Genomic DNA, 224,826 nt, shown 5'->3' on the forward strand with positions numbered 1-224,826 from the left:
CGGCGTTCGGCTGCCACTTCCGAACCGTCTGGGGAGACTTCTGGGGGTGCTTCGTCCATAGGGCGATGCGGTTCCAGGTGGTGAGTGGGAAGAGGGATCCGGCCATTCCTAGGTCCTGTCGTTGGGGGTAACGACAGGACCTGTTCGGGGAGGACGGCATCCATGCAGTGCATCTGTTCCAACTGGGAGGGGTTGGCAACGTGTCGATTCATGAGCGCGACATCGCACGACACAATGATCGCGCCAGGCATCGTTCAGAGCGTCGGGGCGCCATGGTGGAGCGGCTGGAGGTGCCGGTCAACTCCACCGAGATCTTCGCACCGAGCTTAGGGGGGACACCGGAGCGAATCTCTCTGCGTAATGGCTGGTCACGTGCTTATCTGACCAGGTTGATCATCGTGGATGTCGCTGTCGGAGTCCTGTGCAGTGTGGCGGCGGCCATGATTCGCTTTGGGGATTCGGATCTGCAGGAGCCCTACCTGTGGATCGTCCCGGTCGTCGGCTTGTGTTGGGTGGCAGCGTTGGCCATGGCCAATGCGTATGAACGCCGATATCTGGGCATCTCCACCGAGGAGTATCGCTCCGTTGGACGAGCCGTAGTGGGGATGCTGGCGCTGCTGGCGGTGGCGTCGTTCTTGACTAACTGGCAGTTGGCGCGGGCGTACGTTCTGGTATTGATGCCGTTGCTTCTGGTGAGTGGCCTCGCTACCCGCAGGCAAATGCGCCTGTGGTTGGGGCGACGCCGGGAAAAGGGCGAACTCATGCAGCGCACCGTGGTGGTGGGGCGTGCTGATGCGGCGGCGTCGTTGTTGCGCAGCATGCAGAACGAACCGACCCAAGGGCTGTTGCCGGTGGCGGTATGCGCCTCAGGGATGGATGCCAGTTGGGATGCCACGAGTTCGATTGAAGGCGTCCCGGTGATGGGGACTCCGCGCGATGCGATCTCTGCAGCAGACTTGTACGACGCCGAGGTCGTCGCGGTGGCTTCACACCCTGACTTGGCGGGGAAAGCATTGCGGCGTTTGGCGTGGGCATTGGAAGAGCGCGGCGTCGAGTTGATCGTTTCTCCTGGGCTCCTTGACGTGGCTGGTCCTCGGATGTCGATCCGCCCGTCAAACAATTTGTCGCTGCTGCATGTGGAGCGGCCAGCCCATGCGACCCGGTCGATGTTCCTCAAGAGTGTGATGGACCGGACGTTGGCTTTCCTGCTGGTCTTGTTTCTCTCGCCGCTGCTGTTGACAGTCGCATTGCTGATCAAGATCACCGATCCAGGCCCGGTCTTTTTCATGCAAAAACGGGTCGGAGTCCGTGGCGAAATTTTCTTCATCTACAAGTTCCGCACGATGTGTGTGGACGCTGAGAAGCGCTTGGAGGCGTTGCGCGCGCAGAGCGATGGCAATGGTGTCCTCTTCAAGATGAAGGACGACCCACGAGTCACCCGGGTCGGCAAGGTGTTGCGGCGGTTCTCGATTGACGAGCTACCTCAGCTGTTGAATGTGCTCTTCGGCGATATGTCTTTGGTGGGTCCCCGTCCGCCGCTTCCGGCAGAGGTGGAGCAGTACGAGCCGGATGCGTTACGACGCCTGCATGTGCGACCGGGTATGACCGGGCTGTGGCAGGTTTCTGGCCGCAGCGATCTGAGCTGGGAGGAGTCTCTCCGATTGGATCTGCGGTACGTCGATAACTGGTCGCCGATTGGTGATCTGCATATTCTGATTCGCACGTTCCGTGCCGTGACGCACAGCTCTGGGGCCTACTGACCTGGTCGGGGGTGAACCGTGGTCGGCCCTGGACGCGTCGAGACGACGTACCGGCCGGTCACAGACCTGTCGGGGGATCCAGATACTCTGAACGACGTCCGAGAAGCTGCTGGCGTCACCTGTGGGGTGACGCATTGGAGCGTAAGCCGTGGTGGGCTCACCGGTGACGGTGAGCCGTCGCGGTCAGCCGTCATTTCACGAGCACGCTGTGCTGTGATCCCTGACAGGAGAGCCGATGACCCTGGAGTGTCTGGCGACCGCCTTGCTTGCCGACCAGGGGGTCCAGCGTGCGGTTGATCTGGCCGAGTCGGGGCAGTCGCTAGTCGACGTGGCAGTCGCTCCAGGGGCGCGTCCACCGTTAGCGGCGGTCCTTGCTGGAAGGCAGCCGGTAGGGGCGCCTTTAGTGCTCGTCACCGCGACAGGTCGCGAAGCCGATGACACCGTGACGGCGCTGCGGTCTTTCCTGCCGGCCGATGACGTCGTCCTCATGCCTAGTTGGGAGACGCTGCCGCACGAGAGGCTAAGCCCGCGCAGCGATACCGTCGGGCGGCGTCTGGCGGTGCTGCGTCGCATGGTGCATCCCGATCCGGAGGACTCGACGTACGGGCCGGTGCGGGTCGTGGTGGTGCCCGTCCGGGCGCTGCTTCAACCAGTGGTGACCGGGTTGGCGGAGCTGACGCCGGTGTCGGTGCGGGTCGGGCAGCACCATGACCTATCCGCCGTGGTCGAAGCTCTGGTGGCTGCGGCGTACGTGCGGACCGACTTGGTTGAGCGGCGCGGTGAGTTCGCGGTGCGGGGAGGGATCCTGGATGTGTTCCCGCCGACAGAAGATCACCCGGTGCGGGTCGAGTTTTTTGGCGACGAGGTTGAGCAGATCAGATTTTTCACGGTCGCCGATCAACGCTCTGTTGGTCTGGCCACGCATGGGCTGTGGGCGCCACCGTGCCGGGAGATTCTGCTCACTGACGCGGTCCGCGAGCGGGCCGCCGCCCTGATGAGTCAGCTTCCCGGAGTGGCTGACATGCTCGGCAAGATTGCCGCAGGGATTGCTGTGGAGGGAATGGAGTCGCTGGGGCCAGTCCTGGTGGAGGGAATGGAATCTCTCTTAGATGTCCTGCCGAAGGACTCCCGGGTCGTGGTGATCGAGCCTGAACGAGTGCGCGCCAGAGCACGAGACCTGGTGGCCACCAGTCAGGAGTTTCTACAGGCCAGCTGGGCCGGGGCCGCCGCTGGCGGAGCGGTACCCGTGGATCTGGAGTCGATGCTCGGCACCGGATCGTTCTGGACATTGGCGCAGACCCGCGAGCGGGCCATAGAGCTGGGGCTGCCCTGGTGGACCTTGACCGCGTTTGCCGCTGACGACGAACTGGTGGGCGACCTTGGCGGTGACGACGCCGTCGCTGTCACGGTGCCCAGTCGGGACCTCGATGGGTATCACGGCGATGGAGAGGCCATCCGGGCAGATCTGCGACGTTGGGCAGTGGAGGAACATCAGCGAGTTGTCGTTGTCACCGAAGGCGCCGGGCTAGGGCAGCGTCTCGCTGAGGTGCTTGCCGATCAGGGGGTGCCTGCCACCGTTGGTGAGATCGACCCGACGTCTGGACCGGTAGCAGGCGGGGTGCACCTGACCACCGGCTGCCTCCAGCGTGGTTTTGTCGCGCGGGGAGCCGACCTGGTCGTGGTCACTGAGGCTGATCTCCTCGGGCAGACTGGCACGGCCACAGCTGGTGGGTCGACCAGGGACATGCGGCGTATGCCGTCTCGACGCCGTCAGCAAGTCGACCCGTTGCAGCTGCGGCCTGGCGACTTCGTGGTGCACGAGCAGCACGGAGTGGGCCGGTTTGTGGAAATGACCCAACGCACTGTGCAGGGGGCAACCCGGGAATATCTGGTCCTCGAATATGCCTCCTCCAAGCGTGGGCAGCCGGGCGATCGACTGTTTGTCCCCACTGACCAGCTTGATCAGGTCACTCGGTATGTCGGGGGAGAAGCTCCCACGCTGAACAAACTCGGCGGGTCGGACTGGTCTAAGACCAAGTCGCGAGCGAAGCGGCATGTCAAGGAGATTGCTGGCGAGCTGATCCGACTCTATTCGGCGCGGATGGCCACCCGCGGACACGCCTTCGCTGCGGACACGCCCTGGCAACGTGAGCTGGAGGACGCCTTCGCGTATATCGAGACCCCGGACCAGCTGAGTTCGATCGACGAGGTCAAAGCTGACATGGAGAAGGAGGTCCCCATGGATCGCCTGATCTGCGGGGACGTCGGCTATGGCAAGACCGAGATCGCGGTGCGCGCCGCCTTCAAAGCGATCCAAGACGGCAAGCAGGTCGCGGTGTTGGTGCCCACCACCTTGCTTGTTCAGCAGCACCTGGTGACTTTCTCTGAGCGGTACGCCCAATTCCCGGTGCGGGTCAAAGCGCTGTCCCGGTTCCAGACCCCAGCTGAGTCGAGCGCGGTGATCGACGGTTTGGCGGACGGATCGGTGGATGTGGTGATCGGCACACATCGGCTGCTCAGCAGCAGCATTCGCTTCAAAGATCTCGGCTTGGTGGTCATCGACGAAGAGCAACGATTTGGTGTGGAACACAAAGAGCAGCTCAAAGCGCTGCGGACCAATGTGGATGTCTTGGCCATGTCAGCCACGCCGATCCCACGCACGCTGGAGATGGCGGTGACCGGCATCCGAGAGATGTCGACCTTGGCCACTCCGCCGGAAGAGCGGCATCCGGTGCTCACTTTCGTCGGGGCGTACGACGAGAAGCAGGTGACTGCCGCGATTCGCCGGGAGCTGTTGCGCGAGGGGCAGGTGTTCTTCGTGCACAACCGTGTTCAGTCCATCGACAAGACAGCGGCCCGGCTGCGAGAACTGGTGCCGGAAGCGCGTATCGGGACAGCGCACGGTCAAATGGGTGAGTCGCGCTTGGAGCAGGTCGTGGTGGATTTCTGGGAAAAGCGGTACGACGTCCTGGTGTGCACGACCATTGTCGAGACTGGTCTGGACGTGAGTAACGCCAACACTCTGATCGTGGATCGCGCCGATGTCCTGGGGTTGTCCCAATTGCATCAGCTGCGAGGCCGGGTGGGGCGAGGTCGGGAGCGGGCCTACGCCTACTTCCTGTATCCCGCAGGTCACACCTTGACGGAGACCGCCCATGACCGGCTGGCCACGATCGCGTCACATACCGATCTGGGGGCCGGGATGGCGGTGGCGATGAAAGACCTGGAAATTCGTGGTGCAGGCAACCTCCTCGGCGGAGAACAATCGGGGCATATCGCTGGGGTCGGTTTTGATCTCTATGTCAGGCTCGTGGGGGAAGCTGTCGCGGACTTCCGAGACCCAGACCGGGTCGAGCAGCCCGTGGAGATCAAGATCGAGCTGCCCGTGGATGCGCACCTACCCCACGAATACGTCCCAGGGGAGCGGTTGCGTCTAGAGGCATACAAGAAACTCGCTCAGGTCACTGACGAAGCAGAACTCGACGAGATCGTCGCAGAACTCGTCGACCGGTATGGCCCGCTCCCGACGGCAGCGGAGAACCTTGTCGACGTGGCGCGGCTCCGAACCGTGGCCCGCGCGGCCGGGGTCGGCGACGTAGGGGTGCAGGGCCAATTCATCCGCTTTGGTCCGGTGGACCTCCCGGAGAGCAAGATCATGAGGTTGCAGCGACTGTATAAGGGCACGGTCGTCAAAGCAGCGACCCGTACCATCCTGGTCCCCACCCCTAAGACAGCGCCGGTGGGTGGGCGACCGCTGCGGGACAAAGCCGTGCTTGACTGGGCCGCCCAACTCATCCGCACGGTGTTACTCACCGACCTGACCGTCACTGGGACGGCACCGACTCCGTCACGTGGAAAGCGTTGATCATCGAGCGATTTCCCCGCTGATCCTCTTCCGTCCACCCGAGTGGGCTGGCAGGGTGGGAGCACTGATCTCAGGTCGGACTCCCTATGTCCACACCTGAGACGTGATGCTGCCCGTGTGCCCCAGCCAGGAGGATGTCCGTGCGACGACGAGCCATGACCTGGAGCGGACTCTGCTTGGCGACCACCCTGGTGATGTCGTCGACTCCGCTTGTTTACGCCGCCGAGGCCAACCGACCCCAACCACCCAAGGTCCCCACCGCTGTCGGGACTGGAGGCGCTGTCACCACGGTGGATAACTATGCGACCGAGGTCGGGCTGTCCGTGCTCCGTGACGGCGGCAACGCTGTGGATGCTGCCGTCGCCACCGCCGCTGCACTGGGAGTGACCGAGCCCTACAGCGCTGGCATTGGTGGCGGCGGATACTTCATGTATTACGAGGCCAAAACCAAGACGGTGCACACCCTTGACGGGCGGGAAACTGCCCCCCGCGCGATCCGACCGGATGCGTTCATCGACCCCAAGACCGGCAAGCCTTACCAGTTCACGCCGCATCTGGTCACCAGTGGTGTCAGTGTCGGAGTCCCCGGCACTCCCGCTACCTGGGAAGACGCCGTACGACGTTGGGGCACTAAGAAACTGGGCCAGGTCCTTGAACCTGCTGCAAAACTCGCCCACGACGGTTTTGTCGTCGACGAAACCTTCCGCAGCCAGACCCTGGACAACAAGGACCGCTTCGCGGCATTTCCAGACACTGCAGCGCTATTCCTACCCAAAGGTGATGCCCCAGCGGTCGGCACGGTCTTCACCAATCCCGACCTCGCGGCGACGTACCGACTGATGGGCGCCAAGGGCGTCGCTGAGGGTTTCTACGCCGGACCGGTTGCCGATGGCATCGTCAAGACCGTCAACGCACCCAAGAAAACTCCTGGGACGACGCTGCCAGTGCCCCCCGGATCGATGACCGCGCAGGATCTCAAGGGATACCGCACCGTCGCTGGCCGCGCCCTGCAATCGGGATACCGCGGCTACACCGTCCACGGCATGAACGGATCCTCTGCTGGCGGGACCACCGTCGGTGAAGCTCTGCGCATCCTGGAAAAAGTTGATCTCACGTCTCTGCCCGCAGACAAAGCCCAGCACCAGTACCTGGCCGCTTCAGCGCTCGCCTTCGCCGATCGAGCTAAATACACCGGTGACCCTGCATTCGTGAAAGTCCCCACCGACCGCCTCCTGTCCACCGACTTTGCGACTCAACGCGCCTGTTTGATCGCCGCGGACAAGGCACTGGTCACCCCAGTCAAACCGGGAGATGTCACCGCCACCAAGGACTGCCACACCACTGCCCCAGCAGAAAAACCCGACACCGAGAACATCTCCACGACGAACCTCACCGTCGCCGACAAGTGGGGCAACATCGTCGAATACACGCTGAGTATCGAACAGACAGGTGGCTCCGGCATGGTGGTCCCCGGCCGGGGTTTCCTGCTGAACAATGAATTGACGGACTTCACCACTGTGTACGACGCTAAAGACCCCAACCGCATCGAACCAGGCAAACGGCCTCGATCATCGATGTCCCCGACCATCATCACCCGCGACGGCACACCTTTCCTTGCCCTCGGATCGCCAGGGGGATCGACCATCATCACCACGGTGTTGCAGACCATCGTCAACCGTCTCGACCTGGGCATGACCACCCCTCAAGCCCTCGCCGCCCCCCGCGCCTCACTGCGCAACACCGCCGAAGTCACCGCCGAACCGGAATACATTACCAGCAAAGGCCCGGGAATCACCGCGATGGGTTACAAGGTCAAGAAGGCCGGCGACGCTTTTACCAGCGCCTCTCAGATCGGAGCAGCGACCGCCATCGAGTTCGATCAGGCCGGCGGGATGACTGCTGCTGCCGAACCCGTACGGCGCGGTGGCGGCAGCGCTGGAGTGCTCACCCCGCGGAGTTGACCCCGTCGACAGCGGTTTCCGCCCGCACCGATCTCCGACTCCGGCGGAGCAGGTTGTCCTCGGCGCGGTAGGCTCGCCCTGAGGCTCTGTGTCGTCCACCCTCTGGCTGGATGACAGGCCTCGTGTCAGGCATGTGCCGAGTCGGCTCGTCGTACATGGTCATCCGGGAAAGGACGCTCCGTGAAGTCACGTCTCATCAGCTTCGGCGCGATGGCCGCGTTGTCCGCGGTTTTCGCGGTCGCGACAACAGGATGCACCGCGCCCACTCCCGGCACGGCAGCGTCCGTGGACGGCCTGGTGATCCACGAATCTGACCTCGCCAGCGTGATCCAGGACCTGTCCCATTCACCTCAGGCGGGCAATGTCAACCTGCAGTCTCTCCTGGGGCGACTCATCTTGGCCAAGGTTGTCGAAGGGCATGCCAAGGAGTTGGATTCACCGGAGATCAGCGTGGACACTGCGCGATCGCAGCTGAAGATGAAGGATGCCTCCGGCAACGAGATCGCTCTTTCAGATGCCACGGTCAACGTAGGGCGTGCCCTGGCCCGGTTGAAGGCCGTCGCCGATAGTCCCAAAGCGCCTCAGCTGAAAAACCTGGTGAGCAAGGCCACCATCGTGGTCAACCCGAAGTACGGCAAGTACGACATGACCACGTTCAATCTGGTGCCGGGCGCTCCGGACTGGATCGTCGAGCCCAGTGCGCCCCCGTTTGACCCGACGCGCCCGGAGGGGCCAAACCAGCCTGGTCAGCCAGTCCAGCCGGTTCAACCTCGGCCGACTAACCCGGCGACCTTGCCCGGTGCGAAAGCACCCGGCGCGGATCACACCCCGCCCGCTGACAAGACGCCAGGTGCTGACAAGACGCCAGCCACCCCGCCAGCTGACGGTGCGACTTCGACTGCTCCGGCTGACGAGCCCAGCGGATCGGCGCCGGACGAGTCTTCAGCCCCGTGACCGGGGCACCGGATCACCCCGATCTGACCTCCCTGGCGGATCTGATCGGGGTGATGGACCGGTTGCGTTCGCCAGGCGGATGCCCGTGGGACGCCGAACAGACCCACCACACGTTGGCGCCATACGCGGTGGAAGAGTCGTACGAACTAGTCGACGCCATCGCAGGTGGCGATCGTGGTGAGTTGCGCGAAGAACTCGGTGACCTGTTGTTGCAGGTGGTCTTCCACGCCCGCGTCGCCCAGGATGATCCCCAGGATCCGTTTGACTTAGACGACGTGGCTCGAGGCATCGCCGCGAAGCTACGTCGGCGACATCCCCATGTCTTCGCCGACGGCGACGCTCGGACAGCTGAGGCGGTGGCCGCCCGCTGGGACGAAATCAAAGCCGTCGAAAAGCCCGAACGGCATGGCCTGTTCGATGGAATACCTCAGGGGATGCCGGGGCTGGAGCGAGCGGCGAAGATGACATCTCGATTGGCCCGGGCCGGTCAATCTGACGTGGCGGTCCAGATCGCTACGGGGGACACCATCGGGGCGCGGCTATTCGCACTGGTGGTGGAGTCTCACGAACGCGGTCTCGACCCGTCAGTGGAGTTGGCGACGGTGCTGCGCGATCTGGCGCGGGAGGTCGAGTCCACCGACTAAGCGTCGAGTCGACTGGGGAGGGCAAAGTCATGGGGTCGGTCGTCGGATGGGCCCGTCGTGGAGCTGCGCTGCTCACCGGGTCGCAGTGTGCTGTCAGACAGGTAGCGGCCGCGGCTGTGGTGGTGGCGACGCTCGCTACCGCGACTGCCTGCTCCGGTGAATCGCCACCCCCACCAGGATCATCCGCACCGGCCACGACGTCACTGGCTAGTGCGGCTGGTCATGACTCGTCCTGGGTAGCTACCGAAAATGCCCGTGCTGGGACTTCCGATTGGCAGTTGGGACAGGTCGCCGGAGATACCGAACTGGCTGGATATTGCGGCCAGGTGAGTGTCCTGCCCGGAGAAGACGCGAGCTTATTTGTCACCTCGACGGTGGGGGATTTCACCGTCACGGCGTACCGAATGGGCTGGTACGGCGGGAAGGGCGCCCGTGAGGTGTGGCGTACACCGAAGCCGGTGCGCGGAGTGGCTCAGGCTCCTGCGTCTGTGGCTGCGGATGGGACCGTGACAACCTCCTGGAACGTTTCGGCCACCCTCCCCACCACCGGGTGGCCTGAGGGCAGTTATCTGTTGGCGCTTCGTGGCGTCAACGGGGGGCCGGGGCGGTATGTCCCGTTGGTGGTGCGCTCTCGGTCGGTCAAAGACCGACTGGTGCTGAACTCCGCAGTGCTGACGTATCAGGCCTACAACGCGTGGGGCGGGCACAGCCTCTACAAGGGTCCCGATGGAGGGTTTGGGTCGCGGAGTCGCCGAGTCAGTTTTGACCGCCCGTATGACCGCAATGGGGCTATGGAGGTGTTCAAGTTTGAGATTCCGGTGGTGCAGCGGGCTGAACGACTAGGGGTGGATCTGGCGTATGTCACCGGGTGGGATGTCGACCAGCGGGCGGGACTGCTGGACGGTGCCCGTGGCCTGGTCACGATGGGGCACGACGAGTATTGGACGGTGCCTGAGCGGGACGCGGTTGAGCGTGCTCGTGACCAGGGGATGAATGTGGCTTTCTTGGGGGCGAATGTTGCGTACTGGCGGGTGCGTCTGGAGCAAGGGCGCACCGGTCAGGGCCGCACCATGGTGGGTTACAAAAGCCTCGATGATCCGGTGAAGGGAGCCACCACGACGGTGTTGTGGCGTTCCGATCCGGGGTCGCGTCCGGAGAATTCACTGACTGGGATGCTGTACGAGTGCTATCCGGCGCGTGGGGCGATGGTGGTGCATGACTCGGCATTTTTTCTGTTCGCTGGGACCGGTGCCAGCGCTGGTACGTCGTACCCGGGGTTGGTCGGCACTGAGGTGGATCGGGCTTATCCGATTGCCGGGACCCCCAAGAACCTTCAGGTCGTTGCGCATTCACCAGTGACCTGCTCGGACCGGGGCGGCACGGTCAGTGACGTGACGTACTACACCACTGATTCGGGGGCAGGGGTTTTTGCCGTGGGGACGATGATGTGGGTGACGGCGGTGGGTGGCCGGACCGCGGGTACCGACATGGATGGCTCGTCGGTGGGTTTTGCGATGACCGTCACCGACAACCTGTTCCGGGCGATGGTGGCGGGGCCCATGGGGAAGTCCCATCCGGCGAGGGCAAATCTGGAGGCCCTGCACGCTTCTTCGTCGACAGAACGTGGCACCGGGGGGCCGGTCGGCGGTCAGGCGACGATCAAGGACACCGACTGAAGATGTCCCCGTCTTGGGCGATGTGCACAACACGGGGCGCGCCGGAGGGGCTGATGGTTCCATGACGGTCAGAGGGGACTGTCGTGACTGGTGGGGCGGGTTGCCTGAGGAGCCGCCGGAGGTGGCCACGGCGACGTCCACTCGCGGTGGCAGGTAGGCTCGGCCTTGTACAAATCGGCTCCGTCGCAAGGAGATTTTCCGTGGCAAGCATCGAGGCAATTGGCGCCCGCGAGATTCTGGACTCGCGTGGCAACCCGACCGTCGAGGTCGAGGTCGTTCTCGAGGACGGGACGATGGCACGTGCAGCCGTCCCCAGTGGTGCCTCTACCGGTGCCTTCGAGGCCGTCGAGCTGCGTGACGGCGACAAGGGACGTTACCTGGGTAAGGGTGTGGAGAAGGCTGTCGACCACGTGGTTGAGGACCTCCAGCCTCGCCTGTTGGGTTATGACGCAGCTGACCAGCGTCTCATTGACAACGAGATGTTGGCCGTTGATGGCACTGACAACAAGGGCTCCATGGGCGCTAACGCCATTCTTGGCGTGTCGCTGGCTGTGGCCCGCGCCGCGGCAGATTCGGCCGGTCTGCCGCTCTACCGTTACGTCGGCGGCCCCAACGCGCATGTGCTGCCGGTGCCGATGATGAACATCCTGAACGGCGGCAGCCACGCCGACTCCAACGTGGACATCCAGGAGTTCATGATCGCTCCGATCGGCGCAGCGTCCTTCAAGGAAGCGCTGCGGATGGGCGCTGAGGTCTACCACCACCTGAAGAAGGTGCTGCACGACAAGGGCCTGGCCACTGGCCTGGGCGATGAGGGTGGTTTCGCGCCGAACCTGGACAGCAACCGCGCCGCGCTCGACCTGATCGGTGAGGCCGTGAAGGCTGCCGGATACGACTTCGGCAAGGACATCGCCGTTGCTCTTGACGTGGCCGCGTCGGAGTTCTACGAGGACGGCACCTACGCCTTCGAAGGTGGCAAGAAGTCTGCCGCCGAGATGATCGAGTACTACGCGGAGCTGGTCGAGGCCTACCCGCTGGTCTCCATCGAAGACCCGCTGAACGAGGACGACTGGGATGGCTGGAAGGCCATCACCGAGCGTCTGGGCGACAAGGTCCAGCTGGTCGGAGACGACCTGTTCGTGACCAACCCCAAGCGGCTGCGTCGGGGCATCGAGTCCGCCACCGCCAACGCCCTGCTGGTCAAGGTCAACCAGATCGGTTCGCTGACTGAGACCCTGGACGCCGTCACGATGGCCCAGGTCAACGGCTACAAGTGCATGATGAGCCACCGGTCTGGCGAGACTGAGGACACCACCATCGCTGACTTGGCTGTCGCCACGAACTGCGGTCAGATCAAGACCGGCGCCCCGGCCCGCTCTGAGCGGGTTGCCAAGTACAACCAGCTGCTGCGCATCGAGGAAGACCTCGACGACGCTGCGGTGTACGCCGGCGCTGCGGCCTTCCCGCGCTTCAAGGGCGCGCAGGGCTGACGCATGGCGTCTGCGGGTCGACGCCCCGGGGGTACGACTGGTCGCGGCCGTCGTACCCCCGGGGCGCGTCCGTCCCCCACTCCGGGACCACGCGCTCGGGGTAGCGCTGCGGTCCGTCCTGCGGGAAAGAGCAGAAACGACGCGCCAGCGCCACGCTCGAAGGACCGCAGCCGTCGTACGGCGGATCCGGTATGGCGGATCTCCCGCCCTACCCGGCGGGCAGCGGTGCTCGGCGCAATCTTGGTGATGATGGCCTTGATGTTGGCGCCGACGTTGCGCTCATGGTTGGACCAACGCAGCCAGGTGGAGGCGTTACGGGACAAAGTGCGAGCGCAGCAGCAGACGCTGCGCTCGTTAGAGCAGGAAAAAGCCCGATGGGATGATCCTGCGTTCGTGGAGCAACAAGCCAGATCCCGTCTCAAGGTGGTCAAACCAGGGGAGACCGGTTACACCGTGATCGGGGTGGGCCGGGAGGCTAAAGCCCGTCAGGGTGAGGTGAAGGGATCGGTTGTGGCGCCTGCGGTGACCGAACGAATGACGTGGTATGAGCGGATGTGGAGATCGGTGGAATTGACCGACGGGGTTGGCCGGACAACCCGACTTGGCGGGTCAGAGCAGCAGCCGTCACCGACGGCGGGACCGACCACCAGCGGGGGGAACCGGTGAGCGAGGGATATCCCCCGATGGATGCGCAGGACGAGGCAGCGGCGAGCGCGCAGTTGGGTCGGGCGGTGCGTGGTGTCGCAGGGGTGGCGCATCGGTGTACCTGTGGTCAACCCGATGTGTTGGCCACCTGCCCTCGGCTTCCTGATGGCACGCCTTTCCCGACCACCTTCTATGCCACCTGTCCGCGTCTCACCGGGGCGATCTCTACGTTGGAGACGACGGGGTTGATGCGGGAGATGACAGAACGGTTGAGTCGCGACCCACAGCTCGCTGCGCAGTATGTCGCAGCTCATGAGGATTATCTGGCGCGTCGCCGTGAGTTGGGGGATGTCCCGGAGATTGAGGGGATCTCTGCCGGGGGGATGCCGCATCGGGTGAAATGTTTACATGTCCTGGTGGGCCATGCGTTGGCTGCTGGTCCGGGGGTTAATCCGTTTGGTGATGAGGCCTTGGCGTTGCTCCCGCAGTGGGGAGCCGGTGGGCCGTGTGCGAGTCAGAGGGAGTCCGAACCGGTCCGAGCTGCTGGCGACCTGGGGTGAGTCGGGTCGCCGCGATCGACGGTGGTACTCATTCGATGCGGCTGTTGATCGCTGACGTTGAGGAGCAGTCTGGGCAGGGCGGATCGGCGACGGTCGTCGCGTACCCGCTGGTTCGGCGTACCCGGACGGTCCGGTTGGGGGCCGGGGTTGATGCGACGGGTCGGATCGGTGCGCGTGCTGTCGATGCAGCGCAGTCGGTGATGCGGGAGTTCGCTGAGTTATGTAGGCATTTCGAGGTGGACGAGGTGCGCTTCGTGGCGACGTCTGCGGCTCGGGATGCGCAGAATTCCGATGTGCTGCTCGCCGCGGTGACGTCAACGTTCGCCGGGTTTGCGGTGACCGCTCAGGTCATCTCCGGGGCAGAAGAGGCTCGCTTGTCGTATTTGGGCGCGACGCGGTCGATCTGGGGGCAAGGCGGCTCGGCGGGGTGCCTGGTCGTTGATGTGGGTGGGGGGTCGACGGAGTGTGTCGTGGGGACTGCGCACCGTCATGCGGCGATGTCAGTCAATGTGGGCTGCCTGCGCTGGTGCGAGCGATGGGGAGATGCCGATCCGCCGTCCCCGGAGCAGCTGAGAGCTGCCGCGCGCATCGTCGACGCGGAGTTGGACCAGTTGGATGAGGGCCTCGGCTGGGAGGGAGTGCGCACCCTGGTGGGGGTGGCCGGTTCGGTAGCGGCGGTGACTGCTTTTGCCATGGGGTTGACGGCCCAGGAGGTGGCGAGAGTGCATCTCGCGGAGCTGCCGGTGGCGACGGTGATGGCGGCATGTGCCGAGATCACGGCTAGTTCTCGCGCTGACTTAGCTGCCCGGTGTGGCGGGGACCCTGGTGACCTCGATGTGGTCGTGGCTGGTGCCCTGATTTGGGGGCGGATAGTGCAGCGGGTGAGTGAGCGGACGGGGGTGGGGTTCGCGGTGACCAGTTTGCACGATGTGGTGGATGGGATAGCTGTCGATCGCGTGGGGTCATGGCCGTGGCGGGCGGGGGGTGATGGGCAGTCATCGTGACCCGGTGCCAACAGCAGGGCGCGAAGCAGGCTAGGCTAGTCAGGCCCTCGTGGCCCAACTGGCAGAGGCAGGCCACTTAAAATGGCTTCAGTGCGGGTTCGAATCCCGTCGAGGGCACTGTGAACTCACCGGTGGGGTGCAGCGTGCACCCCAGTTTCGACCCCATCTGTGCGGGTTGAGCGGGAACACCCTGAGTGGTTGTCACGTTAACCCCCTTATAGGAGCGCGAATCGCGCGCGACGTATCTGGAGGAATGTCCCCCATGAGCAACCCTGTCTTCAACCGGATCGACAAGCAGGTCCAGGAAGGTCGGTACGCCGGATTCGGTCCGGGCCAGACCACCTCCCCCCAGGGGTATGGCCACGTACCCCAGGGTTACGGTCAGCAGCAGTACGGCCAGTACGGCCAGTACGGCGTTCCCAGTGCGGAACACCTTGACCAGATGTATCAGGCTCCTTCGGCTGGTCCGGTGCAAACCGGGCGGGTCACTCTGGACGACGTGATCATGAAGACCTTGGGTCTTTTTGGTCTGTTGGTCGTCATGGCGGCGGTGGCGTGGACGACGGTGTCGATCAACGTCGCCGCAGGCATGTTGATGTGGACCGTCGGCATGCTCGGTGGACTGGTCGTTGGCTTGGTCATCGCGTTTAAGAAGAAGATCAGTGTTCCCCTGATCGTGGCCTACGCCGCCCTGGAAGGGATGTTCGTCGGGGCGATCAGCCGGATGCTCGAAGGCCGCTACCCCGGCGTCGTATCCACCGCGGTGCTGGCAACCTTGTGCGTGTTTGCCGCGATGTTCGTGGGCTGGAAGTCCGGGTACATCAAGGTGACGGCGAAGTCCCGCCGGATCGTCGGTATGGCCGTCGTCGGTTACATGATCTTCAGCTTGGTTAGCTTGGTGTTCAGCATGGTCGGTGGCGCTGGCCTGTTCCCGTTCGGTTCGCCGTTGGGCATCGGCCTGTCGCTGTTTGTGGTCGGTCTGGCTGCCTACACCTTGGCGATGGACTTCGACACCATTGACAACACGGTGCGTTCTGGAGCCCCGCAGGAATACTCTTGGTTGCTGGCCCACGGCTTGATTGTCTCCGTGGTCTGGCTGTACCTGGAGATCCTGCGCCTGGTCTCCCAGCTGCGCGATTGATCGACGACCCGGTTCCCCGCGACGCGCGGACCGAACTTGAGCGCCTGGGCCGGCGGTGGCAGACCATGCCGCTGGACCAGGCGCTCGCCTGTGCCGGTGTGCTGCGGGGGTTGGCTCAGCAGTACGCCGAGGAGTGCGCCCGGCGGCAAGGTCTGTCCGGGCCGGTCCCGCTGCTTGGTGATCTCGGTCCGGCGGCGGCAATGGACCAGTTGACAGTCTTGACATACGACGTGGCCCGGCTGCGTCCCGCACCGGAGCGGGCCGGGTTGGCTGCGGATCTGGCGCAGGTACGTCGAGGTTTACCGCAGTGAAGGTCCCGACTCGGCCTCAGAGTGATGAACGGCGGATCACGCTAGATCTCGCCTTGATGACGGCGACACCCCGGCATCCGCTGCCGGATCGGCTCTGATCAACGGAGAGACAGGCGAGTCCAGCTCGTGACATCACAGTTGTGACGCTCCTGTTCTACCACCACGGGTGAGCGGGTAGACCAGAGGTGTCCATCACCTCGGGGGCAGTTATCGAGAGAGATCGGTCCCCATGTCACGTCATCGCTGCGCCTACGCGCGTCGCCTGTCTATGATCGCCGTTTGCCCAGTCGCGGGGGTCGGTGCACCAGCCTGTTCTTCCAGCCCGGACACTGAATCTCCGGCTGGAAGTCCAGCTCCCTCAAGCGCCGGTACGACGCCGTCGCAGTCGATGTTCACGACGCCCGCACAGCCTGACCGGGGCGCGGACTCACAGCGTGGGAATCATCGGTCAGTTGCCACCAACACCACGACTCGTCACCTATGCCGGGTGGACAGGACAGGCTGATTTCGGTGGCCGGGGGTTGTTGACCCTTGATACTCAGGGAAGTTTGCAGTTCTGGTGGGCTCACCTGCGCGTCGGACGGGATCACATCGCCGGGTCATTCACTGAGAAGCACGTGCTGGGGGAGGGGCTCGGCGACGTACGGGCGCTCGCTGGGGTGCTTCGACGTAACCGGCTGAGCCATCCAGGGCTGGTGTTGGTGCGTGGCGATGGCCGGCTGGAGTATCACCCGGTGAGCATGTCCCGGGACTGGAAGGAATACACCTTGGGGGCGCCTCGGGTGATCGCCACCGGGCTATCTCACGCTTCAGCTTTAGCGATCTTCAGTGATTCGACGGAGCAGCACTACTGGACCACCGTCGTCGTGGCCGACCAGGGCCAACTGGTGCAGTACCGGTTCACCGAGGACGCCGAGGGGCCGGTGGTCCGCCGGGTGCTGGTTGCTGACGGCCCACGCTCACCGAAAACACTGCGGCAGGCTTGTAGTTTCCTTCCCGGGGGTGATCGGCATGGTGCGCTGATTGCGTACGACGAGCAGGGCCATGGCCAGATGTTCGCCGGGCCGTGGGACGAGCAAACGGGCGAAGGTGAACTGACATATATCGGTACTACCGAGAATGACATCTCGGGGGAGGTTCGCTTCTGAGGTGAGGGCATGGTGTCGGGTTCAGGCATCCGTGTCCGGTTTCTACCGATCGGTCAGAAGGGGAGGAGCCGGGTGCGGATGTCTGCTGAGTCTCATCGGTGAAGAGAGTCCACCAGAGGGCACCATTCATGTCGTACTCTGACACGCGGCGCCACCACCAGCGCACTTTCACCCTCACCGCTCCCACGGAGGACGGCATGCACGACACCACAACGACCGGCGGATCAGCGTCGGGTCGTGACGAGTCTGGCGGTTTGCAGCAGGGTCTGACCACTCGACAGATCTCCATGATCGGCTTGTCCGGTGCGTTGGGCACCGGACTGTTCCTCGGCTCCGGTTCGATGATCAAAATGGCCGGTCCGGCCATCGTCGTGAGCTACACCTTGACGGGGCTCTTGGCGCTCATCGTGGTCTGGTCCTTGGCCGAGATGACCACCCAGCATCCAGTGGCCGGTGGTTTCGGCGCGTCAGCGCACGCGTATCTCGGCCCCATGGGAGGGTTCCTGGCCCGGTGGAATGTCGCGGTCACCATGTGCATCGCGGTGGGTGCCGAGGTCACGGCGGCAGCGAAGTATCTTCAACGGTGGTTCCCTGACCTCAACAGCGCGTTAGGGACGGTGCTGTGCAGTCTGATCCTGATCCTGATCAACCTGGCGACAGTGCGGCTGTACGGAGCGAGTGAGTATTGGTTCTCCATCCTCAAAGTCGCTACGGTCATCGTGTTCATCGCGTTAGGTGTGGTGATGATCTTCGTCGGGTTGCCCGGGCGCGCCGCGACCGGACTGAGCAACCTGACGGCCCATGGCGGTTTTGCACCTCACGGAGCGGGTGCCATCTTGGCGGCAGCAGTGATGGCCATCTTCAGTTTCGGTGGTGCCGAGAATGTCTCGGTGACCGCTGCGGAGTCCGCTGACCCTGTCAAAGACATCCCCAAGGCCGCCAAAGCGATGATTTTTCGACTGATCATTTTTTACGTCGGCGCTATTGCCGTGGTGGTGGCTTTGGAGCCGTGGACAGTGTCTGCGGAAGGCGAAGGCTTGATGGCAAGTCCTTTCGTGAAGGTGCTCGCTGCGGCCAATATCCCTGGCGCGGCGGACTTCATGAACCTGGTGTTAATCGTCGCGGCGTTGTCCGCCGGCAACGGCTGCCTGTATGCCTCCTCGCGGATGTTGCACAGTTTGGGCACTGACCGGATGGCTCCGGCATCGTTCGCGGTGACCACCGCTGAGGGGTCCCCGCGGAAGGCAGTGACGGCCGCCTCAGCAGGAATGGTCGTCGCGTCGGTGTTGGCGCTGTGGCGTCCGGACGACGCCTTCATGCTGCTCTTTGGGGTGCTGGTGTTTGGTCTGTGGTTGACCTGGTTGCTGATCGTGGTCACCTACCTGGCCTTCAAACCGACTCGACGACGCCTGGGACTGCCGGATTCGCCAGTGCAACTGACCGGTGGTGTACCGATGGCGTTCGTCGGGTTCCTGGTGTTGGCGGGAGTCGGGGTGTCTTTGGCCTTCATCCCTGGTCTAACCATTGCCTGGCAAATTGGCGGGCCGTACCTGTTGGTGATGTTGTTGGGCTACTTGGTGGCTGATCGGAGCCGTCGGGGAGCTCCTGAAGACAGCGTGTTGACCCGGGAGCTTGCGGCTCGTGACCAGAGCGAGAGTGCCTCAGCGCAGGCCGTGGCGGCGACTGTCGTGGACTGATCTGCACCGATCTGCACTGACCTGAGGGCGGGCCCGGACGCGAAAGCGTCACGTCATGGGTTCGCCCTCAGTCGGTGTCGGGGCTCAGGAGGGACATCCCGCGTGGAAATGCTCAACTGACGGGCTGGGCCGCCGATGGAGGTGTCGTACAGGAGGGGACTCCCCTGTGCGTTTCTTCGCTATTGGACAGCCAGCCCTCCGGGGCAGCTCTCACGGATGAGATGACGACATGTCGTACGGGAGCACGTCTATTGACCCCTCCGGGGGCTACCGGGTGACGCCGGTGACGCCAGCTGCCGCTGCGTTGCGCATCGGCACTGGACATGGTCGTGGCCAGGAAGCCTTCGCCGGTGGATATGAAGCCAAAAACGCGGCACCCGCGCCAATAGATCTGCCTGCGCTGTCCCCGACAGCGTTACGCGCCCAGGCGGTCGCTGGGCTCCTTGAGGCTCGACGCAGCGATCTGGTGGGAGCAGCCCAGGCATTGCACGAACCCGCATCGGCAGCGCAACACAGCCTGGCGACGATCTGGCCCTCAGATGATCCGGTGAGTCGTCGTCCGGACGCCCGTGTCGCGGCTGATCCAGGGCTCATCCAGGCGGATCGGGATGAGGAAGCTGAGCGGGCAGCCGGACGTCATCGTCGCCGCGAGGCACACGCCGAGCAGCAGCGAGCAGCAGCTGCGGCGGTAGCTGCTGCTCTCGACGGATCCCAGCCGACCGAGCCTGTCAGCACAGCAGGTGATTCGGCGCACAGTGATCAGGACCTGGCTCGGATCCGAGTGCGTCAGGCAGCAACAGCGGTCGATCGGCTGCAGAGCACTGTCGAGGATCTCACCGAAAAAATCCACCAGGCAGCGGTCTCCTCGGTGGCGGAAGTGAACGACCTGACGGCGCGATTGGCGGAGTTGAATGCTCACGCTGCGGCGGAAGGCGGCACGAACGTCAGTACCATCCGCAAGATCGATCATGTGGTGGCGGCTTTGGCCCGCACTATTGGTGCGACCGCGCAACCGGGTGCCGGTGGCACCGTCGATCTGTTGGTTGACGGCCGGGTCTTGGTCAGTGGGGATCGAGCAGCACCAGTGGAACTGGTCGACACATCCGAGGGCAGTCGGGTGGCATTGGTTGATGGCCGGGCCCTGTCGTTGTCTTCCGGGGTGCTGGTCAGCAGGTTGGGAATGCTGAACCAGGTGCTGCCGAACGTGGCCGCAGCTGCGGCAGCCGTCGCCGACCGGGTCGACGCGCAGCTGGCTGACCCGGCGGGCCCGCCCGCTCCGGGGGGTCCCATGGCGGCTGGACTCTTGGGCGGATTACTGCGCGATCTGGCCCGATCAGCGGAGAGTAGCCAGGCTTATGCCCAGGTCGCCGCAGGCGTGGGGGATCTGGTCACCCGGCTGGCACATGGAGACGTCCCGCCCACGGCCCGGGGCGCTGATCGATTGATCGGTGCGATCAGTGATCCGGCGCCGGTGCCAGACCCAGGGGGGTCGGTCCAGGCGACGTTGCCGCCGCTGCTCGCAGCATTGCAGGAGCTGGGGGCGGCCGCAGGTGAGCTGTCCGCCCCCGGGGCCGCAGCCGCGCGAACCCGCCTGATCAGTGGCGCTCCGGGAATCGCCACGCCGTTAGCTCACGCTGATGCCCCGGCAGGTGAAGCCACCGTACGGGTGCTGTCCACCGCGACTGCTGGTGCAGTCGTGACGGCTCAGTCCTTCCAACCGGATTCGCCGCTGGGAGATGGACGAGAGCATACGATCGGGATCGTCGAGCAACTGGGAACACCGATGGAACACACCACGGTGGTCGAGGTGGGCCGCTATCCGACGCCTTCAGATCTGGTGTCCGTCATCAATCAATCCAATGCTGGAGTGCGGGCATCGTTGGCTGAACTGGGCGGTGGCACGGTCCAAGTGCACCTTGAAGCCCTCACGACGGGACGTTCGTCAAACATCACCATCCTGAACGGGCTGCAACCGCCGTCAACGTCGACCTTGCTGGGGCGGATCATGACGTTGACGGCTGGGCGGGACACGATGGTCGAGGTGCGTCAGGCGGATCGAGCAGCGCAGGTGCGCCAATCTACTGACACGGTGATCCGTGATGTGGTGCCTGGGGTGGATCTGCAGGTGCACCGGGCGGATCCCACTCGGGCGTTCACCGTGGGGGTGCAGCGGCTGTCTCAGGATGCTGTGGACCGCACAGATCGACTTGTCCGAGCGGCAGGGGCGGTGGTCTCGACTGCTCAACAGGCAGGAGCCACGCAGACAGCAGCGTCTGTCCTGGGCGCCATGGGTCTAGCTGCGTCAGGTGCTGGCGCTCCGGGCGCGCTCCCGGCCCCGGGACGGGCACCAGCCCCGGGGGTCTCCGTGGACCGTCGCGGCGTGCCGACGTTCGATCGGCGAGTCCTTGCTGACGCCTTCGCGGAGCATGCCGGGACCGCCCAGGGGCAGGTCGCTGGTTTGGCGCGTGGGCTGGCCGGAGTGGCGGCTCAGAGCGACGGAGCGACGTGGGAGGTGTATCTGGCCGCCGGCGCCGCACGCGCCCCAGAATCACCGGGAACGTACGCCGCCGCCGACACCCGTCGTACCCGCCATGACGACGGGGCTGCTGAGGCATTGACGTCTCGAGAACGGGCATTGATGTCGGTGCTGACCAAATTGCATGGCCAGGGCGACTGGCTTGCGGCGCGCCTGGAATGACCGGGCTGGGAGGTTAGGGGCGGGGGCCGACCGGGCAGGTCAGGCCGTTCGCGCCGTGGGTGCAGTATCCACCCGGGTTTTTGTGCAGATACTGCTGGTGGTAGGCCTCGGCGTAGTAGAACGGGCCGGCCACGTCTGGGTTGTCCCGTCGATCACCACCGGCAGCCAGGACCTCGGTGGTGATGGGTGAGGTCTTTCCCGCGTGGCGAAGCACTTCAGAGAAGGCGAGATACGTGCGTGTCGCCGCGTCGTGTTGTTCCGGGGTGGTCCAGTACAGGGCCGACCGGTATTGGGTGCCCACGTCTGGTCCTTGCCGCATCCCTTGGGTGGGGTCGTGATGCTCCCAGAACGTCTTGAGCAGCGTTTCAGCTGTGGTGGCGGCTGGATCGTAGGCGACCAGAACGGTCTCCGTGTGGCCGGTCCGACCGGTGCACACCTCTTCATAGGTCGGGTGCGGGGTGTATCCGCCCATATAGCCGACTGCTGTGGTGTGGACTCCCGGGAGGCGCCACATGATGCGCTCGGCGCCCCAGAAGCACCCCAACGCCAGGTAGAGGACAGATGCCTCCCCACCCTCCAGGCTCCACGGGGCGGTCAGCGAAGACCCCAGCACCTCATGGCGTGCAGGCAGAGAGCTGACCGGAATGTCCCTGCCAGGAAGAGCTTTCCCAGGGTCGATCATTGTCGTTCGCATACCCCACATACGGCTCAGTCTTGCATGGGCACCGATGGCCACCGGTGCCTGCCCGTGCCGTCATGGTGTGAGGGACAGGGGCCGGTGGACGCGTTCTCGGCCTGCCGTCCACCGGCGTCGTCTCAGCTCAACCCTGGTACGGCTTGGCCTCCAAAACCTTCACCGTGATGTCCTTGCCATTGGGGGCGGTGTACGTGGCGCTGTCCCCGGCTTTCTTGCCGAGAATCGCCTCGCCGAGCGGGGACTTCTCGGAGTAGACGTCAATGTCTTCTCCGGAGATCTCCCGGCTGCCCAGGAGGAAACGCATTTCGTCCCCAAACATGTCGATGGTGACGACCATGCCTGGTTCGACGATGCCGTCATCGGGAGGCGTTTCGCCGACCACAGCGTTTTCCAGCAGTTGGGTGAGCTGGCGGATGCGGGCCTCCATCTTGCCCTGCTCCTCCTTGGCCGCGTGGTAGCCACCGTTCTCTCGCAGGTCACCTTCTTCACGGGCGGCCTCGATGCGCTTGGAGATCTCGCTGCGACCCTCGGTGCTCAGGTGATCCAGCTCGGCCTTCAGACGGTCGTAGGCATCCTGGGTCAGGTAGCTGGCCGCCGGCGTCGTGGTGTCGGTCACGATCTGCCTCCTCAGAGTGTCGGGACGGGGTCGTCGACCGGTGGCGGTCGACGGGGCCACCGCCGTGGACGACGGGATCAGTCAGGGTCGATGCCCGCACGGACCCCGTCGTGACTGGGCCGGGACCCGAAGGTCCTCGACGTGATGACACCCGGCGATACCGGCCGGGTGTGTAAGTACTCAACTATACGCACGTTCGACGTTCTGGACAGGGGGTCTGGACAGATGCCTGACCTACCTCGCTGGCACCGCCCGGCAACTGTCGACGCCACCGCGTACCGCCCTGCTGGTGGTGCGAACCGTGGTCGCGTAAGCCTTCTGCTGCTGCGGGTCAGGGCCGAGTGTGACCTCGGTCGATCCCACCGCCGCATGGTCTGGCCCCTGAGCCAGGATGAGGCAACGCACCGTCTGATCAGTGGGTTTAGCGACCTGATAGTGGACGACCATGGTGTTGTCGTCGGTGATCTCCCAGGTCAGATCCATCCAGTTGGGCTTGCCGACGGTCGCCGCTAATCCCCACCAGACAGCTCCCACGGTGAGCACGATCAACCCGATCGTGGCCACCACCCAGATCGGGGCTCGCCCCGGAGCCGGACGTGGAATCTGCACGAGAGCAGCCTAGCCCGACTGCTGAGTGATGATGCGGGGTGTGGCCTGTGGGCTTCCAGGGGTGTCGGAGCCCGGGGACATGTCCTCCGGGTGCGTCCGGGGCCTATGCTCAAAGCTAGTGTGGCGCAGGGGTTGCCGTCGGGGCCCTGGAAGCGGACCCTACGTCGGGGTCGCTGGAAGCACAGGCGAGAATCGATCAGATCCACCGTGGGACCGACCGCCCCGCATCGGCGTGGCAGTGTGACGACGCGAGAGGAAGTGACGTGGCCGGGCAGAACCGATGGCGTTTGATGGCGGTACACGCCCATCCCGATGACGAGTCCAGCAAAGGGGCAGCGACCTCGGCGCGATATGTCGACGAGGGCGCCCAGGTCATGGTGGTCTCTTGCACCGGCGGGGAACGAGGAGACGTGCTCAACCCCCGCCTGCAGCATGACGCTGACCTGCTCCGTGACCTTTCGGAGTTCCGGCGCCAAGAAATGGCGCGCGCCCAACAGGTCCTCGGCGTGGAACACACCTGGCTGGGATTCGTGGACTCCGGTCTGCCAGAGGGGGACCCCCTCCCACCTCTGCCGGAGGGCTGCTTCGCGACCCAACCATTGGCAGTCACTACTGAAGCATTAGTCCGGGTGATCCGGCAGTTCCGCCCGCATGTGATGACGACGTACGACGAGCGCGGTGGCTACCCGCACCCAGACCACGTGATGACCCATGTGGTGAGCGTCGCCGCTTTCCGGGCCGCTGGTGACCCACAAGCTTTCCCCCAGGCTGGCCCGCCCTGGCAACCGTTGAAGCTCTACTACAACCAGACGATTTCTTTTGACCGACTCGACGCATTGCATGCAGCGCTGTTGGCTGAAGGTTTGGACAGTCCTTTCGCCGACTGGATCGGGAGACGCTCGTCAATGCCAGTCCGTGACGTGACCACCAGGGTGTCGTGCGCGGATCATTTTGGACGCCGAGACGACGCTTTGCGGGCTCACGCTACCCAGATCGATCCAGACGGGTGGTGGTTTGCCGTGCCCCCAGAGCTGGAACGACGTGTCTGGCCGTATGAGGATTTTGAAGCTGCGATCAGTTACGTCGGGGTCGCCCCACAGGAGGATGATCTGTTTGCCGGGTTGGACAACCCTGACGCTGCAGACCGTCTGGCATACCAGAGCGCCGAGACGGGTGCGTCACCGCAGTACGACGTCGTCAAGGAGGCTTCATGAACGGCGCGAACCAGTCCGTCTCCGGCGGTATCGGAGGTTTCCTCGCGTTTTTCCTGTTGGCCTGCGCGTTGTGGCTGTTGATGCGCAACATGAACAAACGGCTGCAAAACATCAGTTACGACGAAGAGTTGCGCTCGCAACGACCTGATGGTCAGGGCCGTCCGGCGTCTGCCGCTGGTGGAGCCCCTCTCGGCGCGGCTGGCCCGATCGATCCGGGGGTGCGTCGGTCGGCGACCGGACCGGCCGACGGTGACGGTGGGGACGGGGCTTTCCCGTCTTCCGCTGGGTGACGGGAAGGGAACTCTGTGGGGCTGCGCGCACTCCTGTACCGCAAAGTGTTGTACGGGGTCTACGAGCGTCGGTTAGCTGCTGGCCTGAGGCCAGACCGGGTGCCTCGCCATGTTGGCGTGATGTTGGACGGAAATCGACGGTGGGCGCGGCAGAAGGGCACAGACACCGCGCATGGGCATCAGGCGGGTGCGGACAACATCGTCCCGTTCCTGACCTGGAGTGAAGAGGTGGGCGTCGAGATCGTCACGTTGTGGCTGTTATCGACAGACAATTTGCGTCGTCCAGAACACGAGCTGAGTCCGCTCCTGCGGATCATCGAAAACGTCGTTGAGGAGTTGTGTTTGGCCGGTCGGTGGCGGGTCAACATCGTGGGATCTCAGCGGCTCCTCCCAGAGGGGACGGCGCGACGACTCACTCAGTGTGCCGCGACGACGGCCGATGTCTCTGGCTTGGTGGTCAACGTCGCGGTCGGTTACGGCGGCCGGGACGAAATCGCTGACGCGGTGCGCTCTTTGCTGCAGGAAGCCCGGTCCAGGGGAGCGACCCTGGAAGAGCTGGCTGACTCCTTGGACGTGTCCGATATCGCCGGGCACTTGTACACTAAAGGTCAACCTGACCCGGACCTGGTCATTCGTACCTCCGGGGAGCAGCGGATCGGTGGCTTCCTCCTGTGGCAGAGCACGCACAGCGAGCTCTACTTCTGTGAGGCGTATTGGCCTGATTTCAGGCGGGTGGACTATCTTCGGGCGCTGCGGTCCTTTGCGGATCGAGAACGGCGTTTCGGGACGTGAACCGTCGTACAGGGGAGATTGGGGATGGAGGACCACTGAGGTGAGAGACGTGGGTAGTGCACCCGCGCGGCGTCGTCCTGCCCCGCTGCCACAACTTGACCTGCCTGGTTCGTTACGTCGAATCGGGGCCCATTTCCTCGAAGCGTTGCGGATGCCACTGGTACGTCGCGGCATCATCGCGACCGCCTGCATCTCGGCTGGCTCGATGACGTCGGCCTTCCTGCCCACCCCGGCTCCGATCGTGGAGACGTTGGGGTTGGAATGGTTCCAGACCAGCACCGGGAAGTTCGCGGCGACGGTGATTCTGTCCTTCGGGGTCATCTTGCTGTTGGACACCTGGTTGCGTTTGCGTCCGATCGCAGGGGGTCGGACAGCACCGGCGGTGACCTGGGCATTGTGGGCGATTCCGCTGTTGGCTTGTCCGCCGCTGTTCAGCAGGGATGCCTACAGTTACGCCGCGCAGGGGCTGGTCGTGGCTAGAGGTATGGACCCGTATCAGACGGGTCCGGTGTCGGTTCCGGGGCCATTCGCAGACCAAGTCGACATCATGTGGTTCTGGACTCCGGCGCCGTATGGACCGTTGGCCTTGCAGATGCAACGCCTGGTGGTGTCGGTGGTCGGTGGCGACGCCTATACCGCTGCGGTGTGTATGCGGGTGCCGGCGCTGCTGTCGATGGCAGTCATTGCTTATGCCTTGCCACGGTTAGCTGATCGGGTCGGGGTCAATCGGCAGCAGGCGATTTGGCTGGGAGTCCTCAACCCTTTGGCGATGCTGCATTTTGTGGGTGGGATGCACAACGACGCGATGATGGTCGCGTTGACGGTGTTTGCCATGCTGTTAGCCAGCCGAGGGCACTTTGTGTTGAGCTGTATCGCGCTGGCTGGTGCGACCGGATTCAAACAGACTGCGGCGATGGCGATTATCGGGGTGGTGGGCCTGGGGATGCGCTATCGGTGGGGCACGGTCAAACGGCGCCCCTATCTCATTGGGTTGTTTACCGGGACCAGCATTTTTTTGGTCGCTTTTGAAGCGATGACCCTGGCGACCGGTTTGGGATGGGGATGGGTGCAAAACCTAGCTGTCCCTGCATCGATTCGGTCCTTGTTGTCGCCGCCCACGTTGATCGGCACGCTTGCTGAGTGGTTCCTTTACCTGATCGGGTTGCCGCGGAGCGCGCAACTCGTGCCGGTGCCATTGATGCAGAGCATCGGTTTGGTCAGCTTCGCGGTGTTGGCGGCCTGGTTGACCTTTAGTCTTGCCCCGCGGCGTCCGGTGATGGCGGCGGCGTTGGCGTTGATCTGGTTCTGTCTGTGCGGACCAGTGATCCATCCGTGGTACATGCTCTGGGGCGGGGTGTTGTTGGCGGCGACCAAGATGGACCGCCGTACCTTCCGAGCAGCGATCTATGTGTCGTTGTTCTTATGCACGTATTCCATGATCGATGCCGCGTTCAGCAATGACAGATCGGCGTTGATTGTCTCGACGTTGGCTCTGGTCAGCTGGGGCATGCAGGGTCTGGTACGTCGTACTCCTGCGGCTTCGAACGCCCCCGGTGGGTTGTTGGGTGCCAAGCCGTGGGCCACCGGCCCCCTGGAGCCCGCGATCACGGCGATGAAGCCGGAGATTCCGGAGTCGACGGCCAGTGTGTCGGTGGGGGTGGACTCGTGGGGTCACCCTGAGGAGCCACCCGTCCAGGAGCGCCAGCGCTCTGCTGAGACCTGATGAACGGCTGATGACAGCCGAGTGAACGATGGGCGGTGAGCCTGCGCGGAAGCATCGAGCCCGGTGCGTCAGCCCCTACGCGGGCCACCCAAGGTCGTACGGTGACGAATGTCCTTGGCAGCACGCGCCAGTCCCTTCCAGCGAGAGCGTACGGAGCGTACCGGCGCCCGGAAGAGGGGTGCGTTCATGGTGGCGACCGTCCCGGATCGACAGGGTTCGTACGACGACACGGTGCGGTCTGCGCCGGAGGAGCGGCTGACGTACGTCCTGGATACCTCGGTGTTGTTGTCCGACCCGCGGGCGATGCTCCGGTTCGCTGAGCACGACGTGGTGTTGCCGATCGTGGTGATCACCGAGCTGGAGGGGAAACGCCACCATCCGGAGCTGGGATATTTCGCCCGGGGAGCGTTGCGGTTGCTGGATGATCTGCGAGTCACGCACGGTCATCTGGACACTCCGGTGCCGGTGGGTCATGCCGGGGGGTTGCTGCATGTCGAACTGAACCACCAGGAGCAGGACCGGATGCCGGTGGGTTTTCGATTGGGCGACAATGACACCCGAATCCTGTCAGTGGCATTGAATCTCGCGGCGACGGGGAAACAAGTTGTCGTGGTGAGTAAGGACCTGCCGATGCGGATCAAAGCATCGGCGATGGGTCTAGACGCCCAGGAATACCGGGCTGAGCTGGCCGTGGATTCGGGGTGGACGGGGATGTCTGAGATTGAGGTAGCTGCTGAGCAGGTGGATCGGTTGTACGCCGACGGAAGACTTGACTTGGCGGAGTGTCGCGAGCTGCCGGTTCATACCGGCTTGGTGATGACCTCTGCGCGGGGGAGCGCATTGGGCCGGGTGGCTCCAGACGCGACGGTCAGACTGGTCCGTGGGGATCGAGATGCCTTTGGTTTGCATGGGCGCAGCGCTGAACAGCGGATCGCCTTGGACCTCCTCCTTGACCCTGATGTCGGGATCATCAGTCTGGGCGGCCGAGCTGGCACTGGAAAAAGTGCTTTGGCCCTCTGTGCGGGTTTAGAGGCGGTGATGGAGCGACGGCAACATCGCAAGATGCTGATCTTCCGCCCTTTGTATGCGGTGGGTGGCCAAGAGCTGGGGTATCTTCCGGGCACCGAGGCAGAAAAGATGAATCCCTGGGCACAGGCGGTCTTTGACACGTTGTCTGCGGTGGTCAGCAGCGAGGTCGTCGAGGAAGTCCTGGATCGAGGCATGTTGGAAGTGCTCCCGCTGACCCATGTCCGGGGGCGATCGTTGCACGACGCTTTTGTCATCGTCGACGAGGCTCAGTCGCTGGAGCGCAATGTCCTGCTGACTGTGCTGAGTCGGATCGGACAGAACTCACGCGTAGTGCTGACCCATGATGTGGCACAACGAGACAATCTGCGTGTCGGACGTCACGACGGGATCGCAGCGGTGATTGAGGCGCTGAAGGGGAATCCGCTATTCGCCCACGTCACGCTGGTGCGCAGCGAGCGCAGCCCGATCGCAGCTTTGGTGACCGAGTTGCTCGAAGGGGCTGAAGTGTGAGGCCGATTCGCCCAGGGTCTCGCATGTCGGACGTCTGACCGGGTCACGATTTGATGAACGCCCGACCAGGTGCCAGGGTGTCAAAAGTATCGATCCGATAACGGTCCGTTTCAGATGTGGTGACAACAGCCTCGGCCAGTGGCGCCACACCGGGTTCGGCGCCACTGGCCGTCGTTGGGTCGCCCATCGCCCTACGGAGGTACCACGTGTCGCGATACAACGGCTCTCACCGCAACAGTCCAGGTGCCACCAAGCAAATGAGCGCTCCGTTCTCCTTCCTCTACCGGCACACCAAGTCGGTAGCCGGGGCAAGCTTGCTGGCGCTCGGGGTTGGTGGGGCTGTTGCGCAGAACATCCCTGCAGCCATGGCCGCAGCACGGTCCCAGCCAGTGCCGCTGTCCGGCGCAGAGCTGGTGGCTTCCCTCACTCGGATCAAGGGCGAACAGCAGCCCACCAGTAGCGGGTTCGGTGAAGGTCTGGATCGGATGATCTCTCAGGTGTCCGGGCATGTTCCGGCCGCACGAGAAGGCAGCTCCCAGGTCGCCGCTGGCTCTCGGGTCCCCGAGAAAAGCAAGCCGGGCGCTGACAAGAGCAAGCCTGCTCCGGACAAGAACAAGCCAGGCGCTGACAAAAACAAACCCGCTGCGGATCAAAACAAGCCGGGTGCCGACAAACGTAAGCCTGCTCCGGACAAGAACAAGCCAGGCGCTGACAAAAAGAAAGACCCGGCAGCCACCCAATCAGATTCTCGGGCGATCGCCCAACGCCTGGTGGCTGAGCGTGGCTGGGGTCAGGACCAGATGGTGTGTCTGGACCGGCTCTGGGGCAAGGACAGCGGCTGGCGGTTCGACGCGCGCCACCCTGCCACCGGCGCCTATGGGATCCCACAGGCCAAACCGGCAGAAAAAATGGCGACCGCGGGTGGTGACTGGCGGACCAACCCCACCACTCAAATCAACTGGGGGCTGGGCTATATCGCCGCGGTCTACGGCACTCCCTGCGGTGCTCTAGCGCACTCTCAAGCCACCAACTGGTATTAAAAGCTGCCGGATCACGATGGGTGCCGATCCGGCGACGGTTCCCGCAGGGTGGTGGCCTGCGGGAACCGTGCCGGTCGCTCAGAGTTTGCGGAGCCGCACGTGTTGCACGCTGTGGTCGGCTCCCTTGGTGAGGACTAGTGTCGCCCGAGCTCGGGTCAGCTGGACATTCTGACGCAGATTAGGCTCATTGATCGTGTTCCAAATCAAGGAGGCCAAGGCAATCGCCTCGCTGTCCGAAAGATCGGCATACCGATGAAAGTAGCTCCCAGGATCAGCAAAAGCTGTACGGCGTAACGCTAGAAAACGATCGATATACCATCGTTTGATGTGCTCTACCCGGGCATCGACATACACCGAGAAATCGAAGAAGTCGGAGACCGCCAACCCATACCGCCCATCCGGGCGAAGCCGCGGACTCTGCAGCACGTTCAGTCCCTCCACGATCAACACATCTGGACGACGTACTTCAATGTGTTGGTCAGGGACGATGTCATAGACAAGATGACTGTAGACCGGGGCAACCACCGTGTCCGCGCCAGCTTTGACCTCAGCGACAAAACGCAACAATGCGCGCTGGTCGTAGCTCTCGGGGAAGCCTTTACGGTCCAGAATCCCTCGGCGTTCCAACTCAGCATTGGAGTAGAGGAATCCGTCAGTAGTCACAAGCTCTACCTGCGGAGTGTTGGGCCAGCGGGCCAGCATCTCGCGCAGCAGTCGCGCTGTCGTCGACTTGCCCACTGCCACCGATCCGGCCACCCCGATGATAAACGGGGTCCGTTCTGGTCGTTCCCCGAGGAAGTTCCCAGTGACCCGGTGCAGAGACTCAGTTCCTTCGACGTAAAAACTCAATAACCGGGACAACGGCAGATAGACATCCTCGACCTCTCGAAGATCGATCTGATCCCCTAAACCGGCCAGTCGAGCGACATCGGCATCGGTCAGCCGCAGTGGGTGGGCCTCACGCAACCGCGCCCAGTCTGAACGGTCCAGTTCCACGTAGGGGGAGGGGATCGAGTCATGCGAATGAGACACGGCGGCATTCTTCCCTATGGTTCGTCGACCCAGACCGAATCTGCGTGGTGAGCCCAGCGGAAAAACGCTCCGATAGACTCCGACGCATGTGTGGAATCGTGGGCTACGTCGGTCCTGATGCAAAATCGAGGACTCTCGAGGTGATCATGGAGGGCCTGGCCAGGCTCGAATACCGTGGATACGACTCGGCCGGTGTGGCCCTCGTCGTCACAGACGGTATCGCCTCGGCCAAGAAGGCCGGCAAACTCGCCAACTTGCGGGCCGAGATCGAAGCCCACCCGCTGCCCGGTTCGACAACCGGAATTGGCCACACCCGATGGGCTACCCATGGTGGCCCCACCGATGACAATGCCCACCCTCACCTGGGCGGAGACGATGACCGGCTCGCCCTGATCCACAACGGCATCATTGAGAACTTCCACGTCCTGCGCACCGAACTCCTCGACCAAGGCGTGGTCTTCCGTTCCGAAACTGACACCGAGGTCGCCGCGCAGCTCCTCGCCCGAGCCTATGCCGACACCAACGACCTCACCTCGGCGATGCAGCAGGTGGTCAACCGGCTTGAGGGCGCGTTCACTCTGCTAGCGATCCACGCCGACACCCCCGGACAGGTGGTCGCGGCCCGCCGTAACTCCCCGCTTGTCATCGGACTCGGTGACGGCGAAAACTTCCTCGGCTCTGATGTCGCCGCCTTCATCGGGCACACCAAGTCCGCGATGGAAGTGGACCAAGACCAGATCGTCACCATCACCAAGGACACAGTCTCAGTCATCGGATTCGATGGCAGCCCGGCCGAAGGCAAGCGGTTTGAGGTGACCTGGGACGCTGCCCAAGCTGAAAAGGGTGGCCACAGCTCCTTCATGGCCAAAGAGATCCTGGAGCAGCCACACGCCATCGCCGACACCCTGCTGGGTCGCACCGACGAAGCTGGTCGTCTGGTCCTCGACGAGATGCGGATCGACCCGGTGCGTCTCGCCGAGGTCAACAAGATCATCATCATCGCCTGTGGGACGGCGTTCTACTCCGGGCTGACCGCGAAATACGCCATCGAGCACTGGACCCGCATCCCCTGCGCCGTGGAGCTGGCCCACGAATTCCGCTATTGCGACCCAGTCATCGACGCCCAGACGCTGGTGGTGTCGATCAGTCAGTCCGGCGAGACAATGGACACGCTGATGGCGGTCAAACACGCCCGTGCCCTGGGCGCATTGACCCTGTCCATCTGCAACACCCACGGCGCGACGATCCCCCGGGAATCAGATGCCGCGCTCTACACCCACGCAGGGCCGGAAATCGCGGTCGCCTCGACCAAAGCGTTCACCGCGCAAATTGCCGCTTGCTACCTGCTTGGGCTGTACCTGGCTCAGCTGCGCGGTGAGGACAGCACGGTCCGCACCGTGATGCAGGAACTCGCGCAGATCCCCGGCAAGGTGGAGCACCTGCTAGGACGGATGGACCGGGTCCGGGAAATCGCCCACTTCATGGCCGACACCCGGTCGGTGCTCTTCCTCGGCCGACATGTCGGCTATCCCATCGCGTTGGAAGGCGCACTCAAACTCAAAGAGATTGCCTACATTCACGCCGAAGGCTTCGCTGCTGGCGAGCTGAAGCACGGCCCGATCGCGCTGATCGAGCCAGGCCAGCCAGTTTTCATCGTGGTGCCCTCTCCGCACACTCCGTACCACCTGCATGACAAGGTCGTTTCCAACATCCAGGAGATCCGGGCCCGTGGCGCCCGCACCCTGGTGATCGCTGAGGAAGGCGACGAAACGGTGGTGCCCTTCGCCGATGAGGTCATTCGAGTGCCACAGTCCTCGCCGCTGCTCGCGCCGCTGCTGACGATCATCCCGTTGCAGGTCTTCGCGTGCCAGTTGGCCACCGCTAAGGGACTGGACGTGGATCAACCGCGCAACCTGGCCAAGAGCGTCACCGTTGAGTGATCTCGCCTGGACGATACGCCGCCAGGGTCCGGCAGGGACCCGGCGGTGATCGTCGGCATCGGCATCGATGTCTGCCAGATCGACCGGCTGGCCGCTGCTTTGGCGCGGACCCCCGCACTGGGCCAGCGACTCTTCACCCCAGCCGAGGCGCAGCTGCCAACGCCCTCGTTAGCAGCGCGTTTCGCCGCGAAAGAAGCTCTGGCCAAAGCCCTCGGATCCCCTGGGGGGCTGCGCTGGACAGACGCCGAAGTCATGAAAGACGAGCGAGGCGCACCGTCCTGGCAGATCACCGGTAGCGTGGCTCGCAGAGCCGCAGAGATGGGCATCACCCATGTCCACCTGTCCCTGTCCCATGACGCCGGCATCGCCACGGCTTTCGTGGTGGCCGAAGCACGGCCCAGGGGTCACGAAACGGCGTAGGTCACCTCCACGACCGGCTCCGGACGTTCGGTCCGAGGTGCCCACCGGACGCCCGTCGTACGACGTGAGGAGAACCGATGGTCCTGCAAGCATGGTCGGTGGCACAGGTGCGCGCCGCTGAAGCCGCTGCGATGGCGCAGCTGCCTGACGGTGAGCTCATGCGTCGTGCCTCCAAAGGCCTGGCCAAGGTGGTGCGGGCCAGACTGGCCGAGCGGCCCGATGGCGCTCGCGTCGTCGGACTGGTGGGCTCGGGAGGCAACGGCGGTGACACGCTGTACGCGCTGGCCCGGATCGCCAAAACCGATGCCGCCGCAGGAGTCGCTGCGATCCTGGTCTCCTCGGCGGGGGCCCACCCTGAGGCGTTAGCGGCGGCAGAGCGCCGCGGCGTACAGATCATCCGGCTCACCGACAACGGACGTGACGCCGCCGCACTGGTCACAGACGCGGACATCCTGCTCGACGGACTCACCGGCCTGGGCGGACGACCTGGGTGGTCGCCAGAGACCGCGGCGGAGATGACTGCCCTGTGGCACGCCGTCCCTGATGACACATACGTCATCGCTGTGGACCTGCCCAGCGGAGCCGACCCTGCCGGGCGCGACACGGACAGCGACGGGATCTGGGCCGACGAGACCGTCACCTTCGGCGCCGCCAAACCAGTCCATGTCCTCGCCACGTCGCCCCGCTGTGGACTCCTCACCATCGTCGACATCGGCCTGGCTCTCGACGGCCCTCCCGCCGCTGAACGGCTCGACCTGGACGACCTCACGCAGCTGTGGCCAGTCCCCGGCCCCACAGACGACAAATACACCCGAGGCGTCCTCGGTATCGTCGCAGGCAGCCGCCGCTACCCGGGCGCCGCCGTCCTCACCGTCACCGCAGCACTCGAAGCTGGCGTCGGCATGGTCCGGTACCTCGGTCCACCCACCCCAACCACCCTGGTCCACCACGCTGCGCCCGAAGCCGTGCCCGCCCACAACGTCTCCACCGCGCACGTCCACGCCTGGGCAATCGGCCCGGGCATGAGCGTCGACGATGAACGCACCAAAGAAGGCGCCGCTCATCTCGCCGCCGCCCGCGCCGCCCTGGACAGCACCCTGCCCTGCGTGGTGGACGCTGGCGGACTGGACCTGCTCGATGGACCCCGACCCGGTGCTGGCGCCCGCACCCTGCTCACTCCACATGCCGGGGAGCTGGCCCGGCTCCTCACCAGGCTCACCGACACCACTGTGAATGTCTCGGACATCCACGCCGACCCCATTGAGCATGCCAGTCACGCCGCTGACCTGCTACACGCCACCGTCCTCCTCAAAGGCGCCACGACGTACGTCGTCCCACCCCCGCACAGCGGGCTACCGATCCGAGCCCAGTCCGACGGCACAGCCTGGCTGGCCACCGCAGGCAGCGGCGACGTCCTGACCGGCCTGGCCGGGACCCTCCTCGCTGCAGGACTCGATCCTCGCGATGCTGGATCGCTGGCTGCCCTAGTCCATGGACAAGCTGGCACGTTCGCCAACCCCGACGGCCCGATCCGAGCGTCAAAGGTGGCGCAGGCCATCGGCCCGTGCGTGTCCGCGGCCCTACGACGCCGCTGACCATCTACTCCGACCGGGGCTACTCTGCCCGGGATCGCCCGGGGGACTCCCGAATCCGAACGCGGAGCCGATGAGCACCACAGAATCATCGTCGGAGAGGAGAACGCCGGTGAGTTCACCCGGACCAGCCCGACCTGTCGGGCTGACGACAGTGCGCCACCTGACGGGGCTGGGCCTAGGACTGGTCGCTGCCGGGATCACCGCTGCCGCTGGCGTGGCTGCCGACCGCCTCAGCAAGGACCGCCGTCTCGCGCTCGCGCTTGACGAAACCACCGGCGGAGGTCGTGGCGCGTCGTACGTCGACATCCCCGATCACGAACATGTCGTCCTCGCCAGCGACGGTGTGCCACTGCACGTAGAAGTTGACGAGCCCCGGGGCCAGACCGCAGACCGGAAGCCCCTCATCACCGTGGTCCTCAGCCACGGATACTGTCTGTCACTGCGCTGCTGGGTTTTCCAACGCCGAGCATTGCGGGCCGCCGGATACCGGGTGGTGTTATGGGACCAGCGCGGACACGGACGCTCAGGCAGCGGAGCGACCGACAGTTACCACATCGATCAGCTCGGCCGAGACCTGCACGCGGTGATCGAGGAGGTCGCTCCGCACGGACCCCTCGTCCTCGTCGGGCACTCCATGGGTGGAATGACCATGATGGCGCTCGCCCTGGAAGCATCCCAGATCGTGCGTGACCGTGTCGTGGGTGCGGCGTTCGTGGCGACCAGCACCGGTGGGCTGGCTTCCGTCTCTTACGGTTTGGGGGCCGCTGCTGGCAAAGCCGTGCATGCTTTCGGTCCAGCCGCGGCGGGCGGACTCGCCCGGATGCAAAGCCTTGTCGACGGGACGGTGCGACTCGGCAAAGATGTGGTCAACTTCCTCGTGGATTGGGGTTCGTTCGACTCCCCAGTGCCCATGAGCATCGCCGAACTCACCACCGACATGATCTTCGCGACCCGCATGGAAGTCATCTCGGCGCTGATGCCCCACTTCGACCGCCACGACAAACGCGAAGCCCTCACCGTCTATCACGGCATTGAGACCCTCGTCATCAACGGGCTCGGCGACCGCCTCACCCCACCAGCACACAGCGAGGAGATCGTTCGTCTCCTCCCCGGCGCCGAACATGTCGTCGTCGAGAACGCTGGCCACGTCATCATGCTCGAACACCCCAGCGTCCTTGACGAGCAACTCCTCGAACTGGCCGGACGTGCCCAGCGGGCCGCCGCCGACGAGCTAGCAACCTGCTCGTGAGCTCGCTAGCACGTCGGTCCGATTCGGTGCGGCCAGCGACGCGTCGTACGGTGGCCTGCGACAGCTCCACCACCCCACGGTGGGGGCAGATGGCGACGACACAGGAGGCCCGATGAGCGTCGAACTGACCCCGGCCCACCAACTAACCACCAGCGACGACACCCGACGGTGGGGGCAGGATCTTGGCCGTCGACTCCGCGCCGGTGACATCGTCGTCCTGACCGGTGAGCTGGGGGCGGGCAAAACGACCCTGACCCAAGGCCTCGCCGAAGGGCTCGGTGTCCGGGGGCCCGTGACCAGCCCCACGTTCGTCATCGCCCGCGTCCACCCCTCACTCACCAACGGACCGGCGCTGGTCCACGTCGACGCCTATCGACTCTCAGGTGGTCTGGAACTGGACGATCTCGACCTCGACGCCTCTGTAGAGGACAGCGTCACCGTGGTCGAATGGGGCCATGGCTTGGCCGAGGCGCTCTCCGACAGCTGGTTAGAGATCGAGCTCGTCCGCGCTGTCGCCGGACCGGCGCACTCCGAAGCCACCGCCCCAGAGCAGATCATTGACCACGACCCCCGCACGGTCCGGGCCATCGGGCACGGCCCACGCTGGCAGCGCTAAACCTCCAGGAGCCATCTACGCAGGCGTCCGACCGGCAGCATGTCAGACACAGCCACCATGTGGACTAGCCTGAATAGGTGCTTCTCCTGGCCATCGACACCTCCACCAGCGCCATCACCGTCGCCGTGCATGACGGGACCCGCATCGTCGCCACCGAATCAGTGGTGGATGCCCGAGCGCACGCCGAACACCTCACCCCCGCCACTGGGCGGGTCCTGGCAGTGGCCGAGGCCACTCCAGCCGATGTGACCGCAGTCGTCGTCGGGACCGGACCCGGACCGTTCACCGGTCTGCGAGTAGGCCTGGCCAGCGGACATGTCTTTGGCTGGGCCCGGCAAGTGCCAGTGCATGGGCTGTGCAGCCTCGATGCGCTGGCTCACCGCCTGCGTCTGGACTGCGGCGAGGACACCCCTGAACGTTTCCTCGTGGCCACCGACGCCCGGCGGAAAGAGGTCTACTCAGCCGTATACACCTGCGAGGGTCAGCGCATCCACCGTCTCGGCGACCCCCGGGTGGGCCGAGCGGCCGATCTCCCCGACGACGAACGCGACCTGCCCTGTGTCGGTCGTGGTCCGCTGCTCTATCCCCACGATCTGCCCCGCCCGCTAGGACCGCTCGACGTAGACGCCGGCGCACTCGCCGATCTCGCCGCGCAGCGACTGGCCGCCGGGGAAACTCTCGACCGTCCTGAGCCGCTCTACCTGCGACGTCCGGACGCCGTACCAAGCCAGCCCAAATCGGTGCTAGCTGCGCGGACGGGGAACGTTCCGTCATGACCATCGGGGCCTGCCGACACGTCTCGGAACCGGCCTTGCGGGCGATGAGTTGGACCGACATCCCCGAGGTAGCCGCTGCCGAGCAACATCTATTCGCCGACCACCCTTGGGATCAGGCCACCTGGTGGGCTGAACTCGCCGGGCGGCCAAGACGAAGCTATGTGGTGTTGCGTGGTGAGGGCGGCACCGGAGCGCTCAAGGGATACGCCGGACTCGACTTGGGCGCTGAGGTCGCCGATGTCATGACGATCGGGGTGACCCCGTCAGCTCAGGGCACCGGATGCGGCCGACGCCTCATGGAGTGGTCGGAACAGACCGCTCGCAGCGCCGGAGCGGATTACTTGATGCTTGAGGTGCGTGCCGACAATGCCGCCGCGATCGGGCTGTACCGTTCCCGCGGTTTCCGCGAGTTGTCCGTACGGCGGCGCTACTACCAGCCGGGCGATGTGGACGCCCTCATCCTGCGAAAGGACCTGCGAGCGTGACCAGCAGCGACGGCCCACTGGTGTTGGGCATCGAAACCAGCTGCGACGAGACCGGAGTGGGGATCGTCCGTGGCGAGACGTTGCTGTTCGACGCCGTCGCCAGCAGCGTCGACCAGCATGCCCGGTACGGCGGTGTGGTGCCTGAGGTGGCCAGCCGGGCGCACCTGGAAGCCATCGTGCCGACCTTGGAACGAGCCTGCCAAGAGGCCGGAGTGCGCCTCGACGACCTGGACGCCATCGCGGTGACCGCCGGGCCAGGTCTCGCCGGGGCCCTGCTGGTGGGGACGGCATCAGCCAAAGCGTTGGCGTTGGCGACCGGTAAACCGCTGTATGGGGTGAACCATTTGGCTGGTCACGTCGCCGTCGACATCGTCCAGCATGGACCATTGCCCGAGCCGACGATGGCGATGCTGGTCTCCGGCGGACATTCTTCTCTGCTCCTGGTCGCTGACATCACCAGCGATATCACCAGCCTCGGCGACACGATCGACGATGCAGCAGGAGAAGCCTTTGACAAGGTCGCCCGAGTTCTAGGATTGCCCTTCCCCGGGGGGCCATGGGTCGACAAGGCGGCGCGCGGCCTGGACGGCGTTCCCGGTGTCGATGCTGAAGCCGGGCCGGGCAACGCCACGTACGTCGATTTCCCGCGGGGTTTGACCAGCGGCCGAGACATGGAACGACACCGCTTCGATTTCAGCTTCTCCGGGTTGAAGACGGCCGTAGCTCGATGGGTAGAGGCGCGGGCCCTCGCCGGGCAACCCGTCCCCGTCGCCGACGTCGCCGCCAGTTTCCAGGAGGCCGTCACCGATGTCCTCACGCGTAAAGCGATCCTGGCCTGTCAGGAACACGGCGTACAGGACCTCCAAATCGGTGGAGGGGTCGCAGCAAACTCCCGGTTGCGGTCGATGGCAGAAGAACGCTGTGCCGCCGCCGGAATCCGGTTGCGGGTGCCTCGACCCGGTCTGTGCACCGACAACGGAGCGATGATCGCCACCTTAGGTGCCCAACTCGTAGCGCGCGGACATGCCCCGTCGAGCCTGGATCTGCCGACGGATTCGTCGATGCCGGTGAGTCGGGTCCAGGTCTAAGTCGGGAGTCCTCCTCGCGGGAGGGCAGGTCCGGTCCTCCTATCTCGGGGTCCGGTGACAGCAGCCATCAAGCGGTGGCCAGGTGGAGGGGAGTCGAGCCGTGAGCGGACGCGTGGTCGTCGCGGGGGCCCTGGCCGTCGAAGAAACGGTCCGAGTAGAACATGCGAGCGCCTCATCGATGCAGCGCCGTGCCCACCGTGAGTCGCTGGACGTTGGTGGGGCCGGCGCCTGGGCAGCGGTCGCCGCTGCCGACGTCGGGGCACGCACCTGCTGCCTGGGTGAGGTCGGTACCGACCCGGTGGGCGCGGCGCTGCGTCGTCAGCTTGCCCGAGCCGATGTGGACGTGTCGTCAGTGATGCTTCGTCCGGAACTGACCTCCCGGATCGTGCGCACCGTGGCGGACCCGCCGGTGACGGCCAGTGACGATGTCCTTGTTCTGCCCGGTGCAGGCGTGGGCTGCCCGCCCGGAGAGGCCGTCTACCGACGTGCTCGAGACACTATGTCCACCTGCGAGCCCGGCGATGTGCTGGTGTGGGACTGGTCCTGGCCTGGGGGATCCAGCCTGTGGGCGTCATTCGCTGCCGACCTGGACCTGCAAGTGGTCGCCCTGCTATCGCCCTACCCGACCTGGACCGAGCTGGATCTGAGCTGGACCGACGTGGTGGTCGTCGACGAGGCCGGGATGGCAGCTCTCGCCGACGCCGGGCACCTTCCTGGCTCGGTATGCACCGTAGTCGGACAGCAAGGCTTGTCCTGGGACGGCATGGTGGTCCCGGCGCCGCGGACCGACCTTTCTTTGGTCTCGCAGCGCTATCACGCGATCCTCGCCGGAGCGATGGCTGCCAGCTTGGCCAGGGGCGACGACCGCCCAGCCGCAGTAGACCAAGCCTGGGCGACCGCGGCTCGCGCTGCAGCGGGAGCCGGGGCCTGGGGCCGCATGGGTCTGGGACCGGAGGATCTGCAATGAACCCGTCTACCGCGTGCGCCCGGGTCATCGTGGACGAACTGATCCGGTTGGGCTGCCAGCATGTAGTGCTCTGCCCCGGTTCGAGGTCGGCGCCGTTGGCTTATGCGCTGGCGGAGGCGGACGCCGCCGGACAATTGACCTTGCACGTGCGCGTCGACGAACGCAGTGCTGCCTATCTGGCGTTGGGATTGGCGAAAGCGACCCGGATTCCGGCGCCGGTGGTGACCACGTCAGGGACGGCAGTGGCCAACCTGCACCCTGCGGTGTTGGAGGCGGACGCGGCGTCCGTCCCGCTGATGGTGCTGTCAGCGGATCGACCCCCAGAGCTGCGGGGGACCGGCGCCAACCAGACCACTGATCAGGTGAAAATGTATGGCACCGCGGTGCGTTGGTCCCATGACTTGGGGGTAGCCGAGTGGCGTGGTGGGCAGCAGGGGGCGTGGCGCACCGCGATTGATCGTGCCTGGGCCGCGTCGACAGGGGCATTGGGGACCCCACCTGGCCCGGTCCAGGTCAACGTTCCCTTCCGAGACCCGTTAGCGCCAGAGGTGGACGGGCACCGGGTGACCGGTGGGACGGTCTGCGTGGACTCGGGAGATACCTGGCCGGAACTCCTTGAAGGTCGCGCCGACTCGGGTCCGTGGACCCAGGTCGCCCCGGCGGCTCGGGGGCCCTGGTGGGAGCAACAACCGAGGGGGGATGTCGATCCGTTGTCAGACGAACCCCGGACCTTGGTGGTGCTGGGAGATGTGGATTCTCCCGGGGCTGCTCAACAGGTCCTTTCCGGAGCGCATCAGCTGCACTGGCCAGTGTTAGCCGAACCCTTCGGACGTCGTATCGGTACGACGGCGTTGCCGCATGGCCCGTCTGTGCTGTCGGTGCCAGGGGTGATGACGTCGTACCGTCCGGATCGGATTCTGGTCGTGGGACGTCCCACGCTGTCCCGACCAGTCGCCGCGCTGCTGCGGACCCCCGGAGTGCGGGTCGAGTCGGTCAGTGCTGGCCCGCGCTGGGCCGATCCCAGCCATGTGACATCACGGGTGTCGTCGTGGGCGGCGTTGCTCTCGCGAGTACAAGCCGGGATACAGCACGAACGGACCCTTCAGGATCAAGAATGGTTCCAGGCGTGGCAGCAGGCCGGGGAACGAGTCGCGCAGGTGGTCGCTCCACTTCTGACCGATCCGCAGTGGTGGCCGTCAGGGCCAGCAATCGCTCACGAGGTGCTGTCGTCGTTGCCCGCTGGATCGACCTTGTTCGTTGGTTCATCGAACTCAGCTCGGGACCTGGATGTCGCTCGCTGTGGGGACAACGTGGACGTCTACGCAGGACGGGGTCTAGCCGGGATCGACGGCAATGTTTCCACCGCGATGGGCATGGCCCTGGCCGGGCAGTCCCCGACGTATGCCCTGGTGGGAGACCTGACTTTTTTCCATGACCTGAATGCCCTCCTCATGGGGCCCCACGAAGTCCACCCGAATCTGACCGTCGTGGTGGTCGATGACAACGGCGGCGGAATTTTCGGGACCCTGGAGTATGGCGAACCGGTCCGAGCGGGAGCCTTCGAACGAGTGTTCGCCACTCCGGTCGTCGGTGACCTCGCGGCAGCGGCAGCGGCATATGGCGCCCAAGTCCGGCTGGCCTCGACCAGGGAAGAACTGCGAGCCGCACTGGCTGAGCCACCTCAGGGGATGACCGTGGTGCGGGTCGCCGTGGACCGGCATGACCCGCTTCGCTCTCCCCGAGCGGTCCGAGAGCGGTTCCGGCTAGCCCTGGAAGAAGGAAACACAGATGTCAGCTCACGCTAACAACGCAGATGCTTCGCCCACGGTCCTGGTGCGTCCGGCCACCGCTACAGAGGTGGCATCGTTGCCGCAGATCGAACAGGAAGCTGACGAGATCTTCCGCCGGATCGGAATGGGGTTAGTCACTGACCTGCCGGCGTCAGCGCCATCCGACTATGCGGATTCGCTCGCAGCAGGGGGTGTCATCATCGCGTTCACCGACCGTACGGTGGGTTTCGTGCGGGTCGATCGCGTCGACGGCGTCCCCCATGTCGAACAGCTCAGCGTCCTGCCAGAATACCGGGGCTATCGGATCGGTGCAGCGCTGCTTGATGCGGCCGCCCAGTGGGCTAAATCTGACGGAGCAGACCGCATGACGTTGTGTACCTTCCGGGATGTCCCCTGGAACGGCCCTTACTACGCCCGACTGGGATGGACGCTCCTCCCTGAGCCCGATTACGGTCCCGGTCTGCTGAGATTGCGTCAGAATGAGATCGAGGCAGGGCTGCACGCCTGGCCCCGCCAGGTCATGACGAGATCGCTCTGACGAGCGGCATCAATGGACCAACGGCCCCGGGCCTAACGCAGAACGCATCGGAACGAGTTTGGCGTTACTCTCGGCCAGTTCAGCGGCCGGATCAGAAGCCGCGACGACCCCACACCCGGCAAACAACCGAATCCGCCCGGAACGTTCTGGGTCGATCTCACCGCAACGCAGCGCGATGCCCCATTCACCGTCGCCATGAGCGTCAATCCACCCGACCGGACCGGCATACCGGCCACGGTCCATCGACTCCACCTCATCGATCAGATCCGCAGCATCCTGCCGAGGGGTGCCGCACACAGCCGCTGACGGGTGCAATGCGGCCGCCAACGCCAGCGAAGTCAATCCGTCGCTCAACCGTCCGGTGACATCACTGGCCAGATGAAGCACATTCGGTAGTCGCAACACAAACGGGGTCGCCGGAGCATCGACATCACGGCAGTGCGGGGCGAGCGCGTCCGCGACCGACCGGACGGCGTACGCATGTTCTTCAAGATCCTTGCTGCTGCGGGTCAACGCTGCCGCCGACGCCAAATCGTGGGCTTCGTCCCCGGTACGGCGGATCGTCCCAGCCAACACTCGGGAAGTGACCCTCCCTCGATCCAGGCGGCACAACATCTCCGGTGTCGCACCTACCAGAGCATCCACGGCAAAAACCCAGGTCTTGGCATAGTCGGCAGCCAAACGACGCAACAACCAGCGAGGATCGACGGGGGCATCGCATTCAGCGATCAGGTCACGCGCCAGCACCACCTTGTCCAGTGCTCCAGCCCGGATATTGTCCACTGCGGTGGCCACCACGGACTGCCATGCCGGGCCGCTCAGAGCGCCGTCAGCGAAAGCGACTTCACCAGGGTCAGTGGGGTCGCTCACCGCAGCGTTCCCCCCAGGGACGGTCTCTTCCCAAGAACGATGGGCGGCATCGATCTGAGCATCCGCGGTCTGGTCCCGGTCGACCACTGTCGTCAGCATGGTGTGCCCGTCGTACCTGCTGAGGATGACATGGGGGACCCGCAGCAGGCCGCCCCGGGCGGAGTGCGGGCTGAACGCGAACGAGCCAAAAGCCATCAACCCGCCCCGGGCATCAAACGGCAGATCACATCGATCTTGACGAGCCGAATCGACCACTTCCCGCCACCAGCTTTGGGCGGCATCAAACCGGTCAGTACCGCTGGTCTGCACCTCAGCAGCACACCCCCACCCGAGATGCCCCCGCCCATCTCGTACCCATGAGTCCAAAGATTGCGCGGGCCACCCTCGGGGGAGTAACCCCAACAGATGTCCGGGAGCATCCCACGGGCGGGTACGAACGTCGAGTCGCGGTGTGCGCGAAACGGACCGCCCGTCGACGCTGGTCGACGGCGTGTCATCGGAGAAGGGGCAGTTGGCGCGCATGTCGCGCCAAGCGTACGACCTTCACCGGGAGGATGCCCGATCGTCGCCGCCCAGGACGTGCCTCAGAGACCATCGACAAGCGAACACCGCTGGAGTTCTGCGAGGATGAGGCCGTGAACCGCGCCAGCCTCGACAAGGACCCAGCGGACGTCGCTTCGATGTTCGATCAGGTCGCTTCGACGTACGACATGATGAACAGCCTGATGACCGCCTCAATCGACCGTCGGTGGCGGGCGGCGATGCGCCGGGCTGTCGGGGCGCAACAAGGGGACATGGTCCTCGACATCGCCGCAGGCACCGGAGTGTCCTCAGCGGCTTTCCAGGACGCGGGAGTGCGGGTCGTCCCCGCGGACTTCTCGCTGGGCATGCTCAAACAGGGTCGACAGGATCGACCTCACCTTCCCTTTGTGGCCGCCGACGCCACGAGGTTGCCCTTCGCCGACGGTGCCTTCGACGCGGTCACCATCTCGTACGGGCTCCGCAATGTCCGCGACTATCCAGCGGCGCTACGAGAGTTCGCTCGGGTCACCAAGCCCGGAGGCCGCCTCGTCGTCAACGAGTTCTCCCGCCCCACCCAGCCCCTATTTGGTCGGATCTACCTCGAATACCTCATGGAGGCGATCCCTACGCTGGGGCGGATGTTTTCCGCTAATCCCGAATCCTATGAGTATCTAGCCGAGTCCATTCGGGCCTGGGTGGATCAGAAGACACTCGCAGAAGCGATCCAGGATGCGGGCTGGGCAGACGTGGAATGGCGCAATCTCACTGGCGGGATCGTGGCGCTACATCGGGCCAGACGTCCCTAGACATCGCAGGTCCCTGTGCGATGGACCTCACGGAGGTCGGGTAAGGTCAAGACGTTTTGGGCTCTCCCACGCCACCGATCACCGCGCACCGGACCTGTGCTGTCGTCCTCGACGTCGTACGGGGACCGGCGCTGCCGGTGTGACCCCGTAGGAACGTCTCAAACACCCGCGTGACCCCCATCCACCTCTCGATCACCGAAAAGGACGCCGTGACGCACCCTGCTCAGTCGCCGGTCAACTCGGTTGCAGGCTCTTCCGAGCGCGCCGATGTCATCGTGGTCGGTGCCGGTCCGGGGGGATCGGCTACCGCGGCTTACCTGGCCATGGCCGGGTTGGACGTGTTGCTGCTAGAAAAGTCCCGGTTTCCCCGGGACAAGATCTGCGGTGACGGCTTAACTCCTCGCGCTGTGCGCGAACTCGCCCAGTTGGGTGTGTCCACCCGCGAGGAAGACGGGTGGATCCGCAACAAGGGGCTGCGGATCGTCGGTGGAGGGCGCCGTTTCCAATTGGACTGGCCTGAGACTGACCACTTCCCGCCGTACGGCATGGTCCGTAAACGCGCCGAACTCGACGAGATCCTCGCCCGGCATGCCGCGACCAAGGGCGCACGGGTGTTGGAGGGGGTCAACGTCACCGGTGCGATCCGGGATGAACGCACTGGTCGGGTCGTCGGCGTCGAGGCGAAGATCATGGGGCCGGACGGCCGGGCGACGGGCCGGACGCGCACTTTCCGGGCGCCGGTCGTGGTCGCTGCGGACGGTGTCTCCTCGCGTCTGTCGACGTCGGTGGGTCGGGAGAAGCGAGACGACCGACCCATGGGCGTGGCGGTACGCACCTACTACTCTTCTCCGGTGCGCAGCCAGGACGACTACATGGAGTCGTGGCTGGAATTGTGGGTTCCCGAGGACCCGCACGCTGATCCAGCGAGCTTGGCGGACCCTTCTACGAAAAAAATCTTGTTGCCCGGATACGGCTGGTTGTTCGCGTGCGGTGACGGTACGACGAACGTGGGCTTGGGGATGCTCGATACCTCACCGGCCTTCGGGAAGGTCGATTACAAGGACGTCATGCGCCGCTGGGTGGCGACCTTGCCGGCGGAATGGACGTTGAACACGGAGACCATGACGGCGCCGATCCGAGGCGCTGCGTTGCCGATGGCCTTTAACCGGCAGCCGTTGTATGCCGACGGATTGTTGCTGGTCGGGGACGCTGGCGGCATGGTCAACCCGTTTAACGGAGAGGGCATCGATTACGCGATGGAGTCGGGTCGCACGGCCGCAGAAATCATCGTGCAGGCCATGGCTCGCGGTGACGATGCGGGCCGAGAGCGGGTGCTTCAGTCGTACAACACGGTGATGAAGGAACACCTAGGTGGGTATTACACCCTAGGGCGGGCATTTGCCACGTTGATCGGTAAACCGGAGGTGATGCGTCTGTGTGTCAAGTACGGTCTGCCCGTGACTCCACTGATGCGGTTGCTGCTGAAGACCATGGCCAATCTGGCGCAACCTCACGGCGGCGGTCTCGACGATCGCGTGATCACCGCGTTGACGCGGATCGCACCTTCGGCATGAGCACTCATGAAATTCATTAGGATAAAGCGGGCGACTCTTCCGGTGCTGCTGAGCCCCAGGGGGATCCCCGACCGAGAGACTGTGACGATGTCGCTGATGACGCCACGTAGCCACACGATTCACCGAAAGGGGAGCGCGTCGAGATGACCAGCCCCTACCTACCGATCCTGTTCTTCCTCGCGTGTGGCATCGGGTTCGCCGCCGCGTCGGTGTTGCTCTTCGACTACGTCGGGCCACGCCGCTACAACAAGGTGAAGCTTGATGCCTATGAGTGTGGCATCCAGCCGTCACCGCAGGCCGATGCCGGTGGTCGTGTTCCGGTGAAGTACTACACGACAGCGATGCTCTTCATCATCTTCGACGTGGAGTCGGTCTTCCTGTTTCCGTTCGCGGTCACCTTTGACCGGTTGGGGTTGTTTGCCCTGGTGGAGATGGTGTTGTTTGTGCTGACGGTGTTCATCGCCTACGCCTATGTCTGGCGCCGTGGCGGATTGGAGTGGGACTGACATGGTCAATCAGGAGAAGTACCCTTCAGGGGTTTACACGACCAAGATCAGCGAGGCCATCGGCTTCCTGTTGAAGACCTCGATCTGGCCAGCAACATTCGGTCTGGCTTGTTGCGCTATCGAGATGATGGCTTCAGGGACGCCCGACTATGACATTGCGCGTTTCGGTTCGGAGCGTTTTGCCGCGACCCCTCGTCAGGCCGACTGCATGATCGTGGCAGGTCGGGTGAGCCAGAAGTTCGCACCGGTCGTGCGTCAGGTCTACGACCAGATGGCTGAGCCGAAGTGGGTGATCTCCATGGGAGTGTGCGCCAGCTCCGGTGGGATGTTCAACAACTACGCCATTGTGCAGGGCGTCGATCACATCGTCCCGGTGGATGTGTATTTGCCAGGGTGTCCGCCTCGACCGGAAATGCTGCTGAACGCGCTCATCACGTTGCACGAGCAGATGATGAACACGCCGTACACCCCGGGCAAGCGCAAGGAATGGACCCGCGCCGCCGAAGAGGCTGCGTTGACGGCCACTCCGTTGATTGAGCAGAAGGGTCTGCTGGCATGAGTGACCACGACAGCGCGGGGCTACCGACACCGGCGAGCGATACCCCGGAGGTGCGGGGCGAACGCCGCGGAATGTTCGGGGCGACTAAAGGCGCCGACACCACGGGGTATGGCGGCCTGGTAGCGCCGATTCTGTTTCCTGCCGAGGCGCAACGCCCGTACGGGAACGGGTTTGATGAGGTCGCAGATGCGCTGACTGAGGCCCTGGACGCGGTGGGCACGCTGTCCTACCAGGACGCCATCGAAAAAGTTGTCGTCGATCGTGGCGAGATGACCATCTTCGTGCGCCGTGAGCACTTGCCCACGGTGGTGCAGGTGCTGCGCGATGACCCGGATCTGCGGTTTGAAATGTGTTCCGGGGTGTCGGGCGTCCACTATCCTGCGGATGCCGGTCGTGAGTTGCACGCGGTCTACCACTTCCTGTCGATCACCCACGGCAGTCGTCGGGTGCGGATTGAGGTCACCTGTCCTGACGCGGATCCACATATCCCCAGCATTGTGGAGACCTACCCGTCGGTGACCTGGCATGAGCGAGAGACCTGGGATTTCTTTGGGATCGTTTTTGACGGTCATCCGGCTCTGACCAGGATCATCATGCCTGATGACTGGCCCGGCCACCCTCAACGCAAGGACTACCCTTTGGGCGGCATCCCTGTGGAGTTCAAGGGCGCCACCACGCCCGCCCCCGATCAGCGGAGGTCGTACAACTGATGTCCACCTCGAGTGAGCAGGTCCGGGCGACCGAGGGCGCCGGGACTGAGGAAACCCCCCGGGACTTCTTCGTCCAGGCTGAGGGCGGTGACTGGGATGCGATCACCCGTGAGGCGATTGAGCATTCCGATGAACGCATTGTCGTCAACATGGGTCCGCAGCACCCGTCCACGCACGGAGTGTTGCGGCTGATCTTGGAGCTGGACGGTGAGACGGTCACCGAGGCTCGGGTGGGTATCGGTTATCTGCACACCGGTATCGAAAAGACCATGGAGCATCGCACATTCACCCAGGGGGTGACTTTGTGCACCCGGATGGATTATCTGACGCCGATGTTCCAGGAGACCGCGTACTGCCTGGCGGTAGAGCGGTTATTGGGCATTGAGGACCAGATCCCGGAGCGGGCGACGCTCATCCGAGTGCTGATGATGGAATGCACTCGTATCTCCAGCCATTTGGTGTGTCTGGGCACCGGTGGAATGGAGTTGGGGGCGACCACCGTCATGACCATCGGTTTCCGTGAGCGGGAGCGACTGTTCCGGCTGATTGAGGCGACTACCGGTCTGCGGATGAACAACGGCTATATCCGCCCCGGTGGAGTGTCCAACGATCTACCGAGTAACTGGAAAGCGATCATCGACCAAGAGTGGCCGCTGCTGCGCCAGGGAGTCACCGAGCTCGAAGCGCTCTGCTTGGAAAACCCGATCTTGCGTGGCCGGATGTGTGACGTGGGTTATCTGGATCTGACCGGGTGCATGGCGTTGGGCGTGACGGGCCCGATCCTGAAAGCCGCTGGGATGCCGTATGACCTGCGAAAAGCAGCGCCGTACTGCGGATATGAGACCTACGACTTTGAAGTTCCCACCTGGGATTCGGCTGACGCCTATGGCCGGTTGCGGGTGCGCTTCCGGGAGATTTGGGAGTCGCTGAAGATCATCGACCAGGTCGTGGAGCGGTTGCAGGCCTGTGAGGGTGAACCGGTGATGGTGGCCGACAAGAAAATTGCCTGGCCTGCGCAACTGGCTGTCGGTCCGGATGGCCAAGGCAACAGCTTGGAGCACATCAAAGAGATCATGGGGACTTCCATGGAGTCCTTGATTCATCACTTCAAACTGGTCACCGAGGGTTTCCGGGTGCCAGCCGGGCAGGCGTACATCGCGGTGGAGTCGCCGAAGGGCGAACTGGGCTGCCACCTGGTCTCTGACGGAGGGACGCGCCCGTACCGGGCCCATTTCCGGGATCCGGCCTTCAACAACCTGCAGGCGGTAGCGGCCATGGTCGAGGGCGGCGCCGTCGCCGACACCGTTGTTGCTGTTGCTTCGATCGACCCTGTCCTGGGAGGTGTGGACCGCTGATGTCACACGGTGACAAGCCGAATTACGGCTCGCAACCGAATGTCGCGACCGAGCCGTACACCGACGAGGTGTTGGCGCAGTTGCGTCAGGACGCAGCTGAGGTGGTCGCGCGTTATCCGCAGAAGCGTTCTGCGTTGCTGCCGCTGCTGCACCTGGTCCAGAGCGTTGATGGGTACGTCAGCACCCGAGGGATCGACTTTTGCGCGGAGACCGTGGGGTTGACGGCAGCAGAAGTCAGCGGAGTCGCGACCTTCTACACGCAGTACAAGCGCCACCCCAACGGTCGGTACACGGTCGGGGTGTGCACCAACACCCTGTGCGCGATCATGGGGGGCGACGCGATCTGGGATGCGGTCAGCGACCACCTGGGGATTGGCCATGACGAGACCACCGAAGACGGACTCATCACCCTGGAACGGGTCGAATGCAACGCGGGATGTGACTACGCCCCGGTGGTGATGACGAACTGGGAGTTCTTCGACAACCAAACTCCGGAATCAGTGATCGCGATGGTCGATGCGATCCGTGCTGGTCAGGACATCGAACCCACCCGAGGCGCGGCGAAGGTCGCCACCTTCAAAGAAATCAGTCGGGTGCTCGCCGGTTTCCAGGATGGGCGGGCTGCTGAGGGCAACACTGCGGGGGAGGCCACCTTGCGTGGGTTGCGATACGCCCAGGGTAAAAACTGGTCCTCACCGGCCCCTAGACAGGACACCGGTGGCGAGGCCACCGCTCGGTCCGTGATGGTGACCAGCACCGACGCTCCTGGCGGGACCGGCCCGGGAACTTCTGCCGGCGCTGACGGAAAGGCCTTGTGATGACGCAGCTGACACCGATTCTGTCGCGGTTCTGGGACCAGCCGCAGTCGTTCACTCTAGCGACCTACGAAAAGTACGACGGCTATCGGGCGTTGCGGCAGGCGATCGCTCATGACCGTGCTGATCTGGTGCAGCAGGCGAAGGATTCTGGGCTTCGTGGACGAGGCGGGGCGGGCTTCCCCACCGGCATGAAGTGGGGTTTCTTGCCACCGGATGACGGTCAACCCCGGTATCTGGTAGTGAACGCCGATGAGTCTGAGCCGGGCACCTGCAAAGACGTGCCATTGATGTTCAACGCCCCGCATCTGCTGATCGAGGGCATGATCATCACCAGTTACGCGATCCGCTGCAATCACGCCTTCATTTATCTGCGGGGCGAGGTCGTCCACGTGTACCGCCGGTTGATGAATGCGGTCGCTGAGGCCTATGCCGCTGGGTATCTCGGTCAGAACATTTTGGGCAGCGGGTTCGATCTGGACATCACGGTTCATGCTGGTGCGGGTGCGTATATCTGTGGTGAAGAAACAGCGCTCCTTGACTCGCTGGAGGGTCGACGTGGACAGCCGCGTTTGAAGCCCCCCTTCCCTGCGGTGGCTGGGTTGTACGCTCGCCCGACCGTGGTCAACAACGTCGAGACCATCGCCCAGGTCGCGCCGATCTTCTTGAACGGTTCGGACTGGTTCGCCGGCATGGGGACCGAGAAGTCCAAGGGCATGGGGTTGTTCAGCCTGTCCGGACATGTCCGTCGTCCTGGACAATATGAGGCGCCGTACGGCGTGACTATGCGCGAACTGTTGGAGATGGCCGGGGGGATCCGGGAGGGGCACCGGTTGAAGTTCTGGACCCCTGGGGGCTCCAGCACCCCGCTGTTTACCGAAGAGCAGCTCGACGTCCCGTTGGACTACGAATCGGTGGCCCAAGCGGGATCCATGCTGGGCACCCGTGCCTTGCAGGTCTTCGACGAAACGGTCTCAGTGGTGCGGGCGGTGTCCCGTTGGATTGAGTTCTATGCGCACGAATCGTGCGGCAAATGCACCCCATGCCGTGAGGGCAACTGGTGGATGCGTCAGGTGCTTCAACGTCTGGTGGACGGCCACGGCGAAGAAGGTGACGTCGAGAAGCTGCTCGACGTGGCAGGCCAGATCCTGGGCCGGTCCTTCTGTGCGCTGGGCGATGCTGCCGCCACCCCTGTCCTGTCCGGGATCAAGCATTTCCGCGAGGAGTTCGAGCAGGGCTATCACACCCCTGCGCACGTCTTGTTCCCGCCGGAGGCGTCCACCCTGTTCGCGAAGGAGAGCGTGTCCCGATGACGGTCCAGAAGAGTCCCGCCGACGGGGGCATCTCTCAGGTGCCACCGCCGGTGGAGATGGTGACCCTCACCATCGATGGCGTGCCGGTCACCGTGCCGAAGGGCTCCTTGGTGATTCGTGCGGCCGAGCAGGTCGGGGTGGAGATTCCCCGGTTCTGTGATCATCCGCTGCTGGACCCGGTCGGCGCCTGCCGACAGTGCCTGGTGGATGTCGCCATGCCTGGCCCGGATGGGACCATGCGGGCCATGCCCAAGCCGCAGGCTGCCTGCACCACGACGGTGTCAGCAGGTATGAGCGTGCAGACTCAGCACACCTCTGAGGTTGCGGACAAGGCCCAAAAAGGCGTCTTAGAGTTTTTGCTGATCAACCACCCGTTGGATTGTCCGGTCTGTGACAAGGGTGGCGAATGCCCGCTGCAGAACCAGTCGTTGTCTCACGGCCAGGTCTCTAGCCGATTCAAGGACGTCAAGCGGACGTTCAGCAAACCAGTCAACGTTTCCTCGCAGGTGTTGTTGGATCGGGAACGCTGTGTGCTGTGTCAGCGATGCACCCGGTTCTCCGACCAGATCGCTGGCGATCCGTTCATCTCCCTGGTCGAACGGGGCGCGATGCAGCAGATCGGCATGTTCCAGGATGAGCCCTTCGAGAGCTATTTCTCCGGGAACACCGTGCAGATTTGTCCGGTGGGCGCGCTCACCGGGGCGGCGTACCGCTTTCGGGCCCGTCCGTTTGATTTGGTCAGCACCCCCAGCGCCTGCGAACACTGCGCTAGTGGTTGTAGCTTGCGAGTCGATCACCGTCGCGGCACGGTACTGCGCCGGATGGCAGTCAACAATCCCGAGGTCAACGAGGAATGGAACTGCGATAAGGGACGGTGGGCCTTCACTTACGCCACGCAACCCGGTCGGCTTTCCACCCCGATGGTCCGGGAAGGCGGCGTCTTGCGCCCGGCCAGTTGGCCAGAGGCTTTGGCAGTGGCAGCGGACGGTCTCGCTGCGGCGCAGGCGTCCAGTGGGGTCGGTGTCTTGACCGGTGGCCGGTTGGCGGTGGAGGACGCCTACACCTACAGCAAATTTGCTCGGATGGTGCTGGGTACCAACGACATCGACTTCCGAGCTCGTCCGCACAGTGCGGAGGAGGCTCAGTTCCTCGCGGCGGTCGTTGCTGGGACGGATCTGGCCAAAGGTACGACGTACACCGCGCTGGAGCAGGCAGATACGGTCCTCCTCGTCGGCCTCGAGCCGGAAGAGGAATCGCCAATGGTGTTCCTGCGGCTGCGCAAGGCGTGGCGTCGGCGGGGCACCACGGTATTCGGCATTGCACCGTTCGCGACCCGAGGCTTGACCAAGATGGGCGGCACGCTCATCACGGCCGCCCCGGGCACGGAAACCGAAGTGCTACATGCGCTGCGGGAACGTCGTCAGGAACTTGGCGAAGCCGCGACAGCGATCACCAACGATGCCGTCATCTTGGTCGGCGAGCGGCTGGCCAACGTGCCTGGGGCACTATCAGCAGTGACCATGCTCGCCCGGACCACCGGTGCCACCTTGGCATGGGTGCCGCGACGTGCTGGCGAACGAGGCGCGCTGGAGGCAGGGTGCTTGCCGGGGCTGCTCCCAGGTGGACGCCCGGTGCACGATGCCCAAGCTCGCGCCGAACTCCACCAGCTGTGGGGCGGAGCCGAACTGCCTGAACGTCCCGGCCGTGATGGCACCACGATGATCGCCGATGCCGCAGCTGGCGCCCTCGGTGGGTTGCTGCTCGGCGGTGTTGAGATCAGTGACCTCTCTGATCAGGCCACTGCATCTCAAGCGTTGGAGAAAGCTTTTGTCGTCTCCTTGGAGATCCGCGAAAGTCTGGCTACCCAGTCAGCCGATGTGATCCTCCCAGTGGCGCCCGTCGCGGAGAAGACGGGCAGCTTTGTCGACTGGGAAGGACGGCGGATTCCGTTCTCCGCTGCGCTGAGTTCGCAGGCCATGGGCGACCACCGTGTCCTCGACCTGCTGGCCCAGGAGATGGGGGTTGACCTCGGCGCCCGGTCGGTGATCCAGATCAGGCACGAAGGCACACAGCTCCCGGCATGGGAAGGACGCCGTAGCGCCATCCCCACCGCCGATTCTCGAGCTGTTCCTTCGCTCTCACCGGGGCAGGCGGTGTTGGCGACCTGGCATCACCTTCTCGATGCAGGTCGGATGCAAGACGGCGAGCCACACTTGGCTGGCACCGCTCCGCTGGCCGTGGCCCGGCTCTCCGCAGCCACCGCCGCGACGCTCGGAGTCGTGGATGGTATGGCTGTCACGGTGTCCACCCCGCACGGTTCGATCACCTTGCCGGCTCAGATCACACCGATGGTGGACCACGTCGTGTGGTTGCCGACCAACTCCGCGGGGTCCCGCGTGCGTGCCACACTCGGCGCGGACGCTGGTGACGTCGTCACCGTCACGAAGGGTGGTGCGGCATGAGCGCGCTAGCGGCGCTGCCGACGATGCTGCCGACGCAGATCGAAGCTCCCGACTTCAGCACCACCCCGTGGTGGTTGTCGCTGATCAAGGCGGTGCTGATCTTCGTCTACCTGATGCTCCAGGTCGTCGTGGTGATCTGGTTTGAACGACGAGTGATTGGCCGGATGCAGCAGCGTCCGGGACCCAACCGGTTTGGGCCGTGGGGCATCTTCCAGGAGATTGCTGACGCCTTCAAGCTGATCTGGAAAGAGACTTTCATCCCGCGTCAGGCGGACAAACTGATGTATCTGGTCGCCCCGATCATCGCCGGGTCGGTCGCGTTCATCAGTTTTGCGATCATTCCGTTGGGCGGGATGGTTGAGGTCTTCGGATACCGTACGCCGCTGCAGCTCACTGACACTCCGGTATCGGTGCTGCTGGTCCTGGCTGCAGCTGGGGTGGGTGCCTACGGCGTGGTCTTGGCGGGATGGTCGTCAGGATCGACGTACCCCCTGCTGGGTGGTCTGCGATCAACAGCTCAGGTCATTTCCTATGAAATTGCGATGGGGCTCTCCCTGGTGGCGGTCTTCTTGTACGCCGGATCAATGACCTCGTGGCAGATTGTGGCCGCACAAGACCGGGTGTGGTATATGTTCCCGCTCTGTGTGAGTTTCATCGTCTACATCATCACGATGGTTGGTGAGACCAACCGGTTGCCCTTCGACCTCGCCGAGGGCGAAGGCGAGTTGGTGGCTGGTTTCCACACCGAGTATTCGGGCATGCGCTTCGGCATGTTCTTCCTCGGTGAATACGTCAACATGTTTACCGTCGCAGCACTGGCCACGACACTGTTCCTCGGCGGCTACCAGGCACCCTTCGGGCTGCATTACATCGCCGACGGCCAGTTCAGCGCTGGTTGGTGGGGGTTGCTGTGGTTCACCGCAAAGTTGTGGGTCTTCATGTGGTTCTTCGTGTGGCTGCGGGGCACCCTCCCGCGGACCAGGTATGACCAGTTCATGAAGTTCGGCTGGAAGTTCCTCATCCCGGTGACATTGTTCTGGGTGATGGCTGCGGCGTTCATCAAGGGAACCCAGCTGGGCTTCCTGGGAACGACCATGGTCGGCTCGTTGAATGTGCGGCTGCTGGCCGTGGTCGTGGTCATCGTCGCGATCGCCGCTGTCGTGGTCAACGCCTGGGACCGAGCGGTCGCCGAACGAGAGGTGGTCACCTTGGCACCCAAGGAAGTTGACCCGTTCGCAGGCGGATACCCGGTTCCGCCGTTGCCGGGACAACGCCTCCGCGAACCCACTCAAGTCGCCGCCGAAGAGACAGCGGCAGCGCGGACAGCGGACGCAGCATCCGCCGTACTGCTGGCGATCCCGGAGGAACATCTTCCCGATCAGGAGGCCACCGGTTCGACCGGCGAGAGCGTCGAGGGCAAGGAGAACGGCAAGTGAGCGAGCAGCGTAAGGATCCACAGGAGGAGAAACCTCGCGGTTTCTTCGCCGACCTGTTCGCCCCGGTGGCAGGATTTGGCGTCTCCTTCAAAACACAGTTCCGCACAGTGGCCACGGTGGAATACCCCGAGGTCAAGATTCCAACGGCGCCGCGATACCACGGTCGTCACCAGCTCAACCGTCATCCTGATGGGCTTGAGAAATGCGTGGGTTGTGAGTTGTGCGCGTGGGCTTGCCCGGCGGACGCCATTTTCGTGGAAGGCGCGGACAACGACGACACCCCCGTTGAGCAGGGCGGGACCGGCCGGTTCTCCCCGGGAGAGCGGTATGGACGGGTCTATCAGATCAACTATCTTCGATGCATCTTCTGCGGTCTATGCATCGAAGCTTGTCCCACGAGAGCGTTGACGATGACCAATTTCTATGAATTGGCCGATCACTCTCGGTCCGCGCTGATCTTCGAGAAGCATCAGTTGCTCGCACCGGTACAGGACGACATGGTCGCTCCGCCTCACCCGATGGTCTCTGGGATGGAAGAACGGGACTATTACCAGGGCAAAGTGTCTGGTGCGACCGAAGACCAGCGCGTTTTCGCTCGTGACCTGACGGTCAAGCAGAGCCGGGCGGACGCGACAACGCAGGGCGCGGAAGGCGGCGAACCACGGTGATCGAGACGACGATGACGATGTCCGGTGGTGAAGCCTTGTTCTTCTGGGTGGCAGCCACGGTCATGGTCCTAGGCGGACTGGGACTGCTGTTCTCCCGCAAGGCCGTCTACGCCGCGATGTCGATGGCCATGGTGATGGTCATGCAGGGCGTGGTGTACCTGGCGTTGGGCGCGGACTTCCTCGGCATTGTGCACGTCTTCGTGTACACCGGCGCGGTCATGATGCTCTTCCTCTTTGTGATCATGCTGATCGGTGTCGAAGCCAACGAGTCCGTGGTGGACACCTTGCGCGGCCACAAGTGGGCATCGCTGGTGTTCGCTGTGGGGCTGTGTGCGTTGGTGCTGTCGATGCTGTCCCAGGCGACAGTGGTTCCCCGGGAGGACGGTGTCAAAGGCATGAACTCTGGCGGCAACGTCCAGGGGATCGCCAACTTGGTCTTCGGGAAGTATGTCTGGGTGTTCGAGATGACCAGTGCGCTGCTGATCACCGCAGCGATGGCGGCGATGGTGCTGGCGCACCGGGAGCGCTTGCTGCCCAAACCCACCCAGCGTGACTGGTCGATTCGGCGAATCCGGGAGAACCGATTCGTCGCGGGTCTGCCGGCACCAGGTGTGTATGCCCGTCATAACGCGGTCGATACGCCGGCGCTGCTGCCTGACGGCACGCCCAGCGAACTGTCTGTGAGCCGAGTCCTGACTGCACGCGACCAGGTCGCCAAGACCAAACCGCTGACGGACGCGGTGGAGAGCATGGACCAGGAGATCCAGGAAGGCACCCACCGATGAGCCTCATGAGCTATGTCTATCTAGCGGTGGTCCTGTTTGCCATCGGGGCGGCCACCGTGCTGACCCGGCGTAACTCGATCACTGTTTTTATGGGGATCGAGTTGATGCTCAACTCGGTGAACCTGATGTTTGTGACGTTTGGTCGGATCTACGGATCCTTGGAAGGCCAGGTCATCGCGCTCATCGTCATGGTGGTGGCGGCTGCCGAAGTGGTGGTCGGACTGGCCATCATCATGGCCATCTTCCGTGCCCGCCGCTCGGCCTCGGTCGACGACGCCAACCTGCTGAAGCTGTAAGGAGCGAGAGGCGTGCAACTTTTCACCACCTTCGCCGCTACGGCGCATGCCGGCGGCGCCGCCCCGATGGCGGCTGCCGCCACTGGGACCGCAGCCTGGGGATGGCTGCTCGTGGCCTTGCCCCTGTGTGGGGCGGCTTTCCTGCTGATCGGTGGAAAAGCCACCGATAAGTTCGGTCCGATGCTGGCGACCATCCTGTCGTGGTCGAGCTTTGCCGTTGGCGCGGCGATCCTCGCTCAACTGTTAGGTCTGTCCGCATCGGAGCGGGCCCAACATCTGACCCTGTTCACCTGGATCTCTGCGGGGACCTTGAACTTGTCCGCGGGGATGCTGATCGACCAGTTGTCGATCACCTTCGTCCTGTTGGTCACGTTCGTGGGTTCGCTGATTCACGTGTACTCCTTGGGGTATATGGAGCATGACGTCGACAAGCGGCGTTTCTTCGCCTACCTCAACCTGTTCGTCGCGGCGATGCTGACGTTGGTGCTAGCTGACAGCTACCTGATGTTGTACGTCGGTTGGGAGGGCGTCGGTTTGGCGTCGTACCTGCTGATTGGTTTCTGGAACTGGAACCCGCCCTACGCATCGGCGGCCAACAAGGCGTTCATTGCCAACCGGGTGGGTGACTTCGGTCTCGGTTTGGCGATCATGATGATGTTCTTCACTTTTGGCCGAGTGGACTTCGCTGGCGTCCACGCCAGTGCGCCCTCAGCTGAGGTGACGGCGCTGACCGTGATCGGTTTGCTGCTCCTGCTGGCGGCCTGTGGTAAATCGGCGCAGTTCCCGTTGCAGTCCTGGCTGGGTGATGCCATGGCCGGCCCGACGCCGGTGTCAGCACTGATCCACGCGGCGACGATGGTCACTGCGGGGGTGTACCTGGTGGTGCGCAGCCACGCGATCTTCGACCTCGCACCGACCGCCCGTCTAGCGGTGACCATCGTCGGGGCAATCACGTTGACGATGGGCGCCATCATCGGTTGTGCCAAGGACGACATTAAGAAGGCCTTGGCGGCCTCGACCATGAGTCAGATTGGCTACATGATGCTCGCCGCTGGCCTGGGTCCGGTCGGTTACGCCTTCGCGATTTTCCACTTGGTCACGCACGGCTTCTTCAAAGCCGGGATGTTCCTGGGCGCCGGGTCGGTCATGCATGGCATGAACGACCGGGTTGATATGCGCACCTTTGGTGGTCTGGGCACGGTCATGAAGATCACCTGGATCACCTTCATGATGGGGTGGTTGGCGATCCTGGGCATCCCGCCGTTTGCTGGGTTCTGGAGCAAGGACAAGATCATCGAAGCTGCCTTCGTCGGCGAAGGATGGCAGCCGTGGGTGTTTGGTCCGATCACTTTGGTGGTGGCCGGTGTGACCGCTTACTACATGTCACGACTGTTCTTCATGACCTTCCACGGTGAACGACGTTGGTCTCAGGATGACCATCCGCATGAGTCTCCAGCCACGATGACGGTGCCGATGATCATCCTCGCGGTGGGTTCGGGCTTTCTGGGGTTGGCGTTGGCCCAGCTCGGGTTCGTTGACTGGTTGAATCCGGCAGTCGGAGTTGGCCACGTCGAGGAGCATCACCCGGTGGTTCCGGCGCACGTCATTATGGCGGTGACGATCTTGTTGGTGCTGCTCGGCGCGGGGTTAGCGTTCCTGCAATATGCGCGTCGATCCGTGGGAGCTCCCTCGTCAAGCGTGCTGGCCAAGGTGGCTCGAAACGACTTCTTCCAGGACGACGTCAACGATGTTGCGCTGGTCATCCCAGGTAACGCGGTGGTCCGTGCGACGGTGCTCACTGATGAGGGCGGCGTGGACCGCGCCCTCACCGGGATGGGGTCGGCGGTGGCTCTGGCCAGCGGTGGCTTGCGTCAGCTCCAGAGCGGTTTCGTCCGTTCCTACGCCCTGACGATGCTGGTCGGCATCGTCGTCCTCCTCGGTGCCGTCTGGGTGGTGCAGTGATGAGAAATGTTGACTGGTTGACCGTCATGATGGTCGTCCCGCTGGTCGGGGCGCTCATCATGGCGATCCTTCCTCGTGGTGGGATGCGACTGGCGCGACCTGTTGCGCTGGGGACGTCACTGGTGGTCTTGGTGTTGGCGATGGTGGCGTGGCTAGGGGTGTACGACTCCAATGCCGCGGATCAGTTCCAGCTCAGGGCGACCCATGAGTGGATCCCGCAGTGGGGTGTCAGCTATGCCCTGGGTGTCGACGGGATGGCGATGGCCATGATCGTGATGTCGGCGATCCTGGTTCCGATCTGCATCCTGGCCGCATGGGAAGACATGCCCGAGGACGGGGAACGGGACAACGGCTACTTCGCCTGGATTTTGGTGCTGGAAGCCTTCATGGTGGGGGTTTTCTCGGCGGTCGACGTCTTCCTCTTCTACGTTTTCTTCGAAGGCATGCTCATCCCGGTGTATTTCCTCATCGCGAGTTATGGCGTGGGAGAGAAGCGTCGGGCTGCAGCGCTGAAGTTCCTGCTGTTCTCGCTGGCAGGCGGATTGGTCATGCTGGCCGCTGTCATCGGGGTGTATGTGCAGGGCAAGGGAGGCTCCACTGGTTTCTTGGTGAGCGCGTTGACGGGCTTGCAGATGGACCAGACGACCGAGCGACTGCTGTTCGTCGGTTTCTTTGTGGCGTTTGCGATCAAAGCTCCGATGGTTCCGGTGCACACCTGGCTGCCAGATGCTGCCGAGGCGGCGACCCCAGCGACGAGCACCTTGCTGGTCGGTGTCCTCGACAAGGTGGGCACCTTCGGGATGATTCGGTTCTGCTTGCAGCTGTTCCCGAACGCCAGCCAGTGGGCCACGCCCGTGGTGATCGGGTTGGCGCTGATCTCGATCGTGTATGGCGGTGTTGCCGCCATCGGTCAGAAGCACATGATGCGTCTGGTGGCATTCACGTCGGTGAGCCACTTCGGTTTTATCGTGTTGGGCATCTTTGCGTTCACCCGGATGTCAGGTCAGGGCAGTGTGCTCTACATGCTGAACCATGGTTTCTCCACAGCGGCGTTGTTCCTGGTCGCTGGCATGCTGATCCAGCGACGTGGCAGCGCGTTGATCAGTGAGTACGGCGGCTGGCAGCGGGTCACCCCGGTGCTCGCAGGATGCTTCCTGATTGCTGGCTTGTCCGGTTTGGCGTTGCCTGGTCTGGCGAGCTTCGCGTCTGAGTTCCTGGTGATGATGGGGACCTTCCAGCGTTACCCCTGGGTCGCCGGGATCTCCTCGATAGGCATCATTCTGGCTGCGCTGTACATCCTGCTGTTCTACCAGCGCGTTTTCACCGGCCCCCCGCCCGGTCGTCGGGTGGTGGATCACGGCCATGCTGCGTTGGAGGTCGACTCTTCCGTGGAGCCGCTGGTAGTGCGTGACTTGGGCGTGCGGGAGAAGCTAGTGATGGCGCCACTCATCGCGATCTTCGTGATTCTCGGGTTCTACCCCAATGCTGCCCTGCAGGTCATTAATCCGGCGGTCGAGAAGACGCTGTCCATCGTGGGTGCCACGGATCCGGCGCCTGCTGTCGGCTCCGCGGGGGCCACCGAGGGGAGTGCCAAGTGATTCCCGTTCTGGCTGCGGCTGAGCCGTTCAGCAAGATTGATATCGACTACGCCGCAATCTCGCCGATGCTTGTTGTCTTTGGCGGTGCGCTGGTCAGTGTGTTGGTGGAGGCCTTTGTCGGGCGCCGTGAGCGTCACGAGGTGCAACTGGGCATCTCGGTGGTCAGCCTGGTGGGCGCGTTCGTGGCTCTGGTCACTTTGTCCCGCCACCACATGGTGTCCACCATGGCTGGTGCCGCGGTGATCGATCAGGTGAGTGTGTTTTTGCAGGGTCTGCTCTTGGTGCTGTCGTGCATCTCGATCATGATCATGGGTGAGCGGCTGTCCTCCGGGTCAGCGGATGCGTTTGCCCCGTCAGCGTCCTCCATCCCTGGCAGTAAGCAGGAAGAGCTTGCTGAGCGGGTCGGTGCAGTGACCACTGAAGTGTTTCCGCTGGCGCTGTTTGCCACCGGCGGCATGATGATGTTTGTCGCGGCTGGTGACCTGCTGGCGATGTTTGTGGCCTTGGAGGTGCTGTCGCTGCCGCTGTATGTCATGACAGCGGTGGCTCGTCGGCGCCGCTTGCTCAGCCAGGAAGCAGCGCTGAAGTACTTCCTGTTGGGCTCTTTCAGCTCAGCGTTCTTCCTGTTCGGTGCGGCGTTGCTCTATGGATTCGCCGGATCGATCTCGTTGGGTGTGATCGCGCAAGCTATTTTTAGCTCGATCAACCCGGGTCTGCTGGTTCCCGGCGTGGTGTTCACGTTGTTTGGTGTGCTGTTCAAAATCGGCGCGTGGCCGTTCCACAACTGGGTGCCGGATGTCTACCAGGGTGCGCCTACCCCGATCACCGGGTTCATGGCGGCGTGTACGAAGATCGCTGCATTCGGGGCGTTGCTGCGTCTGGTCTACGTCGGGGTGAGTGGATCCCGCTGGGACTGGCTGATCATGCTGTGGGTCGTGGCAGCGGTGACGATGATCGTCGGTGCGGTCTTGACAGTGACCCAGACGGATATCAAGCGATTGTTGGCCTACAGCTCGGTGGCGCATGCAGGGTTCATCTTGGTGGGCTTCTTGGCGTTTGACCAGTCCGCGGTGCGGGGTGTGATGTTTTACCTCGCGGCATATGGGTTCACCACGGTGGCCGCTTTCGGGATGGCGTTCTTGGTGCGCGTTGAAGGGATGGAAGCGACCTCAGTGCAGCAATGGGAAGGTCTGGGCCGACGTCACCCCATGTTTGCGGGAGTGTTTTTCGTTCTGTTGCTTGGTTTCGCAGGTATCCCGTTGACCAGTGGTTTCACCGCTAAGTTGGCTGCTTTCCTGCCAGCTGTGAAGTACGGCGGTCCTGCTGGAGTGGTCCTGGTCGTGATCGGTGTCCTGTGCAGCCTGGTGACGGCGTACGCCTACTTCCGGATTGCTAGTGCGATGTTCCGCTCCGATGACTCGGTACCGGACAGTGAAGGCGCTGCGGTGGCGGAGGTCTTGGTTCCTTCGAGCACGACGGTCTTCGCGATCGCCATGGGTGTCATCGTGACGGTGGCCCTGGGTGTGTTCCCGTCGCCGCTGTTGCAGATCTTCGGCACGACCACGCAGTTCCTTCCATGACGGCGGCGATCGTCCATAACCTGCCCTCTGTCGAGCCCGGCCTGGCAGCCTCGCTGTCGGCCGGGCTCGCCCGGGTCGAGGGTTTCCTGGCGGAATGTGTGGACTTAGCGGATCCGTTTCTGGCGCAGGCCAGTGGACACTTGCTGCGCGCTGGTGGCAAGCGGTTCCGGCCGGTGCTGACGCTGCTGGCTGCTGAGGTGAGTCAGGGGGTCACTGAGGAGGTCGTTCGGGCCGCTGCAGCTGTCGAACTCACCCATCTGGCATCGCTTTACCACGATGACGTGATGGATGAAGCCGCGGTACGTCGCCATGTGGTCAGTGCCAATGAGGCGTATGGCAATTCCACAGCGATTCTGGTCGGGGACTTGTTGTTTGGGACGGCCAGTTCGATTGTGGCTGATCTGGGTCCGGAGGCAGTGAAGATTCAGGCGGAGACGTTTGTGCGGCTCTGCGCTGGTCAGATCCGCGATGCTCGGCCATGCCCTGCCGGTCAGGACCCGTTGGGGTATTACCTTCAGGTTCTTGCCGATAAGACAGGCGTTCTCATCGCGACAGCGGCGAGGTATGGCGCGATGTTTTCTGGCGGAGATGCTGACACCGTTGACGTCATGCGGCAGTACGGCGAGCGTCTCGGAGTGGCATTTCAGCTGGCAGATGACTTGTTGGATATTGCTTCTGAGGGTGCGGAGTCTGGCAAGGTGCCGGGGACGGATCTGCGGGAGGGGGTGGACACGTTGCCGGTGTTGCGCGTCCGCCAGCTCGCCGATCCCGCAGACGCGGAACTGATAGCTCTGCTGGATTCGGACCTGGGACAGGACGAGGAAGGTGTGGCTCGGGCGCTGGAGTTGTTGCGGCGTCATCCGGCATTGTCGTGGGCTCGTGAGCAGACCCGTGCGGTGGCTGATGAGGCCCGGTCGTTGCTGGTGTCGCTCCCGCAGGGGCCTGCTGTCCAGGCTTTGGACGCTCTGGCTGCTGGGGTGGTCGACCGGAGTATTTGACGACTCGAGACGTTGTGACGCCGAGACGACCCGTGGGAAGACCGTTCGTGGTTTCCCTGGGTCGTCTCGTCGGTTTTTCTGGCCGTCTGTCGGACAGGGATACCTTGGCCAATCGTCTTGAACGCCAAACAGGTACGCTATCGGCAACACGGTGCTCTGCATTCTGAGAGGATGCGGATAGGGAGGGACACCGTGGGCAGATGGCGCCTCAGGCTCCAGCTGTCATGAGATGGTGAACTTCGATGTCCTCCAGAGAGGTTCATCGCAAGCTCACCTGTCATTACGGGTTCTCTTGACTAGTGTTGGGGGCGGCGTCGGAACACTCCGGGTCGCATAGGTCTAAGGCGGTCATATGTCTCGCGTACCGGCCGAGCAGCGTCGCGAACAACTCATCGATGCGACGATCGAACTTGCCATTCGTGAGGGACTCGCGGCGGCATCAGTCCGTCGCATCGCTGATGAGGCGAATGTCTCCCTTGGCGTCGTTCACTACTGTTTCAGCAGCAAAGAAGCGCTGCTGAACGCAGTAGCTGAGTCCTTCATCAAGCCGATCATCGCTGCGGTCAATGAAGCCCTGGAAGATCATGAGGGCACTTTTGAGGAAAAAGCGTATGTGGCGTTCAAGGCTTTTTCCGATCACTGCCAGGCTCAGCCGGGACGCCAACTGTTGTCCTATGAACTGGCCGCGTGGTCGATTCGTGGCGATGGCGATTCGGCAAGGCTGCTTTACCGCACCTATCAGAGTGCCATTGAGAAGATGATCACCGAGCATCTCGGGATCACTGGGAGCGAAGGTCTGCCGACACGGACCTTAGCCCGGATGGTCTTGGGGATCTGTGACGGCGTCATGCTCAGCTGGCTCGTCGACCGAGACGACGAAGCGACGTTCGACGTGCTCCAGGGATTCATTGCCGTCTTGCTGGCGGTCATTGAGCAGGCGCGTGGCGCTGGATTCTTGACAGTGGCAGACAGCCCAGCCCCGGCCTGACCGGGGCTGTCTGGGGACACGGGATATCGCTCCGTGTGGGCCGATCCGGCCAGGCGGGGCCCTCAGGCGACGAACCAAGGGTCCTTACCGGCGAAGAGGGTCTCAAGGTCCTGATCTGAAGGTGGCCCTCCTGCGTCCTCCTGGGCGAAGCTGATCTGGTCGCGGACCAGGTCGTCGTAGGCGGGCCGGTCCACGCTGCGGAAAATCCCCATTGGGACGCACGCCATGTCTGGGGAGTCAAGAGCTGCCAACGCAAACGCCTGCGAGGCGTCCGGGGAGTGGATGTCGAGAGTGACTCCGTCACCCTCAGTGACGTGCTCTTGGGGGAGGAGTTGGAGCCCGCCGCGTCCGTCGGTGACCACGACTCGGTCCCCGGTCCGTAACGGTGCGCCGTGGGTAAGCCGCAGGATGCGGGCCTCCGCTTGGGTGGCGTCTCGAAGCAGGTCGAAGGCTCCGTCGTGGAAGATCGGGCAGTTTTGGTAGATCTCCACGAATGAGGTGCCTCGGTGGGCGGCAGCAGCGCGCAGCACATTGGTCAGATGTGCTTTATCGCTGGCCATGGTGCGAGCCACGAAGGTGCCGCCAGCGCCTAGAGCCACGGCGATCGGGTTGAAGGGTGTGTCCACGGCCCCGGCGGGGGAGGATTTGGTGACCAGTCCGGCTGGGGAGGTTGGTGAATACTGGCCTTTGGTGAGTCCATAGATCCGGTTGTTGAACAGCAAGATCGTCATGTTGACGTTACGACGGAGTGCATGGATCAGGTGATTACCGCCGATGGAGAGGGCATCGCCATCACCGGTGACCACCCATACCGAGAGGTCGGGTCGAGCGGTGGCTAGGCCGGTGGCGATGGCGGGGGCACGGCCGTGGATGGAGTGCATGCCGTAGCTCTCCACGTAATACGGGAATCGGGAGCTGCATCCGATGCCGGAAACAATGGCGATATTTTCCCGACGGATCTGCAGTTCGGGAAGGAAAGACTGGAAGGCGGCGAGGATGGCGTAGTCACCGCATCCGGGACACCACCGCACTTCCTGGTCTGAGGTGAAGCTTTTCTTTGAGAGTTTGTCGCCGTCGGCCAGGCGGGGGACGCCATGGGTGCCGATGCGGGGCATGCCCAAGTGGTGCAGGGCGGATGGGGGGGTCGTCACGGGTCAGGCCTCCTGTCGTGCGGTGCGCAGCGCCGCCGAACCGAGAAGGTCGGCGATCTGGCCTTCGAGGATCTCGCGCATCTGTCCAGGAACGAACGGAAGTCCGCGGACCTGGGTGATGGAGTGGATGTCGACCAGGTACGTGCCCCGCAGAATGAGGGCGAGCTGGCCGGTGTTCATTTCAGGAAGGACCACACGGCGGTAGCGTCGCAGGACCTCACCGGTATTAGCCGGGAACGGGGACAGATGCCGGAAATGGGCTTGGGCGATGGCTAAGCCATCCCGGCGGAGATTACGCACGGCGGCAGTGATCGGTCCGTACGTCGAACCCCAACCGATGACGAGTAGGTCTGCGTCATTCGTGGGGTCGTCCACGTGGAGTGGGGGAATGTCCTTGGCCATTCCGGCAACTTTGGCGCAGCGCAGCCTTGTCATCCGTTCGTGGTTGAGCGGATCATAGGAGATGCTGCCGTCGCCATCAGCCTTTTCGATACCACCGATGCGATGTTCCAGTCCGGGGGTGCCGGGGATGGCCCAGGGGCGGGCCAGCGTGTGTGGGTCGCGGGCGAAGGGGTGGAAGACCGGGGTGCCTTGCTCGTCGGTGGCGTTGGGGCCGGTGGCGAAGTTGGGGGTGATGGTGGGGAGCGAACTCAGATCAGGGAGATGCCAGGGTTCTGATCCGTTGGCGAGATACCCGTCGGTGAGCAGGATGACTGGGTGTCGGTAGGTGACAGCGAGTCGGGTCGCTTCGTAGGCGGCGTCGAAGCAGTCGGTGGGGGAGGACGCCGCGACCACGGCGACGGGGGAATCACCGTTGCGGCCGTGAAGTGCTTGGAGGAGGTCGGATTGTTCGGTCTTGGTAGGCAGCCCAGTAGAGGGTCCGCCGCGTTGGACGTCGACGATCACCAAGGGCAGCTCGGTGCTGACGGCGAGGCCGATCGTTTCGCTTTTGAGGGCTAGGCCGGGTCCGCTGGTGGTGGTGACGCCGAGTGCTCCACCAAAACTGGCGCCCAGCGCGATTCCAGCGCCGGCGATCTCATCTTCGGCCTGCAGTGTGGTGACGCCGTATCTCTTGAGACCGGACAAGGTATGCAGGATGTCCGAGGCGGGGGTGATGGGGTATGACCCGAGGACCAGTGGGAGTCCGGCGCGATGTGCGGCGGCAACCAGGCCGTAGGCGGTGGCCACGTTGCCGGTGATGTTGCGATATTGCCCTGGAGGCATGGGTGCGGCATCGACGACGTACTGCACGTCGAAAGCTTCGGTGGTCTCTCCGTAGTTCCAGCCAGCTTCAAGGGCAGTGAGGTTGGCTGCAAGCAGCTCTGGGGTGTGCCCGAACTTGCTGGCGAGGAATTTCTTGGTGCCGTCGACATTGCGGCTATACATCCAGGAGAGCAGACCCAGCGCGAACATGTTCTTCGCGCGGCTTTTCTCTTTGCGGGTGAGCCCGAATTCTGCGAGGGCTTCGACGGTGATCGACGTCAGGGGGACGGGGAGCACCCGATAGGTTTCGAGGCTGCCGTCGTGCAACGGGTCGCTGGTGTAGCCCACCTTGGCGAGGTTGCGGGTGGTGAACTCATCGGAGTTGACCAGGATCATCGCGCCGCGGGGTAGGTCATCTAGGTTGGCTTTGAGTGCGGCGGGGTTCATCGCGACAAGAACGTCGGGTGAGTCCCCAGGGGTGAGTACGTCGAAGTTCGCGAAGTGGAGTTGGAAGCTGCTCACGCCGAGGAGGGTCCCTTGAGGGGCGCGGATCTCGGCGGGGAAGTTGGGCAGGGTGGCGAGGTCGTTGCCCAGCCCGGCGGTGTCGGAGGTGAACCGGTCCCCGGTCAATTGCATGCCGTCACCGGAGTCGCCGGCGAATCGGATGACGACGCGGTCGACAGAACGCACCGGTGTGGTCTCGTTGCTGCTCATAGGTGGCGTTTCCGAACCTCTGTGTTGGATGGCGGTGGGGGTCCGGGCCGATACCGCCGTGGACGGGCCCGTAGGTCGTCGGTGCTCCCCCGTGGTGCGTCAATCCTAGGCGTCGGGACAGGGGAGGTGGCCACCGGGCGACAGTGGATGAAGTCGCTGTGACCTGGATCAAAGTTGGGTATCGGCGCTGGTGGGCGCAGGTCATGCCTAGAGATGAGGGGGAGATAGGCTGATGACATGTCTGCCTCCTGTGAGCCCCGGTTGCGGGTGCGTTCCGTTGGGCTGCCGTTGGCGTGCTGTGCAGTGGAGGTCGCTGCAGCCCGGCGACTCTTGGCTGGGACACCAGATGCAGAGACGTCGACCGCCTCGGACGTCGTAGTGGTGGCGGGGACGGTGACCGACGTGATGGCGGCGTCGATCAGGTCCGAGTATGACGATGTGCGTGAACGTACCGGTGCGGACGTTCCGGTAGTGGCATTCGGGTCATGTGCGATCTCCGGTGGTCCTTATTGGGACTCGTACGCAGTGTGCCGGGGCGTCGCGCAGATCCTGCCAGTTGATGTCTGCGTCCCCGGATGCCCCCCTCGGCCGGAGGCTCTGATTGAGGCGCTCGGATCCCTCGGGTCCACGGAAGGGGATTGATGTCCATGGCGGTGGAGCGGGTGTCCCCTCAACAGTGGGTTGACGTGATGTCAGCTCGGTACGACGACGGTTTCACTGTCTTGGAGACTCTGGCGGCAGTAGACGCTCATGACGGTGCGGAGCCCGTGGGTCTGGACGTGGTTGCGATCTTGTTCGATCCGAGGCCGGGTGCCATCCGACGTCACCAGGTATGGACTCGCGTGCCTGATGAGGATCGGCTGGAGAGCCTCGCCTCGATCTGGCCGGGCGCACGCTGGCTAGAACGTGCCGCTGCGGATCTGTCTGGGCTGCTGGTGGGATCAGGTCTAGTGGATAGGGAGCCACTCTTGGTCCAGGGGACCCCGGGCGAGGCGCCGCCGTTGTCAAAGAAACGGTTCTTGCCGGCCCGAATCGCCACGCCCTGGCCGGGATCTCTCGAGCCGGGCGAAAGGAGAAACGTCGGATCCGGACCTGACCCATCGTCAGGGCGGAGAAACCGTCGACGCCTGGTCCCACCGGGAGTCCCCCCGGAGCAGCACCGATGAACGTCGCATCCCCTGCGGGGATTCCAGCACGCAGCCGCGGCGCTATCGCATTGGACCCTCAAGCCTGCACCGCCTGCATGTTGTGCGCTCGGGAATGCCCGGATTGGTGTATCACGCTGGGGTCGCGGACTGAAGAGATCCCCCCGGACCCTGCTGCGTCCCGAGGGCGCACTCGGGTGGTGCACCGCCTGGAATATTTTGAGATCGATTTCGGACTGTGTCTGTTCTGCGGCATCTGCGTCGACGTGTGTCCGTTTGACGCGTTGTCATGGACGCCCACCCCGGTTCCTTCGGGACGGGTCGCCTCGGTAACTGCTGGTGCGGACGTGCTGGATAACTTCCGACGTGACATTCCCCCCGAGACATCTCTTGAGGTCGGTGCGATGCCACCCCGGCCCAAGGATTCTGGCCGAGGGCACGGCGGTGGTCGCCGGGCCCGGTAGAGCGCGCCTGGCATCCGCCGTGGACGAGGTGCTGATCTCAGCGCAGCAGAGCAGCTCACCTGGACGATCGTCCCACTCACTGTCCCGCCGTACGGCGGATGACCTGCGCGGGCGCCGGGAACATCGCCACGGGGACGAGGCGTTGTCCCTCATATGCACCGGCACTACAACGGTTTGAAGACTGCCGTCCTGTTCGGCGTGATTTGGGCGATGCTCCTCGGGGTCGGATCACTGGTAGGACGCGGCAAATTCGTGTGGCTGTTCGCACTCGTCGGTGTCGCGATGACTGCGTACGGCTACTGGAACAGCGACAAAATCGCTATCCGATCGATGCGGGCCTACCCGGTCACCCCTGAGCAGCAACCAGCGATGTACCGCATCGTCAGCGAGCTATCCTCCCGCGCAGGTCAACCCATGCCAGCTCTCTATGTCTCCCCGACTGAAGCTCCCAATGCTTTTGCCACCGGGCGTAACCCCAGCCATGCAGCAGTGTGTTGCACCGAAGGCATCCTGAACCTGCTCGACGAGCGGGAACTCCGCGGAGTGCTAGGGCACGAACTGATGCACGTCTACAACAGAGACATCCTCACGTCCTCTGTCGCGGCGGCACTCGCCGGGGTCATCACCAGTGTCGCGCAGATGCTGATGTTCTTTGGCGGTGGCAACGACGAGGATCGACCCAATCCGGTGGCGATGATGGCGCTGGCATTGCTGGCGCCGCTGGCAGCGTCGGTGATCCAGATGGCGATCTCCCGGACCCGTGAGTACGACGCCGATCAGGGTGGTGCTCAACTGACCGGGGATCCGTTGGCCTTGGCGAGCGCCCTGCACAAGCTGCAATACGGCACCGCTCGTGCGCCTTTGCCGCCGCAGCAGGATCTGGTCAATGCGAGTCACATGATGATTGCCAATCCGTTCCGCGCCCAAGACGTCTCCAAACTTTTCAGCACTCATCCACCGATGGATCAGCGGATCGCCCGGCTGGAAGCGATGGCAGGGCGGCATTGATGCGGGCCCAGCTCGGTGGCGTGCCCCAGCCGATCCGAGATGACGAGCTAGCCTCTATCACCGCAGGTTGAGGCGCCGCTGGTTAGAGTGACCGGGTGGCTGTGTTGACGCATTCCGAGTCCCTCCGTCGTGCCGACCTGTTGACCGTCACGTCGTACGACGTCACTCTTGACCTCGACACCGGCGCAGACACCTTTGACTCGATCAGCGAAGTACATTTCAGCTGTTCGCAGGACGGAGCCAGCACCTTCATTGATGTCACAGCCCTTCGAGTGCACGAGATCTGTCTCAATGGTGTCGATCTTGACCCGCGGGAAGTCACCGACGGCAGGCTGCCGCTGACCGACCTGGCGACTGACAATGTCGTGGTGGTGCACGCCACGATGGGGTATCGGCGAGACGGTCAGGGCCTGCATCGGGCCGTCGATCCCGCTGACGGACGTCACTACGTCTACGGCCATCTGTTCTTGGATGCTGCCCCCAGTGTGTTTGCCTGTTTTGATCAGCCTGACCTCAAAGCGCCGTACGACGTGGCAGTGCATGCCCCTGATGGATGGATTGTCCTTGGTAACGGCGCGGCATGCCTCGATGAAACGCGCGGCCCAGGGTGGTGGCGGCTCGCGCGGACCGCACCGCTGGCGACGTATTACGTCACGATCTGCGCGGGCCCCTATGTGAGCGTGCGCGACGACCATGACGCGATCCCATTGGGTATCCATGCCAGGGCTTCTTTGGTGCAGGAGCTGCACGCTCAGGCCCCCGAATTGTTGGCGTTGACTAAAGCTGGTTTGGATCATTACAGGCGTTTGTTTGATAGTGGCTATCCTTTCGAGGAATACCACCAGGTCTTCGTGCCAGAATTCAATGCTGGCGCCATGGAGAATCCTGGCTGCGTGACTTTCCGTGATCAGATGATCTTCCGTGGCGCTGTCGGAGATGCTGAGCGCATGGCCCGGGCTAACACGGTGCTGCACGAGATGGCACACATGTGGTTTGGCGATCTGGTGACGATGCGATGGTGGGACGATCTGTGGCTCAACGAGTCATTTGCGGAGTACATGGCGACCCGCGCCTGCCTCGAGGTCACTGAGTTTTCTTCTGCATGGGCGGATTTCACCTTGATTCGCAAAAGTTGGGGGTATGCCGCTGAGCGATCACCCTCGACCCATCCGGTGGCCAGTGAGGCCACGGCGGACACAGCCCAGGCTTTGCATAATTTTGACGGGATTTCCTACGCCAAAGGCGCTTCTGTCTTAGCGCAGCTGGTGGCATATCTGGGGCAGGATACGTTCGATGCTGGCGTACGAATTTATCTGGCTCGCCACCCCTATGGCAATGCCGAATGTGCTGATTTTCTCACGGCAATGATGGAGGCATCCGGGCGAGATCTACAGGACTGGGCGCAGGCCTGGTTGCGCACCAGCGGCGCGGATGCTCTTGAGGTGGCTCTCGACGGGCAGGATGGCCGGATCGTGGGAGCTGAACTTCGCCGTACGGCGCCTGCCGAGGAGGAGTTACGACGTCCGCATACGATCCGAATTGCCGGGTACGCCGAAGGTCGTCGGTTGTGGGACATCCCCGCGGTGCTCAACGATGATGCGGTGTGTCTGTCGGAGTTGATCGGCGAGCAGATTCCGGCGGTGCTGCTCCCCGATGCCCAGTCCGATACCTGGGCCACAATTCACCTGTCAGAGTCATCGCTGGCGGCGTTGCCGGAGGAACTCGCCGCCATCCCCCAGGTCACGGCGCGGGCCATGGTGTGGGTGTCGGTGATCGAGGGGATGCGGGACGGACGGATCGATCCGGGCGCTGTGGTGGGTTTGGTGGCTGCGGCCGGACCATCAGAACCAGACCCGTTGATTCAGCAGCAGGTGTTCAACGATCTGATCCGTCCTGTGGTGCGCATCTTCATGACGCCGTCGCGTCGTGCAGACGCGACAGCGACCTTGGCAGCGGCCGCTCGGCAGGTCGCTCGGCTGTCGGCTCCGGGTTCCCCGTCGTACCTGGCCGCGGTGCGAGCGCGAGCGGCGTGGGAGCCAGACGAGACTTACCTCCAGGCGTTAGCGGTCGGGAATACTCGGGTGGAGCCACTGGCCGAGGATGCCGACCTGCGGTGGGCGGCTCTGACCACCTTGGCGTGTCGTGGTGTGATCGACGAGGGTGTGCTGGCGCGGCGGCGTGACGAGGACCGCACGTTGGCCGGGGAGTTGGCGTATCTGAAAGCTCGCGCGTCGCTACCTGGGGCAGCGGAGAACGCATGGGCGTGGTCGCAAATCGTGGATGCTCCTCAGCGGTCCAACTATGAATTGAATGCGTTGGCAGAGGGATTCTGGATGGTGGCGGACGCGGCGGGGATGGAGGGGTACGCCGAACGGTATTTCGTCGACCTTCCGGCGATGGCTGGTCGATTAGGTGAGGACGCTCTGGCTCGAGTTGCCACGGTGGCTTTCCCCTCGGTGATGGTCTCGGAGCGGGTCGTCGACACGGCCCGGGTGGCGCTGTCATCGGCTGAGCTCAGTGATGCGGTACGCCGCAGCATGGTGGACGGCACTGCGGTGATGGAGCAGGCCTTGCGGTCTCGACGGCGGTGGGGCTGAGCTTGAGGCGCGGCTTAGTGGGTGTCGAAGATCTGTTGGATCTGCAGTGGGTCCCGAGTGTGGGTCAGGGCGAGGGCTAACAAGATCCGGCCCTTTTCCGCGCCTAGGTCGTCTCCGGCGATCAGGCCGAGACGATCATCGGGGACTGCTCCGTTGCGGGCCACGGTGCCTCCGGCAACTCTGGTGGTGCGGACAATGGCTAGCCCCTCCGTTGCGGCTTGGGCGAGCAGGTCCTGGACATCGACGGGGACGGTGCCGTGACCGTGACCGACGTACATCAGCCCGGCGGCGCCGGAAGCGATGACGGCAGCGAGAAGGGCCGGGGGCATCCCGGCTCGACCGACAATGATCTCTACTGGCGGGAGATTCGTGATCGGTGCATCGGCGAACATACTGTCCGCCCCATAACGACGCAGGGGTTGGGTATGGAATCGCGGCCGCCTGGCCACGATCTCCCCGATTGGCCCGTGGGTTGATCCGAAAGCACCGACTCGAGTGGTGTGTTTTTTGGTGAGATGGCGGGCGCTGTGGATCTGGTCGTCGAGGACCACCAGCACGCCGCAGCCGCGACTGAGGGGAGATGCGGCGGTCGCCACGGCAGCGAGGAGATTGCCGGGTCCGTCGGCGCTGATGGCGTCAGCTGGCCGCATGGCCCCCACGAGGACAATGGGCTTGTCAGATGAGATGGTCAGGTGGAGGAGATAAGCGGTCTCTTCCATGGTGTCGGTGCCATGGGTGAGGACCACAGCGTCGACGTCCGGGTCAGCCAGGGTGCCTCGTACGACGTCGCCAATCTGGAGCTGGCGGGCGAAGTCCATATCGCAGGAGTCGATCTGGCAGATCTGTCGATAGTCGATCCGAGCCAGCGCATCGATGCCAGGGATGGCACGGACCAGGGAGCCGACATCAATGACTCCGGCGACATAGGAGGTATCGGCAGCTGCGGCGCCGCTGCCGGCGATGGTGCCGCCAGTGCCGAGGACGACGACGTGGGGCAGTGGGGTGCGGTTCGCCGGGGATGTCATGGCAGCCATTGTGTCGTGCGTGGTGAGGTGGCGGCGGGAAGAACGTGCTGCACGGTGCGGTGAGAACGTCCTGTCACCGCTGGTGGCGCGGTGTGATGGGTGTTGCAGGTACGCCCGGCGTGGGTGCAGGTGAGGAAGAAGGCTTCTGGCCTGCACCCACGGAGTGGAGCGTAGGTGTGTCAGGGGATCGCTCAGCGATAGTTGGTGAACTGGAGCGCGACGTCGAGGTCAGCGCCCTTGAGCATGGTCATGACGGCTTGGAGGTCGTCCTTGCTCTTGCTGCTGACGCGCAGTTCGTCGCCTTGGATCTGGGCTTTGACGCCCTTGGGGAACTCGTCGCGGATCATCTTGGAGATCTTCTTGGCGTGCTCCTGGCTGATGCCGTTCTTGAGGGTCCCTTCGAGGCGGTATTCCTTGCCGGAGGGTTTGGGGGTGCCATCGCCGGTGTCGATGGATTTCAGTGAGACCCCTCGCTTGACGAGTTTGGTCTGGAAGACATCCAGGACAGCCAGGCAGCGTTCTTCGCTGTTCGCCTTCATGACCACTGTCTCTTCGCCGCTGAACTCGATGCTCGCTCCGACGCCCTTGAAGTCGTAGCGCTGGGAGAGCTCCTTCTGGCTCTGAGTGAGGGCGTTGGCGACCTCTTGGCGGTCCACTTTGCTGACGATGTCGAACGAGCTGTCGGCCATGTCCATCCTTTGTGGGGGTGTCCGGTGTGTCGGCGGTGGCCCGCCGGGTGGCCTGCGTTCCTCGTGAGGGGCAGGCCGCCTTCCTATTCTGCCCGGGGGAGGCTAACCGTGCCGATTGGACGTGGCCCCGGGGGTCGTTGTTATGCTGTCCGAGCGCACCATGGCAGATTGCCCGAGCGGCCAATGGGAGCGGACTGTAAATCCGTCGCGAAAGCTACCTAGGTTCGAATCCTAGATCTGCCACCAGCGCTCGAAGGGCCCCGATCATTGTGATCGGGGCCCTTCGTCATTGTCTGGCAGCAGATCGGCACGCTTTCTTGCTGCCGGTCACCCGCAGTCTCCGCGGCGAAAAACAGTACGCGCGTACCTAATTCGGTGGCTAGTCGCCTAGAAACCTCATCTGAGGTTGAGATGTCTCCCTTGAGTGAAGGCTTGTTCATCAGGGATAACACCAGACTGTGACGAGCAACACAGCGACTTAAGAGTGGTACATGCGTACCATTTATGCCATGACCTGCGGAGATGACGCGGTGAAGGCGACGTATGCCCTGGGGGCCGACACGCTCGTCCGTCCCGGAGGTTGGCACGACAGAATCCACATCCACATCCCTGAGCCCATCAGGGGCACCACACCCGGGCCGGGATCGACACCTCGACGAGCCGGATACCTCTAGCGAGGCCAGCGTGTCACCGTCCGCCGCTTCGGCGTGGTCGCCGTACGGCGATATGGCGACGGACACATCCTTCACACACCCTCAGACGGGCCGCCACCGCGACCCGACCAAGGAGAACCTCATGACGAAGATCGTCAACTCCTGGAACGACTTCGACCCGCTGAAGCATGTCATCGTCGGCGTTGCCGACAACAGCTGCATCCCACCGGAGGAGCCTGCCACCTCCGAGAAGGTGCCGATCGATTCGAAGATGCGCGGCATGTGGGGCCCCCGGCCCCAGGAAACCGTTGAGGCAGCCAACGAGGAACTCAACTACCTCGCTAAAGTCCTTGAAGACCACGGCGTGACCGTAGACCGTCCCACGCCGTTGCAGTGGAACGCCCCAGTCATCACCCCTGACTTCCGCACCGACTCGATGATGACCTGCATGCCACCGCGTGACACGCTGCTCACCATCGGCCCCGAGATCATCGAGGCCGCCATGTCCTTCCGGTGTCGTTTCTGGGAATACCTCGCTTTCCGTCCGTTGCTCTCGCGTTACTTCGACGAGGACCCCGAGTTCATCTGGACCCAAGCGCCGCGTCCTCGCCTGTCGGACGCGTCCTACAAACACAACTATTACGACGAGAAGATCTCCCTGGAAGAGCGCCTGGAGCGCACCGCCGCCAAAGACTTCGTCACCACTGAGGAAGAGATCCTCTTCGATGCAGCCGACGTGCTGCGCCTCGGTAAGGATCTCTTCATCCAGCACGGCCTGACCACCAACCGCAAGGCCATGGAATGGTTCAAACGTAAGTACCCGCAGCTGCGGATACACGCCGTGAACTTCCCCGGCGACCCCTACCCGATCCACATCGACGCAACCTTCGTGCCGCTGCGTCCAGGACTGATCATCAACAACCCGCACCGTCGCCTCCCGCAGGAGCAACGGGCCATCTTCGAAGCCAATGATTGGCAGATCGTCGACGCCGCCCAGCCGGCGCACACCGAGCCGCCGCCGCTGTGCTACTCCTCCGTCTGGTTGTCGATGAACTGCCTGGTCCTGGATCACAAGACGGTGATCTGTGAGGCTTCCGAGGTGCACCAGATGGAGCAGATGGACAAGCTGGGTATGAACGTCATCCCGGTGCCCTTCCGCAACGCCTACCCGTTCGGCGGTGCCCTGCACTGCGCGACAGCGGACGTCTACCGCGAGGGTGGTTGCGAGGACTACTTCCCGAACCAGGTCGAGGACCCGACCAGGGTGTGATCGACGTACGGACGCGGGGTTGCGTCAGAGGTGACAGGACGCAACCCCGCACCCGCCGTACGTCGACCCGACTCCCAGTCGGCGAGCTGCGGCTACTTCCCCCATCGCGTCAACGAAAGACACGGCATGTCCTCCACCGTCACTCCAGCGCCCACATCGGCCGACTCGACATACGTCATGAACAAGAAACTCGGGCTGCTCGCGATGGTTCTTTCCGCGACCGGCATGGGATTCGTCGGCACGTTCGGCAGGCTCGCCACCCCTGTGAACCCGGCGACTGGGGCGAAATACATCATCGGTGATTTTCTGGCTTTAGGGCGGATGGCGACCGGCGCCTTAGGAATGCTGCTAATCATCATCGCCATCAAGAAAATGCAGAGCCTGCGCACCACCAAGCTATCCTTCACCGTGATCGCCGGGGGAGTCTCCATTGGAGCGGCGCTCGGTCTGTACGTCAGCGCCACCTTAATGACGTCGATCGCCAATGCGGTCTTCCTCATCTACACGGGGCCGCTCTTCTCCGCATTGCTGGCCTGGATATTTCTCAAAGAACGCATCACCGCCAGGCATGCCGCGTTCCTGGTTATGGTTTTTATCGGGATGCTCATGACCATCGGAGTCATCGACTATGTTTCAGGTCAGGGCGTGCATTTCGGGTTGCAGTTAGGCGCTGACCCAGCTTTCCCCCAGAAAGCACTCGGCGACATGTTCGGGTTGGCGTCTGGTTTCTTCTACGGGCTGTCCTTGTTCTTCTATCGCTATCGTGGCGACGTGGATTCACAAGTCAGAGCATTCTGGAACTTCATCTTCGGTGCGGTAGGTGCCCTGGGAGTGATGGTCTTCCGGATGGCCACCTTGGATCCCACTAACCCCATCACGGTGATGTCCCCAACCCATTGGGCCTGGGCGGCGGGAATGTTCCTTTTCTGCGGATTCTTTGCCATCGGTTTCCTCGTTGTCGCTGGCAAACACTTACTGGCCATCGAATTATCCTGTGTCTCCTATTGGGAGTGCGTGGTGGCATTGCTGCTCGGGGCGCTGGTGTGGGGTGAGTCGCTCACGCTGGTGGGTGCCGTGGGAGGTCTTCTCATCATCGTCGGCGGAATGGGGCCAGCGTTGGGCATCTTCACCGCCCGAGGTGATAGCGCACCTGAGACATCCGTTACGGCGAAAAGCGCGCCCTAACTGACTTGTCCCGCGAGCCGTTCCCGAGGGAGGACAGAGCGCAGTAGACACGCGGTGCCCTTGGCAGGGGCGTCGATAGCGACTGAAGCACGACCCAGATGTGGAGCATGCGGTGAGCCAATCGTTCGGACCAGTCAGCACAGCGACGACCGCCCCGGTGACGCCAGAAGGGCAGTCCGCACTTGGAGATTCTGATCGACGCGCAGCGGTGCGCAGGGTGGCTGCAGCCAGCTTTATCGGTAATTTCGTGGAATGGTTTGACTACGCCTCTTACGGATATCTAGCCACCGTGATCGCTGCCGTGTTCTTTGCCGAATCCGATCCTGCCCTCGCTCTACTCCAGACGTATGCCGTCTTTGCCATGTCCTTCATTCTCCGACCGATCGGGGGGATCATCTGGGGTGCGTTAGGGGATCGGCTGGGCCGACGGTGGGCGTTGTCCTGGTCGATTCTGCTCATGTCAGGAGCCACCTTTGGCATCGGTCTGTTGCCCACCTATGCCACGATCGGTGCGGCGGCACCTCTGGCCCTGCTGCTATTGCGGATGATCCAAGGATTTTCTGCTTCAGGCGAATATGCGGGAGCATCAGCATTTCTCGCCGAATATGCGGCGCCAGGGCGGCGAGGAATCCTCACGTCCCTGGTGCCAGCTAGTACGGCGACGGGATTGTTGTGCGGATCGCTACTGGTCACCGGTTTCCATGTGGCGCTCACTCCGGAAGATCTGCATGGGTGGGCCTGGCGAGTGCCGTTCCTCATCGCAGGTCCGCTGGGTCTGGTAGGGCGTTACATTCGCGTCCACCTGGAAGACTCCCCGCATTTTTGTGCGCTCGCGCAGCGACGCGGGGCCATCGGTCAGGACCGCGTTCCGGTGCGAGATATCTTCACGCATCATGGTTTCGGGTTGATGGTGGCTTTCGGGGTGACCTGCCTCAACGCGGTAGCTTTTTACCTCGTCCTCAGCTACATGCCGACCTATTTAACGACAGAGCTAGGTGTCGGAGAGGCGGAGTCCTTCATGGCCTCCAGTATCTCTTTGACTGTGTACATTGTCTCAATTTTTGCCATGGGGGCGTTGTCTGACCGATATGGTCGTCGCTGCCTTCTTATCCTCGCGTCAGTGTTGTTTATCGTGTTGACAGTCCCTTTATTTGCATTGCTACCGCACGCGTCACTGACCGGGATTGTGCTCATCCAAGCCACCTTCTGCGTGATGCTGACAGTGAACGACGGGACGCTGCCGACATTTCTCGCTGAGCTCTTCCCCACGTCCGTGCGATACACCGGCTTCGGGTTGAGCTTCAATACGGCCAATGCCATCTTCGGTGGGACCGCGCCGATGGTGGCCACGTGGCTGATCCAGACCACCGGGTCCGCCTCAGCGCCCGCGTGGTATCTCGTCCTGGCGGCTGTCTTGGCCCTGGGCGCGATGGTGGTCAGCAAGGAGACAGCGTTCCGGGCGCTTCTCGACACATGAACATCGTCCGGGCGATCAGCCTTCAGGAGGACCAGCGATGGCAGCAGAACCCCGATGGTCTCCGTCGTCACGAGACCGCAAGCGACCTGGCGCCACCGTGCCTGCCGCAAGAAACGTCTCTGGAGCAGTCATGGTGATCCGAGGCCACGGTCATCTCTTCACCGACCCGACCGCACTGCGTGAGTTCGCGCACGAGGTCGCCGACATACACCAGTGCGGTGCCCGCCCGATTGTCGTCCACGACGGTGGCGACGCTGTCGAACGCATGTTGGGCCGTCTTGGAGTGCATTGCGAATTCCGCGGAGATCGCAGGATCATCACGCCGGAAGTCATGCAGGTCGCGCACATGGTGATCAGTGGGCACGTGCAGCGCCGCATTGTGGCCGAGATCAGCAGAGTGGCCCCGCGAGTGGTCGGTCTCAACGGCCAGGACTCCGGGCTCATCACGGCAGTACGTCGCTCTGCTCCTGGCGCGGATGACGACGAGGGTGAGGTGGGAGACGTGGTCGACATTCGTACCTCCTTGCTGACCGACCTGCTGCGCTCCTCATGGATCCCTGTCGTGTCGGCGATCGCTGCGACACAGGCCGATCCGACAGCAAGCGTGATGGTGGACGCCGACGCAGTCGCGCTGCGAATGGCATTCGCCCTCGAAGCCGACATCGTTCCGATCACCGGCAGAATAATTACTGCCGACAGCGAATTTCGGCGTTAAATAGCCTCCTCGGTAGAGCCGAGGAAAGGACAATGGTTGTTCGAAAGGTGCCCGTTCTCGCTGCGGCGGCGCGCCTCGCAGCATGAGACAGCTGCCGTTGTGGTCTCCGAACGCGTTCGAGGTGCGACACCGACCGCACAGCCGGTCAGGGCACGTCTGGCCCCCCGGACAAGGTCCCGCAGCGCTGCAGGAGAAGAGAGGGCGTATGACGCTGACTAAGGCCGGTAAGGCCACCGAAACGATGACCACAGGCAAAGGATTGGCGCGTCGTCAGGAGATCGTGGAGGCGGCAGCGGCCATTCTGCGATCAGAAGGACCGGCTGGCGTCTCCCATCGGACAGTAGCTCGTCGCGTCCACTGCTCCCTTTCAGCCACTACCTATTACTTCAGTGGCTTGGAAGAACTCCTCGAAGAAGCCGGTCGACTCAATATTGGTCGATGGGCCAGCCGAGCCGAACGAGTGGCTGAAGCCGTCGAATGTCGAGTCGGTGACCTAGAACGCGCCGAGGCGCTCGAGGTGATTCTCGACGCGATGGTCCCACGCGATGAAATCCTGCTGGGCCACTACCTGCAACTCGTCGCAGCAGGAGGCTCCAAACCGGTCCGGCGCGCTTACCGCACCGGCCGAGACCGCCTCAACGCCGCGATGACACGGGTGTTACGGCGGATCGGCAGCGCAGCCCCAGCCGAACTTGTCATTGCCGTCGTGGACGGGGCTGCAGTCAGCGCGATCAGCGAGGGACGCGACCTGCGTCTACTCGCCACCAACCTCCTCGACGCCGTGGTGTGAGCCAGGACCTCACCGGTGAACCACCCATCCACAGACTCTGCCGCCGGTGACAGCTCGTCTTCTCCGGCGGCCGCCACAGCACTGTCGTTCCTTCGCGACGATGTGGGAGTCCTAGTCCCCGTGGACACTCCGCCCCGACGAGTGATCAGCTTGGTGCCGTCACTGACCGAAGCTGTGGCTCTGAGCGCACCTCATACCCTGATCGGTGCGACACGATGGTGCACCCACCCAGCTGATCTGGACCTTCTCCGGGTCGGCGGCACCAAGGATCCTGACCTCAGCGCAATCATCGCCGCACGACCAGACCTGGTGATCGCCAACGAGGAGGAAAACCGCGCCTGCGATGTGGCCGCGCTGCGGGAACACCACGTCCCGGTATGGGTCACCGCAATAGACGATGTTCCCTCGGCCTTACGCTCGCTGTCTCGGCTGCTCACCGTCCTGGGCGTCTCCCCATCAGGGCCTCGGGGGTGGTACGACGACGTACGCACGGCTTGGCAGCAGCCGCCGCAGATCACGGGCCACGGGCGCGCGCTGCGCGTGGTCGTCCCGATCTGGAGACGGCCGTGGATGGTGGTCGGTGCCGGGACGTATGCCACTGACGTCCTGACCAGGTTGGGGATGGTCAACGTCGCTGCAGCACGGGGCAGTCGATATCCGAGAATCGATCCAGCCCAGATCTGTCAGTCCACCCCGGTCGATCTGGTGCTTCTCCCTGATGAGCCCTACCCGTTCTCAGCGGTAGACGGACCGGAATCAGTGGAGACGCCCGCGGTCTCGGTGCCGGGACGGGCGCTGTTCTGGTACGGACCAGCGATGGTAACGGCACCATCGATCTTGCGTACCGCCATCTGCACCGCCTTGGGAGAGAACAAGGGAGGATGAACTCGTCCGGCCCGAGGGAGGAGAGCATCGTGACTGCCGCATCTGTCGACGAACTGGTGGTGTCCCGTCAATGCCAAGGAGCAGTGGTTGAGGTCACGTTCAACCGACCGCACCGCCACAATGCGTTCACCTCAGTGATGTACGACGGACTACGCGATCTGTTCAGTGCCCTGACCGACGATCAGGACGCCCATGTCGTAGTTTTCCGGGGAGCCGGAGCAGTGGCCTTCGCTGCGGGCAACGACATCGCCGAATTCGCAACCATGACTGAAGGGTCGCAGGCCGTTGCCTACGAGAGCCGGATACGTGCCTTGCTGATGGACCTGGGTCGGCTCCCGCAGGTCAGCGTCGCCGCTATTGATGGGTTGTGCGTCGGGGGTGGCTTGGCCGTAGCGACCTACTGTGACCTCCGGCTAGCGACCTCCTCCTCCCGATTCGGATATCCCATCGCCCGAACCTTGGGCAACGCGCTCTCCCGTCCCTTGCTGGAACGATGCGTTCACGTGTTCGGCGAATCCATGACCCGGCAGATGTTGCTGGCGAGCAGGTTGATCGACGCACACCGGGCCTTCGAACTCGGGGCGTTATTAGCGGTCACCGACTGCCGCACCGCCTTAGACCGTGAGGTAGAGACATTAGTGACGGGACTCTTGCAAGCCGCTCCAGCAACCTTGCGAACGACGAAAGAGCAGCTCGCACAGATCACGGCGTACGCCGGTGACGTTGATCATGACGAGCATCTGCTGGAACGGGTGTACGGCGGCCCGGCGTTCCGCGAAGGGGTGCGGGCCTTCCTCGCGAAGGAACGTCCTGATTTCCGACAGGCCACTTCCTAGCCCTGCCTGCGCGAGAGCCTGTTGCACCGATACCTGAGGGGCCTGATCGTCGCTGAGCGACAAGGCATTAGCCTCAAAGGTATGGCGATTCGCAACTATGAGTTCGTGCCCGGTCCCCGGGGCGGGAAACTCAAAATCCATGCCCGAGGCAACACGATTCTCACGTTGCCCACCATCAACCGTGGCACAGCGTTCACCTGGCCGGAACGGCATGCCTTAGGTTTGACCGGACTGTTGCCGCCGGGGGTGGCTCCGTTGAGCGCTCAGGTGCGTCGCTGCTACGAGCAGTACAGCCAGCAGACCCGGGATGTCGCGAAATACGCCTACCTGGCGGCATTGCGGGATCGTAACGAAGTGCTGTTCTACCGCCTGCTGGCGGAGCATCTGGAGGAAATGCTCCCCATCGTCTATACCCCGACTATTGGGGAAGTCATCGAGCACTTCAGTCAGGGATATAGCCGTACGCGAGGTGTCTTCACCTCGGTGGATCACCCGCAGGAAATCGAGGATTCCTTACTGAACTACGGTTTGGAGCCGGATGAGTGCGATTTGATCGTGGTGACTGATTCCGAAGGCATCTTAGGGATTGGTGACCAGGGTATCGGTGGGGTGCAGATCTGCGTAGGAAAGCTCTCGGTGTATACCGCTGCGGCGGGGATTGATCCACGCCGTGTGATCCCGGTGGTGGTGGACGTGGGCACCGACAACATGGAGCTACTCAATGATGAGTTCTACCTGGGGGCTCGGCACAGCCGCCGTCGGGGAGAGAAGTACGACGCCTTCATTGAGGAGTTTGTGGCAACTGCGACGCGGTTGTTCCCGCATGCGTTGATTCACTGGGAGGATTTCGGCGCGGGGAATGCTCATCGTATTCTGGAAAAGTACCGTGACCGTTGTTGCACTTTCAATGATGATATTCAGGGCACTGCTGCAGTGGTCTTGGCGGCGGCGATTGCAGGGGTGCGGACTACCGGTAGTCGGATGAGGGATCACCGGGTCGTGGTGTTTGGCGCTGGAACTGCCGGTGTTGGTGTGGCGGACTTAATGCGTGACCGCATGATCCGGGAGGGATTGAGTGAGCAGGAGGCTTATCGACAGTTCTGGTGTCTGGGCTCTAAAGGCTTGATCACTGATGCCATCCCGGGGATTCGAGATTTTCAACGGCCATATGCTCGCCCGCACGAGGAAGTGGCGACCTGGGATCTCGATGACCCGGATCGAATCAGCCTGGCTGATGTGGTGCGTAATGTCCGGCCCACCATGCTGATCGGGACGTCGGCGCGGGCCGGGGCATTTACCGAAACGATAGTGCGAGACATGGCGGCGCATGTCGATCGACCAGTGATCATGCCGTTATCTAACCCGACCTCCCGAGCGGAGGCAGTCCCAGCTGATCTCATCGCCTGGACCGAGGGGCGCGCCTTGGTGGCGACGGGATCGCCGTTCGCTCCAGTGGAGTACGGCGGCCGGAGCTATCACATCGCTCAAGCCAATAATGCGCTGGTTTTTCCTGGGATCGGGCTGGGGGTGGTGATTAGTAAGGCGGCGCGGGTGTCGGACCGAATGATCACTGCGGCGGCGGAGGCGGTCGCAGAAATTGTCGATGTGGTGCCGCGTGGTAAGGCGCTACTGCCGTCGATCGCTCAGTTGCGGCGAGTATCTGGAACCGTGGCGATGCGTGTCGCTCAGACGGCGTACGCCGAGGGGCTTTCGGAGGTGGAGCTCACCGATCCGGTACAGCAGGTCTATGAAGCGATGTGGCGTCCGGAGTATCCGGAGATCGTCTTGCCCAGCAAGACACGGTCACGTCGCCGAGATGATACCGAAAGCGCACCTGTCCCTGACCGGAACGCTTCTCAGGAGAGCTGATGAGACCAACTATCGCGATGTTAAATGGCCCGAACCTGGGGCGGCTGGGACATCGGGAACCGGAACGGTACGGGACGGTCACCTTGGAGGAGGTGGAGGAACGGTGTCGTCAGGTGGCAGACCGCCACGGTGTGGATCTGTTCGCTTTTCATTCCAACCACGAAGGTGTCTTGATTGACACCATTGAGGCCTGGGCGCAAGCAGGCGTAGCAGGTGTGGTGGTTAACGCGGGTGCGCTCACCCATACGTCGATTGCGCTGCGGGATGCCTTGGCAGCCTCACAGATTCCATTCATAGAAGTCCACATCACCAATGTCTATGCTCGTGAGGATTTCCGGCATATTTCATATGTGTCTGATATCGCAGCCGGGATAATTGTTGGTTGTGGTGTTCTCGGGTATGAGCTGGCCGTGCAGGCACTCGTTGATCGGTTGGGTCCGTTCGAGGGGGACGACATGCGCGAAGCTCCTGAGCGATCCTGATCTAAACATGTTCTGGCCCGCCCCCTGGAGAGGGCGGGCCAGAACGTGACGGTGTGCCGGGATGACGGGCCGGTCAGACTGGGCTGGCAACCTTTTCCTGGACGGCGCGCAGGATGTCGTCGACGCGTTGTTTAGCGTCACCAAAAAGCATCGCGGTGTTCTCTTTAAAGAACAACGGGTTCTGTACGCCGGCATATCCGGTAGCCATGGAGCGTTTAAACACGATCACGTTGGCTGATTCCCAGACGCGCAGCACCGGCATCCCTGCGATGGGGGAGGCGGGGTCATCCAGCGCAGACGGGTTGACAGTGTCGTTCGCGCCGATGACGAGAACGACATCTGTCCCGGCAAGGTCATCGTTGATCTCGTCCATTTCTAGGACGATGTCGTAGGGGACTTTAGCTTCAGCGAGCAGGACGTTCATATGGCCGGGGAGACGGCCAGCGACCGGGTGAATGCCGAAGCGAACGTCGATGCCACGCTGTCGGAGCACTGACGTGATCTCCGCGACGGGGTACTGAGCCTGAGCGACCGCCATTCCGTAGCCCGGAGTGATGACGACTGATTTGGCGTCGAGGAGCAGTTCAGCCGTCCCTTCTGCGTCGATTTCTCGATGCTCACCATAGTCCTTGGCCTCGCCGACCACCCCGCCATCAGAGCCAAATCCACCGGCAATAACATTGATGAATGATCGTCCCATACCTTTGCACATGATGTAAGACAGGAAGGCGCCGGAGGATCCGACCAAAGCGCCAGTGATAATCAGTAGGTCATTGTTGAGCATGAACCCAGCGGCAGCAGCGGCCCACCCGGAGTAGCTGTTGAGCATGGATACGACGACGGGCATGTCGCCACCACCGATAGAGGCAACGAGGTGGAATCCTAGCGCCAGCGCAATGATGGTCATTCCGACAAGCAGGCCAATTCCAGGGCGTTTAATAAAGACTGCGGTGAGCACCAAAAATAGTCCGATTGCGCCGAGATTCAACCAGTTGTGGCCGGGCAGCATGAGCGGAGCAGACTTCATCTTCGCCGACAGTTTGAGGTAGGCCACGATGGATCCAGTGAAGGTGACGGCACCGATAAAGACCCCGATGAAGACCTCACCGCTGTGGATGGGGCCGAGAGATCCTGCAAGGTCAGCGACGTTATCGGCGATGCCACCGGCTTGTTCGATGCGATGTTCTGCGTCAAAGAAACTGTTGAAACCGACGAGGACGGCGGCGAGGCCAACAAAGCTGTGCAACAGGGCGATCAGCTCAGGCATCCCGGTCATTTCGACTTTGCGGGCTTTCCAGATGCCAATGGCGGCTCCGATGACCATGGCCAGCAGCAATAGCGCGAGGCCAGTCACTCCACTACCGGTGCGGTCATCGGCGGAGTTGGCGGCATCGATCCCCACGACGGCAGCGAGAATCGTAATGATCAGCGCCGCGCCCATGCCGAGGATACCGTTGCGGTTGCCGCCTTCGGCGGTTTCATGTTTGGACAGCCCCGCCAGGCTGAGAATGAAAAGCAGGCCCGCGATGATGTAAGAGCCTTGGATCAAAGTGAGTGACATGGTGAGGTCAGCCCTTCCGGAACATGCCGAGCATGCGTTGGGTCACGGTGAAGCCACCGAAAATATTGATGCTGGCCAAGAGAATTCCGACGAAGGCCAGGGCATGGACGTAGGTGGGGCTGCCTTCTCGTCCGACTTGAAGCAGGACACCGACGATGATGATGCCGGAGATCGCGTTGGTGACCGACATCAATGGGGTATGGAGTGCATGGTGGACATTGCCGATCACGTAATAGCCGATCACGACGGACAGCATGAACACCATGAAATGGCCCAAGAAAGGCTCGGGGGAGTAGGCGAATAACAGGAGCGCGAGCGCGCCAGTGCATCCCCAGATCGTCGCTTTCGCGCCGGCGCTCATGGGGCGAGGAGCTGGTTTCTCCGGTGGCGGAGCGGCGGGGACGGGTGCCTGTGGAGCAGCTGAGACCTGCACGGGAGGCGGCGGCCAGAGCAGTTCGCCGTCCTTCACGATAGTCATGCCCCGGACGACGACGTCGTCCAGGTCCAGGGCCAACTCGCCGTCTTTGCCTGGGGTGGCGAGTTTGAGGAAATTCACCATGTTCTGGCCGTACAGCTGGCTGGCCTGGGTGGGCAGTCGGCCGGCGAGGTCGGTGTATCCAATAATCGTCACCCCGTTGGCCGTGACGACCTTTTCACCAGCAACGCTGCCTTCGACGTTCCCGCCGGTGGCGGCCGCCATGTCGACGATGACGCTGCCCGCTTTCATGGTGGCCACCATCTCAGCGGTGAGTAGCCGGGGCGCGGGGCGCCCGGGGATGAGGGCTGTGGTGATGACAATATCGACGTCTTTGGCCTGTTCGGCGTACATCTGCGCTTGACGGCGCTGGTATTCCTCGCCCATCTCTTTGGCGTAGCCGTCGCTGCTGACCTCGGCGCTGGGGTCGTCGACTGTGACGAATTCGGCGCCCATCGATTCGACCTGTTCTGCGACCTCAGGTCGGACGTCGTTAGCGCGGACGATGGCGCCGAGACTTCCGGCTGCGCCAATCGCAGCGAGTCCGGCGACTCCGGCCCCGGCGACAAAGACCTTGGCTGGGGGGACCTTGCCAGCTGCGGTGACCTGGCCAGTGAAGAACCGACCGAATTCGTGGGCGGCTTCGACGACAGCTCGGTATCCAGCGATATTCGCCATGGAGGACAGGACGTCGAGGGCTTGGGCGCGGGAGATCCGGGGGACGGCGTCCATAGACAGCGCAGTGATATTGCGCGCGGCCAGCCGGTCGACCATGTCTTGATCCAGGCGCGGATTGAGCAGAGCGATCAAGGTGGCGCCATCACGCAGCAGGGCGAGTTCGTGATCATGAGGTGCGTTAACTTTCAGCACGATGTCGGCAGCCCAGGCGTCGAGTGCGGTGCCGATGGTGGCTCCCGCAGTCTCGAAGGCGTCGTCAGACAAGGACGCCCCGGTACCAGCCGTGGTCTCGACGACCACGTCGTAACCCAGTTTGAGAAGTTGACCGACGGTTTGTGGGGTGGCGGCCACGCGAGTCTCGCCCGCGTGTGTCTCCTTGGGTATGCCGATGAGCACGGCGGGTACTCCTTCGCAGTGAGGCGCAGGTGGTGAAGCGCCGTCAGGGGTGTTCAGTCCATGCGCAACATTACGACCGGTCTGACGCGCAAGTCCTGCGAAACGGGGGTTCACCCGGGTGGTACGACAACAGGCCGGTGGTGGGAGGTCGGATGGTGACCGGTTGGTGTGCCGCGGTGATGCCGACCCGAGGGGGATGAGGTCGGCCACGGGGAGGAGTAAAAGTGCTGGTGAGAGTGGCCGTAAGGGTGTCGGTGGCGTGCCGATTTCGCGTTGCCCCGTCTCAGCTTGTACAGTAGGCGGGCACGCCAAGCCCGGTAGGGATGGCGGGCCCCGATAGCTCAGTCGGCAGAGCGTCTCCATGGTAAGGAGAAGGTCTAGGGTTCGATTCCCTATCGGGGCTCTGGTTCACAGTGCCCCCGTCGATATCATCGACGGGGGCACTGGACTCCAGGCGGGGTAGCTCAGGTGGTCAGAGCACACGACTCATAATCGTGGTGTCGCGGGTTCAAGTCCCGCCCTCGCTACGGACGCGATGTCAGAGATTCTTCTGCATCGCGTATTCTGTTGTGTCGACGCGTCTCGCTGCAGGTGGCGCGACACTGAATGCACACCGATCCGAAAGTCAGGTAGTCCCGTGGCCAGCAAGACCACCGACGTTCGTCCGAAGATCACGCTCGCCTGCGTGGACTGCAAGGACCGCAACTACATCACCAAGAAGAACCGTCGGAACGACCCCGACCGCTTGGAGATGAACAAGTTCTGCCCGAAGTGCTCAAAGCACACGGCGCACCGCGAGACCCGCTGATGATTCAGTTCTGAGTTTCACGCCACGAGGGCGGCCCTACATCGGGCCGCCCTCGTGGCGTTTTTTGCGCTGAATGACAAGCTCAGCTACTGCTTTCTCTCAGCTCAACGGCTTGGTAGGGAGCTGTATACGGCTCTGGCCTAGGGTGGGATCCATGTCTGTTAACACCGACTACGAGGGGCGCGTCTATCCGCCGTCTCCACCGTTTCAGGTCGGACGGGAAGCGATCCGTGACTTCGCCGAGGCGGTCGGGGCCTCGTCGGTGCTACATCGGGATCTATTGGCAGCGAGAGCTGCGGGTCACGCCGATCTTGTGGCGCCACCGACGTTCACCGTGGCCGTGGCTCAACGATGTGAAGCACAGTTTGTCCAAGACCCTGAGGCCGGGATTGATTTCAGCAGGGTGGTCCATGCCGAGGAGCAGTTCCACCTGGAGCGTCCGGTGGTGGCCGGTGATGACATCACCGCGGTGCTCACGGTGGAACGGATTCGCGGGGTTGGCGGCAACGTATTAGTGACGACCCGAGTCGATATGTGGAGCGAGCCCACGTGTCAGGACAAAGTGGGGACGGTGCGTTCGACGCTCTTGGTCCGGGGGGAGGACAGATGAGCGACAAAGCCTCTTCTCCGGGGGGCACGGATGATGCACGCCCGGTCGTCGGCACTCGGATTGGTGAGCTCCGAGTGTCAGTTGATCGAAAACGGCTGGTCGCCTATGCCGCAGCAGGCGGAGACCGCAACCGGATTCACTGGGACGAGGCGTATGCCATCGACGCAGGACTGCCTGGAGTGATCGCACACGGGATGTGGACGATGGGGGCAGCGGTGGAGCTGGTGTCGCAGTGGGTTGGTGACCCGTGCGCAGTCATTGACTATCGCACCAAATTTTCCGCGCCAGTTGTCGTTCCTGCTCGCGAGGCAGTTGAGGTGTGCACTGAGGGTCATATCTCACGTGTCGATGTGGCTGCGAACGGGGAACTCCGGGTGGTTGTGGATCTGACAGTGACCTGTGCAGGGCACAAGGTGCTCACCCGGGCACAGGCAGTGGTGTCATGGAAGGAGCCGGTCGGTGCGTGAACTTAGGGACGAGTCGTTGTCGTCATGGACCACGATGGGGGTTGGTGGACCGGCGCGGCGTGTGGTGGTAGCGGAAAACACCGATGAGCTCGTCGACGCGATCCGGGAAGTTGACGACGCGGATGAACCTTTGTTGGTCCTCTCCGGCGGATCCAACCTGATGATCGGAGATGAAGGCTTCGCCGGGACCGTGGTGCGAGTGGCCTCAAGCGGAATCCGGGTCGAATCGGCGGATCGGTGTGGCGGAGTCGTCGTCAGGGTAGCAGCGGGGGAATGCTGGGATACCTTCGTCCGTGATGCAGTTGCCGAGGGTTGGGCTGGGGTGGAATGCCTTTCGGGGATCCCAGGCTTGGTGGGGGCGACTCCGGTTCAAAACGTTGGCGCGTATGGTCAGGACGTCTCACAGACCATCTGGGATGTGCGAGTGTGGGACCGGGAAGATCAGTGTGTGCGGACCATCGCCAACGCTGATTGTGCCTTTACCTATCGACACAGTCGATTCAAGGGCAGCAGTCGGTACGTTGTTCTTGACGTGTCGTTTCAGTTGGACCTCGCAGATCTGAGCCGACCGGTGGCCTATGCCGATTTGGCGCGCGGATTGGATTGCGCTCCAGGAGAGCGAGTTCCGTTGAGCATGGCGCGTGAAGCGGTGCTAGATCAGCGGCGTCGGCGCGGCATGGTGGTCGATCGAGACGATCACGACACCTGGAGTTGCGGCTCTTTCTTCACCAACCCCGTCCTATCGGTTGCACAGTTCGAGGCGTTATCTCAGCGGGTTGCCGAGCGTCTTGGTGATCAGGGCGGGACACCGCCGCGATTTGAGTCGGATGGTGCGGTCAAGACGAGTGCGGCGTGGCTGATCGAACGCGCCGGCTTCGGGAAAGGGTATGGATTGCCCGGCGCAGCTTCGTTGTCCACCAAACATGTGCTGGCATTGACCAACCGGGGTGGTGCGTCGTGCGCAGACCTGATCGCGTTGGCCAGAGAGATCCGTGACGGAGTATTCGACGCCTTCGGGGTGCTGCTCGTGAACGAGCCAGTGCTCGTGGGTGTTCAGCTGTGATGTAAACGGCGCCTGTCTCAACGGTCGTGGAGCACGCCGGGTCCGAGCGCGGCTGGGCTGTGAAGCCAGCTGTCGATGTCATTGATGAGGGCCCGCCGGGTCCCGTCGGGAGCGCGAGAGGCTTCGACTGATTCCCTGGCAAGCCGCGCTAGCTGATCGTCGTTCAGCTGGTGTACCTCTCGTGCGAGGTGGTATTGGGAGTTGAGGCGACCCCCGAAGAGCAACGGGTCGTCGGCGCCCAATGCGACACGCACGCCGGCATCCATGACGGTACGCAGGGGGACATCAGTCGATTCCTCAAATACGCCGAGCGCAACATTGCTTTGAGGGCAGACTTCTAAGGCGACGTTCTGTTCGGCGAGCCGCTCCAGGAGACGGGGGTCCTCCACTGATCTGATCCCGTGCCCAAGTCGGGCGGGACTGAGCAGATCGAGGGTTCGGTGTACTGCTTCTGCGCCCATCAGCTCACCGCCATGCGGAACGCTGGCCAATCCAGCATTCCTGGCGATACGGAACGCAGCAGCGAAATCGCCGGTGTCCCCACGGCGTTCATCATTAGACAGTCCAAAGCCGACGACGCTTCCACTGTCCTGGCCGGCGTATCGCGCAGCGAGGCGTGCCAGGGTCCGCGCTTCGAGGGGGTGCCTCATCCGGCTGGCCGCCACGATGATCCCGACGCCAATGCGGTGTGAGTGCGCCGCCAACCGGGCTTCGTCGAGCACGATTTCCAGTGCTGGGGTCAGCCCACCGACGTAGGGGGCATAGCTGGTGGGGTCAATTTGGAGTTCGAGCCAGCAGGATCCTTCATCGGCATCGTCCTGGACTGCTTCCCGCAAGACGCGGCGCATATCGCTCTCGTCGCGAATGCAGTGGCGCGCGGCGTCGTACAACCGCTGGAAGCGGAACCAACCGCGGGTCTGAGCTGAGGAAGTGAGTTGCGGTGGCCATTCCTGGCGTAGAGCGTGCGGCAGCCGTATGCCATGTCGATCGGCGAGGTCGGCGAGGGTGGAGATGCGTAGTGATCCGGTGAAATGGAGATGGAGGTGTGCCTTCGGCAGGGTGTCCAGCTGGCGGAACCCGGGGTGCGTCACAGGATGATGCGCGGATGACATGGGCTCCGACGGAGGCATGACAGCACGGTAAATGCTGGTGACCTGCTTCGACAATGCGGCATGCGATCAGGACTGGGGAGGTCGGCGACGTGGAGGATTCTGTTGTGTCTCTGAGTGGTTCGACGTGCAGATGGAGTGCAGTGGGGGGTGTCGGTTGGCGAGAGAGGCGTTTCCTCACGTATGCTCTTGATCTGGACGCACGCGCAGGTCTTGATCGGCATGCCCGCCGGTTCATGCTTCTAGGTGAGCTTAGGAGCGCGAAGATCGTGCAGGCGTCCGTAGGGCAGTGGCTCAATTGGCAGAGCACCGGTCTCCAAAACCGGCGGTTGGGGGTTCGAGTCCCTCCTGCCCTGCGATGTGCAGGCATATGGCGCGTCCGTTGGACGCGCCATATGCCACGCGGATGGTAACAGGACACGAGCACACGCCGGCGGCGCCACAGCATGACTTAGGCTGTGGCGCCGATCAGCGTAGGAGATGAGGAATGGTGGCCGACGACCGCACTGGTGCCACGCAGCGCTCAGCCGATGCTGCTCCCATGCGGCGTGCTAGCCCGGCCAAGACAGCTCGGCCAGGGCTTTTTGCCCGGTTGGCCCGTTTCCTGCGTCAGATTGTGGACGAACTCCGCAAAGTTGTTCGGCCCACTCGCCCCGAGTGGATGACCTACACCACAGTGGTCATTGCCTTCGTGGTCACCATCATGGTGTTTGTCTTCGCCTTGGACTCAGCCTTCACAAGGCTGGTGTTCTGGGTGTTCGCTGGTTAGTGCTTCGTCTCTTTCCCGCATCGCCACAACTTCTCCGATCCACCGATCGGCGCCGTACCAGAACATCGCAAAAGGAAGGTCATCGACGTGTCTGAGCAGTGGACGCCCGGTTCCGCGGACGACCAGGCCGACCCGGTCGTCGTGGAAGAGGCAGCGGAGACGCCCGCCGAGGCCATGACCGATGTGGAGCAGACGGCTCCGGCGGCCGACGACGAGCAGGTCGTGCTGGACGATGCCGAGGCTGCCGACATTGAAGCTGACCCTGCTGAGGAGCTTCGCCGCCTACTGCGGACCCAGCCTGGTGACTGGTATGTCATCCACAGTTACGCCGGGTATGAAAACCGGGTAAAGGCCAACCTCGAGCAGCGAGCCCAATCCTTGAATATGGAGGATTACATCTTCCAGGCTGAAGTGCCCATGGAGCAGGTCACTGAGATCAAGAACGGTCAGAAGAAGCTGGTCCGGCGGGTCCGCATGCCTGGGTATGTCCTGGTTCGTATGGACCTCACCGATGAGAGCTGGGGCACGGTTCGCCACACCCCCGGTGTCACCGGCTTTGTGGGTAACGCCTATTCGCCAGTTCCGCTGAGCTTGGATGAAGTATTTTCCATGCTTGCTCCGTCTTTGGAGGCGGAGGAATCGCAGGCTGTCGCCAAACCTGCACCCAAGGTGGCCGAATCTGCAGCTGCGGTGGACTTTGAGATCGGTGAATCTGTCACCGTCATGGAGGGCCCCTTTGAGACAATGCCTGCGACTATCTCCGAGATCATTCCTGAGACGTCCAAGCTGAAGGTGCTCGTGTCGATCTTCGGTCGGGAAACCCCGGTCGAGCTGTCGTTCAATCAGGTTGCCAAGATCTGATCGCTGCGGCAGTCCATCCCCGCGAGGGGAATCATGCAACCAGGTCATCGCCCATGGCGTAGGCCTACACCGAGAGAAGGAAGCGCATGCCTCCCAAGAAGAAGGTCTCCGGCTACATCAAGCTTCAGATCCAGGCTGGTCAGGCCACTCCGGCTCCGCCGGTGGGCCCGGCGTTGGGTCAGCACGGTGTCAACATCATGGAGTTCGTCAAGGCCTACAACGCCGCGACGGAGTCCCAGCGCGGCAACGTTATCCCGGTTGAGATCACGGTCTATGAAGACCGCTCCTTCACCTTCGTCACCAAAACACCGCCAGCTGCTGAGATGATCAAGAAGGCTGCTGGCGTTGCCAAGGGTTCCAGCGAACCTCACAAGACGAAGGTCGCCACCCTGACACAGGACCAGGTTCGGGAGATCGCCACTCAGAAGTTGGCCGACCTGAATGCGAATGACATCGAGCAGGCGATGAAGATCATCGCTGGGACCGCACGGTCGATGGGCGTCAACGTCCAGTGACGTCCCTGGGGACGTCAGTCCTCCAGAGTTTCTGTGGTGGGGCTGATCTAGTGAGAAGGGTCAGCCCCATCTCAGTCAGTGGCAGGGTCAAGCGCTGGCCCGCACCACGAACTCCACAGGTAGCCACGTGGCAACCTATTTCAGCGAATTCAAGGAGTAGAGATGAAGCGCAGCAAGGCCTACCGGGCATCTGCCGAGAAGATTTCAACTGACCGGCTGTACGCCCCTCTCCAGGCGGTGCGCCTGGCTAAGGAGACCAGCACCACCAAGTACGACTCCACCGTCGAGGTTGCTCTGCGGTTGGGTGTTGACCCTCGCAAAGCGGATCAGATGGTCCGCGGAACGGTCAACCTTCCTCATGGCACAGGTAAGACCGCCCGAGTCCTGGTGTTTGCTACCGGTGCCAACGCTCAGGCGGCTACCGAAGCTGGTGCTGATCACGTCGGTTCCGACGAGCTGATCCAGAAAATTCAAGGTGGATGGCTGGACTTCGACGCTGTTGTCGCCACTCCTGATCTGATGGGTAAAGTCGGGCGTCTTGGTAAGGTCCTCGGCCCTCGTGGACTCATGCCGAACCCGAAGACCGGAACGGTGACGATGGATGTCGCTAAAGCTGTGACTGACATCAAGGGCGGAAAGATCGAGTTCCGCGTCGACAAGCACTCGAACCTGCACTTCATCATCGGGAAGGCATCGTTCACTGAACAAGCCCTGGTGGAAAACTACGCGGCCGCGATGGACGAAGTGATGCGTCTCAAGCCGTCGGCATCGAAGGGCCGCTATATCACCAAAGCCACCATGGCCACCACTATGGGCCCTGGCATCCCGCTGGACCACAGCAAGACTCGTAACCTGATGGACGAGGATGGCGCTTCAGCCTGATCTCCCATCTGGGTTCGATGAGGGGTGGTGACGCCTTCCGGTGTCACCACCCCTCATCTGCATCTCTGGAATGCGCTGGCATCGTCAGCAGTGGTGATATCTGGCGCTCGGCATCTCCGGTGGACCTCATGGCCCACCGAGGGGATCTGGTCTGATCGGATTTGTCTGTCCGGAATTTGGCAGATAGGATTATTGCGACCCATGACCGCCGGATGTTGTCACCTCACTCTTCGGAGCAGGTGCAACCTAAGGCCCCTTGCGGGGCGTCCAGCGCAGGCCGCGAAGCAATGTCATTTCCACCATGAGTGAAAAATGATGTCAGGCTCCCGTGCCCTGTGCCGGGAGCCTTAATGTTTTTCGGGGCCTCTGGGTGCCGGCACACCAGGAGAAGGAGGCCCAATGGCAACGCCGCAGAAGCAGGCAGCCATCGCCGAGCTCACGGACAAGTTCCGCGAGTCCGGTGCGGCCGTTCTCACGGAGTACCGCGGTCTGACCGTGGCGCAGCTCAAGGAGCTGCGGAACTCGCTGCGTGCGAACGGGACGTACTCCGTGGTGAAGAACACGCTCACGGACATCGCGGCGAAGGAGGCTGGAGTTAAGGCCTTCGAGGGCCAGCTGTCCGGCCCCTCGGCGATTGCCTTCATCACCGGCGACCCGGTGGAGGCTGCTAAGAGCCTGCGTGACTTCGCCAAGGCGCACCCTCTTCTCGTGATCAAGGGCGGCTACCTCGAAGGAAAGTCGCTCTCGGCCGAGGAGATCACCAAGCTCGCGGACCTCGAGTCGCGCGAGGTGCTGCTGGCCAAGCTGGCCGGCGCTATGAAGGCGTCGATCAGCCAGGCTGCCTACCTGTTCGCCGCACCGTTGTCGAAGGCCGCTCGTACGGTCGACGCGTTGCGCGCGAAGGTCGAGTCGGAGGGCCCGTCGGGGGCTGCCGGTTCACAGGAGGAGCAGGACACCACGGCCGATGCGGCAGCAGAGGCCACGGCAGACGTCGCCGAGGGTGGCGACGCGAGCTGACTCCTGACAGGAGCAGCTCATTACCAACACCAGCCACTCACGGCACAAGCTAAGGAAGGAAGCCATCATGGCCAAGCTCAGCACCGAAGAGCTCCTTGACGCATTCAAGGAGATGACCCTCATCGAGCTTTCCGAGTTCGTGAAGGCGTTCGAGGAGACCTTCGACGTTACCGCCGCCGCGCCGATGGCGATGGCAATGGCCCCCGCCGGTGGTGCCGACGATGGTGCCGCTGCGGAGGACGAGAAGGACGAGTTCGATGTCGTCCTCATGGCGGCCGGCGACAAGAAGATCCAGGTCATCAAGGAGGTCCGTGCGCTGACCAGCCTCGGGCTGAAGGAAGCCAAGGACCTGGTTGACGGCGCCCCCAAGCCCGTCCTGGAGAAGGTTGACAAGGACTCCGCGGAGAAGGCCAAGGCTGCCCTCGAAGGCGCCGGCGCCACCGTCGAGCTCAAGTGATCTGTGCCCCGTGAGGGGTGATTACGCTCTGGCGGGCCGAAGTCTGGCTGCTAGATAGCATTGGAGAATGGGTCCGCTCCCTTGGGAGCGGACCCATTCTCCATGTCTGCCTTGACGTACAGCCAGGAGGCAGGCATCCTCGTGTCCTCGGGCGAGTGTCCGCATCATTGCTGTATCAGCGGTACATCGCCGTCTGGCGCCCTGTGAAGTTCTGGCATGGTGCGTGATGAGCCCTGTCCTAGGATTGGACTACGCTAGTCAAAGTGGGTATGCTGTCGCTTTGCGCTGCCCTTCTTTCTTATGGTCTGCGAAGACATCGTCATCGCCGATGCGTAGTGGTCCTGGAGCTGCGGTTCCTAGGACGCCGAAGCTGGGTGATGGATGACTCCAGGTCGACGACGGGCGGTGCGATGAAACCGCCGATCGTGACATAGGCCCGTGGAAGGACCCTCCTTGGCTGCCTCGCGCATTGCGAACCAGAAGTTGTCCCCCGCACTTACGGCTTCCGGCCGGGTGTCGTTCGCCAAGATTCGTGAGCCGCTGGAGGTTCCGGACCTCCTGGCACTGCAAACCGAGAGCTTTGACTGGCTTCTTGGCAATGAGCGTTGGCAGGCGCGCGTGGAAGAGGCCTTGGAGGCCGGACGCCACGACGTGCCCGAACGTTCAGGCCTCGAGGAGATCTTTGAGGAGATCTCACCCATCGAGGACTTCGCGGGATCGATGTCGCTCTCGTTCCGTGACCACCGCTTCGAAGAGCAGAAGTACTCCATCGAAGAGTGCAAAGAGCGCGATATGACATATAGCGCCCCACTCTTCGTGACTGCGGAGTTCATGAACAACAACACTGGTGAAATCAAGAGCCAGACCGTGTTCATGGGTGACTTCCCATTGATGACAGACCGCGGCACCTTTGTGATTAACGGTACGGAACGTGTCGTGGTCAGTCAGCTGGTGCGTAGCCCGGGTGTGTACTTCGAGCGGACCCCCGACAAGACCTCTGACAAGGACATCTACACGGCCAAAGTCATTCCCAGCCGTGGTGCCTGGTTAGAGTTTGAGATCGACAAGCGCGACATGGTTGGCGTGCGAGTGGATCGCAAGCGTAAGCAGTCAGTCACAGTGCTCCTCAAGGCTCTGGGGTGGAGTGACGCGAAAATCCTCGAGGAGTTCGGGGAATACGAGTCCATGCGGGCGACCCTGGAAAAAGACCACACTGCTGGCCAGGATGAAGCTCTGCTTGATATCTACCGGAAGTTGCGCCCAGGCGAGCCGCCGACCAAGGAGGCTGCTCAAGCGCTGCTTGACAATTTGTACTTCAACCCGAAGCGGTACGACCTCGCTAAGGTTGGCCGTTACAAGCTGAGCAAGAAGCTGGGCATCGAGACCGACCTTTCCGCCTCCACCCTCACAGTGGACGACGTTGTCGCGACGATCCGTTATCTGGTGTCGCTGCACGCCGGAGAGACCAGCTTCAAAGGTGTACGTCACGGCGAAGAAGCAGACATTCGAGTCGAAGTCGACGACATCGACCACTTCGGAAACCGCCGCCTGCGTAACGTCGGCGAGCTCATCCAGAATCAAGTACGCACTGGCCTCTCCCGTATGGAGCGGGTGGTCCGGGAACGGATGACGACGCAGGACGTCGAAGCCATCACACCTCAGACTTTGATCAATATCCGGCCGGTGGTGGCCTCCATCAAGGAGTTCTTCGGCACCAGCCAGTTGTCCCAGTTCATGGACCAGAACAACCCACTCGCAGGTTTGACGCACAAACGTCGTCTGTCCGCGCTGGGCCCGGGCGGTTTGTCCCGTGACCGAGCTGGCATGGAAGTGCGAGACGTTCATCACAGCCACTACGGCCGCATGTGTCCGATTGAGACTCCTGAGGGTCCTAACATCGGTCTGATCGGTTCATTGGCGTCCTACGGTCGAATCAACCCGTTCGGATTCATCGAAACGCCCTACCGGCGAGTCGATGCTGGACAGGTCAGCGATGAAGTTCACTACCTCTCAGCTGACGAGGAAGACGAATTCGTCATCGCCCAGGCCAACGCCCCGCTGACCTCAGATGGGCATTTCGCTGAGGAGCGCGTTCTGGTCCGCACCAAGGGCGGTGAAGCGATCGACGTCCCTGGGGACGAGGTCGATTACATGGATGTCTCAGCGCGCCAGATGGTGTCCGCGGCGACGGCGCTGATCCCCTTCCTCGAGCACGATGACGCCAACCGAGCGCTCATGGGTGCCAACATGCAGCGGCAGGCGGTCCCGCTGGTGCGCAGCGAAGCCCCCCTCGTCGGTACCGGCATGGAGTTTCGGGCTGCTCTGGACTCCGGTGATGTAGTCCGGGCAAAGCAGGGCTGCGTGGTGGAGTCCGTTGCCGCAGACATGGTGACAGTGGCCAACGATGACGGCTCCCATCAGACGTACCGGATTGCCAAGTTCCAGAGGTCCAACCAAGGCACCAGCTACAACCAGCGCGTTGTGGTCGACGAAGGACAGCGCTTGGAAGCCGGCGCGGTCATCGCCGACGGACCGGCCACTGACGGCGGCGAGATGAGCCTGGGCCGTAATCTCCTAGTGGCTTTTATGCCGTGGGAGGGTCTGAACTACGAAGATGCCATCATCCTGTCCCAACGCTTGGTCCAGGACGACGTCTTGTCGTCGATTCACATCGAAGAGCACGAAATCGATGCACGAGACACCAAGCTCGGCCCAGAGGAGATTACTCGGGATATCCCGAATGTCTCTGAGGAGGTCCTTGCTGACTTAGACGAGCGCGGCATCATCCGTATCGGCGCTGAGGTTCGCGACGGTGACCTGTTGGTCGGCAAGGTAACCCCAAAGGGTGAGACCGAGCTGACCCCAGAGGAGCGACTGCTCCGCGCAATCTTCGGGGAAAAGGCCCGTGAAGTCCGGGACACCTCCCTGAAGGTTCCACACGGTGAGACTGGCACGGTCATCCATGTCAAGGTGTTCGACCGTGAGGAGGGTGACGAGCTTCCTCCAGGCGTCAACCAGCTGGTGCGTGTGTACGTCGCAAACCGACGCAAGATCACTGACGGTGACAAACTTGCTGGTCGTCACGGCAACAAGGGTGTTATCTCGAAAATTGTCCCGGTGGAAGACATGCCCTTCCTCCTGGACGGCACCCCAGTTGATGTCATCCTGAACCCGCTCGGTGTTCCTGGCCGTATGAATATTGGCCAGGTGTTGGAAATTCATCTCGGGTGGGCTGCGAGCCGCGGGTGGAAAATTGAAGGCACACCAGAATGGGCACGCAACATGCCTGAAGAGGTCCGCGAGGTCGGGCCACGGACGCGTGTTGCCTCGCCGGTGTTCGACGGTGCACGGGAAGAAGAAATTACTGGTCTTCTCGACTCAACCCATCCCACGCGTGACGGTGTCCGTTTGATTGGAGCCTCCGGCAAGGCGCAGCTATTTGACGGCCGTTCCGGGGAGCCATTCCCAGCTCCGATTTCAGTCGGATACATGTACATCTTGAAACTTCACCACTTGGTCGACGATAAGATCCATGCGCGGAGCACAGGTCCTTACTCGATGATCACGCAGCAGCCGTTGGGTGGTAAAGCCCAGTTCGGTGGACAGCGCTTCGGTGAAATGGAGGTGTGGGCCCTGGAGGCCTACGGCGCCGCTTACGCTCTCCAGGAACTCCTGACGATTAAATCGGATGATGTCACTGGACGCGTGAAGGTCTACGAGGCCATCGTTAAAGGCGAGAACATCCCTGAGCCAGGAATTCCTGAATCATTCAAGGTTCTGATCAAGGAAATGCAGAGTCTCTGCCTCAATGTTGAGGTTCTTTCCTCGGATGGTTCCCAGATAGATCTCAGGGAGTCGGATCAGGAAGTCTTCCGTGCTGCGGAAGAACTGGGAATCGACCTGTCTCGTCGCGAGCCGAGCACCGTCGAAGAGGTCTAGGACTACTTCAGCCACACGTCTCGCCCGTCTCGGCCAGGTGTACCTGGCCGAGACGGTGAACGGGGGAGGAGCCCGATGTCTCAGATCATCAACTGTCCTCCCCTCACGCCCCTGACATGCTATGTCGGCTTCAGCGGGCATCTTTGCGAATTACCAAACGCTAAGACGTACTGACGAAACTTCAGCGAGGAGCACTCAGTGCTGGACGTGAACTTCTTCGACGAGCTGCGGATCGGATTGGCTAGCGCGGATGACATCCGCGCCTGGAGCCACGGTGAGGTCAAGAAGCCCGAGACCATCAACTACCGCACACTGAAGCCTGAGAAGGACGGTCTTTTCTGCGAGAAGATCTTTGGTCCTACCCGGGACTGGGAGTGCTATTGCGGAAAATACAAGCGAGTTCGCTTCAAGGGGATCATCTGTGAGCGCTGTGGGGTAGAGGTCACTCGCTCTGGCGTTCGGCGCGAACGCATGGGGCACATTGAGCTCGCCGCTCCGGTCACTCACATCTGGTACTTCAAGGGTGTCCCTAGCCGCCTCGGCTACTTGCTGGATCTTGCGCCGAAGGACCTTGAAAAGGTCATCTACTTCGCTGCATACATGATCACCTCGGTGGATGAAGAGGGTCGGCATCGGGATCTGCCCAGCCTTGAGGCTCAAATTGACGGTGAGAAACGCGTCATCGCAGCGCAGCGGGACTCTGACATTGAGGCACGCGCCAAGAAGTTGGAGACCGATCTCGCTGAGCTTGAAGCGGAAGGCGCTAAAGGCGACGTCCGGCGTAAGGTGCGTGAAGGCGCCGAGCGAGAGATGAATAACCTGCGGAAGCGGGCCGATGCTCAGATCGAGCGACTCGATCAGGTATGGGACCGCTTCAAGAACCTCAAGGTGCAAGACCTCGAAGGTGACGAGGTTCTTTACCGGGAGATGCGTGACCGCTACGGCATGTATTTCGAAGGCGGAATGGGCGCGGCTGCTCTGCAGAAGCGGCTCGAGACCTTTGACCTTGAGGCCGAATCTGAGTTGCTTCGCGAGATCATTGCCACTGGTAAGGGGCAGCGAAAGACTCGCGCGCTGAAGCGTCTGCGTGTGGTGACTGCGTTCCAGACCACTGGTAACACCCCGATGTCGATGGTGCTCGACTGTGTCCCAGTGATCCCTCCAGACCTGCGGCCGATGGTTCAACTCGATGGTGGTCGATTCGCCACCTCAGACCTCAATGACCTATACCGGCGTGTCATCAACCGTAATAATCGCCTGAAGCGGTTGCTGGATCTTGGGGCTCCTGAGATCATCGTGAATAACGAGAAGCGCATGCTGCAAGAGGCCGTCGACGCTTTGTTCGATAACGGGCGGCGTGGTCGCCCAGTGACCGGTCCAGGAAACCGGCCGTTGAAGTCCTTGTCTGACATGCTCAAAGGTAAGCAAGGACGATTCCGCCAGAACCTCTTGGGTAAGCGTGTTGATTACTCCGGTCGTTCGGTCATCGTTGTCGGGCCACAGCTGAAGCTGCACCAGTGCGGTCTGCCAAAGCAGATGGCACTCGAACTCTTCAAGCCATTTGTGATGAAGCGGCTGGTCGATCTTGACCACGCCCAAAACATCAAGTCTGCGAAGCGGATGGTCGAGCGTGCTCGTCCCGCAGTGTGGGATGTTCTGGAAGAGGTCATCACTGAGCACCCTGTGCTGCTCAACCGTGCTCCTACGCTGCACCGTCTCGGTATTCAGGCGTTCGAACCGCAGCTTGTTGAGGGTAAAGCGGTGCAGTTGCATCCGCTGGTCTGTGGAGCATTCAACGCTGACTTCGACGGCGATCAAATGGCTGTTCACGTTCCGTTGTCCGCTGAGGCTCAAGCCGAAGCGCGCATCTTGATGTTGTCCAGCAATAACATCCTTAAACCTGCCGACGGTCGGCCAGTGACCATGCCCTCGCAGGACATGATCATCGGCTTGTTCCATCTCACCAGCGAAGCGGTAGAAGGTAAGGGCAGCGGGCGGGCGTTCCGCAGCGAGGCCGAAGCGCGGATGGCTTTCGATTCATCGGAACTTGAGATTGGTTCGCTGATCACTATCAGGTTGCAGGATGTCGTTCCTCCATTGGGAATGGAGCTTCCCGAGGGAGTGGAGGTGGGTCCGGATGGACGGGTCGAAAGCCTCACCTTCCAGACAACCCTGGGTCGAGCGATCTTCAACCGCACACTGCCGCTGGACTATCCCTTTGTGGACGCACCTGTCGATAAAAAGCGACTTGGCGCCATTGTCAACGACCTTGCTGAGCGTTACAGCAAGGTGCAGGTTGCTGCAAGCCTGGACGCTCTGAAAGACGCAGGCTTCTACTGGGCGACCCGCTCGGGTACCACGGTGTCGGTATCGGATGTGGTCACGCCACCGCGCAAGATCGAAATTCTGGGTGGTTACGAAGCCAAAGCTGACAAAGTCCAGGTTCAGTACGAACGTGGTCTCATCACGGATGACGAGCGTCGTCAGGAATTGATCGAGATCTGGACGCAGGCGACGAACGAAGTCGCCAAGGAGATGGAGTCCAACCTTCCTCGCACCAACCCGATTTTCCGGATGGTGTCATCAGGTGCTCGCGGTAACTGGATGCAGTTGCGCCAGATTGCTGGTATGCGAGGTCTGGTGTCAAACCCCAAGGGTGACATCATTCCTAGACCAATTAAGTCGAACTTCCGTGAGGGACTCTCTGTTTTGGAGTTCTTTATTTCGACGCACGGTGCCCGTAAGGGTCTTGCGGACACCGCGTTGCGTACTGCGGATTCGGGTTATTTGACCCGGCGTCTCGTTGACGTATCGCAGGACGTCATTATCCGCGAAGATGACTGCGGTACAGACCGCGGTCTGGTCATGCCGATCGCGGTGCGTAACGCAGATGGGACTCTGTCGGCTCACGACGATGTAGAAACAAGCGTTTATGCGCGAACCCTCGCTGAGGATGTGGTCGATGCTGAAGGGACCGTTCTAGCAGAGGCGGGAATTGACCTCGGCGATGTCGTAATCGGTGAACTCGTAGCTGCGGGTGTGGAGAGCGTTAAAGTTCGTTCAGTTCTCACCTGCGACAGCCACGTCGGCACCTGCGCGAAGTGCTACGGGCGTAGCTTGGCCACTGGCAAGCTGGTGGATATCGGCGAAGCTGTCGGTATCATCGCTGCGCAATCCATCGGTGAACCCGGTACTCAGCTCACGATGCGGACCTTCCACACCGGTGGTGTTGCAGGTGACGACATTACTCAGGGTTTGCCTCGTGTCGTTGAGCTTTTTGAGGCGCGGACACCGAAGGGTGTTGCCCCAATCGCAGAGGCGGCAGGCCGGATTCAGATTGAGGAGACGGATAAGGCACGTAGAGTTCTGTTGACCCCCGACGACGGCTCGGAGGAACATGCGTACCCGGTGAGCAAGCGCGCCCGTTTGTTGGTCGCCGATGGTGATCATGTCGATGTTGGGGCCAAACTGATTCAAGGTGCAGTCGACCCGAAGCAGGTTCTTCGAATCCAGGGTCCTCGAGCAGTCCAAATGCACCTGGTGGATGAGGTGCAGAACGTGTATCGGCAGCAAGGTGTGTCGATTCACGACAAGCACATCGAGGTCATCGTGCGGCAGATGTTGCGTCGTGTCACGATCATTGAGGCAGGGGACGCAGAATTGCTTCCTGGTTCGATGGCTGAGCGCAGCGCGTTTGAGACGGAAAACCGTCGGGTCGTCTCTGAAGGCGGCCGCCCGGCCTCTGGTCGTCCTGAGCTGATGGGCATCACCAAGGCATCGTTGGCCACCGATAGCTGGCTGTCTGCAGCATCGTTCCAGGAGACCACGCGAGTTCTGACGGACGCGGCGATCCACGCCAAGAGCGATCCGCTACTCGGGCTCAAAGAAAATGTGATCCTCGGAAAGCTCATCCCTGCAGGTACGGGGCTTCCGCGGTACCGCAACGTCAAGGTTGAGCCGACTGAAGAAGCCAAGGCTGCGATGTACGCGATGCCTGACTACCACCAGTTCGACTACTCAGTGTTTGGGCCGGGCACCGGGGAAGCAGTCCGATTGGATGATGCCTCGTTGGGTCTTGACCGTGACTGAGTTCGCGACAACGTGGTGAGTCAGGACTTGTCTGGCGAGGCCTTGAGGATGTTTCTCCTGGCTGAGGGCTAAGTTCATGACGGTACTACCCACTGTGGGGGCTGACGCCAAAGGTGTCAGCCCCCACAGTGATGTGGGCCCCTCGTGTCACAGCCGCCATCTAGTAGCTCATGAGAGTGTGATAGTGGAGTCATCTGAAGGAATTTGGCTGCTGGGAGGCCACCCGGTAGGCTATTAGGGCATGTCCCGGGTCCACATGTCGGTTCGGGACGCCCTCCCGCCGGGCGGTCGGCCAGTCTTCAGTCCCCCCGTATCTCTAGGGGGTAGCTGGGGGACGGTGACAGTGCAGGTGAGAGCCTCTTCCTCATCCATGTAGTGAGAAAGAGCATCCAAGGAGGCCGACATAGATCGGCCATGACCAGCCACGGAGATTTCGTGCCTACGATTAACCAACTCGTCCGTAAAGGGCGCCAGGACAAGGCCAGCAAGGCCAAGACTCCTGCCCTTAAAGGCAGCCCACAGCGTCGTGGAGTGTGCACGCGCGTGTACACCACCACCCCAAAGAAGCCCAACTCGGCACTCCGCAAGGTTGCTCGTGTGAAGCTCACGTCGGGCATTGAGGTGACCGCCTACATCCCCGGAGTGGGACACAACCTCCAGGAGCACTCGATCGTGCTCGTGCGTGGGGGTCGTGTGAAGGACCTCCCCGGTGTCCGATACAAGATCATCCGTGGTTCCCTCGACACTCAGGGCGTGAAGAACCGCAAGCAGGCGCGTAGCCGCTATGGCGCGAAGATGGAGAAGAAGTAATGCCGCGCAAAGGACCCGCGCCGAAGCGTCCCCTCGTCGTTGACCCAGTTTATGGGTCCCCGTTGGTCACCCAGCTGGTCAACAAGATCTTGCTTGATGGCAAGAAGTCGATTGCCGAGCGGATCGTTTACGGTGCACTCGAAGGGTGCCGTGAAAAGACTGGCACCGATCCGGTAGTCACGCTCAAGAGGGCTTTGGATAACGTCAAGCCGACCCTCGAGGTTCGTAGCCGTCGTGTCGGTGGTGCAACCTACCAGGTTCCGGTAGAAGTTCGTCAGGGCCGATCTACTACGCTGGCGCTTCGCTGGCTGGTGGGCTACAGCCGTCAGCGTCGTGAGAAGACGATGACCGAACGCCTCATGAACGAAATTTTGGACGCGAGCAATGGTCTGGGTGCTGCTGTCAAGAAGCGTGAAGACACGCACAAGATGGCTGAATCCAACAAGGCCTTCGCGCACTACCGCTGGTAATCATTCCGAGTCGCCCGCTGCAGCTTGCGACATGGCGTGCTACAGCGGGCGAGCTCGCAAGCCGATACCCAATTCGGGTGTCAGAGCGCGACTACGACGACCACACGAGATGAGACGAGAAAACTAGTGGCTCTGGATGTCCTCACGGACCTGAGCAAGGTCCGCAACATCGGCATCATGGCGCACATCGATGCTGGGAAGACGACCGTCACCGAGCGCATCCTGTTCTATACCGGTATCAACTACAAGATCGGCGAGACCCACGATGGTGCCTCGACGATGGACTGGATGGAGCAGGAAGCGGAGCGTGGTATCACCATCACCTCTGCCGCAACCACGTGCTTCTGGAAAGACCACCAGGTCAACATCATCGACACGCCTGGCCACGTCGACTTCACTGTAGAGGTGGAGCGTTCGCTCCGCGTCCTCGACGGAGCTGTCGCAGTCTTCGACGGTAAAGAGGGCGTCGAGCCTCAGTCGGAAACCGTGTGGCGTCAGGCTGACAAGTACAACGTTCCGCGTATTTGTTTCGTCAATAAGATGGACAAATTGGGGGCGGATTTCTTTTTCACTGTCAAGACGATTGTAGATCGCCTTGGTGCAACGCCCTTGGTGATGCAGTTGCCAATCGGAGCGGAGAACACCTTTGCTGGCGTCATCGACTTGCTGTCGATGAAAGCTTTCGTTTGGCAGGGTGAAGTCCAAAAAGGCGAAGACTACGCGGTTCAGGACATCCCTGCGGATATGCGGGAGCAAGCCGAACAGTATCGCCACGAGCTTGTTGAGAAGGTCGCTGAAAGCGACGACGCTTTGATGGAGAAATACCTTGAAGGTGAGGAGCTCACCACCGAGGAAATCAAGGCCGCAGTTCGCAAGATGACGATTGCCTCAGAGGTATACCCCGTCTTCTGCGGTAGCGCTTTCAAGAACAAGGGTGTTCAGCCCATGCTGGACGCGGTTGTCGACTACCTTCCTGCGCCATTGGATGTGCCTGCCATTATCGGGCACGACCCCCGTGATGAGGAAAAGGAAGTTATCCGTCACAGCGACGCCAATGAGCCCTTCGCGGCCTTGGCGTTCAAGGTGGTCAGCCATCCCTTCTTTGGGCGTCTGACGTATGTCCGTGTTTACTCAGGTCACATTGCTGCCGGACAGCCGGTCTACAACTCCACGAAGCAGAAGAAAGAGCGCATTGGAAAGCTCTTCCAGATGCACGCTAACAAGGAAAACCCGGTCGACTCGGTGTCCGCAGGCCACATCTACGCGATGATTGGTTTGAAGGACACCACCACCGGTGACACCTTGTGTGACACGCAAGATCATGTGGTGCTGGAGTCAATGACCTTCCCGGACCCGGTTATCAATGTTGCCATTGAGCCAAAAACCAAGGGTGACCAGGAGAAGCTTTCAACGGCTATTCAGAAGCTCGCGGAAGAAGACCCCACATTCCAGGTGGAGCTTGACCAGGAAACTGGGCAGACCATTATCAAGGGAATGGGCGAGCTTCACCTCGACATTCTTGTTGACCGCATGCGGCGCGAGTTCAAGGTCGAGGCCAACGTAGGTAAACCTCAGGTTGCGTACCGTGAGACCATCCGCCGCAAGGTGGAAAAAGCTGAATATACGCACAAGAAGCAAACTGGTGGTTCTGGCCAGTACGCCAAGGTTCAAGTCACGATCGAACCTCTGGACACTGCAGAGGGTGAAATGTATGAGTTCACCAATGCTGTGACCGGTGGCCGCATCCCACGTGAGTACATTCCCAGCGTCGATCACGGCATTAAGGACGCCATGCAGGTCGGTGTCCTGGCGGGGTACCCCCTCGTCGGCATCAAGGCGACCCTCCTCGACGGCGCTTACCATGAGGTCGACTCCTCCGAGATGGCCTTCAAGATCGCTGGTTCCATGGTGCTCAAAGAAGCAGTGCGCAAGGCAGACCCGGTTCTGCTGGAGCCTATGATGGCTGTCGAGGTGCGTACGCATGAGGACTACATGGGAGATGTGATCGGCGACTTGAACAGTCGTCGCGGACACATTCAGTCCATGGAGGACATCAGCGGTGCCAAGTCCGTCAGGGCGCTCGTGCCGTTGTCGGAGATGTTTGGCTATGTCGGTGACCTGCGGTCGAAGACTCAGGGGCGGGCTAGCTACACGATGCAGTTCGACTCGTATGCCGAAGTTCCCAGGAACGTGGCAGACGAGATCGTCAAGAAGATGCGAGGCGAGTGAGGCGGGTAGACTCACCCGCTGACGATCTTCACATCGAAAACCAGTACCACCCCTCAAGTAAAGACGTCGCCACGTCCACCCTGGCGTACGGCGTTAGAACACCAAGTCCAACAGGAGGACCCCAGTGGCGAAGGCGAAGTTCGAGCGGACCAAGCCGCACGTCAACATCGGCACCATTGGTCACATCGACCACGGTAAGACGACGCTGACGGCGGCCATTACCAAGGTTCTGCACGACCAGTACCCGGACCTGAACCCCTTCACGCCGTTCGATCAGATCGACAAGGCACCTGAAGAGCGTCAGCGTGGTATCACGATCTCCATCGCGCACGTGGAGTACCAGACTGAGACGCGGCACTACGCCCACGTCGACTGCCCTGGTCACGCGGACTACGTGAAAAACATGATCACCGGCGCGGCGCAGATGGACGGCGCGATTCTCGTGGTCGCAGCTACCGATGGCCCGATGCCGCAGACGAAGGAGCACGTCCTTCTGGCTCGCCAGGTTGGTGTGCCCTACATCGTTGTTGCTCTGAACAAGACCGACATGGTCGACGACGAGGAAATCCTCGAGCTCGTCGAGATGGAGGTTCGTGAGCTGCTGTCGAGCTACGAGTTCCCCGGTGATGATCTTCCGGTCGTGAAGGTTTCGGCGCTCAAGGCTCTTGAGGGCGACCCGGAGTGGGCCAAGACCGTTCTCGAACTCATGTCTACGGTTGACACCTACATCCCCGAGCCGCAGCGTGAGACGGACAAGCCGTTCATGATGCCGATCGAGGATGTTTTCACCATCACGGGGCGTGGCACGGTTGTCACCGGCCGTATCGAGCGTGGAATCCTCAAGGTCAACGAAGAGGTCGAGATCGTGGGTATCCGCGAGAAGACCCAGAAGACCACGGTCACCGGCATCGAGATGTTCCGCAAGCTCCTCGACGAGGGACGTGCGGGAGAGAACGTGGGTCTGCTTCTCCGCGGTATCAAGCGCGAAGAGGTCGAGCGCGGTCAGGTCGTCTGTAAGCCGGCGTCCATCACGCCGCACACTGAGTTTGACGCCAGTGTGTACATCCTGTCCAAGGACGAGGGTGGCCGTCACACCCCGTTCTACGACAACTACCGTCCGCAGTTCTACTTCCGTACCACCGACGTGACCGGTGTGGTGCACCTTCCTGAGGGCACCGAAATGGTCATGCCCGGCGACAACACTGAGATGAAGGTTGACCTCATCCAGCCCATCGCTATGGAAGAGGGCCTTAAGTTCAACATCCGTGAAGGTGGCCGCACGGTCGGCGCTGGTCGCGTCACTAAGATCATCAAGTGATCTGAGCGGCACCGCTTGAGCGCAAGCGAGAGGGCCTGAGTGCATTGCACTCAGGCCCTCTCGCTGTTCGAGTTTTTAGGAACGGAAAATGTGCTGGTATCGGTTCATTCTCCGGCCTTCGGGGGTGCTGAACGTTGACTCGATAGACCAGCCAGCCCGTTGGTAAAACCGATTAACATGATCGTTCCCGTTGGCGTCTGTAGTCAGAAATGCTGAATCACATTGGCTAGAAGCGGCGCTCATCCATCGCGTAATCAGCTGTTGGCCAACTCCGCTGATGCGAATTGATGGATCAACGCAGATTGACGCTAGGAGTGCGCCATTCACCTGGCCGCCTGCCTCGCCTCGGTAGAAGAACCCACGAAGAAGCCTGGGAATCGCTCGAGGGTTCTTCAGGCTTGCTTGGGCGCTAGCTAGGGCAAAGGGGATGACCCTTTTTTTCACCAAACGGCTATAAAATCCATGCGGCTCGCTTGTTCCCACGCAAATCCCAGCAAGCGCGCCACTCGGATGAGTTGCTACGACTGATATTGACGACTCGTCATTAATGAATGCTCGGTAAAACTCAGTGAGGAACTGCTCCCCTAGCTGTGATAAGAAAAAATTTGGAAAAGCTGCAATATGCAATTTAGCGGCAGCTCGCGGGTCACTTTGCCGCAGCGATCTGTAGTGTAGCTGGTGCGGTGAGCTTAACAATTCGGCATCTGCTTGTGTCAGAGAAGCGGGATGATTCGACGAGCTCGCAGCGTTCTGTAGAAGTTTTTCAACATTTTCTACAGCTACTTTTTGTGAGAAATTCCGCAAGTAATACTTTCGGCCGTTCTCACCTTTGCGCTTGATGGCTAACCTTCCTGCCGACATGGCTGTCATTAATGTATTAGAGATACCTTCCGGGCTATTTTCATTGCATACCCAGCCGGCGTCGGCGTCACGAAGAATTTCAGCGGCATCTCCTTTTCCATTAAGTATCACGGCGCGACTAGATGCAAATGTGGATTGTGTTTTACTAGGGAGGGTAATCTGTGCGTGGGGATGGTCGTTTAGGCTGATATAACATAGGTCGGCAGTGGAGATCAGAGAGGTCATTTCCTGCTGCGGAACTCTCCCGATAAATCTGATATTCTGGCTCGCTATTTCAGAGGAAAGGGATCGCAATGATTGTTCTTCGGTTCCAGATCCTGCAATGATGGCAACGAAGCTTCCGTCTCGAGGGAGCATGGCGCATGCCTGAATCAGGGGACGGAGATTTTGGGCGACACCTAGTGCGCCAGCATAGAGAAGCACGGTGGCCTCTTCGGAGATCCCCAGTTGGGCACGCATGTTATCAGTAGTGGGGTAAAAAATATTTTCATCAGCCCACATGGGGACATAGTGGAGTTTATGTTCTGCTACCCCGCGTTCTTGCAACACTTTTCCTACTCCAGGCGAGATGTAAGCTACGCTATCGGCAGCGCCATACATGGCTTTACACCAATAGTTAAGGCCGCGAAGAACCTGGCTGCTAGCAGGTGATGTGGCTCGTCCGCTTGCCATCACTGTGTCAGGCCATAAGTCAAGAACATGTACTACGCTCGGCACGGATCGGAGATATTTAGCCGCCCACTGCGCCGGTCCAACAGTGATGGGGGAGTAGTTGACCCACAGCGCATCCACGTCCGAAAAAATATGAGGAGCTGCAATGAGGGCTGAAGTTCCAAAGGTAGAGTAATTCGCGATTCGGTGAACTGCACTGGCATCGTGGCTTGGGTATAGAGGTACGCGGTGTACAGTCACCCCACCCATTTTTTCTGTGATAGCTCGAGTGGCTTTATATCCCTCATGGACTTCACCAGTAGGGTAGTTGGGGATTCCGGTAAGGACTCGGACATCGTGACCTCGTTCGGCGAGTCCTCTCGCCAGAACTCCTGGTAGCGCCGCGGGTCCTGGCTCGGGGTCGTACCACTGCGTCAGTAATCCAATTTTCATGAACAGCCTCCGTGGCTTCCGCTCCCACCCTGATAGGGGAGACCCAGGAAAGCGTAGTCAGGCTGGTCCTCTGCTGACGCGGACCTGCGGCGACCGCAGCTACCGGCACGTCTGGGGTGGTGAGATGCCCTCGAGGCAATCCACTGACTTCAGGATTTGGATCTGTAGGTGGTGTTCTGGCACTATGGACCGGTTGCTTGACATGCGATGCGGGCTTACCGTGCCCCGTCGCAGTCCCTTGCTGAGAGGTTACTAGCAGCCGAGTCCGGCCCATGCGGTTGATGCTCGGTAGGGAGTGTCGGGCTTCGGAGGCACTCGCTAATACCGAGCAACACAGAAGTCAACAGGTGAATCAGATTGTCGGCATCTGTGTAGCTGTAAAAGCGACACGCCCGACCCCGGGGGTCGGACGTAAGCCCCGATTATCCGAAAGAAGTGGAACGACGAGAGAGAGTCAGACGAAGCGATGGCGGGACAGAAGATCCGCATCCGGCTGAAGTCGTACGACCACGAGGTCATCGACAGCTCGGCGCGCAAGATTGTCGACACGGTCACCCGCGCCGGCGCCACTGTGGTGGGCCCCGTGCCGCTCCCGACGGAGAAAAACGTCTTCGTCGTCATCCGGTCGCCCCACAAGTACAAGGACAGCCGTGAGCACTTTGAGATGCGCACACACAAGCGTCTGATCGACATTGTCGACCCGACGCCGAAGGCTGTCGATTCGCTGATGCGGCTCGACCTGCCGGCTGATGTGAACATCGAGATCAAGCTCTGAAGGACGCACCCATGACTAACGCTGCTGAGCGCACCGTTACCGGCGTGCTGGGCGAGAAGCTCGGAATGACCCAGGTGTGGGACGCCGACAATCGCCTTGTCCCGGTAACCGTCATCAAGGCCGGTCCGTGCGTCGTGACCCAGGTTCGCAGCCTGGAGAGCGACGGCTACGCTGCCGTCCAGTTGGGATTCGGCGCTATTGACCCTCGTAAGGTCAACAAGCCTGAGACCGGACATTTTGAGAAGGCTGGTGTAACGCCTCGCCGTTACCTAGTCGAAATTCGGACTGCAGACGCAACCGAATACACCCCAGGACAGGAACTTACCGTCGAAGCCTTTGAGGCTGGTGCGAAGGTTGATGTCTCGGGAACTACAAAGGGTAAGGGTTTTGCCGGTGTCATGAAGCGTCACGGCTTCTCCGGCGTAAGCGCCTCTCACGGTGCCCACCGCAACCACCGCAAGCCGGGATCGATCGGAGCTTGCGCGACTCCAGCCCGAGTGTTCAAGGGCGTTCGGATGGCTGGTCGCATGGGTGGAGTTCGCCAGACGACGCAGAACCTGACGATTCACGCCGTGGACGTGGAGAAGGGCCTGCTGCTGATCAAGGGGGCTGTGCCTGGTCCTCGTGGTGGCGTGGTTCTGGTCCGCACGGCTGCCAAGGGAGCCTGACGCGATGACGACCATTGACATTCTTACTGCTGTCGGAGAGAAGAGCGGTTCCATCGAACTGCCAGCTGACATCTTCGATGCTCAGACCAACGTCCCCTTGATTCACCAGGTCGTCGTAGCCCAGCTGGCTGCTGCACGGCAGGGAACACACGCCACCAAAACACGCGGTGAAGTCCGTGGTGGTGGCAGGAAGCCTTACCGGCAGAAGGGAACTGGTCGTGCCCGCCAAGGGTCGACTCGTGCTCCCCAGTTTGCTGGTGGTGGTACCGTGCACGGCCCTCAGCCGCGTGAGTACAGCCAACGCACTCCCAAGAAGATGAAGGCGGCAGCTCTTCGAGGCGCACTCTCTGATCGGGCTCGCCACGGCCGGATTCACTGTGTGACTGATTTTGTCGGTGGTGAAACCCCCTCGACAAAGTCAGCGGTGCAGTTGCTCACCAAGGTGAGCGACCGTCGCAACCTGCTAGTGGTGCTGGGCAGGGAGGAAGAGAACGCTTGGTTGAGCGTTCGGAACATCGCTGCGGTGCACGCGCTGATGGCTGACCAGCTCAACACGTATGACGTGCTTTGCGCTGACGACATCGTCTTCTCCGAAGCGGCACTCCGTTCCTTTATCGCTGACCGCGCCAAGGCCGGAGCGAAGGGCACTGACGAGGAGGCTTCCAAGTGAGCAACTTGAACAAGGACCCGCGAGACATCCTGTTGAAGCCGGTCGTCTCAGAAAAGTCTTACAGCCTGATGGATGAGGGTAAGTACACCTTCGTGGTGGACCCTCGGGCGAACAAGACCGAGATCAAGATCGCAGTTGAGTCGATTTTCAAAGTGAAGGTTGCTTCGGTCAACACTCTGAATCGTCAGGGGAAAGCCCGTCGTACCAGGTTTGGAATCGGTCGTCGTAAGGACACCAAGCGCGCGATCGTCACCCTCAAGGAAGGCTCGATCGACATCTTCGGCACGGCGAGCGCCTGAACGAGGACTGAGGACTAGACATGGGTATCCGAAAGTACAAGCCGACGACTCCGGGTCGTCGCGGTGCAAGCGTGGCGGACTTCGTCGAGATCACGCGTTCCACACCGGAAAAGTCTCTGGTGCGTCCGCTGGCTAAGACCGGTGGCCGTAACAACCAAGGCCGTATCACCACCCGGCACATCGGTGGTGGACATAAGCGGGCCTACCGTGTGATCGACTTCCGTCGTCACGACAAGGATGGCGTGCCGGCAAAGGTCGCTCACATTGAATACGACCCGAACCGCACCGCCCGAATCGCACTGCTCCACTATGTGGATGGGGAAAAGCGCTACATTTTGGCGCCGAACCGACTTCAGCAGGGTGACCGTATCGAGAATGGTCCCGGTGCTGATATCAAGCCTGGAAATAACCTTCCGCTGCGCAACATTCCGGTGGGTACCGTAATCCACGCTATTGAGCTCCGCCCCGGTGGTGGCGCGAAAATTGCTCGAAGCGCGGGAGCCCGAGTTCAACTCGTGGCTAAGGATGGTCCTTACGCACAGTTGCGTATGCCTTCCGGTGAAATTCGAAATGTGGATGTGCGCTGCCGCGCGACGATCGGTGAGGTCGGTAACGCAGAGCAGAGCAACATCAACTGGGGCAAGGCTGGCCGCATGCGCTGGAAGGGCAAGCGCCCAACGGTCCGAGGCGTAGTCATGAACCCGGTTGACCACCCCCATGGTGGTGGTGAGGGACGTACTTCTGGTGGACGCAACCCGGTGAGCCCTTGGGGGCAGCCAGAAGGGCGTACCCGCCACCCCAAGAAGGAGAGCGACAAGCTCATCGTCCGTCGTCGCCGCACCGGCAAGAAGCGCTGATAGGAGCCTGGAGACATGCCGCGTAGCTTGAAGAAAGGCCCTTTCATCGACGATCACCTTCAGAAGAAGGTTGACGCCGCGAACGAGGCCAACAGCAAGAACGTCATCAAGACCTGGTCACGGCGATCCGTGATTGCTCCTGATTTTCTGGGGCACACCTTCGCAGTGCACGACGGCCGGAAGCACGTGCCGGTTTTCGTGACCGAGTCCATGGTCGGCCACAAACTCGGTGAGTTTGCTCCGACTCGGACCTTCAAGGGCCACGTGAAGGACGACAAGAAGGGGCGTCGTCGCTGATGCCTACTGAAAGCAAGGACAACGTGATGGAAGCCACTGCGCAGGCGCGTAATGTGCGGGTCACGCCTATGAAGGCCCGTCGTGTCGTGGACCTGATCCGTGGCAAGCAGGCCGTTGAAGCGCTTGCAGTGCTGCAGTTTGCTCCGCAGTCCGCCAGCGAGCCCGTGCGGAAATGCCTCGCTTCAGCGATGGCCAACGCGCGAGTTAAGGCTGACAAGGAAAGCGTCGCTTTTGATGAGCGGTCGCTAGTTGTCACCACAGCTTTTGTGGATGAGGGGCCGACGATGAAGCGGTTCCAACCGCGAGCACAGGGACGGGCGTTCCGCATTAATAAGCGAACCTGTCACATCACCCTGGTAGTCAGCCAGCCCCAGTCCAAGGGAGGTGCCCGCTGATGGGCCAGAAGGTTAGCCCCCACGGTTTCCGTCTGGGTATCACCACGGAACACAAGAGCCGCTGGTTCGCAGACAGCACCAAGAGCGGTCAGCGTTACCGGGACTACGTCAAAGAAGATGTGGCTATTCGCAAGCTCATGTCCACTGGGATGGAGCGTGCAGGTATTAGCCGCGTTGAAATTGAACGCACCCGTGACCGCGTTCGTGTGGATATTCACACAGCACGTCCGGGCATCGTCATCGGACGTCGCGGCGCTGAAGCTGATCGCATTCGCGGTGAACTCGAAAAGCTCACCGGTAAGCAGGTGCAGCTCAACATCCTCGAGGTGAAGAACCCCGAGATGGACGCTCAGCTCGTGGCCCAGGGCATTGCTGAGCAGCTATCTGCTCGTGTCTCATTCCGCCGCGCCATGCGTAAGGGGATGCAGTCCTCGTTGCGCGCTGGGGCCAAGGGCATTCGGGTGCAGTGCTCTGGACGTCTGGGCGGAGCTGAAATGAGCCGGTCTGAGTTCTATCGTGAGGGACGGGTTCCGCTCCACACCCTGCGAGCTCAGATTGACTACGGCTTCTATGAGGCCAAGACGACCTTTGGACGTATCGGCGTCAAGGTTTGGATCTACAAGGGCGACATGACCGCCAAAGAACTGGCGGCTCAACAGGCTGCAGCGCCGAGCCGGCCCTCCCGTGGTGCAAGGAGCGATCGGCCCTCCCGCGGACGTCGTGGGTCTGACCGTGGCAGCCGCACTCCCGCAGCTGTTGAGGAAACCGCTGCAGCCGAGGCGCCCGCGACTGTCAGTGAGGGAGCTGAATCCTGATGTTGATTCCCCGTCGAGTCAAACACCGTAAGCAGCACCACCCCGACCGCCATGGAAAGGCAAAGGGTGGTACCACTGTTGCGTTCGGTGACTTTGGGATCCAGGCTTTGGAGCCTGCTTACGTGACTAACCGGCAGATTGAGTCGGCACGTATTGCTATGACCCGTTACATCAAACGTGGCGGTAAGGTCTGGATCAACATCTACCCAGACCGTCCCTTGACCAAGAAGCCTGCTGAAACCCGCATGGGTTCAGGTAAGGGTTCACCTGAATGGTGGATCGCAAATGTCAAGCCCGGGCGCGTCATGTTTGAGCTTTCCGGTGTGTCCGAGGAGGTGGCGCGCGAGGCTATGCGTCTTGCGATGCACAAGCTTCCGATGAAGTGCCGCTTCGTTCGGCGTGAGGGTGGTGACATCTGATGGCGATCGGTTCCAAGGACCTGGCAGCTGAAGCGCTGCGTGAACTGTCGGAAGACAAACTCGTCGATGAGCTTCGCAAAGCGAAGGAAGAACTCTTCAACCTTCGTTTTCAGTCGGCCACCGGGCAGCTGGAGAACCATGGACGTTTGCGGGCTGTTCGTCGGGACATCGCGCGCATTTACACGATCATGCGAGAGCGCGAGCTGAACATCGGAGGCGCGAAGTAATGGCGGACAACACGCAGACTGAAGGTTCTGTCACTGAGCGGAACTCCCGAAAGACTGCCCAGGGCTACGTCGTCAGCGACAAGATGGACAAGACCGTTGTGGTCGAAGTCGAGGACCGCGTCAAGCATGCTCTCTACGGAAAAGTTATGCGGCGGACCAACAAGCTCAAGGCTCACGACGAGCAAAACGAGTGCGGCGTCGGTGACCGAGTTCTTCTCATGGAGACTCGACCACTGTCCGCTAGTAAGCGTTGGCGCGTCGTTGAAATTCTTGAGCGCGCTAAGTAAGCCTTCTGCGAGCAGGTGCTGAGCAACAGTACCTGTATCGCGAAACCCCAAGATCCGTTCCGCAAGGCTCGCCCGTTAATCAATACGGAGAGAACCAGCGCGACGACAGGAGTGAGAAGTGATTCAGCAGGAGTCGCGACTGCGTGTCGCCGACAACACGGGTGCCAAGGAGATTTTGTGCATCCGTGTCCTCGGCGGCTCGGGTCGACGGTACGCCGGTGTGGGCGATGTCATCGTCGCAACTGTCAAGGACGCCATTCCCGGTGGAAATGTCAAAAAAGGGGATGTCGTCAAAGCGGTTGTCGTCCGCACCAAGAAGGAGCGGCGCCGTCCCGACGGTTCGTACATCAAGTTCGATGAGAACGCGGCTGTCATATTGAAAAACGATGGTGACCCGCGTGGCACTCGTATCTTTGGCCCCGTGGGGCGTGAGTTGCGAGAGAAGAAGTTCATGAAGATCATCTCGCTAGCTCCGGAGGTGCTCTGAGACATGGCGAAAATGAAGATCAAGAAAGGTGACCTCGTGCAGGTCATCACAGGCCGTAAGCAGGACAAGGGCGGTGACCGCGGTAAGCAGGGCAAGGTCATCGAGGTCTACCCTGAGACCAACCGTGTTCTGGTTGAGGGCATCAATCGAGTGACGAAGCACACCAAAGCTGGAGCAACAGCACGCGGCTCCCGCACCGGCGGACTCGTTCACACTGAGGCCCCTATTCACGTGAGCAATGTTGCGATCGTCGACCCTGAGACGAAGAAACCAACCCGAATCCGGACTCGTTTGGAGACGGTGACTCGCGAGGGCCGGGAGAAGACGGCTCGTATCCGTGTGTCTGTGCGCTCGGGGAAGGACCTCTGATGACTGAGAACACCGTCTCTGAAACGCCCGTTGCGCGCCTGAAGGTTCGGTATCGCGAAGAGATTCGCCCTGCTCTCCAGAGCGAGTTCTCTTATTCAAACGTGATGCAGGTTCCCGGCGTGACTAAGGTCATCGTCAACATGGGTGTCGGAGAGGCTGCACGTGACAGCAAGCTGATCGAGGGAGCTATCCGAGATCTGACTGCGATTACGGGACAGAAGCCGCTTGTCACTAAAGCCCGCAAGTCAATTGCGCAGTTCAAACTGCGTGAGGGTATGCCAATTGGCTGCCACGCAACATTGCGAGGCGACCGTATGTGGGAATTTCTCGACCGTCTTGTGACAGTTGCTCTTCCACGTATCCGTGACTTCCGCGGACTTTCACCGAAGCAGTTTGACGGACGCGGAAACTACACCTTCGGCCTGAACGAGCAGTCGATGTTCTATGAAATCGATCAGGACCGCATCGACCGTGTCCGAGGCATGGACATCACCGTGGTGACTACAGCGGTGACCGATGACGAGGGCCGCGCGCTCCTGCGCCACCTCGGCTTCCCGTTCAAGGAGAACTGATCGTGGCTAAGACTGCGCTGATCAACAAGGCAAACGCAAAGCCGAAGTTCAAAGTGCGTGCTTACACGCGCTGCCAGAAATGCGGGCGCCCCCACTCGGTGTATCGCAAGTTTGGTCTTTGCCGGGTGTGTCTTCGTGAAATGGCACACCGTGGTGAATTGCCCGGCGTCACCAAGAGCAGCTGGTAATAAACGACATCAAGCTTCTACACCGTAGGTCGGCCCATCAATCAAGGTGGAATAGCTGAAACCCCGGTGAGGAAGGGCGGAGAAGCCCAATGACCATGACAGACCCGATTGCGGACATGCTGACCCGTGTGCGGAACGCCAACTCGGCGCACCACGACACTGTCTCCATGCCGTTCTCGAAGTTGAAGTCCAACATCGCAAACATCCTTGTCAAAGAGGGTTACATTGCGGCTTGGCGTGTGGAAGATGCCAGCGTCGGACAGACGCTCATCATCGACCTGAAGTACGGTCCGAACCGCGAGCGATCCATTGCTGGTGTGCGCCGTGTGAGTAAGCCGGGACTTCGTGTTTATGCGAAGTCCACCAACCTGCCCAAGGTTTTGGGCGGTCTTGGTGTGGCGATCATCTCCACGTCGTCGGGACTGTTGACCGATAAGCAGGCAGCGGCAAAGGGCGTGGGCGGGGAAGTCCTCGCCTACGTCTGGTGACGGAAAGCAAGGAGGAGGACACATGTCCCGAATCGGACGACTTCCCGTCTCCGTTCCCTCTGGTGTCGATGTAAGCATCGAAGGCCAGTCTGTTCGGGTGAAGGGCCCCAAGGGCGAACTTGCCTTTGAAGTCAAGGAGCCCATCACTGTTGAGCGTGGTGAGGATGGGGCTATTCAGGTCTCACGTCCTGACGATGAGCGAATGTCACGCTCATTGCACGGTCTGACCCGCACCCTTATCAGTAACATGATCGTGGGCGTGACGGCTGGATACGAAAAGAAGCTCGAGATCCAGGGGACTGGTTATCGAGTAGTTCCCAAAGGTGCAAACCTTGAGTTCTCGCTCGGATACAGCCACACCATCGTCGTGGAACCACCGAGCGGTATCACTTTTGCTGTCGAAGGACCTACGAAGTTCAGCGTGTCAGGCATCGACAAGCAGCTCGTCGGGGAGACCGCAGCAAACATTCGCAAGCTGCGTAAGCCTGATCCGTATAAGGGCAAGGGCGTGCGTTACGCCGGCGAGGTTATCCGGCGCAAGGTCGGAAAGGCTGGTAAGTAACAGATGGCGATGATCATCAAGCGTGGAAAAAGCAAAGCCGCTGCTCGTAGCCGTCGTCACCTCCGAATCCGCAAGAAGATCTCTGGGACGCCGTCACAGCCTCGGTTGGTTGTGACGCGTTCGTCACGACACGTCTTCGTGCAGATCGTGGATGACGTAGCAGGTAAGACTCTGGCCTGCGCATCCACGATGGAGAAGGACTTACGGGTTTTTGACGGTGATAAGACCGCAAAGGCTCGTAAAGTTGGCGAGCTTATTGCAGACCGTGCTAAGAAAGCCGGTATTTCCTCGGTGGTCTTCGACCGGGGTGGCAACAAATACCACGGCCGGATCGCGGCGATTGCAGATGGTGCTCGTGAAGGCGGGCTGATTCTGTGATGATTGCCTGGACCCCGAACAACGAGAAGAGGAACGACTGATGGCTGGACCACAGCGCCGAGGCAGTGGCGCGGGTGCTGCCGGTGGCTCCGACCGCGCCGGTGGCGACCGCAACGAGCGGGGCGATCGTCGCGGTCGCGACCGCGACAACCGTCGTGGTGCGCAGGACGACTCGCGGAACCAGTTCGTTGAGCGCGTTGTCACAATCAACCGTGTTTCCAAGGTTGTCAAAGGTGGACGCCGCTTCAGCTTCACTGCGTTGGTAGTCGTCGGAGATGGTGACGGCACCGTTGGAGTTGGCTACGGGAAGGCAAAGGAAGTTCCCGCCGCCATTGCCAAGGGTGTTGAAGAGGCGAAGAAGTCATTCTTCAGGGTTCCCCGCATCCAGGGGACTATCCCTCACCCCATCCAGGGTGAAGCTGCTGCTGGCGTCGTGTTGTTGCGCCCTGCCGCTCCTGGTACAGGTGTGATCGCAGGTGGGCCGGTCCGTGCGGTGCTTGAATGCGCTGGTATACACGACGTGCTTTCCAAGTCGCTGGGATCCGACAACGCCATCAACATTGTCCACGCCACTGTGGATGCGTTAAAGCGTCTTGAACGGCCTGAAAGTGTAGCAGCGCGCCGCGGTCTGCCTCTTGAAGAGGTCGCGCCGGCTTCATTGCTTCGCGCCCGCGCCGCTGGGGCAGGTGCATGATGGCTCGGCTCAAGGTAACCCAGATCCGATCTGAGATCGGCGGTAAGCAGAACCAGCGTGAGACGCTTCGGTCACTGGGCCTGAAAAGGATCGGCGATTGCGTCGTCAAGGAGGACCGCCCCGAAATTCGAGGCATGGTTCGCACGGTGACCCATCTGGTGACCGTCGAGGAGGTGGAGTGATCATGGCCAAGAAGGACACTGCTGCTGCGGAGGCTCCGCAGGGACACGCCCTCAAGGTGCATCACCTGCGTCCCGCTCCAGGTGCCAAAACTGCTAAGACTCGGGTCGGCCGCGGTGAGGGCAGCAAGGGTAAAACTGCTGGCCGAGGCACAAAGGGAACGAAAGCCCGCTACCAGGTACCGGAGCGCTTTGAAGGCGGACAGATGCCGCTGCACATGCGGCTTCCGAAACTCCGGGGTTTCAAGAACCCATTCCGCACCGAATACCAGGTTGTCAACCTCGACCGCATCACCATGCTCTACCCCGATGGCGGTGAGGTCACAGCTGAGGATCTGGCAGCTAAGGGCGCCGTTCGGCCGGGTCACCTTGTGAAGGTGCTGGGCGATGGAGAGTTGTCCGTTAAGGTGAACATCTCGGCGCACAAGTTCTCGGCATCTGCCAAGAGCAAGATCGAAGCTGCAGGTGGTAGCGTTACCGAGCTCTGAACTCGGCCATGCCCATCGCAACCCATAACACCCCGGCGCCGGGCCAACCGGCGCCGGGGTGTTATCGTCCCCAGAGTTGTTCGACACATCCGGCCACGTCATCGCCGAAAGGTATGACAATCAGGAGGATTCGTGCTCACGGCCTTCGTCCGAGCGTTTCGTACTCCGGACTTGCGCAAGAAGCTCCTCTTCACCATCTTTGTCATGGCTATTTTTCGCTTAGGGTCTTTTGTTCCGACTCCTGGCGTCAGCTATGTCGAGGTGCAGAAGTGCCAAGCTGCTGGCCAAGGTTCACGCCAGCTTTTGGGCTTGGCTGACCTCTTCAGTGGTGGAGCATTGCTCCAATTATCAATTTTCGCGCTAGGAATCATGCCGTATATTACGGCGAGTATTATCATTCAACTGCTTACTGTGGTGATTCCGCGCTTTGAAACTCTAAAACAAGAAGGCCAATCAGGTCAGACGAAACTGACGCAATACACGCGGTACTTAACGATCGCCCTAGCGATTCTCCAGTCATCGACGTTCGTCACTTTCGCACACAATCCCCAGTCGCTGTTCGGCGCATCATGCACCAACATCCTTGCAGACACTAGTTGGTGGACTCCGGTGATCATGGTCCTCACTATGACAGCGGGAACCGGACTCATTATGTGGATGGGTGAACTGATCACCGAAAAAGGCGTCGGCAATGGGATGTCGTTGTTGATTTTCACGTCTATTGCAGCTCGCTTCCCCGGTTCGCTGTGGTCGATTCATCAACGTGACGGGCGCTGGGACACCTTCCTCCTTGTCATTGCTGTGGGTCTGCTTATTATTGCGGCAGTTGTTTTTGTAGAGCAGTGTCAGCGTCGAATTCCAGTCACATATGCAAAGCGCATGGTTGGCCGTCGAATGTACGGTGGGACCACCACCTATATTCCGCTAAAAGTTAACCAGGCAGGCGTGATCCCTGTGATCTTTGCTTCCTCGTTACTTGCCATTCCAGGTCTGATCGTACAGTTCCAGCAGAGCAACCCCCAGCGTGCCGAATGGATTAACTGGATGGCTGCAAACGTGGTCCCCCAGCGAAGCCCAATTCACGTTGCTACCTACACCTTGCTGATTATTTTCTTTACTTTCTTCTACGTGTCTATCTCGTTCAACCCTGACGAAGTTGCAGATAACATGAAGAGGTACGGCGGTTTCATACCAGGGTATCGAGCTGGGCGTCCTACCGCTGAATACTTGAGGTATGTTCTGAATAGAATCACCGTTCCGGGTGCTATCTACCTCGCTCTGATCTCGCTGATACCCATCGTTGCCTTCGTGATGTTGAACGCTGACTCTAACTTCCCGTTTGGAGGCACATCGCTCCTGATCATCGTCGGTGTCGGGCTAGAGACTGTGAAGCAGATCGAGTCTCAACTGCAGCAGCGGCACTACGAAGGCTTCCTGCGGTGAGTTGACGGGGTTCTGTCCTGTTGTGCTGCATTTCAGCGCCGGGTTGCCTTCAGAGTTGACTTCTCTGGCAGGTCACCCGGCGCTCCAGCACTATCAGGGCGTATGATCCGCTTGAGAGGTGAGGTGCCAATCTCGGTTGCACCTGATCTTTAGTTCTTTGTCACCCACATGAATGGAAGGGGTTTGTCCTGATGCGACTTCTGATTCTTGGTCCGCCTGGGGCGGGTAAGGGCACCCAGGCTTCACGAATCGCCGATGTGCTGGGAATCCCTGCGATTTCCACTGGAGAAATTTTTCGTAGAAACATCAAAGAGAAGACACCTCTCGGGATTCGGGTGAAAGGTATCATTGAGGCCGGGCAGTATGTCCCGGATGAAGTGACAAACGAGATAGTCTTTGATCGACTGAGTGAACCTGATGCGAAAAACGGTTACCTTCTTGACGGCTACCCTCGAACAGTCGATCAGGCGTGGGCGCTTCGAGAATTTCACTGGACTCGCGACACGGATCTCGACCATGTTTTAGAGCTTGAAGTTCCTGATCAAAAAGTCGTAGAGCGTTTGCTCAAGCGGTCAGAAATCGAGGGGCGATCAGATGATAACGAACAGGTCATCAGAGAGCGTTTAAAGATCTATCACGAGCAAACAACGCCAATTTCATCGATGGCCAGAGATCGAGGGCTCCTTCGGTCAGTGGATGGTGAAGGAACAGTCGACCAAGTTTTTGATCGGTGTATGGCTGCGTTGCAGCAGTCTGCGAACGTTCCTCCCCGTCCGCTTCGGGTCGTATAAATAAGATGGGTTTCATGAAGCGTCGCCAGATAGAAACAAAAACCCCGGATCAGATTCTTAAGATGCGGAATGCAGGTCTTGTTGTTTCCCGCGCATTATCTGTTGTCCGCGATGCGGCAATTGAAGGCACTACGACTGCGCATCTAGATGAGATCGCTGAAGGGGTGATCAGGTCTCACGGGGCAAGGCCTTCCTTTGCGGAAGTTCCTGGTTATCGGCACTCCTTATGTACAAGTGTTAATGAAGAAGTGGTGCATGGAATTCCGGGCGGGAAGGTGCTGCAAAATGGCGATCTTCTTTCAGTTGATTGCGGCGCTGTTCTTGATGGATGGCATGGGGATTCGGCTATTAGTATGATAGTAGGTGGGCGCGAAAAGGCTTCCGATGTTGATGTCTCTCTTCTTGATGCTACGGAAGAGGCCCTATGGTGCGGAATTGCAGCTATGCGCGCTGGCAATAACCTGAATGATATTGGTGGCGCTATAGAGGACTACCTCGAAGAGATTAACATTTCATCTGGGGTTGAGTTTGGAATTATTGAAGGCTACACGGGTCATGGTATTGGCAGGGAAATGCACATGGATCCCGACGTTTACAACTATCGTGTCAAGGGCAGAAGTGCTCGGCTGACGCCAGGAGTTGTATTGGCCATCGAGCCAATGGTGACTCTTGGGTGTGCGGAAACCGAAGTGGGTTCAGATGATTGGACAGTGTCTACTGTCGACAAGTCCAAGGCTTGCCATTGGGAACATACAGTGGCTCTGACGTCAGCTGGAGTATGGGTTCTCACCGCAGATGACGGTGGTCGCGAGAAGTTGGCGCGGTTGGGAGCTCCATATGGCGGTCTCGACTAGTACAGCTGAGCCTTAGCCTGACGGGTGTGGTGGCCAAGGGCCTAGATGCGAGGGCGCTACGTCAGCGCTGGACGACTGTTTGAGTCAGCTGAGTGTTCTGCATCAGGCTGTCAGAGGAGAACTCATCACGGACTCTCGACGTTGAGAGATTCTCTGTGCCTGAGTATGAGGAAGCAGCAGACCCGAAGCGGCTGCAAGTTTCTGACTCTAGTGCTTCCGCGATTTCACCATCCTGGGCGGGTGCACTAGACTGACTTGTCGGTTCCCTATGTCTCGGAGCGCCTGACGAGTGGGTTAGGTCCCGCCATCAGGCCTCCTCAGTGAGATCACCGGGCAGTAGGCATCGTGAGATACATGCTGCGCCACTCAGGCAGATGGGATCGATTCAGCCGGGACTTCCCGGAAGTGGCCCGCTACCACCACGGGTAGGTAGCGGCTCGACGGATAGCGGAGGACATGGCCAAGAAGGACGGCGTCATAGAGATCGAGGGCACGATCGTTGAAGCTCTACCGAACGCAATGTTTCGGGTCGAGCTGACCAACGGGCACAAGGTCCTCGCACACATCTCGGGCAAGATGCGACAGCATTACATCAGGATCCTTCCTGAGGACCGTGTGGTGGTGGAGTTGAGCCCGTACGACCTGTCCCGAGGTCGCATCGTCTTCCGCTACCGCTGAAGTAGTCCGATGCGACCTGGATGTACGGTCGTGTCAACAGTTCCGACCAGGCAAGGCGTAACGGCACATGAGTAATCGTGTGACGTTGCTCCTCAGATCAGAGACAGCAGGCACATGAAGGTTCAGCCGAGCGTCAAGAAGATCTGCGACAAGTGCAAGGTGATTCGCCGTAACGGGCGGGTCATGGTGATCTGCGAAAACCTGCGCCACAAACAGCGTCAGGGTTAATTCTAAGAATCACCTTCCTGCGTGTCGTCAGGGCTTCATCAGAGGCGCGACAACATCAGAGAGCGCAATATCCGACCCCGAACTCGCTTCGGACGTCACCCCCGGCGCGGAGGCCGGGGACCAGCAACCGCTGGGTCGATATTGCTTCAGACCTCCGCTGAAACCAGGAGAACGTACCGAATGGCACGTCTTGTAGGAGTCGACCTCCCGCGCGAGAAGCGTGTGGAGATCGCACTCACGTACATTTACGGTGTGGGGCGCACACGCGCTAAGCAGGCTGTGGCGGCGACGGGAATCGACCCCTCGGTCCGCGTGAAGGATCTGACTGAGTCTGATCTCGTGCAGCTGCGTGACTTCCTTGAGGGGAACTTCAAGCTCGAGGGTGACCTGCGTCGAGAGGTTGCGGCGGACATCCGTCGCAAGGTGGAAATCGGCAGCTACCAAGGTTTGCGACACCGTCGTGGGCTTCCGGTCCGTGGGCAGCGGACGAAGACCAACGCTCGTACCCGTAAGGGGCCGAAGCGGACTGTCGCAGGTAAGAAGAAGGCTGGTAAGTAAGCCTTCAACGGCCTTCAGTTGATGTGGATCATGTCGTGATTTGAGCCATAACTGGATGGCAGCTACAGAATTCAAACTCAAGAGATAGCTTCACGTGACATCGGAGCAATCAATTGAATTCTTGTCTTCCTGTTCGCAAAACTCGGCACCAACTGTAAATCGCATGAGCGCTTAGGTTGAGCCGCATCAGCAATTCCACCTCATGGGTAGCGATCGAGAGGTCGTCAGCCCATCGCAAGACCTCACTGATCGACTAGCAGGAGAAAGGCAGCGTATGCCTCCCAAGAGCCGCATGGCTGCGGGCGCCAAGAAGGTGCGCCGCAAGGAGAAGAAGAACGTCGCCCACGGGCACGCTCACATCAAGAGCACGTTCAACAACACAATCGTGTCGATTACTGACCCCACCGGGGCTGTCATTTCATGGGCATCGGCCGGCCAAGTCGGATTCAAGGGTTCTCGGAAATCGACCCCGTTCGCGGCGCAGATGGCTGCTGAAGCAGCGGCTCGGCGAGCGATGGAACACGGCATGCGGAAAGTTGATGTTTTCGTGAAGGGTCCCGGATCCGGACGCGAAACCGCCATCCGTTCCCTGACAGCGACCGGCCTGGAAGTCGGTGCTATCAGCGACGTTACGCCCACGCCGCACAATGGTGTCCGTCCGCCCAAACGCCGCCGCGTTTGATCAGGCCGCTGAGAGAGAACGGAAAGTAGCTGAACTATGGCTCGTTACACCGGCCCTATTACGAAGAAGTCGCGGCGCCTGAAGACGGACCTCGTCGGTGGTGACAAGAACTTCGAAAACCGTCCCTTCCCTCCTGGACAGCACGGTCGCGGTCGTATCCAGGAGAAGGAATATCTTCATCAGCTCCAGGAGAAGCAGAAGGCCCGCTTCACTTACGGAGTCATGGAGAAGCAATTCCGGGGTTACTACGAAGAGGCTTCTCGGCGTTCCGGGAAAACCGGCGAGAACCTCCTGCAGATCCTCGAGTCTCGCCTTGACAATGTGATTTACCGTGCTGGTCTGGCTCGCACCCGACGTGCTGCTCGTCAGCTGGTGACCCACGGACATTTCCTTGTCAACGGTATTCGTGTGGATGTGCCCAGCTATCGGGTTAGCCAGTACGACATCATCGATATCCGCCCGAAGAGCCGTGAACTCTTCCCGTTTGAATTGGCTCGCCAGACCTTCGGGGAGCGGCCGATTCCGGCATGGATCAAGGTTGTTCCTGGTTCGCTGCAGGTTCTCGTTCACCAACTTCCAGTCCGTGAGCAGATCGACACGGTGCTCACTGAGCAGCTGATTGTCGAGCTCTACTCGAAGAACTGAATCAACGCTGACCTGTGCATGCCCGTCATCCTCATCACTGGACTGAGGGCGGCGGGCAGCATGGGAAGTCCATCTTGTAGTCGTAGAGCGGTCCCAAGTGATGCTGTCGACAGAGCGATGAGCACTGTGTGGCAACCTCAGCAACACGTAAGCCGTGACCATCTACCGATCACCATGCAGAAGGCATCACACCGCAGGCATCGTGGCGTTGCCATACCGGCTTTGTCATATGAGTTTTTTTACCTGCAGTGTCACGATCTTCTTGGACCTCCCACAGGAGTGCGTATTTTGTGAGAGGTGCCCCGTAGACGGAACGGGTCACCTCGATCGGGGAAGAACCGATCGTTCGTGGACTTCATATAGCGGTGGTCCACGGGAAGGAAGAACACAGTGCTGATCGCGCAGCGTCCGATCCTCTCGGAGGAGGTCATCTCCGAGGCAAGGTCCCGGTTTACCATCGAGCCGCTCGAACCTGGTTTCGGTTACACCCTTGGTAACTCTTTGCGCCGTACACTTCTTTCGAGTATTCCCGGCGCGGCGGTAACAAGTATTCGTATCGACGGGGTCCTCCATGAGTTCACCACCATTCCAGGGGTGAAGGAGGATGTCACAGAGCTGATCCTCAACATCAAAGGACTGGTCGTCTCAAGCGAGCACGATGAGCCAGTGGTGATGTACCTGCGTAAGCAGGGACCCGGCGTGGTGACAGCTGCTGACATTGCTCCGCCTGCAGGCGTTGAGGTCCACAATCCTGATCTGCATATCGCGACGCTCAACGAGCAGGCGAAGATCGAGATGGAGCTCACCGTTGAACGCGGTCGCGGCTATGTGTCAGCGCAGCAGAACAAGAGCGGAGACCAGGAGATCGGCCGGATCCCGGTGGACTCCATCTATAGCCCGGTTCTGGCTGTGACCTACCGCGTTGAAGCCACTCGTGTTGAGCAGCGCACCGACTTCGACAAGCTCATCGTGGATGTCGAGACCAAGAACTCGATGGCGCCGCGGGATGCGCTGGCTTCTGCTGGCAAGACCCTGGTGGAACTCTTCGGATTGGCACGTGAGCTCAACGTCGAAGCCGAAGGCATCGATATGGGCCCCTCCCCGACAGACGCCGCTCTGGCTGCTGACCTCGCCCTTCCTATCGAAGATCTGGACCTGACGGTTCGTTCCTACAACTGCCTCAAGCGCGAGGGGATCCACACGGTAGGTGAGCTCGTTGGCCGGAGCGAAGCCGACCTGCTGGACATCCGGAACTTCGGTGCTAAATCCATTGATGAAGTCAAAGCAAAACTCGTTGGCATGGGCTTGGCGCTTAAGGACAGCCCACCCGGGTTTGACCCCACCGCCATCGTCGAGCGGTACGACGACGATGACGACTCGGTCTTCGCTGAAGACGAGCAGTACTGACCGACACTGCGACTGAACCGCACTTCCGCGGATCGGTCAGCTGACCCACAGGAGAATTCATGCCTACCCCCACCAAGGGCCCACGCCTCGGCGGTGGCCCCGCGCACGAGCGGCTCATTCTGGCTAACCTCGCCACGTCGCTGTTCGAGCACGACAAGATCACGACCACAGAGGCCAAAGCGAAGCGACTTCGTCCACTTGCTGAACGGCTCATCACCTTCGCTAAGCGTGGAGACCTGCACGCTCGGCGTCGAGTCCTGACCGTGGTCCGGGACAAGGGTGTCGTACACCGCCTCTTCACCGAGATCGCGCCTGACATGGCCGAGCGTCCTGGTGGCTACACCCGGATCATCAAGATCGGTCCTCGGAAGGGCGACAACGCCCCGATGGCAGTCATCGAGCTGGTGCGGGAGCCTTACTCGCCCAAGAAAGCCACTGTTAAAGAGGCTGAAGCCGCAACTAAGCGGGCAGCAAAGAACGATGAGCCAGTTGTGGCTGTCCAGGATGCCGCCGTTGATGGTGGATACGGGCCAGACTCTGCGCTCCCGCTTGACGGTGGTGCAGCTCCTGAGGGCTTCACCGTGAAGGGCAACAAGGACTCCATGAAGTACCACACCCCGGAGTCGCCGTACTACGACCGCACCGTCGCTGAGGTGTGGTTCCGCACCGCTGAAGCCGCAGCTGCGGCTGGATTTGCCGCTGTCAACGGAGATGACGGCGCCAGCGACGCCTGATCTTCCCTGCTATGGGAGACACCATGAGGGGCCGGCCGCAGTGATGTGGCCGGCCCCTCATGGTGTCCACGAGTCTCCGATAGCACTTATCTGCTGGTGACCACCACCACACCGCGAAATCCTCGCTGCAGACCATGTCTGGAAGCATCTCTCGCCGGGGGACATGAGGACCCTCCCTCGGGTCGGAAAAACTCCAGCAGGATAGTCACGTAACCGGGCTCTGAGCCAGCAACGTTAGGCTTCACCAGTGGTACATCGCAACGCTGAAGGACTCGCAGGCACTGACACAGCCGACATCACTGACACGACCGACGCAACTGTTCCAGAACCTGCGTTGTCAGCACTCAAAGATCCAGCCGCTGATGATGATTCTGAGCGAGTACGTCTCCGGATCGACTTCAGCTACGACGGGACAGAGTATGCGGGATGGGCGAAACAGCCGGGGTTACGCACCATCGAAGAAGAACTCACTACAGCAGTGCAGTGCCTGCTTCGCCAAGAAAACCTTCGGTTGACTATTGCAGGTCGCACTGACGCTGGTGTCCATGCCCGAGGGGCTGTCGCTCACGTCGACGTTGACCCTCGTCGATTTGCCGCGGTACCGGGTCGTTCTGCACGATCTCCAGAAGAGGCAGCCTTGGCGAGATTTCGCGGGATCTTGCCACCCGACATCGTCGTACGGCGGGTGCAGCGTGCACCTGCTGGCTTCGACGCGCGGTTTTCTGCGGTCTTTCGTCGCTATTCCTATAGATTGACGGACCGTCCCAGCGAACTCGATCCGTTACGCCGACGGGACACCGTGATTGTGTCTCGTCCGCTCCAGGACGAAGTGCTTGATGCGGAGGCGCGCAGTCTTGAAGGCTTCGCAGATTTTGCGGCGTTTTGCAAGCGTCGTGACGGAGCTACGACTATTCGGACTCTGCTGCTGTACCGGTGGACCAGAGAAAAAGATGGCGTGTTGCGTGCTGACGTCCAGGCCGACGCGTTCTGCCATTCGATGGTGCGATCGCTGGTCGGTGCGGTGTTGCCCGCCGCGGAAGGGCGTCGACCTGCAGGATGGGCTCAGCAGATACTCACTGCCGGTCAGCGTGATCCTGGCGTGACAGTCATGCCTGCGCATGGGTTGGTCTTGGAAGAAGTCGGATACCCGGCTGATAGTGAGTTGGCTCATCGAGCGCAGGAATCCCGCGCCGTACGGACCTTGCCATGACAGTGGCACCAACCCCGCACGGGAGAATCCTCCAGGAGGCTGTGTCAGCCGGGATCTGCTTCAGCGGCGCCTGAGGCTACGACGGTAACGGCACTACCGTTCGCACAGCGAGGCTGGCTGGTCAACCAAAGGATGAATGCTTGACCGAAGTGATTGACTAAGCGGCATGACCGCAGCGTTGGATCTGGCTGGACTATGGAAGACCTTTGGATCGAAGACCGCTGTGCAAGATCTGTCGTTGATGGTGCCCCCAGGGGTTCTTTTCGGGCTGGTCGGTCCGAATGGGGCAGGAAAGACCACCACATTATCTATGGCGACAGGGTTACTTCGCCCCGATCAAGGCGAGGTGCGGGTCCTCGGGATCGATGTATGGCATGACCCCCCTGCGGCCAAGGCATTAATGGGGGTCATGCCGGACGGGATGCGGCTCTTTGACCGGTTATCTGGGAGGGAGCTTCTCAGATACGTCGGGTTGTTACGCAGCATGGATCCTGGCGAAGTGGAACGGCGGAGTGGGGAACTCTTTGATGCATTGGGTTTAACGGAAGACGCCGACACAGTCGTGACGGACTATTCCGCAGGGATGACGAAAAAGGTCAGCCTGGCGTGTGCGTTACTGCATGGACCGTCCATCTTGGTGCTGGACGAACCCTTCGAATCCGTGGACCCAGTGTCCGGGGAGATGGTTCGTGAGATTCTTCGTGGCTATGTCGCCGCAGGGGGGACGGTCATCTTGTCCAGCCATGTCATGGAGCTAGTTGAGCAGCTCTGTGACGGAGTAGGGGTGGTGGCAGGGGGGCGGGTTCTTGCAGTGGGCCCTACTGCCGAGGTGTGTAGGGGAATCCCGCTGCAGCAGCGGTTCCTCCAGTTAGTAGGGGGCCCGACGTCGGGAGAAAGAAGGGGGCTGGAATGGTTACGGTTCTCCTCAGGCTCAAACTGACCTTATTGATAAGAGCTTTCCGGCGGAGTACGTGGACCGCCTTCGGAATGGTGATCGGCTACTTGTATGCCGCATTACTGGTGTTCCCACTGGCTATTGGTATCATTGCGCTTCGAGCTGCTTCGGTCGATCTCGCAGACACAGTCCTCACGGTGGGGTTTAGCAGTTTGACCTTGGCGTGGTTGGTCTTTCCTCTGGTGTTGTCTGGTGTCGACGAGACGATGCAGCCGGCACGATTTGCTCTGCTGCCGGTCTCTGCGCGACGGCTGATGCCGGGCCTCCTTCTCAGTTCCTTCATCGGTGCTCCCGGTGTGGCGCTCATCATCCTCACTGTGGCTTGGGTGATCTCTTGGTCAAGGGACGTGTTGAGCACGGCGCTGGCCTTGTGCTGTGCTCCGCTGGCCGCTGCCACATGTGTGTTGCTGTCCCGGGCATTGACCTCAGCGATGTCGGCAGCGTTGTCCACCCGACGGCATCGAGAACGAGCAGGTCTGGTGGCCGGGTTGGCCGGTGTGATGATCGCTGTCATCACGCAATGTGTCCCACTGTTCATCAGGTCAAGTCGCGGTGAGGGTGAACACCTCGAGATGGGCTGGGTGGTCCGAGTTGTCCGGTGGTCACCTCTGGGGTGGGCATGGGGAGCCCCGGCAGAGGCTGCGAGGGGGGATGCAGGCTCGGCAGTGGTGCTGGTTGTCCTGGCGACGGTGTGTGCCGCTGCCTTGTACCGGTGGTGGCAGTGGGCGTTGGAGCGAGCGCTGACTAGTCCGCTGCAGGGGCTCGGCGGGTCGGAAAAGGTGCATGGTGGTCGTCGTTGGGAACGGCTCTTTGGCATGTCACCGGCTGGAGCTGTCGCAGCTCGGCTGGCAAGGGCCCAGACAAGGGAGGGACAGCGAGTCACTGCCTTGGTCGGGATGGTGGCAGTTCCGTTGATCATTCTGATTCCACCGGCCATGAGGGATACATCAGGGCAGCTGCGTTTTGTTGCGGTGGCGCCACCGTTAGTGGTGTTGATGGCTGGTGTGGGTTTGGTGTCGGGGACAGCAGCGGAAGGTAACCGGCTGTGGGTGCATGCGGTGAGTGGAATGAGGGGCCGTGATGACCGGCGGGGAAGAGTCTGGGGCGGCATGGTGTATCCGCTGATCCTGGCTCTGAGTGTGGTAATGGTGGGGGCGGTTTTAATCCAGGACCTGCGGGTATCGGTGATGTCTTGCGCGGCAGCAGTGGCGGTGGGTGGTATATCTGCTGGAGCGGCCAGCTGGTTGAGTGCGGTCGCTCAATGGCCAGCTCCAGACATCTCTGAGGGAGCCTTTCAGATGAATTCCGGTGGGGGCCTGAGATCGGCGGTGGTGGCGGTGGGGGAATTACTGTTGACCGCGGTGGGTGCCCTTCCAGTGATGGTGTTGGTGGCGTTTGGGTCTGCCGGTGAAGGGTGGGCGGTGTGGATGAGTGTGCCGGTGAGTGTGATCTGTGGTGGTGTCGGGTTATGGCTGGGGGTGCGGGTCGGTGGGGATTACCTGGACCGGCATTGGTCGGAGGCTTTGCAGGCGATGCGGCGCCAGTGATTCGGGGTCGTGATGGGATGGGTCTCATGATCGCTATGGATGAGCGCACTCTCCGGACCCCGGCTTTGGTTGTCGATGTGGCGGTGATGGATCGCAATATTAAGGGGATGGCGGACACGGTTGCTGTGACGGGAGCGACCTTACGGCCGCATGCGAAGACCCATAAGTGTCTCGAGATCGCGCGTCGCCAATATCAGGCAGGGGCTTCAGGGATCACCGTGGCCACGGTCTCGGAGGCTGAGGTGTTTATCGAAGGGGGTTTCGATGATGTGTTCATCGCCTACCCCTGGTGGATGGATGAGGATCGAGCTGGACGGGTTGCGGCACTGACCGATCAGGCGCGAATAAGGCTGGGCTGTGATTCGGTGGTTTCTGGTCGGCGTACAGCGCAGGTGTTGGATGAGCTAGGTGTCTCGGGCCGAGTCGAGGTTCTTGTGGAGGTCGACTCTGGACACCACCGGAGCGGGGTTGTGGCGCAGCACGCGGGGGAGGTTGCTGCTGCGGTGGCCCAAGCTGGCCTGCCTGTCGTGGGGGTTTTTACGTTCCCCGGGCACTCCTACGATCCGGCGGGGCGTGCCGGGGTGGCTGCGCAGGAGCGCGAGGCGCTCGCGCGAGCGGCTGAGGAGGTGGTGGCGGCTGGGGTGTCGGTGTCAGTGATCAGTGGTGGCTCTAGCCCGAGCATGAGTTACGCCGAGGGGGGAGCGATCACCGAATTCCGACCGGGGGCTTATGTGTTCAACGATGCCCAACAGTGGGAACTGGGTGCATGTGGTGAGCAGGACTGTGCGTTGACGGCGGTCACGACCGTGGTCAGCCATGCTGGCGGGCGACTGATTTTGGATGTCGGGAGCAAGGTGTTGGGGGCGGATCGTCCGCCGTACGCTTCAGGTTTTGGGAGGCTGTGGGGGCACCCTGATGCGAGGATTGTCCAGCTTAGTGAGCACCACGCAGTGGTGGAGTGGGGTGACTCAGGCCGTCTTCCGGGGCTGGGAGAGCGGGTTCGGGTGGTGCCGAACCATTGCTGCAATGCGGTGAACCTGGCGGACGCCCTGTACATCATGGACGGTGGCCGAGTTGTCGATACCTGGTCAGTTGCGGCGGGTCGCGCCAATACGTGACCGAAATGTGGTTGTCGATTCCTGCTGTTGTGTCCAGGGAGTGAGTTTGCTGTCTTGTCAATTGAGACAGCCGTGGGGCGTCGTTGACGGGAGGGCAGCAATCGGGGAAAGCTAACGGCGTGAGCACCCTCATCGTACGTCCGACGGCGCGACAGGCCTGACCCCGGCCCGTTGCGCTACCCCTCCCGCCCCTAGGGCAGAGGGGTTTTTTGTTGGCTGGGCGCGACCCGCCCTGTCGACCGGAGTCCGCTTCGGCATCCTCGTCGAAGTTCAGCTCGCCTGAAAGTGGTGACGAAAGTGAAGGATCGCCAAGGGGCCAATGCATCGGCTCGACCGACGGCAGGGGCATCTCGTAAACCCGAACCCCCGCCACGGCGGACTGTAGACACGCCTACCCCCCGCTCAATGGCTACACGCCTGGCCCACGACTCATCAACGCCGTCGGCGACGGAGACCCCCGCCCTACTGGAGCACCTCACCGGCGCACAAAGCCTGGTCCGGTCCTTAGAAGAGGTCGGCGTTGATGTGATCTTCGGGCTCCCCGGAGGCGCGATTCTCCCGGCGTACGACCCGCTGCTCGATTCCACCGCAGTGCGCCACATTCTTGTCCGCCATGAACAAGGGGCTGGACATGCTGCCCAGGGATACGCTACTGCCACCGGCAAGGTGGGTGTTTGTATGGCTACTTCTGGTCCTGGAGCCACTAACTTAGTCACCCCCCTTGCTGATGCCTACATGGATTCGGTCCCTTTGGTGGCGATCACCGGGCAAGTCGGTAGCCAGTCAATCGGCACTGATGCTTTTCAGGAAGCTGACATTCGCGGGATCACCATGCCCATCACCAAGCACAATTATCTGATCACGGACCCTGCGAAAATTCCGCAGGCTATCGCCGAAGCGTTCCACATCGCCGCCACCGGCCGCCCCGGCCCAGTGTTGGTCGATATCACCAAAGATGCCCTGCAAGCCCAGACTGTTTTTACCTGGCCTCCGACAATGGATCTCCCTGGATACCACCCGACTACTCGGCCACATAGCAAACAGATTCGGGAAGCGGCACGACTCATCCGTCAATCCCATCGACCGGTGTTGTACGTCGGTGGTGGTGTCATCAAAGCCGGAGCGTCGAGGGCGCTGCGCGACCTCGTGGACCGCTTACGCATTCCCCTCGTGGCGACGCTGATGGCACGGGGTGTACTTCCGGACGAGCATCCTATGCACTATGGCATGCCGGGGATGCACGGATCAGTGTCTGCGGTGACCGCTCTGCAGCGTAGTGACCTGATCATTGCCCTCGGCGCTCGATTCGACGATCGGGTCACCGGGAAACTGTCCACTTTCGCGCCGCTGGCCACTGTCATCCATGCCGATATCGATCCCGCTGAGATCGGCAAGAATCGTCATGCTGACGTTCCGATCGTCGGTGATTGTCTGGATGTCATCCGTGCTCTCAACGAAGAACTCGACCGCACCAACCACGACACCCCTCTCGCCGACCACACCGCATGGGTCGAGGAGATGGACCGTGTACGGGCGACGTACCCCTTGGGGTATCCCCGACCCGAAAGTGGGCTGATGGCGCCGCAACAGGTCATCGAAAGGATCGGGATGATCGCCGGTCCTGAGGCGACCTATGTCTCCGGTGTAGGACAGCATCAAATGTGGGCCGCGCAATTCGTGCGGTACTCCCGACCTCGCAGCTGGTTGAACTCTGGGGGTCTCGGCACGATGGGATACTGCGTTCCCGCAGCGATGGGAGCCAAAGTCGCTGAACCCGATCGGGTGGTCTGGGCTATCGATGGCGATGGATGTTTTCAAATGACCAACCAGGAACTCGCCACCTGCGCGATTGAAGGCATTCCTATCAAAGTTGCTGTCATTAATAACTCCAGCCTGGGGATGGTGCGTCAATGGCAGAACCTGTTCTATGACGAACGATATTCGAACACAGATCTGCATACCGGACACGAAACCCGTCGGATACCCGATTTTGTCAAACTCGCCGAAGCATATGGATGCATTGGGCTGCGTTGCGAGCGACCCGAGGACATTGATGCCACGATCGAGGCAGCTATGGCGATCACCGATCAACCAGTGGTCGTAGATTTTGTGGTGTGTCCTGACGCTCAGGTGTGGCCGATGGTCCCAGCTGGCGTTGGCAACGACGAGATCATGTACGCGCGAGGACTGTCACCGGTGTGGGATCGTGAGGAGTGAACAGTGAGTAGACATACCCTGTCGGTCCTGGTGGAAAACAAGCCCGGTGTTCTGACTCGTATTGCAGCGTTGTTTAGCAGGCGTGGATTCAATATCAGCTCTCTGGCGGTGGGCGAGACTGAGCACCCAGAAATCTCTCGGATGACTGTGCTCGTTGATGCCGATCAGCTGCCGCTTGAACAGGTCACCAAACAGCTCAACAAACTCGTGGAGGTCATCAAGGTCGTCGAGCTCGATGCCACCTCCACAGTGGAGCGACGGATCCTCCTAGTGAAAGTGCGCGTTGACGCGACCACTCGTAGCCACGTCATCGAAACCGCCCAACTCTTCCGAGCCAATATCGTCGATGTGGCGCAAGACTCTCTCACCATCGAAGCTACTGGCCGGGTGGAAAAACTGGAAGCATTGCTGACGATGCTTGAACCGTACGGGGTGAAAGAACTCGTGCAGTCCGGTTTGGTGGCTATCGGACGGGGGTCGCGTTCGATCACCGACCGTTCTGGTCGCCATTGATCTTGTCATCCCCCTGCCGGATATAGCGCCCCCTGGCACCACATCACCACGTCCATCATTTGAGGTAAGGAGCCACCGACATGGCCCACATGTTCTACGACAACGATGCAGACCTCGCGGCGATTCAGCAGCGCACGGTAGCTGTGATCGGCTACGGCAGCCAGGGACACGCTCACGCACTTAACTTGCGCGACTCCGGCGTCGATGTGCGGGTCGGTTTGGCTGAAGGTAGCGCGTCTCGAGCCAAAGCAGAGGCTGAGGGTCTGCGGGTGTGCTCAGTCGCCGACGCCGTCAAGGAAGCAGACGTCGTTGTCATCCTGACCCCTGACCAGGTGCAACGCGCCGTATACGCCGAGTCCATTGAGCCCCACCTGAAGCCAGGGTCGGCGTTGATGTTCGCCCACGGCTTCAACATTCGTTTCGGGTACATCACCGCCCCTGCCGGGGTCGATGTTTTCATGGTCGCGCCGAAGGGGCCCGGCCACCTGGTACGTCGAGAGTACGTCGACGGGCGTGGCGTGCCTGTGCTTCTCGCGGTGGAAAAGGATGAGACCGGCGACGCGTGGGAGTTGGCCAAGGCCTACGCGAAGGCTATTGGTGGTCTTCGCGCCGGTGGCATCGGCACGACGTTCACCGAGGAGTGCGAGACCGATTTGTTCGGCGAGCAGGCTGTGCTTTGCGGCGGTGCGTCGCAGCTGGTCATGTATGGCTTCGAGACCCTGGTCGAGGCTGGCTATCAACCTGAGATCGCCTACTTCGAATGTCTGCATGAGCTGAAGCTGATTGTCGACCTCATGATCGAAGGTGGCATCGCCAAACAGCGCTGGTCGGTCTCCGACACGGCCGAGTACGGCGACTATGTTTCTGGGCCGCGCGTCATCGACCCGCGGGTCAAGGAAAACATGAAGGCAGTTCTGGAGGATGTGCGGAGTGGCGCCTTCGCAAAGCGCTTTATCGATGATCAGGACGCGGGCGCGCCTGAGTTCACCCGCCTGCGTGAGCAGGGCGCTGCTCACCCGATTGAGAAAACTGGTAAAGATCTGCGCGGTTTGATGGCGTGGATCAAAGACAGCGACGCTGACAGCGACTACACCGAAGGGTCAGCCGCCCGTTGAGAGTCGGCTGATGGATTGGTGCGCTAGTTCACTCATCTACAACGTCAGAGTCGTGAGATGCTGCCGTCCGCGATGAACTGGGCTGTCGGGATGCCGCGTAGAGATCCCGCAGTTCAGGATCGTCCATCACCAGATAAACCAGCGGACAGTCTTGCGGCCCGGTCGCATGATGGTGACACATGGTGCATGGATCTCCTGGTCGCAACGGGCATCGCGAATCGACCGGGCGGCGTACCGGATCAGCGGTAGTCATCAGACGGTGATCTTCCATGCTCGAGGGCAACGGCTAACTGCTCAAGGACAGACGCAGCGCGGTGACCCGATGAAGTGTCGGGGCACCGCGCTGTGCCGGTCAAGCCTGCCAGTGGATCACGCCTGAGCGAAGCAGTTCTTCATCACCTTGAACGCGTTCTTTTCCTTGGCGATTGCCTCGCGCAGTTCCTTGGCGATCGGGCCGTTGCCAGCAGATTCACCGGTCAGGATCTTCACGACAGCCATGAGACCCTGTTCCTTGACGAGCTGGGCGATCCGGAAAGCCAACGTTGCTGCCTTCGCAGTGGTGAACAGCGTCACCGAGATGAAGGACACCACGCTGGCGGTGCATTTGGCGATCTGCCACCACTTGGAACCGTCCTTGGCGGCCTTGTCCTTAAAGGTGGAGATCGGGATGTCTTGAGTGCTCTCCTCGGTCAGGGCCTTGTCGGTGTCCTTACCCTCGCGGCTCTTGTTGACCTCCTCGACCTTCTTGGCGGCCTCGTCGGCCTGCTTCTGCGCGGTCGCGGCGTCGGGCTTCTGGCTCTCCTCCTCGACCGTCTTGCGGTTGGCGTCGGTGACTGGGTTCACCGTCGCGTCAGTCTTCTTGATCTCCTTCGTGGCGAGCTCAAGAGCGTTCTTGCTCGGCTGGTCAAGCCCGGAAAGAGCCTTCTTCGCGGTGTCCTGCTTCTTGATCTCATCGGAGAGACGTTCCAGGTCCTTGCGCGTTTCCTGGCTGACGCTGTAGCCGACAACCTTGCCGGAGCCGTCACGCACCGGAGCGATGTCTTCGGAGGCGACCGCAGCTTTGCGGTCGCCTTTGGCGTCCTGAGCCATGGGGGCGGCGCTGGCGGCAACGCCACCGTAGGCGAGAGCCAGAGATGACGCGGTGGCCACAGCGATCGTACGCAGAGAAACAGACATTCAGGATGTCCTTTCTGATGGAGAATGCGCGCAGAGCAAGAAATTCTCGCCATGCGCTTTCATGCAGACCTCGGAAGGTCTGCTGCTGCTCGCGAGAAGCAGCAGTTTGAGGGGGCAGGCCAGTGTTTTTGAATTGACATGCCGGGGATGCTGCTCTGGGTCACATCGGGCAGGTGGCGCGATATTCGGCGTACTGCGGTCCCACGGTGGGGCCGGGGCAAAGGAAGCGGGAATATCGAGCATCCCCGGCCAGGAATCGTCCAAGCCAGGCGAGGGTCATCTCACTGACCCTGCCGTCAGGGGAGGAAGGAATGTGATGCCCACCAGAGGGAAAGACTGCAATGGCGCGCTCAGGTGAGTTCACCAAAGAGGTGTAAATCGGAGACGCATACTTGTTCAACGACGCGGTGGTGTCGTCTTTAGATGCCAACACCAAGGTCGGCGCAGTGTTCGTGGTGAAGGAGGGCGAAGGATCCCAGGGGAAAGCGGAAACCACTGCTTTGAACTTCGGCATCGCCGTAGCCGCACGAAGCACGGCTCCGCCACCCATCGAGTAGCCATACAGTGCCAGGTTCTGGGGATCAACCCGGTCGGCAACTGGACTGCCAGTGGTCAACCATTGCGTTGCCACCTGAAGAGCGGTTGCTCGCTCCGCTGGGAAGTGGGTTCGTAGCGGCGGTTGGATCATCATGACGACATAACCATGAGAGGCCAAACGCTGCCCAAGCCAGCGCAGGCTGGTCATCTCGCTGCTCCAGCCAGCGATCATCACCACAGCAGGACGTGGCCGCCCGGAATCGTCGTCCGGCCAGACGAATTCTGCTTCGGCCATTCCTTTGGGAGTTTTGCGAGCTGCCACCGCGAGGCTCTCATAGGCGTAGGGGCCGTCCACCCTGAGAGCTTGGGTCCCTGATGCGCCGGGGACTCGCGTGGTGTGAGCTGGTGCCACGGGTGATGCAGCTGCTTGAGCGATCGGTGTGGCTTGGGCCGCTGTCACGGCGGGGGGTGCCATGGCCATCGTCAAGGCCAATGCGACGGCTCCTAGTAGGGCCTTGGTGGGGTGGCAGTGGCGGCCTGCGCGGTGGTGGGGGGATGGTGACGGCGTCTCGCTGTCAAAGACCGTTTCCTCGCCGCGGTGAACGGGCGTCGAGGGATGTGCTGGCATAGCGCCTCCTGTATCGGCTGAGGCTGGTGGGGTCGGCGTGGCCGAGGATACGGGACGGTGCGTGGAGGAAGCTTCGAGAAACGGTGGGGCTCACAGGGGTAGGGGTGGGCAGGCAGGTGCGCGATGTCGTGGCACCAGGTCGTCACCTGCGTCATGACGAGTCATCTTTATCCCGTCAGGTCGGTTGTTGTCGAGGGTGACAGTGAGGTTGAAGTGGGTCTGATGGCGTCATACCGCGACGAGGCACGACGACGAAGACCCCAGTGGCACTGGCCTTCGAGGGATCACCGTGCTCGAAGGAATAGTGATCACCAGTGGTCAGACTCGTGTGCCGCCTGACTGTCGGCAAGACGTCGTTGGTTGCGGCAGAAAGGTTGATTATTCATCTGAGCAGCAATGATGTGGCGAATTTCATGCTTTTCGACCGTCCGGTACGTGGTCAGTTCACGAGGGTTGACTTGAAGCGAAGCAACCCCAGTGGTCACCTCAGAATCCTCTATCGAGGAGAGCGTTCGATGAACTGCCTACCCCTACAGGTTTGTTGTCAGGCAGCTTTGGCATGCTCACTGCGCCGGTGCCATGGAGGTGGCATTCACTCCGCCGAGGAGGCCTTACAGTGGACGGGGTTCTGTCAGGGGGTTTGTTGGTATGACGCGCACGTCGAAGTGGCTGCGCGCGCTGTCGGCGCTGTGCGCCGTGGCCGTGACGGTGACGATTGCTCTGGCCATCGCGCGATCACCGGGGTATGACCAGGTCCGGGTCGCCCCGGATGACGGGACGGTGTGGGTCGCTGCTGACGCTTTGGGAATGTTTGGCCGGGTGAGCCTGCCGGACGGATCTCTCGATGCAGCGTTTGCCTCACCCGGTGACAAGCAGGCGACATACCAACTCGATCTCGTTCAAGCAGCTGACGCTGTCGTGGCTAGAGATCGGACCGCTGGCAAGCTTTACCCCGTCGATCTCCTTCGGGCAAAGCCGGTGACTGACGCTAGCGCCACCGTGCCTAGCTCCTGGGCCATCGACGCTGGCGGCAACACCATCGCCGCCTTGGACCCTGGCAATGGTGACGTCCGAGTTATTACCACCGAATCGGCGAATGCCACCCCGGTCGGCGGACTTTCCTCGACCTCCGCCCCGGCATTCTCCGTCGGTGGAGACCAGGACAACGGCGGTGACAAGACCCCGGCGGATCTTGCCGTGGGGGTCGATGGACGAGTGCACGCCGCCACGTTGGCTGGTCGTGTCGCCTCCGCCCACCCCGGTCAAGGCGTTGAACCAACTCGCCTCGACTTGGGGCGCCGGTTGCAATCGGTGCGGGTGACCGCTGTGGGCAGCGATCCCATTGTTCTTGACGCTCGAGGTGGGCTGCTGTTTCTGCCTGGTGGTAGGCAGGTCACGATGCCCTCTACCAGCGGTGATCTGGTGTTGCAACGTCCAGGACCATCCTCTTCCTCGGTCCTGGTGGCGGGATCCAAGGAGGTGTGGTCGGTGTCCTTGTCGGACGGATCGGTCTCCTCCATGGGCGGTCAGGGCAGCGGCCGACCCGCGCGGCCGGTGCGTGATGGCCGCTGTGTTGTTGCTGCCTGGTCTGGGGACCCCGGCGTAGCAGCCCGCGGCTGTGCCGCTGACGGCGAGACGCCATCACGAGTTGAACAGGTCAAACTCGACTCCGTCGAAGGTGGATTGCAAACCCCGGATCTGAGGCTCCGGGGCACATCTCTGGTGCTCAACGACTCTGGCAAAGGTTTTGTCTGGGACATGCGCACCGGTCGCCGTATCGACGACTGGCAGCGGGTCAAGCCTCCGACGACCAAGGGCGCCTCCGACAAAGACAACAAGGACAACGGGACGACTCAACCCAAGGCACCTAAAGCCGTCGCTGACGACTACGGGGTGCGACCAGGCCGGACCAGTGTTCTCCACGTTCTCGATAACGACTCCGATCCCGGTGGACAGGTCATTGCGGTCTCTTCGGTCACGGCACCTAGTGATCAGCGGGCCCGCGCTGTGGTCTCACCTGATGGGCAGAGCGTTCAGGTCACGACCCCGTCTGAGATGGGTGTGGTGACCTTCTCCTACACCTTGACCGATGGGCGTGGTCAAAACTCCACCGCGCAGGTCACCCTGCGTCCGCGGGCTCCCGAAGATAATGAGCCGCCGAACTTGCGCTTCGGTCATCAACCGCGCTCGTATGCCGTGCCTAGTGGTGGAAACATCGTTATTCCAGTCTTGGCTGATTGGCGCGATGATAAGGACAACGACCCGGTTGCCCTGGTCTCGGCGACCTCCCCGGGGCTGCAGGTGTCTGTCACCAAAGACGGCAGGGTTGATGTCAGCGGCGCGGTCGGTGCCGGACGCCATGAGATCACCTACGTCGTGGGCGATGGTCGGGGAACCACCCAGGGCAAGCTTGACGTGGAGGTACTGCCGGTCGGGTCGACCAGCGCTACTCCTCCCACTGCTATGCCTGATTTCGCTGCTGGTCAGGTGGGCCGTCCCGTCGTGATCCGGCCATTGGACAATGATCTTCCCGGTGCGGATCCGACGTCGCCATCGGCGCGACTGCGCCTGGCAGGGGATATCGCTGCCCCAGAAGGTGCGACGGTCACCACGAACCGCAGTGCCGGAACGGTGACCATCACCGCCACCCACCCTGGGACTTTTTTCATGTCCTACTCAGCGGCATACGGTGATGCCCCCATGGCCAAGTCCAGTATCCGGGTTGATGTCACTCCAGCCGTGGGAGATGCGCCGCCGGTCGCAGCCATGACGACCGCGGTGGTTCGGGGACAGGGAGCGGTCACCATCGACGTCCTTGCCTCGTCCTTCAGCCCTGCTGGGCGGGTCCTAGCCGTCTCCCGCGCTGAAGCCGCTGACCCCGGACAAGTCCAGGTGGGAGTGGTGCGTGGACGATGGGTCCGTGTCCAAGCGCTGCGCCCCACGCTCTCCCCGGCGCAACAAGTGATCAAGTACACCGTCGAGGACGGTGTCAACGGGGGAGTTAGCGGCACTGTCGTCCTGACCCAACTACCGCCGCTGCCGCAGGCCTCGCCGGTCACTGCTGACGATCACGCGACGGTGCGTGTGGGTGACAATGTCACCATCCCAGTCCTGGATGACGATGAAGATCCGGCCGGTGGTGAGCTCACGCTGGTTCAGGATGTCCCAGGAGCCGCTGGCCCCGGACGACTTCCGGTGCAGGCTGGGGGGCAAAATGTCACCCATCTGGGATCCGGATACGTCGCTGGACGAGTCGTGCGGTTCCAAGCGCCTCCGCAGGTAGAACGCTCCACCACGGTGCGCTTGACCTATCTTGCCCAAAACGCCGCAGGACGAACCGCCGAAGGCCATGCCTTCGTGACGATCGAGCCGGAGCCCACAGCCGCGCGACCTGACCAAGCTCCGGAACCCCCGGAAATTGATGGACGCATCGTCGCCGGAGACACCACCACATTGCAGATTTCCAGCACGGGTGTCGACCCGGATGGCGACTCGGTATCCCTGGTTGGGATCAGTAGCGCTCCCACGTTGGGTCGGGTATTGGGCATGAGTTCAAACACCCTCACCTACCAGGCGTATCCAACAACCGGCGGGACCGATTCCTTCAGCTATGTTGTGCAGGACAAGTACGGCAAACGAGGCACCGGCGCGGTGCGGCTTGCGGTCGTTCCGCCAGGAGACCCCCAACCGCCAGTCGCGATCAACGACACTGTCGTCGCCGCTCCGGGGAGCAAGGTCCTGGTCGATGCGCTGTCCAACGACCTGGTCACTCCCGGCGACAAAGTTTCAGTCCCTGACCTCGGCAGCACCAACGGCAGCGCTCCTCAAGGAGTGGAAAAGCTTTCCGCCAAGGGGCCGTTCCTGGTGACCGCTGGGACTGGCCCGCAACCGGTGACCTTCCGCTACGGGTTGACCAATGGGATTGGGCAAGCCAGCGTGGCTGCGGTGACCGTGCGCGCTCAAGAGGGATACCGCTCCGCACCATTTGCGGCGAATACCCAGGCCAGCGCCAAACGTGGCGATGCCACAGTCACCGTGGACGTTCTCGCCAAAGCTAGAGCTGCGAACGGCGATACTTCCGCGCTCCACCTGGGTCATGTCTTTGCCCCCGATGTTCGTGCCGAAGGCGGTCGACTCACCGTCCCGGTCGGAAAGAACACCAGGTTTGTAGGTTACGAAGTGCTCGACCGTGACGGAGCCGCCACCATGGCGGTGCTCACCGTGCCCGCCGCAGGAGAGGGAGCGCCATATCCGACCCCGGACAAAGTGGTCGCCGTCCCCAAACGAGGCAACGTGACAATTGACATTGCTGACTTTGTGACCGACCCCGCGGGTCGAAAGATCTCCGTCGTTCCGGGTGCGCCGTTGCAGGGTTCCCCGGACGGCGCTATCACCGCCCAGTCCATCGACGGCACCCACATCCGCATCACTTCTGCTACGGATTACGTCGGGCCAGCGGCGCTGGCCGTGCAGGTGACTGATGCGGAGAAACCAGGCGCTGGTGACCGGACGACGTTGGTGGCGCTCCCAGTCCAGGTGGGGCCGGAAACTCCAGTGCTGAGATGTCCGCCTTCCACCCTGACTATGGTCGCCGGTGGACAGGAACAGCGCTTTGACGTTCTCGCCCTATGCCATGTCTGGACAGCCAAGCCCGGAGACGCCGAACAACTCCAATTCCGTGGCCAGCTCACCGGAGACACGGCGGGACTGCAGGTCCATATGCCTAACGGCCATACTCTCGCACTCGTTGCCGGTGGTGATGCCAAAGAAGGGCAACATGCCGCTCTCAACGTGGATGTGCCCGGGACGGAGACCAAACCCGTGACCGTCGGGATCACGGTTCGTAGTCCCTTCCCGCCTTCAGTGGCTCCGGTAGACATGGACGGTGTCATTGCCGGGAAGACCGCCTCTGTCAACCTCGCCGGATACGTTTCTTCCCCATTAGGGGCCGCTCAGCTCTCTCTTGTTTCGCTGGAGCAGACCTCTGGAATGGCTGCTAAACGCGATGTCAATGGCCTGAACGTGGCGATCACACCCGACTCCAACTCTCATGGGGTAATGACCTTCACGGTGGTGGTTTCGGATGTCGCGGACCGCACCAGGACGGACCGACAAGGTCGAGGCACCATTACCCTGCGTGTTGTCGGCCCCCCGGGTGCACCTGGGGCGCCTGGCCAAGCTGGACCATCTCAGAATGGAGCTGTGACTCTCGGTTGGACGGTGCCAGATAACAATGGTGCTCCGATAGACCGATACCGGGTGACGTGGCCAGGCGGCAGCCAGGAATGCTCCGCCGTCCCATGCACGATTACCGGCCTGCGTAATGGTGTTCCTCAGACCTTCACAGTCGCGGCGCATAATGCGGTGGGATGGGGCCCCGAGAGCCCCGCATCGGCGCCGATTATGTCCGACTCTCGCCCAGGTCCGGTCCGTGACGCGAAGATCTCTCAAGGCGAACCGGGGACCCTTGTGGTGACTTGGGCGCCACCGGAGACCACAGGTTCGCCTGTGACGTCTTACATCGTGACCTGGCCGGGAGGTCGAGTTACTAGCTCGACTCCGCAGGTTTCGATCCCTGGTTTGGACCCCAGTGCCCCGTTGACCTTCACGATTGTCGCGGTCAACCTTGCTGGACCTGGAGAACCCACCACGGTCACCGGTCAGGCAGCAGGGCGTCCGGCCACTCCGGCAGCTCCGACATTGACACCGACGCCGGACGGCCGAGGCGGCTTGGAGGTCGCGATCAGTTGGCCTGCGGTCGCCCCCAACGGGCCCGGACCAGTCACCTACACCGTGACTCGCTCCGGCGGTGGAGCACCCCACCAGGTGTGCACCACCACATCGACTAGCTGTGGCGACAATGTTCCCGTTGATGGGGCGAAGCTGAGCTATAGCGTCACCGCTGCAAACGGTGCCGGGATCACCTCAGCAGCAGGTCCGGCAGCGGCATTGACCACCACGATCCCCCCGGGGCAACCAACCAACGCCTCCGCCAAAGTCACGCCGGCTGGCAAGATTGAGCTGTCGTTCTCCCCGCCAACGGGAACCGGTTCCGCAGTGTCAATAACCTGCGTGATCAGTGGGGTCGCCTGCACCGGATCACCGTGGATCTTCCGCAGTGGGGATCCGGTGACTCGGATCATTGACGCTGTTCCTGGCGGGACATCGTTGACGCTGACCGCGTGTAACGCCGATTCGGAGAAGCAGTGCGCCCCGGCCTTGACGGTCCCCGTCACCGGGGAACTGCCAGCCACCGTCAAGGTGAATGCGACCGCATCCGGCCCCACGGTCACCTATGAGGTCACCTCCGGCGGGGCAGCTCCAGGTACCCCAGTGGAGGTGACGGTGTCCACGGCGCAAGGTGTGGTGGAGACCCAACGATTTGTCACTGCTGCTGGATCGGCGTGGAATACCGAACGCAGCGTCCGAGTGGGTTACGGCAAGCGCGTGTCTGTCAAGGTGGTGCTCCGCCAGGCCAGCGGTGACCGAACCGCCACCTCGACAGCGCAAACCTCCGCCGGGACGGTCGTCGTAGCCGGGAAGATGGTACGGGGTGCGGGGCAAGTGACAGTCACCGTGTCAGGGATGGCTCCACAAGCGTCACTGGCCTGCATTGTGACAAATCGGACCACACAAGCCACGTCCACCGTCCGGGTGGCTACGGATGCCGCTGGAGCTGGGTCAGTGGTGGTGCCGCCGAAGTCCCTCCCGGTCAGCGTGGGGCAGAGCCTAGTTGCGACCTGCGATGCTTCCGGTGCAGATCCAGGCGTGGTCTCTCGGCCGGCGGTGGTGTCCGGGAAACCCTGATGACTGCAGATCCTTGACCGACCTGAGACAGGGGCGATGCAGCGTCGTCACAGTGCGCTGTCGTGGCCCCTTGTCCATCCGGTGATCATCCACTTGCTCGCGCCCGGGCCGCCATCTTCGAGGAGACAGCACAGATCATGAGCACGATCCCTAATCAAAGCCATGGCATGGTCGTCGCACAGACCCATGAAATTTCCTGGTACAAGCAAACCTTCGATGCATTAACGGCGAATGTGGCTGTTGCTGTGCTCGGAAAACAGCATGTCGTTGAACTCGCCTTGACCTGCTTGGCTGCACGTGGGCACTTGCTGCTTGAAGACCTTCCTGGCACGGGAAAAACCAGTTTGGCTCGCGCTTTGGCTCAGAGTGTGCAAGGTGAGCACCGGCGTATCCAGTTCACCGCCGACTTGCTTCCTGGAGATGTGACCGGGGTGTCTATTTTTGATCCGGCGCAGCAAGTATTCGAATTTCATGCGGGACCGGTGTTTGCAAATATTGTCCTGGCCGACGAGATCAACCGGGCGAGTCCCAAAACTCAATCTGCCCTGCTGGAGGCCATGGGGGAGGGCAAAGTGACCGTGGATGGCGAAACCCATCTGATCGAACCTCCGTTCATGGTGATCGCCACCCAGAACCCCATTGAGCAGGCGGGAACTTACCGGTTGCCGGAAGCCCAACTGGACCGGTTCCTGATGAAGACCTCGGTGGGTTATCCGGATCGGGAAGCGATGCGGGAAGTTCTCAGTGGGGTTGCAGACCGAGATCGGGCCCGAACGGTCCAGCCGGTGATCACTGGCGACGTGGTGGGCCAGATGGTTGACGTGGCAGAGCGCGTCTTCGTGGCTGAGGAGATCGTCGACTACATCACCGATCTGGCGGAAATGTCCCGAACCACCGAGCACGTACGAGTCGGGGTCTCGGTGCGTGGCGCCCTGGCCTATATCCACTGTGTCAAGGCGTGGGCGGCCTCACGCGGCCGTAACTTCGTCATTCCAGATGACGTGAAGGATCTCGCAGTGCCGGTGTTGGGACACCGTCTCTTGTTGGACGCGGAGGCTCAATTCGGTGGGGTGACGGTGGAGTCAGTGATCGATGACGTCTTCGCGCGGGTTCCGGTCCCGCATGCGGACGGGCGTGCCGTCAAGCGAGGCTGATGTGTCACGGATGGCGTTCTTACGGCGCCGCTCAGGGCGTCCCAAAGCTCGCTCAGGGCGTGCCTGGTCGATTCAATCCTGGAGGCGTGGCGTCACCACTGCGGTGACAACGCGGTGGATGCAGTGGCGGACCGGTCCCTACGGCGAGATGGCTGCGCGGCTGTCTGCGCCGGTCCGTCGCGTGGTGGCTCCAGTGACCGGCCTGGGATGGGGCGTCTTGGCGATCGCCTTGCTGGCGATCCACTGTTGGCGGGTCACTGGATGGACAGAGTTCCTGGCGGCTGGTCTGGCGGGATTGGTGTGCGTGGTGGCGGCATTCGTCCTGTCCTGGTGGCAAGGGCGGATGCTAGTTGAGCTGTCATTACAGGTGTCGCGGGTCACGGTGGGCGAGAGTGTCGCCGGTCAGCTGTCGGTGGAGCGTCTCGGGCGCGACGTGTTATTGCCTGCGGCGGTGGAGGTGCCGGTGGGCGAAGGGTGCGGTCGTTTCCACTTGCCAGCAGGACGTGGTGTGCGGACTGAGGACTTCACGGTGTTGACCCAACGGCGCGGGGTGATCGCGGTCGGGCCGGCTCGCTCTGTCTCGGGCGACCCGTTCGGCATGGTCCGTCGAGAGCAGCAGTGGAGTGAGATGTTAGAGGTTTGCGTCCATCCGCGGACGGTGGATCTGCCATCGTTGGATGCTGGTCTCATCCGTGACCTGGAGGGACGATCCACGATGGACCCCTCGCCGGCGGACCTTGATTTTCACACGGTGCGGCCGTATGTGCCCGCAGATGACCGCCGTCATGTGCATTGGAAAGCGACAGCTAAATCTCGTTCGACAGGGCAGTCGGAGTCGTTGCTGGTGAAGCAGTACTACGACACTCGCCGTTCGCATTTGGGGCTGATCGTCGATATTGACGAGAGTCATTACGGCGATGCTGACGACGTAGAGATGGCATTGGAAGTGGCGGCCTCGTTGGCGGTGCGAGCGCGTCGTGACGAACTGGATGTCACGGTGGTAGCGGGCCCGCAGGTCATCGACGCGCCGGTGGTTGGCCGTCTCCTCGACGGTTTTGCGCGCATTGAGCTAGGTCCGTCGCGGATGGTCGATGCGGTGTTGGCGTCAGTGGCATTGGCGCCGCAGCTGAGCTTGGTGGTGTTCGTGATCGGGCAGGAGTCTGATCAAGACGATTTGCGGTTGGCGTTGACGGTGCTGCCTGCGTCGGTGCGAGCAGTGGTATTGCGGGTGCACCCGCAGGTGCCCTCCGGTCCGACTGATTTTCCTGGTGCGGTGGCGATGTCGTTGGCACGGACCGCGGATCTTCCCCGATTGGTGCGAGGTGGCGGGTTGTGACGACAGATTCCAGCGGTGTCGGTGACCTGGGTGACACCACCGAGGAGCCGGTGACGACACACGATCGGTCCGGGTGGGTCGATGCTGCCGGTGCGGTGGTGCTGTCGTGGTGTGTGGGCATTGGGTGGTGGGGGACGTACGACGGATGGTTGCCGCTCGCTGGGTGGATGGTGGCGGTGTTATTGGGGGTAGTGATCGAGGCGGTCGCCTTGAGGGTCAGCGCGGCACGATTGGTCCGCTGGTTGGTGCGGATCGTGGGGATTCCGGTGGTTTTCCTCGGGGCGGCGCCGTTGATCGGTGGCCGTGCGTCCCATCACGGTCCGGTGGGAATGGCGGCATGGCAGGACGCTGGAACCACCGCGATCAGGGGGTGGCGGGATCTGTTGACGACGTTGCCACCCTTGCGTAGCGATGATCCGGTGGCGGTCTTGCCGGCATTAGTGGGGTTGCTGGTGGCCTGGACATTGTTTGCGGTGTCCCGAGCTTCGGAACGCTCAGAGGCAGTAGTAGCCATCGTGGTGGGCGCTACTGCTGTAGTGGCTTTTCTAGGCACGGTCTCGACACCGGGCAGCGTGCTGCGTGGCGTAGCGATTGCTGCTGGGCTGACAGCCTGGGTGGGGGCGCGCAGGGCTCGGCTGGTGGCTCGAAATCGTCATCCAGGGTGGACTCCGGTGGTGGTGGGTTCGGTGCTGTTGGGATGTGCTGCTGGAGTGGCTGCGCCGGTGGCGCATGCCATGGATGGGCAAGGGGGTGCTCGCACGACCTTGCGGGAACGAATCACGCCGCCGGTTTCGGATCATGAGGGTGCGAGTGTCTTGGCGGGGTTCCGTCGGTTCCGCCCGGCGGGGAAAGCCTTGGCGGATGAGACCTTGGTCACAGTGTCGGGGCTTCCTGATCAGGTGCCGGTGCGGTTGACGGTGTTGGATTGTTATTCGGGGACAGTGTGGGCCGCTTGTGGGACGTCCGGAGCGCACCGTCCTGGAGCCGGTTCATTCTGGAAGGTGGGGTCGACGGTCCCCACCCAGGTGACGGGGACAGAGGCTCAGTACCGGATGCGGATTTCTCCGGCGTACGCCGATGATCCTTACCTGAAGGGATGGGTGCCTTCGGCTGGTGCATTGACGTCGTTGTCCTTCGAAGGCGAGCGACGTGACGAGGCGATGTCCCGGACCCGAGTCAACGTAGGTACCGGCGCTGTAGTGGTGTCGGGGGGACTGCGGGCCGGGGACGAGGTCGTCGCATCGGCTCGAGTGCCCTCGCCGCACACTCCTGACCAGTTGCCGATGGTGGGTGGGCCGTACGTTGACGGACAACAGTTGCAGGCGGTGTCGGCGTACGTGGCGCGCTGGGGTGGGTCCTCATCGGATCCGTGGCAGCGCTTGTTGGCTGCGACGAGCCATTTGAAGGACACCGGCGCCTATTCGGATGGTGATACCGGTGCGGAGCGTCCGGTTTTGCCGGGGCATGGCGTGGGTCGAGTGGAGGCCCTGCTGGGGTCGCCGGAGCCTGCCGGTGATGATGAGCAGTTCGCGGCTGCGGCGGCGTTGATGGCCAATAGTTTGGGCCTGCCGGCACGAGTGGTGGTCGGTGGCGTTCCTGATTCCGCGGGGACCTTGCGGGGGCGAGATGTGCGCGCGTGGGTTGAAGTGGCGGGGAAGGACCGCTGGGTCGAATTGTCGGCGGATCGGATCGTCCCGCCTCGGGACAAGCGTCCCCAGCCGGTCCCGAAGCAGGAGAAAGAAGGCTCGTCGGCTGCGGTGGTGCCGCCGCCGAATACATCGCGGCGACCGAGTTCTGAGGACCCGTTTGCCTACGATGCAGGTCAGGGCGGTTCTGATCGGTGGTCTTCGCCGCTGGAGCGGTTCTGGTGGAACATCCCGGTGTGGGCGCGAATCGTGATCGGGGCAACGGCTGGTCCGCCGCTGGTCTGGTTGCTGCTAGTCGCAGCGATTGCAGGGGTGAAATCGGTACGGCGGGTCCGGCGGCGGCGTCGGACACCGGTGGCGGCGATCGAAAGCGGTTGGGAAGAGGTCGTCGACCGATTGGTTGACGCTGGTTTGCCACGACAAATCGGGGTCAGCCGGGGTGAGACGGTTCAGGCGTCTGGGCGCGCTTCGCTGGCGTCCTTAGCGGCGGCGGCGGATGCGGCGCAGTTCGGTCCGGGTGGCGCGACAGCAGAGCAGGCTCGAGCTTTCTGGCGGGACGTTGCGGTGGCTCGGCTGGCGGTCATGCGGGAGATTCCGTGGTGGCGACGGCTGATCGTGGTCGGCAGTCTGCGTTCGCTCATTCCGTTCGGACGTTCTGGGGCGGCCTATGCGCCGTCGGATCGTCATCGCCAGGCGGTGGCGGGATCAGAGTCGCCGTTGGCTACGCCTGAGGTAGCGGTGCTGCCCTCAACCTGAGTCAGCGTCGGCGGAACCAGCGCAGGGTGCGGCGAGGAGGGCGGCTCTGCGGAGCGTTACCGAGAAGGTCCACAGCGCCACTCGGCGGGGCGAAGGGGCTCGGCGGTGGTTGTTCGGCGCGGATGTCGCTTTCTTCTCGTCTGGCGCGACGCAGATATGCGCGGGTGAGCGCGGGATCGCTGAGGGCTTGGGAGTGACAGTGGGCGTCCAAGTCGGGCAATAATGCGGGTTCTGGGCTTGGGGGTGTTTCGGTGCGGAAAATCGGTGCTGCAGGAAGCAGATCAGGTGTCCCGGGGGGCCGTGGGGTGTCCACGGCGGCGGTCTCGGAGACGTCGTCGTCAACCAGTTGGGCACGTAAGCGCCAGTAGTCGCCGAGCCGAATCCGTCCGTCCCGGACGAGTTCGTCAAGGTGGTCAAGGTCACGGATCGGCTCGGGCGTAGGCGCCCCGGGGATCATGGGGTGGGTGTGCGACGGGGGGTCGTCGCGGCGGGCGATCCGGTGCGGGAGGCTGGTGAGGTGCCGCTCGAGCTGCCAGGGGTGGGAGCTGCTGTGGTGCTGACCGAGCTGCTGGGAGATCCGGTGGTGCTGGGAGCCGTGGTGGTGACTGAGCTACTGGGAGACACAGCCGGTGAAGTTGCTGTGGGTGATGGGTCGGCAGGGGTGCTTCCAGCTTGGGTGGGGGCAAAACGCAAGGCAGCTCGGGGGTCAAGCGTGGGTCCCTGCGGCAACAGGTTCATCAGGTCTGAGGTGACAGGTTGGATGCGTTGTCCCAGCCCGAGCAGGTGCAGCGTCCGGCTGTCCGGGATGGGAAATTGCATCCCGCGGTCGGTGATGAGGACTGGGTTGCCTGCGTTGGCGGTCACTCCATCCGGTCCGGGACCGACCACTAAGCCCCAGCCGGGCCGGACATAGACCCGTTGGGCCGTGGACGAGGTGCTTTTGGCTGGGACCTCTACCGGGTGCGCACCAGCTGGCATAGGCACGGTTCGTGTGGTGTAGACGGTGCGGGTCACCGCGTTGTTCTCAGTGGACCAGTCCAGACAAAGGACTGGTGCTTGAGACGCGTCGACGAGGGCTGGCCGTACCTGTGGGAAGGCCGAGGTGTCGATCGGTTGGGGGGCGCGGGCTGCGGCAGCGACGTCGCTGGGGGGGACAGCGGGGACATCTGCGTGTTGTCCGGTGACGGCGCGGACCATGTCGGCGGTCACGGCGTTGACTTCTTGTATGCCGTTGCCGTGCACCAAGAAATACTGGTTTTTCGTGGTGGTCTGTTCGATACGGATGATGTCGCCCACAGCGAGCTGGCGCTGACCGATCGAGGTGCTTTTCCCTTGGTCCGAGATCTTGGGAGCAGTGATTTCGGAGCGTTCTGGAATGGCGTTGAGTAGGCCCAGACTGATCGGGCGCATCCGGTTCTGGTCGAGACCGAGCCCGAGGGCAAGGCGGGGGTCTTTAGGGTCGATCTTGGACCGTTGGCCACCCATCAGCAAATAGGTGGTCTTACCGTTGTCTGCGGTGACGAGGTGGGCGGTTTCCGCGGGTGGGGTGGAGGCGCCACTGGTTTCGCCAATGGCGACCGTGGTGCGTAGTGATCGGGTCGCGCCAGGAGGCCGACCGGGGTCGCTCAGGGATTCATCGCAGACGGTCCAGCGACTGTCGAGTTGGTGGGTGTCATCGGGAATCGCGCCGGGAGCGTCGGGGATTCCGAGCAGAGATCCACGGGCCATGTCTTTGATGCTTTCCGCATTGACACGTCGGACGATCTGGCTTTGGCTGCGGACTGGCACATCACCGTCGCCGGTGTCAGCAGCGAGCATGGCCGACGCCAGGTTGGTTGCGGGGTGAAGAGTTTTGTCGCGGACGACGTAGGGCACTCCCGAATCGGTGTCGACCAGGACCAAGGCGTCACCCACGGAGGGTGCCGGCTTGATGATCCCGTAGACGGCCATGCCAGCAAGCCCCACGGCGGCGATGAGCACTCCAATGAGCAGTGCTGTCCCGTGCCGGGGTGCGTTGAGTGTCCGACGGTAAGACTGACCGGTGGCGACGGCGTCCTTGAGACGCTGAACGCCGAAGCGGTACGCCTGAACCTGGGTTTTGGTGCTGCGATCTGTTGCCAAGGAGCGCCCCCTATCCTTGGTCATGATAGCTGGGTCGTCTCTGTGCTCCACGCTGCCTGCGGGGAGTGACCCAAAGAGACGCGAGGACGACGGGGACAGGCATGGTTGAGATCGCGCCGGACGGGCGGAGCCCGCGCGCACGACGAACGTCGGGCGCCGACATGGTGACGTGGACTGGGCCGAGGACCGGCACGTCGTACGGACAGGTCAGCGCGGGGCGTCCCGGGCCGCGTCGGCGTGAGGAAGGGCACATCCCCGAACCGGTGACAGTGCAGCCGCTGCGTCGAGGTTTGCGGTTGGGCCCGCTTCCGGTCTCGGTGATCGTGGGGATCGAACTGGTGCTTTGCGGAGGCTTATTGATCGCCTTTGCTGGGTCTTTGTGGTGGCGCTACGGCGCAGGGGCTCTGTTGGCGCTCACCGGGTTGGTGGTGATGATCAGGGTGCGGGGCAGCTCGTTGGGGGCGAGGATGGCCCATCGGGCTGCGTTCCGCAGTCGGTCACGAGTGTTGGCGGTGCCTCAAGACAGAGAGCTGCCCGAGCGGATTGCCCCCATGGCGTATGACGACGAGGACGACCTGGATCTGCCAGTGGGGGAGGACGCCGTCCCTGGGCATCTGCGGACGTTGTTCCAGGACGATCTCACGATCGTCACGGCTTTCGACCGCCCCGGTCGGGCGTTCGGGGCCTATCGGCATGCGGGGCGGTGGGGTGCGGTGGTGCGGCTGCGCGCTTTTAGTGAGGTGTATGGGCCGTCCGGGTCGATCGCACTGCCGTTGCGGGATTTGTGTCGCCGGTTGCAACACTGCGAGATCCCCTCCTTGACTGTCCGGATCGTGCAGGCTTCTTCTGGTCGTTCCCGTACGGCGATGTCGCCGCTGCTGTCCGACCTCATTGATGAACTGACCACTGACGACTTGACCGGGGCCCCTGGTTCCCATGACCTTCTGTTGTTCCTGTCGTTCGACCCGCAGGTAGCGCATCGGGCGGTGCAGGTGCGCGGCGGAGGGGAAACCGGTGTCGCCCGGGTCTTGGCCGTGGTGCTGGACATCGTGCGGGTGATCTGCTCTGGCCGTGGGGTGGAGGTGGCTGTGCTGGATGGCGACGAGGTAGCGCACACCATTGACCGGCTATTGATGGAGCCGGTTCGGGCTGTTGAGCCGGTGACATCGTGGTCGGAAAGCTGGCGCCATGTTGCGTCTCACAAGGTGTATCACCGCACATTCACCGCGGTGGGTTGGCGAGCCGAGGCTGATCCGGGAGCGCTGGTGGGTGTACCGGCGCATGGTCTTGTCACCGCTGTCGATGTTCTCGTCCCAACGAAGGGCAACCCGGCGATTGGCCGGATTACGGTGCGAGCTACTGCTCGGAGTGAACATCAACTCGGTCAGACGGTCAGTGAAATGTTGTCGGTGGCTTCTCGTCATGGCTTGCGACTGCGAGCGATGGACGGTGACCAGATCTTCGGTCTGCGGGCCACGGCAGGGGTGGGTGCGCTGTGATGGATCAGCAGACAAGTCATCTGTCGGGGCCGTCCCTGGCGCAAGATTTCCGGCTTTCTGAACCTGTCTTGGACCGACTTGGCGCCCGAGTCTCCTCGGCGGCTCCGTTTGCGGTGACGACGTCCGGGGAGCCGGTGTCGTTGCAATTGGTGGGGCCGACTCCGACGAGGATCGCGGTGGTCGGCGCTCCATGGGTGGCTACCGCGCTGTGTCTGCGGGCTGCTGCCCTCGGTGCGGATGTGGTGGTCGTCACCAGTCGACCGGCGCCATGGGAGGTGTTGGCCGGTCAGATCGGGGGTCCGGAGCCATTCCTGCACACGTCACCGGCAGATGCGCCACCGATCACGACGGGATTGGACGGTCCACTACTGATCGCGTTTGACCACGTTCGTGGTCATGGCGAGGCCTCGGTGAGTCGGGTGCCCTGGCACACCTCCGTGCATATTCTGGGTAAAGCCGACCCCATGGCCCAGACGCTCCTGGATTCGGTCGATGTGGCCTTGATTGGGCGCCCTGAGCTGACGGATCTTGCTGCCACGGTGGAGACATTGCGTCTGCCCGAATCGATGGGTGGGGTCTTCGCCGGATTGCGGGATGGCGATGTGATGGCGGTCCATCGAGGTCAGGCCTATCCGGTGCATATCAATCTGACCCACGTGGAATACGGCCTGCTTTCAGGAAGCTGACCGGGCCATGGGGCATCCCGGGGGAGAACGATCGAGAGAGTCGCCCTGGGATGAATGATGTGGGTTAGCTACGTCGGCGGCGTACCGACATCACGATCCGGGTCACGACCAGCCCGGCCGTGATGATTCCGGTCGCTACCAAGGCCGGGACCGTGCCGGTTGCTACAGAAGCTTGCCGAGGCATGCGCTCCATGGCTGTGGGTGCTGGGCGCGGAGCGGGTGCGTCGCCCTGCTCCTGCGGCCGTACGGCGGTCAACGCTGCCCGCGGATCGAGCAGGCCGTGCCCGGTGAAGTCGTTACGGCCGCCAGGCCCGCGCTGGCCCGCTGCCGTCTCCAGGATGCGGGCAGCAACCTGACGGGCGGTCAGCTGGGGGTAGCGCTCCCGGACCAGCGCCGCCACTCCAGCGACATATGGTGCCGAGAAACTGGTCCCTTGGATCTTTTGCACCCCTCGTGTGGTGACTAATGTGCTGACCTGGCCTCCGCGGCCGGGGTAGGGGTTGGTCGAGATGATCTCCACGCCAGGTGCGGCCATTCCCACCCAGGGGCCAGCCAAAGAGAATGGCGCCGGGCTGCCTTGTTGATCGACTGCGCCCACGGCGATGACCCCGGGGATGTCAGCGGGAGTAGCCCCGGTAACCGCTGGTTTACCTGGGGTGTTTTGGTCCCGGCAGGCGCCTTCGCCACCGAGGTTGCCCGCTGAAGCTACGACGACGACATTGCGGTCAAGGGCAGCAGTCACGGCGGCGGTGAGTCGTGGATCGTCGACCGTGCCCGCGTTGCCACACTCGGCTTCTGAGATGTTGATCACTTTTGCTCCCTGGGCCACCGCGGAATCGACCGCTGCCGCCAAGGACTGGGGGGTGCCGGCACCCGGGGGGCCGTTCCCAGAAGCGGGACGATAGGCCTGACTGGCCTGTCGGATCGACAAGATTGTCGCTCCCGGGGCAACTCCCGAAAAACCGGTTGCTGAGTCGGTGGCGCCCGCGATGATCCCGGCGACGAGGGTGCCGTGACCATCACAGTCGCGCAGCCCCTTCTCGGCCGGGATGATCAAATCCCCACCACCGATGAGGCGGTCCCCAAACGCTGATCCCGGGGTGACCCCACTGTCGATGACGGCAACAGTGACGCCTTTGCCCGTCGCCAAGGGCCAGAGCTCGGAGTAGCGCAGCTGTTGTTGTGCCCAAGACACGCCCGCGGAGACGGTGGTGGGTGCTGGCAGGTCAGAGATGCAAGCTGAGCTTTGCTGGTAGACGCCCTCAGCTCTGGCGGCGGGGGCTGATAGTGGGTCTGCCAGTGGCCCAGTGAGGCCGATGCCGCTCAGAGCCGTCAACGCTGTGGCGCTGAGGAGGACGGTGGGCCGGTGACGGGGCACCATGATGCTCCTCACAGATGGCGAACGATGGTGTACAGATCCATCGCGCCTGCCGCCAGTGGGACCAATGCCACGATGAGGAGACCGTCCAGAAGGTCCAAAGCCCGAGCCGTGACGGGGTTGGCTTCGGCCTGAGGCAGCATCGTTGAAGCGACCGCTGCGACTCCTGCCACAAACAACCCCGCGAAGAGCGCGGTGACCGGCGCATCCTTCTGCGTCGTGACTGCCAGGACGACCCCGATGGCCAGCCCGACTAAAGCCATGATCACTAAGGCAAGCCGCGCGGTGCGATGCCCGACGTGGCGGATCCGCATCACCAGAATGGCCACGATTAACACACCCAGGCAGCGGGCCACCGTTCCCGGGGCGCTGATCAATAAAGCTGTGCTCAAGCCAGCGGCGATCCCGGCTCCAATGGACAGGCCATTGAAATAATCATGGGCCGTGGCCGCTCGGCGTACGGTCTCCGGGATGCCCAGACCACGATCAATGTCTGGCATGTCGTCAGCGTCTCGGGGAATCACGGGCATGGGTAACTGAGCTAGCCGCAGTACTGCCCAGGGCAACACCGACAAGGAGGCCACGGCCGCGCAGCCAGCGCCAGCCGCCACCTGGGGCGGCGTAGCGTGCAGCAATACTCCTGCCAAGGCGCCCAGCGCGCCGATCATTGCCGACATCCCTACCGCTGATAAGGGCACGACTGCTGCAGGGATCAACGGAAGACAACAGGCGACATACGCCACTGCCAGCATGAAACCCAGCAGAGCCCCGGGGTACCCGTAGCTTCCAGGGATCAGGACCACACCGCACACCAGGGCATGAACCGCACCGGCCGTCGCCAACGTCACCCCCAGCAGCTTCTCACCGGCCCGGGAGATGGCGATCGCAGCGATCAACGTCAGGATGGTGGTGGCCAACACGAGGACGGCGTTGCCGACTTGGTGGCCTCGATAGAAGAGCACCAGAGCGCTGAGAATCAGCATGGTGCCAGCGACCGCTGAACCAGTCACCGATCGGATCGGCCGCTCATCTTGCCTGTCTCGCACTGTCGTGGCGATGGCGTCAATGACGTCGTCATACACCACCGGCAAAGTGACCTCACCGCGCGGCTTGACCTGCAGCAATGTCCCGTCAAGCACCGAGAGGGAGCGCAAGGTGCGGGAGCTGTCAATCCGACGGCCATCCTCAAACTCCAGCACCCACCCGTCATGTGCGGTGCCCGGATCCTCTCGTTCCCCTACCATCTCCAACACGGCCGGAAGCAGCTCGCCAACGGTCAGGTCGAGTGGGAGGGCCACGTCAATGCGGGTCCGTGGAGCCACGATCGTGATCCTGGACTGCACTTGTGAAGCGGCTGTCGTCATGGCATCCCCTGGGCGGTGACGAGTGCCTTTCAGGCACAGGGTGGTCACCTGGCATTATGGCAAAGGTCCTGTCGGGGGCCGAACACAGGACCGGAAGGCGCGGAAATCATGAGTACAAGGATCTTCGCCCGGCGAGCGCGTTTGATGCCGCCGGAGATGCCCACCGGGGAGATCCATGTCGAATCACCCCCGGATATTCCCCGAACGGCGCCGGTCAACGTGATGACCTACTTGATGCCTGGAGCGATGTTGCTCATGGTCGTCGGGTTCATCGTGATCGGCGGGATGAACCCTGCCTCGCTGATGATGGGCGCGATGATGCTCATGATGACGCTGGGCATGATCGGGTCCAACCGTGGGCAAAACGGGGGTAAAGCTCAGCTCACCACCGACCGATACGACTACCTGGCCTATCTTGATGGTCAACGCACCCAGGTCGAGAAAGCCAAGCAGGCCCAGCGGGAAGCACTCGCTTGGTCTCACCCGCATCCGGAGTTGCTCTGGTCCTATGTCGGGACTAGGCGGATGTGGGAACGGCGCAGTTACGACGACGACGCCCTCGTGGTCCGCATCGGTGTCGGAGCCCAACGGCTCGCTCAACGACTGCGGGCTCCACAGACCGGCCCCTTGGAGGAGCTGGATCCGGTCGGTTCCGTCGCGTTGCGCCAATTTGTGCGTACCCACTCTCTCGTCGATGGGCTCCCAGTCTCCGCGCGCCTGCGGGCCTACCCCGCTGTGGGAATCGCTGGTGACCGGGAACAGGCCCGAGCCCTGGCTCGGGCGATCGTTTTGCAACTGGTGACCTTCCATGGACCGGACACCTTGGCGGTGGCCGCCGCCGTAGACGGGTCAGCTCGGGCCTCTTGGGATTGGTTGAAATGGCTGCCGCACAATCAACACGACCGGCTGACCGATAGCTTGGGGTCGCTGCGGATGGTGTCGTCCTCATTGGGGGAGATCGATCACTGGCTCAGTGATGAGCTGGCCTCCCGTCCCCGATTCAGCCGCCAAGAAGAAGAGGAACCGGACCAGCGACACATCCTCATCGTCATTGATGGAGGTCACGTCACCCTCGACGAGGGGTCGTTTGTCACGACAGGTCTATCTGGGGTGACCCTGCTCGACCTGTCTGGGGCGCTGGCAAGCGGGGTGGGCCGTCGCGGGTTGAACCTCACCATTGACGGGGATCGGTTATCGGTCGCCGGGCGGGAACATGCCGAGTCCCTCGGTGTTCCGGATGGGATTAGCTTGGCTCAGGCCGTGGCCACTGCCCGACGGATGGCGGCGTACCGGCTCGGTGATGGGGTTGTCGTGGACGGCGCCGAGACCACTCAGGTGTCCGCTGAACTGGTGGACATGCTTGGCGTGGGTGACCCCGCTCTGATCGAACCCGACGCCGCGTGGAAACCTCGGTCCAGCCGAGACCTCTTGCGGGTGCCTATCGGCTTGGGTCCGTCCGGTGAGATCGTCGAACTGGACCTTAAGGAGTCCGCGCAGGGCGGGATGGGCCCCCACGGGTTGGTCATTGGAGCTACTGGTTCTGGTAAGTCGGAGCTGTTGCGGACCTTGGTCTTGGCCCTGGCGATTAGCCATTCGCCGGACAAACTCAACCTGATCCTCATCGACTTCAAAGGTGGCGCTACCTTCGCCGGATTGCAGGGGTTGCCGCACACCGCGGCGGTGATCACCAACCTTGCCGACGATCTGGCCATGGTTGACCGCATGTACGACGCACTCTCCGGTGAGATGAATCGGCGGCAGGAGCTGCTGCGAGATGCCGGTAACTTCGCGAATATTCGTGACTATGAGCGGGCCCGGAGCAAGGGTGCCCCGTTGTCACCGTTGCCATCGCTGCTCGTGATCTGCGATGAGTTCTCTGAAATGCTGACCCAGAAACCGGACTTCGCTGAACTGTTCGTCGCGATCGGACGGTTGGGTCGAAGCTTGGGCATCCACCTGCTCCTGGCCAGCCAACGCCTGGAAGAAAACCGGCTGCGAGGTTTGGACAGCCACCTGTCTTACCGCATTGGTCTGAAGACGTTCTCCGCTGCGGAGTCGCGCACCGTGCTGGGGGTGGCTGACGCTTATGAGCTGCCGTCTATCCCTGGGTCGGGGTACTTGAAGTTCGACACCACCACGATGGTTCGTTTCAAGGCGTCGTACGTCTCGGGTCCGTATACCGGGGCACGTGAACGCGCTGAGGCGAGGGCGGTTCTCGGTCAACTGTCCCCCATGACCTTCGTCTCCGACGTCGTGGGTACGTTGCCGCAGGCTGACGTCGTGGAGGAGGCGCCGGTCGTCGAGGTCGATGAGGACTCGATGGAGTCGGTGCTGGACACGGTGGTGGGGCGCCTTGCGGGTCATGGCGACCCGGCGCACGAAGTGTGGCTGCCACCCTTGGATGAGCCCCCTACCTTGGACATGCTGTTGCCGCCATTGGTGGACGACCCCGAACGGGGTGTCACCCCGGGTGGGTGGCCCGGCGCTGGCCGTCTCCGGTTGCCTGTCGGCGTGGTCGACCTCCCCTACGAACAGCGTCGTGATCCCTACGTGCTGGACTTGTCCGGGGCGGCGGGACATGTCGCCATCGTCGGTGGTCCTCGTAGCGGTAAGAGCACTGCGCTGAGGACGCTGATCGCTGGATTGGCACTCACTCACACCCCCACTGAGGTGCAGATCTATGTGATCGACTTGGGTGGTGGCTCGTTGGCTTCAGCGGTGGATCTGCCCCATGTGGGCAGCGTTGCGCCGAAGGCTGACCCGGATCGCATTCGGCGAACCTTGGCCGAGATGTCCGGGATCATTGAGAGCCGGGAGCGACTTTTCCACGCCACCGGAGTCGAGTCGATGGCCGACTATCGTGCCCGGCACGCAACGGGAGAGGGGGATGCCTTCGGCGACGTCTTCCTCGTGATCGACGGGTGGGGGGTGTTCCGGCAGGAGTTTGAGGAGCTGGAAGCCAAGGTCACGCAATTGGCCACTCAGGGGCTCGCCTATGGCTTGCACGTGATCCTCGGAACAGGACGGTGGGCTGATATCCGGCCAGCACTCAAAGACGTCTTGGGGACGCGTCTTGAGCTGCGTCTGGGAGATCCGCAGGAATCGGAGGTGGACCGGAAACTTGCGCAAGGGGTGCCCGTCAGTCGACCTGGTCGCGGTGTGACGCCGTACAAACGTCATTTCCTGTTTGCCTTGCCGCGGATTGATTCTCAGGGTGATCCGTCCAGTTTGCCGATGGGTTTCTCCCACATGGCGCGGGAGTTGTCCGGGGCGTGGCGAGGGCCGCAGGCCCCCGCGGTGCGGATGTTGCCCAACGACCTGCCAGCCAGCGAGTTGCAGCAGCAAGTGGACCAGTCGAAGGTCGCGGCTCGATGGATCCCGATGGGGATCAACGAGGAGGCGCTGGCTCCGGTGCTGCTCAACTTCGACAGCGATCCGCATTTCCTCTATTTCGCCGACGAGGAATCGGGCAAGACCAACTTCTTGCGGGTGGTGGCTTCGGGATTGATGGCTTCCCGCAGCACCAAAGAGGTGCGGCTCTTGGTCGTGGATTATCGGCGCACGATGCTGGGACACGTCCCGCCGGAGTACTTGGCGGGGTATGCGACCAGTGCAGATACCTTGCGGCCGTTGGTGAGCGACTTGGGTGCCTTGTTGCGCAGTCGACTTCCTGGCCCGGATGTGACGACCGATCAGTTGCGTGATCGGAGCTGGTGGTCTGGTCCGGAGGCCTTCATCTTGGTTGATGACTATGACCTGGTTGCGACGATGGACAACCCGCTGCATCCGTTGGTGGAGTTGTTGGCGCAGGGCAAGGACGTAGGCCTGCATATGGTGATTGTTCGCCGGAGCGGTGGCGCTGGTCGGTCGTTGTATGACCCGGTGATCCAGCGGATGCGGGATCTGGGGACGCCCGGATTTGTGGGCGGAGGTAGCCGCGACGAGGGGCCTTTGTTGGCGGCGATCAAGCCCCAGCCTGGACAGTCAAATGGGCGAGGTTATTTGGTGACTCGGCGAGGTTCGGGGCTGGTGCAGATAGCCCGAGACCCTCACACAGCAGCGCCAGAGGGCACGACGAGTTCCCGGTGATCGAAGCTGATGGGGCCGGTCGATGGACGTTTCACCTCCATTGATCGGCCCCGTCTGGTATCTCAGGCGATTCTGAAATATGGGATGGTGGTCCCAATTGGTAAGACGGGGCGGTACCGTCGCGACTATGGACCCACAGGGTATGCGCAGCATCGACCTGGCCTGTATCCCCGGGGATGGGATCGGCCCCGAAGTGGTTGATCAGGCACGAATAGTGCTCGAGGCGCTCAGCGGATGCGACGGCCCACGAATCAACGTGACCGACTATGACCTAGGGGCGCGTCGGTGGCATGCCACCGGAGAAGCGCTCCCGCCCGGAGTATTGACCGAGTTGCGGCATCACGACGCGATTCTCCTCGGAGCCGTCGGCGACCCGACAGTGCCCAGCGGCATTCTTGAGCGTCAGCTCCTCCTCGCTCTGCGATTCGGACTGGACCATTACGTCAACCTACGTCCCGCCCGGCTCTATCCCGGCGTCACCGGACCGTTGGACCACCAGCGGGTGGCGCCGCACGGCATCGACCTCGTGGTCGTCCGAGAGGGCACTGAAGGGCCATACGTCGGCAATGGCGGGGCGCTTCGGGTGGGCACTCCCGCGGAAGTAGCGACTGAGACCGGAGTGAATACTCGCTTCGGGGTGGAACGTGTGGTGCGGTATGCCTTCGAGGTGGCCCGGTCCCGACCTCGTCAGACACTGACCTTGGTGCACAAGCACAATGTGCTCACCTTCGCCGGGGATCTGTGGCGGCGTACGGTAGCGGACGTAGGGTCGCAGTTCCCTGAGGTGAGCTGTGACTATCTCCATGTCGATGCGGCGACCATTGCGATGGTCGCCGATCCGGGCCGCTTCGACGTGATCGTCACTGACAACCTTTTCGGAGACATCATCACCGATCTTGCCGGTGCGATCGTCGGGGGGATCGGTCTAGCCGCTAGCGCCAATCTCAGTCCGGGACAAGGCACCCCAGGCATGTTTGAACCGGTCCACGGGTCTGCTCCGGATATCGCAGGGCAGCACAAAGCCGATCCCACGGCCGCCATCTTGTCCGCCGGGTTGATGTTGGCGGAGCTGGGGTACGCCGATGCCGCGGCACGGGTGGAAGCTGCGGTGGCTGCCGACCTGGCCGTTCGAGCAAGCCTGACCGAGCCTCGCACCACTGCGCAGATCGGTGCATCGATCGCTGAGCGATTGGCTTGAACGACTGCGTGGTTCGCTCAGGTCAGCGACATATGTCGAACCGCTGAACCCAGCAGTGGCCCGCGAGTAAGGTGCCACACAGACCGGTCCGTGCAAGGACATTTTCAGGACGTCGACGGCGGTCGCCGCCTCGTCCGAGCATCCGTGAGGAATGACGACATGACGTTGACCTTCCCCCTGCGCGCAGGGGCCGTTGCCACCGGCGAGAGCGACCGGGCAGCGATCTTGGCGAACCCCGGGTTCGGCAAACATTTCACCGACCACATGGCGGTCGCCCGGTGGACCGTAGCGGAGGGCTGGCACGATGCCCGGATCGAGCCCTACGGTCCACTCCAGATTGATCCTGCCGCTGCGGTGCTGCACTACGCCCAAGAGGTCTTTGAAGGGTTGAAGGCATACCGGCACGAGGACGGGTCGGTGTGGACCTTCCGGCCAGAAGCCAACGGGGAACGGCTACAGCACAGCGCGCAACGGTTGGCGTTACCGCCGTTGCCGGTCGAGGATTTCCTGACCTCATTGCGGGCCCTAGTTGCGGCGGATCAGGCCTGGGTTCCGGCGTACGGCACTGGTGAGACCAGCTTGTACCTGCGACCGTTCATGTATGCCTCCGAGGCTTTCCTGGGGGTGCGCCCCTCTCATGAGGTCACGTACGCCGTGATCGCGTCTCCAGCGGGTGCCTATTTCTCCCGCGGCGTCACTCCAGTCAACCTGTGGGTCTCCACGCAGTATGCGCGCGCCGGTGCCGGCGGGACCGGCGCCGCGAAATGCGGTGGTAACTACGCCAGCTCGTTGGCGGGGCAGCTGGAAGGCATCCAAAACCACTGTGACCAGGCTGTGTTCCTGGATTCGGCGACCCATGAGTACATCGAAGAACTCGGTGGCATGAACCTGTTCCTGGTGTATCGAGACGGGCGAATCGTGACCCCGGAGTTGACCGGCAGCATCCTCCCTGGGGTGACTCGCCGCTCTATCTTGGAGTTGGCCGCAGAGATGGGCTTGACCCCCCAGGAACGCCGAATCGCCATCCAAGAGTGGAAGGACGGCGCTGCGTCAGGGGAGATCACCGAGATTTTCGCCTGCGGCACCGCTGCCGTCATCACGCCAGTCGGTGAGTTGCGCTGGGAAGGCGGTTCGTGTGATCACCGTCCAGCCGGGGCCGGCGATGAGATGGGCGAGGTCACAGCCCGACTGCGCAGCATGCTGCTGGACATCCAGTACGGGCGAGTGGAAGACACCCGAGGCTGGATGACGCGCCTGGTTTAAGACCGGAGGCAGGTGTCGGGAGGCAGGCCAGCATGGCCTCCTCCCGACGAGATCCTGCTGGCCGATCTAGCTCAGCTCACCGTGAGCAGCGCATCGCAGGCGCGGATGAGCCGGGCGCGAAGCTCAGCGCCGCGGCGAGCGATGTCCTGCTGCGCGGAAGCGAAGGCGGCGCGCCCCTCGTCGGTTTCCACCAGGATGGGCTGGATGCCCCAGGCGCGTACGTCGTACGGCGATCCGGCCATGTCCAGGCGCCGTGCGTCGTGGGCGAGGTCGAGGCAGTCCAAGGTCAGGCTGCTGGGGATGGCCGGGGCAAGCCGATAGGCCCATTGGTAGAGGTCCATGGTGGCGTGCAGGCAGCCGGGTTGTTCGTGGTCAATCTGGGTGTCTCGGCTGGGGTGCAGCGTGTTGAGGTCTCGGGCTGCCGGGGTGAAAAAACGGTAGGCGTCGACGTGACTGCACCGCAGCGTAGCGGCATCGACCACGGCGTCGGTGCCTTCTCGACCGAGCCGTAACGGCAACTGCTCATGACGCCGAGTGCTGGGGTCAGCGTGATAGACCATGGCCCATTCGTGGAGGCAGTAACAGCTGAATCGACCTGGCCGCGCGGCGGTCGCGGTGAGCAGGCCGTGGATGCGGTGCAGGAGATCGGCGCGATCACGCCGGAAGCTCTCCACGTCAACACTGGTGCCCTGATCATCGTGGTGGTAATGACGCCAGGTGCGACGTCCACGTGGGGCGTGGTCATCGAGGAGAAGAGTTCCGGCTCCGGGGTGCCAGCGTCGTAACTGCCCGGGACGAAGCGTGTAGTAGACCCACAAGAAGTCTTCGACGGGGTGGTGACGGCCGTGGTTCCTGCGGTCGAGATGCCCAGCGGTCAGGGCGTCCACTCTCTGATGGTGGTCGCGCTCGCGGGAGCGCCAGTCGTCGTACCCGAGCTCATCCACGACAGGTCAGCCTACTGCTGGTGCCGTGTTGGTCCATTCGTCTTGAACTTCACGCGGAGTCAGCCATACTGTCAGGACAGTTCCGTGGATCGTCGTTGGCATGGATAACCGGCGGTCCGCCCCGGTGGGGTGACAACCATGCGCTGGGCGGTTCGTCGGCCGTCCGGCAGCGGCAGCGGACATGGTGGAGGATCGATGACGCAACTCCAGATCACTGTCGACGGCATCACGCACCACGCCGAGGTCGGCCCACACACCACTCTGTTGGAATGGCTCCGCGACACGGGCCTCATCCAGGTGAAGGAAGGGTGCGCCGAGGGCGAGTGCGGGGCCTGTGCCGTTCTGAGGGTCCGACCGGATGGGCGAGGCAGTCGCTTGGAGGCGATCAACGCCTGCCTGACCTATATCGCGGCGCTGGACGGCACGGAGGTGGTCACCACAGCTGGGCTGGGCGACCCTGAGCGTCCCCACCCAGTCCACGATGCCATGGCTCGTGGTGGTGCCAGCCAGTGCGGTTTTTGCACACCAGGATTCGTCACCAGTCTTGCCGGTGAGTATTACCGACCTGACCGCAGTGCTGGACAGCACCACCATGCCAATGGCGTGGATCTGCACGCTCTGAGTGGCAACCTCTGCCGCTGCACCGGATACCGGCCCATCGTGGAGGCTGCCCGCTCGATGGGCTTTCCAGAACCCGACGATATCTGGATTGCGCGACTGCGTCGGTTGACCAACCCTGCCCGTCCGACCTGGGTGGATGGTCCAGACGGGGAACTGGTCCGGCCGGCTTCGTTGGCCGAGGCTCTGCACCTGTTGGGGTCTCGTGCTGGGGCGGTCCCGTTGGCTGGGGGGACTGATCTGGCGGTCGCTCGAAACGTGCGTGATGAACGGCCCGCGTGCCTGGTTGCGGTAGACGCGCTCCCGGAGCTACGGACTCTGCGGGTGGGCACTGATCACATAGAGATCGGGGCCGCTTTGACCATCGATGAGGTGTCCCGTGGCTTGAACGGCGCAGTCCCGCTCCTGGATGCGCTATTCCCTCAATTCGCTAGCCCGCTGGTACGCCGCTCCGCGACCATCGGCGGCAACCTCGGCACAGCTTCTCCCATCGGGGACTGTGCACCAGCGTTGCTAGCTTTGCGGGCACGCGTGGTATTGAGCAGCCTCGATCGTGATGATCCGGGCCGTGAACCGATTGACCGGGAGGTTGATCTGGCGTCGTACTTCACCGGGTATCGCCAGACAGTACGACGACCCGATGAGTTGATCCGCGCTATTCGGATACCGCTGCCATTGGCCCCGCAGGTCGCCTTCCACAAAATCGCGCACCGGCGGCAGGACGATATCTCCAGTGTGGCGGTGGCCTTTGCTCTGGATATTGGTCCGGCTCCGGGCGAAGGGGCAGGGCCAGACATCGTCCGGGCGGTGACCATCGGCCTCGGCGGGATTGCAGCCACCCCATTACGTGCTCTGGCCTGTGAAGAAGCATTAATCGGCCGGGACTGGACACCGGAAACCGTGCGACATGCTGCCGCGATCCTCGCCGCCACCGGCACCCCGATGAGCGACGTACGAGCCTCGGCGGCGTACCGAGTGGCGATGCTGGAACAGTCGTTGCTGCGGTTGGAAGCCGATCTGACCGAACAGGAGGTGGCCCGGTGAGTGACCTGGCCGAGCGCCCCGAGGGTGGCCCCGTGGGGTTGCCCGTCACCCATATCGACGCCATGGGTCATGTCACCGGGACAGCGTTATTTACCGACGACATGAGTGGTCGGTTCCCGGGGATGCTGCACGCCTACCCCGTACAGGTGAACCAGGCGCATGCCCGAGTGATCCGGATGGAGCTGTCCGCAGCGCTGGCCAGTCCCGGCGTGGTCCGAGTCTTGACCGCAGCGGACGTTCCGGGAGTCAACGACTCCGGGGTCCGTCATGACGAGCCATTGTTTCCCTCTGAAGTGATGTTTTACGGGCAATGCGTGGCCTGGGTGCTGGCGGAGAGCCGACAGCAGGCTCGTCAGGCTGCTCGCCGGGTGGTGGTCGAGGTTGAACCATTGCCTGCGGTGGTCACCATTGAGGAGGCGCTGGCAGCACAGAGTTTTCTGGGGGGCCGACCGGTGTTACGTCGGGGCGATCCGCACGAAGCCCTGGCCAGCGCAGCCCATGTCTTCTCTGGGCGGACCGAGATCGGCGGGCAGGAGCACATCTATCTCGAGACCCAGGTTGCCGTGGCCGTGGTCGATGAGTCTGGTCAGGTGCTGATCCATTCCAGCACGCAACATCCGACCGAGACGCAGGAGATCGCTGCGCATGTGTTGGGTCTGCCATCGCACGCGATCACGGTGCAATGTCTGCGGATGGGTGGGGGATTTGGCGGCAAGGAATTCCAGCCGCATGGTTATGCCGCGGTGGCAGCTTTGGGGGCGGTGCTGACCGGACGGGCCGTCCAGGTCCGGTTGGATCGCCAGTTGGATATGTCGATGACGGGGAAACGGCATCCATTCTTGGCCGAGTGGACGGCAGGGTTCGATAACGAGGGGCACGTGGTCGCTGTGGTGGCCACGATGACTGCTGACGGCGGATGGAGTTTGGATCTGTCGGAGCCAGTGCTAGCGCGGGCGTTGTGCCATGTGGATAACGCCTACTTTCTGCCGCATGTGGAGGTGACCGGGCAGATCGTGCAGACCCATAAGACCTCGCAGACAGCCTTCCGTGGCTTCGGCGGCCCGCAGGGGATGATCCTCATCGAGGATGTGATGGGTCGGTGCGCTCCACAGTTGGGGTGGTCCCCGGAGGCGCTGCGTCGGCGCAACATGTACGCCGAGGGGCAGTGCACCCCCTACGGGCAACTGGTGCGTCATCCAGAACGTATGCGGGACATCTGGGACCAATTAGCGCAGCGCTGCGCATATGCGGAGAGGTCCCGGCAGATTGAGGAGTTCAACGCCTCTCATCCGCACCGCCGACGAGCATTGGCAATGACCCCTCAGAAGTTTGGGATTTCGTTTAATTTCACCCCGTTCAATCAGGCCGGTGCGCTGGTCCAGGTCTATCGGGACGGGTCGGTGTTGATCAGCCATGGTGGCTGTGAGATGGGTCAGGGGCTGCACACCAAGATGGTGCAGATCGCCGCGTCAGCGTTGGGGGTGCCGTTGACGGCGGTGCGTCTCGCTCCTACCCGAACGGACAAGGTGCCGAACACGTCGGCGACCGCGGCGTCCAGTGGTGCGGATTTGAATGGTGCTGCGGTCAAAGACGCCTGTGATCAGATTCGGGAGCGATTAGCGCCGGTGGCGGCGCGCCTGTTGGCGGGTGACGATGCGGCTCTGGTGCCGTCGGCGAGTGTGCAGTTCAGGCAGGGGCGGGTCTCCTTGACGGGCACCGACCATCGAGAGTTGTCCTTCGCCGACGTGGTGGGGCAGGCCTATCTGCAGCGGGTCCAGTTGTGGGCGGCGGGTTTTTATCGCACGGAGGGTTTGCACTGGGATCAGAACACGATGACGGGGTCGCCGTTCAAATATTTCAGTTATGGCGCGGCGTGTTCGGAGGTGGAAGTGGATGGATTCACCGGGGCCTGTCGGGTGCTGCGGGTGGACATCCTGCATGACGTGGGTGATTCATTGTCTCCGTTGATTGATCGTGGGCAGATCGAAGGTGGGTTTATTCAGGGGATGGGGTGGATGACCATGGAGCGGTTGTGCTGGGACGAGAGCGACGGGCCGGGGCGGGGCAGGTTGGCGTCCGCGGGGTTGAGCATCTACAAGGTGCCCAGCATCGGTGACCTTCCGGAACAGTTCACGGTGGAGTTGGTGGACCGCGCCACGGAGACCGGAGTGGTGTATGGATCGAAAGCGATCGGTGAACCGCCGTTGACCTTGGCGATCAGCGTACGGGAGGCGATCCGGCAGGCGTGTGCAGCGTTTGGGCCGTTGGGTCGGGATCAGCCGCTGGCGTTGCCAGCGACCCCGGAGGCCACCTTTGAGGCGCTATCTCAGGCTCGGCGCGCGGCGGTGGTGACCTGCTGAGCGACCGTGGGTGCGTCTGCGTGGGCGGAAGGTTCGACTAACGTGCTGGACGGACAGCGATGGCTGGCGTGCCTGCGCCGGTCGGAGGAGGAAAGCCCATGAAGATCGCCCGATATGTCGTCGACGATGAACCTTCGTACGGCGTGGTGATGAGTGAGGACGGTGAGCCCACGTGGATTGCCCAAGTGGGTGGCGACCCGCTGTATTCGAAGGTGACGGCCACGGGGGTGCGGCATGAGTTGTCGCAGGTGCGTTTGTTGGCTCCGGTGATCCCCCGGAGCAAAGTCATCGGGGTGGGACGCAATTATGTGGCGCACGCCGCTGAGATGGGGGCGCAGGCGCCGAGCGAGCCGTTGTTGTTCCTGGTGCCCAACACCGCGGTGTGTGGTCCGGACGATCCGGTCGTGATCCCTGATTTTGCCCATGAGGTGCACTATGAGGGAGAGCTGGCCGTCGTGATAGGCCGGATGTGTAAGGACGTCCCGGTGGATCAGGTGCCTGCGGTGATCTTCGGGTATACCTGCGCTAACGACGTGACTGCTCGGGATCTGCAGGCCGGAGACGGGCAGTGGGCGCGGGCCAAGGGATGCGACACCTTCTGTCCGTTGGGGCCGTGGATCGAAACGGAAGTGGACCCGGCTGACCTTGAACTCCGCACGCGCCTGGAGGGGCGGACCGTCCAAGAGGATACGACGGCGTCGATGGTGCATTCAGTAGCGCAGATCGTCTCGTACGTCTCTCGGGCCTTTACGTTGTTGCCTGGTGACGTGATTTTGACTGGAACTCCGCAGGGCGTAGGGCCGGTGGCTGCGGGTCAGCGCGTTGAGGTGGATATCGAAGGGATCGGCACCTTGGCTAATCCGTTTGTCCGTCGCTGAGCAGGTGTGGTGGGGGTCGCTAGGCTGGGAGTCATCATGAGCAGCGCATCCTTCTCCAGTCCTGTGGTCCCTCGTCTTCGTGTGGCGCCGTCGCCGACCGGTGATCCCCATGTGGGGACGGCGTACATGGCCTTGTTCAACCTGGCCTTCGCTCGACAACAGCAGGGGGTTTTCCTGCTGCGGGTGGAGGACACCGATCGGACCCGGTTCCGGGCCGATTCGGAGCAGCAGTTGTATGACACCTTGTCGTGGCTGGGCTTGGACTGGGACGAGGGACCGGATCGGGGCGGTCCGTTCGCGCCATACCGACAGAGCGAGCGGTTGACGACGTACCAGCCGTACGTCGAGAAGCTGATCGCGCAGGGGCATGCATACCACTGCTGGTGTAGCCCGGAGCGATTGTCTGCGATGCGGGAGGAGCAGCAACGTTCTAAGTCGCCAGTGACGGGGTATGACCGGCTGTGTTATGGAATGACTCGCGAGGAACGCGCCACACTTCCTGGCTTCCAGGAGACACCGGTCGTGCGGATGCTGATTCCAGATGAGGTCCCGTTGACCTTCACTGATCTGATCCGAGGGACGGTCCAGGCGCCGCGACCAGACGATCAGGTGATCCTCAAGGCGGATGGTTTCCCGACGTATCACCTGGCGGTCGTGGTCGATGATCACGAGATGGGCGTCACTCATGTGGTGCGGGGCGAGGAATGGATCAGCTCCACCCCGAAACATCTGTTGCTGTATCGCTGGTTGGGTCTCACCCCGCCGGTGTTTGCGCACATGCCGTTGTTGCGCAATACCGACAAATCCAAGATTTCCAAACGGAAGAACCCAGCCGCCCGATTGACCTGGTTTCGTGAGCGTGGCTATTTGCCAGAAGCTTTGGTGAACTTCCTGGCGCTGCTGGCTTACCCGCCGGCCAAGGATGCCGACGGCAAGGACGTAGAAATCTTCTCTCTCGATGAATTCAGCCGTGACTTTGATTGGTCCAAAGTCAACCCAGTGGGCCCGATCTTCGACCTGGGTAAACTGGACTGGCTCAACGGCATGTATGTGCGGGATCTGAGCGTCGAAGAACTCACCGCCAGGCTGATTCCCTACCTTCAGGCTGACGGTCTCTTCGGGCCCTCACCCAGCCTGGGTGAGGTAGCTCGACTGAAGAGCCTCGCCGCCCTCATCCAACCCCGACTGGTGACACTGGCCGATGCTCCGGACCAACTCCGACCGTTCTTCGTGCCCGATGCAGACCTAGTAGTCGAGGACGACGCACGCGCGTCGCTGACAGCCAAGAACGCCCCGGACCCCGCCGGAGTGCTCGACGCTGCGATCGAGGCATTGACGGCCCTCCCCGACGACGAGAACGTAGATCTGGGCCAGGTGCAGGGCAGCTGGACTCATGACCGCATCGAAGAAACACTGCGTGCGGCGCTGGTCACTGGGCTAGGACTCAAGCCAAAATTCGCCTTCGGCCCGCTACGGGTAGCGGTGTCCGGGCGGCGGGTATCTCCACCGCTGTTTGAATCGATGGAGGTACTCGGCCGAGGAGCCACCCTCCGCCGGTTGCAGGCGCTGCGCACGACGTGCTGATCGGCTAGGAGCTTTCCGCTGACCCGCAGGGCCGCCCTGCGGGTCAGCGCGGAAGGTCAGGCGCGTTGAGCCTTTTTCTGGATCGCCGCCCATTCGTCCTTCAAACCCACCGTGCGGTGGAACAGCAGGGGCTGCTGCGGATCCAAGGCGAAATAACCGAGCCGCTCAAACTGGACCACTACGCCAGGTGCGGTCTCAGCCAAGGCGGGTTCAGCCTTGCACTCGGTGAGCACGATCTTGCTGTGTGGGTCGATGTCATCCATCACGTTCCCCGTGCGCTCGCCAGGGATCGGGTGGGTGAAGAGTCGTTCGTAGAGAGCCACTGACGCGTCAGCCGCATGGGGGGCGGACACCCAATGCATGGTCGATTTCACTTTTCGCCCATCAGGGGCGGTCCCGCCACGGGAGTCCGGATCGTACGACGCGCGCACTTCAACAACCTGTCCCTCGTCATCCTTGATGACCTCGGTGCAGGTGACTAGGTAGGCCCCCCGAAGTCGAACTTCGCGTCCGGGGGAGAGCCGGAAGAATTTCGGCGGGGGAACCTCGGCGAAGTCGTCCTGTTCGATCCATAGTTCACCGGTGAACGGGACCTGTCGGACGCCATCAGCCTCGTTTTCGGGGTTGTTAGCGACCTCAAACCACTCGACCACCGGGCTGCCATCGGCCTGACGTGGCCATCCTTCGAGCACCAGCTTGAGAGGTCGAAGCACGGCCATCCTGCGTTGGCTGCTGGTGTTGAGTTCCCGGCGGACGAAGGACTCGAGTAGCTCGATGTCGTGGCGACTGTTGGTGCGAGTCAGCCCCACATATGAGCAGAAGTCCCGGATCGCTGGGGCGGGATAGCCGCGACGCCGCATCCCCGCGACAGTAGGCATGCGCGGGTCATCCCATCCATCGACGGTTCCGCTGGTGACTAACTGCAGCATGGTGCGCTTACTGGTGATCAGGTAGGTGACGGCGAGGCGTGCGAACTCGGTCTGCCGAGGTGCCGGGCCCTCCAACGGGAGCTGCGCGAGGAACCAGTCGTACAAGGGACGATGGCTGTCGAACTCCAGGGTGCACAGCGAGTGGGTCACACCTTCGATGGCGTCGGATTGGCCGTGGGCCCAGTCGTACGTCGGGTAAAGACACCATGTGTCGCCGGTGCGGTGGTGATGAGCATGCCGGATGCGATACATGATCGGGTCACGCATCTGCATGTTCTCGTGCTGCATATCGATCTTGGCGCGCAGCACACGGGACCCATCAGGGAACGCGCCGTGGCGCATCTGACGGAAGAGATCGAGGTTCTCTTCGACGGAACGATCCCGATAGGGACTGTCAATGCCTGGCTTGCCAAAACCTCCGCGTTGCGCGGAGATGGTTTCGGGGTCCTGATCATCGACGTACGCCTTGCCCTGTTGGATCAGGTATTCGGCCCAGGTGTAGAGCTGTTCGAAGTAGTCAGAGGCGAAGAGCACCGGTTGCGGTGGGGGAAAACCAAGCCAACTAATGTCTTGGATGATGGAGTCGACGTACTCGGTGTCCTCGGTGTCGGGGTTGGTGTCGTCAAACCGCAGGAAGCAGGAGCCGCCGAACTCCTGGGCAATACCGAAGTCGGCGCAGATCGCCTTGGCGTGCCCAATGTGCAGGTAGCCGTTCGGTTCAGGAGGGAACCGGGTTTGGACGCGACCACCGAAGGTCTGGGCCTGGTTGTCGCGACGGATCTGCTCGCGAACGAAATCGCCTGCCGGGGCCCCTGTCTCGCTCATGGGCCAGAAGTCTACTGCCTGCGTTGTTGACCGTTGCCCGCCTGGTCGCAGCTGAGGGGCATGGTCAGTGATCCCGGGAGTGAATCTTCATGGCGGATGGTGCAGCCCGGGCAGCCGCGGGCGAGAAGGCGGGGGGAGTGGCTTAAGTATGGGGGTCAGTGGACGACAGGAGTGACGGCGGATGCGGTGGCCTTCTCCCGGAGCGCAATGGCCTGCCGAAAGTCCAGTGGCCACCCTGATTTGGGTAAGACGACCTCATCCGGCTAGAGTTCTTTTCCGGATCACACGCCGCTCATGATCACCATGGGCAGGGTGTGATGCTCTATGGGGTATGGTGTAATTGGCAGCACGACTGATTCTGGTTCAGTTAGTCTAGGTTCGAGTCCTGGTACCCCAGCCAACCACCGCAAGGTGGTGATCGGCTGCCACGTGGAGTTCATAACCACGATGCCGATTAGGAAAAATCTCCTCTAAAAGGTAAGGTTTTTCCTGTTGCCTCGGCAACATGATCACTCAAAAAAGTGGTAGATGGCCCCGTTGTGTAGTGGCCTAGCACGCCGCCCTCTCAAGGCGGTAGCGCCGGTTCGAATCCGGTCGGGGCTACCATGAAAAAGACCCCCTAATTAATTAGGGGGTCTTTTTTGTGCCCTCTGAAAAGATATTTCTTGACGCCACATTCCTGCTGAGTGGCGGGCCATATCAGTGTGCCTGGGCTGGCGATGCCCCGGCTGCCTTGTCGCCTAGGGCATCGCCATTGCGGTCAGCGGCGGGCTGCGGCCGCTTCCTGTGCCGCCTGCTGCTGGGCGTGCGCCCGGGCGAGGACTTCAGTGAGTTTGTTGGCTCCCGCAACCACGGTGGCGGCATGAAGTCGCCCAGGCTGTCGTGAGATGCGTTCTATCGGGCCGGAGATGGAGACGGCTGCGATGACTCGGCCTGCGGGGTTACGCACGGGGGCAGACACCGAGGCGACACCTGGCTCTCGTTCACCGACGCTCTGCGCCCAACCTCGGCGGCGTACCCCGGAAAGGGTGGTCGCGGTGAACTCGGCGCCTTGCAGGCCTCGGTGGAGGCGGTCGGGCTCTTCCCAAGCAAGCAGTACCTGTGCGGCCGAACCGGCGAGCATGGACAGCGTGGCGCCTACAGGGATTGAGTCCCGTAGCCCCATGGGTCGCTCGGCTGCTGCGACACAGATGCGCATGTCTCCTTGTCGACGGAAGAGCTGCGCCGATTCATGGGTGTGGTCACGCAATGCTCCCAGGACCGCGCCAGCCGCAGCCAGCAGCCGGTCTTCGCCGGCCGCTGAGGCCAGCTCGGCCAATCTCGGACCGAGGATGAATCGTCCTTGCATGTCGCGAGAGACCAGGCGGTGATGCTCCAGCGCGACGGCCAGACGATGGGCTGTGGGTCGCGCCAGTCCGGTACTGGCAACCAGTTGTGCCAGCGTCGACGGCCCGGCTTCAAGTGCGCCAAGCACGATAGCGGCTTTGTCTAGGACTCCGACCCCACTGGAACTTTCCATGGTGCCAGTGTGGCGGTCCCACGTCCTGAGACGCAAGCCCACCACATCTTGAACGCGAGCTGGCTTGGGTCGCAAAGTGGGTGGCACGGGCTCCGTGTTGAATACTGAGACGATCGTCTCAAGATAGGGGAAGTGCGATGGGCTCCATGATTCCTCCCGGCACATCCACGGTTGTGGCCTCGCCACCAGGGCAGACGGTGCCCGCGACCCTTGCCCAGAAGGTGTGGGCTGACCATGTGGTCCGCTCTGCCAGCGGCGAACCTGACCTGCTTTACATCGACCTGCATCTTCTGCACGAGGTCACCAGTCCGCAGGCCTTCGACGGATTGCGTTTATCCGGACGCCGCCTGCGCCGTCCGGATCTCACTGTGGCCACCGAGGATCACAATGTCCCCACTCTTCCTGGCCCAATTGCGGATCCCACCAGCAAGGTTCAAGTGGAGACCCTGCGGGCGAATTGCGCAGAATTCGGTGTCCAGCTCTTTCCGATGGGTGACCCTCACCAGGGGATCGTGCACATCATCAGCCCCGAACTTGGCCTGACTCAACCGGGGATGACCATCGTCTGTGGCGATAGTCACACCTCCACCCATGGCGCATTTGGGGCGCTGGCATTCGGGATCGGGACCAGCGAGGTCGAACATGTCATGGCGACTCAAACGCTGCCACTGGCCCCATTCAAGACCATGGCGATTCATCTTGAAGGTGTCATTCCTGAGGCAGTGACCAGCAAGGACATCATTCTTGCTGTCATCGCCAAGATCGGTACCGGGGGAGGGCAGGGATACGTCCTGGAATACCGTGGTGGTGCGGTGGAGTCCATGTCGATGGAAGCCCGGATGACGATCTGCAATATGAGCATCGAGGCTGGGGCGCGGGCCGGCATGATCGCCCCCGACGAGACCACCTTCGCTTATCTGCGCGGTCGTCCCCATGCCCCGGTCGGTGCGGCCTGGGATGCGGCGATAGCTTCGTGGCGAAGCCTCGCTAGCGACCCCGGGGCAACGTACGACCGTGAAGTCCATCTCGATGTGTCCACGCTCACCCCCTATGTGACCTGGGGAACCAATCCTGCTCAAGGGGCTTCGCTAGATGCGGTGGTTCCAGATCCAGACCGGATCGCAGAGCCTCAGGAGGCAGCCGCTGCCCGAGCCGCCTTGGACTACATGGGACTGACTCCAGGCACAGCTTTGCGTGACATCACCATTGACACGGTCTTTGTGGGCTCTTGCACCAATGGGCGGATCGAAGACCTCCGTCTTGTCGCCGACATCCTCCACGGGCGACAGGTTGCGCCTCAGACGCAATTACTCGTGGTCCCTGGGTCGGCCCAGGTTCGGGCGCAAGCTGAAGCGGAAGGCTTGCACGAGACCATCCTCGCGGCTGGTGGGCAATGGCGGCTGCCTGGATGTTCTCTGTGTCTGGGCATGAACCCGGACCAGCTTGCTCCCGGACAGCGCAGTGCCTCGACGTCCAACCGCAACTTCGAGGGTCGACAGGGCCCGAAGGGGCGTACCCACCTGGTCGGCCCGCAGGTTGCCGCAGCCACTGCTGTCCTCGGGCGGCTCGCCGCACCCGCCGACCTGGACTGACCAGCAGCGCCCCGATAGACCGCCCGACCAGCTATCACCGACCCGCCGTACCCGATCCGGCGGTTTCCCGCAGATGCGACCCTGTCCGAGGAGGACGCTGTGGAGAAGTTCACCACCCACACCGGAATTGCAGCGCCACTGCGCCGCAGCAATGTGGACACCGACCAGATCATCCCCGCCTCGTACCTCAAACGGGTCACCCGCACCGGTTTCGAGGACGGCCTGTTCGCGGCGTGGCGCACCGAACCGGACTTCGTTCTCAACAAGCCCGCCTATGCGGCGGCCTCGGTCCTCATCGCCGGTTCTGACTTTGGGACGGGCAGTTCCCGAGAACACGCAGTGTGGGCCTTGCAGGATCACGGATTTCGGGTGGTGATCAGTCCGCGTTTTGCCGATATTTTCCGGGGCAACTCGGGCAAAGCCGGTCTCCTTGCCGCTCACGTTAGCGCTGCCGATGGCGAGCGTCTGATGGCCGCCGTGGAGCAACGCCCTGGGTTGGAAGTCACCGTTGATCTGATTGCGCGCGAGATCAATTGCGCAGAAATCACCGTGCCCTTCCAGGTTGATGACCACGTCCGGTGGCGGCTGTTGGAAGGACTCGACGACATCGCCCTGACCCTGCAACACCAGGACCGCATTGAGGCCTTCGAAGCGCTCCGACCTGCCTTCCGACCGGTCGTTCAGGGGGTCCGCTCGGTCGAGAGGTGAGAGGAGCATCGTTGTTTTCATGAGATCCTGAGCCGCGCAACACCGCTCGGGATCATCACGGCCAAAGGCGTCCCGTGGGTGGTTGATGTGCTGCCCAAAACGACGTGAGCAGCGCAGATGCCACAGATTCGAGTCTGACCTTGCGATCGTCGTCGACCCTGTCGGTGGTGATCAGCCGGGTTCCACTGTGGTTCTTGCGACCTCGGCCGATAAGGGGGGCGACTCCTCTGTATTTGGACGGGTCACCAGAAGTACAGGACGACACAGTCCTCTGTGGGTGTGGCCAGGCGTAGCGACCCTACGTCGGTCCCGCCCGGCAGAGAACCGTCAACGGAACGCCACCGGCAGGGTCCCTCATTGCTCGACCGGTGACGTGCACATGGACGTGGGGGGGCACGGTGCTCTTGCCACAGCAGCGTGATCGGCATGCCGGTCGGGCCACATCTCTGGAGGGAGAGGAAGAACGTGAACAAGGCTGATCTGGTCGACGCTCTTGAGAGTCGACTTGGGGGGAAGAAGCAGGCCGCCGAAGCCATCGAGGCCATCTTCGACATCATCATCCGCGAGGTTGCTCGCGGCGGGAAGGTCGGTATCACCGGCTTCGGGACGTTCGAACGCGCAGACCGCGCGGCACGCACCGGCCGGAACCCGAGGACGGGGCAGTCGGTACGGATCGAATCCACTGCGGTGCCCAAGTTCCGTCCCGGAACCGCTTTCAAGATGTACGTCGCAGAACCGGCGACCCTGCCCGAGTCTGGGCCCGCTGCAGCACGTGCCGCAGCAGGAACGGCAGCGGAAGTACGCGCTGCGGCGCAGGCTGCCATCGCCGCAGCTAAATCCAAGCGCACCAAGAAGTCCGCTTGACCTCAGGCGCTACTGCCGCGATGGAGTATCCGTCGTGACGGTCGATGCCCCAGCTGCCGGAGTTGCTGGCGTGGCGAGTGCCGCACCCTCATGCGGGGGCGCGGCACTCGTCGGTGCTCCGTGATGACGCTGAGTCATGGCTGCGATGACCGGCATGCTCTGCGTTCGAATCGCGACCCCCGAAGTTGAGATGTTCTGAACCATCGTCCATGCCTGTGACGTGCGCTGATGCTCTCTGTCAGGGCGCGCTGGTGGGGTGGAGACGAGCACCGGATTCCCTGGGGGCGGGCCTGCCGTGGGATTCTGACACCTGATCTGCCCCGGCATCGGGTCGGGCGCGACGAATTCCGACGGCTCATCGTGCCGTCCCGCCAGGAGGAGCCCGTTGACGGTTTACAAGCCGCAGCAGGATGGTCTGTCCTCGACCTACCGCTTCGGAATGTTCCTCGTCCGCAACAGCATTCATGCTTGCACCAAGGACCGCTGGGAGGGAGCGGACAAGCTGCCTGAACGAGGAGGATTCCTCGTCTGTGCCAACCACATCTCCCAAGCGGACCCACTTGCTGTCGCCCGGTTCTTATTCGACCACGGTTATCCGCCGTACTTCCTGGCTAAGGAATCGCTTTTTCGGGCACCACTGCTGGGTCCCTTCATGCGCGGCGCCGGCCAGATCCCTGTCCACCGCGGTACGTCGCGCGCAGTAGCGGCCTACCACGACGCCGTCCAAGCCATTGAAGATGGTAAATGCGTGGTCATCTTCCCAGAGGGCACCCTGACCTACGATCCTTTGGGGTGGCCCATGACCGGCAAAACCGGCGCTGCTCGGATCGCGCTCGCCACCGGCAGACCAGTCGTGCCGCTGGCCCAATGGGGTGCTCAATTCATCCGCCACCGTCGCCGTCACACCGGGGGATTGCGGGTCAATAGCTACATGCGCGTCGGCCACCCGCTCCAACTGGACGACCTCATCGACCAAGACGTGGACGGACCGCTGCTGCGCCAAGCCACGACGCGCATCCTGGACGCCATCACCCACGAACTAGAACACATCCGAGGCGAGAAAATGCCCCCAGGAAGGTGGGACCTGGCAGCCAAGCGTCGAGTTCCCCGAGATAGCTGCGAGGAGACACGATGAGACAGGTCACCATCATGGGGGCTGGGAGCTGGGGAACGGCCTTCTCCACCGTGGTGTGCGATGCCGGGTCCCCGGTGCGCCTCTGGGCTCGCCGACCCGAACTTGCCGACACCATCACCACCCGCCGAGTCAACCCGGATTACCTCCCCGACGTGCCTCTTTCGGATGGACTCCACGCCACCTCAGACCCCGCAGCGGCGCTCGCTGACGCTGAGATCGTGATTTTGGCGATCCCTAGCCAGCGGTTACGGCAGAACCTTGAAGAATGGGGACAACTCATTCCGCACGACGCCTTGGTGCTTTCGCTGGCCAAGGGCATTGAAGTGGGGACCACACTGCGGATGAGTGAGTTGATCACCCAGGTCGCCCAGATCGACCCAGCACGGGTCGCAGTCCTCTCTGGGCCCAACTTGTCGCACGAGATCGCTGCCCGCCAGCCAGCAGCCAGTGTGATTGCTTCCTCGAGGGCAGCCACTGCTGAGCTGATCGCGCAGACCGTGGCGACTCCTTCCTTCCGGCCGTACACCGACACTGACGTTGTGGGCTGTGAACTTGGTGGGGTGACTAAAAATGTGGTCGCACTCGCTGTGGGAATGGCGGAGGGGCTGGGGTTGGGCGACAACACCAAAGCGACTCTGATCACTCGTGGGTTGGCTGAGACAGTGCGGTTGGGGATCGCATTGGGAGCGCAGCCGCGCACCTTCCAAGGTTTAGCTGGAGTCGGAGATCTCATCGCTACCTGCATGTCCCCGCTGTCGAGGAACCACACGGTCGGGGTGGCCCTTGGGCAAGGACGCACAGTTGACGATGTGATTGCCGCCACACGGCAGACGGCAGAGGGGGTCACCTCCTGCGGTTCGCTCCTGGCCCTGGCTCAAGCGCACCAAGTCGACGTTCCACTGGTCGAATCCGTGGTGGCGGTGGTCCATGACGGCCATCACCCAGCGTTGATTGCTGGCTCCCTCATGGCCCGGGAACTCAAGGCTGAGAAGGCATGACTGGTCGTTCAGGGACCGGCTCGAGAAGCCTGTGGCGTGGAGCACACCTTTCGGTCGACCAGAATGGTCCAACCATGACCGTGGTATCAGATCAACGACGGTGGACGATGCGATGACGACCAACGACCCTCTCACAGACCGTGCTGATTCTGCCGAGGCGCAGCAGCCATCCGGGCTCAAACGTGAGCTGAAAGCTCGGCATCTCAACATGATCGCCATCGGTGGGGCGATCGGTACCGGACTGTTCGTGGCGTCCGGAGCGAGCATTAGCCAGGCCGGTCCGGGTGGTGCGTTGCTGGCTTACGCCGGTATCGGGGTCATGGTCTTCCTGCTGATGCAGAGCCTGGGTGAGATGGCCACCTACCTTCCGGTGGCAGGTTCTTTCGAGGCCTTCGGTACCCGCTTCGTCAGCGCATCTTTCGGGTTCGCCACCGGGTGGAACTACTGGTTCAACTGGGCCATCACCGTCGCTGCCGAACTGGTCGCAGCCTCCTTGGTGATGCGGTATTGGCTTCCGGACAGCGCGGCTTGGATTTGGTCCGCGCTCTTCCTGACCATCCTGTTCTTGTTAAACGCCGCCAGTGTCGGAGTCTTCGGGGAGAGCGAGTTCTGGTTCGCCGGAATCAAGGTCATCACCGTGCTGGTCTTCCTGGGCATCGGAGTGCTGATGATCCTGGGTATCTTGTCTGGCCCCTCACCGGGGCTGTCCAACTGGACCACAGGCGAGGCGCCCTTTGTCGGTGGTCCTGCTTCTGTGCTGGCGATTTTCATGATCGCGGGATTCTCCTTCCAGGGAACAGAACTGATCGCTGTCGCTGCAGGTGAAGCCGATCATCCAGAACGGACGATCCCGCGGGCCATCCGCGCGGTCTTCATGCGGATCATGCTGTTTTACATCGGTGCCATCGCCGTCATCGGTTTCTTGCTGCCATACACCGATCCCCGCCTGCTAGAGCAGGGAGTGGAGACGGTAGCAGTGTCTCCGTTCACCCTGGTCTTCGAACGTGCCGGGGTGCTGGGAGCGGCTACGTTGCTCAACGCCGTGATCCTGACGTCCATCTTGTCCGCGGGTAATTCCGGGATGTTCGCCTCGACCCGGATGCTGTATGCACTGGCGTTGGACGGGAAAGCACCGCGGTTCCTCTCCCACACCAACTCTCGAGGCGTACCGATGCCGGCGCTGCTGGCAACGACCGCCGTCGGGGGCTTGTGTTTCTTGACTAGCCTGATGGGTGAAGGGAAGGCGTATACCTGGCTGGTCAATGCGTCTGGGTTGGCTGGCTTTATCACTTGGATGGGCATTGCGTGGTGTCATTACCGCTTCCGGCGGGCCTACGTGGCCCAGGGGCATGACCCCGCAGATCTGCCCTACCGGGCTCGCTGGTTCCCCCTCGGACCAATCGTCGCCTTGACGATGTGTGCCGTGGTGATCGTGGGGCAAAACTATGAGGCGCTCGTCGGCGGGATCAAGTGGCACGAATTGGCGTCGTCATACATTGGGCTCCCGCTGTTCTTGGCGCTGTGGTTCGGCCACAAATGGGCCACGTCGTCCCAGATGGTGCGGTTGGAAGAGGCGGACCTGAGCCGGCAGTGATGCTGCCCGTCCCGATCCGTAATCAGTGGTGGCAGGAGGTGCACGAGGACCGCGTAAAGTGCTCTGCGATGAGCACACAACAGCCCCGTAAGCCCCGTGTGGCCCTAGTCTTCGGCGGTCGTTCCTCCGAGCACCCGGTGTCCTGTGTCACTGCCGCTAGTGTGATGGCGGCTGTTGACCGCGACCGCTATGAGGTGGTGCCCATCGGGATCACCCGCGAGGGAAAGTGGTTGGTCCACGACGGGGACCTGTCCGCATTGACCTTCTCTGGCTCGCAACTGCCCCAGGTCCTCGGTGAGGGGGTGGAGGTGGCAGTGCCGCTGTCCCAAGAGGAGAGGGGACTTCGTGCTGTTGGCCACGACGCCGATGGCGCAGGTTTACGCGATGTCGAGGTGGTCTTCCCGCTGTTGCACGGCCCGTTCGGTGAAGACGGCACCCTACAAGGGATGCTGGACTTAGCCGATGTCCGGTACGTCGGTTCGGGAGTCCTTGCGTCCGCGGTGATGATGGACAAGCACTACATGAAAGTGGTGTTTGCCGCTGCAGGCCTGACCGTAGGTCCGTATCAGGTCATCACTGACAAGGACTGGTGCCGTGACTCTCAGGCTGCTCTGGATCGCTGTGCTCAGTTGCAATTCCCGCTGTACGTGAAGCCATGTCGGGCTGGGTCAAGTGTCGGGATCACTCGGGTCGAGCATGCTGAAGAGTTGCGGGCTGCGGTTGAAGCAGCTCGAGAGCATGACCCGAAAGTGATCGTCGAGGAAGGCATTTTCGGTCGGGAGATCGAGTGTGGCGTTCTGGAAGGGCATCACGGGGAGCCGGATCGGGCGAGCCCGCTGGGTGAGATCGTCGTCGAGCAGGGGCACGCGTTCTACGACTTTGAGGCTAAATACCTCGATGGGGATGACGTGCGGTTGTCCTGTCCGGCTGTGATGCCTGAGGCGGATGCGGAGCATATTCGAGAGCAAGCAATTCGGGCCTTTCACGCTGCTGGATGCGAGGGTCTAGCGCGGGTTGATTTCTTCTACACCCCGCAAGGCCAGATCATCATCAATGAGATCAATACGATGCCGGGATTCACTCCGTTCTCTATGTATCCACGGTTGTGGCAGGAAGCTGGAATCTCCTACACCGATCTCATCAGCGAACTGATCGAGCTGGCTCTGGAACGGCGCACTGGGCTGCGGTGAAACTGAGCTGCTGGTCTTTGGGACAGTGGTGGCGCAGGCCTCGGATCGACCGATCCGAGGCGGAAGGAGATGTCGTGCACGAACGGCAAATCGCAGTGGCCGCTGCGATGGAAAAAGCCGGAGTGGTCCCTCGGATCAGGGTCCTTCACGAGGAGACTAAGACGGCTGCGGCGGCTGCGGCGTATCTCGGTTGTCCAGTGGGGGCGATTGCTAACAGCTTGATCTTCGACGCTGATGGTGACGCAGTGCTGGTCATGGCGAGCGGAGCGGCCAAGGTCGATACCGACAAAGTTGCGGCGGTGTTCGGAGCGAATCGGGTCGGAAGAGCGACGCCCGCGCAGGTACGCGCCGCCACGGGGCAGGTCATCGGTGGGGTAGCTCCGACTGGTCATCCGCGACGCCTGCGTACCGTGGTTGACGTCGAACTTAAGGCGTATGAGGAAATATGGGCTGCGGCGGGGACTGCTGACAGTCTGATGTCGTTGACCTACCCCGACCTGTTAGTCATCACGGCAGGTACGGAGGCCGTCGTACGGTCATCATCCCGGGACACCCCAGGATTGCTGCCACGCCAGTGACGCAAACGGTCATCGGCAGTGGTGACCGGTGTCCGGCAGGGCGCGGGCTGCGTCAGCGAACGCTCCGAGGATCAGTGGTTCCGGTGAGTACTGACGCGGGACGAGGACCTCAATGGCAGGGTCACGTCCATAACTGACGAAGGCCATCCCATCAGGCAAGGGGCGGGCCACCCACCCGATGCCGTTCGCATCGATGCATTCGTCGGTAGTGGGACTGGGGCTGTCCATGCCACATCGGGCAATGATGGTTGGATCACCCCAGCCGACTGCCCCTGCAGGATCGTCCGGAAGGTCAATGCGTTCCATCCCGCCGACGGAGGCTGGCCAGTGCCTGCCCACTGCGGCGCATGCGGCAGAGTCCCCGCGGCGGGCTGGACGCACCTCTGGGCCGCCTGGCAGCGCCTGGTATACCCCGAACCCTACGGCGCACAGGACAAAGACGCCCAGAAGGCTCAGGATGATCGATCGTCGAGGCCGGTGGTGGGGCGACGCGGTGGTGTGGCTCAGCGGTCAGCCGTGAACGACGGTGCAGGTAGTGGTGCGGGTGATACTGGGGACTTCCTGGATCCGAGCGATCACGAGTTTGCCGAGCGCTTCGATGGATTCGGCTTCCAGGTGGGCGATCACGTCGTAGGGTCCGGTCACTTCAGCAACGTTGACGACCCCGTCCAGTTCAGTGATGGCGGCGTGCACCACGGAGGACTTCCCTACTTCCGTCTGGATGAGGATGTAGGCCTGGACCATGATGTCTCCTGACGTGTCGGCTCGGGATGTGTCTTCGTGGTCAGCACGCTACCCTGCTTGCCCGCTGTGAACCCATGGATCGGATGACAATGCTTCCTGCTGACGCTGCCCGTACCGACCGGCCGACTCGCTTGCGTGATCTCTCCGAGGAAGAGCTGTTGTCGGTGATCATGCCGGTGATGCGGTATGACGATGAGCGGATGGTTGTCGGACCGGGGGATGACGCCGCAGTGATGGGACTCAGCGAGGGTCGGGTCGTGATCACCACGGATGCGATGGTTCGAGGGGTGGACTGGCGCGATGACTGGTCTAGCGGCATCGATGTGGGGCGAAAGGTCATCGCGCAGAATCTGGGAGACGTGGCAGCGATGGGAGCAGTCCCGGCAGGGGTGGTGGTGACCCTGCTCGCCGATCCGGACACCACAGTGGAGTGGGTGGTGGATGTGTCGACGGGGATCGCGGCGGCGGCTGCGGCTGCGGGATGCCCGGTTCTCGGTGGTGACCTTGGGTGCGCCGGTCAGGGTGCGGTGGTGGTGTCAGTGACTGCGCTGGGTGATCTTCAGGGAAGACGCGCGGTGCTGCGGTCGGGGGCTCGCCCGGGTGATGTGGTCGCTGTCTCAGGAAGCCTGGGGCGGTCCGGCGCAGGCTTGACCTTGTTAACAGAAGGGGTGTCGTCGCCCCTGACAGGGCGATGGGCTGGGGTGGCCCGGGAATTGATAGAAACCCATAGAGCCCCGGTGACCCCCGTGCATGCGGGACCATGTGCCGCGGTAGCCGGGGCGAGAGCCATGATCGATATCAGTGACGGTTTGGTCCGTGACGCAGGGAGAGTGGCTGCTGCTAGTGGCGTCTGTTTGTCCCTCAACTCCGCAGCGTTAACGACGGACGTCGACCTGATTGCTGGGGTGCTGGGGGTGGATACCGCCTGGGAGATGGTCCTCGGCGGTGGTGAGGAGCATTCGCTGTTGGCGATTTTCCCTGCCGAGGTGTCATTGCCCGGTGATTTTCGCTGTATCGGTGCGGTGTCACCGGGCGCTGGGGTCCAGTTGGATGGTGCACCCTGTGTGATGCGGGGCTGGGATCATTTCGCCGGTTGACGTCACCGGGAGGTCCATCACGCGGTGATGATCGAGGCGCCTAGATCATGGTTGTAGAGCGGGGGAGGGCGTGCTGCAGAGCGCAGCGGCCTCCTGGCGTGGCTGCCAGCAGATCGTGCCGATATACGACAAAAGCCGCTCCCAACCTGCGGGAGCGGCGTCAGTCGTGAAGGGAACGTCAGCGCTTTACCTTGCCAGCCTTCAGGCAGGAGGTGCAGACATTCAGTCGCTTCGGCGTCTTTCCGGTCACACCGACAAACGCCTTGACCCGCTGGATGTTGGGTGTCCAGCGGCGGTTGGTGCGGCGGTGCGAATGCGAGATGTTGTGGCCGAAGCTCGGCCCCTTGCCGCAGACGTCGCAGTTGGCAGCCACAGGAATCTCCTAGCAGGAACGTGATGATCAACGTCAGAAACCCCTGTGACGCACCCGGCTTGTCATAGCGCGGCTTGCCCACAGGGAACCGGTCAAGCGTAGCCGAGTCCCGGGCACTTGCCCAAATGCGCAGGAATGACGCCACCCAGCCTAGGAAGACACCCCTCCCTTGACCAGGGGACACAGCATCCTCCCGATACCCTTCTCCCTGTCCCGAAGCGTGTCCCCACGGGTTGGGCAAAGCATCAAGGCAGCATGACGGACTGATAGGAGGTGGCGGTGAGTGCCTATCCGGGCCGATTAACCCCACGTGCGGCGCGACAATGGCTGGCCATTGCGCAGTGCCGACTCCGACGAGCCCGTAAGGATATCGATGAACTCAATGTCTTTCCGGTCCCTGACGGCGATACCGGAAGCAATCTGTACCAGACCTTCACGGCAGCCAGCCACGCCGCTCTCTTAGCGCCGACCGGGATGGTCGCATCTGCGCAGGAGATGGCAGCAGCGGCGTTGCTGTCTGCCAGGGGAAACTCGGGAATGATTCTCGCCCAGATCCTGCGCGGAGTCGCTGAGGTCACCGCAGCAGAACCCGACGCAAACACCCGCGGATTGTCGACATCCGCCGTCGCCGCAGCACTGGACCGAGCCCGGCGGCATGCCCGTTCCTGCCTGGGCGACCCCGTGGAAGGCACCATGCTGACCGTGATCGATGCTGCCGCTGACGGTGCCCTCGCTGCCGTTCAGGACGACGGCGATCTGGCCGCGACCAGCACGGCCGCGCACGCTGCAGCGCGGGTAGCGCTGGCCTGCACTCGCAGCCAACTTCCCGCCCTCACTGACGCTGGGATCGTCGACGCGGGTGGCGCTGGGCTGGTGATCCTCCTCGAAGCCCTTGAGGACGTCCTATCTGGGGCCACTCTCCTCCCTGCCGGAGCCGCACGACCCATGCCCCTTGATGGCCGGCACGCCCGATTCGCGCTCGACCGGCACCTGCCTGAAGTCCACGGCTACGAAGTCATGTATCAACTGTCGCATTTGTTGACATCCGACCAAAACCGTCTTCGTGATGCCCTGACCCGTCACGGAGACAGTGTGGTCGTGGCCGCTGGTCCAGACGCTGTCCGCGTTCACCTGCACTGCGAGGACCCCGAAGAGGCTCTCAACATCGCCAGCCGGTTCGCGACTCCGACCCAGGTGACTATCACCGCGCTGACCGGGCCGGGGCATGGCGCGTCCCCGCAGCGCGGGCAGCGTCAAGACCGCCAAGATCCTGCCACTCGATACGTCGCCCTCATCACAGGTCGACGACTCAGCGCCGCTCTCGCCGAGCATGCGATCCCCGCAGTCCACACTGCACAGCAGCTTCACGATCTCCTCACCGCGCCAGAGCTTGCTGGGACAGGATCACCGACCGTCGACACACTCCTGGTCATCCACCACCCTGACAGTCGGCAGATCATCTCCCTGGCCCAAGGGTCGTCCTCCGGCCAGGGAGGCACGGTAGCCATCATCGAGACCACCAGCGTCACCAGGGCCTTGGCAGCTCTCGCCGTACACGACCCTGCTTCACCCATGCAGGACGCCTGCACCGCTATGGAGGCCGCCGCCGCATCCTGTATCTCGGCCCGGCTTCGTCGTACCCCCGCAGGGGACGTGGCACTGAGTATCGCTGGCTGGACCGCAACGACGTACGACGACCTCAGCCTTGCCGCCGCCGACATGCTGTCCGGTCTCTGTGCTGAGGATCATGAACTTGCCACGATCGTGACCGGAAACGGGCCGACAGCCCGTAACCTGACAGCCGAGCTATCAGACCTGTTCGCTCAGTACCGACCCCATCTGGACGTCGTCTGTTACCCCGGAGACCTCGACGATGACGAGGTAGAGGTCGGTTTCGAATGAGACATGCCGACAACCACGGAGGCAACCCAGGCCGATGGTGACCCTCAATACCCCGCTGACCCGAGCCATCAACGCCCCAGCGGCACGCCTCCTAGCGACCCACCGCGACCTGCACACCGTTGAAGACCTGTTGTGGTTCTTACCCCGTCGCTACCTGGACCGGCAGACCGACCTGGAATCCCTCCACATCGGCGATCCCATCTCCTTCGTCGGGGAAGTGATCACCGCCGCCACCCGGAGCATGCGGGCCCGCCGTGGCCGAATGCTCACCGCCACAGTACGCACCGCAAGTGGCCAACACATCGACCTCACTTTCTTCTCTGCCTACGGACATGAGGGTCGACTCATCCCTGGTGCCCACGGCATCTTCGCCGGCCAGGTGGGCCGTTACGGCGGTCGCTGGCAACTCGCGCATCCGGCGTACGAACTCTTTGGGGATCCCACGCAAGCCACTCCGGTCCTCCCTGATGACTCACAGGTCTTCCCGGTCTATCTCGACGTGCCGAAACTCCCTTCCTTCACCATCAGCAGATTGGTGCAACAGGTGCTCCTCACCGTGGAAGAACCTGACCATCCTGTGCCCACCGACGTTCGTGCTCGACGCCACCTGCCTTCCTTGATCGAAGCGATGCGGTGGGTGCACCTGCCGCAGGACGAGCAGCAACGACACCGCGGCCTGCACGCTCTCAAATATGAAGAAGCGTTCGTGTTGCAGACCGTCCTGGCCCGTCGTCGTGCCGAGGCGGCCCGTGCCGTGGCGTTACCCAGGGTGCCGCCAGCAGACGGATTGCTGCGCAGGTTTGATGCTCGGCTTCCCTTCCAGCTGACCACAGGCCAAGAGCGGGTCTGCGAACAGATCCTGCATGACCTGCGCAGAGAGCACCCGATGAACCGACTGCTTCAAGGCGATGTCGGCTCCGGAAAAACCGTCGTCGCTCTCCGCGCCATGCTTGCGGTGGTCGACGGCGGGGGACAGGCAGCGCTGCTCGCTCCAACTGAGGTTCTGGCCGCCCAACACCACCGGTCGATGACCTCCATGCTGGGCGACCTGGCCGAGGGGGGACTTCTCGGCGGAGCGGACCAGGGCACCCGAGTTGCTCTGCTCACCGGCAGCCAGTCCACTGCCCAACGCCGCCGAGCTCTCCTTCAGGTCGCCTCCGGAGAAGCGGGCATCGTCGTGGGAACCCACGCGCTGATCCAGGACTCGGTCCACTTCGCCGACCTTGGCCTGGTGGTGGTTGATGAGCAGCACCGCTTCGGCGTCGAACAACGCGATGCGCTCCGAGGTAAAGCTGCCGCCGGTCGTTCCCCACACGTCTTAGTCATGACCGCGACTCCGATTCCCCGGACCGTCGCGATGACCGTGTTTGGTGACATGGACACCTCGGTGCTGGATGAAGTCCCCGCGGGACGATCCCCCATCGCCACCCATGTCGTCGACAACCCCCGCTGGTACGAACGAATCTGGGAACGCGTCGCTGAAGAGGTGCAGGCTGGTCATCAGGTGTACGTCGTCTGCCCCCGCATCGGGGAACAGGACGACGACGCCCCGGTCAGTCCTGATGAAGAGATGCCCCACCCTGAATGGGAACATTCCGAAGAGCTCACCGACAACGACACTGCACCGCGGAGTGTGGTGGAGACCCTCACCGAGCTGCGGGAACACCCGGCCCTCGCTCACCTGAACATCGACCTGCTGCACGGCCGACTGTCCGCTGAGGAGAAAGACGCCCGGATGGCTGCTTTCACGGCGGGACACCTGGATGTGCTCGTCGCCACCACCGTCATCGAGGTCGGGGTGGACGTCCCCAACGCCACGGTGATGGTGATCCTCGACGCGGATCGTTTCGGCGTGAGCCAACTCCACCAGTTACGCGGCAGAGTCGGCCGAGGCACCGCACCTGGCCTGTGTTTGCTTGTCACCCGATCCACCACCGAGACCTCCCGAGAACGCTTAGCCGCGGTGGCATCCACCACTGATGGATTCGACCTGTCTCGACTTGATCTAGAGCTACGTCGGGAAGGGGACGTCCTAGGAGCACGCCAGGCAGGACGTGCCTCCTCGCTGCGGGTGTTGCGGATCCGGACCGATGAGAAGGTGATCACCGCAGCACGACGTGATGCCGCGGAGCTGGTCGCCGTAGACCCTGACCTGACCGGCCACCCAGCCCTCGCAGCCGCTGCAGGACGGATGGTTGATGCTGAACGTGCCGCGTTCCTTGAGCGCGGCTGAGAAGGGAAGACGATGACACGTCTGGTGGCTGGAGCAGCCGGTGGGGTGCGCTTGGCGACACCTGGGGGTAGCAGCACCCGCCCCACCAGTGAGCGGGTGCGTGAGGCACTGTTCTCCCGGTTGGTACACCTGGGGGCGGTGGACGGGGCGCACGTGCTCGACTTGTACGCCGGATCTGGGGCCCTCGGTCTGGAGGCGGCCTCCCGGGGTGCCTGCGCTGTCACTCTCGTTGAACACAACCGTCGGGCCGCCCACGTGGTCCGAGCCAACGTCGAGACGGTGGGGCGGGCGTTATCTGGCGCTGGTCGGAAGATGCATTGGGATATCGCGGTAGAGCCGGTACATCGTTTCTTGGCTGGGACACGCGGAGGATACGACCTGGTGCTCTCGGACCCCCCGTACGATCTTGCGGAGTCCGATCTGGCGGAAGACCTACTCCTCCTGACACGTCACGGCGTGCTGACTGACCAAGCCACGGTAGTGGTGGAGCGGTCGGTGCGTTCGCCGGAGCCGCTGTGGCCGCAGGGGATGATGCGGTGGGACGAGCGCCGGTACGGCGAAACGGTGCTGTGGTTCGCTGAGCCTGGTCGCGTGCCGGAATAAGAGGTGAGCGGGAACTGGCCAAGGCGGGGTGACCGGGAGATGGCCGGGCAATGGTGTGCACAGGGTGCCTTAGATTGCGTCTCGATTACGAAGCGGCCACACCGGCCCATGAGGGGCATGTCATGACATGGCCGCCAAGTAGAGTCCCGCAGGTGAGCAGATCGCAACGGGCCCGATGGCGTCATGCCGTCATCTGGGCTGCCGCTGGGGCCGTGCTGCTGTTGGTGGCAGGCGCTTTGGGACATTTCCTCGTGGGCGCGGTCGGTCTGTTGGTCTCTCTGGTGGGGGCGTGGGTGGCTTCCCCGTTGCGGGCTGACCCGTCGCTGACTCATTGGGATGCTCAGCAGCGACATGTGCGAGACGGGGCGATCGTGGTCTATTGGCGGCCGGGCTCCTTGGGCTGTCTTCGGCTACGGTCTTCGTTGCGGTCAGTCTCCGACCAGATCTTGTGGGTGAACGTCTGGGCCGACGATGAGGCTGCGGCGTTTGTGCGTGATGTCAATGGTGGTGCGGAGATCGTGCCAACGGCGATCCTGCGTAACGGCGATGCGCTCTGTCATCCCTCACCGGACGCGGTGCGAGCCGATCTGCAGGACAGGGCAGCCTGACCGCTCTGCTGTCGTCCGTCTCGTCGGGTCCGCCAGCGCTGCTAGCGTCCTGGGGTGAGCATCACCCGACGTTGTGTCTGCCCAGGTTCCTACGATCCGGTGACCTTGGGTCATCTCGATATCATCAGGCGCGCTGCCGTGTTGTACGACGAAGTTGTGGTCGCTGTCCTGCATAACCCTGCGAAGGAGGGATTGTTCACTCCGCAGGAACGATTGCAGTTGATTGACGCCGAGTTGGCCGACGCTGGACTGTCTACGGTGCAGGCCTTGGTCTTTGAAAACCGGCTGTTGGTCGATGTGTGCGCTGAGATGGGGATCGGTGCCATTGTGAAGGGCTTGCGCGGGGAGACCGACTACAGCTACGAGTTGCCGATGGCGGTGATGAACCGGCGCCTGTCAGGGGTAGAGACGCTGTTCTTGCCGGGAGATCCGGCCTACACGGAGGTCTCAAGTTCGTTGATGAAAGAGGTAGCCCGGTTTGGTGGGGATATCTCCGGTTTGGTGACTCCCCGGGTGCACGAAGCCCTGCGCGCTCGCTGCCTCCCCTGAGCGAGGGAGGCCTGCAACCTGCCCGTCACCGTTGCATTTGGGGAGCCTGCCTCAGCGACGGTATCGTGGTGCGTCGGTCTGTGTCGTCAGGCACTGCCGATTGATGCTCAGTTACGCCGACGATGTGGATGCCATGACCAGCCCCGACCCTCGCAGCCCCCTGGTGTTTGACACCAGGGTCCTCGGACGTCGAGCCGGGTCCATGGAAATTTTCGATGTCGATGCGCAATTGAGCATGGAGATGGGCACGGATGTCATCGCCGTCCCGGAGGGCGATGTGATCCATGTCGACCTCCGTTTGGAATCGGTGCTGGAGGGCGTGCTCGCCTCGGGGACGGTAGATGCCGTTGCTGAAGGTGCCTGCGGACGATGTCTGGAGCCGGTCAGCTTGCCTGTGCAAGCCGAGTTCCTGGAATTGTTCGCCTATGCGGACCGCGCTGCCCATCACCAGCAGCTGGGGGACGACGAAACCGATCAGTGCGTGCTTGAGGGTTCCTTACTGGACCTTGAGCCGGTGCTCCGGGACGCGGTCGTGCTTGCATTGCCGTTCCAGCCGACCTGTCGGCCGGATTGCCCGGGCTTGTGTTCTGAGTGTGGTCAGTCTCTGACTGCCGATCCGGATCACGGGCATGACATCATCGACCCCCGCTGGGCGTCGCTCCAGTCCCTCGCCGCTGGCGAGGGAAGCGACACCAGCAGCCCACACATCGCTCAAGAGAAGAGGAACTGACGTGGCCGTCCCGAAGCGGAAGATGTCGCGGTCCAACACCCGTTCGCGCCGCGCCAACTGGAAGACGACGGCGACCGCGCTGGCTGACTGCCCGCGCTGCTCGTCCCCCAAGATGCCCCATGTGGCCTGCCCGTCCTGCGGCAGCTACAACGGGCGTCACTACATCGCTGCGGAGCGTTCCGAGCACCAGGCCTGACGCGTCAGGCCATGGGATCTGGCCACAAGAGCGTACGCACTGAGGAACGCCCCGTCGCCGAGCTCGTCGCCAGGATCGATGAGATCCTTGGCGTTCGGCTCGACGAGGGGGCGCTCCGGCATGCTCTGACACATCGCAGCTACGCCTACGAACATGGCGGCATCCCCAACAACGAACGTCTCGAATTTTTGGGCGACTCGGTGTTGGGTCTTGTCGTGACCGAGTCGCTGTACGGCGACCATCCAGATCTTCCCGAAGGCCAGCTGGCCAAGCTGCGTGCCGCTTGCGTCAACATGCGGGCGCTAGCCGCCGTCGGTCGAACGCTGGGCTTGGGTGACTTCCTGCTGTTGGGCCGGGGTGAAGAGACCACCGGCGGCCGCGACAAGGCCTCGATCCTTGCCGATACGGTGGAAGCACTCATCGGGGCGGTCTATATCGCTGAAGGCATCGAGACCTCACGGGTTTTCGTGCATCACCTGGTTGATCCGCTGATGCGTGCTTCGACCCGATTGGGCGCTGGCCTGGACTGGAAGACCAGTTTGCAGGAAATGGCAGCGGCAGGAGCCTATGGTGCTCCTGAATATCGGGTCAGTGAGGACGGCCCAGACCACGCCAAGGTCTTCACCGCCCATGCTGTTTTGGGGTCCGAGGTCCTCGGCGAGGGGACCGGTCACTCTAAGAAAGAAGCCGAGCAGCGGGCCGCTGAGGTTGCCTGGACCGAACTGGATCGACGAGCGCAGACCGCCACCCGGGATGCCGCTGACGCGGCAGAAGCGGTGGAGGGACCTGCCCAGATCATTCCCTAACCGTTTTTCGGCCCCGGAAAGATCACGAGATGCCAGAGCTGCCTGAGGTGGAGGTAGTCCGTCGTGGGCTCGCCGCACACACCGTCGGCCGCCAGATCGAGGCCGTTCGGCTGAACGGACATCGGGTGGCGCGTCGTCACGACGGCGGACCTGACGACCTGATCGCTCGTCTTACTGGTCAGGTCGTCAGGGAGGTACGGCGTCGCGGCAAATACCTCTGGATGGTGTTGGCGGAGTCGGCGCGTTCAGATGTGCCAGCAGATCACGCTTTAGTGATTCATCTGGGTATGAGCGGACAGATGCTGGTCACTGACCCTGAACGTCCCGCTCACCGGCACCAACATGCCACGATTGATTTTGCCGATGGCGGCAGCCAACTTCGATTCGTGGATCAGCGCACCTTCGGGGGCCTGCTGCTGAGCGATCTCGTTCCTGATCTACGAGCGCGGCGTCCTGAGCTCACCTCCGGAGTGCCGGCGCCGGTCTCTCACATCGCGTGCGACCCGTTAGAACCAGCATTTGATGTCGAGCACGTCGTTGACGTCGTACGTCGTCGTCGAAGCGGGATTAAACGAGCTCTGCTGGATCAGACCGTCGTCAGTGGGATCGGCAATATTTACGCCGATGAAGCGCTCTGGCGGTCCCAGATCCACGGGGAGTGTCGCTGTCACGATCTGCATGCGACCGACGTCAGGGCGTTGATAGGGCATGCCGCAGAGGTCATGACCCAAGCCTTGGGGGCGGGAGGCACGAGTTTTGATGCGTTGTATGTCAACGTCAACGGCGCGAGCGGATACTTCGACCGATCGTTGGATGTGTACGGACGCCAGGGTCAGCCCTGCCGCCGTTGTGGGGCCACGATTCGGCGGGAACAGTTCATGAACCGCTCCTCACATTTCTGCCCGCGCTGTCAGATCTACCCAGGCCACCTGGGCTAGCGACCTGCGGAGGCAGGCCATGACAGTTGTGCCCCGTCAGGTGCCTCGTCAACCAGACGCGTAGGCTCTGACTCCGTGGATAAAGCGACGATCTGGGTGCATGGACGAGTTCAGGGTGTGGGTTTCCGGTGGTGGACCAGGTCGAGAGCGCTGGAGCTCGGTGTCATCGGCTACGCCCGCAACCTCACCGATGGCAGGGTTGAGGTGTGTGCCCAGGGGGAACGGTCTGCTGTCGAAGCCTTGGAGAGCCTGATCACAGAGTTTCCGAGCACCACGAGACGACCTGGCCGAGTCGCTTCGGTCACTACCCAGTGGGGTACGCCGAGAACAGATCTGCAGGGCTTTGAGGAACGTTGACCGCAGGCCCCCGCTCTCAGGTCGCTGAGATTAGCGTGTCGTCGCCGTACCAGAAGCGGACGGTGCTGAGGATGCGGCGTTCGCGGGGGCGGTGATCGTCACGCCTTCATCCCATTTGCTGTAGGTGGCGGTGACCTGCTGGCCATCAATGAAAGACACGGCTTTTCGGGGGCGGTTTTGTTCGTCAAGCCAATACTGCAACTGGTGGGTGGTGTCCCCGGTGGCGGAGGTGCTGGCGGCCGGTGCTGAGGATGCCTGAGCGGAAACGGTAGGGGTCGCAGAACTGGTGGGTGCCATCAGGTTCAGCACGAAACGCCGGGTGGTAACCCCGTCGATCTGCTCGTCACCGGCGTAGGTGATGGAGCGCACCACGTCCTTGTCCTGGGCGATGCGATCGGCGGAGCCGCTGAGGAGTTGCTCCAGCTGCCCGGAGACCTGTCCCTTGTTCCAGGTGCCGTCGTTGCCGGCGCCAGCTTTTTCGTAGGAGTGTCCGCCAACGATGATCAGCTGGACGATCTTGCCGTCAGCTCGGGTCACCGTCATCTGCCGTTTCCGGTCGTTGGAGTCCCGGTTGTCCGCCACACCGGTCGCTTGATACAAGGCACCAGCTTGTCCGACCTGCACGGTGAACGCGTAGGTTTTATTGGATTGTGCTGCCTGGGTGGCCCCGAAGAAGGTGGACTTGTCGACGTCTTGACCCTGTTTGAGGCCGGTCAACGAGGGCGCGGACGACGAACTGGAAGATTGACCGGGCGCAGGCGTGTCCGCGTCGCCAGACGAACATCCTGTCAGGACTAGCGGGGTCGCGATCAGGAGGGCGGTGAGTCGTCTGGTCAAGTGGCGCATCATGAGGGCTCCTGGAAGTCTCGGGGAGGGACGACGGCGACACGCTGCGATCCCGCTGCCCCCGGCTGATGGCGGACCGTGCTGGTCATGTGCTGTCGTGCCCGATGCCGTGTCCAGCCTAACTGGTGTGCGCTGATCAGCGCTGAGGTGACAGGTTGCTCGTGGATGATGGTGCGGGGGCAGAGGTGGGGCCACCAGGGCGGACCGGCGCTGCGGTGGGGGTGGGAATGGTCACCGGCTCACCGAGTTTGGTGTACGTGCCTTCGCTGGTCGCTGTCATTCCGGCGGAGCTGACTGTCGATGAGGTCTTCAAGGGGCGTCCCTGCTGATCAACCCAGGTGTCCCAGGTGATGGTGCCTGCTGCTGAGGTGGCAGGAGATGAAGCGGCAGGTGCTGCTGCCCGGGCTGCGGTTTTCTTGGCTAGTGATTCACTGGTGGCAGTGGAAATCCCTGTGGCCGGGGTGGAGCCTGTGGAGGGAGTAGATGGGGATGCTGAAGCGGCGGGGGTGGTGGCGGCCGCGCTCATGCGTTGGGCATCGATGGTGAGCCGCAGATGCGCGCTAGCCGCGCCGCCGGTCTGAGCGCGCCCCATGCAGGTCACGGTGACCAAAGCATCTTTCACCTTGGAGACGATGGTGTGGGGGTTGCTGAGTTGCGCGAAGTCAAGACCGGTTTGGGCCATCATGCGTTCGGGGTCGACGGAGGCGAAGGCCTCGGAGCCGGTGCGGACAAAGAGCGACCGCCCGATCAGCACCATCTCGATGGGAGTGCTCTGATCTGGGGAAGATCGGAAAGCGTGGACCCGAGGAGCGGCCGGATCGGAGGCGTCAGCATCTCCAGTGATGTGGACAGTCCCGCCCGCGCCCTTCTGGTCAGTCACCTTCATCGCCAGCGCGAAGTGTGAGGTGGTGACTTTGACTGCTTTGACAGCTTGGTTGAAGGCATCCCGATCCAGCGTCTGTCCTGAGGAGGCGCAGAGGGTGTAGAGCGCGGCGTCGGGTCCCTGGCTGTGCGGTCCAACCGCGCTGGGGGTCGACTCCGATCCGCCGCAGGCGCTCAGTCCGCACAGGACGAGGGGAAGGGCGGCGATCGCCGCGATACGCCGTGTCATGAACACCCCTGACAGGTGAGAGGGAAGCCCCCGGCAGAGAATGATCCGAAGCCGGGTGCGGCTGGTGCCGCAGGTCCAGCCTAGGGGCCGCTGTGGGGCGGGTGGGATGTCAGGGACGTGGTGTCCGGCACTGGGACGGCGAAGTGTCAGCCGATGTTGTTGCTGCTGAGTGCAGTTCGGCGCCAGCTGCCACTCCGTCAGGTCAGCGCGAACTGGGCGATGGATGGTCCGTGGTCGTGGTGACCTCCGTGGCGGGTGGGGCAGCGATGGAGACGGGTTTACCCCAGTTGCTGATGGACAGCGTTTGCTTGTACTGGAAGCTGGATGTCGACATCTGCATGAAGGTGGCAACTGTCCGATCCTGCTCGTCGATCCATGATTCGGTGTCGACTGTGGCGGGCAGGCCGAGGCTCTTGGCTGAGGTGCCTGAGGAGGGCAGCACTTTCTCCAGTTTTGAGGTGTCAAGGGTGACCCGAAGGTGTGCAGTGCGCTGGCCGTCGCGGTCCTCGCGGCCGAGGCACATGACGTGGGTGACGGCTTTGGTGGCTGCCATCGTTCTGGCCTGATCAGTGAGAGCACCGAAGTCTGTGCCCAGTTTGTTCTCTGCCCCGGACGTTTTCACGAACTTAGCGCCAGGTGTCATGGCGTCTTTGCGGTAGAGAGCCCCGTCGATGGCGATGACCTCAGCCATGGGCTGGTAGGTGCCGTGGTCCGGCTTCGACATGACGAAGCGCACCTTGGGGTGAGCGGCATCAGTCTTGTCGATGTCACCCGTGGTTTGGTAGTTCGTGTCCCCCAGGGAGGGCAATTTCATTGCGGTCGTCGCTACCACGTGCGCTGTGGTGGCTGAGGGAGAAGTGCTCAGCGCTTCATGCATGCGCTTGTCCAGCGGGTGTGCGCCGTCGCAGGCCTGGTAGAGCCGACCTGAAGGGGTGGGGCTGCTGGTTGGTGAACCGGTTGATTCGAGAGTTCCGGTGCTGCCCCCTTGGCCGCAGCTGCAGAGTGCGACGAGGCACAGCGTGGTGATGGTTGCTCGGGTCAAGATTGTGGTCATGAGTGTGTTTCCCGCCCAGGTGGTGATGTCCCCGCGTCGCCGTACTGCGCGATGCCACTGCCGCGTTGAGACGCGCTGTATCCAGTCAGGATAAGCCTTAGCCGATCAGTGAAGGGCCGGCTCGGCGCGCTGCCAGCTCTGAAGTGTGGAGTTGCTGAGTAGAGTAGCGTTCTCTGTCTTCGTCTCAGGAGATCCCCGCCTCGTGTACGTCAAGAACCTGACCCTCAAAGGGTTCAAGTCGTTCGCCTCGGCGACTCATCTTCGACTGGAGCCAGGAATCACCTGCATTGTGGGGCCGAACGGTTCGGGCAAGTCGAATGTGGTCGATGCCTTGGCCTGGGTGATGGGGGAGCAGGGGGCGAAGTCCCTGCGCGGGGGAAAGATGGAAGACGTCATCTTTGCTGGGACCTCGGGGCGACCGGCGTTGGGACGGGCCGAGGTGTCGATGACGATCGACAACACTGATGGGGCCTTGCCGATCGACTACACCGAGGTCACGATCAGCCGGACGATGTTCCGTGGCGGCGGCAGCGACTACGCCATTAACGGCACGTCCTGTCGTCTGGTGGACATTCAAGAGTTGTTGTCAGACTCGGGCATTGGCCGTGAGATGCACGTCATCGTAGGTCAGGGGCAGCTCGACGCGGTTTTACGAGCTTCTCCGGAAGAGCGTCGGGGGTTTGTTGAGGAGGCAGCGGGTGTCCTGAAGCATCGCAAGCGCAAGGAAAAAGCCCTGCGCAAGTTGGAGGCGATGGAAGGCAACCTCACCCGAGTCAAGGATCTCACCGCAGAGTTACGTCGCCAGTTGGGGCCATTGGGGCGTCAAGCGGCTACGGCGAGGCGGGCTGCAGTGATCCAAGCGGACGCCCGTGATGCACGGCTGCGGCTGACTGCAGACGACCTGGTGCAGCTCACCAGCGCGTTGGCTCAGGAGGTTGCCGACGAACAGCGTCTAGCGCAGCGGCGTGAGCAGGTGGAGAAACAACTGGAAGCAGCGCGGGAGCGGTGTGCGGTCGCCGAAGAAGCAGCCGCCCGTACCGCCCCGGAAGTGCAGCGTGTGCAAGCCCAGTGGTTTGAAGTGACGGCGTTGTCGGAAAGGCTGTCTGGCCTTGCTTCGTTGGCTGCTGAGCGGATGCGATTGTTGGCTCGTGATCCCAGCGAGGAGGGCCGACATGCCAAGGATCCTCAGCAGCTGCGGGACCTGGCGGCGCGGGCCCGAGCGGACGAGGAAGACCTCACGTCACAGATCGATGCGTTGACTGAAGAGCTGTCAGACGCGGTCACCGAACGTACACGGGTTGAAGGGGAATTCGTTGCCGAACGGGACAGGCTCAGTCAGGTTGAGCGGGGCGCGGCGGACCGTCGTGAAGGATTGGCGCGGCTCACCGGTCAAGTGGCAGCTAAACGTGGCCGAATTGATGCCGCTGAGGCTGAGATAGGTCGTCTGGAGGAGGCTGCTGAGCGGGCGGCTCAACGGGCCGCCGAGGCAGAGCGGCAGTTCACTCGCTTAGAGGTGAGTGTGGCCCAGGACGAGGAGGGTGAAGAGGGGCTGGACGCGGCATATGAGGAAGCCGCGGCTGCCCTGGAGCTGGCCCGAGAGCGAGCCGAAGATCTCCGCCGCCAAGAGCGGCTCGCTGAGCGGGAACGCAGCGCGGCACAGGGGCGGGTCGAGGCACTGGACATGGCATTACGCCGTAAAGATGGCACCGGACTCGTCTTGGCTTGGCAGAAGGAGGGGGACGGGATCGGGGTGCTGGGGTCGGTAGCGACTCTCGTGAACGTGGCGGATGGATATGAGACGGCCGTGGCTGCGGCCTTGGGCTGGGCGGCTGATGCGGTGGCGTTGACATCGGTCGACGACGCGGTGCACGCGGTGCAGCGGCTGCGCGAGCAGTCGGGTGGACGTGCAGCGATGGTGGTGACGGATACGGTGGCCGATCCTAGACCACGCACCCAGATCGACGTGATGGACGGCGTGGTTTGGGCGAGTGAGGTGGTCACCTGTCCCGACTCCGTCCGGGCGGCGATGGAGATGCTGCTCCACGACATTGTGGTGGTGACTGACACACCCAGTGCCTTGCAGACGCGCAACGACTTTCCCTGGGTGACTGCGGTCACGATGGACGGGGATGTTTTCGCTCCGGGGGTGGTTCGGGGCGGCAGCCCGGACGCGCCCAGCGTTCTCGAAGTCCAAGCAGAAGCGGATCACGCTCGAGAAGCTGTGACAGAGGCCGGTTTCCGGCGGGAACAAGCTCGCTTCGCGTTGGCTGAAGTCGAGTCGCAGATCGAGGGCCTAGGGCAAGAAGTAGAAGCAGCGTTGGCTGATCTGCATGCATCTGACGCTAGGATCACTGCGGTCGCTGAGCAGCTGGGTTCTTTGGGGCAGCAGGTCAGAGCGGGGCGCGTTGAGGCGGATCGTGCTCGAGCCCAGATCCGTCAGGTCGAGGTGACCTTGGTCAGCGGCCGGGCGGAGCTCGCGCAACTGGCTGCTCGGTTGGAGTCGGCTCGGGCGCAACAGCGGGAGCCTGAACAGAACTCTCCAGAGTTGCGGGATCAGTTGGAGCAGCAAGCTGCTGCGGCACGCACCCGTGAGACAGAGATCAGACTGACTCTGCGGGGACGTGAGGAAAGGCTCCGTGCCGTGGCTGGGCGCGCCGATTCTCTGGAAGCTCAGGCCCGGGCTGAAGAAGCTGCTCGGGAGCGGGCTGCTCAGCGGCGTCAACGGCGAGAGCATCAAGCCGCTCAGGCTCATTCTGTGCAGGTTGCGGCGCAACGGGCGATGGCTCGGCTAGAGGTGGTCGCGGGTCATGCCGAGGTCGCCAAGGGGGAAGCCCGGGCTCGGCAGGTCCTGTCTGAGGAGCATGTGCTTCTGGCCCGTACTGCGGTCGATGAACTGGTCGAGGAGATCCGGGTTCTCACCGATTCGGCGCATCGAGACGAGATGGTGCGCGCCGAGCAGCGCATGCGCATTGATGTGGTCGAGACTAAGGCTGCGACCGAGTTGGGGGTTGATCCCCACACCTTGATCGAGGAGTTTGGGCCGCATCAACCGGTACCGCTGTGGGAAGAGACGGAGGGTGCTGAACCGCAATTATCGGACCGGACTCGTCCGTACGTCCGTGCAGAGCAAGAGAAAAGACTGCGTACGGCGGAGCGCGGCCTGGCCCGACTTGGAAAGATCAATCCGCTTGCTCTCGAGGAATTTGCAGCGTTGGAGGAGAGGCACTCTTTTCTGGCGGAGCAATTGGAAGATCTTCAGCGAGGAAAACAGGATCTTCTGGCTATCGTTAAAGAGGTTGATGAGCGCGTTGAGCGCGTTTTTGCTGAGGCTTTTGCGGACACCGCGCGAGAGTTTGAAGGAGTGTTTACCCGACTTTTTCCAGGAGGAGAAGGTCGTCTTGTCCTGACCGATCCTACGGACTTACTCGCCACAGGCATTGAGGTTGAGGCACGGCCGCCGGGGAAGCGAATTAAGCGATTGTCGCTGCTCTCAGGGGGGGAGCGCTCGTTGACAGCAGTGGCCCTGTTGGTCGCGATCTTCAAAGCCCGTCCCAGCCCCTTCTACATCATGGATGAGGTGGAAGCTGCTCTCGATGACACCAACTTGGGTCGACTGATCAGCCTCTTCGAGGAACTACGCGACTCCAGCCAGTTGATCGTCATCACCCATCAGAAACGAACGATGGAGGTCGCTGACGCGCTCTACGGAGTCACCATGCGAGGAGATGGAGTGACCACGGTGATCTCGCAACGGATGCGAGATGTGGCGGTGTCGGCGCCTCCCGGATGAAGCAGGCGTGTTGTTCATCGTTCCGGCATCGTCCTGCGTCGTTACCTGCTGGATCGTCAATCGTTATGAACAGGTGACCGGGTCTGACCTCGGCGTGTGGCGATGATGCTCGGGAACCGACCAGAATAGGGGCATGGTCGCGCTCATCCTCTTCATCCTCTTCGTTCTCGTCACATTTGGTACCGGTTGTTTCATCGTTGGTTCGGTGATCGTCGATGCACGCCGGGAGGGACGACATGTCCTTCCAGCGCATAATCGGGCCCGCCTCGCCGCCGCCCGGGTGCGCACGGACGCCGCGACCGTCCGGGCCCGCCAGCGTTCTGCTGCCCTGGCCACCAGCGCGCGTGAGTTGGGCGACCCGCACGGCGAACCCGCCAAGATCTGAGTAGTACGTCCGCTCCGCGCAGCTCGTGGGCAGCGACCGGAGCACCAGCGAGGTCCTACGGCCGGCTCCTCTCGTCTTCGCGACGATCAGGTAGCTGGCCGTTCGGATGCCAGGGGCTGTGGCGACAGGGAACGTGACGTGCGACCGTGGGGCGGACGATATCTGCCACTAATTCGAACGATGGGTCGGGTCGCGCGCGATGATTCCTCGTCATGGGTCGGCGATGACAGGATGGATCCGTGGATTTTCTAGCCGATATCTGGGCCTTCATTGCGATCGGGGTCGTGCTCGCAGTCAGCATCCTGTGGGGGATCGTCGGGCTGCTCCGTGGACGTGTAGGGGTCCCACCTGGGGGGGCACGTCGTACGGGCACTCCCGAGGAGGGAGCAGCGCCACCGGATGGGGAAGAGCCTCGTCCTGGCGTGCTGCGGGACTCCACCGCGGACGTGCTGGTCCAGGAGCGACCCGCTGATGTCGCAGGTCGGCTCTATCGGCTCCGGGATCGATTGGCGCGCAGTAACTCCACCCTCGGACGCGGCGTGTTGGGGTTGCTGTCGCGAGGTCGGTTGGATGAAGAAACCTGGGAAGACGTGGAGGACACCTTGGTGTCCTCCGACCTAGGGGTTGAGGCTGCTGGTGAATTGGTCGCCGCACTGCGCCAGCGGGTCCTGGTGGAGGGGGTTCGTGATGAGGCCACCGTGCGTGGATGGCTGCGGGAGGACCTGATCCGCATCGTTGATCCTGCGATGGATCGGTCGTTGTGTTCGGCTCGGCAAGGTGATCGTCCGGCAGTGATCATGGTGGTCGGGGTCAACGGGACCGGAAAAACCACCACGATTGGCAAGATCGCGCGGGTGTTGGTGGCTGAGGATCGTCATGTCGTGCTGGGGGCAGCTGACACCTTCCGTGCTGCCGCTGCAGATCAGTTGCAGACCTGGGGGGAACGGGTCGGGGTGACCACGATCCGCGCCGATCGTGAGGGTGCCGATCCGGCATCCGTGGCGTTCGATGCCGTGGATGGGGCTCAACAGCAGGGGGCCGATGTGGTCCTGATCGACACGGCAGGTCGACTTCACAACAAGGCCAACCTGATGGCGGAATTGGAAAAGGTGAAGCGGGTCGTCGAAAAGAAGTCCCCGATCGACGAGGTGCTCTTGGTGCTGGACGCGACAACTGGTCAAAACGGGTTGGTGCAGGCCGAAGTCTTTAGTCAAGCCGTCAAGGTCACCGGGATCGTCTTGACCAAACTTGATGGGACGGCAAAGGGGGGCATCGTGGTGGGAGTGCAACGCCGACTTGGCGTTCCTGTCAAGCTGGTGGGGTTGGGTGAGGGACCGGACGACCTGGCACCCTTCGACCCGGAGACATTCGTGGACGCCATCCTGTGATGGGCCGGTGGCAGGAGTGGGTCGACATGGCTCGCCGCGGAACGATGGAACGAGCCCGGCGATGGTGGCCGGACGGCGGGTGGCCGGTGGCGCGCGCGCGGCTGGTGGTGGGTGCACGTCGGGTAGGTTCGGCTTTGGTGGGGTTGGCGTTGGTGGCGGTGATGATCGGTAGCGGCTGGTCATCGTTGCGCATTGCGCAGGCTGGTTTCGGTCCCCACGACGTGCAGAGTTTGCTGACCGATCAGTTGCACCGGCTGGAGCCGTATACCAATTCGGCAGCTCCTGAGGTGGTGACGTCGCCCGACCCGAGATCAGCGCTGCTGGAGATGGCATTGACGGGACTGGCGACGAGCGGCGACGACAGCAGGCCTGCGGCGGTCAGATTGCCGCTGGTGCGGGCTTATCTGCAACGGTTTGATGAGCCAGACTTACGGACCAAGATCGGCGGCGCAATCACCCCCAACGGTGGGGTGTTCCTCCAGGCCTGGGGTCTGCTGTTGGCAGACGAAGTGGCCCGGCTGTCTGGCAGCCAGGAAGACCGGGACGCCGTACGGCGACGGGCGTTGCCCCTGCTGGCTGAGTTGCGTGCGGCACCCGGTGGGGTGCTGCGTTCGGGGCCTGGATTGATCTTCCCTGCAGACACTGTGGTCCTCGCAGGGGCGTTGCATCGTGCGGATGTAGTGGCCGGGGTGCCGGACGCCGGCACGGTCATTGCCGAGTGGGTACGGCGGATCGAGCCGTTGCGAGATCCGGGTACCAGGTTGTTGCCGCACCGATTGTCTGAGGACGGAAAGGTCGTCGACGGGCCTCGCGCGTCGTCTTCTGCTGTGACCCAGATTTTCTGGCCGTCGATAGATCAGGCGACATCGAGCCGGGATTGGGTGGCATTCGAGAACACCTTTCTGTGTCCGCGGCTGGGGCTGGTCGCCGTCTGTGAATATCCCGGAGGTGAAGACGGGATGGGGGAGCATGGGCCGTTGGTCGCGGGAGTCTCCCCAGCAGCGACACTGCTGACCTTTGTTGCGGCGCGTACCCATGGCAGCGCTGAATTAGCCGATCAGATCTCTCGAGAAGCCACCTTGGTCCTGGGGCCCGTGCTGGGTGAGGACGGAGACTCGTTGTCTCGTCAGCAGGCGTTGCATGAGGCGATGTTGGCGTGGGGGCGTGCGCTACCGGTCGGGGCGGAGCTGCCTGGAGTTGATGATCGGGACGCGGTGCCCTGGTTGGCGTGGTGTCTGGGAGCGTTGATTCCGGGCGTCTTAGCGTTGGGCGCGTTGACATGGCGTTTTGTCGGGCGGCGGCGTCGAGTTTCCGGACCGCTGGAGCTCGATGCGGTGCCTCCAGATTCTCCGAGCCCATGGGATTTTGGCGGTCATGGCCGTGAAAATCACACATTTGATGATTCATCATCACCACATGCCAGGAGATTGGAAGGTCCCACCCAGGGGATTCTCAGGCCCGGTTCCTAGAGTTTGGGATGTGGGAGACAGGGGTATGGCCCCGGCCGCGGGTGAGGCGGCCGGGGCCGCTTCTGTATCCGGGGGGATGCAGATCAAGCTGCGATGACATCTGTTTGTCACATTGCACGAAGATCGTTTTCACGAGTGAAACAACGATGTCCTTCTTGGGAAACTTGATGCCCTGATGGTGGGGGCATGACGATCGACTCCGGTGACACTGCATGGCTCTTGATGAGCTCGGCCATGGTCCTGCTGATGACGGTGGGGCTGTCCTTCTTCTACGGGGGGATGGTACGCAGCAAGAGCGTCTTGAACATGATGATGATGAGCTTCGGGTCGATGGCCACCGTAGGGGTGAGCTGGGTGCTGTGGGGTTTTGGCCTGGCGTTCGGTCCTTCGTGGGGAGGATTGGTGGGCGATCCGCGAGATTTGCTAGGGCTGGACGACTTGCTGAGTCCGAAGGCAATCTCTGGGACGGTCCCCGCGATGGCGTTTGTGTTGTTTCAAGCCGCTTTTGCGATCATCGCAGTGGCTTTGATCTCTGGGGCGATAGCTGATAGGGCAAAATTTTCAACCTGGATGGTGTTCACTGTGGTGTGGGCGACGGTGGTGTATTTTCCGGTCGCCCACTGGGTCTTTGCTTTTGATCGCCAGGATTTTTTAGGTCGCCCTATCCAAGGTGGATGGATCGCTAATTCAGTCCGAGCGATCGATTTTGCTGGTGGGACGGCCATTCATATCTGCGCGGGTGCCGGAGCATTGGCGTTGGTCTTTGTGGTCGGTAATCGGCATGGCTTCGGTTCAGATCCGATGCGTCCTCATAATCTGACGTTGGTCATGTTGGGTGCTGGGTTGTTGTGGTTCGGATGGTTTGGGTTTAACGCCGGGTCGGCGTTGGGAGCCGGCACGACGGCCGCGGTAGTCGCCGTGAATACCTTGGCGGCTTCCTCAGCGGCCTGTTGTGCCTGGCTAGTGGTGGAGCATGTGCGTGATGGGCGGGCCACGTCGCTGGGTGCGGCGTCTGGGGTGGTGAGTGGCTTGGTGTCCATCACTCCTGGCTGTCATGCGGTGACTCCCGTCGGTGCAGTTGCGATCGGGGCGCTGACGGGGGTGGCGTGTGCATCGACGGTGGGGCTTAAGCACCGATTCGGATACGACGACAGCTTGGATGTGGTGGGGGTGCACCTCATCGGCGGTCTGGTCGGCACGGTGTTGATCGGGTTCTTCGCTTCGGCGCATGCTCCTGCCGGAGTGGACGGGCTGCTTTACGGCGGGGGCTTTGATCAGTTGTGGCGTCAGGTGGTGGGGGCGCTGGTCGTCCTGGTAGTCGCCTTTGTGGCAACGTTACTGATCGGTTTTGCCTTGCATCGCCTGTGGGGTTTCCGGGTGGATCGGGAGGCTGAGTTGGAGGGTGTCGATGTGGTCCTCCACGCTGAATCGGCGTACGAGTTGAAGGTTTAGCCTCGACTTCCTCAGGGATCGTGTTGTCTTAAATTCTTGACGACAAGGGCCTGATCGTCCCATCATGGCGGCATGGATGACGGCGTCGTGGGCTCGGTGGACCGTGGCCCCGGGGCTGGTTCTCAGCGGGCGTTGCGCACCGCGAATACGCGTCGGGTGCTCTCGGCGTTGGCTGAGAACGGACCGATGACTCAGGCGGCGTTGAGTAGGGTCACCGGCTTGTCTACCGCGACGATTTCCAACATCGTGGCGAGCCTGCGGGATGAAGGGTCGGTGCTGACCAGCCCCACCACAGCGTCGGGGCGGCGTGCGGTCCTGGTGGAGTTGGGTGGGCCGTCCAGTGGGAAAGTGGCGGCAGGTATCGACATTGGTCGGCGACATCTGCGCATCATCCTGGCCACGTTGAGCAGGGATGTGGTGGCCGAGGAGGCAGTGTCCTTGCCGCCTCGCCACAGCGCGGAAGAGAGTATCGCTCGCGCAGATCAGCTGTTGTCGGTCCTCCTGCGGCGGGCGGGTCGACGGCGACAGGATGTCGTAGGGTGTGGTGTGGGGATCCCAGGCCCGATCGATGCTCGCACCGGTGAGATCGCGCACGGGATTATCTTGCCGACCTGGGTGGGTTTTCGGCCAGTAGATCGTCTCCGAGCGGCTTTAGGGTTGCCGGTGTTCTTGGACAATGACGCCAATCTTGGGGCTTTGGCTGAGGTCACGTGGGGTCCCTATGTGGATGTTGACCATTTGCTGTTCCTGAAAGTGGCTAGTGGTATCGGTTCTGGGCTGATCTTGTCCGGGCAGGTGTATCGCGGGGCGATGGGCATCACTGGGGAAATTGGGCATATCCCTGTCTCAGAACATGGTCAGGTCTGCCGATGTGGCAACCGAGGCTGTCTGGAGACAGTGGCCTCAACGGCCGTGATGCTGGAGGCCTTGGCTCGCACCGGTGTGGTCGAACCGGAGGCAGGAGTGGGGCGCCTAGTGGAGCTCGTGGACTCGGGAAACCCGGCTGCTGGTCGGGTTCTTGAGGATGCGGGGTTGGCCCTGGGGCAGGTCCTGGGGACGATGGCCAACATGTTAAATCCGTCGGTGGCAGTGATCGGCGGGCCGTTAGCGCCGTTGGGGGAGACCTTGCTGGCTCCGGTACGTCGGGGCTTGCGACGGTATGCCTCTCCCACAGTCAGTGTGGCCACCGAGGTAGTGGCCACTTCATTGGGTGAGCGCGCTGAGGCATTAGGGGCGTGTTCCTTGGTGTTCCAGCAGGCGCAAGAGGAGACCTGGTTGCCGGGTTCATCACTGATTTCGTTGTGATGAAACGACATTCATCTCTGGTGCGCAACGTTTTGTGTTAAGGACTTGACCCCAAGTCTGGGGGTAGTGTTCACTTCTTCAACGGGCAGGGTGGCTCGGAGCCGCCCTCCCGGTCGAAGGGAGTACGACGGCGTATGACAGCCCAGGACACCGGCGCGAGCCGAGACGCAAACCAGGGAATCATCCTGGAGATGCGGCGTATCACCAAGCGATTTCCAGGGGTGAAGGCGCTTGACGACGTCACGCTTACCGTACGTCGCGGCGAGGTCCATGCCATCTGCGGCGAGAACGGTGCCGGGAAATCGACCCTGATGAAGGTGCTTTCCGGTGTATGGCCGCATGGAAGCTACGACGGAAAAATCATCTTTGAAGGGGAAGAGGTTTCCTTCAAAGATATTCGCTCCAGCGAGCATGCCGGGATCGTCATCATTCACCAGGAATTGGCGTTGATCCCCGAACTCTCCATCGCCGAAAATATCTTCCTGGGGAATGAGACCACCTCGCGGGGGGCGATCGACTGGGTCGCCACCAACAACAAGGCCAAGGAACTCATGGCCAGAGTGGGTCTGCATGAAGATCCTGAGACTCCGGTCAAGAATATCGGCGTTGGCAAGCAGCAGCTGGTTGAGATTGCTAAGGCTTTCAGCAAAAACGTCAAGCTGTTGATTCTTGATGAGCCCACAGCGGCACTCAACGAGAGTGATTCGGCGCATCTGCTCGACCTGATCTCGGGGTTGCGCGACCGGGGTATGACCTCGATTATGATCAGCCACAAACTCAATGAGATTGCTCAAATCGCTGACTCGGTGACGATCATCCGGGACGGTCGATCCATCGAGACCCTGGATGTCCGTTCTGGAGAGGTCGACGAAGATCGCATCATCAAGGGAATGGTGGGTCGCCCACTGGAATCCCGATTCCCCGCGCACACCCCCTCGATTGGGGAGATCTTCTTTGAAGTGCGCGACTGGACGGTGGAGCATCCTTCCGTCCCAGGTCGGATGGTGTGCAAGAAGTCGAATTTCCATGTCCGGCGAGGCGAGATTGTCGGTTTTGCTGGGGTGATGGGAGCTGGTCGCACCGAACTCATGCGCTCGCTGTTCGGTCGAAGCTATGGAATCCATCATGGCGGTCAAATTCTGCTGAACGGACGCCCGGTAGCGTTGAAGAGCGTGGCTGACGCGATCGAGGCGGGAATTGGCTATGTCACTGAGGACCGCAAGGTGCTCGGTCTGAACTTGCTGGACGACATCAAGCGCACCACAGTTGCTGCCAAACTTCGCAAGATCACCCACGGCGTCGTGGTGTCGGACCGTGAGGAGTACGCCGCAGCAGAGGAATATCGGCGGGCCATGCGGACCAAGACGCCAAACGTGGACGAAGGCGTCGCCAAACTGTCTGGCGGAAACCAGCAGAAGGTCGTTCTGGCTAAATGGTTGTTCACCGATCCTGAACTGCTCATTCTTGATGAGCCGACTCGAGGTATCGACGTCGGCGCGAAGTATGAGATCTACGGCATCATCCAGAAGCTTGCCGACGAGGGTAAAGGCGTCATTGTGGTCTCCTCTGAGCTTCCGGAACTCCTCGGTCTATCTGACCGGATTTACACCATCTGTGAGGGCACCATCACTGGCTGCCTGGACAAGGCTGAGGCCACTCAGGAAAACCTGATGCGCCTCATGACTACCACTTCCAAACAGGCTGTGACCGCTGCGGCGGCCGACGCATCCCGGGCCGTCTGAGCCCCGCACAAGATAGCGAGCGAGAACACCCATGAATACCGTCAAGAAGATCTTCGGCGGAGACATACGCCAGTTCGGCATGGTGCTGGCCCTGGCGATCATCACGGCTTTCTTCGCGTGGATGACCAACGGGGTTGCCGTCAGTCCGCAGAACATCATCAACATCATCCAAGGCAACGCTTACATCTTGGTCCTCGCGATCGGCATGGTTTTTGTGATCATTGCCGGTCATATTGACCTCTCAGTCGGTTCGGTCGCCGCGGTGGTGGGGATCGTGGTGGCAAAGTCCATGAGCGACTGGGGGATGCCGTGGTACGTCGCGATCCTGCTAGGACTGCTCCTGGGCGTGCTGATCGGAGCCTGGCAGGGATGGTGGGTGGCCTACGTTGGGGTCCCCGGCTTCATCGTCACTCTTGCTGGATACATGATTTTCCGTGGCGCGAATCAGATGATTGGAAAATCATTGACCGTTGCCACTCCTAAAGAGTTCAACTTCATCGGCGACGGCTATCTTCCTGAGGTCGGTCCGAACACTGGTTTTAATAACCTCACGGTGTTGCTGGGAATCATTGTCTGCGCGGTGATCGTGAGTGGTGTGCTGCGCACTCGGTCGGCGCAGCGCAAGATCGGTGCTGACATGGAAAGCGTCGCGATCGTGGCCGTGCGGACGGTGCTCATCTGCGTGGCCATCATGGCGGTCATGCTGTTGATGGCCAGTGGTCGACGGGGGACGTCGTTGCCGATCTCCGGCATCATCCTTGGACTGCTGATCCTGCTGTATAGCTTCGTGGCCAACAAGACAGTCATCGGTCGGCATGTGTATGCGGTAGGTGGCAACCGCAACGCTGCCGAACTGTCCGGAGTCAAGAGCAAGCGAGTTTATTTCCTGGTCATGATGAATATGTCGGTGTTGGCGGCGCTGGCCGGGATGATGTTTGTCGCCCGATCCAATGCCTCTGGTCCGGCTGACGGTGTCGGCTGGGAACTTGACGCCATTGCCGCGGTCTTCATCGGTGGCGCCGCCGTCTCCGGAGGTGTCGGCACCGTGGTGGGCTCCATGATCGGTGGTCTGGTCATGGCAATGCTCAACAACGGTCTGCAGCTCATGGGGGTCGGCGCTGACGCGACGTACATCATCAAGGGGCTGGTCTTGCTTGTCGCTGTTGCTGTCGATGTGCTGAACAAGCAGCAGGGGCGCCCCTCGATTCTCGGATATCTGATGGCCAAGCGAGCCGCCACTCAGGCTGCGTCCGCTCCGGTGGCCGCCGCCAAGGTGCCTCAAGACACCGTGTGATCCTTCAGGGGAGCGAACCACCCCTTTCCCTTTCATCTCAGATGACTCATTCACCTCACGGTGCTCGTCCGATCGGCGTACGGTACGTCGGCGGGGGTTTCATTTCTTTCACATTCGTGATCTCACCAAGTTCCACCCACACAGAAAGTTGACCATCATGCGTCGGATCACCAAGATCGCCGTCGCGCTCACCGCTGTGAGCACGCTGGCCCTCACCGGTTGTGGTCGTTCGGATTCCGACAACGGTTCCGGATCCGGTTCCGCCTCAGGGTTCGCCGCCGACTCCTATATCGGAATTGCCCTGCCGCAGAAGACATCCGAGAACTGGTCCCTGGCTGAGCAGTTGTTCAAGGACGGCCTGTCAAAGGCTGGCTTTAAGAGCGACGTCCAGTTCGCCAACAACGGAGTCTCCGAACAGCAAAACCAGATCCAGACGATGATCACCAAGGGTGCCAAGGTGATCGTGATCGGTGCGGTCGACGGTGGGCAGTTGAGTAGCCAGGTCAAAGCTGCGCACGACGCTGGCGCGGTTGTCATCGCCTACGACCGGTTGATCCTGAACGCTCAGGACGTCGACTACTACGTCGCCTTCGACAACTTCAAGGTGGGGCAGCTCCAAGGGCAAGCCTTGCTGGACGGCATGCACGCCAAGAAAGAAAACGGTCCATACAACGTTGAGCTGTTCGCCGGATCAGCGGACGACTCCAACAGCAAGGTCTTCTTCGAAGGCGCGATGAGCGTCCTCAAGCCCAAGATCGACGATGGCACGCTGAAGATTGCTTCCGGTCAGAAGGACTTCAGCCAGGTCACCACCCAGGGGTGGAAGGCTGAAAACGCCCAGAAGCGCATGGACGCGCTGATGACCTCTAACTACAGCTCTGCCACCTTGGACGGGATCCTCTCACCCAACGACACCTTGGCCCGTGCGGCAATCACGTCAGTGAAGGCTGCCAACAAGCCGGTTCCAGTGGTGACCGGTCAGGACTCTGAAGTCGAGTCGGTCAAGTCGATCATGGCCGGGGAGCAGTACTCCACGATCAACAAGGACACCCGCAAGCTGGTGGAAGCAACGATGGACATGCTGACCTCCCTGCAGAAGGGCCAGAAGGCCAAGGTGACCGATGAGAAGCAGTACAACAACGGCGTCAAAGTCGTTCCGGCAAACCTGCTGGAGCCGGTCATTGTGACCAAGGCCAATGCCCGAGAGGCCTACTCCAACGACCCGACGCTGTCCAAGGTCGTGCAGTGACGTCGTACCGACCCGTGATCGGATGACCCGCGCCGCAGATCGATGTTGGTGATTCGACGTCGATCTGCGGACGGCTGTGAAGGGCCTTCGTCCCCCAAGGTGACGGAGGCCCTTTCTCGTCGTAGCCCGCAGATGCGCAGCAGCGCGCGGTATTCGTTAGCCTTGGCAGGTGTTCACCAGCCTGTCCGACCGTTTAGCGTCGACCTTCAAGAACCTCCGCAGCAAGGGCCGCGTCACCGAGCGGGACCTGAATGCGACCATTCGGGATATCCGTGTCGCGTTGCTCGACGCGGATGTGGCGTTGCCGGTCGTGCGCCAATTCACTCAAGCGGTCCGGGAACGTGCCCTGGGCGTGGAGGTGCATCAGGCGCTGAACCCCGGCCAGCAGGTCGTCAAGATCGTGCACGAGGAACTCGTCGCGGTACTGGGCGGGCAGACCAGAACGTTGCAGTTCGCTAAACGGCCTCCCACCGTCATCATGCTGGTTGGTCTGCAAGGTGCCGGTAAGACCACCCTCGCTGGGAAACTCGCCTACTGGCTCAAAGACCAGGGGCACACACCGCTGTTGGTTGCGGCGGACCTGCAGCGCCCCAATGCGGTCACGCAGCTTCAGGTCGTCGGTGAACGGGCCGGAGTTCCAGTTTTCGCTCCCGAACGAGGCAATGTCGCCGGCTACGACGCGGCAGTAGAGACCGGGTCCGGCACCAGAGGATATGGCGACCCGGTCGCGGTGGCCCGGTCAGGCGTAGACCAAGCCAGCCGTGACCACCATGATGTGGTCATCGTGGACACCGCAGGCCGGTTGGCTATCGATGCCGAGCTGATGCAGCAGGCCGCTGACATCAAAGACGCTGTTCAGCCCGATGAAATCCTGTTTGTCATCGACGCGATGATCGGTCAGGCCGCCGTCGATACGGCGACCGCCTTCCTCGACACCTTGGACTTCACCGGGGTGGTGCTCTCCAAGCTCGATGGTGACGCCCGTGGCGGTGCCGCTTTGTCTGTTGCGGGGGTGACCGGTCGCCCGATCATGTTCGCCTCGGTGGGTGAACAGACGAAGGACTTCGAGGTTTTCCATCCCGACCGGATGGCAAGTCGCATCCTGGATATGGGTGACGTCCTGACTCTGATCGAGCAAGCACAACGAGCTTTTGATCAGCGCCAACAGGACGAAATGGCACGGAAGTTCCTCGCTGACGAGGACTTCACCTTTGATGACTTCCTTGAGCAGATGAGTGCGGTCAAGAAGATGGGCTCGCTCAAGCAGCTTCTGGGCATGATGCCTGGGATGAACCAGTTGCGAGACCAACTCGACTCCTTGGATGAGCGCGAATTTGACCGTGTCGAAGCGATGGTGCGGTCCATGACGCCGTTCGAGCGGACCCACCCCAAACTCATCAATGGATCTCGGCGAGCCAGAATCGCCCGTGGTTCTGGAGTCGGGGTGAGCGAAGTCAACCAATTGCTGGAGCGATTCGCGGCAGCGCAGAAGATGATGCGTCAACTACGGCGAGGCGGCGGCATCCCAGGGATGCCCGGGATGCCGGGTCTTGGTGGGGGTTCGAAGGGCAAGAAACAACTCAAGAAAAAAGGCAAGTCCGGCAACCCTGCCAAACGTGCCGCTCAGGAGAAGGAGATGGCTGAGAAACAGTCGGCGGCTCGTGAGCAGGCGGCTAAGAGTGCCTTCGGTGCTCCAGGCAGCGCTCTGGGAGTTGGTGCGGCAGAAGCGACGTCTCCTTCCCATCAGGTGGGGTTTGATGCCAGCCAGCTGCCTCCGGGGTTTGACAAGTTCCTGAAAGGGTGACGCTTCAGCCTGTCCCCGCTGGGTTTTCCGGTGGTGTCCCGGCATCGGGGCACCACCCGTCCTGGGCACGCCCGATACCGCCGGTGCCGGTTCGTCCGCCACACCTGCACCCAGTGGATCATGCCCGACTGTGCGGGGTGCTGTGGGGGCAAGACCCGGGGCAGTTCGTCCCGCAACCTCAGGACTGGTGGCAGGCGGTGCCGGCGATCTACTCCGTGTTTAACGGCGAAATCTGGCACGGCATGGATCAGGACCCAGCGTTGGTGGCGCCGCGCTCCCAAATGTTGGCGGTGGCGTGGCGGGTCACCTCCCGGGCCACCATGCTCTCCGCCGTGTCGGACCTGTTGAGCCAGGGCCATCGGGGAGCATTTTCCCGGGAGCAAGCGGACTGGTCCGCGATGGATCCCTTGGAAGCTGCCCGGTTCGAGGCGGAACTCCTCACCTATGGCGAGAATTCCCGAGAGGAGCTGTGGCGTTTACGGCGGATGCGCGCTGATGATGAACGAGCGCGGTCGATAGATTTCACGGCGTGGGACATGGTGCGCCTGTCGATGCTGGCTCGTGCTGGGTTCGGAGTGGGCTATCTCAGCTGGCCGGAAGCTCAGGATGTGCAGATTCTCGCCGCCCATGAGATACGTCGACGGTTCGTGGGTTGGGCTGATCTGTACGACCATTTCCTTCGGGGACGTTGGTATTGGCAATCGGCGGGGGGAGCAGCTGGTTACGCCGATCTGGATCGGTGGCGATGGTGGGCGCAGGTCTGTTGTGCACCGGAGGTGGGGCCGCTGGCGTTGATCCCGTGGCAGCTAGAACTACCGCAAGCCTCAGGGGCGCTGGTGGCGGCTCTGGTGCAAGAAGACTTGATCGGTCCGTTAACGCCGGCGGAACTGGCCTTGGGAGTCACCTCATGGCGAGCCGACATCGAAGGGACGATTCGGCAATGGTGGGGTTTACCCACAGTGTTGGACAGCCTGGCAGGGGAGGCCCTGCTCCTGCTTGATGCGGATCTTTCTCCACCGGATCGGGTCATGGTGCCGGATCCGGCTCCGCCATCGCCCGCGGGATTGTTTCCGTTGCTGCAGGGGCCTTCCGGGGCGGAGGCTCCCCTGCCGTCGCCGGTACCGGGTGCGTCCTTCGACCTTGACGCTGGAGGCACCGTTTTCGATGCGGAGGTGCCGTGGCGACGACCGAGCCCGATGCTCCACCCGCCAGGGGCGGTCCCGCCGCGCGAACTCTGGTTGATGGCGTTGTCAGCACCGTATTGCGAAGCCGCAGTGATGTATCACGATGTTTTCGAGCTGGCGCTGATGCCCTACGACGGTCCCACCCAGGAACGCATTGATCGCTTGATCGCTGATGAGGGGACTGACCTGGTGGGGGCCATGACCCGGATTGAACAGTACGGGCTGCGAGGATTGCTGGCTCCGCTGCATCACTACCTGATGGGGATCGCGGCGCAGGGACGTCAACCCTCATCGGCGGAGCTTAAGGCAGTCGCGGATACCACCGCCGATCCGGCGATGACCTGGGCTCGTCTGGAACGGATGGCCTCCGATTGGCCTCGGTTCCGTCGTGTCACCGGTCTCGCGGTGGATCTTGCGGCGCACGGCTATCTGTGTCGGTTGGCTTCGGCAGGTGGTCTGCTATCGCCAGGGGAAGCACGAGATCGGCTCACCAGATTCGCCGGGGCGGCTCACGGCCGATATCAGGGGTGGGCCGACTACGCCGACGACTGGGCGGGCGCTGCACATTTGCGAGATGCCGGTGCATCGATGATCTCGACGCGAGCTGTGGTCCGCTCTCTCCTTTCTCCCGGGGGGCCGTGGCATCAGATACCTTGGCATGGTGGTCAGCACTGACCGGTCGTGAGTGGCTCTGATCGTCACTTCAGATGCAGCCTGTGGCCGCTGCCCGGTGAGCATGCTCGGTGAGCTGTGCTGTTCATCCCGGACAGCGGCCCGAATCTGACAGTGACAGCTACGTGCAGGTGGTCTCACCGTCCTGGCCCACGGTGCATTGGTCGGTCACCGCACGCCGTCGTACGTCGTCGGGGACCTTGTCGACCACGGTCTGGCTGACAGCCCGACTTGACATGACTGTGCCGGCCGGTGGGCCGGTGCTGCTCATCGGCTGGGTTAAAACTTCACGTTCCCCTAGGACCTGACCGTTGTCCGGGTCGATGATCAGTTCCTGTCGGAAACCACCTGAGGTTTCGGTGCGGCCGATTCCCACACCGCGGCGGCCGTCCAAGGTGACAGCTTCACTGGTGATGGCCACTCCAGGTACGGTCCTCAGGACCTTGAATAACGAAGTTCGCAGATCCGCAGGAACTCGCCCTGAGCGCAGGACATCGGCGGCCAACACCAGCACTTCGCCGTCGGTGGATGGTCCGTGGCCGTGCGCATCCTGATACATCCGTTCCCGCAATGCCGTGGTGTCACGGGGCAGGTCGGATAGCCACGGTGCGGTGGGTGTCTGCCAGCTGCCTTTCAGGTGGTTGGGCGTCAGGGTGGAGGTGCGGACCGATTCGGTGTTGTTGCCGAATGACGGGGGAGGGGGAGGCGGCGTCGTCGATCCGGCGATCAGGGTCGGCTGGCTCAGCTTGCGGGACACCACGTACGTCGGTCGAGAACCATCAACGGCGACATATTCCACCCGCTCATAGGTCATCTGCCAGACCTGGGCATTGGCTTCCCCATTGTCCTGGGTCGCCGTCGTCACCTCCACGTTCCGTATCCGAAAATACTGGGATCCGCGCGCTGGCGGATCAGTGGCGTTGAGGGCAGCTTTATCCAAGACAGCGGCCACCGCCGGCAGCGCTGTCTCGACCTGGCCGACTCCGGGCAGATCGATGAGTGAGGGGATAGCGCCGATCGCGAGGACTGTAGCAGCCAGCGCCATGCTGATTCGGGCCCGTCGGCCAGCCAATGACCACCGACGCCTGGTTGGTCCGACGGCATCAACTGGCAGGTCCGTACCGGCAGTCTCGGTCCGTTCCTGTCGCGCCGCCGCAAGAATGCGGGCGACGTCATCCACGTTGTACGGCGGGACCGCCTGAGCAGGATCTGCTGCCCGCACCTGTTCGTCGAGTGTTGTCATGAGGGCTCCTTCACGGTGGTCGCCGTCCAGCGCGGACGATCTGGGCCCGCTGTGGCTAGTGTTTCCATGACGACAGCGGCCCGACGGCGGGCCCGGTGCAGACGCACTCGGGCGGTAGTGGTGCTGCACCCCAGGACTAACGCAATCTCTCGAGGAGCCAGCTCTTCCCAGACGCTCAACCGCAGTATTTCGCCGTCAGCAGGTGATAGTGCGCGGAACATCGCGGCGACTGACCCATCGATCACCAGATCTGCCGGGTCGGTTGCCTGGTTCTGGGGAAGTGCGCCGATCCGGGTAGCCAAGGTGTTCCGCCGGGCACCGCTGCGTTGGGCGTGCAGCACGTGGTTTGCTGCGGCGCGGTAAAGCCAAGGCACCCCTGGTGCGGGCTCCCGGCCTCTGGCCTGCCACGCGGAGGCAAAGGTTTCTGCCACGATGTCATCGACCTGGTCAGGGGGTACTCGTCGGGCGGCGAACCTGCGGACCTGATGGTGGGTGGTGCGGAAGAGCTCATCGAACCATGCATGCTGGTCCGCACCCCCGGGAACGTCGTTCATGTCTCCTCATTCCCGGTACGCCGCGGATCGTTACCGATGGGTGGACCATGTCCTCGAAGATCTCGTGACGGGGGTCGCCAGGACACCAGGGTTGGTGAAGGGTCACTGCGAGAAACGGGACACTTCCCGATCCAGTCCGGCCGCTAAATCGGACAAACCACCCGGCCCGACCACCGTTGCCGTCATCTCCGCAACTCTGGTGTCGATGCCTTCGATCGTGGTGGAGAGCGCTTCGATGGTGGCGACGGCCTCTTGGACAGCCGACTGGGTCGCTTCGACCTGGGTGGCGATATCGGTGGAAGAAGAAGTGGTTTCTTGGGCAAGGTCTTTGACCTCGCTGGCAACAACAGCAAATCCTTTGCCACTTTCTCCGGCGCGAGCAGCTTCAATCGTGGCGTTGAGGGCGAGCAGCCGGGTTTGGTCGGCCACTCCGGCGATGATCGTCAGGGCCCGTCTGATTTCTTGGCTGGCTTGTTCTAGGGAACGCACGGTGTCCATCGCAGCGACAGCCTGAGCCACTGCGGCCCGTGCGGCGTGGCCGAGTTCTCCCGCGGAGTCAGCCACGTGACCAGACGCGGTGGCGACTTTCCCGGCGACGTCCACGGTGGCGGCGATGATCGTGCTGCGGGCGGCTTCCTGGTCGGTGACCCGCTGCCCAACAGCCAGGATCCGGTCGCGGGCCAGGTTGACTTGTTTGGCGCCATCACCGAACCCTCCGCGCATCCCAGTCAGCAAGATCCTCCGGTAGGCGTGTCCCTCGGCAGCTTCGTGGAGGCAGGCCTGGGATTCGCGCATATAGGCGTCGGTCATGTCGAGGAGTAGGTTCAACGAGTTGCCGATCTCTTCGGCTCGGCCGCTGGTCCGTCGGATATCCACTCGGACTTCCAGGTCGCCATCCGCGGCATGTCGGATCACAGTCGCGAGGTGATCCATGCCGACATCGGGGCAGGACGGGGACGGTACCTCTCGTCCTCTGTTGCGACGTCTCATCTCAGCGTCCCTCTTGTCCCAGGTCGATCAGTGACCATACGAAAGTGTCATAGGTCATGCCTTGGGCTGCTAGCTGGGCGAGCCACAGCTGCAGCGCTGCAGTGGCCGCGTCGGGAGGATGCGCGTGTCGGCTTTCCTCCTGCAACAGTGGCTGGTAGGCCTCGGCGGCGCGGGCGATGCTGTCCCGGTGCGGGCAGCGCCGGTTGGAGTGGTATCCCACCAATCGGTGCTGGCTGTCGTACGACGGAGTGACATGGGCTAACACCCAGTAGTGGTCGCCGTTCTGGGCGAGGTTGTTGATGAACGCAAACACTTCACGGCCTTCGCCGAGACGTTCCCACAGCAGCCGGAAAACGGCTCGCGGCATGTGCGGATGCCGGATGAGGTTGTGAGGCCGCCCGATGACGTCATCAACGTCGTATCCGGAGATGCGCAAGAAGACGTCGTTGGCGTACGTCATCCGTCCTTGCGGGTCGGTCTTAGAGACGATGAGTTCATCCGGGGCGAAAGTGCGTTCGCGGCCCGTGGGGGTCACTGTCACATGTCCTCCGGGTGAGGGGAGCCGGTCGTGTCCATCAGGACCAGTCGGCCTCTCGACGTGGCAACTGAGCAGATCGCCGCAGATCTGACCGGGAAAACAGAGATCGAGTGACCGTCTCAATCGATAGAGAATCCCCAGGGCGCTGGGATGTCAGGGTAGGTTCGGCGCCATGACTGCTCCTGTGCTGCACGTCTCCGGACGAGTCATGGTGTCCGCCGACGAGATCCGCGACGACATGTGGGTCGTCGACGGCAAGATCACCTTTGAGCCGCCGCCCGCTTCGGTCGAGGTAGAGACCGTCCGAGGCTATGTGATCCCAGGAATGGTCGACGCGCACTGCCATATCGGTTTGGAAAGTCATGGGGCTGTGGACCAGGACAGGGCGCTAGAACATGCGCTGGTGGAGCGGGATGCAGGAGCCTTGCTGATCCGTGATGCCGGGAGTCCCGCCGACACTCGATGGCTCCAAGACCGCGACGATCTGCCCCGGATCATTCGGGCTGGCCGCCATATCGCCCGGACTAAGCGGTATATCCCGAATTTCGCACACGAGGTAGAACCCGAAGCACTCGTTGACCAGGTACGCACAGAGGCCCGCGCCGGTGACGGCTGGGTCAAGCTCGTGGGGGACTGGATTGACCGGGACCGCGGTGATCTGGGGACCTGCTGGCCGGTAGAGGTCCTCACCGCAGCGATCACAGCAGCCCACGCCGAGGGGGCCCGCGTGACCGCGCACTGTTTTGGGGAACAGTCTCTGCGGGACTTCGCCGCAGCCGGTGTCGACTGCATCGAGCATGCGACTGGACTGGTTCCCGACACGGTCGAGACCTTCGCGGCACAACGCATTGCCATCGTGCCCACCCTGGTCAACATCGACAATTTCCCGACGTACGCCGAAGCTGGACGACGGAAATTCCCCAGCTATGCAGCGCACATGTTGGATCTGCACCGCCGCAGATATGACACCATCAACGCTGCCCACGAGGCAGGGGTCGCGATCTATTGCGGGACAGATGCGGGTGGACAGCTGCCGCACGGCCTGGTCGCTCACGAGGTGCTGGAGTTATCTCGCACTCGCATGGGACCAGCCGGTGCGCTCGCGGCGGCGACGTGGGCGGCCCGTGCCTGGTTGGGGTGGGCCGGGTTGGATGAGGGGGCTGAGGCGGATTTCTTGGTGTACCTGGACGATCCGTTACGGGATCTGCGGATCTTGACCCGGCCGCACCGTACGGTATTGCGAGGCCGACTGGTGCGCTGAACGGGAGGTGGTTGAGGTGGTTGACCCTGCATGTCGTGGTGCTGTCCGGGTGTCTCCGGTGCCGGAGGTATTGCCGCCGTTGACCGCGTGGGGGCATCGAGTGTGGGTAGGACCGGTGCGCCAGCAGGATGTAGAGCCCTACCGGCGTGCCGTGCTCCGGTCCCGAGACCGGGTGTCTCGATGGAATCCGGTGGACCCTAGTGATCTGGAACGCCATCTGCGGTATCAGTCGAGTAGCCATCGCACATTCATGATTCATGCGAGGGAACCGACGGCTGACCATGACATCGTCGGCCGAATCAATGTCACCAACGTGCTGCGAGGCAGGTCCTCGGGCGCCGCGATGGGATACGACGCGTACGATCCGTACGCCGGGAACGGGCTGTTCGCGGAGGGGCTCCGCTTGGTGGTGGATCTGGTGTTGACCGCTGAGCCCACCGGGATGGGGCTGCATCGTCTCGAAGCATCAGTCCAGCCGGGCAATGTCCGCTCAGCAGGCGTGCTGCGATCCTTGGGTTTTCGTCGACGGGGGTTATGGCCCCGGTATCTATGGTTGCCGGATGAGCAGGGGCGGCATCAGTGGCGTGACCATGTGCTGTACGGCATCACTGCTGAGGACTGGCCGGTGCCCGCTTTTGACCTGCCGATGATGGGACAGCCGGTGGTGGTGCTGGCCTGGTCGGAGGGGTCGCCAGGGCGGGGCACCCGATTGGCCCGGGAGTTGTCGGTGCCATTGATCTCGGCTCAGATGGTTTCCGCGTTGGGGGCAGAGGGTATGGCGGACTTGCTGGGGTCGGCTCCTGGTGCGGTGATCGAACCGCCAGAACCGCAGTGGGGTTGGCAGGGGGTGGTCGCCGCGGCCGGACTGGATCCCCGGTCGGTGGTCGTGGTGGATGCCGCCACCAGTTCCACGGTGGACCAGCCACGAGTGGCGTGTGCTGTGGCTTTGCAGGCCCACCGGGTGGCGGGCGGATGGGATGCCGAGCGGGGGTAACCGTCAGGGCCGCTCAGGTCTGGCCGGTGAGGCCTCCAACGCTCGGACCTGTTCGGTCAGTGACCGTGCGAGTGGTGTTAAGCCGGTGGCGCCGTCAATGCGGTCGGCCAAGGCCCCAATCTGAGTGTCGATCTCCCGGATGGCGTGGGTGATGCCGGAAATGGCCACAGCCGCACGTCGAGCAGCTTCTTGCGCCGTACGGACCTGGACGTCGATCTCGCCAGAGGATTCGGAGGTCTCATTGGCGAGATTTTTGACTTCGCTCGCGACGACCGCGAAACCCTTACCGCTCTCTCCGGCCCGGGCAGCTTCGATGGTGGCGTTGAGCGCGAGGAGGCGTGTTTGACCAGCGACGGAGGCAATGACCCGAACGGCAGCTTCAATCTCTTGACTGGCCCGCTCGAGTTCATTGACGGTATCGAGGGCCTCGCCAGCGTCGGTGACGGCTCGGTTTGCTGTTTCGGCCAGCGCGGAGGCAGCAGCTCCCAGGTCAAGTGCGACGGAATTGAGTTGGTCGGATACCGCGCTGACCCCGGTGGCGACATGAGAGCGCTCCCGGTCACGGGCGGCCATGACCTTCTCGTGACCGACCATCGCGTCACGGGCGCTGTTGATGGCGCGGGCTCCGTCAGCAAACTGACCTGGCATTCCTCGCAATAGCACGACTCGATAGAGCCGTCCTTGGGCGGACGCTTCTAAACATGCTTGGGTCTCTCGGGTGAAGGCTTCCAAGAGATCCATCGTCGCGTTGAGGTGGCGCGCCAACGATTTCACCCGAGTGGGGGCGTTCAGGGAGACGATGCGCGCGTCGAGGTCACCTGAGGCGATCCGGCTGAGGACGAGGTCGATCTGATTGAGGGCCGCGTCGAGTTGCGCTGCATTGTCCGTGACTGCCTCGCTACCGGATGCCGTACGACGGCGGCGGCGCCACCATCCGGGGGAGGAGGCTGAAGTCCTGGTCACGAGACGCCTCGAAGTTCGGGGGAAGTGCGGTGGATGAGGTCCCAGACAAATTCGTCATAGCTGACACCTTTGTCGGCGAGGATCGCGGCGACCACGTTGAGGCTGGCCGCGGCGGCGTCAGCTCGGTTGTGGTGGCGGTGTTCCTCCTCGCGCATCAGGTCGTAGACGGTGTCGATCTCAGCGACTGCGGCTCGGTCGGGGCTTCTTCTGCTGCTGTGGTAGCCGACGATCCGCCCGGTCCGGTCGACGGTGGGGGTGACGTGAGCCAAGACCCAGTAATACGAACCGTCTTTGGCCATGTTTTTGACGTACGCGAAGATCTCTTGCCCTGCGCTGATGGTGTCCCACAGCAATTTGAAGACGCCCCCGGGAAAATCGGGGTGCCGGATGATGTTGTGTGGGGCGCCAATCAGATGTTCTTCGGGGTAGCCGCAGACGCGGATGAATACGTCATTGGCGTAGGTGATCACGCCTTTGGTGTCGGTCTTGCTGACAATGATTTCGTCGACGCCAAAGGTGACTTCACGATTGAGGGGCGTTGGCCGGGTGGCTGGGAGGGATCGCACAGGTTCGCCCCGTTTCAGTGGAGGTGCGGGCTGTGCGTTCCAGTCGGCAGCTGTCGAATAGAGCTGAGGGATGAGGAAGTTAGCGTCTGGGCGTGTGGTGATGGCGAGCTCAGTGTCGGTGGTCTGGCACAATGGATGGCTGTACCCGCCCGGCCGGCGCCTTGCGTCGCCGGGGTCTCGGGCGCCTACACCCCGAGTCGCGGCACCCCGGCCGAATCCGTGCCGGTCTGGCCGCGCTCACGAAACAGAACGAGGAGACCACTGTCGTGGCCGTCAAGATTCGCCTGAAGCGCATGGGTAAGATCCGTGCACCGTTCTACCGCGTCGTCGTCATGGACTCCCGCACCAAGCGGGATGGTCGGGCGATCGAGGAGATCGGCAAGTACCACCCCACCGCCGAGCCGAGCGTCATTGACATTGACAGCGAGCGCGTCCAGTACTGGCTGGGTGTGGGTGCGCAGCCCACCGAGCAGGTTGAGGCGTTGCTGAAGGTCACCGGTGACTGGCAGAAGTTCAAGGGCATTGACGGCGCCGAGGGCACCCTGAAGCTCCAGCCGACTAAGCCCAGCAAGAAGGACCTGTACGAGGCAGCCATGGCTGCTGCTGGCAAGGCTGACGAAGACTACGAGAAGAACGGCGCGACGACGGCCAAGAAGAAGGCCGCCAAGGCTGAGAAGTCCGACGAGGCCGCCCCCGCTGAGGCTGCTGAGCAGAGCGAGGCCTGATCGTGCTCGAGGAAGCCCTCGAGCACCTGGTCAAGGGCATCGTCGAGCATGATGATGATGTCGTTGTGCGGCATCGTGAGCTGCGTCGCGGTGAGGTCCTCGAGGTGCGGGTGCACCCAGACGACCTCGGACGGGTCATCGGCCGTTCCGGCCGGACCGCCAGCGCGCTGCGTACCGTCATGACCGCTCTCGCGGGTGGGCGTACCGTGCGTGTTGACATCGTCGACACTGATCGGATGCGTTGATCCGCAGCTCTCTCGATCACCGGCGGGGGCACGACATGAT

General features: G+C 62.3%; 201 protein-coding genes and 7 tRNA genes. 172 read left to right on the forward strand and 36 right to left on the reverse strand.

The window, feature by feature from the left end; translation table 11 throughout:
• The first annotated feature begins 200 nt into the window (after window positions 1–200).
• From KEM60_RS08815 to KEM60_RS08890, 16 genes are all read left to right on the forward strand, one after another.
• Window positions 201–1,760 (forward strand): sugar transferase, encoded by a 1,560-nt coding sequence (locus KEM60_RS08815; protein ID WP_370626337.1) that lies wholly within the window; start codon window positions 201–203, stop codon window positions 1,758–1,760.
• A 235-nt stretch (window positions 1,761–1,995) separates the two neighbouring features.
• Entirely contained in the window at window positions 1,996–5,625 is a 3,630-nt protein-coding gene (gene mfd, locus KEM60_RS08820; RefSeq protein ID WP_219107160.1) for a transcription-repair coupling factor, read from the forward strand.
• A gap of 134 nt (window positions 5,626–5,759) precedes the next feature.
• Window positions 5,760–7,586, forward strand: coding sequence for a gamma-glutamyltransferase (gene ggt / locus KEM60_RS08825; RefSeq protein ID WP_370626338.1), 1,827 nt, complete (start codon window positions 5,760–5,762; stop codon window positions 7,584–7,586).
• A 180-nt stretch (window positions 7,587–7,766) separates the two neighbouring features.
• A complete protein-coding gene (locus KEM60_RS08830; RefSeq protein ID WP_219107161.1) occupies window positions 7,767–8,540 on the forward strand; it encodes a hypothetical protein in 774 nt (257 codons plus the stop codon).
• Window positions 8,537–9,184 carry a MazG family protein gene (locus KEM60_RS08835; protein ID WP_255574415.1) on the forward strand — a complete coding sequence of 216 codons (648 nt, stop codon included), beginning with the start codon at window positions 8,537–8,539 and terminating at the stop codon, window positions 9,182–9,184. The genes KEM60_RS08830 and KEM60_RS08835 overlap by 4 nt, the downstream gene beginning before the upstream one ends.
• Before the next feature lie 29 nt (window positions 9,185–9,213).
• Entirely contained in the window at window positions 9,214–10,860 is a 1,647-nt protein-coding gene (locus KEM60_RS08840) for a N,N-dimethylformamidase beta subunit family domain-containing protein (protein ID WP_219107162.1), read from the forward strand.
• A 200-nt stretch (window positions 10,861–11,060) separates the two neighbouring features.
• A complete protein-coding gene (eno, locus tag KEM60_RS08845) occupies window positions 11,061–12,350 on the forward strand; it encodes a phosphopyruvate hydratase (RefSeq protein ID WP_219107163.1) in 1,290 nt (429 codons plus the stop codon).
• A gap of 3 nt (window positions 12,351–12,353) precedes the next feature.
• Entirely contained in the window at window positions 12,354–13,016 is a 663-nt protein-coding gene (locus tag KEM60_RS08850; protein ID WP_219107164.1) for a septum formation initiator family protein, read from the forward strand.
• A 17-nt stretch (window positions 13,017–13,033) separates the two neighbouring features.
• On the forward strand, window positions 13,034–13,555 hold the full coding sequence (locus KEM60_RS08855; protein WP_219107165.1) for a DUF501 domain-containing protein: 522 nt from the start codon (window positions 13,034–13,036) through the stop codon (window positions 13,553–13,555).
• A complete protein-coding gene (locus KEM60_RS08860; RefSeq protein WP_219107166.1) occupies window positions 13,552–14,559 on the forward strand; it encodes a Ppx/GppA phosphatase family protein in 1,008 nt (335 codons plus the stop codon). The genes KEM60_RS08855 and KEM60_RS08860 overlap by 4 nt, the downstream gene beginning before the upstream one ends.
• Window positions 14,560–14,602: 43 nt before the next feature.
• Window positions 14,603–14,676: transfer RNA gene (locus KEM60_RS08865), tRNA-Leu, on the forward strand.
• 145 nt (window positions 14,677–14,821) lie between these two features.
• Window positions 14,822–15,700: a Bax inhibitor-1/YccA family protein gene (locus KEM60_RS08870; RefSeq protein ID WP_219107167.1), complete on the forward strand. Its 879-nt coding sequence runs from the start codon at window positions 14,822–14,824 to the stop codon at window positions 15,698–15,700.
• Between the two features lie 65 nt (window positions 15,701–15,765).
• Window positions 15,766–16,011 (forward strand): hypothetical protein, encoded by a 246-nt coding sequence (locus tag KEM60_RS08875; RefSeq protein ID WP_219107168.1) that lies wholly within the window; start codon window positions 15,766–15,768, stop codon window positions 16,009–16,011.
• 434 nt (window positions 16,012–16,445) lie between these two features.
• Window positions 16,446–17,159 carry a hypothetical protein gene (locus KEM60_RS08880; RefSeq protein ID WP_219107169.1) on the forward strand — a complete coding sequence of 238 codons (714 nt, stop codon included), beginning with the start codon at window positions 16,446–16,448 and terminating at the stop codon, window positions 17,157–17,159.
• 128 nt (window positions 17,160–17,287) lie between these two features.
• Window positions 17,288–18,856, forward strand: coding sequence for an amino acid permease (locus KEM60_RS08885; RefSeq protein ID WP_255574416.1), 1,569 nt, complete (start codon window positions 17,288–17,290; stop codon window positions 18,854–18,856).
• A 229-nt stretch (window positions 18,857–19,085) separates the two neighbouring features.
• The gene (locus KEM60_RS08890; protein ID WP_219107170.1) at window positions 19,086–21,554 is read left to right on the forward strand and encodes a hypothetical protein; all 2,469 of its coding nucleotides are present in this window, start codon (window positions 19,086–19,088) and stop codon (window positions 21,552–21,554) included.
• A gap of 13 nt (window positions 21,555–21,567) precedes the next feature.
• On the opposite strand, the gene msrA is transcribed toward KEM60_RS08890, so the two are convergent.
• The 3 genes from msrA to KEM60_RS08905 all read right to left on the reverse strand — a co-directional run bounded on the left by msrA (window position 21,568) and on the right by KEM60_RS08905 (window position 23,476).
• Window positions 21,568–22,257, reverse strand: coding sequence for a peptide-methionine (S)-S-oxide reductase MsrA (gene msrA, locus KEM60_RS08895; RefSeq protein ID WP_219107171.1), 690 nt, complete (start codon window positions 22,255–22,257; stop codon window positions 21,568–21,570).
• A gap of 118 nt (window positions 22,258–22,375) precedes the next feature.
• Window positions 22,376–22,867 carry a transcription elongation factor GreA gene (gene greA / locus KEM60_RS08900; RefSeq protein WP_219107172.1) on the reverse strand — a complete coding sequence of 164 codons (492 nt, stop codon included), beginning with the start codon at window positions 22,865–22,867 and terminating at the stop codon, window positions 22,376–22,378.
• Window positions 22,868–23,101: 234 nt separating this feature from the next.
• Window positions 23,102–23,476, reverse strand: a complete 375-nt coding sequence (locus tag KEM60_RS08905) for a DUF4307 domain-containing protein (RefSeq protein ID WP_219107173.1) — start codon at window positions 23,474–23,476, stop codon at window positions 23,102–23,104.
• Between the two features lie 290 nt (window positions 23,477–23,766).
• On the opposite strand from KEM60_RS08905, the gene mca reads away from it, so the two are divergent.
• The 6 genes from mca (at window position 23,767) to KEM60_RS08935 (ending at window position 30,074) form a co-directional block, all read left to right on the forward strand.
• Window positions 23,767–24,690 (forward strand): mycothiol conjugate amidase Mca, encoded by a 924-nt coding sequence (gene mca, locus KEM60_RS08910; protein WP_219107559.1) that lies wholly within the window; start codon window positions 23,767–23,769, stop codon window positions 24,688–24,690.
• Window positions 24,687–24,980, forward strand: coding sequence for a hypothetical protein (locus KEM60_RS08915; RefSeq protein ID WP_219107174.1), 294 nt, complete (start codon window positions 24,687–24,689; stop codon window positions 24,978–24,980). Before mca ends, KEM60_RS08915 begins: the two co-directional genes overlap by 4 nt.
• 15 nt (window positions 24,981–24,995) lie before the next feature.
• Complete coding sequence (locus KEM60_RS08920; protein WP_219107175.1) at window positions 24,996–25,772, forward strand: isoprenyl transferase; 777 nt, start codon at window positions 24,996–24,998, stop codon at window positions 25,770–25,772.
• A 49-nt stretch (window positions 25,773–25,821) separates the two neighbouring features.
• A complete protein-coding gene (mptB, locus tag KEM60_RS08925; protein ID WP_255574417.1) occupies window positions 25,822–27,495 on the forward strand; it encodes a polyprenol phosphomannose-dependent alpha 1,6 mannosyltransferase MptB in 1,674 nt (557 codons plus the stop codon).
• Window positions 27,496–27,798: 303 nt separating this feature from the next.
• Window positions 27,799–29,034: a PhoH family protein gene (locus KEM60_RS08930; RefSeq protein ID WP_370626351.1), complete on the forward strand. Its 1,236-nt coding sequence runs from the start codon at window positions 27,799–27,801 to the stop codon at window positions 29,032–29,034.
• Between the two features lie 257 nt (window positions 29,035–29,291).
• A complete protein-coding gene (locus tag KEM60_RS08935) occupies window positions 29,292–30,074 on the forward strand; it encodes a hypothetical protein (protein ID WP_219107177.1) in 783 nt (260 codons plus the stop codon).
• A gap of 78 nt (window positions 30,075–30,152) precedes the next feature.
• Here KEM60_RS08935 and coaA read toward each other — a convergent pair whose 3' ends face one another.
• Window positions 30,153–31,106: a type I pantothenate kinase gene (gene coaA / locus KEM60_RS08940; RefSeq protein ID WP_219107178.1), complete on the reverse strand. Its 954-nt coding sequence runs from the start codon at window positions 31,104–31,106 to the stop codon at window positions 30,153–30,155.
• An 86-nt stretch (window positions 31,107–31,192) separates the two neighbouring features.
• On the opposite strand from coaA, the gene glmS reads away from it, so the two are divergent.
• The 11 genes from glmS (at window position 31,193) to KEM60_RS08995 (ending at window position 42,570) form a co-directional block, all read left to right on the forward strand.
• Window positions 31,193–33,046 (forward strand): glutamine--fructose-6-phosphate transaminase (isomerizing), encoded by a 1,854-nt coding sequence (gene glmS, locus KEM60_RS08945; protein WP_219107179.1) that lies wholly within the window; start codon window positions 31,193–31,195, stop codon window positions 33,044–33,046.
• 45 nt (window positions 33,047–33,091) lie between these two features.
• Window positions 33,092–33,466 carry a holo-ACP synthase gene (locus KEM60_RS08950; protein WP_219107180.1) on the forward strand — a complete coding sequence of 125 codons (375 nt, stop codon included), beginning with the start codon at window positions 33,092–33,094 and terminating at the stop codon, window positions 33,464–33,466.
• A 77-nt stretch (window positions 33,467–33,543) separates the two neighbouring features.
• Window positions 33,544–35,061: an ADP/ATP-dependent (S)-NAD(P)H-hydrate dehydratase gene (locus tag KEM60_RS08955; RefSeq protein ID WP_219107181.1), complete on the forward strand. Its 1,518-nt coding sequence runs from the start codon at window positions 33,544–33,546 to the stop codon at window positions 35,059–35,061.
• 109 nt (window positions 35,062–35,170) lie between these two features.
• The gene (locus KEM60_RS08960; protein WP_255574418.1) at window positions 35,171–36,310 is read left to right on the forward strand and encodes an alpha/beta fold hydrolase; all 1,140 of its coding nucleotides are present in this window, start codon (window positions 35,171–35,173) and stop codon (window positions 36,308–36,310) included.
• Window positions 36,311–36,422: 112 nt separating this feature from the next.
• The gene (tsaE, locus tag KEM60_RS08965; RefSeq protein ID WP_219107183.1) at window positions 36,423–36,926 is read left to right on the forward strand and encodes a tRNA (adenosine(37)-N6)-threonylcarbamoyltransferase complex ATPase subunit type 1 TsaE; all 504 of its coding nucleotides are present in this window, start codon (window positions 36,423–36,425) and stop codon (window positions 36,924–36,926) included.
• A 77-nt stretch (window positions 36,927–37,003) separates the two neighbouring features.
• A complete protein-coding gene (gene tsaB, locus KEM60_RS08970) occupies window positions 37,004–37,702 on the forward strand; it encodes a tRNA (adenosine(37)-N6)-threonylcarbamoyltransferase complex dimerization subunit type 1 TsaB (protein ID WP_219107184.1) in 699 nt (232 codons plus the stop codon).
• Window positions 37,699–38,187 (forward strand): ribosomal protein S18-alanine N-acetyltransferase, encoded by a 489-nt coding sequence (gene rimI / locus KEM60_RS08975; RefSeq protein ID WP_219107185.1) that lies wholly within the window; start codon window positions 37,699–37,701, stop codon window positions 38,185–38,187. Before tsaB ends, rimI begins: the two co-directional genes overlap by 4 nt.
• The gene (gene tsaD, locus KEM60_RS08980; RefSeq protein ID WP_219107186.1) at window positions 38,184–39,275 is read left to right on the forward strand and encodes a tRNA (adenosine(37)-N6)-threonylcarbamoyltransferase complex transferase subunit TsaD; all 1,092 of its coding nucleotides are present in this window, start codon (window positions 38,184–38,186) and stop codon (window positions 39,273–39,275) included. Before rimI ends, tsaD begins: the two co-directional genes overlap by 4 nt.
• A 100-nt stretch (window positions 39,276–39,375) precedes the next feature.
• Window positions 39,376–40,242: a PfkB family carbohydrate kinase gene (locus KEM60_RS08985; protein WP_255574419.1), complete on the forward strand. Its 867-nt coding sequence runs from the start codon at window positions 39,376–39,378 to the stop codon at window positions 40,240–40,242.
• Window positions 40,239–42,047: a 2-succinyl-5-enolpyruvyl-6-hydroxy-3-cyclohexene-1-carboxylic-acid synthase gene (menD, locus tag KEM60_RS08990; protein WP_219107187.1), complete on the forward strand. Its 1,809-nt coding sequence runs from the start codon at window positions 40,239–40,241 to the stop codon at window positions 42,045–42,047. Before KEM60_RS08985 ends, menD begins: the two co-directional genes overlap by 4 nt.
• Complete coding sequence (locus tag KEM60_RS08995) at window positions 42,031–42,570, forward strand: GNAT family N-acetyltransferase (protein ID WP_219107188.1); 540 nt, start codon at window positions 42,031–42,033, stop codon at window positions 42,568–42,570. Before menD ends, KEM60_RS08995 begins: the two co-directional genes overlap by 17 nt.
• Window positions 42,571–42,579: 9 nt before the next feature.
• Here the strand turns inward: KEM60_RS08995 and KEM60_RS09000 are convergent, their stop codons facing one another.
• Window positions 42,580–43,962, reverse strand: coding sequence for an isochorismate synthase MenF (locus KEM60_RS09000; protein WP_219107189.1), 1,383 nt, complete (start codon window positions 43,960–43,962; stop codon window positions 42,580–42,582).
• 113 nt (window positions 43,963–44,075) lie between these two features.
• Between KEM60_RS09000 and KEM60_RS09005 the strand changes: the two genes are divergently transcribed.
• From KEM60_RS09005 to KEM60_RS09090, 18 genes are all read left to right on the forward strand, one after another.
• Window positions 44,076–44,768 carry a demethylmenaquinone methyltransferase gene (locus KEM60_RS09005; protein WP_219107190.1) on the forward strand — a complete coding sequence of 231 codons (693 nt, stop codon included), beginning with the start codon at window positions 44,076–44,078 and terminating at the stop codon, window positions 44,766–44,768.
• Between the two features lie 209 nt (window positions 44,769–44,977).
• Window positions 44,978–46,342, forward strand: coding sequence for a geranylgeranyl reductase family protein (locus tag KEM60_RS09010; protein WP_219107191.1), 1,365 nt, complete (start codon window positions 44,978–44,980; stop codon window positions 46,340–46,342).
• Window positions 46,343–46,485: 143 nt separating this feature from the next.
• Window positions 46,486–46,848, forward strand: coding sequence for an NADH-quinone oxidoreductase subunit A (locus tag KEM60_RS09015; RefSeq protein WP_219107192.1), 363 nt, complete (start codon window positions 46,486–46,488; stop codon window positions 46,846–46,848).
• A complete protein-coding gene (locus KEM60_RS09020) occupies window positions 46,814–47,407 on the forward strand; it encodes an NADH-quinone oxidoreductase subunit B (RefSeq protein ID WP_370626339.1) in 594 nt (197 codons plus the stop codon). Before KEM60_RS09015 ends, KEM60_RS09020 begins: the two co-directional genes overlap by 35 nt.
• On the forward strand, window positions 47,404–48,117 hold the full coding sequence (locus KEM60_RS09025; protein ID WP_219107193.1) for an NADH-quinone oxidoreductase subunit C: 714 nt from the start codon (window positions 47,404–47,406) through the stop codon (window positions 48,115–48,117). Before KEM60_RS09020 ends, KEM60_RS09025 begins: the two co-directional genes overlap by 4 nt.
• Window positions 48,117–49,472 (forward strand): NADH-quinone oxidoreductase subunit D, encoded by a 1,356-nt coding sequence (locus KEM60_RS09030; protein WP_219107194.1) that lies wholly within the window; start codon window positions 48,117–48,119, stop codon window positions 49,470–49,472. Before KEM60_RS09025 ends, KEM60_RS09030 begins: the two co-directional genes overlap by 1 nt.
• Entirely contained in the window at window positions 49,472–50,290 is an 819-nt protein-coding gene (nuoE, locus tag KEM60_RS09035; RefSeq protein WP_219107195.1) for an NADH-quinone oxidoreductase subunit NuoE, read from the forward strand. The genes KEM60_RS09030 and nuoE overlap by 1 nt, the downstream gene beginning before the upstream one ends.
• Window positions 50,290–51,600, forward strand: a complete 1,311-nt coding sequence (nuoF, locus tag KEM60_RS09040) for an NADH-quinone oxidoreductase subunit NuoF (protein WP_219107196.1) — start codon at window positions 50,290–50,292, stop codon at window positions 51,598–51,600. Before nuoE ends, nuoF begins: the two co-directional genes overlap by 1 nt.
• Window positions 51,597–54,062 carry an NADH-quinone oxidoreductase subunit G gene (locus tag KEM60_RS09045; RefSeq protein WP_219107197.1) on the forward strand — a complete coding sequence of 822 codons (2,466 nt, stop codon included), beginning with the start codon at window positions 51,597–51,599 and terminating at the stop codon, window positions 54,060–54,062. The genes nuoF and KEM60_RS09045 overlap by 4 nt, the downstream gene beginning before the upstream one ends.
• Window positions 54,059–55,498: an NADH-quinone oxidoreductase subunit NuoH gene (gene nuoH / locus KEM60_RS09050; protein WP_219107198.1), complete on the forward strand. Its 1,440-nt coding sequence runs from the start codon at window positions 54,059–54,061 to the stop codon at window positions 55,496–55,498. The genes KEM60_RS09045 and nuoH overlap by 4 nt, the downstream gene beginning before the upstream one ends.
• Entirely contained in the window at window positions 55,495–56,166 is a 672-nt protein-coding gene (gene nuoI / locus KEM60_RS09055; RefSeq protein ID WP_219107199.1) for an NADH-quinone oxidoreductase subunit NuoI, read from the forward strand. Before nuoH ends, nuoI begins: the two co-directional genes overlap by 4 nt.
• Window positions 56,163–56,951, forward strand: a complete 789-nt coding sequence (locus KEM60_RS09060) for an NADH-quinone oxidoreductase subunit J (RefSeq protein ID WP_370626340.1) — start codon at window positions 56,163–56,165, stop codon at window positions 56,949–56,951. The genes nuoI and KEM60_RS09060 overlap by 4 nt, the downstream gene beginning before the upstream one ends.
• Window positions 56,948–57,247 carry an NADH-quinone oxidoreductase subunit NuoK gene (gene nuoK / locus KEM60_RS09065; RefSeq protein WP_219107200.1) on the forward strand — a complete coding sequence of 100 codons (300 nt, stop codon included), beginning with the start codon at window positions 56,948–56,950 and terminating at the stop codon, window positions 57,245–57,247. The genes KEM60_RS09060 and nuoK overlap by 4 nt, the downstream gene beginning before the upstream one ends.
• Before the next feature lie 66 nt (window positions 57,248–57,313).
• Entirely contained in the window at window positions 57,314–59,209 is a 1,896-nt protein-coding gene (gene nuoL, locus KEM60_RS09070) for an NADH-quinone oxidoreductase subunit L (protein ID WP_219107564.1), read from the forward strand.
• On the forward strand, window positions 59,209–60,807 hold the full coding sequence (locus KEM60_RS09075) for an NADH-quinone oxidoreductase subunit M (protein ID WP_219107201.1): 1,599 nt from the start codon (window positions 59,209–59,211) through the stop codon (window positions 60,805–60,807). The genes nuoL and KEM60_RS09075 overlap by 1 nt, the downstream gene beginning before the upstream one ends.
• On the forward strand, window positions 60,804–62,387 hold the full coding sequence (gene nuoN / locus KEM60_RS09080; RefSeq protein ID WP_219107202.1) for an NADH-quinone oxidoreductase subunit NuoN: 1,584 nt from the start codon (window positions 60,804–60,806) through the stop codon (window positions 62,385–62,387). Before KEM60_RS09075 ends, nuoN begins: the two co-directional genes overlap by 4 nt.
• Complete coding sequence (locus tag KEM60_RS09085) at window positions 62,384–63,385, forward strand: polyprenyl synthetase family protein (protein WP_219107203.1); 1,002 nt, start codon at window positions 62,384–62,386, stop codon at window positions 63,383–63,385. The genes nuoN and KEM60_RS09085 overlap by 4 nt, the downstream gene beginning before the upstream one ends.
• Window positions 63,386–63,737: 352 nt before the next feature.
• Window positions 63,738–64,373, forward strand: a complete 636-nt coding sequence (locus KEM60_RS09090) for a TetR/AcrR family transcriptional regulator (RefSeq protein ID WP_219107204.1) — start codon at window positions 63,738–63,740, stop codon at window positions 64,371–64,373.
• A 62-nt stretch (window positions 64,374–64,435) separates the two neighbouring features.
• On the opposite strand, the gene KEM60_RS09095 is transcribed toward KEM60_RS09090, so the two are convergent.
• Window positions 64,436–65,488 carry a 2-oxoacid:ferredoxin oxidoreductase subunit beta gene (locus tag KEM60_RS09095; RefSeq protein ID WP_219107565.1) on the reverse strand — a complete coding sequence of 351 codons (1,053 nt, stop codon included), beginning with the start codon at window positions 65,486–65,488 and terminating at the stop codon, window positions 64,436–64,438.
• 39 nt (window positions 65,489–65,527) lie between these two features.
• Complete coding sequence (locus tag KEM60_RS09100) at window positions 65,528–67,441, reverse strand: 2-oxoacid:acceptor oxidoreductase subunit alpha (protein WP_219107205.1); 1,914 nt, start codon at window positions 67,439–67,441, stop codon at window positions 65,528–65,530.
• Between the two features lie 237 nt (window positions 67,442–67,678).
• Here KEM60_RS09100 and KEM60_RS09105 point away from each other — a divergent pair, with 237 nt between their 5' ends.
• The 5 genes from KEM60_RS09105 (at window position 67,679) to pepN (ending at window position 72,655) form a co-directional block, all read left to right on the forward strand.
• Window positions 67,679–68,083, forward strand: coding sequence for an NADH-quinone oxidoreductase subunit B (locus KEM60_RS09105; RefSeq protein ID WP_219107206.1), 405 nt, complete (start codon window positions 67,679–67,681; stop codon window positions 68,081–68,083).
• A complete protein-coding gene (locus KEM60_RS09110) occupies window positions 68,083–68,607 on the forward strand; it encodes an NADH-quinone oxidoreductase subunit C (RefSeq protein ID WP_219107207.1) in 525 nt (174 codons plus the stop codon). Before KEM60_RS09105 ends, KEM60_RS09110 begins: the two co-directional genes overlap by 1 nt.
• Entirely contained in the window at window positions 68,604–69,050 is a 447-nt protein-coding gene (locus KEM60_RS09115; protein ID WP_219107208.1) for a 4Fe-4S binding protein, read from the forward strand. The genes KEM60_RS09110 and KEM60_RS09115 overlap by 4 nt, the downstream gene beginning before the upstream one ends.
• Before the next feature lie 153 nt (window positions 69,051–69,203).
• Window positions 69,204–70,058, forward strand: coding sequence for a zinc metalloprotease HtpX (gene htpX, locus KEM60_RS09120; RefSeq protein WP_219107209.1), 855 nt, complete (start codon window positions 69,204–69,206; stop codon window positions 70,056–70,058).
• 95 nt (window positions 70,059–70,153) lie between these two features.
• Window positions 70,154–72,655 carry an aminopeptidase N gene (gene pepN / locus KEM60_RS09125; protein WP_219107210.1) on the forward strand — a complete coding sequence of 834 codons (2,502 nt, stop codon included), beginning with the start codon at window positions 70,154–70,156 and terminating at the stop codon, window positions 72,653–72,655.
• Window positions 72,656–72,669: 14 nt separating this feature from the next.
• Here the strand turns inward: pepN and KEM60_RS09130 are convergent, their stop codons facing one another.
• Window positions 72,670–73,680 carry an asparaginase gene (locus tag KEM60_RS09130; RefSeq protein ID WP_219107211.1) on the reverse strand — a complete coding sequence of 337 codons (1,011 nt, stop codon included), beginning with the start codon at window positions 73,678–73,680 and terminating at the stop codon, window positions 72,670–72,672.
• A gap of 191 nt (window positions 73,681–73,871) precedes the next feature.
• The gene (locus KEM60_RS09135; RefSeq protein ID WP_219107212.1) at window positions 73,872–74,369 is read right to left on the reverse strand and encodes a YajQ family cyclic di-GMP-binding protein; all 498 of its coding nucleotides are present in this window, start codon (window positions 74,367–74,369) and stop codon (window positions 73,872–73,874) included.
• A gap of 162 nt (window positions 74,370–74,531) precedes the next feature.
• On the opposite strand from KEM60_RS09135, the gene KEM60_RS09140 reads away from it, so the two are divergent.
• The 10 genes from KEM60_RS09140 to aroQ all read left to right on the forward strand — a co-directional run bounded on the left by KEM60_RS09140 (window position 74,532) and on the right by aroQ (window position 84,531).
• Window positions 74,532–74,615, forward strand: a tRNA-Tyr gene (locus KEM60_RS09140).
• A gap of 549 nt (window positions 74,616–75,164) precedes the next feature.
• On the forward strand, window positions 75,165–76,292 hold the full coding sequence (locus KEM60_RS09145; protein ID WP_219107213.1) for a serine/threonine protein kinase: 1,128 nt from the start codon (window positions 75,165–75,167) through the stop codon (window positions 76,290–76,292).
• 126 nt (window positions 76,293–76,418) lie between these two features.
• Window positions 76,419–77,477, forward strand: a complete 1,059-nt coding sequence (locus KEM60_RS09150) for a DMT family transporter (RefSeq protein WP_255574421.1) — start codon at window positions 76,419–76,421, stop codon at window positions 77,475–77,477.
• Between the two features lie 112 nt (window positions 77,478–77,589).
• Window positions 77,590–78,954, forward strand: coding sequence for an MFS transporter (locus KEM60_RS09155; protein ID WP_370626341.1), 1,365 nt, complete (start codon window positions 77,590–77,592; stop codon window positions 78,952–78,954).
• A 37-nt stretch (window positions 78,955–78,991) separates the two neighbouring features.
• The gene (argB, locus tag KEM60_RS09160) at window positions 78,992–79,669 is read left to right on the forward strand and encodes an acetylglutamate kinase (RefSeq protein ID WP_219107214.1); all 678 of its coding nucleotides are present in this window, start codon (window positions 78,992–78,994) and stop codon (window positions 79,667–79,669) included.
• 205 nt (window positions 79,670–79,874) lie between these two features.
• On the forward strand, window positions 79,875–80,459 hold the full coding sequence (locus tag KEM60_RS09165) for a TetR/AcrR family transcriptional regulator (protein ID WP_219107215.1): 585 nt from the start codon (window positions 79,875–79,877) through the stop codon (window positions 80,457–80,459).
• A 15-nt stretch (window positions 80,460–80,474) separates the two neighbouring features.
• Window positions 80,475–81,344 (forward strand): helical backbone metal receptor, encoded by an 870-nt coding sequence (locus KEM60_RS09170; protein WP_255574422.1) that lies wholly within the window; start codon window positions 80,475–80,477, stop codon window positions 81,342–81,344.
• Between the two features lie 29 nt (window positions 81,345–81,373).
• A complete protein-coding gene (locus KEM60_RS09175; protein WP_255574423.1) occupies window positions 81,374–82,180 on the forward strand; it encodes an enoyl-CoA hydratase-related protein in 807 nt (268 codons plus the stop codon).
• Between the two features lie 81 nt (window positions 82,181–82,261).
• Window positions 82,262–84,049 (forward strand): NAD-dependent malic enzyme, encoded by a 1,788-nt coding sequence (locus tag KEM60_RS09180; protein WP_219107217.1) that lies wholly within the window; start codon window positions 82,262–82,264, stop codon window positions 84,047–84,049.
• Window positions 84,049–84,531, forward strand: coding sequence for a type II 3-dehydroquinate dehydratase (gene aroQ, locus KEM60_RS09185; protein ID WP_219107218.1), 483 nt, complete (start codon window positions 84,049–84,051; stop codon window positions 84,529–84,531). Before KEM60_RS09180 ends, aroQ begins: the two co-directional genes overlap by 1 nt.
• 73 nt (window positions 84,532–84,604) lie before the next feature.
• Here aroQ and pntB read toward each other — a convergent pair whose 3' ends face one another.
• Window positions 84,605–86,092, reverse strand: coding sequence for a Re/Si-specific NAD(P)(+) transhydrogenase subunit beta (pntB, locus tag KEM60_RS09190; protein WP_219107219.1), 1,488 nt, complete (start codon window positions 86,090–86,092; stop codon window positions 84,605–84,607).
• 7 nt (window positions 86,093–86,099) lie between these two features.
• Complete coding sequence (locus tag KEM60_RS09195) at window positions 86,100–87,641, reverse strand: Re/Si-specific NAD(P)(+) transhydrogenase subunit alpha (RefSeq protein ID WP_219107220.1); 1,542 nt, start codon at window positions 87,639–87,641, stop codon at window positions 86,100–86,102.
• Window positions 87,642–87,971: 330 nt separating this feature from the next.
• Between KEM60_RS09195 and KEM60_RS09200 the strand changes: the two genes are divergently transcribed.
• From KEM60_RS09200 to KEM60_RS09225, 6 genes are all read left to right on the forward strand, one after another.
• Window positions 87,972–88,044, forward strand: a tRNA-Thr gene (locus KEM60_RS09200).
• Between the two features lie 50 nt (window positions 88,045–88,094).
• Window positions 88,095–88,168, forward strand: a tRNA-Met gene (locus KEM60_RS09205).
• A 110-nt stretch (window positions 88,169–88,278) separates the two neighbouring features.
• Window positions 88,279–88,449, forward strand: coding sequence for a 50S ribosomal protein L33 (gene rpmG / locus KEM60_RS16550; protein ID WP_255574424.1), 171 nt, complete (start codon window positions 88,279–88,281; stop codon window positions 88,447–88,449).
• Window positions 88,450–88,603: 154 nt separating this feature from the next.
• Complete coding sequence (locus KEM60_RS09215) at window positions 88,604–89,059, forward strand: MaoC family dehydratase N-terminal domain-containing protein (RefSeq protein WP_219107222.1); 456 nt, start codon at window positions 88,604–88,606, stop codon at window positions 89,057–89,059.
• Entirely contained in the window at window positions 89,056–89,526 is a 471-nt protein-coding gene (locus KEM60_RS09220) for a MaoC/PaaZ C-terminal domain-containing protein (RefSeq protein ID WP_219107223.1), read from the forward strand. The genes KEM60_RS09215 and KEM60_RS09220 overlap by 4 nt, the downstream gene beginning before the upstream one ends.
• Window positions 89,519–90,589 carry a UDP-N-acetylmuramate dehydrogenase gene (locus tag KEM60_RS09225; protein WP_219107224.1) on the forward strand — a complete coding sequence of 357 codons (1,071 nt, stop codon included), beginning with the start codon at window positions 89,519–89,521 and terminating at the stop codon, window positions 90,587–90,589. The genes KEM60_RS09220 and KEM60_RS09225 overlap by 8 nt, the downstream gene beginning before the upstream one ends.
• 17 nt (window positions 90,590–90,606) lie before the next feature.
• On the opposite strand, the gene KEM60_RS09230 is transcribed toward KEM60_RS09225, so the two are convergent.
• Window positions 90,607–91,719, reverse strand: a complete 1,113-nt coding sequence (locus tag KEM60_RS09230) for an adenosine deaminase (RefSeq protein WP_370626342.1) — start codon at window positions 91,717–91,719, stop codon at window positions 90,607–90,609.
• Window positions 91,720–91,981: 262 nt separating this feature from the next.
• Here KEM60_RS09230 and KEM60_RS09235 point away from each other — a divergent pair.
• The 13 genes from KEM60_RS09235 to tuf all read left to right on the forward strand — a co-directional run bounded on the left by KEM60_RS09235 (window position 91,982) and on the right by tuf (window position 109,054).
• Window positions 91,982–92,054 (forward strand) — tRNA-Trp (locus KEM60_RS09235).
• A 131-nt stretch (window positions 92,055–92,185) separates the two neighbouring features.
• On the forward strand, window positions 92,186–92,467 hold the full coding sequence (gene secE / locus KEM60_RS09240) for a preprotein translocase subunit SecE (protein WP_255574425.1): 282 nt from the start codon (window positions 92,186–92,188) through the stop codon (window positions 92,465–92,467).
• An 87-nt stretch (window positions 92,468–92,554) separates the two neighbouring features.
• Window positions 92,555–93,328 (forward strand): transcription termination/antitermination protein NusG, encoded by a 774-nt coding sequence (nusG, locus tag KEM60_RS09245; protein ID WP_219107225.1) that lies wholly within the window; start codon window positions 92,555–92,557, stop codon window positions 93,326–93,328.
• An 86-nt stretch (window positions 93,329–93,414) separates the two neighbouring features.
• The gene (gene rplK, locus KEM60_RS09250) at window positions 93,415–93,843 is read left to right on the forward strand and encodes a 50S ribosomal protein L11 (RefSeq protein WP_219107226.1); all 429 of its coding nucleotides are present in this window, start codon (window positions 93,415–93,417) and stop codon (window positions 93,841–93,843) included.
• Between the two features lie 162 nt (window positions 93,844–94,005).
• On the forward strand, window positions 94,006–94,725 hold the full coding sequence (rplA, locus tag KEM60_RS09255; RefSeq protein ID WP_219107227.1) for a 50S ribosomal protein L1: 720 nt from the start codon (window positions 94,006–94,008) through the stop codon (window positions 94,723–94,725).
• A 399-nt stretch (window positions 94,726–95,124) separates the two neighbouring features.
• Window positions 95,125–95,742, forward strand: coding sequence for a 50S ribosomal protein L10 (rplJ, locus tag KEM60_RS09260; RefSeq protein WP_219107228.1), 618 nt, complete (start codon window positions 95,125–95,127; stop codon window positions 95,740–95,742).
• Window positions 95,743–95,809: 67 nt separating this feature from the next.
• Window positions 95,810–96,199: a 50S ribosomal protein L7/L12 gene (gene rplL / locus KEM60_RS09265; protein WP_219107229.1), complete on the forward strand. Its 390-nt coding sequence runs from the start codon at window positions 95,810–95,812 to the stop codon at window positions 96,197–96,199.
• Between the two features lie 453 nt (window positions 96,200–96,652).
• Window positions 96,653–100,138 (forward strand): DNA-directed RNA polymerase subunit beta, encoded by a 3,486-nt coding sequence (rpoB, locus tag KEM60_RS09270; protein WP_219107230.1) that lies wholly within the window; start codon window positions 96,653–96,655, stop codon window positions 100,136–100,138.
• A gap of 198 nt (window positions 100,139–100,336) precedes the next feature.
• A complete protein-coding gene (locus KEM60_RS09275) occupies window positions 100,337–104,227 on the forward strand; it encodes a DNA-directed RNA polymerase subunit beta' (protein WP_219107231.1) in 3,891 nt (1,296 codons plus the stop codon).
• 435 nt (window positions 104,228–104,662) lie between these two features.
• Window positions 104,663–105,037 carry a 30S ribosomal protein S12 gene (rpsL, locus tag KEM60_RS09280; RefSeq protein WP_219107571.1) on the forward strand — a complete coding sequence of 125 codons (375 nt, stop codon included), beginning with the start codon at window positions 104,663–104,665 and terminating at the stop codon, window positions 105,035–105,037.
• Window positions 105,037–105,507 (forward strand): 30S ribosomal protein S7, encoded by a 471-nt coding sequence (rpsG, locus tag KEM60_RS09285; protein ID WP_219107232.1) that lies wholly within the window; start codon window positions 105,037–105,039, stop codon window positions 105,505–105,507. Before rpsL ends, rpsG begins: the two co-directional genes overlap by 1 nt.
• 126 nt (window positions 105,508–105,633) lie before the next feature.
• Window positions 105,634–107,736 (forward strand): elongation factor G, encoded by a 2,103-nt coding sequence (gene fusA, locus KEM60_RS09290; RefSeq protein ID WP_219107233.1) that lies wholly within the window; start codon window positions 105,634–105,636, stop codon window positions 107,734–107,736.
• 124 nt (window positions 107,737–107,860) lie between these two features.
• Window positions 107,861–109,054, forward strand: coding sequence for an elongation factor Tu (tuf, locus tag KEM60_RS09295; protein WP_219107234.1), 1,194 nt, complete (start codon window positions 107,861–107,863; stop codon window positions 109,052–109,054).
• A gap of 75 nt (window positions 109,055–109,129) precedes the next feature.
• Here tuf and KEM60_RS09300 read toward each other — a convergent pair whose 3' ends face one another.
• Window positions 109,130–111,019: a GNAT family N-acetyltransferase gene (locus tag KEM60_RS09300; protein WP_219107235.1), complete on the reverse strand. Its 1,890-nt coding sequence runs from the start codon at window positions 111,017–111,019 to the stop codon at window positions 109,130–109,132.
• Between the two features lie 466 nt (window positions 111,020–111,485).
• Here KEM60_RS09300 and rpsJ point away from each other — a divergent pair, with 466 nt between their 5' ends.
• The 38 genes from rpsJ to ilvC all read left to right on the forward strand — a co-directional run bounded on the left by rpsJ (window position 111,486) and on the right by ilvC (window position 137,828).
• Window positions 111,486–111,794, forward strand: a complete 309-nt coding sequence (gene rpsJ, locus KEM60_RS09305; RefSeq protein WP_006502853.1) for a 30S ribosomal protein S10 — start codon at window positions 111,486–111,488, stop codon at window positions 111,792–111,794.
• A gap of 11 nt (window positions 111,795–111,805) precedes the next feature.
• A complete protein-coding gene (gene rplC / locus KEM60_RS09310; protein WP_219107236.1) occupies window positions 111,806–112,462 on the forward strand; it encodes a 50S ribosomal protein L3 in 657 nt (218 codons plus the stop codon).
• A 4-nt stretch (window positions 112,463–112,466) separates the two neighbouring features.
• Window positions 112,467–113,132: a 50S ribosomal protein L4 gene (rplD, locus tag KEM60_RS09315; protein ID WP_219107237.1), complete on the forward strand. Its 666-nt coding sequence runs from the start codon at window positions 112,467–112,469 to the stop codon at window positions 113,130–113,132.
• Entirely contained in the window at window positions 113,129–113,431 is a 303-nt protein-coding gene (gene rplW / locus KEM60_RS09320; RefSeq protein ID WP_219107238.1) for a 50S ribosomal protein L23, read from the forward strand. The genes rplD and rplW overlap by 4 nt, the downstream gene beginning before the upstream one ends.
• A 20-nt stretch (window positions 113,432–113,451) precedes the next feature.
• Entirely contained in the window at window positions 113,452–114,288 is an 837-nt protein-coding gene (rplB, locus tag KEM60_RS09325; RefSeq protein ID WP_219107239.1) for a 50S ribosomal protein L2, read from the forward strand.
• A gap of 15 nt (window positions 114,289–114,303) precedes the next feature.
• A complete protein-coding gene (rpsS, locus tag KEM60_RS09330) occupies window positions 114,304–114,585 on the forward strand; it encodes a 30S ribosomal protein S19 (RefSeq protein ID WP_219107240.1) in 282 nt (93 codons plus the stop codon).
• A 26-nt stretch (window positions 114,586–114,611) separates the two neighbouring features.
• Window positions 114,612–114,980, forward strand: coding sequence for a 50S ribosomal protein L22 (gene rplV / locus KEM60_RS09335; RefSeq protein WP_219107572.1), 369 nt, complete (start codon window positions 114,612–114,614; stop codon window positions 114,978–114,980).
• Complete coding sequence (gene rpsC, locus KEM60_RS09340) at window positions 114,980–115,795, forward strand: 30S ribosomal protein S3 (protein ID WP_219107241.1); 816 nt, start codon at window positions 114,980–114,982, stop codon at window positions 115,793–115,795. The genes rplV and rpsC overlap by 1 nt, the downstream gene beginning before the upstream one ends.
• Entirely contained in the window at window positions 115,795–116,214 is a 420-nt protein-coding gene (rplP, locus tag KEM60_RS09345) for a 50S ribosomal protein L16 (RefSeq protein WP_219107242.1), read from the forward strand. Before rpsC ends, rplP begins: the two co-directional genes overlap by 1 nt.
• Window positions 116,214–116,441 carry a 50S ribosomal protein L29 gene (gene rpmC / locus KEM60_RS09350; protein WP_219107243.1) on the forward strand — a complete coding sequence of 76 codons (228 nt, stop codon included), beginning with the start codon at window positions 116,214–116,216 and terminating at the stop codon, window positions 116,439–116,441. The genes rplP and rpmC overlap by 1 nt, the downstream gene beginning before the upstream one ends.
• Window positions 116,441–116,728 carry a 30S ribosomal protein S17 gene (rpsQ, locus tag KEM60_RS09355; RefSeq protein ID WP_219107244.1) on the forward strand — a complete coding sequence of 96 codons (288 nt, stop codon included), beginning with the start codon at window positions 116,441–116,443 and terminating at the stop codon, window positions 116,726–116,728. Before rpmC ends, rpsQ begins: the two co-directional genes overlap by 1 nt.
• Window positions 116,729–116,846: 118 nt before the next feature.
• Window positions 116,847–117,215 (forward strand): 50S ribosomal protein L14, encoded by a 369-nt coding sequence (rplN, locus tag KEM60_RS09360; RefSeq protein ID WP_219107245.1) that lies wholly within the window; start codon window positions 116,847–116,849, stop codon window positions 117,213–117,215.
• A gap of 3 nt (window positions 117,216–117,218) precedes the next feature.
• Window positions 117,219–117,584, forward strand: a complete 366-nt coding sequence (gene rplX, locus KEM60_RS09365; RefSeq protein ID WP_219107246.1) for a 50S ribosomal protein L24 — start codon at window positions 117,219–117,221, stop codon at window positions 117,582–117,584.
• The gene (rplE, locus tag KEM60_RS09370; protein ID WP_219107247.1) at window positions 117,584–118,156 is read left to right on the forward strand and encodes a 50S ribosomal protein L5; all 573 of its coding nucleotides are present in this window, start codon (window positions 117,584–117,586) and stop codon (window positions 118,154–118,156) included. The genes rplX and rplE overlap by 1 nt, the downstream gene beginning before the upstream one ends.
• 2 nt (window positions 118,157–118,158) lie before the next feature.
• On the forward strand, window positions 118,159–118,344 hold the full coding sequence (locus tag KEM60_RS09375) for a type Z 30S ribosomal protein S14 (RefSeq protein ID WP_006502867.1): 186 nt from the start codon (window positions 118,159–118,161) through the stop codon (window positions 118,342–118,344).
• Between the two features lie 89 nt (window positions 118,345–118,433).
• Window positions 118,434–118,832: a 30S ribosomal protein S8 gene (gene rpsH, locus KEM60_RS09380; protein ID WP_219107248.1), complete on the forward strand. Its 399-nt coding sequence runs from the start codon at window positions 118,434–118,436 to the stop codon at window positions 118,830–118,832.
• Window positions 118,833–118,854: 22 nt separating this feature from the next.
• A complete protein-coding gene (rplF, locus tag KEM60_RS09385; protein WP_219107249.1) occupies window positions 118,855–119,394 on the forward strand; it encodes a 50S ribosomal protein L6 in 540 nt (179 codons plus the stop codon).
• 3 nt (window positions 119,395–119,397) lie between these two features.
• Window positions 119,398–119,772, forward strand: coding sequence for a 50S ribosomal protein L18 (rplR, locus tag KEM60_RS09390; RefSeq protein ID WP_304502133.1), 375 nt, complete (start codon window positions 119,398–119,400; stop codon window positions 119,770–119,772).
• 40 nt (window positions 119,773–119,812) lie between these two features.
• A complete protein-coding gene (rpsE, locus tag KEM60_RS09395; protein WP_219107251.1) occupies window positions 119,813–120,466 on the forward strand; it encodes a 30S ribosomal protein S5 in 654 nt (217 codons plus the stop codon).
• Complete coding sequence (rpmD, locus tag KEM60_RS09400; RefSeq protein WP_219107252.1) at window positions 120,466–120,648, forward strand: 50S ribosomal protein L30; 183 nt, start codon at window positions 120,466–120,468, stop codon at window positions 120,646–120,648. The genes rpsE and rpmD overlap by 1 nt, the downstream gene beginning before the upstream one ends.
• A gap of 2 nt (window positions 120,649–120,650) precedes the next feature.
• Entirely contained in the window at window positions 120,651–121,133 is a 483-nt protein-coding gene (gene rplO, locus KEM60_RS09405) for a 50S ribosomal protein L15 (RefSeq protein ID WP_219107253.1), read from the forward strand.
• Between the two features lie 132 nt (window positions 121,134–121,265).
• Window positions 121,266–122,576 (forward strand): preprotein translocase subunit SecY, encoded by a 1,311-nt coding sequence (gene secY / locus KEM60_RS09410; RefSeq protein ID WP_219107254.1) that lies wholly within the window; start codon window positions 121,266–121,268, stop codon window positions 122,574–122,576.
• A 191-nt stretch (window positions 122,577–122,767) separates the two neighbouring features.
• Window positions 122,768–123,367 carry an adenylate kinase gene (locus KEM60_RS09415; RefSeq protein ID WP_219107255.1) on the forward strand — a complete coding sequence of 200 codons (600 nt, stop codon included), beginning with the start codon at window positions 122,768–122,770 and terminating at the stop codon, window positions 123,365–123,367.
• Window positions 123,368–123,381: 14 nt separating this feature from the next.
• Window positions 123,382–124,221, forward strand: coding sequence for a type I methionyl aminopeptidase (gene map, locus KEM60_RS09420; protein ID WP_370626343.1), 840 nt, complete (start codon window positions 123,382–123,384; stop codon window positions 124,219–124,221).
• Window positions 124,222–124,677: 456 nt separating this feature from the next.
• Complete coding sequence (infA, locus tag KEM60_RS09425) at window positions 124,678–124,899, forward strand: translation initiation factor IF-1 (RefSeq protein ID WP_006592631.1); 222 nt, start codon at window positions 124,678–124,680, stop codon at window positions 124,897–124,899.
• A gap of 114 nt (window positions 124,900–125,013) precedes the next feature.
• Window positions 125,014–125,127 (forward strand): 50S ribosomal protein L36, encoded by a 114-nt coding sequence (gene rpmJ / locus KEM60_RS09430; RefSeq protein ID WP_006592630.1) that lies wholly within the window; start codon window positions 125,014–125,016, stop codon window positions 125,125–125,127.
• A gap of 180 nt (window positions 125,128–125,307) precedes the next feature.
• Window positions 125,308–125,685: a 30S ribosomal protein S13 gene (gene rpsM, locus KEM60_RS09435; protein WP_219107257.1), complete on the forward strand. Its 378-nt coding sequence runs from the start codon at window positions 125,308–125,310 to the stop codon at window positions 125,683–125,685.
• Between the two features lie 274 nt (window positions 125,686–125,959).
• On the forward strand, window positions 125,960–126,367 hold the full coding sequence (gene rpsK / locus KEM60_RS09440; protein WP_006502879.1) for a 30S ribosomal protein S11: 408 nt from the start codon (window positions 125,960–125,962) through the stop codon (window positions 126,365–126,367).
• 36 nt (window positions 126,368–126,403) lie between these two features.
• Window positions 126,404–127,012 carry a 30S ribosomal protein S4 gene (rpsD, locus tag KEM60_RS09445; protein ID WP_219107258.1) on the forward strand — a complete coding sequence of 203 codons (609 nt, stop codon included), beginning with the start codon at window positions 126,404–126,406 and terminating at the stop codon, window positions 127,010–127,012.
• A 390-nt stretch (window positions 127,013–127,402) separates the two neighbouring features.
• Window positions 127,403–128,419, forward strand: coding sequence for a DNA-directed RNA polymerase subunit alpha (locus KEM60_RS09450; RefSeq protein ID WP_219107259.1), 1,017 nt, complete (start codon window positions 127,403–127,405; stop codon window positions 128,417–128,419).
• Window positions 128,420–128,478: 59 nt separating this feature from the next.
• On the forward strand, window positions 128,479–129,153 hold the full coding sequence (rplQ, locus tag KEM60_RS09455) for a 50S ribosomal protein L17 (RefSeq protein ID WP_219107260.1): 675 nt from the start codon (window positions 128,479–128,481) through the stop codon (window positions 129,151–129,153).
• A gap of 334 nt (window positions 129,154–129,487) precedes the next feature.
• The gene (locus KEM60_RS09460; RefSeq protein WP_219107573.1) at window positions 129,488–130,363 is read left to right on the forward strand and encodes a tRNA pseudouridine(38-40) synthase TruA; all 876 of its coding nucleotides are present in this window, start codon (window positions 129,488–129,490) and stop codon (window positions 130,361–130,363) included.
• 166 nt (window positions 130,364–130,529) lie between these two features.
• Window positions 130,530–131,303, forward strand: coding sequence for an ABC transporter ATP-binding protein (locus KEM60_RS09465; RefSeq protein ID WP_219107261.1), 774 nt, complete (start codon window positions 130,530–130,532; stop codon window positions 131,301–131,303).
• A 47-nt stretch (window positions 131,304–131,350) separates the two neighbouring features.
• A complete protein-coding gene (locus KEM60_RS09470) occupies window positions 131,351–132,865 on the forward strand; it encodes a hypothetical protein (RefSeq protein WP_219107262.1) in 1,515 nt (504 codons plus the stop codon).
• Between the two features lie 35 nt (window positions 132,866–132,900).
• Window positions 132,901–133,983, forward strand: coding sequence for an alanine racemase (locus KEM60_RS09475; RefSeq protein ID WP_219107263.1), 1,083 nt, complete (start codon window positions 132,901–132,903; stop codon window positions 133,981–133,983).
• 405 nt (window positions 133,984–134,388) lie between these two features.
• Window positions 134,389–136,200, forward strand: a complete 1,812-nt coding sequence (locus KEM60_RS09480) for an acetolactate synthase large subunit (protein WP_219107264.1) — start codon at window positions 134,389–134,391, stop codon at window positions 136,198–136,200.
• Window positions 136,201–136,203: 3 nt separating this feature from the next.
• A complete protein-coding gene (ilvN, locus tag KEM60_RS09485; RefSeq protein WP_219107265.1) occupies window positions 136,204–136,713 on the forward strand; it encodes an acetolactate synthase small subunit in 510 nt (169 codons plus the stop codon).
• 80 nt (window positions 136,714–136,793) lie between these two features.
• Complete coding sequence (ilvC, locus tag KEM60_RS09490) at window positions 136,794–137,828, forward strand: ketol-acid reductoisomerase (protein ID WP_219107266.1); 1,035 nt, start codon at window positions 136,794–136,796, stop codon at window positions 137,826–137,828.
• A gap of 28 nt (window positions 137,829–137,856) precedes the next feature.
• Here the strand turns inward: ilvC and KEM60_RS16935 are convergent, their stop codons facing one another.
• The 4 genes from KEM60_RS16935 to KEM60_RS09505 form a co-directional block, all read right to left on the reverse strand.
• Window positions 137,857–138,099 (reverse strand): DUF6767 domain-containing protein, encoded by a 243-nt coding sequence (locus tag KEM60_RS16935; RefSeq protein WP_370626344.1) that lies wholly within the window; start codon window positions 138,097–138,099, stop codon window positions 137,857–137,859.
• A 98-nt stretch (window positions 138,100–138,197) separates the two neighbouring features.
• The gene (locus KEM60_RS09495) at window positions 138,198–138,977 is read right to left on the reverse strand and encodes a hypothetical protein (RefSeq protein WP_219107267.1); all 780 of its coding nucleotides are present in this window, start codon (window positions 138,975–138,977) and stop codon (window positions 138,198–138,200) included.
• Between the two features lie 187 nt (window positions 138,978–139,164).
• On the reverse strand, window positions 139,165–140,169 hold the full coding sequence (locus KEM60_RS09500) for a dienelactone hydrolase family protein (protein ID WP_219107268.1): 1,005 nt from the start codon (window positions 140,167–140,169) through the stop codon (window positions 139,165–139,167).
• Window positions 140,170–140,477: 308 nt separating this feature from the next.
• On the reverse strand, window positions 140,478–140,654 hold the full coding sequence (locus tag KEM60_RS09505) for a hypothetical protein (RefSeq protein WP_219107269.1): 177 nt from the start codon (window positions 140,652–140,654) through the stop codon (window positions 140,478–140,480).
• 163 nt (window positions 140,655–140,817) lie between these two features.
• On the opposite strand from KEM60_RS09505, the gene KEM60_RS09510 reads away from it, so the two are divergent.
• The 4 genes from KEM60_RS09510 to KEM60_RS09525 all read left to right on the forward strand — a co-directional run bounded on the left by KEM60_RS09510 (window position 140,818) and on the right by KEM60_RS09525 (window position 151,868).
• Window positions 140,818–146,976, forward strand: coding sequence for an Ig-like domain-containing protein (locus tag KEM60_RS09510; RefSeq protein WP_219107270.1), 6,159 nt, complete (start codon window positions 140,818–140,820; stop codon window positions 146,974–146,976).
• Window positions 146,977–147,113: 137 nt separating this feature from the next.
• A complete protein-coding gene (locus KEM60_RS09515; RefSeq protein WP_255574428.1) occupies window positions 147,114–148,130 on the forward strand; it encodes a MoxR family ATPase in 1,017 nt (338 codons plus the stop codon).
• Entirely contained in the window at window positions 148,111–149,466 is a 1,356-nt protein-coding gene (locus KEM60_RS09520; RefSeq protein WP_219107271.1) for a DUF58 domain-containing protein, read from the forward strand. Before KEM60_RS09515 ends, KEM60_RS09520 begins: the two co-directional genes overlap by 20 nt.
• The gene (locus tag KEM60_RS09525; RefSeq protein ID WP_219107272.1) at window positions 149,463–151,868 is read left to right on the forward strand and encodes a transglutaminase domain-containing protein; all 2,406 of its coding nucleotides are present in this window, start codon (window positions 149,463–149,465) and stop codon (window positions 151,866–151,868) included. Before KEM60_RS09520 ends, KEM60_RS09525 begins: the two co-directional genes overlap by 4 nt.
• 1 nt (window position 151,869) lies before the next feature.
• Here the strand turns inward: KEM60_RS09525 and KEM60_RS09530 are convergent, their stop codons facing one another.
• Both KEM60_RS09530 and eccB read right to left on the reverse strand, forming a co-directional pair.
• Complete coding sequence (locus tag KEM60_RS09530) at window positions 151,870–152,325, reverse strand: hypothetical protein (RefSeq protein ID WP_219107273.1); 456 nt, start codon at window positions 152,323–152,325, stop codon at window positions 151,870–151,872.
• A complete protein-coding gene (gene eccB, locus KEM60_RS09535; RefSeq protein WP_219107274.1) occupies window positions 152,322–154,013 on the reverse strand; it encodes a type VII secretion protein EccB in 1,692 nt (563 codons plus the stop codon). Before eccB ends, KEM60_RS09530 begins: the two co-directional genes overlap by 4 nt.
• Window positions 154,014–154,150: 137 nt before the next feature.
• On the opposite strand from eccB, the gene KEM60_RS09540 reads away from it, so the two are divergent.
• A complete protein-coding gene (locus tag KEM60_RS09540; protein WP_219107275.1) occupies window positions 154,151–155,488 on the forward strand; it encodes a type VII secretion protein EccE in 1,338 nt (445 codons plus the stop codon).
• Window positions 155,488–156,174 carry a hypothetical protein gene (locus tag KEM60_RS09545; RefSeq protein WP_219107276.1) on the forward strand — a complete coding sequence of 229 codons (687 nt, stop codon included), beginning with the start codon at window positions 155,488–155,490 and terminating at the stop codon, window positions 156,172–156,174. The genes KEM60_RS09540 and KEM60_RS09545 overlap by 1 nt, the downstream gene beginning before the upstream one ends.
• A gap of 64 nt (window positions 156,175–156,238) precedes the next feature.
• Here KEM60_RS09545 and mycP read toward each other — a convergent pair whose 3' ends face one another.
• Both mycP and eccD read right to left on the reverse strand, forming a co-directional pair.
• Complete coding sequence (gene mycP / locus KEM60_RS09550; protein WP_219107277.1) at window positions 156,239–157,555, reverse strand: type VII secretion-associated serine protease mycosin; 1,317 nt, start codon at window positions 157,553–157,555, stop codon at window positions 156,239–156,241.
• Between the two features lie 8 nt (window positions 157,556–157,563).
• Complete coding sequence (eccD, locus tag KEM60_RS09555) at window positions 157,564–158,874, reverse strand: type VII secretion integral membrane protein EccD (RefSeq protein ID WP_219107278.1); 1,311 nt, start codon at window positions 158,872–158,874, stop codon at window positions 157,564–157,566.
• A 150-nt stretch (window positions 158,875–159,024) separates the two neighbouring features.
• Between eccD and eccCa the strand changes: the two genes are divergently transcribed.
• The 3 genes from eccCa to KEM60_RS09570 all read left to right on the forward strand — a co-directional run bounded on the left by eccCa (window position 159,025) and on the right by KEM60_RS09570 (window position 165,466).
• The gene (eccCa, locus tag KEM60_RS09560; protein ID WP_219107279.1) at window positions 159,025–163,005 is read left to right on the forward strand and encodes a type VII secretion protein EccCa; all 3,981 of its coding nucleotides are present in this window, start codon (window positions 159,025–159,027) and stop codon (window positions 163,003–163,005) included.
• A 127-nt stretch (window positions 163,006–163,132) separates the two neighbouring features.
• Window positions 163,133–164,203, forward strand: a complete 1,071-nt coding sequence (locus KEM60_RS09565) for a 3-isopropylmalate dehydrogenase (protein ID WP_219107280.1) — start codon at window positions 163,133–163,135, stop codon at window positions 164,201–164,203.
• 159 nt (window positions 164,204–164,362) lie between these two features.
• A complete protein-coding gene (locus KEM60_RS09570) occupies window positions 164,363–165,466 on the forward strand; it encodes a branched-chain amino acid aminotransferase (RefSeq protein ID WP_219107281.1) in 1,104 nt (367 codons plus the stop codon).
• Between the two features lie 71 nt (window positions 165,467–165,537).
• Here KEM60_RS09570 and KEM60_RS09575 read toward each other — a convergent pair whose 3' ends face one another.
• A complete protein-coding gene (locus KEM60_RS09575; RefSeq protein WP_219107282.1) occupies window positions 165,538–166,410 on the reverse strand; it encodes a 3-methyladenine DNA glycosylase in 873 nt (290 codons plus the stop codon).
• A gap of 195 nt (window positions 166,411–166,605) precedes the next feature.
• Between KEM60_RS09575 and KEM60_RS09580 the strand changes: the two genes are divergently transcribed.
• From KEM60_RS09580 to gltX, 4 genes are all read left to right on the forward strand, one after another.
• On the forward strand, window positions 166,606–168,072 hold the full coding sequence (locus KEM60_RS09580) for a xanthine dehydrogenase small subunit (RefSeq protein WP_219107283.1): 1,467 nt from the start codon (window positions 166,606–166,608) through the stop codon (window positions 168,070–168,072).
• Window positions 168,069–170,432 (forward strand): xanthine dehydrogenase molybdopterin binding subunit, encoded by a 2,364-nt coding sequence (gene xdhB / locus KEM60_RS09585; RefSeq protein WP_219107284.1) that lies wholly within the window; start codon window positions 168,069–168,071, stop codon window positions 170,430–170,432. The genes KEM60_RS09580 and xdhB overlap by 4 nt, the downstream gene beginning before the upstream one ends.
• A 98-nt stretch (window positions 170,433–170,530) precedes the next feature.
• Window positions 170,531–171,310, forward strand: coding sequence for a fumarylacetoacetate hydrolase family protein (locus tag KEM60_RS09590; protein ID WP_219107285.1), 780 nt, complete (start codon window positions 170,531–170,533; stop codon window positions 171,308–171,310).
• A gap of 36 nt (window positions 171,311–171,346) precedes the next feature.
• Window positions 171,347–172,894: a glutamate--tRNA ligase gene (gene gltX, locus KEM60_RS09595; RefSeq protein ID WP_219107286.1), complete on the forward strand. Its 1,548-nt coding sequence runs from the start codon at window positions 171,347–171,349 to the stop codon at window positions 172,892–172,894.
• A 56-nt stretch (window positions 172,895–172,950) separates the two neighbouring features.
• Here the strand turns inward: gltX and KEM60_RS09600 are convergent, their stop codons facing one another.
• Window positions 172,951–174,648, reverse strand: a complete 1,698-nt coding sequence (locus tag KEM60_RS09600) for a glutamine--tRNA ligase/YqeY domain fusion protein (RefSeq protein ID WP_219107287.1) — start codon at window positions 174,646–174,648, stop codon at window positions 172,951–172,953.
• A 325-nt stretch (window positions 174,649–174,973) separates the two neighbouring features.
• Between KEM60_RS09600 and KEM60_RS09605 the strand changes: the two genes are divergently transcribed.
• Together KEM60_RS09605 and KEM60_RS09610 are read left to right on the forward strand one after the other, a co-directional pair.
• A tRNA-Gln gene (locus tag KEM60_RS09605) sits at window positions 174,974–175,048 on the forward strand.
• 130 nt (window positions 175,049–175,178) lie between these two features.
• Window positions 175,179–175,254, forward strand: a tRNA-Glu gene (locus tag KEM60_RS09610).
• 154 nt (window positions 175,255–175,408) lie between these two features.
• Here KEM60_RS09610 and KEM60_RS09615 read toward each other — a convergent pair.
• Window positions 175,409–176,167 (reverse strand): IclR family transcriptional regulator, encoded by a 759-nt coding sequence (locus KEM60_RS09615; RefSeq protein WP_219107288.1) that lies wholly within the window; start codon window positions 176,165–176,167, stop codon window positions 175,409–175,411.
• A gap of 197 nt (window positions 176,168–176,364) precedes the next feature.
• Between KEM60_RS09615 and leuC the strand changes: the two genes are divergently transcribed.
• From leuC to KEM60_RS09655, 8 genes are all read left to right on the forward strand, one after another.
• On the forward strand, window positions 176,365–177,759 hold the full coding sequence (gene leuC, locus KEM60_RS09620; RefSeq protein WP_219107289.1) for a 3-isopropylmalate dehydratase large subunit: 1,395 nt from the start codon (window positions 176,365–176,367) through the stop codon (window positions 177,757–177,759).
• A 99-nt stretch (window positions 177,760–177,858) separates the two neighbouring features.
• Entirely contained in the window at window positions 177,859–178,467 is a 609-nt protein-coding gene (gene leuD, locus KEM60_RS09625) for a 3-isopropylmalate dehydratase small subunit (protein ID WP_219107290.1), read from the forward strand.
• Window positions 178,468–178,932: 465 nt separating this feature from the next.
• Complete coding sequence (locus KEM60_RS09630) at window positions 178,933–179,331, forward strand: HU family DNA-binding protein (RefSeq protein WP_219107291.1); 399 nt, start codon at window positions 178,933–178,935, stop codon at window positions 179,329–179,331.
• Window positions 179,332–179,716: 385 nt separating this feature from the next.
• On the forward strand, window positions 179,717–180,466 hold the full coding sequence (locus KEM60_RS09635; RefSeq protein WP_255574433.1) for a 1-acyl-sn-glycerol-3-phosphate acyltransferase: 750 nt from the start codon (window positions 179,717–179,719) through the stop codon (window positions 180,464–180,466).
• A complete protein-coding gene (locus tag KEM60_RS09640; RefSeq protein ID WP_219107292.1) occupies window positions 180,463–181,464 on the forward strand; it encodes an NAD(P)H-dependent glycerol-3-phosphate dehydrogenase in 1,002 nt (333 codons plus the stop codon). Before KEM60_RS09635 ends, KEM60_RS09640 begins: the two co-directional genes overlap by 4 nt.
• Before the next feature lie 208 nt (window positions 181,465–181,672).
• On the forward strand, window positions 181,673–183,058 hold the full coding sequence (locus KEM60_RS09645; RefSeq protein WP_304502149.1) for an amino acid permease: 1,386 nt from the start codon (window positions 181,673–181,675) through the stop codon (window positions 183,056–183,058).
• 68 nt (window positions 183,059–183,126) lie between these two features.
• Entirely contained in the window at window positions 183,127–184,248 is a 1,122-nt protein-coding gene (locus KEM60_RS09650) for a D-alanine--D-alanine ligase family protein (protein WP_219107294.1), read from the forward strand.
• 74 nt (window positions 184,249–184,322) lie between these two features.
• Window positions 184,323–184,826, forward strand: coding sequence for a YbaK/EbsC family protein (locus KEM60_RS09655; RefSeq protein WP_255574436.1), 504 nt, complete (start codon window positions 184,323–184,325; stop codon window positions 184,824–184,826).
• A gap of 9 nt (window positions 184,827–184,835) precedes the next feature.
• Here the strand turns inward: KEM60_RS09655 and KEM60_RS09660 are convergent, their stop codons facing one another.
• Both KEM60_RS09660 and KEM60_RS09665 read right to left on the reverse strand, forming a co-directional pair.
• On the reverse strand, window positions 184,836–185,333 hold the full coding sequence (locus KEM60_RS09660; RefSeq protein ID WP_370626352.1) for a DUF3515 family protein: 498 nt from the start codon (window positions 185,331–185,333) through the stop codon (window positions 184,836–184,838).
• Between the two features lie 3 nt (window positions 185,334–185,336).
• Window positions 185,337–185,570: an Lrp/AsnC family transcriptional regulator gene (locus KEM60_RS09665; RefSeq protein ID WP_219107295.1), complete on the reverse strand. Its 234-nt coding sequence runs from the start codon at window positions 185,568–185,570 to the stop codon at window positions 185,337–185,339.
• A gap of 83 nt (window positions 185,571–185,653) precedes the next feature.
• Between KEM60_RS09665 and thiL the strand changes: the two genes are divergently transcribed.
• Window positions 185,654–186,667: a thiamine-phosphate kinase gene (gene thiL, locus KEM60_RS09670; protein ID WP_370626345.1), complete on the forward strand. Its 1,014-nt coding sequence runs from the start codon at window positions 185,654–185,656 to the stop codon at window positions 186,665–186,667.
• 178 nt (window positions 186,668–186,845) lie between these two features.
• Here the strand turns inward: thiL and rpmB are convergent, their stop codons facing one another.
• Window positions 186,846–187,040: a 50S ribosomal protein L28 gene (rpmB, locus tag KEM60_RS09675; protein ID WP_219107296.1), complete on the reverse strand. Its 195-nt coding sequence runs from the start codon at window positions 187,038–187,040 to the stop codon at window positions 186,846–186,848.
• 279 nt (window positions 187,041–187,319) lie between these two features.
• Here rpmB and KEM60_RS09680 point away from each other — a divergent pair, with 279 nt between their 5' ends.
• From KEM60_RS09680 to KEM60_RS09725, 10 genes are all read left to right on the forward strand, one after another.
• Window positions 187,320–188,942 (forward strand): DAK2 domain-containing protein, encoded by a 1,623-nt coding sequence (locus KEM60_RS09680; RefSeq protein WP_219107297.1) that lies wholly within the window; start codon window positions 187,320–187,322, stop codon window positions 188,940–188,942.
• A gap of 34 nt (window positions 188,943–188,976) precedes the next feature.
• Window positions 188,977–191,175 carry an ATP-dependent DNA helicase RecG gene (locus KEM60_RS09685; protein WP_219107298.1) on the forward strand — a complete coding sequence of 733 codons (2,199 nt, stop codon included), beginning with the start codon at window positions 188,977–188,979 and terminating at the stop codon, window positions 191,173–191,175.
• 12 nt (window positions 191,176–191,187) lie between these two features.
• Window positions 191,188–191,778 (forward strand): 16S rRNA (guanine(966)-N(2))-methyltransferase RsmD, encoded by a 591-nt coding sequence (gene rsmD, locus KEM60_RS09690; RefSeq protein ID WP_219107299.1) that lies wholly within the window; start codon window positions 191,188–191,190, stop codon window positions 191,776–191,778.
• A 152-nt stretch (window positions 191,779–191,930) separates the two neighbouring features.
• Window positions 191,931–192,386: a hypothetical protein gene (locus KEM60_RS09695; RefSeq protein ID WP_219107300.1), complete on the forward strand. Its 456-nt coding sequence runs from the start codon at window positions 191,931–191,933 to the stop codon at window positions 192,384–192,386.
• A gap of 54 nt (window positions 192,387–192,440) precedes the next feature.
• Window positions 192,441–192,935, forward strand: a complete 495-nt coding sequence (gene coaD, locus KEM60_RS09700; protein WP_219107301.1) for a pantetheine-phosphate adenylyltransferase — start codon at window positions 192,441–192,443, stop codon at window positions 192,933–192,935.
• A gap of 133 nt (window positions 192,936–193,068) precedes the next feature.
• Complete coding sequence (locus tag KEM60_RS09705; protein ID WP_219107302.1) at window positions 193,069–193,665, forward strand: DUF177 domain-containing protein; 597 nt, start codon at window positions 193,069–193,071, stop codon at window positions 193,663–193,665.
• A gap of 1 nt (window position 193,666) precedes the next feature.
• The gene (gene rpmF, locus KEM60_RS09710) at window positions 193,667–193,861 is read left to right on the forward strand and encodes a 50S ribosomal protein L32 (RefSeq protein WP_219107303.1); all 195 of its coding nucleotides are present in this window, start codon (window positions 193,667–193,669) and stop codon (window positions 193,859–193,861) included.
• An 11-nt stretch (window positions 193,862–193,872) separates the two neighbouring features.
• Window positions 193,873–194,667, forward strand: coding sequence for a ribonuclease III (gene rnc, locus KEM60_RS09715; RefSeq protein WP_219107304.1), 795 nt, complete (start codon window positions 193,873–193,875; stop codon window positions 194,665–194,667).
• A 29-nt stretch (window positions 194,668–194,696) separates the two neighbouring features.
• Window positions 194,697–195,605, forward strand: coding sequence for a bifunctional DNA-formamidopyrimidine glycosylase/DNA-(apurinic or apyrimidinic site) lyase (gene mutM / locus KEM60_RS09720; RefSeq protein ID WP_219107305.1), 909 nt, complete (start codon window positions 194,697–194,699; stop codon window positions 195,603–195,605).
• 75 nt (window positions 195,606–195,680) lie between these two features.
• Window positions 195,681–195,962: an acylphosphatase gene (locus KEM60_RS09725; protein WP_219107306.1), complete on the forward strand. Its 282-nt coding sequence runs from the start codon at window positions 195,681–195,683 to the stop codon at window positions 195,960–195,962.
• 30 nt (window positions 195,963–195,992) lie between these two features.
• On the opposite strand, the gene KEM60_RS09730 is transcribed toward KEM60_RS09725, so the two are convergent.
• From KEM60_RS09730 to KEM60_RS09740, 3 genes are all read right to left on the reverse strand, one after another.
• The gene (locus tag KEM60_RS09730; RefSeq protein ID WP_219107307.1) at window positions 195,993–196,811 is read right to left on the reverse strand and encodes a hypothetical protein; all 819 of its coding nucleotides are present in this window, start codon (window positions 196,809–196,811) and stop codon (window positions 195,993–195,995) included.
• A gap of 133 nt (window positions 196,812–196,944) precedes the next feature.
• The gene (locus tag KEM60_RS09735) at window positions 196,945–197,919 is read right to left on the reverse strand and encodes a hypothetical protein (RefSeq protein ID WP_219107308.1); all 975 of its coding nucleotides are present in this window, start codon (window positions 197,917–197,919) and stop codon (window positions 196,945–196,947) included.
• Window positions 197,920–198,121: 202 nt separating this feature from the next.
• Window positions 198,122–198,973 (reverse strand): LppX_LprAFG lipoprotein, encoded by an 852-nt coding sequence (locus KEM60_RS09740; RefSeq protein ID WP_219107309.1) that lies wholly within the window; start codon window positions 198,971–198,973, stop codon window positions 198,122–198,124.
• Window positions 198,974–199,175: 202 nt separating this feature from the next.
• Between KEM60_RS09740 and smc the strand changes: the two genes are divergently transcribed.
• From smc to KEM60_RS09795, 11 genes are all read left to right on the forward strand, one after another.
• Window positions 199,176–202,763, forward strand: coding sequence for a chromosome segregation protein SMC (gene smc, locus KEM60_RS09745; protein WP_219107310.1), 3,588 nt, complete (start codon window positions 199,176–199,178; stop codon window positions 202,761–202,763).
• 133 nt (window positions 202,764–202,896) lie between these two features.
• Window positions 202,897–203,148, forward strand: a complete 252-nt coding sequence (locus KEM60_RS09750; RefSeq protein ID WP_219107311.1) for a hypothetical protein — start codon at window positions 202,897–202,899, stop codon at window positions 203,146–203,148.
• 239 nt (window positions 203,149–203,387) lie between these two features.
• Complete coding sequence (gene ftsY / locus KEM60_RS09755; RefSeq protein WP_219107312.1) at window positions 203,388–204,536, forward strand: signal recognition particle-docking protein FtsY; 1,149 nt, start codon at window positions 203,388–203,390, stop codon at window positions 204,534–204,536.
• 26 nt (window positions 204,537–204,562) lie between these two features.
• Window positions 204,563–206,005 (forward strand): hypothetical protein, encoded by a 1,443-nt coding sequence (locus tag KEM60_RS09760; RefSeq protein ID WP_219107313.1) that lies wholly within the window; start codon window positions 204,563–204,565, stop codon window positions 206,003–206,005.
• 186 nt (window positions 206,006–206,191) lie between these two features.
• Window positions 206,192–207,457, forward strand: a complete 1,266-nt coding sequence (locus tag KEM60_RS09765) for an ammonium transporter (RefSeq protein ID WP_219107314.1) — start codon at window positions 206,192–206,194, stop codon at window positions 207,455–207,457.
• 72 nt (window positions 207,458–207,529) lie between these two features.
• Window positions 207,530–208,762, forward strand: a complete 1,233-nt coding sequence (locus KEM60_RS09770; RefSeq protein WP_219107315.1) for an ROK family transcriptional regulator — start codon at window positions 207,530–207,532, stop codon at window positions 208,760–208,762.
• Between the two features lie 134 nt (window positions 208,763–208,896).
• Complete coding sequence (mmsA, locus tag KEM60_RS09775; RefSeq protein ID WP_219107316.1) at window positions 208,897–210,504, forward strand: multiple monosaccharide ABC transporter ATP-binding protein; 1,608 nt, start codon at window positions 208,897–208,899, stop codon at window positions 210,502–210,504.
• A 31-nt stretch (window positions 210,505–210,535) separates the two neighbouring features.
• Complete coding sequence (mmsB, locus tag KEM60_RS09780; protein ID WP_219107317.1) at window positions 210,536–211,798, forward strand: multiple monosaccharide ABC transporter permease; 1,263 nt, start codon at window positions 210,536–210,538, stop codon at window positions 211,796–211,798.
• Window positions 211,799–211,955: 157 nt separating this feature from the next.
• A complete protein-coding gene (locus KEM60_RS09785; RefSeq protein ID WP_219107318.1) occupies window positions 211,956–213,047 on the forward strand; it encodes a sugar-binding protein in 1,092 nt (363 codons plus the stop codon).
• A gap of 169 nt (window positions 213,048–213,216) precedes the next feature.
• Window positions 213,217–214,851 (forward strand): signal recognition particle protein, encoded by a 1,635-nt coding sequence (gene ffh, locus KEM60_RS09790; RefSeq protein ID WP_219107319.1) that lies wholly within the window; start codon window positions 213,217–213,219, stop codon window positions 214,849–214,851.
• Window positions 214,848–216,710, forward strand: a complete 1,863-nt coding sequence (locus KEM60_RS09795) for a YbeU/YbeR family protein (RefSeq protein ID WP_219107320.1) — start codon at window positions 214,848–214,850, stop codon at window positions 216,708–216,710. Before ffh ends, KEM60_RS09795 begins: the two co-directional genes overlap by 4 nt.
• Before the next feature lie 118 nt (window positions 216,711–216,828).
• On the opposite strand, the gene KEM60_RS09800 is transcribed toward KEM60_RS09795, so the two are convergent.
• The 4 genes from KEM60_RS09800 to KEM60_RS09815 all read right to left on the reverse strand — a co-directional run bounded on the left by KEM60_RS09800 (window position 216,829) and on the right by KEM60_RS09815 (window position 220,035).
• Window positions 216,829–217,950, reverse strand: coding sequence for a CU044_5270 family protein (locus tag KEM60_RS09800; protein WP_219107321.1), 1,122 nt, complete (start codon window positions 217,948–217,950; stop codon window positions 216,829–216,831).
• Window positions 217,947–218,504 (reverse strand): RNA polymerase sigma factor, encoded by a 558-nt coding sequence (locus tag KEM60_RS09805; RefSeq protein WP_219107322.1) that lies wholly within the window; start codon window positions 218,502–218,504, stop codon window positions 217,947–217,949. The genes KEM60_RS09800 and KEM60_RS09805 overlap by 4 nt, the downstream gene beginning before the upstream one ends.
• Before the next feature lie 102 nt (window positions 218,505–218,606).
• The gene (locus tag KEM60_RS09810; RefSeq protein WP_255574454.1) at window positions 218,607–219,437 is read right to left on the reverse strand and encodes a methyl-accepting chemotaxis protein; all 831 of its coding nucleotides are present in this window, start codon (window positions 219,435–219,437) and stop codon (window positions 218,607–218,609) included.
• Window positions 219,438–219,495: 58 nt separating this feature from the next.
• Window positions 219,496–220,035 (reverse strand): PAS domain-containing protein, encoded by a 540-nt coding sequence (locus KEM60_RS09815; protein WP_219107326.1) that lies wholly within the window; start codon window positions 220,033–220,035, stop codon window positions 219,496–219,498.
• Window positions 220,036–220,204: 169 nt separating this feature from the next.
• Between KEM60_RS09815 and KEM60_RS09820 the strand changes: the two genes are divergently transcribed.
• Complete coding sequence (locus KEM60_RS09820; RefSeq protein ID WP_219107328.1) at window positions 220,205–221,293, forward strand: amidohydrolase family protein; 1,089 nt, start codon at window positions 220,205–220,207, stop codon at window positions 221,291–221,293.
• A 16-nt stretch (window positions 221,294–221,309) separates the two neighbouring features.
• Window positions 221,310–222,287, forward strand: coding sequence for a GNAT family N-acetyltransferase (locus tag KEM60_RS09825; RefSeq protein ID WP_255574456.1), 978 nt, complete (start codon window positions 221,310–221,312; stop codon window positions 222,285–222,287).
• Between the two features lie 3 nt (window positions 222,288–222,290).
• Here the strand turns inward: KEM60_RS09825 and KEM60_RS09830 are convergent, their stop codons facing one another.
• Both KEM60_RS09830 and KEM60_RS09835 read right to left on the reverse strand, forming a co-directional pair.
• Complete coding sequence (locus KEM60_RS09830) at window positions 222,291–223,250, reverse strand: methyl-accepting chemotaxis protein (RefSeq protein ID WP_255574458.1); 960 nt, start codon at window positions 223,248–223,250, stop codon at window positions 222,291–222,293.
• Entirely contained in the window at window positions 223,247–223,816 is a 570-nt protein-coding gene (locus tag KEM60_RS09835) for a PAS domain-containing protein (RefSeq protein ID WP_219107330.1), read from the reverse strand. Before KEM60_RS09835 ends, KEM60_RS09830 begins: the two co-directional genes overlap by 4 nt.
• 266 nt (window positions 223,817–224,082) lie before the next feature.
• On the opposite strand from KEM60_RS09835, the gene rpsP reads away from it, so the two are divergent.
• Window positions 224,083–224,541 carry a 30S ribosomal protein S16 gene (rpsP, locus tag KEM60_RS09840; RefSeq protein ID WP_219107331.1) on the forward strand — a complete coding sequence of 153 codons (459 nt, stop codon included), beginning with the start codon at window positions 224,083–224,085 and terminating at the stop codon, window positions 224,539–224,541.
• 2 nt (window positions 224,542–224,543) lie between these two features.
• Window positions 224,544–224,786 carry an RNA-binding protein gene (locus tag KEM60_RS09845; RefSeq protein WP_219107332.1) on the forward strand — a complete coding sequence of 81 codons (243 nt, stop codon included), beginning with the start codon at window positions 224,544–224,546 and terminating at the stop codon, window positions 224,784–224,786.
• Window positions 224,787–224,826 lie beyond the last annotated feature (40 nt).

It is taken from the genome of Austwickia sp. TVS 96-490-7B, assembly GCF_019331795.1.
In the GTDB taxonomy this organism is placed as follows: domain Bacteria; phylum Actinomycetota; class Actinomycetes; order Actinomycetales; family Dermatophilaceae; genus Austwickia.

What these genes read in the sequence shown, in the direction of transcription:
- mfd (WP_219107160.1), top strand. Translation starts at nt 1,996, where the DNA reads ATGACCCTGGAGTGTCTGGCGACCGCCTTGCTTGCCGACCAGGGGGTC.
- ggt (WP_370626338.1), top strand. Translation starts at nt 5,760, where the DNA reads ATGTCCGTGCGACGACGAGCCATGACCTGGAGCGGACTCTGCTTGGCG.
- KEM60_RS08840 (WP_219107162.1), top strand. Translation starts at nt 9,214, where the DNA reads ATGGGGTCGGTCGTCGGATGGGCCCGTCGTGGAGCTGCGCTGCTCACC.
- KEM60_RS08850 (WP_219107164.1), top strand. Translation starts at nt 12,354, where the DNA reads ATGGCGTCTGCGGGTCGACGCCCCGGGGGTACGACTGGTCGCGGCCGT.
- KEM60_RS08855 (WP_219107165.1), top strand. Translation starts at nt 13,034, where the DNA reads ATGGATGCGCAGGACGAGGCAGCGGCGAGCGCGCAGTTGGGTCGGGCG.
- KEM60_RS08870 (WP_219107167.1), top strand. Translation starts at nt 14,822, where the DNA reads ATGAGCAACCCTGTCTTCAACCGGATCGACAAGCAGGTCCAGGAAGGT.
- KEM60_RS08875 (WP_219107168.1), top strand. Translation starts at nt 15,766, where the DNA reads ATGCCGCTGGACCAGGCGCTCGCCTGTGCCGGTGTGCTGCGGGGGTTG.
- KEM60_RS08885 (WP_255574416.1), top strand. Translation starts at nt 17,288, where the DNA reads ATGTCGTACTCTGACACGCGGCGCCACCACCAGCGCACTTTCACCCTC.
- KEM60_RS08890 (WP_219107170.1), top strand. Translation starts at nt 19,086, where the DNA reads ATGTCGTACGGGAGCACGTCTATTGACCCCTCCGGGGGCTACCGGGTG.
- msrA (WP_219107171.1), bottom strand. Translation starts at nt 22,257, where the DNA reads ATGTGGGGTATGCGAACGACAATGATCGACCCTGGGAAAGCTCTTCCT.
- mca (WP_219107559.1), top strand. Translation starts at nt 23,767, where the DNA reads ATGGCGGTACACGCCCATCCCGATGACGAGTCCAGCAAAGGGGCAGCG.
- KEM60_RS08915 (WP_219107174.1), top strand. Translation starts at nt 24,687, where the DNA reads ATGAACGGCGCGAACCAGTCCGTCTCCGGCGGTATCGGAGGTTTCCTC.
- KEM60_RS08930 (WP_370626351.1), top strand. Translation starts at nt 27,799, where the DNA reads ATGCTCCGGTTCGCTGAGCACGACGTGGTGTTGCCGATCGTGGTGATC.
- KEM60_RS08935 (WP_219107177.1), top strand. Translation starts at nt 29,292, where the DNA reads ATGAGCGCTCCGTTCTCCTTCCTCTACCGGCACACCAAGTCGGTAGCC.
- glmS (WP_219107179.1), top strand. Translation starts at nt 31,193, where the DNA reads ATGTGTGGAATCGTGGGCTACGTCGGTCCTGATGCAAAATCGAGGACT.
- KEM60_RS08955 (WP_219107181.1), top strand. Translation starts at nt 33,544, where the DNA reads ATGGTCCTGCAAGCATGGTCGGTGGCACAGGTGCGCGCCGCTGAAGCC.
- tsaE (WP_219107183.1), top strand. Translation starts at nt 36,423, where the DNA reads ATGAGCGTCGAACTGACCCCGGCCCACCAACTAACCACCAGCGACGAC.
- rimI (WP_219107185.1), top strand. Translation starts at nt 37,699, where the DNA reads ATGACCATCGGGGCCTGCCGACACGTCTCGGAACCGGCCTTGCGGGCG.
- menD (WP_219107187.1), top strand. Translation starts at nt 40,239, where the DNA reads ATGAACCCGTCTACCGCGTGCGCCCGGGTCATCGTGGACGAACTGATC.
- KEM60_RS08995 (WP_219107188.1), top strand. Translation starts at nt 42,031, where the DNA reads ATGTCAGCTCACGCTAACAACGCAGATGCTTCGCCCACGGTCCTGGTG.
- KEM60_RS09000 (WP_219107189.1), bottom strand. Translation starts at nt 43,962, where the DNA reads ATGCGCGCCAACTGCCCCTTCTCCGATGACACGCCGTCGACCAGCGTC.
- KEM60_RS09015 (WP_219107192.1), top strand. Translation starts at nt 46,486, where the DNA reads ATGACCAGCCCCTACCTACCGATCCTGTTCTTCCTCGCGTGTGGCATC.
- KEM60_RS09020 (WP_370626339.1), top strand. Translation starts at nt 46,814, where the DNA reads ATGTCTGGCGCCGTGGCGGATTGGAGTGGGACTGACATGGTCAATCAG.
- KEM60_RS09025 (WP_219107193.1), top strand. Translation starts at nt 47,404, where the DNA reads ATGAGTGACCACGACAGCGCGGGGCTACCGACACCGGCGAGCGATACC.
- KEM60_RS09030 (WP_219107194.1), top strand. Translation starts at nt 48,117, where the DNA reads ATGTCCACCTCGAGTGAGCAGGTCCGGGCGACCGAGGGCGCCGGGACT.
- nuoE (WP_219107195.1), top strand. Translation starts at nt 49,472, where the DNA reads ATGTCACACGGTGACAAGCCGAATTACGGCTCGCAACCGAATGTCGCG.
- nuoF (WP_219107196.1), top strand. Translation starts at nt 50,290, where the DNA reads ATGACGCAGCTGACACCGATTCTGTCGCGGTTCTGGGACCAGCCGCAG.
- KEM60_RS09045 (WP_219107197.1), top strand. Translation starts at nt 51,597, where the DNA reads ATGACGGTCCAGAAGAGTCCCGCCGACGGGGGCATCTCTCAGGTGCCA.
- nuoH (WP_219107198.1), top strand. Translation starts at nt 54,059, where the DNA reads ATGAGCGCGCTAGCGGCGCTGCCGACGATGCTGCCGACGCAGATCGAA.
- nuoK (WP_219107200.1), top strand. Translation starts at nt 56,948, where the DNA reads ATGAGCCTCATGAGCTATGTCTATCTAGCGGTGGTCCTGTTTGCCATC.
- nuoL (WP_219107564.1), top strand. Translation starts at nt 57,314, where the DNA reads ATGGCGGCTGCCGCCACTGGGACCGCAGCCTGGGGATGGCTGCTCGTG.
- KEM60_RS09075 (WP_219107201.1), top strand. Translation starts at nt 59,209, where the DNA reads ATGAGAAATGTTGACTGGTTGACCGTCATGATGGTCGTCCCGCTGGTC.
- KEM60_RS09085 (WP_219107203.1), top strand. Translation starts at nt 62,384, where the DNA reads ATGACGGCGGCGATCGTCCATAACCTGCCCTCTGTCGAGCCCGGCCTG.
- KEM60_RS09090 (WP_219107204.1), top strand. Translation starts at nt 63,738, where the DNA reads ATGTCTCGCGTACCGGCCGAGCAGCGTCGCGAACAACTCATCGATGCG.
- KEM60_RS09095 (WP_219107565.1), bottom strand. Translation starts at nt 65,488, where the DNA reads ATGCCCCGCATCGGCACCCATGGCGTCCCCCGCCTGGCCGACGGCGAC.
- KEM60_RS09100 (WP_219107205.1), bottom strand. Translation starts at nt 67,441, where the DNA reads ATGAGCAGCAACGAGACCACACCGGTGCGTTCTGTCGACCGCGTCGTC.
- KEM60_RS09105 (WP_219107206.1), top strand. Translation starts at nt 67,679, where the DNA reads ATGTCTGCCTCCTGTGAGCCCCGGTTGCGGGTGCGTTCCGTTGGGCTG.
- KEM60_RS09110 (WP_219107207.1), top strand. Translation starts at nt 68,083, where the DNA reads ATGTCCATGGCGGTGGAGCGGGTGTCCCCTCAACAGTGGGTTGACGTG.
- KEM60_RS09115 (WP_219107208.1), top strand. Translation starts at nt 68,604, where the DNA reads ATGAACGTCGCATCCCCTGCGGGGATTCCAGCACGCAGCCGCGGCGCT.
- htpX (WP_219107209.1), top strand. Translation starts at nt 69,204, where the DNA reads ATGCACCGGCACTACAACGGTTTGAAGACTGCCGTCCTGTTCGGCGTG.
- KEM60_RS09130 (WP_219107211.1), bottom strand. Translation starts at nt 73,680, where the DNA reads ATGACATCCCCGGCGAACCGCACCCCACTGCCCCACGTCGTCGTCCTC.
- KEM60_RS09135 (WP_219107212.1), bottom strand. Translation starts at nt 74,369, where the DNA reads ATGGCCGACAGCTCGTTCGACATCGTCAGCAAAGTGGACCGCCAAGAG.
- KEM60_RS09145 (WP_219107213.1), top strand. Translation starts at nt 75,165, where the DNA reads ATGACGAAGATCGTCAACTCCTGGAACGACTTCGACCCGCTGAAGCAT.
- KEM60_RS09150 (WP_255574421.1), top strand. Translation starts at nt 76,419, where the DNA reads ATGTCCTCCACCGTCACTCCAGCGCCCACATCGGCCGACTCGACATAC.
- argB (WP_219107214.1), top strand. Translation starts at nt 78,992, where the DNA reads ATGGCAGCAGAACCCCGATGGTCTCCGTCGTCACGAGACCGCAAGCGA.
- KEM60_RS09165 (WP_219107215.1), top strand. Translation starts at nt 79,875, where the DNA reads ATGACGCTGACTAAGGCCGGTAAGGCCACCGAAACGATGACCACAGGC.
- KEM60_RS09180 (WP_219107217.1), top strand. Translation starts at nt 82,262, where the DNA reads ATGGCGATTCGCAACTATGAGTTCGTGCCCGGTCCCCGGGGCGGGAAA.
- aroQ (WP_219107218.1), top strand. Translation starts at nt 84,049, where the DNA reads ATGAGACCAACTATCGCGATGTTAAATGGCCCGAACCTGGGGCGGCTG.
- pntB (WP_219107219.1), bottom strand. Translation starts at nt 86,092, where the DNA reads ATGTCACTCACTTTGATCCAAGGCTCTTACATCATCGCGGGCCTGCTT.
- KEM60_RS09215 (WP_219107222.1), top strand. Translation starts at nt 88,604, where the DNA reads ATGTCTGTTAACACCGACTACGAGGGGCGCGTCTATCCGCCGTCTCCA.
- KEM60_RS09220 (WP_219107223.1), top strand. Translation starts at nt 89,056, where the DNA reads ATGAGCGACAAAGCCTCTTCTCCGGGGGGCACGGATGATGCACGCCCG.
- KEM60_RS09230 (WP_370626342.1), bottom strand. Translation starts at nt 91,719, where the DNA reads ATGCCTCCGTCGGAGCCCATGTCATCCGCGCATCATCCTGTGACGCAC.
- secE (WP_255574425.1), top strand. Translation starts at nt 92,186, where the DNA reads ATGGTGGCCGACGACCGCACTGGTGCCACGCAGCGCTCAGCCGATGCT.
- rplK (WP_219107226.1), top strand. Translation starts at nt 93,415, where the DNA reads ATGCCTCCCAAGAAGAAGGTCTCCGGCTACATCAAGCTTCAGATCCAG.
- rplA (WP_219107227.1), top strand. Translation starts at nt 94,006, where the DNA reads ATGAAGCGCAGCAAGGCCTACCGGGCATCTGCCGAGAAGATTTCAACT.
- rplJ (WP_219107228.1), top strand. Translation starts at nt 95,125, where the DNA reads ATGGCAACGCCGCAGAAGCAGGCAGCCATCGCCGAGCTCACGGACAAG.
- rplL (WP_219107229.1), top strand. Translation starts at nt 95,810, where the DNA reads ATGGCCAAGCTCAGCACCGAAGAGCTCCTTGACGCATTCAAGGAGATG.
- rpsG (WP_219107232.1), top strand. Translation starts at nt 105,037, where the DNA reads ATGCCGCGCAAAGGACCCGCGCCGAAGCGTCCCCTCGTCGTTGACCCA.
- KEM60_RS09300 (WP_219107235.1), bottom strand. Translation starts at nt 111,019, where the DNA reads ATGAAAATTGGATTACTGACGCAGTGGTACGACCCCGAGCCAGGACCC.
- rpsJ (WP_006502853.1), top strand. Translation starts at nt 111,486, where the DNA reads ATGGCGGGACAGAAGATCCGCATCCGGCTGAAGTCGTACGACCACGAG.
- rplC (WP_219107236.1), top strand. Translation starts at nt 111,806, where the DNA reads ATGACTAACGCTGCTGAGCGCACCGTTACCGGCGTGCTGGGCGAGAAG.
- rplD (WP_219107237.1), top strand. Translation starts at nt 112,467, where the DNA reads ATGACGACCATTGACATTCTTACTGCTGTCGGAGAGAAGAGCGGTTCC.
- rplB (WP_219107239.1), top strand. Translation starts at nt 113,452, where the DNA reads ATGGGTATCCGAAAGTACAAGCCGACGACTCCGGGTCGTCGCGGTGCA.
- rpsS (WP_219107240.1), top strand. Translation starts at nt 114,304, where the DNA reads ATGCCGCGTAGCTTGAAGAAAGGCCCTTTCATCGACGATCACCTTCAG.
- rplV (WP_219107572.1), top strand. Translation starts at nt 114,612, where the DNA reads ATGGAAGCCACTGCGCAGGCGCGTAATGTGCGGGTCACGCCTATGAAG.
- rpsC (WP_219107241.1), top strand. Translation starts at nt 114,980, where the DNA reads ATGGGCCAGAAGGTTAGCCCCCACGGTTTCCGTCTGGGTATCACCACG.
- rplP (WP_219107242.1), top strand. Translation starts at nt 115,795, where the DNA reads ATGTTGATTCCCCGTCGAGTCAAACACCGTAAGCAGCACCACCCCGAC.
- rpmC (WP_219107243.1), top strand. Translation starts at nt 116,214, where the DNA reads ATGGCGATCGGTTCCAAGGACCTGGCAGCTGAAGCGCTGCGTGAACTG.
- rpsQ (WP_219107244.1), top strand. Translation starts at nt 116,441, where the DNA reads ATGGCGGACAACACGCAGACTGAAGGTTCTGTCACTGAGCGGAACTCC.
- rplX (WP_219107246.1), top strand. Translation starts at nt 117,219, where the DNA reads ATGGCGAAAATGAAGATCAAGAAAGGTGACCTCGTGCAGGTCATCACA.
- rplE (WP_219107247.1), top strand. Translation starts at nt 117,584, where the DNA reads ATGACTGAGAACACCGTCTCTGAAACGCCCGTTGCGCGCCTGAAGGTT.
- rpsH (WP_219107248.1), top strand. Translation starts at nt 118,434, where the DNA reads ATGACCATGACAGACCCGATTGCGGACATGCTGACCCGTGTGCGGAAC.
- rplF (WP_219107249.1), top strand. Translation starts at nt 118,855, where the DNA reads ATGTCCCGAATCGGACGACTTCCCGTCTCCGTTCCCTCTGGTGTCGAT.
- rplR (WP_304502133.1), top strand. Translation starts at nt 119,398, where the DNA reads ATGGCGATGATCATCAAGCGTGGAAAAAGCAAAGCCGCTGCTCGTAGC.
- rpsE (WP_219107251.1), top strand. Translation starts at nt 119,813, where the DNA reads ATGGCTGGACCACAGCGCCGAGGCAGTGGCGCGGGTGCTGCCGGTGGC.
- rpmD (WP_219107252.1), top strand. Translation starts at nt 120,466, where the DNA reads ATGGCTCGGCTCAAGGTAACCCAGATCCGATCTGAGATCGGCGGTAAG.
- rplO (WP_219107253.1), top strand. Translation starts at nt 120,651, where the DNA reads ATGGCCAAGAAGGACACTGCTGCTGCGGAGGCTCCGCAGGGACACGCC.
- KEM60_RS09415 (WP_219107255.1), top strand. Translation starts at nt 122,768, where the DNA reads ATGCGACTTCTGATTCTTGGTCCGCCTGGGGCGGGTAAGGGCACCCAG.
- map (WP_370626343.1), top strand. Translation starts at nt 123,382, where the DNA reads ATGAAGCGTCGCCAGATAGAAACAAAAACCCCGGATCAGATTCTTAAG.
- infA (WP_006592631.1), top strand. Translation starts at nt 124,678, where the DNA reads ATGGCCAAGAAGGACGGCGTCATAGAGATCGAGGGCACGATCGTTGAA.
- rpmJ (WP_006592630.1), top strand. Translation starts at nt 125,014, where the DNA reads ATGAAGGTTCAGCCGAGCGTCAAGAAGATCTGCGACAAGTGCAAGGTG.
- rpsM (WP_219107257.1), top strand. Translation starts at nt 125,308, where the DNA reads ATGGCACGTCTTGTAGGAGTCGACCTCCCGCGCGAGAAGCGTGTGGAG.
- rpsK (WP_006502879.1), top strand. Translation starts at nt 125,960, where the DNA reads ATGCCTCCCAAGAGCCGCATGGCTGCGGGCGCCAAGAAGGTGCGCCGC.
- rpsD (WP_219107258.1), top strand. Translation starts at nt 126,404, where the DNA reads ATGGCTCGTTACACCGGCCCTATTACGAAGAAGTCGCGGCGCCTGAAG.
- rplQ (WP_219107260.1), top strand. Translation starts at nt 128,479, where the DNA reads ATGCCTACCCCCACCAAGGGCCCACGCCTCGGCGGTGGCCCCGCGCAC.
- KEM60_RS09465 (WP_219107261.1), top strand. Translation starts at nt 130,530, where the DNA reads ATGACCGCAGCGTTGGATCTGGCTGGACTATGGAAGACCTTTGGATCG.
- KEM60_RS09470 (WP_219107262.1), top strand. Translation starts at nt 131,351, where the DNA reads ATGGTGATCGGCTACTTGTATGCCGCATTACTGGTGTTCCCACTGGCT.
- KEM60_RS09475 (WP_219107263.1), top strand. Translation starts at nt 132,901, where the DNA reads ATGGATGAGCGCACTCTCCGGACCCCGGCTTTGGTTGTCGATGTGGCG.
- KEM60_RS09480 (WP_219107264.1), top strand. Translation starts at nt 134,389, where the DNA reads ATGGCTACACGCCTGGCCCACGACTCATCAACGCCGTCGGCGACGGAG.
- ilvC (WP_219107266.1), top strand. Translation starts at nt 136,794, where the DNA reads ATGGCCCACATGTTCTACGACAACGATGCAGACCTCGCGGCGATTCAG.
- KEM60_RS16935 (WP_370626344.1), bottom strand. Translation starts at nt 138,099, where the DNA reads ATGGAAGATCACCGTCTGATGACTACCGCTGATCCGGTACGCCGCCCG.
- KEM60_RS09500 (WP_219107268.1), bottom strand. Translation starts at nt 140,169, where the DNA reads ATGCCAGCACATCCCTCGACGCCCGTTCACCGCGGCGAGGAAACGGTC.
- KEM60_RS09510 (WP_219107270.1), top strand. Translation starts at nt 140,818, where the DNA reads ATGACGCGCACGTCGAAGTGGCTGCGCGCGCTGTCGGCGCTGTGCGCC.
- KEM60_RS09515 (WP_255574428.1), top strand. Translation starts at nt 147,114, where the DNA reads ATGAGCACGATCCCTAATCAAAGCCATGGCATGGTCGTCGCACAGACC.
- KEM60_RS09530 (WP_219107273.1), bottom strand. Translation starts at nt 152,325, where the DNA reads ATGATCCCCGGGGCGCCTACGCCCGAGCCGATCCGTGACCTTGACCAC.
- eccB (WP_219107274.1), bottom strand. Translation starts at nt 154,013, where the DNA reads ATGACCAAGGATAGGGGGCGCTCCTTGGCAACAGATCGCAGCACCAAA.
- KEM60_RS09540 (WP_219107275.1), top strand. Translation starts at nt 154,151, where the DNA reads ATGGTGACGTGGACTGGGCCGAGGACCGGCACGTCGTACGGACAGGTC.
- KEM60_RS09545 (WP_219107276.1), top strand. Translation starts at nt 155,488, where the DNA reads ATGGATCAGCAGACAAGTCATCTGTCGGGGCCGTCCCTGGCGCAAGAT.
- mycP (WP_219107277.1), bottom strand. Translation starts at nt 157,555, where the DNA reads ATGGTGCCCCGTCACCGGCCCACCGTCCTCCTCAGCGCCACAGCGTTG.
- eccCa (WP_219107279.1), top strand. Translation starts at nt 159,025, where the DNA reads ATGAGTACAAGGATCTTCGCCCGGCGAGCGCGTTTGATGCCGCCGGAG.
- KEM60_RS09565 (WP_219107280.1), top strand. Translation starts at nt 163,133, where the DNA reads ATGGACCCACAGGGTATGCGCAGCATCGACCTGGCCTGTATCCCCGGG.
- KEM60_RS09570 (WP_219107281.1), top strand. Translation starts at nt 164,363, where the DNA reads ATGACGTTGACCTTCCCCCTGCGCGCAGGGGCCGTTGCCACCGGCGAG.
- KEM60_RS09580 (WP_219107283.1), top strand. Translation starts at nt 166,606, where the DNA reads ATGACGCAACTCCAGATCACTGTCGACGGCATCACGCACCACGCCGAG.
- KEM60_RS09590 (WP_219107285.1), top strand. Translation starts at nt 170,531, where the DNA reads ATGAAGATCGCCCGATATGTCGTCGACGATGAACCTTCGTACGGCGTG.
- gltX (WP_219107286.1), top strand. Translation starts at nt 171,347, where the DNA reads ATGAGCAGCGCATCCTTCTCCAGTCCTGTGGTCCCTCGTCTTCGTGTG.
- KEM60_RS09600 (WP_219107287.1), bottom strand. Translation starts at nt 174,648, where the DNA reads ATGAGCGAGACAGGGGCCCCGGCAGGCGATTTCGTTCGCGAGCAGATC.
- KEM60_RS09615 (WP_219107288.1), bottom strand. Translation starts at nt 176,167, where the DNA reads ATGGAAAGTTCCAGTGGGGTCGGAGTCCTAGACAAAGCCGCTATCGTG.
- KEM60_RS09640 (WP_219107292.1), top strand. Translation starts at nt 180,463, where the DNA reads ATGAGACAGGTCACCATCATGGGGGCTGGGAGCTGGGGAACGGCCTTC.
- KEM60_RS09645 (WP_304502149.1), top strand. Translation starts at nt 181,673, where the DNA reads ATGATCGCCATCGGTGGGGCGATCGGTACCGGACTGTTCGTGGCGTCC.
- KEM60_RS09650 (WP_219107294.1), top strand. Translation starts at nt 183,127, where the DNA reads ATGAGCACACAACAGCCCCGTAAGCCCCGTGTGGCCCTAGTCTTCGGC.
- KEM60_RS09665 (WP_219107295.1), bottom strand. Translation starts at nt 185,570, where the DNA reads ATGGTCCAGGCCTACATCCTCATCCAGACGGAAGTAGGGAAGTCCTCC.
- thiL (WP_370626345.1), top strand. Translation starts at nt 185,654, where the DNA reads ATGACAATGCTTCCTGCTGACGCTGCCCGTACCGACCGGCCGACTCGC.
- KEM60_RS09685 (WP_219107298.1), top strand. Translation starts at nt 188,977, where the DNA reads ATGGTGACCCTCAATACCCCGCTGACCCGAGCCATCAACGCCCCAGCG.
- rsmD (WP_219107299.1), top strand. Translation starts at nt 191,188, where the DNA reads ATGACACGTCTGGTGGCTGGAGCAGCCGGTGGGGTGCGCTTGGCGACA.
- KEM60_RS09705 (WP_219107302.1), top strand. Translation starts at nt 193,069, where the DNA reads ATGACCAGCCCCGACCCTCGCAGCCCCCTGGTGTTTGACACCAGGGTC.
- rnc (WP_219107304.1), top strand. Translation starts at nt 193,873, where the DNA reads ATGGGATCTGGCCACAAGAGCGTACGCACTGAGGAACGCCCCGTCGCC.
- mutM (WP_219107305.1), top strand. Translation starts at nt 194,697, where the DNA reads ATGCCAGAGCTGCCTGAGGTGGAGGTAGTCCGTCGTGGGCTCGCCGCA.
- KEM60_RS09730 (WP_219107307.1), bottom strand. Translation starts at nt 196,811, where the DNA reads ATGATGCGCCACTTGACCAGACGACTCACCGCCCTCCTGATCGCGACC.
- KEM60_RS09735 (WP_219107308.1), bottom strand. Translation starts at nt 197,919, where the DNA reads ATGACACGGCGTATCGCGGCGATCGCCGCCCTTCCCCTCGTCCTGTGC.
- KEM60_RS09740 (WP_219107309.1), bottom strand. Translation starts at nt 198,973, where the DNA reads ATGACCACAATCTTGACCCGAGCAACCATCACCACGCTGTGCCTCGTC.
- KEM60_RS09750 (WP_219107311.1), top strand. Translation starts at nt 202,897, where the DNA reads ATGGTCGCGCTCATCCTCTTCATCCTCTTCGTTCTCGTCACATTTGGT.
- KEM60_RS09760 (WP_219107313.1), top strand. Translation starts at nt 204,563, where the DNA reads ATGGCTCGCCGCGGAACGATGGAACGAGCCCGGCGATGGTGGCCGGAC.
- KEM60_RS09765 (WP_219107314.1), top strand. Translation starts at nt 206,192, where the DNA reads ATGACGATCGACTCCGGTGACACTGCATGGCTCTTGATGAGCTCGGCC.
- KEM60_RS09770 (WP_219107315.1), top strand. Translation starts at nt 207,530, where the DNA reads ATGGATGACGGCGTCGTGGGCTCGGTGGACCGTGGCCCCGGGGCTGGT.
- mmsA (WP_219107316.1), top strand. Translation starts at nt 208,897, where the DNA reads ATGACAGCCCAGGACACCGGCGCGAGCCGAGACGCAAACCAGGGAATC.
- mmsB (WP_219107317.1), top strand. Translation starts at nt 210,536, where the DNA reads ATGAATACCGTCAAGAAGATCTTCGGCGGAGACATACGCCAGTTCGGC.
- KEM60_RS09785 (WP_219107318.1), top strand. Translation starts at nt 211,956, where the DNA reads ATGCGTCGGATCACCAAGATCGCCGTCGCGCTCACCGCTGTGAGCACG.
- KEM60_RS09800 (WP_219107321.1), bottom strand. Translation starts at nt 217,950, where the DNA reads ATGACAACACTCGACGAACAGGTGCGGGCAGCAGATCCTGCTCAGGCG.
- KEM60_RS09805 (WP_219107322.1), bottom strand. Translation starts at nt 218,504, where the DNA reads ATGAACGACGTTCCCGGGGGTGCGGACCAGCATGCATGGTTCGATGAG.
- KEM60_RS09810 (WP_255574454.1), bottom strand. Translation starts at nt 219,437, where the DNA reads ATGGATCACCTCGCGACTGTGATCCGACATGCCGCGGATGGCGACCTG.
- KEM60_RS09820 (WP_219107328.1), top strand. Translation starts at nt 220,205, where the DNA reads ATGACTGCTCCTGTGCTGCACGTCTCCGGACGAGTCATGGTGTCCGCC.